Source organism: Paraburkholderia heleia NBRC 101817, from assembly GCF_000739775.1.
In the GTDB taxonomy this organism is placed as follows: domain Bacteria; phylum Pseudomonadota; class Gammaproteobacteria; order Burkholderiales; family Burkholderiaceae; genus Paraburkholderia; species Paraburkholderia heleia.
Window position 1 is genome coordinate 112,034 of record NZ_BBJH01000002.1, and the last position, 164,279, is coordinate 276,312.

Consider the following 164,279-nt stretch of genomic DNA (forward strand, 5'->3'; position numbering starts at 1 on the left):
TATTCGCGGCGCAGGCGTCCGGTTGAAGGGCGATGGGCTCGAGTCTGTGTGTGAGGCGCGCCATATCAGCTCCGGGCCGGGCTTCATCACGCCGCAGAATATTCAGCAGGTGTCTGCGCTCGCGGGGCAGTCAGGGAAAATCACCCGCGACGTACGCATTGCGCTCTTCATGCCCTCTGCTTTCTTTTATTCTTCGTCCGCGCTGTAGACGCTTAGGCCTTCTATCGGATCCATTGGCGCTTCCCACGGCCTCGCTTCGATTGCGCGCATGGCGGCCTCGTAGCCAGCCCGACGGCGCGCGGCAATGCCCGACGGCGTGAAGTCGATGTCCTTCAACTGGTCGTCGCCGTCGAGCCGCGGCGCCGCAAGCTTGATGAGCCGCATGGTCGTCTCGCAGCCCCAGGATGCCAGCTCCCGCACATCGAGTGTGTCGCGTTCGGCCTCGGGCACGCGCTTCGCCAGTTCGCGGATTACGTGGCGCAAGCGGTGGATCTGTTGCTGTCGCGCGATATGGCTTTCCGTGCGGCTCGCGTACTGAATGTCCTTTTGCCGTTCCGCGATCTGCCAGATGCTTTGCGGCTCCGGACCCGCTGGATTCCACACCTGCACCGAGAAGATCACCGAGCTGTGGCGCGGCTTGTCGTCCAGCACGACCTCGACCGGCGTGTTGGAATAGATGCCGCCGTCCCAGTACGGCTCGCCGTCGATGCGCACCGCCGGGAACGCGGGCGGCAGCGCGCCCGAGCTCATGATGTGTTCGACGTTCAGGCGCTGGTCGCGCGAATCGAAATAATGCATCGCGCCGGTGCGTGCGTTCACCGCGCCCACGGTGAGGCGCGGGCGTCCGGCGTTCAGCAATTCGAAGTCGACCAGTGAAACGAGCGTGTCGCGCAACGGGGCGATCCGGTAGTAAGACGCACGATCCACGCCAAGGTGCGCGAGTGGGCCGAACCACGATGCCGGGTTGGGCTGAAAGAACCCGGCAATGCCGCCGCCGATGATCATCAGTTTTGCAAACGTCTTGTCCCAGCCGGGCGCGAAGCCGGGCCACACGGCTGGCACGTCGAGGCGGGTTCGGTCGGTGACGCGGCGCCAGAATTCGTCCAGACGCTCGACGCGGTGCTCAGGTGCGTTTCCAGCGATCAACGCAGCGTTGATGGCGCCAATGGAGGTGCCGATCACCCAGTCCACCTGGATGCCGGCTTCGTGCATCGCCTCATAAACGCCCAGTTGATAGGCGCCCAACGCGCCGCCACCCTGCAACACGAGTACGACTTGCCCTGGCAATGCCAGGCTTGCCGGCTGCTTCGCTGTCATCGATCGCCTCGCTGTTTTGCCCGGCCGGCGCGCGCTTTCGTGACCTGCATTCTTCATACGCGTCGCCGTTTTCTCCGCACCATTGTAGTGGCGTTCGGAAAAGACGGGCGTTGCGCGGCATCGGCCCGGCCAGCCGCTGTCCCTTAACCTGCGGAGGCGATTTGTCCTTCGAACGTCACGCGGTTGCGGCCGCTGCGTTTGGCGGCGTACAACGCGGAATCGGCGAGTCCGTACGCTGTGTCGAAATTGGTGCCCGCCGGATTGTCGCTCACGCCGAAACTGGCGGTAATGGGGCGGCACACCGGCGCCGGGAACGCGTGATTCGCAATGGCCGCGCGCATGCGCTCGGCGAGTTGCAAGGCATCGGCAATGTCGAAGCCCGGCAAGACGACCGTGAACTCTTCGCCGCCTACGCGTCCGATGACGCCCGTTTCGCCGAGAATGCGCCGCAGGCAGTTCACGATGCCCGAGATCACGCTGTCGCCGGCCGGGTGCCCGAAGTCGTCGTTGACCTTCTTGAAGTCGTCGATGTCGAGCAGGATCATCACCGCCCGATTCGCGCGAAGCGCCTTTACCGTGCGTTCGATCACGGCGCTGCGATTGAGCACGCCGGTCAGCGCGTCGTGCGTCGCACGATATTGCAGCTGTTGCGTGAGCGCCTGCATTTCGCGCTCGGCGCGATCGCTGCGCCCGATCAGACGGCGGGTTTCGCGCATCAGGCGCTCGTAATGCTGGATCAGCTCGAAGAGCGCCTCGCGATGGCTGTGCGCGTGCGACTCCGGAGCTTCGGCAATCGCCCGGGCCCGCTCCAGCGCCTCGCTTTCGCAGCGGAACAGGTCGAGGTAGTGATCCTTCAATGTGTCCCGCAAAGCAGTCGTTTCCACGCGCGTCGTCCTTTCTTCAGGTTGCAACCGGGCAATCGTTGAACCTGATTGCCGTGAAGTCGGATTGCAGTTCCTCGCCGAATTCGAGGATCGTTTCGTCTTCTTCGTCGCGATACCAGTTCACCTGCACCTCGTTGCCCGCTGCCGCGGCGCGGTCCAGGGCGTCGAACACGCTGAAGAGCATTTTCGTGCTCGAACTGTTGAAATAGGTGAGCGTGACCTCGACCGTGATCGCGGCATTTTCGCAATCCTTGAGCCAGAGATTGAGCCGCTCGATGACCGGCGCATAGAACGCGGCGGCATTCTCCGGATACGACTCGCCTCGCAGTGACAGCACGTTTTCGTCGAAGCGGAGGTCGATTTCCGGCGACGTTGCCGTGGCGGCGATAAAAAGGTTTTCCATTTTGTACGCGTGCCCTGGTCAGATGATGGTCTTGAGGCAAAACAGTGTGATGCCCGTATCGTCTTCGCGTGGATGAAATGCGAATTCGAGCGGCGCACTGGCGTCGCGCGCCATCGTCAGAAAACCCAGTCCCGCTCCTTTGCTGTCTGCAGGCGTGTCGGCGCGCAGCGACATCTTGTAGGCCTGCTTGACTTCTTCGATCGACATGTTGCGCAGCGGCTCAAGCTTCTCGCGCAAGTCGTTCACGCCAGCCGTGGCGATGGGATTCACGCATACCATGAGGTGGCGCTCGCCTTCGGCGGAAATGCACATCGCGCCTTCGCGTATGGCGCCGCCCTGGCCTTCATCTTCTGAGAGCGCGTCGCACGAGTAGTGCACGATATTCTGCGAAAGCTCGATGAACGAAGAGAAGATCTTTCTGCGCGTAGACATGCTCAGTCCCGCCACTTCCAGTTGCAGCTTCACGACCTCACTCATCGCCGCGACGATGCTGTGCGAGAAATAACCTTTGTGATAGAAGAGCAAATTGCGCTTCTGTGCGATTTCGAAGAAGCAGCAGTTTTGATCCAGAATTCCAGACATATTGGTGAACTACCTCAAACTCGTGCGAAGAAAAGCGTGACATCGTCACGGCGCGCCTGTGAGCCTTGCCATTCGGAGAAGGTTTCGAGCAGGCGCGCGCAGATGAAAGAAGAAGCGTTCCCGCGCTCGGCGAGAATCCGCTCGAGCGTCCGGCGTTTGCCGAAGGCGATCTTGCGAGGACCGCCGATCTGATCGGTCAGGCCGTCGGTGGAAATGAACAGCAGGCTGCCGTGCGGTACGGCGACGGCGTGCTGGGTCCACGTGTAATCGGCGAGGCTGTCGACATAGCCCACGCCCATGCGGTCGCCGGCAATGCTTTCGAACTGTTGCGCGTCCGCACGCAAGACATGCAGCGCGACCCGCGCACCGGCAAAGTGCAGCACCTGGCTCGCGGCGTCGAACCAGAAGAACGCCGCGTCCAGACCGTCGTTGGACTGCGGGGTGTCGCCGGTGCCGTTGATTTGCCCGAGCAGTCCCTTCACATTGCGATTGACGGCTGCGAGCAGCGCGCAAGGGTTGCGCGGGCCGATCTGTTCGAGCGCCTGCGAGAGCGACGCCGAGGCGAGCAAGGTCATGAACGCGCCGGGCACGCCGTGCCCTGTGCAATCGGCCACCGCGCCGAACCAGCCATCGGCGAATGCCGCGAAATGGTAGAAGTCGCCGCCCACCACGTCGCGCGGTTCCCAGACGAGCGCGGCATCGGGCAGCATGGTCGCGAGCGTTTCGCGCGACGCGCGCAGCATGGCTTGCTGGATCACGCTCGCATACTCGATGCTCTGCATGATCTGGCGATTCTTTTCCGCCTGCATTTCCGCCACGATGGAAAGCAGGCGCAAGCCGTTGCCCACGCCAGCGAAGCGGCCTTCGCGCGTCACGATGAACCCGTCGACGAGCGCCTTTTCGCCGACTTCAACGGTTTTGAACGTGAGCGCCTCGATGCTCATGGCCGCATCGACGATCAACGGCTCCTTGTCCATGAACGCGATGCAGCTCTTCTTGTCGTATAGCTCGCGATGAAACGGCTTGCTCATTTGCGACAGGAAGATATCGCGGTTGATGAGGCCAATGGGGCGATCGTTTTCGATCACCGCGAGACTGGCCATGTCGCGCCTCGAATAGAAGATCTCCATGACGAGCGCGTTCGAATCCGAAGCGTCGATGGCCGGCACTTCCAGAGCCAGTTCTCCGGCGCTGCGCGGGCCTGCGGGAAAACCCGGACGACGAAACTGCGCGAGCGCGGGGTGCATGACTATCCATTCCGATGAATATGGAGATTCAGCACGCTAATGGCTATTTATGTCATTTTCGTTACATGGTCGCGGGTAAGCGCTCAAGTTTGCTTGTTTAATACACCACAATGATCGACGAACGTCACGCTAACGTTTGCGCGTTTTTTTCGCTTCCCTTGCGCAGGGTTTCGGTGCATCACACTTCGATATAGATCCGTCCACCTTCGACCCTGGCGGGATACGTTGCGAGCTTCTCACGCACTGGCGCACAAAGCGGCTTGCCGTCACGTATGTCGAAGCGGCCATTGTGCTTCGGACATTCGATCACATGGCCCATGACGAGTCCGTCGCTCAGGTGCACATGTTCGTGCGTGCAAAGCCCGTCGCTCGCGTAGACCTTGTCTTCCACGCGGTAGATCGCAAAGGTGCGTCCACCGTGGTCGAAGCGCATGACGTCTTCGTCTTCGATATCGTCGAGTGCGGCTGCGTCGATCCATTGGGCCATGGTGTGTCTCCAGACTGGTATTGAAGGTTGTGTGCGCGACGGGTCACGCTTCGGCGCGGCCGGGAACCGGACGCGCCACGTGATACGAGGGATCGCGTGTTTGCCGCACGAGCGCGGGAATGATTTCCGCATAGGCGGCAAGGCTGCTGCGATAGGGCGGCGGCATATCCATTTTCACGACTTCGTGCAGGCGCGGCAGCGCGTGAAAAGGAATCGTCGGAAACATGTGATGCTCGACGTGATAATTCATGTTCCAGTAGAGAAAACGGAACACGGGATTCATCATCACCGTGCGGCAATTGCGCCGGTGGTCGAGTACATTCTCGGGCATGCCCGCGTGCTGCGTGAGGCCGAAGTAGAGATAAAGCCACGCGCCGTAGAGGCTCGGCAGGCCGATATAGAGCAGCGGCAGGATGGTGCGAAAGCCGATGCACGCGCCAATCACGATTGCGTACGCGAGCAGGCTCAGGCGCGCTTCGCGAATGGCCCTGGGCCATTCGGAAGCGGGCACGAAGCTTTGTTCTTCCGCGCCCAGCCGCCCGCATGCCGCGCAAATCATGCGCGGCACCTCGCGAGACGCGTGCTTGAGCGCGAAGATGTTGAGGGCGAGCGAGAGCCAGTCGGTGGGCCGCGGCGCGGCGATCTCGGGATCGCGGCCCACGACCAGCGTGTCGGTGTGATGGCGCGCGTGGCTCCAGCGCCAGATCGTCGCGCAGCGCAACACCTGGAACGACGCGATCTGGTAGAGCACGTCGTTCATCCAGCGCGTCTTGAATGCCGTGCCGTGACCCGCCTCATGCCAGCGCGAATCGGCAGGGCTGCAATAGAGTGTGCCGTAGAGCAGGTACGCAGGCACCGCCCACCCCGAATGCGCGTGCCAGAGGAACCCGGCGAGCGCACCGCTCGCGACGATGGCTGCATACCAGATTGCGGTGTCGCGTATGGCGCGCGCGTCGCTGCGTTGCATCAACTGCTTCAGAACGGGGCGCGGCACGGCGCAACGATACCAGGGTGCGTTGACGAGGCCCGCTGCGCGCGCGCGTTCGCCTGCACCGCCGATGAGCCGGTAGTCCGCATGATGCGGCGCGTAAGCGCGAGTCTCCTGGTCGGCCACGAGTGTCTCCTTGACGTGTCGGCAGCGCGCGGCGTGCGATGCGCCGCGCGTATCAACACAAAAATAGGTGACGCGAGGCCGGGGCTCAACCGGAAGTTTGACGAAATTTCGTCAGCGAGCGTCCTGCGTGGTCAGGCTGCTACGCGCTCGCTGCGCGCTTGCGCGGCGCGGGTCGTATCCGCGCCGTCGGCGACGATCACCGGCACGCGCCGCGCGAGTGCGCACATCAGCTCGTAGCCGATGGTGCCCGACGCTTCGGCCACTTCGTCCACGCGCACCTGGTCGCCCCACAATTCGACCCCCGAACCGATGCCTGCCTGCGGGCACGGCGTGAGATCGACCGTCAGCATGTCCATCGAGACGCGGCCAACCACACGCGTGCGCACGCCATCCACGGCAATCGGCGTGCCGGTGGGCGCGTGGCGCGGATAGCCGTCCGCGTAGCCGCACGCCACCACGCCGATGCGCATGGGCCGCTCGACCTCGAAGGTGCGGCCATAGCCGATGGTTTCCTGCGGTGCGAGCGTCTGCACGCCGATGATGCGGCTCGTGAGCGTCATGGCAGAGCGCAGGCCGAAGCCTTCCACGTGCCGCGCCACGCCCGTGGGCGACGCGCCATAGAGGATCGTGCCGGGGCGCACCCAGTCGCGATGCGCACGCGGATGCCAGAGCACGCCCGCCGAGTTCGATACCGATTGCTCGCCGGGAATGTCCTGCACCGCCGCATCGAAGGTATCGAGCTGCCAGTCGACCTGGCCGTCGTCGGCGTTCGCGAAGTGCGTCATGAGTCCGATTGCGCCGATCGCCGGAATGCCGCGTGCGCGCTCCCACGCGGCGCGATACGCATGGGGACGGAAACCCAGGCGGTTCATGCCCGAGTTCATCTTCAGCTGGATATCGATGGGCTGCTGTGGCTTCGCAGCCGCGAGCAGATCGAGTTGCTCGTGGCAGTGCACGGCCACGGTGAGCCGGTGCGCCACGACCAGTTCGACGTCGGCGGGTTCGAACACGCCTTCGAGCAGCAGCAGCGGTTTGGCCCAGCCCAGTTCACGCACGCGCACGGCTTCATCGAGGTCGAGCAGGGCGATGCCGTCGGCGCCCGCGAGCGCGGGGTAGATGCGCTCGATGCCGTGACCGTACGCGTTGGCCTTGATCACGGCGAAGGCGCGCGAGCCGGCGGCGATCTGCTTCGCCAGCTGCAGGTTGTGACGGACGGCGTCGGGTCGAATGCGGGCGACGATGGGGCGCGGCATAGGCGTTCCTGTGGGTTGGATGGCGGAAATCTAGTGATTTATGCAATCGTATTGATTTTCGTCCAGTTATTTTTAATGTATTTATGAATGAATTTGGTCGAAACGACTGTCGCCAGCCCCGTGAGGCAACGGATCAGTCCGCCATCAGAGGAGCCGGGCGCCGCGGTGTCGATTCCCGCCCGAGGTGACCGAAAGCACGAGAGGCGTGACGAGCTGTAGCTTCTTGAGCGCCGCGCGCATGGCGATGACGCCGCCCATCGACTGGGCGATCAGCGCTGTCGGCTGCCATGCTCGATCGGCCGATGCTCACGTGCATGTCTCCAGTGTGCCTGCAGGCAATGACGGGTTCATTGTGCCTCGCCCGTCGGCTGCTGCTCACGGGCGCGCGATTCGAGCAGCTGGATCAACAGGCGCGCGGGGTCGCTCAGCGAGCCCGGGGCGCGATGCACAAGGCCGACGTCGCGGTGGAACGTGTGCTGCCCGAGATCGATTGCGCGCACTTTGGCGGGCCAGCGCCGCCACGCCGACGTTTGCGGCACCAGCGCGACGCCCACGCCGTTCGCAACGAGCCCGACGATAGCCTCCAGTTCGTCGAGTTCGCTCAGGTCTTGTACGGTGTAGTGCATGCGGCGCAGGAAGCGGTCTACCTGGCGGCCGCCGAACGATGCCCGATCGTAGCGGATGAAGGGTTGCGTCGCCAGCAGTTCGGCCCAGTCGTGGCCTTTCACATGGCGCGGCACGATGAGCCGGAACGGCTCGCGCGCGAGCGTGGTCCAGCGCAGATCGCTTTGCAGTGCGAAGGGTGGACGGATGATGGCCGCCATGTCGATTTCGCCCGCATCCACGAGATTGTGAAGGTCCATCGAAACGCCGGGGATCACACGCGTGCGGCAGCCGGCACAACGGCGGTGGAATTCGGCGAGCGCCTCGGGCACCAGCGCGCGCTGCACGGACGCGATCGCGCCGAGCGTGACGCGCCCGGTCGCCGCGGGGCCGGCCGCGTTCGAACTCAGGTTTTCATAGAGCCGGATGACTTCCTGTGCTTGCGCGAGGATCTGCTGGCCCATCGCGTTCAGGCGCGCGGCGCGCCCCTCGCGGTCGAACAGCGTGAAGCCCAGCTCCGCTTCGAGGCGCTGCATTTGCGCGCTGACAGCGGCCTGGGTCAGGCCGATCTTCTGTCCCGCCGCGGCGAACGTGCCTTCTCTCGCCACGGCAACGAGGGTTCTGAGCTCACGTATCATTCATCAGGAATATTTGTGTATCGGAAAATTATATATTGATTTTATTTTTGCTTCGGTCTCTCTACCATGGCGGGATCGCTTTCGAAGACAGTGGAGACACGCATGTCGCTTTCCCCCTTTCACCTCGCCATTCCCGTTTATGACCTCGCAGCCGCGCGCGACTTCTACGGCCGCGTCTTCGGCCTGGCGGAAGGGCGTTCCAGCGCACAGTGGGTCGACTTCGACTTCTTCGGTCATCAGCTCGTGATTCACGAGCACCCGAAAACGGCTTCGCAGGACCACGCGCACACCAACCCCGTGGACGGCCACGACGTGCCGGTGCCGCATTTCGGCGTCGTGCTGAGCTGGGGCGATTGGGAGACGCTGGCCGAGCGCCTCAAGACCTTCGGCGTGAAGTTCGTGATCGAACCGTACGTGCGCTTCAAGGGGCAGGTGGGCGAGCAAGCCACGATGTTCTTCCTCGATCCGTGCGGCAATGCGCTCGAATTCAAGGCGTTCAAGGACATCGGCCAGCTGTTCGCCAAATAAGTGCGATTGGCCGCGAGGCGGTCAATGCGCCGGCTCAGGCATGGACCCGACGGCGGCGTCGCCACGAAATTGCCGGACAGCGCAGGCGTGCCCTCGCGCGCGCTATGCGGCGCGGATATTCAGCTGCGGTTGCCGCCGGCGGGCGGGTATCGGCGCCTCAGTGGTGCAGATAAAGCACGGCGCGCGAATGCGAGTGCGCGCTCATGCCCGATTGCGACATGCCGCCCGGTACGCCGCCCACGCCCCACAGCGTGGCATCGTCGGCGCCACTGCGCGTCGCGACGCGTGCTTCGGCGGCGTGCACGTCGGCGGGAAGCTGCGCGTGTGCCGCAGGGCCGCTGATCAAATCGAGCCGGGCGTAGGCGTTGCCGGTTTGTGCGAACGCAGCGGCTGGCAAGACTAGCGCCGCAATGAGCGCGGTTGAATAGAATCCGGTTTTCATGATCCGAACCTCCATCGTGTTCGCCGCGATGCCGCCTGCGAGAGGCCCGGCGGCTCGCAAGACGAGCATAGGAGCAGATTCTTAACTGTGGATTAACGCAAATGCACAGGCGCGTTTTAAGCGATTTTTAAGTCTCGCTCGACATAGTAGAAAACGCCTCCGGGCGCAAACCGCGCGTGGAGACTCGAATAATGGAGGATGAGATGCGTTTTCGCACTGCTATGGCGGCGGCCGCACTGGTGTGCGCACCGGCCCTCGCACTGGCCGCCCAGCCGCTTTTCGTCAACGTCGACGGCCACCTCGTTCCGGCTCAGGGCGAGACCCATGTGGTCCAGACCTCGGCTGGCCCCGTCAAGATCAGCACGTGGAGCTGGCACAGCCCGAACGGCGCCAGCAGCATTCAGGTTCAGAGCAGCAGCGGCGGACCGCCGCCCGCGTGGGCACTGCAGCAGATGCGTGCAATGACCACGCAGATGTGGGTCATGCAGGCCCAGATGCAGCAGCTCCAGCAGGCGGCATTCAACGGTGCGTTCGCGATGCCAGCGCCGATGCCTGTACTGTTCGCGGTGCCCGCGTGGGCAATGCCAGAGCCTGTGATCGTGGTCTATCCGGGGCATGCGCCCGCGCCTGCATCGGGACAACCGCCAGCGGTCGTGCGGCCGCACACGCCAGCAGTGAAAGCGTAAGCGCGCAACCCTGCAAGGGCACGGCCGCCAGTTGACTCTGGCGGCCGGCACAAATGATCAGGAAAGCTGACTGCTGTAAGCGTCAGGTCGCGTAGCGTGTAAATACTAGGGCTGCTGCCAGTGGAAGCGATCTCCGCGCAGGGGCGCGCCGTTATCGTCAAGTCTCTGGTCGCCGCTTGGGAGCATATCGAAATACGACTTGTCGTCTTTCCGAGTCCCCGTATGCAACGCGGCGCGCGAAATGCCCGGCGGGATGGACGAGGGCGAGGCGGGAGGCCAATGCAGCGTGGCAGGCGCCGCGCTCTGGGGAGAGGGCAGATCCGTGTTTTCGTTCGCGGCGGCGAGGCCCACGGCCCATGCGGCCGGGACCGTAGCCAGAACGATCAGCACGGGGAACGTAGCGTGTCTCATACGCGGCCACCACGTGAATGCACTGACTGGGCCTGTATTTTATGTCACGACTTAGCGTATTTCCAGGCGCCGGCATTACGCCAGGCACAAGCCGGGCCCGCCGCCCGCGCCACGCTGTGCAGTTGTCCAATCCAGCCGATTTCCGCTGTTTCTTGTGCCGAATAGACGTTATCCGCCCGCCTGGGGGCCGTTTTGAGCAGTATTTCCAGGGAGTTCGACCCTTTCAATCCGTTTGAAAGGGCGCGCGGCGCGTATACCGGGTGGCCGGGATGTGCCCGTTTGCCTTTGAGCTTACGAAATCGGCTGGGAATCCGGCGTGGGGTTGCCGAGGTCGTCGGTGGGCACGTATTGCTGATCGAACGCCGCCACATACAAGGCCCATTCGGGGTCGCCCAGATCCACGAGCAGCGCGCCGTCCTGCCAGATGTCGTTGTGGTCGTTCGCGTCGTTGTCCGCCTTGTGGATGAACTCGCCCTTCGAGCCCTGGTTCATGTGGACGTCGTGTATGCCGTCGCCTTCGCTGTAGAAGCGGCCAAATACGTAGACGTCGAGCGACGATTGTTGCGCGCGCAACAGCAGTCGCTGCAGCGAGGCGACGGGCTCCACCTGGTCGGAGCCGTCCATCACGTCGCTGTTGCGCCACACGCCCGTATTGGCGAGGAAGTCGCTGCGCTGGAAGTCGATGGCCGGCAGCGCTTCGGTTCCCGTGAGATTGGTCGAGCCTTCGGCCGCGCCCTCGATCGTAGCGAGGACGTTGTGGTTGAAATCGAACACGAGCTTGTATTTGAGCAGGTCGTCCGCGTCCGTGGTGCCGACGTTCACGGCGATGTCCCAGCGCGCGCCGTTGACCGTTACACCGAAGTGCAGGTGGTACTGGACTTCGTGTGGCCGCCGCGTGGCTTTCAACTGCGGCGCGGAAACGATCTTCGCCTTGACGTAGCCGTAAGGAAGGGCCATCGCGCGCTCCTCCAGGTTCGGGTGGATTCGCCATTGTGCCGCGCGAACGTGAACTTGCGCTTACAGCGTGCGCGCGGCGCCGCGTCATCGCTTTACGGTTGCTCGACTGCGGCTGTCGGCGCGCTTTCACGGCGGCGCCGGCAACCTCATGCCACGCTTAGCCCAGCGCCACGACCGCGATTTCCACGAGCAGTTGCGGCGACGCCAGCTGCGCCTGCACCGTCGCACGCGTGGGTGCGCAGCCTTCGGGCACCCACGCGTCCCACACCTCGTTCATACCCGCGAAATCGCGCGCGATATTCGCGAGCCACACTTGCGCGGAAACGAGCCGCGTCTTGTCGATGCCGGCCTTGGCGAGAAAGCCGTCGATCTTCGCGAGCACGGCGGCGGTCTGGATCTTCACGTCGGGCGACGGATCGGCTGACGTTTGGCCGCCCACGAACACGAGTCCCGCGGCTTTCACGACGCGGCTCATGCGCTGATTGATTTCGATGCGAACGATATCGTTCATGTGTCTGCAAGCTCCTTCGCCGCAACGGCGATCTGAGGTGAGGAAATCGATGGCGTCAATGCGCGGTCACGCCGGCCAGCGGCGCCGGCACTGCGGCGCGCTCGAAGCGGTCGATCGCGAACGCATCGAGCGAAAGCGAAGGTGCGCCGTCGAGCACGAGTTCGGAAACGAGTTGCCCGCACGCAGGCCCGAGCTGAAAGCCGCTGCCGCAATAACCGAACGAGTAGTAGAGATTCGCGGCGCGCCGGCTTGCCGAGAGGATGGGCAGCGAGTCGGCCGTGAACGCTTCCACGCCGGCCCATGCGCGGTTCACGCCCAGATGGCGCAGATGCGGAAAGAGATCGACGACGGTCTGCGCACTTTTCACGAGCCGCATGAAATCGACTTCGCCGTGCCTCCCCGGCAGATCCGCGATGCCGATCAGCTTGCCGCCGATCACCACTGTGCCGTTGTCGAACTGCTTGAACGAAAGCGGTCGACCCGTAGCGCCGAGCGTCGCGCGGCAGAAGGGCGCCACGCGATGGGTGACCATCAGCATGAGGCCTTCGGGGTGCACGGGCACGGGCTCGCCGGCCTGGCGCGCCAGTTCGCCCGACCACGCGCCCGCCGCGACGAGCAGCTTGCACGCGGCAAAGGTGCCGCGCGGCGTTCGCGCGAGCCAGCGCTCGCCGCGCGGCTCAATGTGCGTGACCGCCGTGCCTTCGTAAAAGCGCGCGCCGTGCTTTTGCGCGGCGAGGCGAAACGCCGTGGTGGTGCGAAAGGGCAACGCATAGCCGTCGCGCTCGACCCAGATGCCGCCCGTCACGTGTTTCGCCAATGCCGGTTCGAGTTCGAGCACTGTCTCGCGGTCGATCAGCTTCTCGTGCGTGAAGCCGTGCGATTTGAGCAGCGCGACGCGCTCGCGGCATTCCGCCAGTTCGGCCTCGGTTTCGGCAATCTTCAGTTGTCCGGAGGGAACGAAGCCGCCGTCGTCGCCGATGGTGTCGGGCAGCGCGTGCCAGATTTCGCGCGACATGAGCGCAAGCGGAATCTCGGGGAGCGGTCGGCCGAGCGTGCGCACGCCGCCGGCGTTCACGCCCGACGAATGGCGGCCCACGTAGTCGGCTTCGAGCACGATCACGCTCGCGCCGCGCCGCGCCATGTGAAAGGCGCTGCTCGAACCGTGCAGGCCGCCGCCGATCACGAGGACATCCGCTTCCTGCACGACGCTCGCGGGGGAAGTTCGGGCGTCATTCACCGGCGAGTTCTCCGAGCGTGAGTGGCTTGATGGGCGGGCGGATACGGTAGTAGCCCACCTCGGCTGGCGGCACCTTGCGTGCCTCGGCGATCACTTCGGTCACGGTGAGGCCGCACAGGCGGCCCTGGCACGGCCCCATGCCGCAGCGGCCGAACGACTTCGCCTGGTTCGGGCCGAGGCAGCCGAGGCCCACGAAGCCGCGCAGCTCGCCCGCCGTCACTTCCTCGCAGCGGCAGACGATAGTGCTGTCGGCGGGGATGCGGTTCGCGTCGCGTGGGCGATAGAGGCTGTCGAGGAACGGGCGGATGCGCATCACACGTTCGAGTTCCGCGCGGTGGGGAGCGGCCTCGCGATCGCGCGTGGCTGCATCGATCGAGCCTAGCTGTGCGGCAGCCGCGAGCGCCGCGAGCACGCCCTGTTGCGCCGCGGCCTGGGCCCCGCCTATGCCTGCGCCGTCGCCGGCCACGAAAATGCCGGGCACGTCGAGCTCGCCCCACGCGTCCGTTTGCGGGGTGAAGCAAAGCTGCCCGTTGTCCCAGCGATGCGCGGCGCGCAGCGCCTGCGTGAACTGCGTGTTGGGCACCACGCCCTGGTGCAGCAGGATCACATCGGCCTCGATACGGTGCGCGCGCCCTTGCGACGTGAAGGTGAGCGCGGCTGCGCGCTGCACGCCGTCGCTGCCCTGGCGGCCTTCCACGGCGAGCTCGTCGGCGGCTTCGAAAATGGGTACCCCGGCCTCGCGCAGCGTGCGGATCAGATGCAGGCCTTTGCTCAGGAACGGCCACGAGCGCAGCGCGGCCAGCAGGTGGCGTTTCGCGCGCCAGCGGTCTTCGTGGCGCGTGGTGTCGACGAGCGCGCGAATCGGCACGCCTGCCCGTACGTATTGCCAGCCGAGCAGGTAAAGCAGCGGCCCGCAGCCCGCGAGCACGGGCGGCGAGGCGGGCACTTCGCCCGCGCTCTTGAGCAGAATCTGTGCGGCGCCCGCCGTGAGCACGCCGGGCAGGGTCCAGCCCGGAATGGGAAACGGCCGCTCCAGCGCGCCGCTCGCGAGTATCACGCGCTTCGCCTGGAAACTGCCTACCTTGCCGTCCTTGAGATAATGAACGGCATGTTCGCGCGTGACCTGCCAAACGCTGGCATGGGCGACATGGCGTGCGCCGGAACGCGCAAACGCCTGGGCGATGGCGTCGCCCGCCGTGTAGTCGGGGCCGAGTATTTCCTTGCGGCGCGCGTCGGCGCGGCCTATCGCGCGATAGATCTGGCCGCCCACGGCGTCCTGCTCATCGATCAGGATGACTGAGAGTCCGGCGCACGCCGAACGGGTGGCCGCGCTCATTCCGGCGGGACCCGCGCCGACCACGACGACATCGACGGTTTCTGCATGAAAATCGGCTTTGGTGTCGCCTTGGTAATCACCGGGCATGGGCGTTCTCCTCGAGCGTGTCGGCGTTCGTGCCGGGTTCGGGCGGCAGGTCGCGCGCACCCTCCTGGGAGCGGATGTGCATGCCCGCGCGCACGGGCACCATGCAGCTCTGGCGGCTCGGCACGCCGTCGATCTCAACAAGGCATTCGAAACACGCGCCCATCATGCAGAACGGCGCGCGCGGCGCGCCCGAAACGGGCGTCGCGCGAAAGCGCGATACACCCGCGGCGAGCAGCGCAGCGGCAACGGAGCGGTCGGCGGGCACGGACAACGAATGGCCGTTGAACCAGATATCGATGCGTGTTTCGCCGTCGGAGAGCGTCTTGAACAGCGGCGCGGGCGCCTGGGTAGATTGGGCTGTCATGGCGGGATTAGTGAGCGAGGATAGGTTCGGCGGCCGCGTCGGTCGCGAAGCGGCGCGCGGAGAACGTAGGCAGTTCGGCGGGCATCGGGCCGCCCGTGATCCACGGCGCGATACGCAGCGCGTGCGCCGCGGCGAGCGTCACGCCGCTATGGCAGGTGACGACGAAGGCACCCGGATGCGTTTCGGACTGGTCGTAGATCGGAAAGCCATCGGGGCTATACACACGCAGCGCGGCCCACATGCGCACGAGCCGCACGTGGGCGAGCATCGGAAACGCGCGCACGCCGCGCGCTGCGATCTGGCGCAGGATCGGCGTGGTGGTGAAGTCGTTGAAGCCGGCTTCCTCCATCGAATCGCCGAATTGCACCGTGCCTTCGTCGGTCTGCCGCACGTTGATGGTCGGATAGCGCAGAAACGGCTCGACGCGCTCGCTCACGAGCACCTGGCCGCGATTGGGCGCAACGGGGGCGTTCAGGCCCACGTGCGGCGCGAGCGCGCGATTTCCGAGGCCGGCCGCGAGCACGACGCGCGCACCGCGATACACGCCGCGCCGGCCTTGCACGCTGAACCCGCCCGCCCCGGCGTCGATACGCTCGGCGCGCTCGCCCGAGACGAGCCGCACGCCGCGCCGCTGCATCGCGACATGCAGCCCGCGCAGCAGCTTGAGCGGGTTGACGTGGCCATCCATCGGCGTATAGCTCGCGCCGGCCACCGCGGGTCCGATGCCGGGGAGCCGCTCGCGCAGCTCCGAATGATTTAGCAGTTCGAACGGATAATCGCCGATCTCGGCCTGCAAGGTGGAGAGCCGTTTATGGCGCTCGGCGAGTTCTTCGTCCGAGAAGCAGATATGAAAGCCGCCAGGCTGACGCAGCGCGACGTCCACGCGCGCATCGTCGGCGAGGCTTTGCGCGAGCAGCGGCCAGCGCTGCGCCGAGCTGCGCGACCAGCGTGCGTATGGCGAAAGGCCGTAGCCCTTGCCCTGAATCCAGACGAGGCCGAAGTTGCCGCGCGAGGCGCGAAAGCCGCCGTCGCCCTCGTCGAGCACGGTCACGCGCGCGCCTTCGCGGGCGAGCCCGTAGGCCACGGCGGAGCCGACGATACCGCCGCCGATCACGAGCACGTCGGGGCTCGCGGGGGTGTTCTGTGTCATCGGGCTTCTCCGATCAGGATGCGGTCCAGCCCGACCATGCGGTCGAGCAGCAGCATCAGCAGGATCGTGCCGACGATCAGCACCGCCGACACCGAGGTGACGAGCGGGTCGATCGTCTGCGCGATCTGGTTATACATGGCGACGGGCAGCGTGGTGGTGCCGGGGGTCGCGACGAAAATGGTCATGGTGAGCTCGTCGAAGCTCTGGATGAAAGAGAGCACCCAGCCGCCCGCCACGCCCGTGCGGATCATCGGCAGCACCACGCGGCGAAATGCGGTGAATCGGCTCGCACCGCACGAAAGCGCCGCGCGTTCGGCGTCGCGGTCGAGGCCGACCGCCGAAGCCAGCGCGAGACGCAGCGCATACGGCAGCACGATCACCACGTGCGCGGCGACGAGCGCCCAGAACGACCCGTTCAGGTTGAGCAGCGAGAGGAAGCGCAGGAACGCGATGCCGAGCACGACGGCGGGAATCATCATCGGCGAGAGGAAGAAGCTCACCAGCGCGCCGCGGCCAGCAAAGCGGTAGCGCGCGATGGCGAGTGCGGCGGGCACCGCGAGCGCCACGCCAATGGTGGCCGCGGCGAACGCGAGGCGCACGGAGAGCCAGAACGCCGAGACGATGTCGCCGTTCTGCAGGATCGCGCGAAACCAGCGCAGCGAGGCGCCGTCGAACGGCATCGAGATGTAGCCCTTGTCCGTGAAGGCCACGAGCAGCACCACGACGATGGGCGCGAGCATGAAGGCGAGAAAGAGCGCGTTGAACGCTAGCCCGAGGAATCCGTTGCGTTTCATGGCGGGGTCCCTTCAGTCGAAGATGTGCTTGAAACGGCGTTCGGCGAGACGGCTGCAGCCCATCACGATCGCCACATTGGCGATCAGCAGCAGCACGGCAATGCTCGCGCCCAGCGGCCAGTTCAAGGTGCCGAGGAACTCGTCGTAGGCGGCCGTGGCGACGACTTTCAGACGTCGTCCGCCGATCAGCGCGGGCGTGGCGAACGCGGAGGCCGAAAGCGCGAACACGATGATCGAGCCCGAGAGCACGCCCGGCATGATCTGCGGCAGGATCACCCGGCGGAACACGCGCAGCGGCGAGGCGCCGAGCGAGCGCCCCGCCCATTCCACCTGCGGATCGAGCTTTTGCAGCGTCGCCCAGACCGACATCACCATGAATGGCACGAGCACGTGCGTCAGGGCGATGATGGTGCCCGTCATGGTGAACACGAGGCGAATGGGCTCGTCGGTGATATGCAGTGCCTGGAGGGCGTGGTTGAGCACGCCGTTGTTGCCCAGCAGGATTTGCCAGCCGAGCGTGCGCACCACCACCGAGATCAGCAGCGGGCCGAGCACGATCAGCAGGCAAACGGATTGCCAGGGCCTGCGCATGCGGGCGAGCACCAGCGTTTCGGGCACGCCCAGCACGATGGAGAGCAGCGTGACGGCGAACGCGAGTCCCGCCGTGCGAAGGAAGATTTCGCCGTAGTAGGGATCGCTCAGAACTTCCAGGTAATGGGTGAGGGTCCAGCCGCGCTGCACGCCTGCAATGTCGCTGAACACATGAAACGACAGCACGAAGGTGAGAATGAGCGGCACCAGCAGCAGCGCGAGAAAGAGCAGCAGCGCGGGCGCGCAGAGCAGCCATGGCGCGGCGCCCGCGCGCGAGTCGTCAAGCGTTGCCATGGGAGCCCTCCCGCGTCAGCACACGCAGATCGTCGTCGGTCCATGCGAGTCCCACTACGTGGCCTTCCTCGGGCGGTGGCGCGCCGCGGTTGGGCTGCGCGACGTGCAGCTTGCCGAGCGAGGTTTCCACGGCGAGCAGCCATTGATTGCCCACGAACACGCGCGTCGTCACGCGCCCCGTGAGGCGCGCGTCGCCGTTGGCCAGATGCACTTTTTCAGGGCGGATGTACACGTTCACGGCGCCCGCCACCTCGCGTCCTTCATGCGGCACGTGCAGCGTCGTCCCGCCCACCTCGACCTCGGCGCAGCGCGGATTGCGGCGCAGCACTTCGCCCGCGAGCGTATTGGTGCGGCCAAGGAAGGTGGAAGCGAACGGTGTGGCCGGGCGCTCGTAAGCGTCGAACGGCGTGCTCAGCTGCGCGATGGTGCCGCGGTGCATGACGGCGATGCGGTCGCTCATCGTCATCGCTTCCACCTGGTCGTGCGTGACGAGCAGGGTCGTGATGCCGAGGCGCTTCTGGATGGCGCGCAGTTCGATATGCATCTCTTCGCGCAGCTTGGCGTCGAGGTTCGACATCGGCTCGTCGAGCAGCAGGAGTTCCGGCTGCATGGCCAGCGCGCGGGCGATCGCCACACGCTGGCGCTGGCCGCCCGAAAGCTCCTTCGGGTAACGCGCGTCGAGCCCGCGCAGCCGCACGAGTTCCAGCGCCTCGGCAACGCGCTCCGCGCGTTGCGTGCGCTTCATCTTCTGCATCTCCAGACCGAAGCCCACGTTGCCGGCCACGGTCATGTGCGGAAAGAGCGCATAGCTTTGAAACACCACGCCGATGCCGCGTTTCTCCGGCCGCTCGCGAGTGATGTCGCGGCCATCGAGCGTGATGCGGCCCGTGGTCGGCGTGACGAATCCCGCGATCATCTGCAGTGTGGTCGTCTTGCCGCAACCCGAGGGACCGAGCAGTGAAAGAAGTTCGCCGCGCGCAACCGTGAGGTCGAGCTGCTCGATCGCCGTGAAGTCGCCGTAGCGCTTCGAGATGCCTTGCAGGGTGAGGAAGCTCATGAGCGTCGGTCCTCGTTGTGCGTTGGGTGCGGGGCAGGGCGCGACACCATCAGCGTTCGACCGACCGGTTCCAGCGCTCGGTCCACTCGGTGCGATGCTCGTTGATGGTGCTCCAGTCCATCGCCGTGAGCTTCGCGATCTGGTCGGGACCGTAAGGCACGCGCGCGGCCACTTCCGGCGTGAGCTTGACGGTTTTGTTGACGGGGCCGAGGCCGATGTCCGCCGCCTGCTGCGCCTGCACTTCGGGGCTCAACAGGTACTGGATGAACTGCTGCGAAAGCTGCGGCTGCGCGTTCTGCGCAACGGAGCACGCCGCCACTTGCAGTGCCACACCGCCTTCCTTCGGGTAGATGAACTTGAGCGGGAAGCCGGTGTTTTGCAGCGCCACCGCGCGGCCGCTGCCGTAAGGCGCGATGATCACGTCGCCCGACTGCATGAGGCCGTCCATTTCGCCGGGCGTGGGCGCCCACGAAAGCACGTTGGGCGCGACCTGCTTCGTCATGGCCTCGAAGCCGGGGTCGATGTCCTTCTCGCCGCCGCCGTTCAGGCGCGCGAGCATCACGAGCGTATGCAGGCCGTAGGTGTTGGTGATGGGCGGCACGCCGAGCTTGCCCTTCACGCGCGCGTCTTCGAGCGACTTCCACGAATCGGGCGCGGGCAGGCCGAGCTTTTTGAACGCCTGTTCGTTATAGCCGATGCCGGTCGCGACCATGCCCACGCCCACGGCGGTCGGGCCGATGTGCGCGAGCGGATAGAGGTCCTTCATGACCGGGGCGTCGTCGAGCTTGCCGCACAGGCCGAGCTGCATCGCCTGATACATCGGGCCGTCGTCCATCACGGCGACGTTGATCTGCTCGTGGCCTTTTTGCGCCTGGAGCTTGGCGAGCGTGTCGCTCGAATTGCCCGCCACGTAGACGATCTTGACGTCATGCGCCTTTTCGAACGCCGGGATGATTTTCTGACGATAGAGCTGCTCGTTGGAGCCGCCGACATTGGCGACATACAGCGTGGTTTCGGCCTGGGCGAGCGAGGCTGCGGCGAGCGTGCCGGCGACGGCGAGTGCGACGAATGCGGCTTTGGGGGAGAAGGTTGAACGACGGCGCATCGCGGCTTTCATGACGACGATCTCCATTCGAATGTGGGGAGCGGCGAACCGGACAGTGCGCCGATGCATCGCAGTCTGTGCCGGGCTGGTCATATCGTCCAATACGAATAAAATGCCAACCTATACGGGGATGATATGGACCAGGGTTAGGCCCTGGCGCATGCATCAGGGTTAAGCCCAGGAGAGATCACCTTGAATCTGAAGCACGTCGAGGCGTTTCGCGCGGTGATGGTGTCGGGCTCGATGACAGCCGCGGCGAAGGCGCTCTACACCTCCCAGCCCAACGTGAGCCGCCTGATCGGACAACTGGAGCGCGAGACGGGGCTCACGCTGTTTCAGCGCGTGGGCATCCGCCTCATTCCCACGAGCGAGGGCAATGCGTTTTTTCGCGAGGTCGAGCGCGCGTACGTGGGTTTGCAAGGACTCAGCAACGCCGCCGCGCAAATCCGCAATCTCGGCAGCGGGCGTCTGCGCATTGCCGCCATGCCTTCCGCTGGGCTCACGCTCGTGCCGCACGCCATCGACAAGTTCCGCCGCCTCTTTCCGGGCGTGACGGTCTCGCTGCACGTGAATACGTCGGGCACGGTGAACCACTGGACCGGTTCGCAGTTCTGCGACCTGGGCGTGGCGGTGTACATCAGCGAAGCGTCGAGCTGTGAGGTCGAACTGCTCTCGAAGGTTGCGGCCGTCTGCGTGATGCCGGCCTCGCACCCGCTCGCGAAAAAGACCATGATCCGGCCTGCCGATCTGGAGGGGGAGTCGTTCATCTCGCTGTGCCACGGCGACGGCACGCGCACGCAAATGGACGAAGTGTTCCAGCGCGCGGGCGTGGAGCGCGTGCTCGCCATCGAGGCGCAGTACACGGCGATCTGCTGCGAGATGGTCCGCTGCGGCATGGGCGTGACGCTCGCGCATCCCATCGTTGCGCGTGATTTCGCGGGGCCGGACATTGCGATCCGGCCGTTCTCGCCGGCGGTAATGTTCCCCACGTACTTGCTGTTTCCGCCGAACCGGCCGCGCGAGCGTCTCGTGGCCGAATTCGTCGAGGTGCTGCGCGAGCATCACGACGGCTTGATTGCGCAGATGAAAGCGGCCGATCGCGAGCCCGCGCGCAAACGTGGGAAAAAAGCGGTGACTTGAGGCGCGCGCTCAAGTGCGGCTTGTCACACCGCGCTTCTTCTGCGCCGCGCGCTCCACGAGATGTTCGACCATGCGCCGCGCCGCGGGCTGCAGCGTGATCTTCACGCTGCGTACATGCTCGATCAGCGCCAGTCCCGCCGCAGTAGGCTGCACGCCGCGGCGCGAGCGCGTGAGCAGCGGCACGCCGAATTCGCTTTCGAGCTGGGCAATGCGCTTGCTGATGGCCGAAGGCTCGATGTGCTCCTCGCGCGCCGCGCGCCCCATGTTGCCGTGCTCGCACACGCTCACGAGCAGGCGCAGGGTCTTGAGGTCGAAGTCGTGCACGGTGTCTCCTTGCCGCGTTTTCTGGGTTTCCAGTCCGGAATCATGAGGCTTCCAAAATACCGCTTTATGTATTTTGTGGAATGCCTAAAGTTAGCACATCGCTGGAGACAAAAAATGGAGACACCTTCATGCCCCCACTACCGCAGCGCTGCGTCATACGCGAGGTTGGCTTGCGCGACGGCCTGCAGAGCATCCAGACGGTGCTCCCTACCGGGCACAAAATCGAATGGATCCGCGCCGCGCACGAGGCCGGCCAGCGCGAGATCGAGGTGGGCTCGTTCGTGCCCGCCCGCCGCCTGCCGCAACTCGCGGATACGGCGGAACTCGTCGCTTATGCAAAGACGCTGCCGGGTCTCTTCGTCTCGGTGCTCGCGCCGAACCTGAAGGGCGCCGAGCGCGCGCTGGCGGCGCAAGCGGACCCGATGCTCGTGCCCCTTTCCGCCAGTGAAGCGCATAGCCTCGCGAATCTGCGCAAGACGCCCGATGACGTGGTGGCCGAAGTGGCGCGCATACGCGGCCTCGCGCTCGCCAACGTCTATGCGGCGCTGGAGGCGGGTATCACGCGCTTTGACGCCACGCTCGGCGGCTTTGGCGGATGTCCGCACGCGCCGGGCGCGAGCGGCAATGCATCGAGCGAAGACCTCGCGTTCATGCTCGCCAGCATGGGCCTCGACACCGGCATCGACATCGAACGGCTGCTGGCGCTGCGCGCACGCGTGGCCCAGTGGCTGGAGGGCGAAACGCTGCACGGCACGCTCTGGCGCGCCAGTCTGCCGAAGACCTTTGGCGCAATCGCACACCGCGCCTGACTAGTTTGAGATCCTTATGAATACGCAGAACCGTTTGCCGCTAGAAGGCGTGCGCGTCGTCGAGTTCACGCACATGGTCATGGGCCCCACCTGCGGGATGATCCTCGCGGACCTGGGCGCCGAAGTCATCAAGATCGAACCGCCCGGCGGCGACAAGACGCGCAATTTGCCGGGCCTCGGCATCGGCTTTTTCCGCTCGTTCAACCGCAACAAGAAGAGCGTGGTGCTCGACATCAACACCGAGTCGGGCCGTGCGGCAGCCGTCGAGCTGATCGGCGAGTGCGACGTGATGCTGGAAAACTTCCGGCCCGGCCTCATGGAAAAGCTCGGCCTCGATTACGCCACGCTCTCGCAGCGCTACCCGCGCCTCATTTACGTCTCGCACAAGGGATTTTTGCCGGGTCCCTATGAAAAGCGCCTCGCGCTCGACGAAGTCGTGCAGATGATGGGCGGCCTCTCGTACATGACCGGGCCCGCGGGGCGGCCGCTGCGCGCGGGGACGTCGGTGAACGACATCATGGGCGGCATGTTCGGCGCGATCGGCGTGCTGGCCGCGCTGCGCGAGCGCGACGCGACCGGGTGCGGTCAGGAGGTGCAGAGCGCGTTGTTCGAGAACTGCGTGTTCCTCAGCGCGCAGCACATGCAGCAATACGCCATGACGCACGAAGCGCCGCCGCCGATGCCTTCGCGCGTGTCGGCCTGGAGCGTGTACGACGTGTTCACGCTTGCCGAAGGCGAACAGCTTTTCATCGGTGCGGTGAGCGACAAGCAGTTCGTGACGCTGTGCGACGTGATCGGCTACCCGCAGCTCGCCGCCGAGCCGCAGTTTGCGAACAACGCGCTGCGCGTGGCGGCGCGGCCCGAGCTGCTCGAGCGCCTCGGCGCCGCGCTCGCCGCCCAGCAGGCGGCCGAACTCATGCCGCGTCTCGAAGCGGCCGGCATTCCGTACGCGCCGATCGTGCGCCCCGACCAGCTGCTCGACGACCCGCACCTCAAGGCGAGCGGCGGACTCGTGCCGATGCAGACCGACGACGGCGGCATGACCGAAGTCGTGCTGCTGCCGCTCATGATGGGCGGCCGCCGTCCTGGGGTGCGTCAGCCGCTCGCGCGGGTGGGCGAGCATACCGAAGAGGTGCTGGCGGGCCTGAAGTTACACGCAGCACCTTGAGCCGGCGGCAGACGAAGGAAAAGCAGCAGGTTCGCAGTTTCGCGCGGGTCTGCCATATGGTTGCACGTGCAACGCTCAGGCTGCGGCGATCACATCGATGCGCAGCGTCGGGCCGCCTGCCGCGATTTCGAGCAGACGATCGACGTTCGGGTGCGCGCCCGGACGGTTGCGCGCATCGGCGGTGTGCTCGGCGAACACGGCAAGGCCATGCTCGGCCGCGTTGGCGTCGAGCGTGCCGAAGGCTTCGCGCAGATAGTGGTAGACCGCGAGCGAGCCCTGCTTGCCGGGCTTGTTTTCGATGCTCGCGCTCACGCTGCCCTGAGCGTCCACGAGATCGATGCGCTCGATGCAGTCGATGCCCGGCAGCAGTGCGAGATTGTCCTTGAAGACGGCGCCCGGTTGAATTGCCTGAATCACTGAAAACACTCCGTTGGTTCGATAAATGGCTTTTGCGGAGCCGTATCTTAGCCGATCGGGCTTGGGCTGGCGCCAATCGCAATCGAAGAAGCGCATGTCCAGCGAAGTGACGGGACAGGCTCGATGGGGCGATTCGATGTGCAGAACGCGCGCTGCCACGTGCCGAAGAGGAATACGTCGGTGCGTTTCGAGCGGCCACGCCCAACTCAGCAGGATGCCTTTGCCGGGTTGTCTAATCCGTTTCTACCACTGCCCTGAAACTCGAACCTTGTTCTTCATCTCGACGTTTTGTTTTGTCCGCGTGTGACCCACTGTCGAACAGTGGCCTGCTGATCGATGGAAGCCAGGTCAGCATGGCTTCCGGCATCAACCAGGGTTCGCGCTGGGCTTGCCCGGTAAGGAAGACTGGACGACGGCCTGGCCACATCAGTTCAGCATTGCGTTGGCATTCGCGCTCAAGCCGCCGCCTGGAATGTATGCAGTTCAGATACCTTTGGATATAGCTCTTGAGCATCGCGCATGGGTGGCAGGACGTGCCGCCCGTGAGCGGCGGCGTTCCCGCCGCCGCTTGCGCTCAGGGCAAAATGATCTTGCGTGTGAATTCGGCTGTTACGTTGGGATTCGTCGTGGCTATACCGAATACGGGAAATACAGTTGTCGAACCGCTGGCAGCCAGGCCCATGTAATCGCCGAGGAAATGACCGCCCGCAACGGGAGCATTCAGGATGTTGAACGAGGCGTCGGTGAGCTTGCGCTCATTACCCCAATTGGCAGGGTTCGTGCAGGCAGTGGCGGTCGAACAGAACACCGCGAAATAATCTGTGCCCTCGAAGCCGGCAGGCGTGTTCGTGTCGTTACGAAAATCGTAGTAGGTCACCACGATCGTATCGCCGTTGCCCGACGCCACGACCGCTGGAATGAAAGCCTGCTGACGGCAGGGGTTCGTTCCGTTTGGCGGCGTCTTGTTGATCATCACCGGTGTTGACCAGGTCGCTCCGCCGTCAACCGATTCGCTAAAGGCGATCCCGTCGACCGGGATCGATACGGTGGGCGTGGTGCAGGTCGCGGTCGAAAAACGTTCGTCCTGCCAGGTGAGATAGATTGCCCCCGTGACCGGGTTCACAGCAACGCTATAGAGTATGGACGCATCGCGTACTGACTGGCCGCTGTCGGTGTCACAGCCTGCGTGAACGTCCAGCTCTGCACATACCAAAACACACTAGTTCACGCCAGCCGCATTGGTGTGAAATATTCATTTCGGATGCCGATTTATGACGTGATGCCCGCGGTCCAGTTGGCGTGGCATGAGGTTTGCAGAACGACAGACAGAGCATGTATGCACATGCAGAAGGATGGTGACTGAGATTCACCGGATGCCTCAAAGACAAAGTCCGGCTCCGTCCCAGTGCTTTTTAGGCGTCGGTATTCTCTTCGGAATGCGAATTTAAACTATGTCGTGAAAATCATGCATTATGCAGCGCGCCGACGTCCGGTTGCCCATTTAAAGCGGAAGTTCCAGCAGGAGAATGCTCTCACGGATCAGGACTGGGAGAAAACGATAGGCGTGCCAGTCCCCAAACTTTGTAGAAAATTTCGGTGCCGCCCGTGGACTTGAAGTAGCGCGGATCAGGGCTCGAAATCATCGGCATCTGAAAGACAAAGGCTTCTTCTGCTTGCGGCGTAAGCGAGCGCCCCGGTTGAGGCCGGGTGTTTGCTAGCGTTGGTGGCAGCAACGTGCGCAGCGATAATGCGGTCATGGTGCAATTCGCGGCTGCGCGATCGCGGAATGTGCGCAGATTTTGCTGCGTGCTCCAGCACCGGGCGGCGTTCGTCAGCGCGAAGAAAGCGACGGCTGCGTCTCGAGCGAAGCGGGGTCCCAGCCACCGCCGAGCGCCTTGAACGTCGAGATCGCTGCACGCGCGGATTCCGTTTGCGCTTGCGCGCGCGCGTCGGCGGCCTGGAGCAGGGTTTCGTTGGCATGCAATACGTCGATAAAGCTTGCCGCGCCACTCCGGTATGCGGTCATCGACGAATCCCTGGCTTTCGATAACGACGATTCCGCGTGCGCGAGCGTGGCCGCTTGTGACTCGCGATTCACCAATGACGAGAGCGAGTTTTCCACGTCTTCGGCGGCACGCAGGACGGACTGGCGATAAGCCGCGAGCGCCTGAGCGTCGGCGCCTTTCGCCGCGTTGACATCGGCGTTGATGCGCGCGAAGTCGAACAGGCGCCAGCGCAGCCCGACGAGCCCAGCCGCCTGGCTGGCTCCGCCCGAGAACAAGGTGCCGGCCGCCGCCGAGGTCGCGCTGCCGAGGAAGGCGTTCAGCGAGACCGTGGGGTAGTACTCGCTGATCGCCGCGCCAATGCGCGCGTTGGCGGCGGCGAGGTGGCGTTCGGCGGCGATTAGATCGGGACGCCTTTGCAGCAGATCGGCCGGCGTGCCCATATCGGCGAGCGACGGCGCAACGGGGATCAAGGACGGCGGCCTCAGCTCGGCCCGATGTGTGCCCGGCGGCGTACCCAGCATCACGTCGAGGGCATTCGACGCCGCATCCAGCGCCGCGTCGAGGACGGGCACGCTGGCCTGAACCTGGTCGAGCGCGCCTTGTGCCTGCTGAACCTGATAGTCGGCGGCCGCGCCTTTCGAATACAGGAGCGTCACGTCCGCAAGCAGCGCCTGCTGCGTCTGCACCTGCCGGTTAGCGATATCGAGGCGCGCCTGGAGGCCGCGTATCGTGACGTAGATATCGGCAGTCTGGGCCGCGACGGCGAGCCGGGTGGCGACCGCCGCCGCCTGCGTCGCGGAGTAATCGGCGAGCGCGGCTTCACGTTGACGCCGCAGGCCGCCAAAAATGTCGATCTCCCAACCGGCCTCCAGATTGGTTTCGTACTCGGTGCCCCAGCGTTCGTAACCCGGCGTGGCGTTGAGCAACTGACCGAACGGCGTGTCGATCGACTGATAGGCCCGCGCTGCCGAGGCGGAAACCGAGGCCGAGGGAAGCAGCGCCGCGTTGGCCGTGCCGAGGCGCGCGCGTGCCTGATCGATTTGCGCCACGGCCTGAGCGAGGTCCAGATTCTGGGCCAGCGCCTGCGAAACGTAGTGCGTGAGCAGCGGGTCGTTGAAGCCTTCCCACCAGGCAGAGAGATCGGCCGCCGGCGTCTTTGCCGCGCTGGCGGGTGGCGGCGGGGTCACGTAGTGCTGCGCCAGCGGCGCATCCGGGCGGTGGTAGTCGGGGCCCACGGCACAGGCTGAAAGGGCTGCGACGCTGGTCAGGAGAGCGAGTGGAACAAGCGGACGACGCAAAGACATGATCATCTCGGGAGCGGCAACGGGTGAGGTAACGGGTGTGACTGGGTTGTGACCAATATACAATATGGTCACAAGTTGTCAACTACCGGGCGAGAGACTAAGCTTGGGACATGAACAAGCCCATGCCCTCCGCCTCCCCGTCCCGTGGCCCCTCGGACCACGAAGTGCGCATCCAGATCGTCGAAGCCGCAACGGAATACTTCAGTCGCTACGGCTATGAAAAGACCACGGTTTCCGATCTCGCGAAGGAAATCGGGTTTTCAAAAGCCTATATCTACAAATTTTTCGACTCGAAACAGGCGATCGGCGAAGTCATCTGTGCCAATCGCCTCGCCGCCATGATTGCGGCCGTCAGCGAAAACGTCGGCGACGCGCACAGCGCGACGGAGAAATTTCGCCGTATGTTCAAGACCTTACTGGCGGCGGGTAGCCAACTTTTCTTCCAGGACCGCAAGCTCTACGATATCGCCGCCGTCGCGGCCGCCTCGCCCTGGCCTTCCGTCAAGGGCTATGAAGAAAAGATCCGCCAACTCATCGCCGACATTCTGCGGCTCGGACGTGAAACCGGCGAATTCGAACGCAAAACGCCAATGGATGAGGCGGTGAATGCGATCTTTCTGGTGATGAAGCCGTACTTCAATCCCTTGCTGCTCCAGTACAACCTCGACGCTGCCGACGAAGCAACGGTCCAGCTCGCGAGCCTGGTACTCAGAAGTCTTGCTCCATGAACCCGATCGTGACTGTTGACTGATTTGGTCACTGGAATCAGAATGAGGCCTCCTGTTCTTTGCGAGGGGCGACCTCATGTTCCGGCACCATCATTTTGTCTACACACTGAGCCTGGCTTCGCTCGCCCTCGCGGCGTGCGGCGAGCGGCCTGCCGCTGATCCGCGTACCGAGGCGCCGCTCGTGCGAACGAGCGTCGTTCACAGCGCGGCGGGCGCGAGCCGGTCGTTTTCGGGTGTCGTCGGCGCCCGCGTTCAGAGCGATCTCGGTTTCCGGGTTCAGGGCAAGGTCATCGAGCGTCTGGTCGATGCCGGCCAGACGGTCAAGCGCGGCCAGCCGCTGATGCGCATCGATCCGATCGATCTGGGATTGCAGGCTCGCTCGCAACAGGAACTCGTGGACGCCGCCCAGGCGCGCGCCACGCAGACGGCCGCCGACGAGGCGCGCTATCGGGACCTCGTTGCGGCAGGCGCAGTGTCGGCGTCGACCTACGAGCAGCTCAAGGCGGCCGCCGATGCCGCCCAGGCGCAACTCGTCGCGGCGAAGGCGCAGGCGGTGCTCGCCAGCAACGCGTCCGGATACGCGGTCCTCATGGCGGACGCCGACGGCGTGGTGGTCGAGACGCTGGCCGAGCCGGGCCAGGTGGTCGCAGCGGGGCAGATCGTCGTGCGGCTCGCGCATGCCGGACCCCGCGAGGCCGTCGTCCAGCTTCCCGAGACGCTGCGTCCCGCGCCGGGCTCGATCGCCGAGGCGACGCTGTATGGCGCGGTCACGAAGCCGGTGCCTGCCGCCTTGCGTCAGCTCTCCGATTCCGCCGACCGGCTGACGCGAACCTACGAGGCCCGGTACGTGCTCGAGGGCGCGCTGTCGAATGCGCCGCTCGGCGCAACCGTGACACTCAATCTCGCCGGCATCGCCTGCGAGGCGCAGGCCGCGATGGAGGTGCCGGCCGGCGCCTTGTTCGATCCGGGCACGGGCACCGGCGTCTGGACCGTCGACCGGGCGCAGTCGCGGGCGAGCTGGCACTCGGTCCGCGTCACGGCTTTGAGCGACGACACTGCGACGGTGACCGGCGATCTTCACGAAGGCGACCAGGTCGTAGCGCTCGGCGCCCAATTGATTCACGACGGAGAACGCGTGCGCGTCGCCCAGGACGCGGTGGCGACAGGGTCGGTCTCGCGGGAAGGAGCAGCGCAATGAGCGGCTTCAATTTATCGGCGCTCGCGGTGCGGGAGCGCTCGGTCACTCTGTTTCTGATCATCCTGATCTCCATCGCGGGCATCGTGGCCTTTTTCAAACTGGGGCGGGCCGAAGACCCGCCGTTCACCGTCAAGTCGATGACGGTCATCACGGCCTGGCCGGGCGCCACCGCGCAGGAAATGCAGGATCAGGTGGCTGAGCCGCTCGAGAAGCGTATGCAGGAATTGCGCTGGTACGACCGCACAGAGACCTACACGCGTCCGGGGCTGGCCTTCACCACTGTGACCCTGCTCGACAGCACGCCGCCCGCGGACGTGCCCGAGGAGTTCTACCAGGCGCGCAAAAAACTCTCGGACGAAGCAAGCAGCCTCCCGCCTGGCGTCATCGGTCCGCTCGTGAATGATGAGTACTCCGATGTCACGTTCGCGCTGTTCGCGCTCAAGGCGAAAGGCGAGCCGCAGCGACTGCTGGTGCGCGACGCGGAGGAACTGCGCCAGCGGCTCCTTCACGTGCCAGGCGTCAAGAAGGTGAATATCATCGGCGAGCAGGCCGAACGGATCTATGTGTCGTTCTCGCACGACCGCCTCGCGACGCTCGGCGTGACACCGCAGGATATCTTCGCCGCCCTGAATAACCAGAACGTGCTGACGCCTGCCGGCTCGATCGATACACAAGGCGCGCAGGTTTTCATTCGTGTCGAAGGCGCGTTCGACAAACTGCAGACCATTCGTGACACACCGATCGTCGTTCAGGGTCGCACGCTGAAACTCTCGGACGTTGCGACCGTCGAGCGCGGTTACGAAGACCCGGCCACGTTCCAGATTCGCAATAACGGCGAACCGGCGCTGCTGCTCGGCGTCGTGATGCGGGACGGCTGGAACGGGCTCAGCCTTGGGCGGGCGCTCGACAAGGAAGTCGCGTCGGTCAACGCCGGACTGCCGCTGGGCATGAGTCTCACGAAGGTGACCGACCAGGCCGTCAATATCCATTCGGCGATCGACGAGTTCATGGTCAAGTTCTTCGTTGCGCTGCTCGTGGTGATGGTCGTGAGCTTCGCGAGCATGGGCTGGCGCGTCGGCATCGTGGTGTCGGCTGCGGTGCCGCTGACGCTCGCGGGGGTGTTCGTCGTCATGGCCGCAACGGGCAAGAGCTTTGACCGCATCACACTGGGTTCGCTGATTCTCGCGCTGGGGCTGCTCGTCGACGACGCGATCATCGCCATCGAGATGATGGTCGTGAAAATGGAGGAAGGCTATAGCCGCGTTCAGGCGTCGGCATATGCGTGGAGCCACACGGCGGCGCCGATGCTGTCCGGCACGCTAGTCACGGCCATCGGCTTCATGCCGAATGGCTTCGCGCGCTCGACGGCGGGCGAATACACGAGCAACATGTTCTGGATCGTCGGCATTGCGCTGATGACTTCATGGATCGTGGCCGTCGTGTTCACGCCGTATCTCGGCGTCAAGCTGTTGCCCGATATTCCCGTGATCGAAGGCGGTCACGGCGCGATCTACAACACGCCGAACTACCAGCGTTTTCGCGCGTTCCTGGGGCGTGCGATCCGACGAAAGTGGCTGGTCGCTGGCATTGTGGTGGGCGCGTTCGCGATCGCCGTGATGGGCATGGGGCTGGTGAAAAAGCAGTTCTTCCCGACCTCCGATCGCCCTGAAGTGCTCGTGGAAGTGCAGATGCCGTATGGCACGTCGATCGAACAGACCTCCGCTGCGACGGAAAAAGTCGAGGCGTGGCTCGCGAAGCAGCCGGAAGCGAAGATCGTGACGTCGTACATTGGACAGGGCGCGCCGCGCTTCTATCTGGCGATGTCGCCGGAATTGCCCGATTCGTCTTTCGCGAAGATGGTGATCCGCACGAACGACGAGAAGCAGCGTGAGGCGCTCAAATTCCGTCTGCGCAAAGTCATCGCCGAAGGGCTGGTGCCCGGAGCGCAGGTTCGCGTCACCCAACTGGTGTTCGGCCCTTACTCGCCTTACCCCGTTGCGTTCCGGGTCATGGGCCCGGACGCCGGAACCTTGCGCACCATCGCCGCGCAGGTCGAACGGACCATGAATGCCAGCCCGATGATGCGAACGGTGAACGCCGACTGGGGCCCGCGCGTGCCCACGGTGCATTTCACGCTCGATCAAAATCGGCTCGGTGCATTTGGCTTGACGTCGAGTTCCGTCGCGCAGCAACTGCAATTCCTGCTGACCGGCATTCCGGTCACGCACGTGCGTGAGGACATTCGGTCGGTGGAACTCGTCGCGAGGTCGGCAGGCGAGATCCGGCTCGATCCGCAGCGTATCGACGGATTTACGTTGATCGGCTCGGCGGGGCAGCGCGTGCCGCTCTCGCAGGTCGGCAAGGTCGGCATCCGCATGGAAGATCCGGTTCTTCGCCGCCGCGATCGCACGCCGACGATCACCGTGCGCGGCGATACCGCGGAAGGACTACAGCCTCCCGATGTGTCGACGGCGATGCTCGCGCAACTTCAGCCGATTATTGCAAAGTTGCCGGACGGTTATCGGATCGAGGAAGCCGGCTCCATCGAGGAGGCCAACAAGGCGACGAAGGCGCTCGCGCCGCTGTTTCCGATCATGATCGCGCTGACGCTGCTCATCATCATTTTTCAGACGCGCTCGATTGCCGCGACCCTGATGGTGTTTGCGACCAGTCCGCTGGGTCTGATTGGCGTCGTGCCGACGTTGCTTCTGTTCAATCAGCCATTCGGGATCAATGCGCTGGTGGGACTCATCGCGCTCTCCGGCATCCTGATGCGCAATACGCTCATTCTGATCGGCCAGATCGAACAGAACGCGCGCGAAGGCATGACGCCGTTCGACGCGGTGGTGGAGGCCACGATCCAGCGCTCGAGGCCGGTGATTCTGACCGCGCTCGCCGCGATGCTCGCCTTCATTCCGTTGACGCACTCTGTGTTCTGGGGCACGTTGGCCTATACGCTGATTGGCGGGACTTTTGCTGGAACGATTCTGACGCTGGTGTTTCTGCCTGCGATGTATTCGATCTGGTTCAAGATCCGGCCCGAAGCGGGGGAAAGCCACTCCTCGCTCGAACCGAGCGCCAGTGCGATTACGTAGAGCTGGCCACTCTTCGATACCACGGATACTGTCGGAGACCGGCGCCGCGCGACCTTGGCGACGTAGCCATCCGGCCGCGGCTGAGTTCACCAGTCGTCCAGCTCACGCGAACCGGTCGCCCCAGTTTTGCAACCAAAGATCGTTCGCTCGTCAATGAAGGCCGGCAACGGCTGCGATTTCAGGCGAATGCCGGCTGGCTCTTGACGCTCGGGCGTTCGCGCATTCTCGCGTACCAGGCGAGAAGGGCTTCGCACTCTGCGGGTACCGGCAGCTTCACGATCGACGCAAAGACCAGGCCGCCAATGACGGTGATGTCGGCCATCGAGAACGCATCCCCGGCGACAAACGGCTGCTTTTTCAGGACGTCATTGAAGTAGTGCATGCCCCTGAGGGCTTTGTCGCGCTGACGAAACCCCCATTCGGCGTTTTGATAGCGCTCGACTTCAGGTCCTAGTCCAGGCGTGGCGTGGTGGAAATAGACACTGATGGCGTCGAGTAACTCCAGTTCGGCGCGCTTGCTCATCATGTGGATCACGCCCTTGTCGAGCGGTGTTTTACCGGTCAGCGTGGGTGCACCATCGAGCGTATCGAGGTATTCGGTAATCGCGGTGCATTCGGCGATGCAGGTTCCGTCATTGAGCTCGAGGACCGGCAGCGTACCCGAGTAGTTTTTTCCTGAGATGAAATCGGGCCTTTTGTGTTCCCCTCTGTAGAGATCCACCGTGACAAACTCGACACGCGATTGCAGATTCTTTTCGGCCAAAGCGATGCGCACGCGTGTTGGATAGGGTCCCGTGGGGAAATCGTAAATCGTCATGATCGGGAGCTGGGTTGAATCGGAATTGACGATGCCTGATGTCATGCTTACCTCTACGGGTGGCGGGTACTCGGGATCGGAGGAAACGGGGATTATCCCCGGCTATCTACCTAACGTTCGTTAGGTTTACCATAAAAGGTATAATTCGCTGTGTCAACAGTCATTCCAGTTTGCGGAGGCGGCCGTAGTGAAGAACGATTCAGGTTTGAGCTCGAGGGAACGAATCCTGGTGGCCGCCACAAAGATTGCGCAAGCGCACGGCTATAGCGGCCTGAATTTTCGTGATCTTGCTGAAGCTGTCGGCATCAAGGCTGCGAGCATCTATCATCACTTCGCAAGCAAGTCCGATCTCGGAGCAGCGGTGGCGAGGCGTTATTGGGAGGATTCGGAAGCCACTCTGAATGCACTTTTGGCCGAATCCGCAGATCCGGTCGACTGTCTGCGCCGCTACCCAGAAACGTTTCGCAGGGCGCTGAAGAGCGGTAATCGCATCTGTCTCTGCAGTTTCATGGCTGCGGAATCTGATGACTTGCCGGAAGCGGTGACGAAAGAGGTCCGAGCTTTTGCAGATGTGAATGTTGCGTGGTTGAGCAAGGTGTTATCCGCCACGGCCATTGCCAGCGCCGAGGAGCGCGAGGGACGTGCCCGAGCAATCTTCGCAGCCGTCGCCGGCGCTCAACTCATCGCCAGAAGCCGCGCGGATATCGCCGTCTACGATGGGTTAATTGAAAGCTACCGTATTGCGGGTCTTTTGCCGGTATAGCAGTCGAAAAAAGTCGGTACGGCGCCTGGTGGCCTCCAAGGCGCAGGGGCCGGATGGGCGAAGCGAGCGATATCGTCGCAGCGGTGCGATTTCCGCCGACTGACGCGATTCGCGGTATATGTTGGGCGCGGAGCAGGTGGTCGACGGCAGCGTTACGCTGCTCTAATGTCCCGGTCCACGAGCTCCTCCTATTGGTGATCGCACATGTATAGCTATCCGAAAATCGAACAGTCTGATTTGCCGCCGGCCTCGCAGCTGAGTTCGTCGTACGGCCGGGCCGATTTCGCGGACGCGTTCTCCGTGGATCTGCCGGAAAGAACAGGCTACGACGTAGAGGCGCTGGCACGACACGTCTTTGCCAACCAGCCCGCATGGATTGCGATGCTGCTGGGAATCCGGGACACGCTCGTGCGGCCGCTCGGCTTGAAGACAACGGTTGACTTCAAGGAGAAAGGAGGAGAGAGGGTCAGCCTGTTTCATGTATTCGAACGATCGGATGACGAGATCGTTCTCGGCGAGGATGACACGCATCTGGATTTCCGCGTGTCGGTCCTCGTGCAGCCGTCATCCCACAGTCGGTCCCGCCTCACCGTGACGACGCTCGTTTTCTACAATCGTCCGCTGGGCCGAGCCTACATTACGCTCATCGCACCTTTTCATCGGGCTGTTGTCCGAGCCTCGCTCGATCGGGCGCAGCGGACAGGTTGGCCCGATGCATAATGGCCGTCCACTGAACTGTTTGAATTCCGAAGTATCGAAGAGCGCGTTACCGACCGTTACACACGAGCGCGGATGGTTTCAGTTGCCGGCAGGTCGAGCGACTATGCTTCAAATGGCCGTTTCACAGTCGGTGCGAACTGGCGAACCGACGGGGAGTTACACCATGAAGCACGCAATCCCGCTGGCGATCGCTGCGGCCGTCTACGCACCCGCGTCAGCTTTGGCTCAAGCTGGTATGGGTAGCTATTACACGCCGATTCCACCGCCACCGCCGCCGGTGGTCTACCAATCCCGCTTTGCTCCACCGGGTGCCTATGGGGCGCCGGGTACCTACGTCTATCAGACCAGTCCACCGCCGGTCGTGTATCGGGGGCCGCCGGGCGGCTACCGCTATGGCAATGGGCAGGGCGGTGGTTGGCATAGGGACTGGGAACACCATCACAGGTGATGAAGACAGGCGAGCGAGGCATTCCGGACGTGGATGGCGAGACTGCGTAACGAACAGTTTAGGGGCTCGTGGCCGCGAGGCATCTCATGATGATTGCAGTAATTTTCATGAAATTGCTGCAATCATGAGTTCGCGTTTGCAGTAGAATTCAAAAAAATACTGCAATTTTCTGGCATGCGCGGACTCCCTCTTTACCAGCGCCACGATCAGGCATTTTGCTCCCAGTATGCGAACGTCGCGCTCGCCAGCTAGCGCTGAACGGTGTGCCCTCGGGCGGCCTGCTCGAAATCCTGAAAGAGACGGGAATCGACTTCGTGCCGGTGCCGGGGTTCAACAGGGGCGATCCGCCAACGTCGTTCAAACAGGCGGGGCGGACGCGTTTTCACGTCGATCTGCTAGTGCCTTCGAAGGGCAACACGTTTCCGACCGTCGCCGTTCCAGAGCTTGGCGCGCATGCGAGCGGCATGCCTTATCTCGCCTATCTGCTCGGCGAGTCACACATGGGCACGCTGCTTTCAAGGCACGGCGCGGTGCCGGTTCGCGTGCCGGACCCCGCACGCTTCGCGATCCACAAGATCCTCGTTTCACGCTTGCGCACCAACATGCTGGTCAAGTCGCAGAAGGATATCCAGCAGGCGTGCGTGATGCTCGCGATGCTCGGCGAACACAGAAGCGGCGACATCGAACTCGCCTGCTCGAATCTCCCAAGGTCCGCGCGCCCGATGGTTCGCCGTGCGTTGCCCAAGGTACGCAGCACGCTCGAAGCACATGAGGGCGCACTATTCGAACTCGAGGAAGGCATCGGCGCCTGACACGCCTCGCCGCACCGAATTGTCCGCATCCGCCGTGCGAACCACACACCGCTCCGGCCTTTTACCACACCAGGTCAAAAAGCTGCGGCTCGAAGCCGTCCCGGTGAATCTATTTCCACGCATCGGTTCCCACCAAAATGATCGCCGCGCTGCGGGAAGTGGCGGGCGATGCCGTTGACTCACTCCTTCCCCACGGCCGAGAGCGGCGCGGCCACATGCTCCAACGATTTGCGCTCCGCATCGACCCCCCAGATCGCAGCCACGATCGCCGCACCGATCATGAGCGCCGATCCCACCACATACCCCGTAAACACCTCGCTGCGCTGATGTGTATCGATCAGTCGTCCAAAGAAAGCCGGACCGATAATCCCGCCCAACGCCGTGCCGAACGCATAGAACACGGCGATAGCCAGTGCCCGGATCTCCAGCGGAAACGATTCACTCACCGTCAAATACGCGGAACTCGCCGCAGCCGAGGCGAAAAAGAAAATCACCATCCACGCGCCGGTTTGCATCGTCGCCGTGAGCATGCCTTGCTCGAACAGCCAGCCGCTCGCCGTGAGCAGCACACCTGAGAGCGCATACGTCGCGGAAATCATCGTGCGCCGGCCGATCACATCGAACAACCGCCCCAGCAAGATCGGTCCGAGAAAATTGCCGAGCGCGAACGGCAGCAGATAGAGCCCAACGTCGCCACCCGGCACGTGATAGAACTCCGTGAGCACCAGCGCGTAGGTAAAGAAAATCGCGTTGTAGAAGAAAGCCTGCGCCGTCATGAGAGAAAGCCCCACCAGCGCGCGACGGCGGTGCCGCACGAATAGGGCATGAAACACCGCGCGCAGCGGGGTGTGGCTGCGCGCGTGCAGACGCAGCGGGTCGTCAGGTGGGTCTTCCAGCGTATGGCCCGCATTGCGAAAGCGCGTTTCGATGCCCTCCACGATGCGCTTCGCCTCGTGGTGCTCGCCGTGCGTGAGCAGCCACCGCGGGCTTTCGGGAATCCAGCGGCGCATGGGCAAGATGATGAGCGCGAGCACCGCGCCGATGAAGAAGCACACGCGCCAGCCCCAGTCCGCGGGCAGCAGGTGCGGGTCGAGCAGCACGACCGAGCCCGCCGCGCCCATGGCCGCGCCCACCCAGAACGTGCCGTTGATGCTGAGGTCGGTCCAGCCGCGCACGCGCGCGGGCGTGAATTCCTGGATCGTCGAATTGATGGCCGCGTACTCGCCGCCGATGCCCGCGCCCGTGATCGCGCGAAACGCCACGAAGCTCGCGAAGCTCCATGAGAACGCCGTCGCGGCGGTGGCCAGCAGATACACGGCGAGCGTGATGAAGAAGAGCTTGCGCCGGCCCAGCCGGTCCGTGAGCCAGCCGAAGCCGAGCGCGCCGCACACCGCGCCCGCGATATACGCACTGCCGGCCAGCCCCACCTGCGCGTTGTCCAGATGCAGCACCGGGCTCGTTTTTAGCGCACTTGCTACCGCGCCGGCCAGCGTGACTTCCAGACCGTCGAGCAGCCACGTGACGCCCAGCGCCACGACGATGAGCACATGAAAGCGGCCCCACGGCAGGCGATCGAGGCGCGCGGGCAGCGTGGTTTCGACGACGGGAGGCTTGTCAGTCGTTTCGGTCGTGTCTGGAGGATTCATCGGGCAAGGCGTGGTTCAGCACGCGATGCCTTGTAGCATGCGCTGTTCCTGAAATGCCGGCCTGCGTGAAAACAGAAAAATCACCATGTGAGGAAACGGTTGGCGTAACGTATCATCTCTTCATACAAAAGCGGGTGACGTGCAGGGAGTCTATGTCCGGATCATGTCAGGAACGGGGCGCGCCATCCATGCGCAAGTGTGCCTATGACAAAACCAGTTCCGTGGTCTCCGGTTCGCAAATCCCGTTTATCGGGTCTCACGCCCACGCTCACCGCCATTGTCACGCTCGTGTGCGCCGCAAGTTTGCTGCTGCTCGCGGTGGCCGCCGGCGTGAGGGAAGGCGATAAGTCGATTCGCAAGCGCGAGGGGCTGATCGCGCAGGACATGGTGTCTGCTATCGAGCACATTCTCGATAGCGTGCTCACCGTGCAGGGCGCCGCGTTCGCCGCGCTCCCGGGCCAACCCTGCGAGCGCGTCGCGCGGCAGCTCGCCGAATTGAGAACGCATGTCCGCTACGTGCGCGGCATCAATCTCGTGGCGAACGGGCGGCTCTACTGTTCATCCGCGCTCGGCCCTTATGACCTGGCGCTCGCGCCGTTCTTCGCGCAGGTGCCCGCAAGCACCGCGATTACGCTGATCGGCGGCACGCCCTGGCAGGCGGGCGTGCCGGTCATGCCGCTTTATGTTCCCACTGGCGAGCATGTCGGTCTGCTTTACGTGATCGAGTCGGCCTATCTGACCGATGCGCTTGCGCACGGCATACGCTACGGCGCGGGCCGCGTCACGCTTTCCGTGCCGGGCGCGGCGGCCATAGACGACCGCGGCGCGCTGCTCGCCGCCGGTGACCCCGCTCGCCATGCGGGCGCGCGCGCCATGTCTGCGCGCTGGGGCTTCGCCGTTTACGTGGCGTTTGCAGACGGCGCGTATCACGACGCTCGCTGGAAATACGGCTTGCGCTTTGGCGCCGCGGCGCTGCTCGTCGACCTGCTGATCGGCGCGGCGTGGCTCATCGCGTTCGCGCCGCGCCGGCTGCTGCTCTCGGCGGTGCGCCGCGGCCTGCGGCACGGACAGTTTCATGTGGTGTACCAGCCAGTGGTCGAGCTGGCGACGGGCCGCGTGGGCGGCGCGGAAGCGCTCATTCGCTGGACCCATCCGAAATTCGGCGCGGTGAGTCCTGCCGTGTTCATGGGCGATGTGGAGGGCAGCCGCCTGCTCGGGCCGGTCACGCGTTTCGTGCTCGAACGCGCAACCACGGAAATGGTGAGCGCGACGAGCGTGCGTCCGTTTCATCTCGCCGTCAACGTGGCGCCGCTGGACTTCGAGCGCAAGGACTTCGTGGCGGACGTGCTCGGCGTAGTCGACAGCCTGCCGCCGAACGTGATTCTCATTCTCGAAGTAACCGAGCGCTTCCTGCTCGAACAGATCGCCCGCACCGAGGCCGTGTTCGAGACACTGAAGGCGCGCGGCGTGAAATTCGCCATCGACGACTTCGGCACGCATCACAGCAACCTCGACACGCTCGGGCGTTTTCCGTTCGACTACGTGAAGATCGACGGGCAATTCGTGCGGCAGCTCGAGTGCCGCGGCGATCAGCTCGTCAAGGGAATCGTGGCGCTGGCGTGTCACTTCGGCATGGAGATCATCGCGGAAGGCGTCGAGACCGAAGCACAACACGAAATGTTGCAGCGCCTGGGCATACGCTATGCGCAAGGCTATTTTTACCGGCGACCGGGCTCGGCTGCGAGTATTGCCGAAATGCAATGCGATGCGAGCCTCGTGCGGTATGCGGTGTCGACGCCCGTGCGCTAATACGAATTAAACAGCACACGCATTCAGAAACCGCGCCGAACCGTAACTGTTGCGCCTGTGCTATGCGAATGAAGAATGGCGACGCGCGCGGTGGCTGAAAACACCCACTCGTCGACGGTCAGAGAGAGCCTGCGCTGAGGCTGCGCGCCGATGTTCAGCGTGCTGTCCGGCACAGTGAGAAGCGAAATTTGCGGCGCTGTGGAAGGGCCCATCTGCAGATAATCGGCAATGGGCTGTGCAGCCTGCTGCTGCGCGCCGTAACGGCTCCCGGGCACGGATTTCACGAAGTCGTAATGGTATTTGTCCTGTGCGACCGGCGCGCTATAAAAGTCCTCGACTTGCGCGTAAAACGGTTTTGGCTGATTCGCCTGATATTCCATTTCGTACCGGTGCAGGTACGCCTGGGGTTCGGGTGGCAGCGCTGGAACCACTTCCATCGGCATTGACGGGATATTGGCGACCGTCATGGTTTCGGGAATGTTCACACCGGTGCTCTGAGCGACTGCATAACCGCTCAGCATAAAAAAGGCTGCACCGACAATCTTTTCGTTCAGGCACGTCATGAGCATGCCTCCAATGACGAACTCGAAACATCGAACTGTCGAACGTTCCTGCCGAACAGACTGCCTTTGCATCACCCGCACTCATGCATTCTAGTACCTGATTTGCTTCCTGCTAGCCGAATGTGTGCATACGCCGTGCAGATGGATGCAAAGTCCACCAGCCGGCGGAAGGTGTGTCACGTCGTTGCCTAACATCGCGGATGTTATGACCGATTCGCCTGGGGGAGGCGCGCCTGCAGCGGAAGAAATTGCGGATGATCGCGCGGATCCTCGATGGGCGCGCGTCGGCGCAGAGCCCATCGATGCTAACCCCGACGCTAACCCCATCAGGGAAAATCCGCGCGGCCTAGATCGTGCCAAAGAGGGCGCGCGGCCGGTCTTGCAGCGTGCGCGCGAGGACCTTCAGCGCGCGCACCAGTTGGTCCCGCGAGGTTGCACACGCGAGGTTGATGCGCACGCCGTGCTCGAGTGTCGAGCGGTCCACCGCGAACGCCGAGGCGGGCATGGTGTTCACGCCGCGCGCGAGCGCGTTGGCGGCGAAGTCGTCGGAACGCCACGGCGCTGGCACGCGTAGCCAGACGAACATGCACGCGGGGTCGCTGTTGAGCAGTTCGCGCGGCAAGATCTCGAGCGCGAGTTCCTGCCGCGCCTGCAACTCCGCACGCTGTGCTTCGAGGATGAGGTGCGCGGTGCCGTCCTCGATCCAGCGCGTGGTGATGAGCGTGGTGAGCGGTGCCGGCATCCAGGCCGTCGTGCGCACGGCTTCGGCCGCGAGCGGCGCACCGTGCGGCGGCGTGAGCAGATAGCCGATGCGCAGCCCCGGCGCGAGCACCTTCGAGGTGGAGGCCACGTGGAAGGTCAGCTCGGGGCACAGGCTCGCGATGGTCGGCAGGCGCTTGCGCAGCAACGGCCCATACACGTCGTCCTCGATGATGGCGACGTGATGCCGCCGCGCGATCTCCACGAGAGCGAGGCGCCGCTCGAGGCTCATCGTGACCACGCTGGGGTTCTGCAGGTTCGGCACGGTGAAGATCGCCTTCACCGGCATGCGGCGGCACGCGTCTTCGAGCGGGTCGGGAAGCAGGCCTTCGGCGTCGCTCGGGATGCCGACCAGTTCGAACTGGAATACGGGCGCGAGCGCCTTGAGGCCGTAGTAGGTCAGCTTGTCGGACAGGATCACGCCTTCGTGGCCCATCAGGCTGCTCAGGACCGCATAGAGGCCATGCTGCGCACCGCTCGTCACGACCAGATTCTCGGGCGAGAGCGTGAAGCCTGGCGCGGCGATCCACTGCGCACCCGCCGCGCGCGCCCATTCGGCGCCCTGGGGCGGCTGGTATTCCTGGGTTTCCGCAAAACGCGGGTCGCGCGAGATCGACGCCATCGTGTGGGCGAACTGCGCGAGAAATTCGCCGGTCGCCGGCCGGTTGACGGTGAGGTCCACCACGCCGTTCGTATCTACGCCGCTCGCCGCGCCGCCGCGCTGTGCCGCGGCGCCGACGGCAGGCATGGCCCCGCCGGTGACGATCGAGCCGCGCCGCTTGCTCGCCACGATCAGACCGCGCGCCTGCAACTCCTTGTACGCGCGCGATACGGTGGAGACGTTGATGCCCAGTTCCACGGCCAGATCGCGCTGCGGCGGCAGGCGGCTGCCGGGCGGGTACTGACCGCTGCGCACCTGTTCCTCCAGATTGCGGGAGACCTCCAGGTACGTGGCTTGACGACCTTTTGTCTGGATCTCGTCATCCGATTTTGTCTGGTAATCGTGGGCTTTCATGCAAGTAATATCTCCATACAAAACTCGATCGTCTGCCACACTGCTTGCTACTGTGAGATGCGATGCCAGCGCCGCCATCGCGTCTGCTAGTCCAATAATACGATATCTGGCAAGAGCATACTTGCTTATACCGTGGGCCACCCGGTCATTCTCCAGGGGAAATCCTGGTCTCCATACAAAGATTTTTTAATTGCACACAAAAAATTATTGTGTGAGTATGAATCCGAGATTTTGTTCGGCCAGCAGTTCGGCGCAACACGCACTGTATTACAGGAGGACAGGCTCGTGGCAACCCGGCAAACCACCCGCTTCAGGTGCAACATCCGTCGATCGTGGTGGCGGCGATCGCCGGTGTGCTCTGCGCGATGGGCTTCGATCGCGCGCTTTCGGGCCAGCTCATGACAAGCCTCGCGAGCCTGGCGGTGGTATCGGCGGCTTAGCTGCTCACACGCAAGAGGTCTCACGTGCAGGATTTCCGTGAGCCAGCAACCAACTGGAAGAAGTCATGGCGCAAGTGGCTGTCATCGGCGCGGGTTTCGTGGGGTTGTCGTGCGCCTACTGGCTCATGCGCGACGGGCACAGCGTGACGCTGTACGACGCGCAGGGTCCGGGCGAGGGCGCTTCATACGGCAACGCGGGCACGTTCGCTAACTATGCGTGCATTCCCGTGAACAACCCGGACGTGTTCCGCAACATCCCGCGCTTTCTGTTCTCGTCGACGAGCCCGCTGCGCGTCCGTTGGGGCGACGTGCCGGGACTCGCGCCGTGGCTCGCGCGCTTCCTGCTGAGCGCCACGCCGCGCCGCTACGCGGGCAGCGTGAACGCACTCGCGCAACTGCTCTCGCGCGCGTTCGAAGGCTACCGCGACATGCTCGACGTCGACACGCTCGCGGCTTTCGTGCGCGAACGCGAATGTCTCTATCTGTATTCGAGCGCGGCGTCATTCAAGGCCGCGCAGCCGGCGCTCGAGCTGCGGCGCTCGCTCGGCGTAAGGTTCGACACGCTCGCGCGCAGCGAGATCGCACAACTGGAGCCCGGCCTCGCGCCGCTCTTCTCTCAAGGCACGCTCTTTAAGGGCAGCTGGTTTCTGAGCGATCCGCGCGGCTTTTTGCAGGCCTTGCATGCGATGTTGACGCAGCGCGGTCTCGTGCACAGGCGCGTGGCCGTCCAGACACTGGAGCCCGCACCGGGCGCGGTGAAGCTGATCGATTCGGCAGGCGAGGCGCACGACGCGGAACAGGCCATTGTGTGCGCGGGTGCGTTTTCGGGGCGTCTCGCACGCCAGTGCGGCGACGCGGTGCCGCTAGGCGTGGAGCGTGGCTATCACGTGCGCTTTCCTGGCACCGCTAACCGAATTTCGCGCCCGTGCGGTTGGGCCGAGCGCGGCTTCTACATGACGCCGATGGACGGCGGCATCCGCGCCGCGGGCACCGTCGAGCTGGCGGCCAACGGCGCGGGCAAGAACGCGGACCTGCTGCGCCTGTTGACGCGCTCCGCGCAGGAGGCGCTGCCCGGTCTGCCGGAGCCGGACAGCGACTGGCTCGGTTTCAGGCCGAGCCTGCCCGACGCGCTGCCCGTGGTGGGCGCGTCGAGCCGCTCGCCGCGCGTGATCTACGCGTTCGGGCACCAGCATCTGGGCGTGACGCTAGGAGGCGTGACGGGCAGCGTGGTCGCCGATCTCGTTGCAAGGCGCGCGCCTCCGATCGATCTCGCGCCATATAGTCCGCGCCGCTTTTAATCCCAGTTTCGAGCCGCTTTCCGGTCAGCAGCCACGTACCACTCACCGCAACAGTCTCCCAGCGAGGATGAGCATCATGAACCGCCGTACTCTCGTACTAACGATGGCCCTCGGGCTGATGGGCTTGCACGGCCCCGCGCAGGCGGCCGACCCCGAGGTTGTGAAGATCGGCTTCGCCGGTCCGCTCACCGGCCCGGTGGCGCGCGTAGGCAAGGACTTGCAGTACGGCGCGCAGCTCGCGATCGACGAGGAGAACGCCAAACACCCCGTCATCGCGGGCAAGCCGGTCAAGTACGTGCTCGACGTGCAGGACGATCAGGCCGATCCGCACGTGGCCGTTCAGGTGGCGCAAAAGCTCGTGGACGACGGCGTGGTCGGCGTGATCGGCCACTACAACTCGGGCTGCAGCATTCCCGCCTCGGCGGTTTATCACAACGCGAACGTCGCGATGATCACGCCCGGCTCCACCAACCCGGCGCTGACCCAGCAGGGCTACGCGAACGTGTTTCGCACCATGGGCAACGACGGCATAGGCGGCGTGATCGCCGGCAAGTTCGCGGTGGAGCAGTTGAAGGCGAAGCGCATCGGTATCATCGACGATCGCACCGCCTTCGGCCAGGGGCTTGCCGACGCGTTCGAGAAAGGCGCGAAGGAGGCCAACGGCAATATCGTCGACCGCGAGTTCACCAACGACAAGGCCGTGGATTTTCGCGCCATTCTCACCTCCCTCAAGCAAAAGAACGTCGACGTGATTTTCTTTGGCGGCCTCGACGAGCAGGGCGCGATGCTCGCCAAGCAGATGCGCACGCTCGGCATGCCGGCGCGCCTCTTCGGCGCGGGCGCATTGAAGAGCAACGCCTTTCTGCAGATCGCGGGCCCGGCGGGCGAGGGCACGCAGGACCTCGAACCGGGACCGGCGCTCGACAAGCTGCCTGCCGCGCAGGCGTTCGCGAAGCGCTACAAGGCGCGCTTCAATCAGGATGTCGAACTGTATGCGCCGTTCGCCTATGACGCCGCGCTCGCCATGATCAAGGCGATTCGCGACGCCGATTCGCTCGACCGCGCGAAGATCGTCGCGAGCTTCCCGAAGGTGACGGTGGTGGGCGTGACGGGCAATATCGCGTTCGATCCGCACGGCGATCTCATCAAGCCGCCTTATACGCTCTTCGAGGTGCAGCAGGGGCAGTGGAAGAGCCTCAAGACACTCGGGGGCAATGGCGTGTGAAGGGCGTGCGGGGCCTTTCAGCGCGCGACCAGCAGCTCGAACAGCGTGTGGAAGTCGACCGGCTTCGTGAGATGCGAGTCGATGCCGCTCATACGCGAGCGCAGCCGGTCGGCATGCTGGCCCCAACCCGTCAGCGCGATGATCTTCAGGCCGGCGTAGCGCGGGCTTTGACGAATCTGCCGCGCGATTTCGTAGCCGTCCATGCCGGGCATGCCGATGTCGAGCACGACCGCATGCGGCACCGACTGCGCCAGCGCGCCGAGCGCGGCGGCGCCGTCGTAGACCACGCGCACTTGTGCGCCTTCGCCCGAGAGCACCATGGCGAGTGAATCGGCGGCGTCGCGGTTGTCGTCGACCACGAGAATGCGCTTGCCCGCGAGCGGTTTCGCGGCGGCGCGCGCCACGCTCGCCGGGGTCTCGCGCGCTTCGGCGGGCGTCTGCTGCGAGAGCGGCAGGCGCACCGTGAAGGTGCTGCCTTTATCGGGCCCGTCGCTCGCCGCCTCGACCGTGCCGCCATGCATGTGCACGAGATGGCGCACCATGGTGAGGCCAATGCCAAGGCCGCCCTGGTTGCGCTCGGCGGGGCGGCTGACCTGGGTGAACATTTCGAATACCTGATCGATCTGCGCGGCCGACATGCCGACGCCCGTATCACTCAGCGCGACGACGACCCACTCGCCTTCGCGTGTAGCGTCGAGCCGGATCTGGCCGCCCGTGCCGGTGTAGCGCGCCGCGTTGTTGAGCATGTTCGCGAAGACCTGCGTGAGCCGCACGCGGTCGGCGTCGAGAACGAGCGGCGTATCGGGCAGCGTGATGCTCAGTTGATGATGCGCCTGATCGATCGCGGGACGGCTCGTTTCCACGGCATTCCCGATGATTTCCGCGAGCGCCACGGGCGCCTTCACGAGGCCGATCTTGCCGCGCGTGATGCGCGACACTTCCATCAGGTCGTCGATCAGCCGCACCATGTGGTGCACCTGGCGATCGAGCATGTCGAGTATCGGCGCGCAGTCCGCAGGAAACGCGCTATGCCGGATGAGGTGCAGCGCGTTGGCAATGGGTGCGAGCGGATTGCGCAGTTCGTGCGCGAGCGTGGCGAGGAATTCGTCCTTGCGCCGGTCGGCTTCCTTGAGCGCGTCTTCGGCGTTCACGGCTTCGGTCACGTCGATCGACACGCACACGTGACCACGAAACTCTCCGCCCGAGGAAAACCACGGCGCACAGCAGGTTTCGAACCAGTGCCAGCCAGCGTCCTTGACCTTTACGCGCAGCCGGCTCTGGAACGCGCAATGGTCGTGCTGCGCGGTCTGTACGCGCGAAAGAAAGCCGGGCAGATCGCGAGGATGCACAATGGTGTGCCACCCGGTTTCGAGCAGCTGCCCGGGCGTGAGACCGATCGCCGTGAGATAACGCTGGTTCAGATAGACCGTGTTGCCCTGCGTGTCGATTTGCCAGATCAGCGCGGGTGACGCTTCAGCTAGCGCGCGAAAGCGCGCCTCGCTCTCGCGCAGCGCTTCCTGGGCGCCGCGGCGGTCGTCCACGTCGATATTCATCCCCACCCACTTGCGCAGCGTGCCGTCCGCATTCCAGATCGGCGCGGCACGCACGTTGGTCCAGCGCCAGCCGCCCGTGGCGACGTGCAGGCGGAATTCCGCGTTCACCACACGCTGCGCCGCGATCGCGTCTTTCCATTGGCGCAGCGCGTAGGCGCGGTCGTCGGGATGAACCGCGTTTGCCCAGCCTTCGCCGAGCCATTCTTCGCCGGGCTGCCCGGTATGGTCCGACCAGCCCGGCGAGACCGACTCGGCCTGACCTTGGGCGTCGGCTTCCCAAACGGCCTGCGCAAAGCCTTCCACCAATGCGCGAAAGCGTTCCTCGCTTTCCACGCATTCGGTTTCCGCGCGCTTGCGTTCCGTGATGTCCAGCGCGAATTCGGCGCACTTCGAGGCCATGCCCGTGCCCGAGAGCCGCGTGGGCGCGAAAAGGCCCCACCAGCGCGTGCCGTCCTTGCGGATCAACTGCCGCTCGTAGGGCTGCGTGCGTCCGGTGGTGGCGAGGTCCGTGACCGCGCGCGTCGTGACGCCGAGAAATTCGAGCGGCACGAGCCGGTCCCAGTGCACCGCGGCGCGTAAATCTTCGCGGCTGTAGCCGCTCATCTGCTCGAATGCGCCGTTGGCGTCGGCCATGGTGCCGTCGAGGTCGAAGAACAGCACGCCCACGGTTTCGATGGAGATGGCGGCCTGCAGACGCGCCTCGCTCTCGCGCAGCGCGTCCTCGACCTGTTTGCGTTGCTGCGCTTCGTCGTGCAGCTTCGTGTTGACGTTCTGCAGCGTGCGCGTGCGTTCGACCACCTGCTGCGCGAGATTGTGGCCCGCGTCCTGGGCGTCGCTCAGCGCGCTCGTCAACTGGTGTGCGGCGCTCGCGCAGCAGGCGAGGCCTTGCAGCAGGCGCGCGTCCTCGGCGTCGAAATGTCCTTCCTCGCCGTGCGTCACGGCCCAGACCGTGCCGACCACCGTGCCGTTGACGCGCCAGGGCACGTGCAATGCTTCGCGGATCGGCGGATCGATCGCACGGTACGAAGCAAAGCAGCGTGCCGGGCGGTCGAACAGAAGCATGGTATTGCGCCCCTCGATCACGCCGCTGGGGCAGTCGTCGCCGGGAAGCGTGCGGTCCACGTCGCCGGCCAGTTCGCCGGCCACCGCGCCCCAGCGGAACCGGGCCGTGGCGCCGTCGCGCTCGGGCACGCTCACGCCGGCCGACCCGGCGCGGCAAAGCGCGAGGGCGAGCTGCGCGAGCATAGGCAGTACACCTGAGGGATGGCTCGCCATTTCCTGCGTGAGCGCAGCAAGCGCACGGCTCTCCCCCTGGTAATCGGGCAGTCGGTTCGGGCGGCTCACCAGAGCCTCGGTGATCAGCGTTTCCTCGACCGTGAGCGCAGGTGCGCCGTCGTCTTGCATGTCGCCTCCGCTTGAGCCGTCCGCCGCGCCTGCATTCGCATCCTGGGTGCGAGCTGCAAACGCCGGCGGCGCCCATTGTGTTCATGAGCCAGCATCGCGTATTCCCGTAGGGGAGCGCCGCGAGGTGGCGGTGCGTTCTGTTGCGTCCCTTTGAAGGCCGCGTACGTTTGAACGGCTGCGAAGCGCGGCGGGCACTGCGTTTGCTTGAATGCCTCACGATGGGCAAGGCGAGGAGGATGCGATCATGCCGCGCGCGATATGGAAAGGTGCCGTCACCTTCGGGCTCGTGTATGTGCCGGTCGAAGTGTTCCCGGCTACGCAGAGCGAGCGTACCGGCTTCAATCTGCTCGATCGGCGCACGCTGGACCCGGTCGGCTACCAGCAGATCAACAAGCGCACGGGCAAACCGATCCGGCATGCCGACATCGTGCGCGGCTACGAGTATGAAAAAGGCGCCTACGTGGTGATGTCCGACGAGGAGATCAAGGCCGCGAGTCCCGAATCGACGCAGACGGTCGACTTGCTCGCGTTCGTGGAGGCGCCGCAGGTTTCCTTTCTCTACCTCGACACGCCGTACTGGCTCGCCCCCGACAAACGGGCGGGCAAGGCCTATGCGCTGTTGCGCGATGCGCTCGCGGCGAGCGGCAAGATCGGCATTGCGAGCGTCGTGCTGCACAGCCGGCAGCATCTCGCCGCGCTCGTGGCGGCGGGCCCCGCGCTTGCGCTGCAAACGCTGCGGTGGGCCACCGAGGTGCGCGGGTTCGATGCGGTCAAGCGCCTGCCGAAGCGTGCAAAAGCTGCGGGCGTGAGCACGCATGAGTTGCAAATGGCGCGCAACCTCATCGACGACATGAGCACCGACTGGGACCCCGAGACTTACCACGACACCTACCGCGACGCGATTCTCGAACTGGCCGGGCGCAAGGTGCGCGAAGGCAAGGCGCACGAACTTACGCGCGTCGAGGCGCCCGCGCCCGAGCGGCGCGGCGCGGATATCGTCGACCTTTCGGAGCTGCTCAAACGCAGTCTTGGCAAGCGCGGCGCGAGTGCGCCGCCCGCGAAACCGGCGCCGAAGCGCGGACGGCGCGCGGCGTGATCAACGCAACCGCACGACGCAACCGAGGCTCAGAGAGCGTAACAAGGGGCGAACGATGAAGCACAAGCTCGAAACCTACGAACAGAAGCGCCGCTTCGATGAAACACCGGAGCCGCGCGGTCGTACGGCGCGACGCGGCACGAAACCACGGGATGGTGAAGGATCGTTCGTGATCCAGCGCCACGACGCTCGGCGGCTGCACTATGACTTTCGCCTCGAACTGGACGGCACGCTCAAGTCGTGGGCCATTCCCAAAGGCCCGAGCCTCGACCCGGCGGTGAAGCGGCTTGCCGTGCATGTGGAGGATCATCCGCTTGAATATGGCTCGTTCGAAGGGCGCATTCCCGAAGGCAGCTATGGCGCCGGCACGGTGGCGATCTGGGACCACGGCGTGTGGCGCCCGGAGGGCGGCTTGCGCGGCGCGCGCGAAGGCTATGCGCAAGGCAAGCTCAAATTCACGCTGGAGGGCGAGCGGCTGCACGGCGGCTGGGCGCTCGTGCGCAGCCCCATGCACGACGGCAAGCAGGAGCGCTGGCTGCTCATCAAGCAGCGCGACGACGAGGCCGTGCCCGAAGACGCATTTCACGTCGTCGAGGACGAACCTGCCGCGTCGAAAACGCCGGGAGTATCGAAAAAGCGCGCCCGGGCGGGCAACGGGGCAGCGAAGCAGGGGGCAGCGGCCGCCCTGGAGGGCGCGGTGCCCGCACCGCTACCGCAGACGCTTGCCCCTGAACTCGCGACACCCGCCGACGCCCCACCGGTCGGCGACACCTGGCTCTACGAATTGAAATTCGACGGCTATCGCGTGCTGGCGCGCATCGACCGGCACGCGCGCGGCAAGGGCGATGTGCGCATCATCACGCGCACCGGTCGCGACTGGACCGCGAAGTTCCCGCGCCAGGTGGAAGCGCTGCGCGCGCTGAAGGTCGAATCGGCCTGGCTGGACGGCGAGGCCGTGGTGCTCGACGCGGCGGGTGTGCCCAACTTTCAGGCGCTGCAGAACGCGTTCGATGCGGGACGCGCAGAGGACATCACGTTCTGGCTCTTCGATCTGCCCTGGCTCGACGGCGCGGACTTGCGCGGTGTGCCGCTCGAGGCGCGGCGCGACAAGCTCGCGGCGCTGCTCGCCCAGCAGCCTCACGACGCGCTGCGCTTTTCGGAGGCCTTCGAAGGCGAACCGCAGGCCATGCTCGAAGCCGCTTGCGAGGCGAATCTCGAAGGGCTCGTCGCCAAGCGGCGCGACAGCCCTTACACGTCCACGCGCAGCGCCGCGTGGCTCAAGCTGCGCTGCTCACAACGCCAGGAATTCGTAATCGGCGGCTATACGGAACCGCAGGGCCGCCGCGAGGGGTTTGGCGCGCTGCTGATCGGCGAGTATGGCGGCGATGGCGCGCTGCAATATGCCGGCAAGGTGGGAACGGGTTTCGACGCGGCGCGGCTCGAAGCGATGGCGGGCGAACTGCGTGCGCGCGAGCGCAAGACGTCGCCGTTCGCTGCGGTGCCGGCGGCCGAGCGTCGCGCGGGGGTGCACTGGGTGCGGCCCGAACTCGTGGCGGAGGTGCGCTTCAAGACATGGACGAGCGCGGGCGTGGTGCGCCAGGCCTCGTTCATCGGACTGCGCGCGGACAAGCCCGCGAAGGACATCGTGCGCGAAGCGCAAACGCCGCCCGTGCAGCCGGGTGCGAACCATCGTGAAAAGAGGCTCGCAAAGCAAGCCGCGACGAACACGCCGAAGACAGCGAGCCGCACGCGCCGCGCCGCGCACGACGAAGCCGAGGTTGCCGGCGTGCGCATCACGCATCCCGGGCGCGTGATCGACGCGCAAAGCGGACTGCGCAAGATCGATCTCGTTGAGTACTTCGAAGCGATGGCTGCATGGCTGCTGCCGCACGTGCAGGGGCGGCCCGTTGCGCTTGCGCGCGCGCCCAAGGGCGTGGGCGGCGAGCTTTTCTTCCAGAAACACGCCAACGCGCTGCAGATTCCCCATGTCACGCAGCACGCCGGCCTCGATCCGGGCCATGCGCCGCTGCTCACGCTCGATTCCACCGAGGCGCTGGTCGGCGCGGCGCAGATGGACACGATAGAACTGCACACCTGGAATGCGCTCGCGGCGAGCATCGAAAAGCCCGACCGCATCGTCTTCGACCTGGACCCCGATCCCTCGCTCGCATGGGAGCGCATGCTCGAAGCCGCGCAGCTCACGCGCGAACTGCTCGACGCGCTGGGCCTGCGCGCGTGGTGCAAGACGAGCGGCGGACGGGGCCTCCACCTTGTGGTGCCGCTCACACGCCATGCCGGCTGGGAGGAAGTGAAGGACTTCGCGCGCGCGGTGGCGAGCCATTTGGCGGCGACGCTGCCCGAGCGCTTCAGCGCGAAGATGGGGGCGCAAAACCGCAAGGGCCGCATTTTCGTCGACTATCTGCGCAACAACCGCGGCGCCAGCACTGCCGCGGCCTATGCGCCGCGGGCGCGGCCCGGTCTCGGCGTTTCGGTGCCCGTGGACTGGGACGAGCTGCCTGCGCTCACGAGCGGCGACGAGTGGAACGTCGCGAACGTGCGCGAGCGGCTCGAAGCGCGACGCGCCGACCCGTGGCGCGACTACGAAAAAGCGCGCCAGCGGATTACGGCTGCCATGCGCAAACAACTCGGCATGAAGTGAAAGCGTATCGTCAGATTGGTGAAATTCGTAAGGCAACCAGGCTTGACATCACGTCACACAGGACTTGCCTTTCCCCCACAAGACGGCGCGCAAGGCACCGTTAGCGGGCAGGCGTGCCGGCTTTCGCAGGCGGCGTCGAATTTCCGGACCCGATTGTCCTTTTTTCCCCGCAATTGTCCTGAGACAATAATTTTCCGCCCTGTTTCTGAGCGACCATGAACGCTTACCGAGGAGCGGATCGAGATGGCGTGGGCGACGATTTCAGGCGAGTGGCGTGACGCGGTCGGGGCCGCGCACGGCGCGGAGTCCAAATACAAACGGCTGGTCAAGGCGATTGCCCAGGATATCGAGCGCGGCGCACTCGTTTCCGGCGTGCGCCTCGCACCGCAGCGCGAGGTGGCCGCGGAGCTGGGCGTGAGCGTGCAGACGGTTACCAATGCCTACAAGGAACTCGAGAGGCAGGGCCTGATCCGTTGCGAGGTCGGGCGCGGCAGCTTTGTCGCCGCGCGCGTGACCGAGTCGATGTCGAACTACATTCTCGACACGGCCGAACGCGAGATCGTCGACTTTTCCATTGCGCGCATCGTCCACACGCCGCAGCACGACGCCGCGTGGCGCGACGTGTGCGCCACGCTCGCCACGCTGGACGATCAGCCGTGGATTCGTTCTTTTCGCCCCATCGCGGGCTTCGAGCATCATCGCCAGGCGGGCGCGGCGTGGCTCGCCTCGCTCAACATGCCGGTCAAACCCGAATCGCTCCTCATCACCAATGGCGCGGCGCACGGCATTTTCCTCGCGCTTGCCTCCACCGTCGGCCCCGGCGACACCGTGCTCTGCGAAAGCCTTACGGACCACGGCGTGATCGGCTCGGCAAGCGTGCTCGGCTTCACGCTCAAGGGGCTCGAAATCGACGAATACGGCATACGTCCCGAGCATTTCGAGGAGATGTGTGACAGCGAGCGCGTGAGCGCGCTCGTCTGCACGCCGACCTTCAACAATCCCACCATGTCCGTGCTGCCCGACTCGCGGCGCCGCGCGATTGCGCGCATTGCCGAGCGTTACGGCGTATACGTGATCGAGGACGATGTTTATGGCGCGCTGCCGGCGAAGGCCAACACGCCCATCGCGAGCCTGATCCCCGAGCTGGCGTTCTATTGCACGAGCATGACGAAATCCGTGCTCACGGGCCTGCGCACGGGCTATCTCGCCATGCCGCGCCGCCTTGCGCTGCGCGTGGAAAGCGTGCTGCGCGTGAGCAGCTGGATGGCGACTTCACCGATTGCGGAGATCGCCACGCGCTGGATCATGGATGGCACCGCGCGCCGCCTCGTGGAGCTGCAGCGCGAGCGGCTTGCGGCGCGCCAGGCGATGGTGCGCGCGGCCTTGGGCGGCTATGTGCTCGGCGCGCATCCCAACGCGCTTTCCGCCTGGCTGCGCGTGCCCGACTTCTGGCAGGCGGACCGCCTCGTGCGCGAATTGCGCAATCGCCAGATTGCCGTGACGTCGCCGGACCCATTTCTCGTGGGCGGCACCCAGCGTCCCAACGCGGTGCGCATCAGCCTTGGCGCGGAAGCGTCGGATGCTGCGTGCCGCCACGCGCTGCAGACCATGGCGGGCGTGTTCGAGCAGTATCCGCACGTGCACGATTTCAATTAGGCTTTTTTGCGCGCTCCCGCCTCAACGCGCGCGGATTGTACCAGGACATTAGAAAGACCGTTTTGGCTCATTAGACTGGATTGCACAGCTTCACTGGAAGGAACGTGCATTTCATGTCGTCGCCGCTTTCATCGCTTTCATCGCTTTCGTCCCTTGCGCTTGCTGATGTGTACCGCGCGCGCCAGCGCGTCGCGGGCCGCGCAGCGCTCACCCCGCTCGTGGCGTCTCCCACCTTGTCGGCGCGGGTGGGCGCGCCGGTCTACTTCAAGCTCGAAACCGTACAGCCCACCGGCAGCTTCAAGTTGCGCGGGGCGACCAACGCGGTGGCGCAACTTGCCGAGTCGGACGTGACGCGCGTCGTCACCGCATCGACCGGCAATCATGGCCGCGCGCTCGCGTATGCGGCCCATGCGCTCGGCATGGAGTCGGCCGTGTGCATGTCGTCGCTCGTGCCGCAAAACAAGGTTGATGCCGTGGCCGCGCTCGGTGCGCGCGTCGTGATTGCGGGCAAGAGCCAGGACGAGGCGCAGATCGAAGCGCAGCGTCTCATGCGCGAGGAAGGCTATGCGTTCGTGCCGCCTTTCGACGACCTGCGCGTGATCGCCGGACAGGCCACTATCGGTCTCGAAATTCTCGAAGCCTTGCCCGATACCGCAACGCTCGTGGTGCCGCTCTCCGGCGGCGGACTGTTCAGCGGCGTGGCATTCGCGGCGAAGCAGATACGGCCGGACGTGCGCGCCATCGGCGTATCGATGGCGCGCGGCGCGGCCATGCACGCGAGCCTCGCGGCGGGCCGTCCCGTCGACGTAGAGGAAAGCGAAACATTGGCCGATTCGCTGGGTGGCGGCATAGGCCTCGACAATCGCCATACCTTTGCGCTGACCCGGGCGCTTGCCGACGAAGTCATCTTGCTCGGCGAAACCTCGATCGCGCGCGGCGTGGTCCATGCGTATCGCGAAGAGCGTCTCGTGGTGGAAGGCGCGGGCGCGGTGGGCTTGGCGGCGCTGCTGGACGGGCACATCGAGCAAGGCAAAGGCCCGATCGTGATCGTCGTGAGCGGCGCGAACATCGACATGACGGTGCACCGCCGTCTCGTGACGGAGGTTTGAAATGCATGCCGAGTTCTCACCTGGGTTGCCACCTGAGTTGCCACCTGTCACGTTGCTGGGCGCAGACCAACTGCGCGAACTGGTCCCACTCGATCTTGCGGCCGTCGATCAGGTCGAATCCGTTTTCGTTGCGCTCGCAACCGAAGCCGTCGCCATGCCGCCCATTCTCAACCTCGCGCTGCCCGAGCGGCATGGCGAGGTCGATGTGAAGACGGCGTATTTGCCGCGCTTCGAGCAGTTCGCCATCAAGATCAGCCCCGGCTTTTTCGATAATCCCTCGCTCGGCCTGCCGAGCCTGAACGGACTGATGCTGGTGCTGTCTGCGCGCACAGGCCTTACCGAAGCCGTGTTGCTCGACAACGGCTATCTGACCGCCGTGCGCACCGCCGCGGCGGGCGCGGTGGCCGCTCGCTGGCTCGCGCGTCCTGACGCGCGCCATGCGGCGGTCATCGGCGCGGGCGAGCAGGCGCGCCTGCAGCTCGATGCACTGATGCTGGTGCGCAGGATCGGGAGCGTGAGCGTCTGGGCCCGCGACGCGGCGCGGGCTGCTGTGTTCGCCGCCGACGCCGAACGCCGCCACGGCGTGCATGCGCGCGTTGCCGCTTCGGTCCACGACGCGCTCGAGCATGCCGACGTGGCCGTGACGACCACGCCCAGCCGCACGCCGCTCGTTCACGCGGCAGACCTGCACGCCGGTTTGCACCTCACGGCCATGGGCTCCGATGCCGAGTACAAGAACGAACTCGCACCCTCGGTGTTCGAATCGGCGCGCTACGTCTGCGACCGCTTGCAGCAAACGCGCGTGCTCGGCGAACTCAGGCATGCGATTCAGGCGCACAAGGTCGCACCCGATCGCGGCTTCGCGGAGTTGGGCGAAGTGATCGTGGGCCGCCGCGAGGGCCGCATGCAAGCAAGCGACATCACGATCTGCGACCTCACCGGCACCGGGGCGCAGGACACCGCCATTGCCGTTCTCGCCTTGCAGCGCGCCCGCGCGGCCGGCGCGGGCGCGGTGTTTCACAACGCAGTCACGCCTTGAGAGGGAAAGATGTCCGCAGCAACCGAAAGGAGTGAGGTAGCGCCGCGCCTCGTTTTCGCACGCAGCGAGTACGACGCGCGCATTGCGAAGACGCGCCGCGCAATGCAGGACGAAGGCATTGATCTGCTGATCGTCACGGACCCGACCAACATGAACTGGCTGACGGGCTACGACGGCTGGTCGTTCTATGTCCACCAATGCGTGCTGCTGACCATGGACGGCGAACCCGTCTGGTTCGGTCGCGGCCAGGACGCGAACGGCGCAAAGCGCACGGCATTCATGTCCCACGGCAATATCATCGGCTATCCTGATCATTACGTTCAGTCGCCGGTGCGCCACCCCATGGACTATCTGGGCACGGAAGTCATCGCCGAGCGCGGCTGGGACACGCTGCGCATCGGCGTGGAGATGGACAACTACTACTTCAGTGCGGCGGCCTACGCGTCGCTTCAGCGCTATTTGCCCAGGGCGCGCTGGGTGGACGCCACCGCGCTCGTGAACTGGCAACGCGCGGTGAAGTCGCCGCGCGAGATCGAGTACATGCGCGTCGCGGCGCGCATCGTCGAGAAGATGCACGCGCGCATTCTCGACGTGGTCGAGCCGGGCATGAAGAAGTGCGACCTCGTTGCGCAGATCTATGCAGCGGGCATTACGGGCGTGGAAGGCCACGGCGGCGACTACCCCGCCATCGTGCCGCTGTTGCCCACCGGCGCCGACGCCGCAGCCCCGCACCTCACATGGGACGACTCGGCGTTCACCGCGAACGCGGGTACCTTCTTCGAGATCGCCGGCTGTTACCACCGCTATCACTGCCCGCAGTCGCGCACGGTCTATCTCGGCAAGCCGCCGAAGCACTTTCTCGACGCCGAGAAAGCCGTGGTGGAAGGCATCGAGGCGGGCCTTGCCGCCGCGAAGCCCGGCAACGTGTGCGAGGACATCGCCAATGCGTTCTTTGCGGTGCTGCGCAAATCGGGCATCGAGAAGAACAGCCGCTGCGGCTACCCCATCGGCGCGAGCTTTCCGCCCGACTGGGGCGAGCGCACCATGAGCCTGCGCCCCGGGGACCGCACCGTCCTCGAACCCGGCATGACGTTTCACTTCATGCCGGGCCTGTGGCTCGACGACTGGGGCCTCGAAATCACAGAGAGCATCCTGATTACCGAAACCGGCGTCGAAACGTTCTGCACCACGCCGCGCAAACTGTTCGTGAAGGAGTAGGACCGATGCGTGCGTCACCGATTACGCCGACTGTCGATTACGACGCCAATGGCGTGCAACACGGTTTCCTGAGGCTGCCTTATTCGCGCGACGACTCCGCATGGGGCGCGATCATGATTCCGCTTACCGTGGTCAAGCACGGCGAGGGGCCGACCGTGCTGCTCACGGGCGGCAATCACGGCGACGAATACGAAGGGCCGATCGCGCTCGCCAAACTGGCGGGGTCGCTGCAGGCCGCGGACGTGAACGGCCGCGTGATCATCGTGCCGTACATGAACTATCCGGCGTTTCGTGCAGGTACGCGCACCTCGCCGGTCGACGCGGGCAATCTGAACCGCAGCTTTCCGGGGCGTCCCGACGGCGGCGTGACCGAAAAGATCGCCGACTACTTTCAACGCGAGTTGCTGGCGCGCGCGGATTACGTGCTCGATATTCACGCAGGCGGGCGCACGCTCGACTTCGTGCCGTTCGCGGCGATTCATGTGCTGCCCGATGGCGATCAGCAGGCGCGTTGCGAGCGGGCGATGCGTGCGTTCGGCGCGCCGTACTCCATGCGCATGCTGGAACTCGATAGCGTGGGCCTGTTCGACAGCGCCGTGGAGGAAGCGGGCAAGGTGTTCGTTTCGACCGAACTGGGCGGCGGCGGCACGTCCACCGCGCGCAGCGTGGCGATTGCGGATCGCGGCGTGCGCGGTTTTCTTGCGCACGCTGGCGTTATCGAGCGCAAGGCTGGCGAGCGCGGCATCGGCCCGCGCACGACCACCTTGCTGGACATGCCCGACTGCACTTGCTACACCACGAGCGAGCATCGCGGCATGCTGGAAATGTGCCGCGATCTGGGCGACACCGTCGAGGCAGGCGAAGTGCTCGCGCGCGTGCACGACATCGACCGCACCGGCGCGCGCGCCGTGGAATATCGCGCGCAACGCGGGGGGCTGCTCGCGGCGCGCCATTTCCCGGGGCTCGTGCAGGCGGGCGATACCGTGGCCGTGGTTGCCGATGTCGTCGAACACAACCTGCCTGTGACGGCATGAGCGCGCCGTGATCAAGCTCGACCGTTACGATCTGGCCATTCTGCGCATCCTCGAGCGCGATGGCCGCATTACGAAATCGAAGCTCGCCGAAGCGGTCAATCTTTCCATTTCTCCGGCCTGGGAGCGCGTTCGCAAGCTCGAGGAAAGCGGCGTGATACGCGGCTATCACGCCGAGGTGGACTGGGTGGGCGCGATGCGTGTCAGCCGTATCGTCGTGGAGGTGACGCTGTCGCGCCATACGGCGCCCGACATGCGGCGCTTCGAAGAACGCGTGAGCGCGGCCGAGGAAGTCGTGCAGTGCTATGCCACGGGCGGCGGGGTGGACTACGTGCTGCACGTGACGGCGCGCGACATCGACCACTACCAGCGCTTTATCGACGCGCTGTTGATGGAGGATCTCGCCATCGAGCGCTACTTCACCTACATCGTGACGAAGGTGGTGAAGTGCGCGCCCAACCATGCGCCTGCGTGGGCACTGGAAAGCGCATGAATTTTTCGCGCTCGCGCGCAGCGGTTCCAAAAAAAACGCAAGTGTACGGCGCTGAAAACCAAAAAATTCGCGATGACTGCCGCCTCAGAATGGATGGCATATCGACAGATCTGACAAGGAGTAGACGAGATGCTGCCAGGACACCCCATTCTGTTCAAATCGCTGTGCTACGTGGACGGCCGCTGGGTGCACAGCGACAGCGCGGCGACCGTGGCCGTGCAGAACCCGGCGGACCAGTCGGTGATCGGCCACGTGCCCATGCTGGTGCGCGCACAGATCACCGGTGCAGTCGACGCCGCACAGCGCGCCTTCGAATCGTGGCGCTGGGTTTCGCAGGCAGAGCGCAGCGCGACGCTCATGCGCTGGCACGCGCGGATCGTGCGGAACCAGGAGGATCTGGCTGCGCTGCTCTCACTGGAGCAGGGCAAGCCGCTCGCCGAATCGCGCGGCGAAATCCGCTATGCGGCGAGCTTCATCGAATGGTATGCGCATGAGGCAAAACGCCTGGCAGGCCGTACGATTCCCACGCACATCGACGGTGCACATCTGGCCACGGTGATGGAACCGGTGGGCGTCGCGGCGCTCATCACGCCATGGAATTTTCCGGTGGCGATGATCACGCGCAAAGCCGCCGCTGCGCTCGCGGCCGGCTGTACCGTCGTCGTGAAGCCCGCTCACGAAACGCCGTATTCGGCGCTCGCCCTGGCGCAGCTCGCGGAGGAGGTGGGCTTTGCGGCGGGCGTCTACAACGTGGTGCTCGGCGAGCCGCACATGGCGATGGAGACGCTGGTGAGCGACACGCGTGTGCGTGCCGTGAGTTTCACGGGGTCGACGCGGGTGGGCTCGCTCGTCACGCAGGCGGCGGCGCGTGCGGGGATCAAGAAGGTCGCGCTGGAACTGGGCGGCAATGCGCCGTTCATCGTCACGGAAGACGCCGATCTCGACCAGTCCGTGAAGATTGCCGTGGGCGCGAAGTTCCAGACCTCGGGCCAGGACTGCTGCGCGGCGAACCGTATTTTCGTGGCGCGGCCGCTTTACGAAGCGTTCGTGGAGCGCTATGCGGCAGCGGTGCGCGCGCTCAAGACTGGACCGGCGTTCGAGAAAGACGTGGACGTGGGCCCGCTCATGCACCAGGCCGCGTTCGACATTACGGTCGCGCGCGTGGCCGATGCATGCGAAAAGGGCGCGCGCATCGTGGCGGGCGGCCAGCCGCATGCGCTGGGCGGCTGGTACTACGAGCCCACCGTGATCGCCGATGCCGCGCCCGGCATGCGCGTGTACGACGAGGAAAACTTCGCGCCCGTTTCGGCAGTCTGCGCGTTCGACACGCTCGACGAAGTGATCGCAAAGGCAAACGACACCGAATACGGGCTTGCGGCCTACGTCTGTGCCGCGCGCATGGACACGATCTTCCAGCTCGTGCGCAGGCTCGATTTCGCGATGATCTCGGTGAACGGCGTGAAGTTCACGGGCGCGCCCATTCCATTCGGCGGCATGAAGGCCTCGGGCCTCGGCCGCGAAGGCGGCGCGGAGGGCTTCGAGCCCTTCGTGGAAACCAAATATTTTTGTCTTGGCAATCTCGGCCTGCCGCTCGCGGGCATGGCCTGAACCGGAATCAGGAGGACAACATGACTCAACGCATCGACGCACTCTTCGAGCAGGACCGCGCGCACTTCATGCACCCGTCCACGCACGCCTACGACCACGAGAGCGGCGCGCTGCCGGGCAGGATCGTGCGCGGCGGCAAGGGCATCCGCATCGAGGACCATCAGGGCAAGCCGTATATCGACGCCTTCGCGGGCCTTTACTGCGTGAACATCGGCTACGGCCGCACCGAAGTCGCCGACGCCATGTACGAGCAGGCAAAGCAGCTCGCCTACTATCACACTTACGTCGGCCACTCGTCGGATGCGATCATCGAGCTGTCGTCGCGCATCATCGACTGGGCGCCGGCCGGCATGAAGAAGGTGTATTACGGCATGTCCGGTTCGGATGCGAACGAAACACAGGTCAAGATCGTCTGGTATTACAACAACGTGCTGGGCCGTCCGAACAAGAAGAAGATCATCTCGCGCGATCGCGGCTATCACGGCTCGGGCATCGTCACGGGCAGCCTCACCGGCCTGCCGAGCTTCCATCAGCATTTCGATCTGCCGATCGATCGCGTGAAGCATACGGTTTGCCCGCACTGGTATCGCAAGGCGCCCGCGGGCATGAACGAGGCACAGTTCGTCGCGTACTGCGTGGAAGCGCTCGAAAAGCTGATCGCGCGCGAAGGCGCGGACACGGTCGCCGCATTCATCGCCGAGCCGGTGATGGGCACCGGCGGCATCATCGAGCCGCCCAAAGGCTACTGGCCGGCCATCCAGGCGGTGCTGCGCAAGCACGACATCCTGCTGATCTCCGACGAGGTGGTGTGCGGCTTCGGGCGTCTGGGCTCGAAGATGGGCGCGCAGCACTTCGGCATCGAACCGGATCTGATCACGGTCGCGAAGGGCCTCACGAGCGCGTATGCACCGCTTTCCGGCGTGATCGTGGGCGAGAAGGTCTGGGACGTGATCGCGCGCGGCTCGCAGGAGCACGGGCCGATGGGGCACGGCTGGACCTATTCGGGGCACCCGGTGTGCGCCGCCGCGGCGCTCGCCAACTTGGCGATCCTCGAGCGCGAAAAGCTCGTGGAGAACGCCGCGCAGGTCGGCTCGTACTTCGGCGCGAAGCTGCGCGAGGCGTTCGGCGCGCATCCGCTCGTGGGCGAGGTGCGCAGCGTGGGCATGCTGGCGGCGCTGGAGTTCATGGCCGACAAGGAAGCGCGCAAGCCGTTCGACCCGGCGCTGAAGATCGGGCCGAAGGTTTCGGCGGCGGCGCTGCAGCGCGGTGTGATCGCTCGCGCCATGCCCCATGGCGACATCCTGGGCTTTGCCCCGCCGCTCGTCATGACGCGTGCGGAGGCCGACGAAATCGTCGGCATCGTCAAGCAGGCCGTGGACGAGGTGGCCGAGCGCAGTCTGGTGGCGGGGTGAGCCGTAAAGCGCGCCTCAACCATTGACGGTTCGACGTCACGAGCCGCCGTACGCGAGTACGGCGGTTTTTTTTGATCCCGCAGGGCTTGCCCAGGTGTTGCTTTTCGGTCGCTTGCGTTTGCGCAATAGGCCGTGAAACCGTTGCCTGACAAGACTCAAACGCGCGGGGTTCTGGTGCGCGGCATTTTGCCACCACATTGACGCACGCGCATGGTGTGACAATGCGTCGAAGTCTTAATAAATGTTAAAGAAGGAGTCGTTCGATGCTCTCACCCGTCGCAGGATCGGCTATCGTCGTGCGCCAAAGCAGCCGTGCTCCTCTCGCTGCAACACAGCCCAGCGCACGCTGCTCAGGGTGCGCCATGCGCCATCTTTGCATGCCGCAAGGGCTGCCGGCCGAAGAACTGCCGAAGCTCGAGGCGCTGATCTGCGGGGCCCGCAAGGTGCGCCGCGGCGAGGCGCTCTATCGCTCGGGCGACCGCTTCGACAGCCTGTACGCGGTGCGCTCGGGCTCGCTCAAGACGCTGATCGTCAACCGCGACGGTCGCGAGCAGATCACCGGGCTGCGTCTCGCGGGCGACGCGCTGGGGCTCGACGGCATCGCCACCGACGTGCACGCGTTCAGCGCCGTCGCGCTCGAAGACAGTTCGATTTGCACGCTTCCCTACGCCGCGCTCAAGACCCTGTGCCGCGAAAGCGGCACGATGCAGGATCGGCTGCACCGACTCATGGGCGACCAGTTCAACCAGGAAGCCTCGCAGATGATGGTGCTGGGTTCGCTCACCGCCGAGGAACGCGTGGCCGCGTTCCTGCTCGACGTGTCGTCGCGCAACTGGCAGCGCGGGTATTCGCAGGCGGAGTTCCGTCTGCGCATGTCGCGCGAGGACATGGGCAGCTACCTGGGCATCACGCTCGAAACGGTGAGCCGGATCCTGTCGCGCTTCCAGAAGCGCGGCCTGATCGACGCCCAAGGCAAGCTGATTCGCATCTGCGATATCGAGGGGCTGCAGACGGTTTGAGCGGGCCGCTGACGCGACAGCCGTCGAACCTCCGATGACTGCCGCAGCCAGCCGCTCCTTACTTCTCGTCGAGACCCAGCCCCGGCAGGCGGTGCGTGCCTTCGAGCTGGACTGCGTGCAGCAGATGCGGATCCACGTCGAGCGCGCTCAGGATCGTCGGTGCGACCTGGGTCGTGAAGACGTAGTGGTCGTCGTTGCGGCCGGCGTGGCGAATGCCGGGGAACGACACGACGAGACCCAGATGGCTGTCGTCGGGCGCGTTGCCGCCATGCTCTTCATCCTTGGCCGTGCTGGACGTATAGATCACGCCGGGGTTCGGCTGCACGATGATGTCCGGCGTGCGGCCGTTCGACGGATTGCCGAACCAGTCGGCAAGGCGGTCGCCGGTGAGGATGTACGCCTGCGGGCCGTCCGCGCAGATGCCCGGCGCGTTACAGCTCAGGTTCGCCTGCAGCGTCTTGACCACGGCGTCCTTCTGGCTCTGGTCGCGCAGCCAGATCAGGCCCACGTCGTCGGTTTGCACCATGCCCGTGCCCGAGAGGCCCGAACCGTCGTTCAGGTTGCCCGTCTTCGTGTTGTTCTGGCCGAAGTTGCCGTTCGGGTCCAGATAGTTGTTGGCCTCGAGCAGCTTCGTGAGCGTGTCGCCGTTCTTCACCAGCTTCGAGTGATCGGTCGGCGACTGGCCGTGCTTGGCCGTCACGATGATGAGCGTCGACGAGTAGAGGTTGCGCTGCTTCAGTTCCTGCACGACGCGGCCGAGCGAGTTGTCCAGGTACGTGATCGCGGCGGCGACCTGCGGGCCCGGCGTGAAGTCGGCGTCGAGATATCCGCCTTGTTTCGCCACCGGCGACTTCTGCGCGACGCTAAGCGTCTGGAAGTTCGTGCCGAACATCGTGGGCACCGGCGCGCTCGTCTTGCCCGTCGAATCGAGGCCATCGATTTCGTTGATCAGCGCCTGCACGTGGATGTTGTCGAAGACTTCGGTATGTGTGTAGGTATCCAGATAATTCGTGCCCGTCGTGGGGTCGATCGAATTGATCTCGGTGCGCGCCAGATCGTCCACGCCCTTGCCTGAAGGGCCGTTCACCCAGTCATAGCCCCACGCATGCTTGTCCGCCCACGCGGTGCGCGCGCCGTGGATGTTCTGCTTGATCACTTCGAAGACGGTGTTCGTCTTGATGTAATTGTGCGGATACACGGGCGTGCAAACGCCATTGACCTTTGCATAAGGAATGGCCTGCGGATTGAACGCGCCGCCGCCGTCGAGGTGGATCAGCGCGCCGCCGTTCTCCCCGTCGATGCCGGCCGTCTCGTCGAACACGACGTTCCAGCCTTGCGGGCCCTTGCAGTGAGCGTCGAGCGGTGCGTAGAGCGTACGGTCATATGACACGTCATAGAAAAGGCCCGCGCTCTTCGGCGAGCCGCCCGTCACCAGCGCCGTGAGGCCCGGGAACGAGTCGGACAGATGCGGCGTGTGGGCGTTCGTGTAGGTCACGCCGGACTTCGCGAGCAGCGCGAGATTGGGGCAGGCATTGCTGCCGATGCAGCGGGCCACGTCCTGTTCATGCAGACCGTCGAAGCTGATCAGCAAGACATGCTTCACATCCTTCATGTCGCCTGCATAAGCCGTCGAGTGCATACCCGCAAGTGCCACGGCACTTGCGCCAACGACTGCGCCTAAGCGCGACCACCGGGTCGTATTCTCCATCATCCACCTCGTTTTTTGTCTTGCATTTGGGGGAACTGCGAGGGACTTGCGCACAGCCCGAGCAATGTGGGGCTGGAAGGCGAATCTCTCGTGACGCCCTGCTTTCATCTCGCCGTCAGTTGTTATCAGTTGTTGCAGGACACGTTCGCTAGACGTGAGGTGAGGGTTTTCGCGGGTGTAAACTGCTGCATTCGAGTGTTTGCAGTCCGCTTTGCAGCGCTCGTTAATAGTGAGTTCCATTCAGACCATTCCGGGCAACACATAATCGAATCCAAAGGGAACGTCATGGCAAAGGATGAAATCGTCTGGGGTATCCTGGGTACGTCGAAGATCAACGACAAGGTCGTCGTGCCCATGCACCACGCACCGAAGTGCCGTGTAAAAGCGATTGCTTCGCGTTCAGCGGAGAAGGCCCAGGCTGCCGCGGCGAAATATGGTCTCGCACACGCGTACGACAGTTACGAGGCGCTGCTGGCAGACCCGGAAATCGATGCGGTCTATATTCCGTTACCCAATCACCTTCACGTGGAGTGGACGATCAAGGCCGTCGAGGCGGGCAAGCACGTGCTATGCGAAAAGCCGGTCGGGCTCGATGCGCAACAGGCGCAACGATTGATCGCGGCGCGCGACAGGAGCGGGCGGTATATCCAGGAAGCCTTCATGGTGCGCACGCATCCACAGTGGCTAAAGGCGCGGGCGTTGATCGACGAGGGCGCGATTGGCGAATTGCGGGCGGTGACCGGCGGCTTCACTTACTACAACACCAATGCGCAGGACATTCGCAACCACGGCGAAATGGGCGGAGGCGGTTTGCTGGACATCGGCTGTTATCCCATCACGACGTCGCGCCTCATTCTCGGGCGTGAGCCGAAGCGCGTGGTCGCGCTGCTGGAGCGCGATCCGTCGTTCGCAGTGGACCGTCTTGGCTCCGTGCTGATGGACTTCGAAGGCGTGCAAGCGAGCTTCTTTTACTCCACCCAGACCCATCCTTACCAGCGCATGCAGTTTCACGGCACGACCGGGCGAGTCGAGGTCGAGATTCCATTCAACGCGCCGAATGACCGGCCGACGCGGCTCTTGTTGAGCAAGCAGGGAGAAGCGGATCGCTGGCTGGAACTGCCGGTATGCGATCAATACGGCGTGGCAGCGGCGGTATTCGCCGAGGCGATTTTGAACGGCACGCCCCAGGCGATTGCGCTGGAAGACGCCTGCGCAAACATGCGCGTGATCGATGCCGTATTCCGTTCGGCCCGATCGGGCGCGTGGGAGAGCATCGCTTGACGTCGAAGCGCAGCGGGTGGGTTCAACGGCCCCTGGTTGGACCTGCGCCCGCCTTGCGGCTCTTCACATGGTCGATGAATGCGCGCAGCTTGGGCATGATCTGCCGGCGGCTCGGGTAACAGAGAAACACGCCCGGCAGCACCGGCGCGTAGGCGTCGAGCACGCGCACGAGTTTGCCCGCTTTCACCGCGTCGGAAACCATCGGCTCGGGTAGCTGTGCGAGGCCGATGCCTTCGAGCGCCGCGCCCATCATGGTCGGGAAGTCGCTGGCGATCAGCGGCCCGGACACGGCGATCTCCACGGCCTGCCCATGGTCGTCAAATGACCAGCTGGCCAGCGCGCCGCTGGAGCGCCGCCAGCGCAGGCATGCGTGCTGGCGCAGATCGTCGGTGTGGCGGGGCCGTTTGTTACCGGAAAAATAGGCAGGACTACCGACGACAACGAGGCGAAACGGCGGTGTCAGCGGTACCGCCACCATGTCGGCGGCGACGAGTTGACCCAGCCGGATGCCGGCATCGAAGCCTTCCGCCGCGAGATCGACCACTTCCTTGCTCACGGCGATTTCCACCTCCACTTCGGGATAAGCCTGGCAGAACGAAGCGAGCAGCGGCTCGAGCAGAAGCGGGACGACCGCACGCGGCACGGAGAGCCGCAACAGACCCGTAGGGCGCTGGCCGAGATCGCGCGCGACTTCGCTTGCGGCGACCAGTTCCTCGAAGGCGGGCCTGGCGCGCGAAAGAAACCGTTCGCCGGCTTCGGTCAGGCCGACGCTGCGCGTGGTGCGCACGAACAGCGCCGCGCCGATGCGCTCTTCGAGCACACGCACCGCCTGGCTGATCGCCGAAGGCGTCACCCCGAGGTCCGCTGCCGCCTTGCGAAAGCTGCGGTGTCTGGCAACGCACAGGAACGCCTCCACGCCATCGAGCGCACCTTGCCTGACTGTGAAGTTCTGCTTCATGACGCATCAACATTGTGATGAATAGTCGCTCGCGGGAATCGATGGTACACCTAACGTGCCAGCCGATGACGCGCGCAAACCGCGTCGCGCACAGGCAGGGTCCCCCGCGAAGTGCGGCATTCATCTGGAGAACCGTCGATGAGCACACCCGCCATTCCCCTTGGCACCGTCCCGCCGCGCCCGGCCTGGCGCAGCCTGCGCTGGATCGCGCCGCTCACGCTCCTGTGGATTGCCGTGATGTACTGGCTGCCCGCGATTCCTGGCAGCGGTTTTCAGACCACGGCGCACCAACTCGTGGCCCAGATGTTCATGGCGCTCGGTCTGTGGCTCGGCCTCGAACGCACCGGCCTGACGCTGAGCGAGCGCCGCACGACCTGGCTGGCGATTCTCATGGCGCATGCGCTTTGGTTTGCAGTCGTCTGGAGCGCGGCGATCCACGGCGTCTTTCGACTGAGCGCCGTGCCGCCGCCGTTGCCGTTGCTGCCGTTGGCGATATTCCTTCCGGTGATTGTCGGCGCGCCGCTATTGCTGCTGTCGAAGCGGGTGGGGCGAGTGCTCGACGCGATGCCGGCGGCCTGGCTCATCGCGCTGCAGTTTTACCGCGTGTTCGGCAGTTGGGCGATTGTCGCGTGGCTGCACGGCGCGATGGCCGGCGTGGACGCATTGCCGGCGGGCACCGGCGACCTGCTGACCGGCCTCTTCGCCGTGCCTGCGGCCATCGCGGTGGCGAGCGGGACCGCGCAGGGGCGCAAGGCGGCCATCGTCTGGAACATTTTCGGACTCGCCGATTTCGCCGTCGCCGTGACCTTGGGGATGGTCACGGCGCCCGGCCGATTCCAGCTGATCGCGCCGGATACGCCGAGCCTCAACGCGGGCACGTGGCCGTATGTGTTGACGCCCGCGTTCGTCGTGCCCAGCTCGGTCCTGCTGCATGCGCTTTCGCTGCGGCAACTGTTCCGGCGTCGCGCCGCATGAGTTCCCTTCATTTCATCCGCACATCGCAAAACACCTGGCAGGAGGCAACATGTCACCGGAATCGATCTTTCGCTTGCATCTCGCGCTCGGGTATGTCGCGTGGCTCCTTTGTTTTACCGTGTACATCTGGCCCCGGCTCAAGTCGATGGACTCATTCGACGCACAACGCGCGATCGCCACGCTGCACAGCTTCCGCTTCTTCGGGCTGGTCTTCATGCTGTCGGGCGTCGTGAGTCCAGACCTGCCCGCGAGTTTCGCCGTGCCCACGGCCTATGGGGACCTCGCAACGGGTGCGCTGGCCATGCTGGCGCTACTCGCGGCGAGAAAACGTCCAGTCTTCTGGTTTTTCGTCGTGGCGTTCAATCTCGTAGGCGCAGTGGATCTGGTTCTCGCCTACTACCACGCCATCCAGGCTGGCGTTCCTGTGCACGTGGGAGAATTGGGCGCAACGTACGTGATTCCCGTGATCGTCGTGCCGCTGCTGGCGATTACGCATGGCGCCGCCTTTTATTTGCTGCTGCGTCCGCAGAGCAAGGCTGCCGCACACAGGGAATCCGCCGCGCGCCACGATTCGTTGCGCGGGAGCGCCCGCTAACGCTTCGTGCACCTCACACGCAGGGCGGCAAATTCACTGGACAGAGGCCGAGCGGCGTTGCTTTAATAAGCAGCCGTTCCTTCGCCAATGCAACCCGGTTCAGGAGACAACCCAGTGGACAAAGCCGCCGATCCGATCCTGCAGGTGCTGCACCAATACCAAGCCGCGGTATGGGCCAAAGACGTCGATGCGTTCCTCGCGCTATACGATCCGGACATCGTGGCCTTCGACATGTGGGGCGCCTGGACGTACGAGGGGATCGCGTCATGGCGGAACATGGTGGAGGGCTGGTTCGGCTCGCTGGGCACCGAACGCGTGATCGTGGATTTCAGCGAGGCGCAGACCGCCGTCTCCGGGGACCTCGCCGTGGTCCATGCTTTCGTAACGTACAAAGCGGTGGCGGCGGATGGCGAGGCATTGCGCTCGATGGACAATCGCATGACCGCGACGCTCAGGCAAACGGGCGAGGGCTGGAAGATCGTCCACCAGCATTCGTCCTCGCCGATCGATCCCGCGACGACCAAGGTCATTTTCAAACGTTAGGGCCTGTTCACATTCATAACGGCCCCTAAATCGCTGCAAAGAAAAATGCCCGGCACACGGTCGGGCATTCCGGACGGAGCATGACGGGCGCACGCGGCCCGCCATGCCGTTACTGCTGCGCCTTGCCAGGCACCTGTTGCCCGCGCAACGAGCATCCCTTCGTCTCGATCACGAAGAAGAGGGCGACGGCGCCCACCGCGCACGCGGCCATCATGTAGTACGCCGGAACGAGCGGGCTGCCGGTCTTGTCCACGAGCCAGTCGCTCACGATCGGCGCGGTGCCGCCGAACAGCGAGGTCGAGACGTTGTAGGCAATTGCCATCCCCGCATAACGCACGTGCGTCGGGAACATGGCGGGGAACATCGCCGAGATGGTTGCGAGCTGCGGCGCATAGAGCAGCCCGAGCACCGCGAAGCCGATCAGCGCGCCGCCCACGCCGTGGCGCATCAGCAGGAACATCGGCACGGCGGCGACGAACAGCCCGACGAGCGAGAACCACCAGAGCGCCTTGCGGCCCACGTGATCCGAGAGCCGGCCCGCGAACGGCAGCAAGGCCATCATCGCGAGCATGCCGATGAGCGGAATGAGCAGCGACATGTTCTCGCTCACGCCCAGTTCCTTGTGCATGTACGTGGGCATGTACGCGAGCAGCACGTAGTTCACGACATTGAGCGCGACCACGAGCCCGCCCAGCAGCACGAGCGGCACGCGATGCTCGCGCAGCAGCGTGCGCAGGGAAATGGCCGGGCGCTCCCGCTCCTGTTGTTCGAACTTCTCTTCCATCTCGCGGAACACGGGCGTGTCTTCGATGCGCGAACGCAGATAGAAGCCGATCAAGCCCAGCGGCGCCGCGACGAGGAACGGCAGACGCCAGCCCCACGCATGCATCGCATCGTTGCCGAGCGCAAGCGACGCCGCGAGCATCAGCAATGCGCCCAGCGAAAAGCCGGCCAGCGTGGCGAACTCGAGGAAGCTCCCGCAAAAGCCGCGCCGCGCGTCGGGCGCGTATTCGGCCATGAAGGTGGCCGCGCCGCCATATTCACCGCCGGTGGAGAAGCCCTGGATCATGCGCAATACGATGAGCGCGGCGGGGGCGATCCAGCCTGCTTTCGCATAGGTGGGCAGAAGGCCCACGAGCAGCGTGCCGCCCGACATCAGCAGCACGGTCAGCGCGAGCACTTTCTTGCGCCCGAAGCGGTCGCCGAGCGGCCCCCAGAACAGGCCGCCGAGTGGGCGAATCAGAAATGAAATCGCAAAGGTGCCGAGGGCGAACAGCGTGGCGCTCGCCGTGCTGCCCGGAAACAGCGCCGCGGAGATATAGGCGAGTCCATAGGCGTAGATGCCATAGTCGAACCACTCGGTTGCATTGCCGAGCGCGGCGGCGGTAATGGCGCGGCGTGGCAGCGTGTGCGCGCTGCCGGCGGGGGCGGCGTGCTGGTCGTGGTCGGGAGTCGACGTGTCGTCCCATAGGGACCGGCCCGGCGTGGGGGAATGCCAAGTTTCGGCGAATCGCATAAGACGTCCTCTTGTCAGGAACCGCGGCCCGAATGGCGCGCTTGAGCGATCAAGTTAGTCCCGTCAATTTCCGTTTCCGATGTCATAGGACGATTTCGCATCGGGACTTTCCCTGCCTGCGCATCGCGAATACCCGTCGCGCCGGTGCAGTGGCGACTTTTGACCGCTCTCCCGGAGGTGCACGCAAGCGAATGGCAGCAACATTTGCCGCCTTTTGGGACGGTTGACCTGTTTCGGCGTTGCCAGCAGGGCTGTTGCTTTGCACAAAAGTTGACTTTTGTGACACTGGAATCGGCCCAGGACTAACCCGAATGCAAGAAAGTATCAGTCTGCGGTCTGATTTTCAGTGGTGGATGCGTGCCGCGGCGGGTAATTTTCAGTCATGGCGGCGCGCGGTTTGAGACCAGGTCCAGTGTATGCGCGAGCAGCCGTCGCAGAACAAGAAGAAACCCGTGCAGGAGGAGTCGAGATGCAAACCATTGGGGCCGCCGCGGCGCGCACGAGCGCGCCTTGCGCCACACATTCCCAACCCGACCTCGAACTGGTCGCCGTGCCGCGCGACGAGTCGTTCAAGGTCTGGTCGCACGGCTACCCCTATCGGACGGTGCGCTGGCACTTCCATCCCGAGTACGAGATCCACCTCATCACCGCGACCACGGGCAAGTATTTCGTGGGCGATTTCATCGGCAGCTTCGCGCCCGGCAATCTCGTGATGATCGGCCCGAACCTGCCGCACAACTGGGTGAGCAGCGTGCCGCACGACGAACCGGTGGACGAACGGTGTCTCGTCCTCCAGTTCGATGCGGATTTCATCGCCCGCGCGATCGATGCGTTTCCCGAATTCAGGCGCGTTCAGCCGCTGCTCGGCGCGTCGTGCTGGGGGCTCCTGTTCGCGCCGGAAACGGGCGCGGCCGCCGAGCCGATCCTGCGCGAGATGCTGGGCGCACAGGGCATGCGGCGTGTCACGCTCTTCATCGATTTGCTCGACCTGCTCGTGCAAAGCGGGGAGCCCGCGGCGCTCGCAAGCGAGGCGTACCGCGCCGACCCGGCCCGCTATGCCGGTACGCGCATCAACCACGTGCTCGCCTTCATCGGCAAGAATCTTTCGCAGGAGCTGCGCGAAACGGAGCTGGCGGAACTGGCCGGGCAGAGCGTCAGCGCATTCTCGCGCTATTTCCGCCGCCATACGGGCGTGTCGTTCGTGCGTTACGTGAACCAGTTGCGCATCAATCTGGCGTGCCAGCTGCTGATGTCGGGCGAACTGAACATCACGGACATCTGTTATCAGGTGGGCTTCAACAACCTCTCGAATTTCAACCGCCAGTTCCTGTTGATCAAGGAAATGTCGCCGTCGCGCTGGCGATCGTATCAGCGCCTGAATGCCGCGAGCGCGGCCAGCAAGAGCGAAGCCGTGTTCGGCGCGGCTGCGATCGGCTAGCGGATCGCCCAGCAAGAGGCATTCAAACGCAGTGCGCATTTCGGGTATTGCGCAGGACGAACTCACGCGTTCACCAGGCAGCACCGGCAACCCTACCAGGCATTCAACCAAAAAACGGAGACACCCAATGACCCGACTTCACACCCAACTGATCGGCGCCGCCGCACTCAGTCTCGCCCTCGCGGGCATCACGTCGGCTTACGCCGCGCCGAGCGGCACGGTCGCGTTCCTGATGCCCGACCAGGCCTCCACGCGCTACGAGCAGCACGACTTCCCCGGTTTCAAGGCCGAAATGGGCAAGCTCTGCCCCGATTGCAAGGTGCTTTACCAGAATGCGAATGCCGATGCCTCGCAGCAGCAGCAACAGTTCAATTCGGTGATCGCCCAGGGCGCGAAAGTGATCGTGCTCGACCCGGTGGACTCCACGGCCGCCGCTTCGCTCGTGCATATGGCGCAAAGCCAGGGGATCAAGGTCATCGCGTATGACCGGCCCGTGCCGTCGACGCCTGCCGATTACTACGTGTCGTTCGACAACGAGGAAATCGGCAAGTCCATTGCCCAGTCGCTCGTGCAGCACCTGAAGGAGTCGGGCGTTGCCGGGAGCAAGGGCGGCGTGCTCGAAGTGAACGGCTCGCCGACTGACGCCGCCGCGGGGCTCATCAAGAAGGGCATTCATGAAGGGCTGCAGGGCAGCGGCTACAAGACGCTCTCCGAGTACGACACGCCTGAGTGGGCGCCGCCCAAGGCGCAACAGTGGGTGAGCGGGCAGATCACCCGCTTCGGGCCGCAGATCGTGGGCGTGGTGGCCGCCAACGACGGCACGGCGGGCGGCACGATCGCGGCCTTCAAGGCGGCGGGCGTGAATCCGGTTCCGCCGGTCACGGGTAACGACGCGACCACCGCGGGCCTGCAACTGATCATCGCGGGCGACCAGTACAACACGATCCTCAAGCCCAGCGAGATCGTGGCGGGCGCGGCGGCGAAAGTGGCCGTGGGCTTTCTCGACGGCAAGCCCGTGAAGGGCGAGACGACGCTCTTCAAGACGCCCACGCAACTGTTCAAGCCGGCCGTCATCACGCAGAAGAACATCAAGGCCGAGGTGGTGGACAAGGGCTTCGCGAAAGCGACGGACCTGTGCACGGGCCGTTACGCCGAGGGCTGCAAGAAGCTCGGCATCGGCAGCTGATGCGCATGACTGGGCCCGGCGCGCGCGCCGGGCCTCGAGAGCAACGAAGAGGTACCCATTTCATGACTGACGACTCTACGAACCGCGCCACGACACGCGGCGCGAGCGGCGAGCTGGTGCTGAGCCTGCGCGGCATCTCGAAGCACTTCGGTGCGGTATCGGCCCTCACGGATATCGAGCTCGACGTGCATGCGGGCGAGGTGGTCGCCCTCGTCGGCGACAACGGCGCGGGCAAATCGACGCTCGTGAAGATTCTTGCCGGCGTGCACCAGCCGAGCGCCGGAACGATCACGTTTCGCGGTCAGCCCGTGAACCTGTCCGATCCGGGCACGGCGCTCGACCTGGGGATAGCGACGGTGTTCCAGGACCTCGCGCTGTGCGAGAACCTCGACGTCGTGGCGAACATCTTCCTCGGCCGCGAGTTGAGCCCGTACCGGCTCGACGAGGTCACGATGGAAGTGAAGGCCTGGACGCTCCTCAACGAGCTTTCGGCGCGTATTCCCAGCGTGCGCGACGTGGTCGCCTCGCTCTCGGGCGGCCAGCGCCAGACCGTGGCGATCGCGCGCTCGCTGCTGCTCGATCCGAAGCTCATCATGCTCGACGAACCGACCGCCGCGCTCGGCGTGGCCCAGACCGCCGAGGTGCTGAACCTGATCGAGCGCGTGCGCGACCGCGGGCACGCCGTCATCATGATCAGCCACAACATGGAAGACGTGCGCGCCGTAGCCGACCGCATCGTCGTGCTGCGCCTCGGCCGCAACAACGGAATTTTCTATCCCGATTCCTCCAACGCCGAGCTCGTGGCGGCGATCACCGGGGCGACGGAAAACGCGGTATCGCGCCGCGCGGGCCGCCGCCAGGCGCAACAGGACGTCCAATGAAAGGAACGATCATGAGCAAGACTATCCATGGCGCTCCCGAGCATGAAAACCCGGACGCTTCAAAGCCCGGTTCAAATCCCGATGCGAAGCCCGGTTCAAAGCCCGACGCGAAGCCTTCGACGCTGCTCGACCGCAGCGACGTGCGCGTGAAGCATGCGAGCGGAGTCGGCGAGAGCGTTTCGGCGTTCGTCGACCGCGTGCGCTCGGGCGACCTGGGTTCGCTCCCGGTCATCGCGGGGCTCGTGATCATCTGGACAGTGTTCACGAGCCTGAACCCCGTGTTTCTTTCCGCAGACAACCTCGTGAACATGCTGTTCGACTGCTCGACGGTCGGCGTCATTTCGCTCGGCATTGTCTGCGTGCTGCTGCTCGGGCAGATCGATCTCTCGGTGGGCTCGATGAGCGGCTTCGCTTCGGCGCTCGTCGGCACGTTATGGGTCAACGACGGCTGGCCCGTGCTGCTCGCCGTCGTCGCCGCCATTGCGGTGGGCGCGGTGATCGGCGCACTGTACGCGTTGCTGCTCAACTGGATAGGCATGCCAAGTTTCGTCTCGACGCTCGCGGGCCTGCTCGCCATCCTCGGCATGCAGCTCTACGTGCTCGGCTCGACGGGTTCGATCAATTTGCCCTACGGATCGGCGATGGTGAATTTCGGGCAACTGATGGTGATTCCGCCGGCCGTCTCGCACGTAATTGCACTGCTGCCCGGTATCGTGCTCCTGCTGCTCGGTATGCGCACGCGCGCGCGCCGCCATGCGGCCCGGCTTTCCGCGCCTTCGGTTGCAGGCCTGCTCGGGCGCGCGGCGGCGCTCACCGTGTTCCTCGAAATCGTCGTGGCCTATCTCAACCGCGGGCGCGGCGTGCCGCTGATGTTCGGCCTCTTTCTGGGGCTCGCGGTCGTCATGCAGTACGCGCTCACGCGCACGCGCTGGGGCCGTTCGATGCACGCCGTGGGCGGCAATCACGAAGCCGCACGGCGCGCGGGCATCAAGGTCGGGGCGATCTATACGAGCGCCTTTGTGCTGTGCGCGAGCCTGGCCGCGATCGGCGGCGTGCTGACCGCGGCGCGCCTCGCTTCGGCGAGCCAGCAGGCCGGCACCGGCGACGTCAACCTCAACGCCATCGCGGCAGCCGTGATCGGCGGCACGAGCCTGTTCGGCGGGCGCGGCAGCGCGTGGTCGGCGGTGCTCGGCATTATCGTGATCCAGTCGATTGCGAGCGGCCTCACGCTGCTGAACCTGTCGTCGTCGCTGCGCTTCATGATTACGGGCGCCGTGCTGGCCATTGCGGTGATCGTCGATTCGCTCGCCCGCCAGTCGCGCGTTTCGCATGGCCGCGCCTGAGGCGCTCGAACCCGATCCAAGGAGAAAGTCACTCATGTCTGAATCGATCAAGGGAAAGGTCGCCGCCATTACGGGCGCGGCGTCCGGCATCGGCTTCGCGTGCGCGCGCGCGTTCGTGGACGAAGGCGCGAAAGTCGTGCTGATCGACCGCGCCGAGGACCGGCTCGCGAAATGTTGCGCGGAACTGGGCCCTAATGCACTGCCGCTCGCCATGGACCTGCTCAATCCCGCGGACTATGCGGCCATGCTGCCCAGGATCCTCGATCTCGCTGGCGGGCTCGATATCTTCCACGCCAACGCGGGTGCGTATATCGGCGGCGAGGTGGCGAACGGCAATCCCGACGAGTGGGACCGCATGCTCAACCTGAACATCAACGCCGCGTTTCGCTCGGTGCACGCGGTGCTGCCGCACATGATCGCGCAGAAGGCGGGCGACATCGTTTTCACGAGTTCCGTGGCGGGCGTCGTGCCGGTGGTGTGGGAGCCCGTCTACACGGCCTCGAAGTTCGCGGTGCAGGCGTTTGCGCATACCGTGCGCCGCCAGGTCGCGAAGCACGGCGTGCGCGTGAGCGCGGTGCTTCCCGGCCCCGTGGTCACGGCCTTGCTCGACGACTGGCCCAAGGCGAAAATGGACGAGGCGCTGGCCCAGGGCAGTCTGATGCAGCCGAAGGAAGTGGCCGATTCCGTGGTATTCATGCTCACGCGGCCGCGCAATGTCACCATTCGCGACCTCGTGATCCTGCCTAACAGTGTCGATCTGTAACCTACTGTCAACGAGCCATGACCTCAAATGAGCAGGCCGGCGGCGCACGCCACACCGTCGGCGTCGACGTGGGCACGGGCAGCGCCCGCGCTGGCATTTTCGATTCAGCCGGGCGCATGGTGGCGTCGGCGAAACACGATATCACCGTGTTTCACGAGAGCGGCGCGATTGTCGAGCAATCGAGCACGCAGATATGGAACGCCGTGTGCCACGCCGTGAAGGAGGCGCTCGCGCAGGCTGCGATCTCGCCGGAGCGCATCGCCGGCATCGGCTTCGATGCCACCTGTTCGCTCGTCGTGCTGGGCGAGGGTGGCACGCCGCTGCCCGTTGGCCCGTCCGAAGTGGCCGAGCGTGACATCATCGTGTGGATGGATCATCGCGCCGTGGAGCAGGCCGGGCGCATCAATGCCACGGGCCACGACGTGCTGCGCTTCGTGGGCGGCAAGATTTCTCCCGAGATGGAAACGCCCAAGCTGCTGTGGCTGCTGGAAAACCGGCCCAAGGTGTTCGCCGCGGCCTGGCAGTTCTTCGACCTGACCGACTTCCTCACGTGGCGCGCCACCGGCGATCTTGCGCGTTCCACCTGCACGGTGACCTGTAAGTGGACCTATCTCGCGCACGAGCGGCGCTGGGACGAGAGCTACTTCCGCACCGTGGGTCTTGGCGTGCTGGCCGACGAAGGTTTCGCGCGCATCGGTCAGACGATCGTCGAGCCGGGCACGCCGCTCGGCAACGGGCTCACGCCGGAGGCCGCCGCGCAGCTCGGCCTGCGCGCGGGTACCGCCGTCGCGACGGGCGTGATCGACGCGCACGCGGGCGGCATCGGCACGGTCGGCGCGCAAGGGCAGCCCGAGGCGTGCCTCGCGTATGTGTTCGGCACCTCGTCATGCACGATGACGACCACGCGCGATCCCGTGTTCGTGCCCGGCGTGTGGGGGCCGTACTACGCGGCGATGGTGCCCGGGGCGTGGCTCAACGAAGGTGGGCAGTCGGTGGCGGGCGCGGCGATCGAGCGGCTGCTCACGATGCATCCGCTCGCAGCGCACGCCGCGAGCCGCGCGGCGAGCGAAGGCGAGTCGCTGCCGACGATGCTTGCCGGCCTGGCGGCTCAGGCTGCGCAGGGCGGGTCGGGCGCGGTGCGCCTCGCACACGATGCGGGCCTGCACGTCGTGCCGGAATTCCTCGGCAACCGCGCGCCGTTTGCCGATCCCCATGCGCGGGCCGTCATCGCGGGACTCGGCATGGAGTCGGACATGGCGAGCCTCGTCGCGCTCTATGTCGCGGGGGTCTGCAGCATCGGCTATGGACTGCGGCAGATCATCGAGGTGCAGGCCCAGGCGGGCGCGCCGATCGAGCAGGTCGTGATCAGCGGCGGGGCGGGCAGGCTCGACCTCGTGCGCCAGTTGCTTGCGGACGCAACGGGCAAGCCCGTGCTGGCCACTCACGCCGAGGAACCGGTGCTGCTGGGTGCGGCCATGCTGGGCGCCGTGGCTGGCGGGTCATACGACAACGTGCGCGAGGCGATGGCCGCGATGTCGCAGATCAGCAAGGTCTACGCACCGGCCACGGGTGAGATCGCCGCGCTGCACGACGCGCGGTACCGTGCCTTCACGCAGTTGCAGGACGTGGCGCGCGCGATCCGGTAATGGCCTGACCGGTCGCGGCTCAGGCCGCCTCGCCGCTGCGCTGCGCGAGCGCGGCGGCGGCAGCCTCGCTCTGCGCGAGGTAGCGCAGCAGCTTCGTCACCATCACGACGACGGTGAGCGCGAGCAGCACGAAGAACACCGCGAGCGGCGTGAGCACGTGCACGGAGACGAAACCGGCCAGCCCCATCATCGCCGCGGAAACGAGCAGCAGCGCGCAGCCCAGGATCGCGCTCGTCAAACCCGCAATGTGCGGGAACAGCGAATTGCCCTTGGCCATCAGCGTGGGATACATCGCCCCCGCGGAGAGACCCATCACGAGTACGGGAACGGCAAGCGTCCACACGCGCAGGCCCACTGTGAGCGCGAGCACGAGCATGGCGATTGCCGCGCCCGCCATCACGCGCGCGCCCACGCGCAGACGTTGCTCCGGAGTGGGCAGGCGCGGGCCGTGGAGCCGGTTCGAGAGGCCGCCCAGGAAATACATCAGGCCGATGCCGAGCGCGAGATAGCCGAAGAAGGTAGGCGGCCTGTGCAGCGTGTTCTGCACCATGAACGGCCCGACGACGTTGAAGACGAGCAGGATGCTGTAGCACAGGCCCTGGGCGAGAAAGCAGCTCTGGAACACCGGGCTCGCGAGCACCTTGCCCGCATTCGCGACGAGCGTGCGCGGTTCCAGATGCACCGGCTGCCGCAAGGTCTCGCGAAAGCGCCACAGCAGCGCCCACATCGCGAGCGAGTAGACGAGCAGGAACACGAGGCAGGCCTTCCAGCCGAACAGCTCCTGCAGATGCGCGCCGATCACCGGCGCGATGATCGGCGCGAGCCCCCATGTAATCGACATGTAGGTGAACGCGTGCATGAGCGCGGTGCCCACGAACGAGTCGGTGATGATGGCTTTTGCGAGCAGATTGGTCGCGGCGATGCCGAAGCCCTGCAGGCAGCGCGCCAGCACGAAGGTTTCCAGGTTCGGCGCGGCCAGCGAAAGCAGGCAGCCGATCGTGTACACCACGAGGCCGAAGGCCAGCACGCGCTTGCGCCCGAGGGCGTCGGAAATCGGCCCGAAGATGAGTTGGCCCAGCGCGTAGGCGGCCAGATAACCGGACACGCTCGACTGGATCGCCTGCGGCGAAGTCGCGAAGTAGCGCGCCATGGCCGGCAGCGCGGGCACGTAGATGTCGATGGCGAGCTGTCCGGCGGAGGCGAACAGGCAGATCAGGAACAGCAGGAAGCGCGGCGAGTTCGCCGGGCGCGCGGCGGTGGCTGGACGTTCGGGCAGAGCGTGGGTCATGACAGCGTGAACAGGGCGGATTCCGGTGCGGCGGCGCGGGGGGCGATCGGGCTGCCTCTTCGGCAGGCATGTTCGAATCACGAACACAGTGTCCGGCGCGACGCGTAGGCGCGTATTGTGCCCGTTATCGCCGGATTCCGTGCGACGCCCCTCTCAGGCGCGACGCTTGCTGGCCATCCGCATATCTCGCCCTGGATAGCCCCGGAGTGCCGACATGCCAGAGAAAAGGCCGAAAGAGGCCGTGCGCCGCCCGACCAGCGCACAAGACTACGACGTCTTCTGCGGCGAGCAGATCGACGGCGCGGGCCGCTACTATGGATTGCTGCGGATTCGCCGCAAGACCGATGGGCGGCTCATCTATCCGTTCGACGGCTGTCCGCGCCCGGGGCCGTGCGCAACGGGACCGCTCGCCAGGCAACAGGCACTCACGCTCGCGGACGAGCTGATTCGTGCGGACATTGCCATGCCCGAAGGGTGAGTCGGGACTGCGGGCCGAAGGCGCAGGGTATGCCGAGAATTTCATTTCGCGATAAGCCAGTCGAGGAGAAATGAATACTCCGACCTTTGGAGAATCCGCCTGTTTTTGGAACCATTTTTTAGCGCCCGACGCGTAGCATTTTCGCCATTCCGTTGTGCGAGAAACGAAGATGAGCGAGAAGGGCGATTTGCGTTACTTTGACTACGCCGCGACTACTCCTGCGGACCCGCGGGTGATCGAGGCGATGTTCGGCTGTCTGGGCATGGAAGGCGATTTCGGCAACCCCGCCTCCAGTTCGCATGGCGCGGGCCAGCGGGCGCGCCGGCTCGTCGAGCAGGCGCGCAAGGACGTGGCGGCGCTCATCGGCGCCGATGCCGAGGAGATCGTCTGGACTTCCGGCGCGACCGAGTCGAACAATCTTGCGCTCAAGGGCTACGCGGACCGCGCGACGCAAAAGCGCCATCTCATCACGAGCCAGCTCGAGCACAAGGCCATTCTCGACACGATGACGAGCCTCGAAGCGCGCGGCATGGCCGTCACGCGGCTCGCACCGGACGCGCACGGCGAAATCACGGCAGGGGCCGTGGCCGCCGCGCTCACGCCCGACACCGGTCTCGTCTCGCTCATGCTGGTCAACAACGAACTGGGCACGCTCACAGACATCGCGGCGATTGCGCGCGTGGTGCATGCCGCCGGCGCGCTGCTGCACGTCGATGCGGCGCAGGCGCTCGGCAAGACGCCCATCGACGTGAAGGCAATGGGCATCGACCTGCTCTCGATGTCGGCGCACAAGGTGTACGGGCCGAAGGGCATCGGCGCGATCTATGTGAGCCGCGAGGCGTTCGAGCGCATCGCGCCGCAAATGCACGGCGGCGGTCACGAGCGCGGTCTGCGCTCGGGCACGCTGGCCACGCATCAGATCGTCGGCATGGGTGTCGCGTGCGTGATTGCGCGCGAGGCGCTGCAAGCGGACAGCGAGCGCATCGCACGCCTCGCGGAGCGCCTGCTGGCCGAGGTGCTCGCGTTGCCGGGCGTCACGCTCAACGCCGCGCGCGCGAGGCGCATTCCCCATACGCTGAGCCTCACGATCGATCTGCCGGGCTTCTTCCCGTTCCTGCTGACCGGCGACCTCGCGATCTCGTCGACGTCGGCCTGCAACTCGGCGGCGGGCACGCCCTCGCACGTGCTCACGGCCATCGGGGTCGGCGAAGAAGCGGCAAACCGCACGGTGCGCCTGAGCCTCGGGCGCTTCACGAAGACAGAAGACGTCGATTTCGCGGTGGAGTGCATTCGTCGCGCCGTGGCGCCATGTCTGCCGGCTGCGGCAGCCGCTTGAACCTGATTCGCGCTTAACCGGACCCGGCGAGAAAGAGGCGGATTTCATCGCCGAGCCAGTCACGCACGGCGCGCACCTTGGGGTCGTCGCGGCTGCCGATGCGGTAGACGAGATCGTGGCCGCGCTCGGACTCGAGACGCAACTGCGGGAACGGCGCGACGAGCCGGCCGGCGGCGATGTCGTCCGCCACGATCACGCTGCGCCCCAGCGCGACGCCTTCGCCGCGGATCGCCGCCTCGATCGCGAGGCTCCCATGGCTGTAGGCCGTGCCGCGATCGCTGCGCACGCCGCTCAATCCCGCCAGCGCCAGCCATTGCTCCCAGTTCGCGAGCATGCCGCCCTCGTGCAGCAAGGTGCAGCGCGCGAGACTCTCGACCGATGCCATGCCGCCCATCTTCGCCCGATATTCAGCACTGCAGACTGGCGTCACGGTCTCGTCGAGAATGCGCTCGGCCAGCACGCGCGGATAGCGTCCGCTGCCGTAGCGAATCGCCACATCCACATCCGAGTCGTTGAGATCCACGTATTTGTCGGTCACGTCGAGGTGGACGTCGAGTTCCGGATGGCGCGCCTTGAGGCGATGCAGGCGCGGCGCGAGCCAGCGGTTCGCAAAGGACACGCTGGCGTTGATCTTCAGGCGCGAGACGCTGTCTCGCGTGCGCAGGCGCTCGGACTCCTTGGTCAGTTCAGCAAGCGCGCGGTTCACGGCCAGCAGGAATTCGGCGCCCGCCTCGGTCAGGACGATACGCCGCGTGAGGCGCTGGAACAGCGCCACGCCCAGATGGCTTTCGAGCGTCTTGATGTGCCGGCTCACGGCGCCGTGCGTGACGTGCAGTTCCTGTGCCGCCAGCGTCATGCTGAGAAGCCGCCCGGTGGCCTCGAAGGCGCGCAGGGTTTGCAGCGGGGGAAGGCGGTCGAACATGGAGCCGGGTGCGTGCATGACGTGTGAGTTTTGCTCACGCATTATATGACGACAAATGGTTTGTCAGCCGCGTTGACGGGCTTCAATATGAGCATCGAGCCGCAGGACGTAACCTGACCAGGACCACGCCCGCGGCGCATTCCTGAAGGTTGGCATTCTCCGCACCGCGTCGCTCATCATGGATCTTCTGCTTTTCAAGCTCGTCGTTACGCCGTTGTTGTTGATGGCCGCCAGTCTCGCCGCCCGCCGTTGGGGCGAAGCGGTCGGCGGGTTGCTGGTGGGGCTGCCGCTCACATCGGGGCCGGTCTCCGTTTTTCTCGCGCTGGAGCACGGACCGGCGTTCGCCGCGCGGGCTACCGCGGGATCGCTCGTCGCAACGGCTGCGCAGGCGGCGTTTTGCGTCGTTTATTGCAGGGCCGCGGCGCGCGGATGGAAGGTGGCGCTGGCGGCCGCAGGCGGGACGTTCGCCCTCGTGGCCCTCGTGCTGCAATGGAGCGCGCTGCCTGCCAACGGTCTTTATCTCTTCGCCATTCTGGCCATCGCCCTGGCGCTCAACCTGATTCCCAACAAGCCGGCAAGAACGGCGCGGCTCACGCCGCCGTGGTGGGATTTGCCGTCGCGCATGGCGCTCATTGCCGGCCTCGTCGTGAGCGTCACACTGATCGCGCCTTACGTCGGACCCGAGGCGAGCGGCGTGCTCGCGTCGTTCCCGTTCATGGCGATCATCCTCGCGGTGTTCGCGCACCGCCTGATCGGTCATGAAGCCGCGCAGCAACTGATGCGCGGCATGACCACAGGACTGCTGGGTTTCGCGTCGTTCTTCTTCGTGCTGAGCCTCACGCTCACGCGCTGGAACCTGCTGGCGGCCTACGGGACCGCGATTCTCTGCGTGCTCACGATCCAGGCGTTTTCCTTGTACCGCATGCGTCTGCCGACACCGTGCCTGCGCGGCAAGTCCAGGGCCGAAGGCAGCGCGCCGTAACGGCGGGCTTGGCTTGCGGCGGGTCGAGCCGTTCTCGCCGCGCTTGCTGCGCCGCATCGCAGGACAACCTGGCATCCGGGCTCCCGTATCGTCTCGAAGCCCCTTGCAAATGGCCTAAACTACAGAACCGGCGGACGCGGCCACTTCCGCGCCGCCGGACCGCCATGGCGCACCTCTTCTTTGCAGCTTCGATTCAGCGGCACGTCGCGACGCCCGAGCGCGAGATCGACGCGCGCACGCTTCGCGAGGCGTTCGATGCCGTGTTTGCCGAGCAGCCTCGTTTGCGCGGCTATATCCTCGACGATCAGGGCGCCTTGCGTAAACATCTGGCCGTGTTCGTGGACGGCATTCGTCTGCGCGACCGGGAGCATTTGAGCGACCCGCTCGGCGAGCAGAGCCGGGTGTACGTCGTGCAGGCGCTGTCCGGCGGATGAGCCGCCACTTTGCATGGGACCGGAGCGCTGACTCCGGGTCGACAGGAGGGCAAGCGAGATGAGCGATCGACTGCTGGTCGCAACCCGCAAGGGGCTGTTCGTTCTGCAAGGCGATGGAAAGGGCGGCTGGGCAATCGGCGAACCCGAATTCGTCGGCGAGCCGGTGAGCATGGTGATGCCCGACGCGCGCGACGGCTCGCTCTATGCCGCGCTCAACCTGGGCCACTTCGGCGTGAAGCTGCATCGCCGGCGTGCGGGCATGGCGGACTGGGAGGAATGCGCGATGCCCGTGTATCCGCCACAACCGGCCGAGGACATTCAGGCCGGCGAGCCGGACGCGTTGGGCCGCTTGCCCGCGCCATGGTCGCTCCAGCAGATCTGGTCGCTCGAACCGGGCGGCGCGGACGAGCCGGGCGTGCTGTGGGCCGGCACGATACCGGGCGGCCTGTTCCGCTCCGCCGACGGCGGCGACAGCTGGGAGCTCAACCGGGCGCTGTGGGACCGCCCGGAGCGGCGCGAATGGGCGGGCGGCGGCTACGACGCGCCGGGCATTCATTCGGTGATGGTCGATCCGCGCGACAGCCGGCACGTGACGGTGGGGGTGTCGTGCGGCGGCGTCTGGCAGACGGGCGATGGCGGCGCCAGCTGGCGCCTCACGGCCGAGGGCATGGAGGCCGACTACATGCCGCCCGAGCGGCGCGGCGAACCCAACGTGCAGGATCCGCACCGCGTGGTGCAATGCGCGGCGAATCCCGATGTGCTGTGGACCCAGCATCATTGCGCGATCTTCCGTTCGACCGATGGCGCGGCGCACTGGCGTCGCATCGAAGCGCAGCCGTCGAGCTTCGGTTTCGCGGTCGCGGTGCATCCGCGCGAGCCGGACACCGCGTGGTTCGTGCCGGCCCAAAAGGACCAGTACCGCGTTCCCGTGGATGGCCGGTTTGTCGTGACGCGTACGCGCGACGGCGGGCGCACGTTCGAGCGTTTTTCGAACGGCTTGCCGGCGGCGCCCGCGTACGACCTTGTGTATCGGCATGGCCTTGACGTCGACGACTCCGGTACGCGTCTAGCGATGGGGTCGACTACGGGAGCGCTCTGGACCTCGGACGACGGCGGCGAGAACTGGCGGCTCGTTTCGGCGCACTTGCCGCCGGTGTATTGCGTGCGGTTTGGGTGACGGAAGTCTTGCGCCCGCGCCCGAAAGAGGTGTCGTTGAGCGAAATGCAGGAGCAGCGAGGGTTTTTGTATCCTTGTGTATCCACCGTGGCTACGGACAAGGAGGCTTGCAAAAGCAGGGGGGCGCGGAAACAAGCCGGATACGTGCGGGCGGTCAAATACACCCATGCCAGTCAGCGACGTCGCACAAGAGACATCGAAAAGACTGGACGCACGAGCCACGCAATCGTGGTCCGAACCAACTCATTGCTTACAGGTGGATACCATGAAACTCATCAAGTCGCTGATCGTTGCCGCTGTTGTCGCTGTTCCCGTCGTCTCCTTCGCGCAGTCGGCCGAGCCGCTCACGCGTGCCCAGGTCCGCGCCGAACTGGTGCAGCTCGAAAAGGCCGGCTACAACCCGGCGGCCGACTACAACGACTATCCGCAGCACATCGAGGCCGCCGAAGCGAAGGTGAGTGCGCTGAACGGCGCGGCGGCGTCGGCGTTCGGCGGCGTGGCGAATGGTTCATCGGCAGCGGGCGCGGCTACGGCTTCGGCTCCGCACGACATTCCCGGCTTCGACCCGATCTACGCGCATCCGTGACCGGCGCGTGAAGGCATGCATGCAAGGGCGGCCCGCTTCGAGCGGGCCGATGCCCATGGCGCGACTTGCCTCATGCTTCGTCCCGGCCTAACCTGTCCCGGATACGGCGACACCGAGCCCAGCATGCAAATCCATCCCGTACGGCTGTCTCCCGGCGACGATCTGCGCATCGCCGTCGAAAGCCTGCTCGGCCAGCAAGCCTCGCATGCGGCGTTCGTCATTCAGGGCATCGGCAGCCTGAGCGTCGCGCAGTTGCGATTCGCCGGCGCCGAGACGCCGACCGAATTGCGCGGCGACCTCGAAATCCTCACGCTCGCGGGCTCGGTGTCGCCCGATGGCGCCCACCTGCACATGTCTGTGTCCGACGCGCAGGGCCGCGTGCTGGGCGGACACGTCGCGCGCGGCTGCACAGTGCGCACCACGGCGGAACTGCTGCTGGTCCTGCTGCCCGGCCATCGTTTCTCGCGGGAGTTCGATTCCTCGACCGGCTACGCGGAACTGCAGATCCGCAACGCGCCGGGTTGATCCGCCTGCGCCGCCATTCGAGCGGCACCACGCATCGTCACAAAATTTAAAAGCGGCATCGCTATGCTTCGGCGTTGCCTCGCTGCCGTCTGCGCAGTTGCACGTGTTGCGCGCGAGATCCCGCTCGGGCCGCTCCTCGAGCCGTTGTTGTGCCTCTATCTGGACGGAGACTTCGATGACGGTCGAATCCGCGCCGGCGCGCCTGCTTTTGGCAGGCGGGTCGCGCAGACGTTTGAGCCGGCCCGCTGCATTCACGACGATGCGTGCGCCTGCCATGCTGCTTGCATGCGCCGCGCTTTATACGCTTGGCGCTTGCAGTGCTCGCGACGGCGATACGCGCGCCGCGCTCACCACGAGCGCCGCACGCGAACTTGCGCAAGCACAGCCAGGCGGCGATCCGCAGCACCCGCCGCTTGCCAACGCATTCACGCTGGCGCCGGATGCGGGCGCATCGAATCTCCCAGATAGTGCGAACAGTACGGCAAACGCCGGCGTAGCCTTGCCTGCGAACGCCGTACGGTCGCCGGCGAAGGCGCCCGCCAGCGGGAGCGCGCGAGACACACAAGCCGCGCAAATCGAACCGCTTGTCACACCCGTTATCCACACCGCCGATTGACGTACCCGGCCGCGCGGCCTTGCCGCCTGCCGCCCGTCGAGGCGGCATGCCGTGCGTGCCTTTCTCAACCTGAAGATGGAAACCACAAGATGACATCGAGAAGCCGCCGTGACTTTCTCCGCACCGCCGCGATGAGCGCCGGTTCGGCCACCGCCCTGACGATGCTGCCGCAGGGCATCCGCAATGCGCTCGCGATTCCGGCAAACAATCGCACGGGGAGCATCCGCGATGTCGAGCACATCGTGATCCTCATGCAGGAGAACCGCTCCTTCGACCACTACTTTGGCACGCTGCGCGGCGTGCGCGGCTTTGGCGACACGCGCGCGATCACGCTGCCCACCGGCAAGCCTGTATGGAACCAGCCGCTCGCGGCCGGCGGTGTGGGCGAGGTGCTGCCGTTCCATCCCACCGCGTCCAACCTGGGCCTGCAGTTCATCCAGGATCTGCCGCACGACTGGACCACGACGCACGCGGCCTGGAACAGCGGCCGCTACGACCAGTGGGTGCCCGCCAAGGGCACGACCACGATGGCCTATCTCACGCGCGACGACATTCCGTTTCACTACCAGCTCGCCGACGCCTTCACGATTTGCGACGCGTACCACTGCTCGACGATGACCGCGACCGACCCGAACCGCTACTATATGTGGACCGGCTGGGTGGGCAACGACGGCAGCGGCGGCGGCCAGGTGATCGACAACGCGGAAGCGGGCTATGGCTGGTCCACGTATCCCGAAGTCCTGCAGGGCGCGGGCATCACGTGGAAGATCTATCAGGACGTGGGCGAAGGCCTCGACGCCAGGGGCTCATGGGGCTGGACGGGCGACAACCCGTACATCGGCAACTACGGCGACAACTCGCTGCTGTATTTCCATCAATACCAGAACGCGCAGCCCGGCAATCCGCTGTATGACCGCGCACGCACGGGCACGAACGTGCTGGCGGGCGGCGGCTATTTCGATGTGCTCAAGCAGGACGTGGCGAACAATGCGCTGCCGCAGGTCTCGTGGATCGTTGCGCCCGAGGCGTACTCGGAGCATCCGAACTGGCCCGCGAACTATGGCGCGTGGTACGTCGACCAGGTGCTGCAGATCCTCACGTCGAACCCGGACCTCTGGAGCAAGACCGTCCTGCTCGTGAACTACGACGAGAACGACGGTTTCTTCGATCACCTGGCGCCCCCGTTCCCGCCGGCTTCGAGCGCGAACGGCCTGTCGACCGTCGACACGACGAACGAAATCTTCCCGGGCAGCAGCAAGTACGCGGCGGGCCCGTACGGCCTCGGACCGCGTGTGCCGATGCTCGTGGTCTCGCCGTGGTCGCGCGGCGGCTGGGTGTGCTCGGAAACGTTCGACCATACTTCCGTGATCCGCTTCATCGAGAAGCGCTTCGGTCTGCATCACGACCTGCGCGAGCCGAACATCACGCCGTGGCGGCGCGCCGTGTGTGGCGACCTCACGTCGGCGTTCAACTTCGCCACGCCCAACGCGGCGGTCCCCGCGCTGCCTTCCACGACAGGCTATGCGCCGCCCGACAAGCTGCGTCACCCCGACTACGTGCCGGTGCCGCCGGTCGTGGGCAGCGTGCCGAAGCAGGAAGCGGGCGTGCGCAACGCGCGCGCGCTGCCGTACGAGCTGTTCGTGCGCTTCGATGCCAATGCCGGCGCGGGCGATGTCACCGCGCGCTTCGTCAATTCGGGCCGCGCCGGTGCCGTGTTCCTCGTCTACACGGCAGGCAGCACCGATGCGCCGCGCACCTATACGGTCGAAGCCGGCAAGCATCTGCAGGACAAGCTCGCGATTGGCGCCAGCGGCGCGTACGACTTCAGCGTGCATGGGCCGAACGGTTTTCTGCGCCGTTTCGCGGGCACGCAGGTCAAGTCGGGCGGGTTGGGCTGGCTGGGCGGCAATGAAACGGCGCGCCCCGAAGTGGCCGAGGGCTACGACGTGGCGAACGGCAACCTGCAACTGCGCCTCGAGAATCGGGGCGGCGCGCGTTGCCGGTTCACGATCGTCAACGCGTATGATCCGGGCGCGAAGATCCAGCGCACCGTGCCCGGCGGCGACACCGCGCAGCTTTATCTCGACCTGCGCAACGCGTTCGGCTGGTACGACCTGACGATCACCGTCGATAGCGATGCGACGTTCGTGCGCCGCATTGCAGGGCACGTCGAGACGGGCCGCCCGAGCTATAGCGATCCCGCACTCGGCGCCTGATACCGCTGAGGACTGAGGTGAGCCACGGCTTTCGCGAGCCGTGGCTTTTTGTTTGCCGTGTAATCGAGCAAGGGGCGCGCTAGCGCGCGCGTGCCGGCGGCGGCGCGTAGAACGCCCCCGGAATACCAATGCCCACTCCGACATTGACGTACGCGCGCGCCTGTGCAGGCTGCATCGCGCAGCGTCGTCGCGATACAAAGGAATGCAAACTTCAACACATGGAGCTTCATCGCCGATCCTCCGTCGCGAGCGCGCCTTGCCATGCTGCGGCTGGATCAGATCATCCACGGGTTTGGCGTTATTGCGCATACCGTCGGCCACTTTCGCCCACTGATCCTCTTCGGCGGGAGTAATCTTCAGTTCGGCATGCGAAGTCCGAACGAACCATTTTGATCATGGCAGCGGCGGCAACCCGTTTCGGCATCCTACATGTAACAGCGAATAACAAGGAATAGGGCACGATTCCCGAATGCACCACGCTTCACTCGTAGAACAGCATCGGCTGAATTCGCCGCGCGGCGAATCATTCTGGCGATACAAGGAGGCAACGTGGCGAGTCGAATGGCATCTTGCAGGATTTCCGCTTCCCGTTCCGAGCAGAGCGCCGGGCTGCCATGGGCAAGGCTGGCGTGCCTGACGCTGGCCGTGGCCACGCTCGCCGGTTATATGCCGGCGAGTCGCGCGGCCGTGTCGATCATGCGGCCGCCGCGCGAAGCCAGGTCCGACGAGCCGCTCGTGGTGACCATCGTCTACACGGGCGACGCACCCTCCGGCACCTCGGTCGACGTGCCGCGCACCTTGAGCATTGCGCTCACCAACGGCGAGCAGTTGCCGAGGACTGTGCTGCTCACGCGCGACCCCGGCGCGCCCGAGCACGTGCGGCTCGCGGCCGGGGAAATGAAGGCGGTGAGTTATCGCGCGCCCTGGCCCGAGTGGGCGCGCGGTGCCGTGAGAGTGGACGTGCCCGGCGTCGACGTTTCGCCTTCCGTGGTCCTGCTCACGCGCAAGCCTCGCGAGGCCACGGCGAATGCGCCCGCGCCAGCCTCTGCAACCGCAGCGGCCGTTGGGTCCGCATCCACTCCACTGGCCCTTGGCTCCGCCGAGGGGCCGATGGCGGGAAACGAGTCGCTCGCTTCACAAATGCCGCCTTCGACTGTGAAGCCTTCGAATTCGCTCGTGCCGGATTTGACCACGATTATCGCGGGCCGCTTTTCGTTTTACCAACCGAATTATTTCGCGGACGGCTTTGCCTCGAACGACTCGGATCTCGCGAAATTCCAGGTCAGCTTCAAATTCCGCTTTGTGTTGCCGGACGATCCGCGCTCCAGAGGTTTCGTCGACAACCTCTATTTCGCATATACGCAAACCTCGTTGTGGGACATCAATGAGTATTCCGCGCCGTTCCGCGATACGAGCTATATGCCCGCACTGTTCTATTACCTCGAGGATACCGGGTGGAGATCGAAATGGTTCACGCGCATGGGTATCGAAGCGGGCTACGAGCACGACTCGAACGGGGAAGACGGACCGGAATCGCGCGGCCTGGACTACTTCTACGTGAAGCCGATCTGGGACTTCGGCGATCTCAACGCGAACCACTTGACCATCGCACCGAAGATCTATGGCTACACGCACATTGCCGGGGAGAACTCGAATATTGCCGACTATCGCGGGTATGTCGATCTGCTGGTCAAATACGGCAGCCCGGATGGCTGGCAACTCGCGACCACGCTGAGAAAGGGCACGAAATCGTGGTACGGCAGCGTCGATGCGCAATTCACATACCCACTTGCCAAGCTGTTCGGCAACGCCTGGGGCGGCTACTTGTGGATCGGCTATTTCAACGGCTATGGCGAGGATCTTCTCGACTACAACCAGCACCGCTGGGCGGCGCGCATCGGCTTCAGTCTGTCGCGGTGATTGCGGGTGCGGATGTCGCCGTGATCTCCTGTCGCCGCCGGTGGCAACGCATCGGGCACCGTGTTTGCGCGCTGCACCGGCAGTGCGCCATCCGCAGCCGAGGCCGGGCGGTTGCTGCGCTCCTCACGCGCGCACATCGGAGGAACGATCATGAATGAGCAACGGGAAGAGCGCGTCCGGCGACGCGCTTATCAACTCTGGGAAGACGACGGCGCGCCGGAAGGTCGGGCGGACGAATACTGGAGCCGCGCCGAAAAACAGATTGCCGCCGAATACGACGCAGAAGGAGACACGTCGAGTATCGCGAGCGATCAGGCCGGCAAGCGCCGCCTTGCCGGCGAACCCCTGCAGGAAAGCGCCGCCATACCGCCGAACGAACTGGCGCGCGACAAGCGGCGCGGCGGCGGGTGAAATCACCCTGTGCCGCGCGTTAGGCCATTGCCATGCCAGCCGGCGCGGCCTGCTCGCCCATCAATGATGCGCGAACAGGCTGTTGCGGCCCTCGTGTGACATGAGGGCATCGTGGCGCGATGTTTGCGCAACCGAAGCATTCGAGGTGCCCGAGCTTTCCATGCCATAGCCGGAGTCGTCGGCGCGTTGAGTACCGGCGGGCTGCGAGCTTGCCGGTTGCGGCATCTGCGTGGCTTGTGCCGGGGATGCGGCGTTCTGTGCGAAGGCGGCGGGCGACAACGCGACGCCGAGCGAGACAACAGCAGTAGCTAGTAGAAGTTTCATGATACCGACTCCATGTAACAGACGTTACTTCGGATTACTGAAAAGAGTGCGCAGATCGCGAACCCGTTTTGCGACCGCTCAATCAACATCGCGACGTCCGATCACCACGACGTATATCCACAGGTTACGCAGTCAACCTTAGTGTTTGCTTATGCGCGGGCAACGATGCGCGTTTAGCGCAGATTCGGCCGTTGTTAAGGCTCAGTTAAGCAACCGCAGCATATAGTCCCAAGCTGTTTCGTTCCGCCCCTCACGCGGCGCAAGGAGTGTTCATGTCCACCACCACACGAAGTCTTGTCGAAGATACGCTCAGCAAGGTCCCCGCCGTGACGTTCGGCTTCTGGATCATCAAGGTTGCCTGCACGACGCTCGGCGAAACCGGCGGCGACTGGGTGACCATGTCACTGAATCTGGGCTATCTCGTTGGCTCGCTCATTTTCCTCGCGTGCTTCGTCGTGCTGGTGGCGGCACAGATCCGCGCCCGGCGCTTCTACCCGTGGCTCTATTGGGCGACGATCGTTGCCACGACTACGCTCGGCACGACGCTCGCGGACTTTTTCGACCGCTCGCTCGGCGTAGGCTATCCTGGCGGCGTATCGATCATTCTTCTGTTGCTCGTGGCCAGTCTCGCGATCTGGTACCGGGTAGAGGGCACGGTTTCGATCGAGAGTGTCGCGACGCCGCGCGTCGAGTGGTTTTACTGGATTACGATCCTGTTTTCGCAAACGCTCGGCACCGCGCTGGGCGACTGGGTGGCGGGCGAAGACCGTGGCGGCCTCGGCGTGGGCTACGAATACGGCGCAGCGATCTTCGGCGCAGGCCTCGTTGTCGTGGCGCTGCTGTGGCTGTGGCCGCGCGTATCGCGCACCGCACTTTTCTGGTTCGCGTTCGTGCTCACGCGCCCGCTCGGCGCGACGCTGGGCGATCTGCTCGACAAGCCTGTCGCCGATGGCGGCCTGCACTTCAGCCGTTTTTACGCATCCGCGCTGCTGGTGATCTTTATCGTCGGCTGCATCGTGCTGCTGCCTCAGCGTGCCGCTCGCCGGGCGCGCAACGCGTAGCGCGCATAGGTCATTGCGGCATCACGCACGTGAAACTGGTCGCGCGATTCAGATTGCCCTTGCCCAGATAGCGCGCAAACGCCGGATAGCGGCACAGCGGCCGCGTGCGGCCGTTCGTGGCCTGGGCAAGATCGGTCACGAACAGCGTTTCCGGCGCGCTGCCGTGCGTGACCCAGTCGTCGAGCGCGCCGAGCAGGTCGACGGACGGGATGAACACGCCGTTGCCGTGCTGGTAACCCGGCACCATGTAAAGCCGCATGAAGCTGTCCACGCGCGCTTCGCCGTAGCGCCCCACCAGCCCCTGGTAATACGCGATGGTCTGGTTCGGGCTGATGACCTCGTCGGCGAGCCCCTGCAAGGTAATGAGCTTGCCGCCTCGCGCGAGGTAGCGCGAGACGTCGGGGTTCATCGCGCCAACCGTCGTCGACAGCGTAAAGAGCCGCTCGCGGTAACGGCCGGGATGCATCACGTCGAAGTTCGTCGAATCGAAAGTCGGGTCGTGCGTGATGAAGTATTTGAGGTAGGCATCGCCCTGGGCGTACAGATAGCCATTGGTGACGAACCCCGGTTGAGTCAGCCGCTCGGGCGAATGCGCGAGGCCCAGCATGCTCGTGAAGCGCGTGCCCTGGAAGACGTTGTAGCCGCGATAGGTGTCCGCATTCCACGCCAGCGCGTAGGGCAGGCGCAGGCCGTCGCGCAGGCTCTCGAGCGTCGCGATCTGCGGCGGCGTGAGGCAGTCGTCGGCGGCATGCCGGCGATCCGTCTGGTCCTGCTCATCCTGTGCGGAGCAACGCAGCGAGTCGACGATCTCAGGTTCTTTCGCGCGGCAGGATTCGACGTCGCTGATGAGGCCGTCCGCCGCGCCGTCGAGCGCATCGCACAGCTGCAACACGCGCTCGTAAACATGCTCCAGCAGTTGCGGCGGCAGATAGCCGCCCGGCGTGCGGTATTCGTGCTGACCCGCCACAACGCCAATCAGGCGCACGCCCGAGAAGTTCAGCGCGGGCGAGTTCGCGATCACGCCGTCGTAGTCGTCGGGATAGCGCTGGATCACGGTGTAGCCTTCGCGGCCGCCCGTCGAGCCGCCCGCGAAATACATGTGCTCCGGCGGCCGCCCATAGCCGAGCGTGATCAGTGTTAGCGCAACGTCATGCGCTTTTTTCAGATGCGCGTAGCCGAAGTTGGTTACGGCTTCTTCAAGCAGTCCGAAATTGGCCTCCGACGACGTGCCGTTGTGGCCGGAGTCGTCGCCGAAGGTCGCATAGCCGCGCGCGAGCGGCGCGCGGTCGGGCGAGAAGGGCATCGGGCCGGTTCCCGTCACCACGACGCCGCTGTAGCCGCCGCCGCCGAATTGCAGCGCGCGGCCGTTCCAGCGGCTCGGCAGGTTCACTTCAAAGCGGATATCCGGCGTCCCGGCGCTGCGGGCGCGGATCACGCCGGTCAAGCGGCAGAAGTCGCCGTTGAGATTGCCTGTGGCGGTCGCGGGGATCATCGTAGCGCTCAGCACGAGCGCGCCGTTGGTCGGCAGGCCGATGCTCGCGGGCGGCAGCAGCGTGCCCGCAAGGTCGACGCAATGCAGCGGCAGCGAAGGCGTGTGCTGGGCGAAAGCGGGGCCGCCAGCGATGAGCGTGGCGATCGCGATCGCCTTGCGGGAGTCGTGTGCGCGCTTGCCCCGTCGTATCATCCGCAGCCGGCTCCGTTTGCGTTCACTCGGGCCTTTTCCTTCTGGCGCCCGAGCGTTCCGCGCCAGGCCCGGGCGAGCATGAGCGTCGCGCCGATCGCGACGATGTCGCCGGCCAGCGCTGCCGCGAATGCCGCCGCACCGTGCAGCGCGTGTGGCGTGGCCGTGTCGACGATCACCGAGATCAGCGTGCCGCCGACGAAGCACACGAGCCCCGTGCGACCCACGGTCACTACGGCGGGCAGGCGCGCGGCGACCCGTGCGATCGTTCCGCGATGGACGAAGTACGCCGCCACCATGGCAATGCCGATGAAGTTGACGACGCGCGCGAAGGCCAGATGCTGTTTCATTGTCCCAGGCATGGGTTGAGTCAGGACGAACCATTTAAGCGCAGCGAACAGCGCCACCGCGGCGAACGCGAATCGTACCAGCCAGCGCGCGGTTTCCGAGGCCTTGAAGCCGGGCGGAACCGGATACAGCCGGCAGAGCATGCCGAATACGAACATCAACTGCCACGCGAATGGGTCGAACGGCCAGTTCGCGAACGTGCTCGAGCCGATGAGTACAGCCAGCAGCGGCGCAAAGGCCCAGAGCAGCAGGCTGCACGTCAGCGTGGCGAGCGGCGCGCGGCGGGCGAAGGGCACCGCCGCAGGCACGCACAACGCAAATATGACATACATCGGCAGCACGCTCGACAGATACGGCTGGCGCGCGAGCAATACGACGTGGAAGGTTTCGCGCACCGGATGCGTGGCAAACGACGCCCAGCCGCTCAGATCGGCGGCGGCCGGGTTCAGGTGCAAGAGCGCGAGTATCGCGCCCGAGAGCAAGGTGAGCAGGGCGGTCAGCAGATAGGCGCGGTAGATTTCCCAGCTGCGGCGCAGGAAGCGCCCTTGCGCGGCGCTCACGCCGCGGTGCGCGCGCACGGCCATAAAGGCCGCGGCCGACGCGTAGCCGCCGAGAAACACGAACACTTCGGCGGAGTCGCACAGCGCGTAAGCGTGCAACGTCACCTGCGACAAGGCGCTGCCTGGAATGTGATCGAGCACGATCACGATCAGCACGACGCCGCGGAAAAAGTCGACTTCGATCGAACGCCCCTGGCGAGACTCCATGGTGCCCTCGCAAGCATCGCGGCGGCGCCGCTCTATCCGGCGTCGACCGCTCGATGAATGGCAGGGCGGCGGCTCACGTATCGTGGCGCCGCCCTTGTGCGTACGAGAGCCTTTCGCAGGTATCGTTCCCTGCTCGCGACGTGGTTAGCGCTTTATGCGCCCGATATGACGCGCACGCCATGTTGGCGTCATCTGCATGCCAGCTATTGGGCGACCGCGCGGCGACTGCGGTGTCCGGCCGCGTGCCGCTTACTTTGCGGCAGCGGCGCGTTCGATCGCGGCGATGTCGATCTTGCGCATCTGCATCATCGCTTCCATCGCGCGCCTGCCGGCTTCGCGATCGGCGCCGAAGACGCATTCGAGCAGGCGCTTTGGCGTGATCTGCCACGAAAACCCCCAGCGATCCTTGCACCAGCCGCAGTCCGACTCCTCGCCGCCGTTGCCGACAATGGCGTTCCAGTAGCGGTCGGTCTCTTCCTGGCTATGGGTCTCGACCATGAAGCTCACGGCCTGGTTCGCCTGGAAGTCGGGTCCGCCGTTCAGGCCCACGAAGCGCCGGCCGAGCACCGTGAATTCGACCACCAGTTCCGCCCCGGCGCCGATGCCCGGTATCGGGGAAACATGGCCAGCCCCGACATGGCTGTCCGGAAACGTCGCGGCATAGAACTCCGCCGCTTCGCGTGCGCTACCTTCATCGAACCACAGGCAAGTCACAAGCTCGGCCATCACGATCTCCTTTGACAAGGCGCCTCATTGCCGGCGCGTACCTCACATTGTGACAAAGCCTCGGCGATGTGTGGGATTTTCGCTGGTGGAGCGTGACGACTATTCGATGCAGCGATCGATCGCGAGAGACTGTGCTGACTGTGCTGACTGTGCTGACCGGGCGCTGGGAGAAGCTGTCTTGCCGGGATGCGGATGTGATTCGGATTACGATGCAATACACAGTGCGAGCGTCACAAAAGCGATGGCTGAAACGGCGCGCGTTCGCGGGACCCCACTCTGCCGCAATCTGCGCGAGCGGCAGGCCGGTCGTGCGCAACAGCAAACGCGCCCGCTCCAGATCCCGTTGAATTCCGGATCCCTTCATTTTTATTACAAAAGAGGCGGCCTTCATAAACTCATTGCTTGCGCTAAAGATTCGTCTGGCGGTTGCCGATACCCTCGGATGAGCAGATAAACATGAATGCAAACACGCGGCGTGCCGGCCGCTTCGGGGTTACCGCGTACGCGCGCGCCTTTCACCTTCCTGGCGAGCACGGTCCTCGCACCGCTGTTCAGGTGTTCGCCGCTGCAATCAAGCCCGATGGCACGGCCACGACTCCGGCGAGCGGATAAGAATGGCATTGCAGACAATGCGAAATCCGTCCCGCTCGTCGCATGATCTGCACCGGGGACACGGACAAGACAAAGACGGGAGAGGCCAGTAATGAAGGTTCACGCTAGCGCGCTCACGCTGCTGCACTGGCTGGCGCAACGCGAAAGTGCGTCGGTTAGCGAAATGACTGCGTCGGGATTGATGAGTTCACGTGAAGCATCGGACGTCGTTCGCTACGCCATGCGCAACGGCGCCGCCGAACGCCTCAACAAGGGCGCGAGCGCACGGGGCCCCGCTCGCTACCGCTCGACCGGTGTGCCTCTGCCGCAGCCACGGACGGCGCCGGCCGGTGTGTCGTTTGAAGGCTTGCTGAGCGCATGGGGAATCGCGCAGGAACCGCCCGAGCTTCCCGCCGTGCGCACGCGCGTGTACCAGATCGAAGACACGGGCCAGGATAGCCGAGGCGATGCTCGCCTCGGCAAACAAAAGCGCAATGATTGAAATGAACGGAGGTCGACTGAGAAGAACAACGGTCTGCCAATACGAGGCCGTATCCACTTCCTGTGCCGGTGGCCTCAATTAGAACGAGAGTAAAGACGAGAAAAGCATGAGAGTACGTCCTGATCAATTCCGGGGAAAACGCGCCTTGCTGATTGCTGCGCTGGCAGGCGTCGCTTCATTTGCAATTTGCGAGTCTTCTGCACAGGCCGCCTTGGGCGGGAAGCTCGACTCACTCCAGATCGAAGCGTCCGCGCTCAGAGGTCGGTTGTCCTCCACAGCATCGACTTCGGCCTACACCACCCAGGTCATCGCGCTGCCCACGGGCACGACAGTGCGCGAATACGCGAATGCAGCCGGGCAGGTTTTCGCCGTGTCCTGGAGCGGGCCGCGTCCGCCGGACTTTTCGCAATTGTTCGGTAGTTACTTTTCCGAATACAAGGCCGCGCTGCAGACGCCGGCCCACGCTGACCTGCATCGACATGTAGCTGTCGAGTCGGCGCAGATGCGATATGTGGGAGGCGGCCGGATGAACAATATGCGAGGCACGGCCTGGTTGCCGGCTGCGGTTCCTGCGGGTGTTACGCCGGAGGACCTGCAATGAGCTCGATTCGCAACGCATTTTGGGCAATGGGGTTCTGTCTCGTGCTTGCCGCTTGCGGCGGTGGCGGCAGCAGCGGTAACGGCGGCCAGGCCGCGCAATCGAGCACGCCGGGTCCGGGCACGGGCGGCGGTGGGAACCCGGGCGGCCCCTCGCTGGGCACCGGTAACGTTTTGCCGATTCGAGTGGATACCTCATTGGCGCCTTCCGGTAGCGGCTATGCGCCCAATCTCCCGGTGGCTACGGTGACGGTGTGCCTCCACGGCACCACGCAATGTGCGATCGTGAGCGACGTTCTCGTGGACACCGGCTCGGTCGGGCTGCGTCTCACGTCCTCGGCGCTCGGCGCCCTGGCAAGTGCGCTTCCTGAGCAAAAGGACAGCGGCGGCAACGTGCTTGGCGAGTGCTATCCGTTCGCGGACGGCCGGTATTTCTGGGGGCCCGTGGCGAGCGCCGATATCAAGCTGGCTGGCGAAGTTGCCAGCAATGTGCCGATGATGATTGACGGCACGCCGGGCGGATTTCCTGCTGCACCCAGCGCCTGTGGCATCACCCTTGCAGACGCTCCGTCGGTCATTGGCGCCAACGGAATCCTGGGCGTAGCGAATCTCGTGGAGGATTGCCCGGCCTGCACGAGCAACGCGTCGAAGGACATTTACTATTTCTGTAACACGACGACCGGAACCTGCACGTCAACGGCAGTGACCGCCTCAGCCCAGGTTCAGAACCCGGTGGCACTCCTGCCGCAGGACAACAATGGCGTCATCGTCGAGTTGCCGGGCATTTCGGCCGCGGGACAGGCGTCCGTCGATGGTTCGCTCGTCTTCGGGATAGGAACACAATCGAACAACACGTTCAGTGCGACGTCGGTGCTGGGCTATGACGCGAGCCTGTTCATCTCGACCAGCTATAACGGGCAGGTCCTCGCCGAGTCATACGTCGACAGCGGATCCAACGGCCTGTTTTTCGCCGACAGTTCGATTACCCAGTGTGCTGGCGGCACCAAGTGGTATTGCCCGACGGCCACCCTTGCGTTGACGGCGACAGCCTTTGGCAACGCGGGAGCCACGACGCCGGTGAACATGTCTTTCATGGTCGCCAACGAAAATGCGCTTGCGAGTACCCGCGCCTCGGCTTTCAACAATCTCGCGGCAACGGGAAGCGGCGCCACGTTCGACTGGGGATTGCCGTTCTTCTTCGGGCGCAACGTGTACTTCGCAATTGCGGGCAGGACGGCGCCAGGCGGCACCGCGCCTTATGTTGCGTTTTAACGGCTGATTGACCGCATGCAGTCTCGTCGCGGCGAAGGGGCGATCACACTGGTACTGCCCTCCGCCATCACTCGGTCTTGCGCGGCGGCGGGTTATGCCGCGCGAGAAATCGATCGAACTGACCGGCAAACGCCTTGCTGTCACGCGCGCTGAACGGCGCCGGACCGCCCGTTTCGATGCCTGCATTGCGCAGTTGATCCATCACGTCGCGCATCGTCAGCCGTTCCTGAATATTTTCGCGCGTGAACCAGTTGCCGCGCGGATCGAGCGCCTGCGCGTTCTTTTCGAGCACCGCGGCGGCGAGCGGTATGTCGGCGGTAATCACGAGGTCGCCCGCCTCGGCCAGTTCGACAATGCGGGCATCGGCCGCGTCGAATCCTGTCGGCACCTGAATCGACTTGATGAAGGGCGACGGCGGTGTGCGCAGATATTGGTTTGCCACCAGCGTCACCAGGACTTCGGCGCGTCGCGCCGCCCGAAACAGCATGTCCTTGATGACGGCGGGGCAGGCGTCAGCGTCGACCAGCACTTGCATGTGGGGATTTCCGGCACAGAAAATCGCGATCATATCGCAATGCGTGCGATGCGCGGCGCATTGCCCGATGTTTCCTGTTGTTTCCGGTTGCGCAGCGTTTTCCTTGCATTTACCCGCATACCTGCCAACATTGATTTCGCAATGGAGCCGGATGCCCCCGACCAGACACTGCGAAGACGGAGCGCATATGAGCGACGCTACCCACGGGTTCGATGCCGCCGGGGAACGCAGGCACACAAACGGGCTTCGGATGGGCGCACTCGTTGCCCTCGTCGTGGGCTCGATGATCGGCGGCGGCATTTTTTCGTTGCCGCAGAATATGGCCGCTTCCGCAGGTGTTGGCGCCGTACTGATTGGCTGGGTCATTACGGCGTTCGGCATGCTCGCGCTCGCACTCGTATTTCAGACACTCGCGAACCGCAAGCCGAATCTCGATGGCGGCGTCTACGCCTACGCCAAGGCCGGATTCGGCAACTACATGGGCTTCGCCGCGGCCTGGGGCTACTGGATCTGCGCGTGGCTTGGCAACGTCGGATACTACGTGCTGCTTTTCAGTACGCTCGGATATTTTTTCCCCGTATTCGGCGAAGGCAATACGTTACCCGCCATCGCCTGCTCCTCGGCACTGCTATGGAGCGTGCACTTTCTGGTGCTGCGCGGCATAAGAGAGGCGAGTTTCATCAATCAGATCACGACGATCGGGAAGATCGTTCCGCTCGTCTTGTTCATTCTTATCTGCCTCTTCGCGTTTCGGCCAGACGTCTTCTCGGCCGATATCTGGGCGCGTTCGAGTCCTGCGCTGGGCGGCGTGCTCGATCAGGTCCGGAACATGATGCTGGTCACGGTCTGGGTGTTCGTCGGTATAGAGGGGGCGACCGTATTTTCGGCTCGCGCCGCGGACCGCAAGAGCGTCGGCAAGGCCACGGTGATCGGATTTTTCGTCGTGCTTCTCGTTCTGGTTCTCGTCAACGTGCTCGCGCTCGGCATCATGACGCAGCGTCAACTCGCCGGGCTGAAGAATCCCTCGATGGCCGGCGTGCTCGAACACGTTATCGGACATTGGGGCGTGGTGCTGGTGAGCGTGGGGCTCGCCATTTCGCTGGCCGGCGCGCTGCTTTCGTGGGTCATGTTATGTGCGGAGATTCTGTTCTCGGCCGCGCGCGACCGCACGATGCCCGCGTTCCTGCGCAGGGAAAACGCGCGACAGGTGCCGGCTAACGCGTTATGGCTGACCAACGGCATGGTGCAGATCTTTCTGCTCATTACGCTGGTGTCGAAAGGCACATACCTTTCGCTCATCTATCTCGCCACCTCGATGATTCTCGTGCCTTACTTCTGGTCGGCAACCTACGCGCTATTGCTCGCCATTCGCGGTGAGACTTACGAGCTGTCGCAAAAGGAGCGCCGCAGGGATTTGATGATCGCTGCGGTGTCCGTGCTCTACGCTGTCTGGCTGCTTTATGCGGGCGGCGTGAAATACCTTCTGCTTTCGTCGCTGCTTTATGCGCCGAGTGTGGTCTTGTTCGCCAAGGCGAGGCGCGAGGCTGGGCAGCGCGTGTTTTCTCATCCTGAGAAAGTCGTATTCGCGGCCGTGCTCGTTGCCGCGGTCGTGGCGGGCTACAGTTTGTATCGCGGGCTGCTGAGCCTTTGATTGGGCGGATGCCAGCCGATAACGTTGATAGTGCGTGCCCCGTCGCCGGGACTGGTTGGGTCGTCAAGCTGGAAAAACGGCCCGGCCGCCGAAACAGGCGGACGGGCGGCAGGTGCGCTTCAAGCCAGTGCTTTGGCGTGAAAAGCCATATGCTCGCCGATAAAGCTCGCGATGAAGTAATAGCTGTGGTCGTAGCCTTCGCGAACGTTGAGCGTCAGCGGTTGCCCTGCCTTTTCGCAGGCTGCCTGCAGCAGTTCCGGCCGTAGCTGCGTATGCAGGAACTCGTCGCCGCCGCCTTGTTCGACGAGTAGCGGCAAGCGTTCGCCCGCGTTGCCGACGAGCGCCACGGCGTCATACTGCTTCCACGCTTCGCGGTCGTCGCCGAGGTAGGCGGTGAGCGCTTTCTCGCCCCATGGCACCTGGCTCGGCGCGACGATCGGCGAGAACGCGGATACACTGCGATACCGGCCCGGATTGCGCAGCGCAACGACCAGTGCGCCGTGCCCGCCCATCGAATGCCCGCTGATCGAGCGCGCCTCGTTCGCTGCAAACCCGGCCTCGACGACGGCGGGCAATTCGGAGACCACGTAGTCGTACATGCGGAAATGCTTCGCCCACGGGGCCCGCGTGGCGTTCACGTAGAAGCCCGCGCCCTGGCCGAGATCGTAGTCGGGCGAATCGGGCACATCGCTGCCACGCGGACTGGTGTCCGGCGCGACGACGATGATACCGTGCTGCGCCGCGTAGCGTTGCACGCCCGCCTTGGTGATGAAATTCTGCTCGGTGCAGGTCAGGCCCGAAAGCCAGTACAGCACGGGGCATTTCTGCCCGCGCAACGCGGCCTCGGGCAGATAGATGGCAAACTTCATGTCGCCGCCCACGGTGGAAGAGGCATGTTTCCAGACCTCCTGGCTGCCGCCGTGGCTGGCGTGTCGTTCGATGCGCTCCATGAGTGTTTCAGGCCTCCCGGTAAGTGCCTTTGGCCTTGGCAGCCTGGGTGGAGAGAATGTCCATGAGCGCTGGGCTCAGGCAGTCGTACGGCTCGAGGCCCTTGTCGCGCAGCGTCTGACGCACGTCGGCCATGGCCGAAGGCGGCGTGCCGCTCTCGATGATCGACGAGACGAACGCCGCGAAGCCGGGGCCGTCCCAGCCCGCGTCTTTCGACAACTCGGTGTGGATGAAGTCGAGGCCGTAGAACGCGTGATCCTTCTTCTCGATGCGGCCGTACAGGTGCGTGCCGCAGGCCGTGCAGGCGTGACGCAGGATCGTGGCTTTGTCGTCCACGACCTTCAGCTTTTCACCGTGCGCCGTGACCGTCAGCTTGTCGCGCGGGACGACGCCCACGACGGAAAAGAGCGCGCCGGCGGGCTTCCAGCACTGGGTGCATCCACAGGCGTGGTTGAACAGGACCTGCGAGTCGATGCGGACTTCGACCGGATCTTGCGCGCATTGGCAGCGCAGCGTGCCGCCCGCGAAGTTTTCGGCGCCTTTCTGGATGCCGCGGTCAACCGTGGGGTGAATGGCTGAGGCCATGGTCTCTCTCCTTCCTTTGCGTGTCAGTAGTGAACGACGGTGCGGATCGATTTACCCTCGTGCATCAAGTCAAACGCTTCGTTGATACCCGAGAGCGGCTTCGTGTGGGTGACGAACGGCGCGAGCTGGATCTTGCCCGCCATCGCGTCTTCGACCATGCCCGGCAATTGCGAGCGGCCCTTCACGCCGCCGAACGCCGTGCCCAGCCAGCGGCGGCCAGTCACGAGCTGGAACGGGCGCGTGGAGATTTCCTGTCCCGCGCCGGCCACGCCGATGATGACCGATTGACCCCAGCCGCGGTGCGCGCATTCGAGCGCCGCGCGCATCACGTTGACGTTGCCGATACATTCGAAACTGTGATCCACGCCCCAGCCCGTCATGTCGACGATCACCTGCTGGATGGGCTTTTCGTGATCCTTGGGGTTCACGCAGTCGGTGGCGCCGAAGGCGCGCGCCAGATCGAACTTGCCCGGATTGGTGTCGATGGCGATGATGCGGCCGGCCCTGGCGAGCTTCGCGCCCTGGATCACAGCAAGGCCGATGCCGCCCAGGCCGAACACGGCGACGGTATCGCCTTCCTGTACCTTGGCGGTGTTCTTCACCGCGCCCAGACCCGTGGTTACGCCGCAGCCCAGCAGGCACACCTGCTCGGGATTGGCTTGCGGGTTGATTTTGGCGAGCGAGACTTCGGCCACCACCGTGTACTCGCTGAACGTGGAGCAGCCCATGTAGTGATAGAGGGGCTGGCCGTTGTAGCTGAAGCGGCTGGTGCCATCGGGCATCACGCCCTTGCCCTGGGTCGCGCGCACGGACACGCACAGATTGGTCTTGCCGCTCTTGCAGAACAGGCACTCGCCGCATTCGGCGGTGTAGAGCGGGATCACGTGATCGCCGGGCTTCACGCTGGTCACGCCTTCACCCACTTCCACGACGATCCCGGCGCCCTCGTGGCCGAGCACGACGGGGAAGAGGCCTTCCGGGTCGTCGCCGGAGAGCGTGAAGGCATCGGTATGACAAACGCCGGTATGCGTGATCTTGACCAGGACTTCGCCCTTGCGGGGCGGTTCGACGTCGATCTCGACGATCTCGAGGGGTTTGCCCGGCGCAAACGCAACTGCAGCACGCGATTTCATAGTAGTCCTTTAAAAAAAGAGGGTCGGCCAATCGCCGCGGGACATCCCGCGGTGAGCTAGCGTAAGTAGGTTCGAACGAGGGTCACGACATCGTCGATCGATCCCGGGGACTCCGCTGATCCTGCAAGGTGTGTGAATTCTTCGCGCAGGTGGCTTTCGAGCACACCTGCCATCACGCCGTTGATCGCGCCGCGAATCGCCGCCAGTTGCTGGAGCACCGGCGCGCAGTCCGCGCCTTCCTCCAGCGCGCGCTCGAGCGCGTCCAGCTGGCCGCGAACCTTGCGTACGCGTGTCAGAACGCGCTTCTTTTCTTCGGGGGAATGAGGCATGACGGCATCGATTGAGGATACTGTGGGGCAGTATAGGCGAATACTGGCAGGGAGTATACGTTTGCAGTGATGTTGCCAGCATGATGCGGGGTGAATATCGGGGCTGTTTCCTCAGGCGGCGCCTATGGGGCCCATGCGTCCGGACCTCGACGACCACGCCGCTACCTGACCGATTGCTTTCATTCGCATTGCGAGGCGGCGGCACGCGCCAATCCCGCGTGGCGGCTGGCGCAGCCGATGCCGCGCGCCACTACCGGAGTTCGTTGTCGGCCGGCAGGAGACGATTGACGTTTTCCGTCGTCTCGTTGAACACGATGCGCACCGTCGATCCCGGCCCGTCCCGGCTTTCGATATGAAACTGCGCGCCGATCATCCGTGTGAAGTCCTGAACCAGCCATTCGAGCGCCGAAAGGAGGCCGAAATTGAGCGCAGCCGGCTGTGGTGGAGCCGGAACGGCGGCCGCGTCGTCGTCTCGCGCCGTCATCATGCCCTGAACGTCGCGATAAGCATCCACAACCAAGCCGAGGTGGCGTCGCGAGCGTACGGGCCGGCGCGGGTGAGCAATGAACGCTTCAGGGCGGCGCATGATTGTCCCGGAGACTGCGATCGGAGGCCGCGCATCGATCCTGCCCAGCGCCTTTCGGTTCGAGGGCGGACAGGGCAGGCGCAGTCTGCCCAAAAAGCTCACTGGAACCTGCAGTTTTCGAACTTGTAGCGGGAAGGGGACTCGCCGCTGTTCTCGAGAAAGAAGCGCGAGAACGCGGAGGGAGAAGAAAAGCCGAGAAGATCGCTCACCGCGGCAACGGAATAATCGGCCAGCGGCAGCAGCCGCCTGGCCTCCTCGAGCCGCGCATGGACCAGGATCGCCTGGAAGTTCGTCCCTTCGCCTTGCAGGCGCCGGTGCAGGGTTGAGCGTGAAATGCCAAGACGGCCGCACACTTGCTCCATGGGGTTCGAAAATGGCAGGCCGGCATGCGCCTCACGAATCATCTTCGTCACGAAATCTTCGATTCTCGAAGAAAACGAATGGCCGAGAACGAAGCGTCTGATATCGGCATCGGCTTGCCCGCAGAGAATGTTTTCGGTGATCTCGTTGTACTTGCGATACGGCAGGTCCGCCGCCCCGGTTTTCATCAGCATGCGGTTGCGGTTTTGCCTGAATTTCACCGTTGCGCCACACAGGTGCGAGAGCTGGGAGACGGGCGCAAACGCCTCTCCGGTCAGCTCGACCTGGGTGGGATAGTGTTCATTGTCGTTATATTGTTCGGCGAGGCGAATGAGCAGCAGAAAATTATAGAAGGCGCTCGATGAACTTCTGCGCGCGCCGTCCAGAACGTATTCGAATTCGAACGTCTGGCCTGCGCGCTTGATCTTCACGGTATCGACATTCCCGATCAACACCCGGTAGCGCAGAAATTGGTCGAAGGCCCGCGTCAACGTCGGGCTATTCGTGACGATGGCCAATAACGTGCTGATGGGGGCGCGAAACGAATAACTGGAAAAGATTTCGAGCCGCTCCGAAGCCTGGTAGCCAGGCTCCAGCAGATTGAGCATCGCAATGTGCTTGTAAGCGGGGATGCGCCCGTGCGGATGGGAGAGTTCGGCCTCGGTTATGCCAGTGAGGCGCGTAAAGTCGTGCGGCGACATGCCGTGTTCAATTGCGGACTGGAGCGAAAGCTGGGCAAGGACGTTTGAAACGGTCTTTTGATCGGTCGTCATGGGAGACACCATGGAACGGAGAAACGTCGCCTCGGCTAACCGCTGGTAGCTGGAAACTTTAGCATCCTTGTTCCAATCCTCAAACGGCCCGATGGGGTCGAATATCGAATCCGCGAGAATCGCCGCCCGGGCGCTCCGGGTCGTGCGGCGACTCCGTAAACTGCCTGCAAGGTAACGACGAAATGGCACTCGGCGCGGGGCTAAGACAAACCCTGATGCCGCGACGCACGGTTAAGTTCTGCGACGGGACGATAAGCGCAAACGTTTCCTCGGGTGATATCGTCATCTCGCTACGTAGGGTAATTCAACATAAAAACAGAAGAAAAATGTAGTCCGATTACCGTCCCGCAATCCTGCGGGTCATCGCTCATGCAATCGGCAAAACAGGAGAGACACCGTGAGGAATGCGAAGCAAATAGCGATTGCGGTAGCCGGCGCATTGTGTGCCGGCTCCGTGGCGTACGCGGATCAAGCCGCCACCAGCAATACATGGGGCACCAGCCTATTTTCGATGGGGGCGCAATTTTTTTCCCATGATTCGCTGGCGTCACAGCCGAACTTTGACTGGAAAGCGAAGGGCGACCAGGCCGACAGACGCGCGGCAGTGCTGGTATCGCAACTGACGCTCGACGAAAAGATCCAGCTGGTACACGGAACGGGCATTCCCACCGCCGGGTTGGGTGGTCCGTTTCCTTCGTGGGTGCAGGGTGCCGGTTACATTCCCGGCATGAGTCGTCTGGGCATTCCGCCTTTGGCCACCGCGGATTCGGCTGGCGGCGTGAATGTGCAGAACGCGCATGCCACGGCCTTTCCCGCACCGATCGGGCTCGCTTCGAGCTGGGACGTGGCACTGGCGGGAGCGTACGGAGCGCGTATTGCCCGTGAGCTGCGCGTGCTCGGTTACGCGGAAGGACTGGGTGGCGGCCTCAATCTTGCTCGTGAACCGCGCGACGGCCGCACGTTCGAGTATATGGGCGAAGACCCCGTCCTGACCGGCACGATGAGCGCGGCGCGTACCATGGGAACGCAGTCGCAGAATGTGATTGCAACGGTGAAGCACTACGCGATGAACGACCAGGAAACGAACCGGATGACGAGCAATTCGGTGGTTGACGAACGGACGATGCGGGAAACGGAACTGCTTGCATTCGAGATTGCCGTGCGCGAGGGGCATCCTGGCAACGTGATGTGCTCGTACAACCTGGTCAATGGCGTCTATGCCTGCCAGAACCCGGAACTCCTCACGACCATCCTGAAGCAGGAGTGGGGATTCAAGGGCAAGGTCCAGTCGGACTGGACGGCCAACCATAGTACCGTCGCATCCGCGATGGCCGGTCTCGACGAGGAGCAGCCGGGTGACCTCGGAACGGCTGGGGCGGGATTCGGCATTCAGTCTTATTTCAGCAGCGCGCTCAAGGCGGCAGTCGAGGCAGGTACCGTTCCGGTCGCGCGTCTGAATGACATGGTCTTTCGCAAGCTGCGCACCATGATCGCCGTTGGCGTCATGGACCACCCGCCAACGCCAGGCGGCTCGGTCGACCAGGCGGCGGGCAACCGTGAGGCCCTGGCCGTGGCACACGAGTCGATCGTTTTACTGAAGAATGGCTCGGCATCCGGCAGCAACCAGCCGGTCCTTCCGCTCGCCGCCGGCGGGCTGCACTCGATCGTCGTGATCGGAGGCCATGCCGATGTCGGCGTGATGTCCGGAGGGGGATCGGGAGGCGTGCCCGCGGCAGACGGCAATGCAGTGCCGGGATGCCAGTCCGGTAACCCGCTGCTTTCGAGTTGCGCGACCTGGTACAAGTCCTCGCCGTACATCGCGATCAAGGCGAAGGCGCCTCAAGCTGCGGTAACGTACTTCGACGGCACGAACGCCTCCGCCGCGGCTAGCGCGGCCGCTGGTGCCGATGTCGCGATCGTCTTCGCCACGCAATGGGAAAGCGAGGGCACGGATCTGGCGACCTTGTCCTTGCCTGACAACAAGGCCGACCCGGGCAATCAGCTTTACGACCAGAACGCGCTGATCAACGCGGTGGCTGCGAAGGCCAAACGGATAATCGTCGTGCTCGAGAACGGCAGTCCCGTCACGATGCCGTGGCTCGGCAGCGTCAACGGCGTCGTGGAAGCGTGGTATCCGGGCGTGCAAGGCGGCCAGGCCATCGCCGACATACTGTTCGGCGACGTGAATCCGTCCGCCAAACTGCCGATCACGTTCCCTCGCCAGGAAGCCGATCTGCCGCAGCCGACCATCGACCCAAACAACCTGAATGTCGTCTATAGCGAAGGACTCCTGATGGGATACCGCTGGTACGATGCTAAAAACATCGATCCGCTGTTCCCGTTTGGCTTTGGTCTTTCCTACACGACTTTTTCGTACTCAGGGCTCAGGACGCGCACCGATCAGGGCGGCAACGTGATCGCGACCTTCACCGTCGCCAACACGGGCTCGCGTGCCGGTGCCGAAGTCGCCCAGGTGTACGCCACGCTGCCGCCGGGTCTGGGCGAGCCGCCGCAGCGCCTGGTGGGATGGACAAAGGTCGCTTTGCGGCCTGCGCAGTCGCAGCAGGTGAACATCGTCATCCCGGCGCGGCGCCTCGCGATCTGGAACGTGACGACACACTCGTGGCAGGTACATGGCGGAAGCTACGAGATTCGCGCCGCGTCGTCGTCGCGTGATACGAATGCGTTGTCTGCACGCGTAGTCGTCGGCGACATGCACTGAGGTGGGGGCCGCCTGGGCGCGCTGGGCGCCCAGGCCTTGTTGCCGCGCCAGGACGCCCGGCATCCGGGCAGCTCATTGTCGACCAAAACGCCGTATTGGAACGGTGCTCCTGAGCCTTCTTCACGAGCGGCCGTGTCAGAGGACACGCGCGAAGTTTGCTATCAATCGTAGGCGCGCCGGTCCCTTGCATCCCCTCATTCGGATACCCAGAACTAGTGGTTTCCCGAAGAAATAAGGGGTCTCGTCAGGCGATTCTTGAACTAGACTGTAAATCTTGCTGAATTCCAGAGACATTTCCAATGTAAGTTGATGCGGCGATCGATAAGCAAAGGGGAATGGTTTATGGCTATCGTCGTACACAACGTCCCTGTGGGTCATTCGCGCTGGAGCGTAGCGTGACGCAGAGCGATGCCGCGCCCGCTGCGAGCGACTGGCGGCATATCGTGCGCGCGCAGGGCATCAGCCTGTCCTACGGCAAGATACGCGCGCTTTCCGGCATCGACCTCGCCATTGGGCGCAACGAGATCGTCGGCCTGATCGGCGATAACGGCGCGGGTAAATCGACACTCATCAAGGTGCTGACCGGTGTCGTGCGGCCGAGTACGGGCAAGCTGTTCATCCGCGACGAGGAGGTCGACTGGAGCCGTTTTTCCGTGCGCGAGGCGCACCGGTTGCGCTTCGAGACGGTCTATCAGGAGAAGTCGCTCGGCGAGAAGCAGCCGCTGTGGCGTAATTTTTTTGTCGGCCGCCAGATCGTCAACCGATTCGGGTTTATCAATGTCGCCGAAGAGCGGCGCATAGCCAACGATATTCTCAAGCAGCAACTCGGTTTTCGCGGGGTAGGAATCGATGCGGATTCGTTGATTGCGAAACTTTCCGGCGGCGAGCGCCAAGGCATCGCGATCGGACGGGCGATGCATTTCGACAGCGATCTGATCATTCTCGATGAACCCACGGTGGCGCTCGCCATCAGCGAGGTGCGCAAGGTTCTCGACTTCGTGCGCTCCATCAAGGAGTCCGGCCGCGCCTGCATCTACATCGAACACAACCTCGCTCATGTGCACGAACTCGCCGATCGGCTGGTCGTGCTCGATCGCGGCCGCATCGTCGCGGATATCAAGTCAGGCGAGATGAGCCTCGAGGACCTCACGCGGTTCCTGATTTCGCTACAGCAAAGCGGGCACGGGCCGGCGCCGGTTGCGGGGACAAGGACGTGAGCGATCCGATAAAAGAAAAACGGCCGGTGCGCCTGGTGGGTTTGCGCCTGCCGGGTTTTGCCCGCATGGAGGGATTGCCGAGCTTTGTCGTGTTCGCGCTGGTGGTCGGCCTGTTCATGGCAACCGCACCGCGTGTCTTTTTGGGCTGGCCAATCTACTTCTCCTTCCTGACCACCGTGCCGCCACTGGTTGTGCTGGCGATCGGGCTGACTCTCGTGATTGCGGCGGGGGAGATCGACCTGTCTTTCCCCTCGGTGATGGCGTTCTCGGGCTTTCTGTTCGCCTGGTGCGTGAATACCACCGGATCCGCCTGGCTAGCCATTCTTGCCGCGTTGGCTGGCGGCGCGCTCGTCGGCGTGGTGAACGGGGTGCTGGTCGCGGTGGTCGGCATGCCGTCCATCATCGTGACGATCGGTACGCAGTTCCTTTGGGCCGGTGTGGCCTCGATCCTTTCCGGCGGGCTCTCCTATGCGCTGCAGCAACTCGCCAGCGGTTCGGCCTATGCGGTATTCGCGGGCACGCTGTTCGGTCTGATCCCGATGCAGGCAATCTGGGCACTCGGGCTCGCCGTCTTCATGTGGTTCATCCTCAATCGCCACCGTTTTGGCGAGCACGTGCTGTTCATCGGAGACAACCGCAGCGTGGCGAAGGTCGTGGGCGTCAACGTGCTGCGTGAGACAGTAAAACTGTTCACGCTAATGGGTGTGCTGGCCGGTTTCGCCACGGTCCTGCTCACGCTCGAGAATCTGAACTACTTCTCGACCCAGGGACAAGGCTACCTGCTGCCGGCGCTGGCCGGCGTGTTCATCGGCGGAACCTCGGTCTTCGGCGGCACGGCAACGATCGTGGGAACTTTCTTCGGGACTTTCGTGATTGGGATGCTGGAGGCAGGAATCGTGGCGACAGGTATCGCCGGCTTCTGGGTCCAGGCGATCGAAGGGGTGGTGTTCATCGTCGCCGTGATCCTGCATCTGTTGGTCGAGAATCCCGCCAGGCTGCGCGCGCTGCGCGAAAGACTCAGGCTTGGGCGGGGATAAAGCCGTTAAATCAGGAGATAGGAGCGAAGATGAACAAGATCATGACTGGGTTCCTCCTGGGGGCGAGCGTGCTGGCGTTCGGCCTCGCGCCGACCGCCGGCGCCACTGAGCCGACCACGACGGGCCAGCTCGGCGCGGGCATGACGATGTATATGCAGATGGGCGGCAACCCCGGCGACGGCGCGACGCTGCCACGCCAGACCGGGGCTGCGGATGCCGGGCATGCCTTCGGCATCAAGGTGATCGAGCAGTTCTCGGCCTGGAGCCCGGAGACGATGCTTGCGCAGTTTCGCCAGGCGATGGCGGCAAAGCCGACGTGTATTGGCATCATGGGCCATCCGGGCGATCCGGCCTTCGCCCCGCTGATCAAGCAGGCGGTAGATCAGGGCATCATCGTGACCGTCGGCAATACGCCGCTACCCGACAACCAGAAGCTCTACGACGCGAAGGGCTTCGGCTACGCCGGCGTCGAACTCTACGTGGGCGGGCAGATCACCGCTCAGGCCATGCTCAACGCCGGGCTCAAGAAGGGCGACGAGGCACTCGAATACGGTGTCTTCAACGAGAGTGTGCGCAGCCAGTCCGACCGCGGCCTTGCCGAGACGCTGGAAAAGGCCGGCGTGAAGGTGACGCGGCTCAATATCTCGCCCCAGGTGGATGCCGATTCGTCGCTCGCCGTGCCGATCCTGGTCGCCTTTATTCAGGCGCACCCTGGTCTGAAGGCGATTGGCACCCAGCACGGCGGCGTGACCGGGTTCATTCCGCAGGCGCTCCAGCAGGCTGGCAAGAAGCCGGGGCAAATCATCGTGGGCGGCATCGATCTCGCGCCCGCCACGATTTCCGGGCTGCAAAGCAAATTCATCACCGCGACGCTCGACCAGCAGCTTTATCTGCAGGGCTTTCTGCCCGTCACGCAGTGCGTGCTCTCGGCGGCCTATCACTTCGCGGGACTGACCATCAACACCGGCGCAGGGGTACAGACACCTGCGACGATCGACTCGCTCATTCCGCTCATCAAGCGCGGGATCCGCTAGGGACGAGTGATGCGAGATGCAATGGCCTGGGTGCCGATCGCACCCTTGGCGCGAGGCTTGCGTGCCTCATCATCCGGCTCGGGCACGCGTTGGTTCGACGGAAGCAAACCCATGACCACCACTGTCAAGCCCGTTGTCATCACTTCCTGAATGAACCTGCCAGCCACCGCTTCGATCTTCGCTCTCCGTTCCTCATTCATCACACGACTCCCGGCTTTGCACGTTATCGCTCGTGTACGAAACGTTGCAAATTTCGGACCCGGCGCACCGTTGAGCTTGCCGGGGGCAGCCCCGCGCGCTGCCACGCGAGTGTCCCCTTCGAACACCTCCACGGGCTTGCCCGCCAGCGCGCCGATCCCGGATGCGGCGAACGGGGCGAGCGCATTGCTCATGCACACGGTTCGAGCCGTCGTTCCATGCGGACAGTGTGTACCACGAGGCCCGCGTGGAGCCAGTGGACTCATGTCAGGGGCCGCGCAGGCTTTATGCGTTTTTGCGGGTTCGATAGCAGGAGATATTGGATTGATCGCGGCGCGCGCGGCGTTAGCATGGGCGTCCCGTCTTTTACCTTATCACCCAATGTCCCGTTCTTTTCCACGCTTTGGCATCTGGGCGCTCGTGCACGGAAGCCGCGCGGCGCTGCAGGACCCCGCCGAACCCTACGACGCATCGTGGGCCCGCAACAAGGCGCTCGTGCTCGAAGCCGAGCGCCTCGGCTTCGACTCGGTGCTCGTCGCGCAGCATACGGTCAATCCGCACGATCCTGCGCTCGACCAGCTGGAGGCGTGGACGGCCTCGGCAGCGTTGGCTGCGCTTACGTCGCGCATCGAGATCATCGCCGCGATCAAGCCGTTTCTCTACCACCCGGTCGTGCTCGCGAAGATGGCGCAGCAGATCGAGCACATCAGCGGCGGGCGCTTCGCGATCAACCTCGTGAATGCGTGGAACCGGCCGGAACTGGAGCGCGCCGGCATTGCATTCCCGGAGCACGACGATCGCTATGCCTACGGCCGCGAGTGGATCACGGTTGTCGACGCGCTGTTGCGCGGCCAGAGCGTGAATCACCACGGCGAGCACTTCCATATCGACGATTACCGGCTGCTTCCCGCCGATCCGTTTCGCGCTCGCCCGCGCATTTACGTGGGCGGCGAGTCGGAGCCGGCGCGCGAACTGGTGGCTGCGCACGGCGACGTCTGGTTCATCAACGGCCAGCCGCTCGACGACGTATCGGGCCTGATCGCCGACGTGTCGGCACGCGCGCGGCCCGACGGGCACGATGCCTTGCGCTTCGGTCTGTCCGCTTTCGTGATCGCGCGCGAGACCCAGGCGCAGGCCGAGGCGCACCTCGATCATCTGTTCGCGCTGGCCGAGCGCGACAAGCCGCTGCGCGAGCGCCAGAAGGCCAACATCGATCCGAACGTCGAGATGTTCAAGACCTTTGCACGCTCGGTGCGCGTCGGCTCCAATGGGGGTACGGCAGCGGGACTCGTGGGCGACTACGACACGGTTGCGCGGCGCATTGCCGAATTTCACCGCGCGGGAGTTGAACTCTTCATGCTGCAGTTTCAGCCCTTCGAGCACGACATGCGCCGTTTTGCACAAGAGATCGTGCCGCGCGTGCGCCGCGAACTGGCAGCATGAAGCAAGGCTCGCGCGGCCCGGATCAGAAGAACGCACCCGTTGGCGGGAGCTGTCCGGTCAGCAGGTTCTGACCGAGCAGGCGCTCCTTGTAGAGCCGCGGATTGTGCGAGGCAATCACCTTGATATTGCGCCAGTGCCGGTCCAGCGCGGCCGCGTTCGACACGACCGAGCCCGAGCCCAGGTCGATCAGCCAGCTCGCGACTTGCGGCGCGAGATCGTCGATCACGACCTTGGCTTCCGAGGCGGCGAGCGTCGCGGCGAGGGCGCTCGCGTAGTCGTCGCGCGTGCCTCGGCTTTCCGCGGCACGTTGCAGCGCCTCTACGGCGCGCACGGCGCTCGCCTCGATGCTCGCGGCGTAGGCGCGAATGCGGCCCAGCAACGCCTGCAGCGCCGGTTCGTCAGCGGGCTGCGCGGCTTCGCCATGGTAGAAGTTGCGCCGCCGCGCGCGCAACGCCTCCACCGCATCCAGAACCACTCGCCGCACGATGCCGGCAATGCAGTTGGTGAGGTAGACCTGGTGGAAGGTGAAGCCCCACGGCGCGGCTTCGGGCGCTTTCGGCGGATCGGGCGCATAGACGTGCGCGGGCTTCACCACGACGTTTCGGAACCGCGCGGTGCCCGAGCCGGTCAGTCGCTGGCCGAAACCCTGCCAGTCGTCCTCGGTGCCGACGCCTTCGCCTCGTTCGAGCACATATTGCACGGTACCGTTCGCCCGGCTTTCGACGGCGAGCCCGACGAATGCGTCGTTGTAGAGGTTGCCGGTCGCGTACACCTTGTCGCCCGTCCCGACATAGACCTGCCTGCGCTCGTCCCATTCCAGCCGGCTCAGTACGGCGCTCGGCCGCGCGCCTGCCGCCGTCGCATCGCTTGCGGCGAAGCTCAGGCCGATCGTCTTGCGCTGGCGCGCAAGGTCGAGCACATGCGCATGGAACGGATGCTCGCGCCGTTCGAGCGCTGCTTCTATTTGCCAGAAATGATTGCGAAAGGCGTGAGCGATGTTCGAATCGGCCGCGGCGAGGTCGCGCGCCACGGCGAAAAGTTCGCTTAACGACACGCCTTGGCCGCCGTCACCAGCAGGCAGGCGCAACGCGCCGAAGCCGAGCGCCTTGAGCGCCGCGATCTCTTCGTGCGGCAGGCGCTGCTCGCGCTCGCGCTGCGCCGCCGTCGCGGCGATCCCGCCAATGGCGTGAGCGAATCCGAGCGACGCCGACAATGGCGAGACGAGCGCGATTGCGCCAGGCGACGAGCTGTGAGTTTCAGACATACGCTTTCCGGTTCATGCCGCCTTCGCGTGCGTGGCGTCCAATTGGGTGGCGCGTCATACCTTGACGCTGTAGTCGGCGACCTTGATGGGTGCGCCGATGATCTTGCGTTGCGCGAGCCAGTCCGCCGCGCGTTGCAACTGCGCCATGAAAGCCGCATCGTCCGGCTCGTGGAACTGGTTCACGCGCTTCAGGCTCGCCAGATAGTCGCGCACCTGATCCGGATATTTCGCCTCCTTTTGCACGAGCCCCTCCGACTCGGCCGGATGTTGCGATTGCCAGGCGCCTTCCACGTAGTACGCGTCGAGCACGGCGCGCACCAGTTCGGAGTTTTCTTCGGTGAACCTTCGGCGCGTGACGAGCGAGCTGTAATCGATGAGAAAGTCGAGATCGCGTCCTTCGTTGAAAATGTCCGTGGCATCGTTCGAATAGCGCGAAATATCGACGGCGGGCGACCACATCGACCACGCGTCGACCTTGCCTTGCGCAAACGCGGGCGCCGCATCGGGCGGATTCAGATAGACGAACTCGACCTTGCTGCGGTCGACGCGGTGTTTTTCCAGCGCCGCGATGAGCAGGAACTCGCCGAGCCCCGAGCGGTTCACCGCGACCTTGCGGCCGGCGAGGTCGGCCACGGATCGAATGCCACTCGTCTTCTTCACAATGATGGCGGTCGAGCGCGGCGAATACACGTCGAAGCCCGTGAAGACGATGGGGGCGCCGGCCAGCATGGCGGCGAGCGCGGGTGTCGTCGATCCCCAGAAGCCGAAATCCGCGCTGCCGCCAACCACGGCCTGGATCGACGGCGCGTGGTTCGGGAATGGCCCGACCCATTCGACCTTGATACGCTTCGCCGCCAGCGATTGCTCGAACACGCCGCGTTGTTTCGCGATGTCGGGCAGGGCGCCGTAGCCCCAGCCAATGCGGACCGTGTCGGTGTTGCGCGTGAGTTTCGCCGGCTGCGCGGCGCGCGCGGGAAGCAGATGCGCGGCGGCGGCGCCGGCCAGCAGGCCGCCCGCCGCGCGCAGGAGCTGGCGGCGAGTGAGTGAAGCATCGTTCATTCGTGGTCCTTTCTTTTGTATGGTGGAGGAGGCGGTTCAGTGGGACTGAACGCCGAGTTCCTCGAGCAGCGTGAACCGCAACGTCTGCGGCGTGTGGTCTTTGGGATGAAACGAAGCGGCGATGCGCCCTGCGCGCATGACGAGAATGCGGTCGGCGAGCGAGAGCGCCTCGTCGACATCGTGCGTCACGATGAGCACGCCCGGCGCGTGACGCGCGACCAGCTCCTTGACGAGCCCGTGCATCTTGATGCGCGTAAGCGCATCGAGCGCGGCGAACGGCTCGTCGAGCAACAGCAGCGCGGGTTCGCGCACGAGCGCGCGCGCCAGCGCGACACGTTGTGCCTGACCGCCTGAAAGATTGCGCGGCCAGTCGTGCTCGCGCCCCGCCAGGCCGACTTCGGCCAGCGCGCGCGACGCACCGGCGCGACCGACGCTCGACTCATGACCGAGTGCGACGTTCTCCCACAAGTTGGCCCAGGGCAGCAGGCGATGCTCCTGAAACACCACGGACGGCCGCTCGGGCGCGCGAATCTGCCCGGCATCCGGCGTATCGAGACCCGCGAGCGCGCGCAGCAGCGTGGTCTTGCCGCAGCCGCTTTCGCCGAGCAGTGCGACGAATTCGCCTTTGCGGATCTCGAGGTCGAGCGCGTCGATCACGACACGCGTGCCATAGCGGCGCTGGAGTCCGCGCACCGAGACGGCCAGCGGCGAGGCGGCAGTTTCGGTTTCGTGGCGGGGAATGCCTTCAATGGCGTCGATGGCATTCGCGTGACCGGATAACGTGGCAGTGACGCTCATGACTTCTCTGCCTTCGTGTAGTTCGCATGCCACGACAGGAAGCGTGCTTCGAGCGAGCGGACGAGGGCGTCGGCGGCGACGCCGATGATCGCGTAAATAATCATGGTCAGCAAGATGACATTGGTCTGCAGGAACTCGCGAGCGTCCATGGCGAGAAAGCCGATGCCTTGGGTCGTCGCGAGGGTTTCGGCGATGACGAGCGCGAGCCACGCGTGCGCGAGCGCATAACGCACGCCCGTGAGGATCGCGGGCATCGCGCCGGGCAGAATGATCCGGCGCACGACAGCGGGCCATTTCATCCCGATCACCCTGGCGAGTTCCATCAGTTTCGAATCGATCTGGCGAATGCCGAGCATCGTGTTGATGTAGATGGGAAAGAGGACTGCTAACGCGACGAGAAAAATCTTCGCGACTTCGCCTACGCCAAACCACACGATCACGAGCGGCAGCATCGCGAGAAACGGTATCGCGCGCACCATCTGGATTGGCCGGTCGATGAGCGCCTGGGCGAGGCGGGAAAAGCCGGCCAGCACGCCCAGAACGAGCCCGATTGCACTGCCGATCAGAAAGCCGGTCATCGCGCGCAGCAGCGAGACGCCAAGGTGAACGAACAGGTCGCCGTTGCGGGCGAGATTCCACGCCGTCGCCGCGACGCTGCTCGGCGCCGGCAGCACTTGTGGCGTGAGCCATCCCAAGCGCGCCGCGATTTCCCAAAGCACAAAAATCAGCGCGGGGATAGCCCACGAGAGCCAGTAGTGAAAGCGGTCCGCCGAACGCCGCGAGCCCGCCCGCGACGACGGGACATAGCTGTTTGAAGAAGTGGTCAAGTCAGCCATGTCGGTTCCGTCATTGCCTTGAAGAGATACAACGGGTGGTAAAAGCCTTCCGTGGGGGGCGCCATGGGTCATGCCGCGGCGGCGCGCTGCACACCGTCTTCCTTCGCGACGGCCGCGCGCACGAGCGGCAGCAGATCGCGGCCGTAAGCGAGGGCGTCTTCGAGCGGATCGAAGCCGCGAATCAGGAATGTCGAAACGCCGAGCTTGCGGTATTCGAGCAGCGCGTCGGCGACCTGTTGGGGCGTACCGACGAGCGCAGTCGAATTGCCGGCCGCGCGCGTGAGCGCGGCGATCCCCGTCCACAGCCGCGTATCCACGACATTGCCCTTTGCCGCTTCGGCGAGCAGTCGCTTTGCGCCCTCGTTCTGGGGATTCTTTGGGCGGCGTGTGAAATTGGGCGAGCGCGCGACGACATCCTTCGCGCGCGCGAGAATCGATTCGGCGCGCGCCCAGGCGGCACTTTCGGTCGCCGCCAGAATCGGACGCAGCGAGAGGCTGAAGCGGATGTGGCGTTCCCGGCCATGCACGGCCGCGGCTGCGCGGACACGCGCGATCGTTTCTCGCACCGCGTCGAGCGATTCGCCCCACAGCGCGAACACGTTTGCGTGTTTGCCCGCGACGGCGATCGCTGCATCGGACGATCCGCCGAAGTACACGGGCAGATGCGGCCGTTGCAACGGGCGCACCTGCGAGCGGTGTCCTGCGACGCGGTAGTACGTTCCTGCGTGGTCGAATGGCGCATCGCTCGTCCACGACCGCTTGACGACGTCGAGATATTCGTCGGTACGCCGATAGCGTTCATCGTGCGTGAGCCAGTCGCCGTCGCGCTGCTGCTCGGTGTCGTCGCCGCCGGAGATGATGTGCACGGCGGCGCGGCCTGCGCTGAAATGATCGAGCGTGGCGAGCTGGCGTGCGGCGAGCGTCGGCGCTACGAAGCCGGGGCGGTGTGCAAGCAGGATGCCGAGCCGTTGCGTCTGCTGGGCGACGAACGAGGCAATCTGGAAGCCGTCGGGCGAGGCGCTCGAGTGGGCGATCAGCACGCGGTCGAAACCGCCGTACTCGTGCGCCTGGGCGACGGTCGCGATCCACGGCGGATTGACGGCCGGACCTTGCGGCAAATGGATTTCACTGGACTCCTGATGACTGACATAGCCGATGAATTCGACGCTCATGACGGGATTCCTTGAAGATCGCTCGGTGAAGCGGCGCAAGTGCTTGCGTGAACGGAGAGGGCGATCGCGAGATCGACAGGCGTCGAACGGGTGGCCGAAACCGCGCGGATCTTCGCGCCTATGGAGTAGGCGAAGATGAGCGGCGCGTCCCCAAGGCCGCCCACGTCGGTCGCGCCGGCGTTGAGCGCCTCGCCAAGCGGCTGCGCAGCGGGGCAATTGAACCATTCGATCGGGCAGGGTACGTCCTTCAACTGGCCCGACGCTTCGAGAATGCCGCGCATCTGCAGTTGCTGGTCGCCGACCTTGAGTGTGGCGGCAAAGACCGCAACCGGCAGCATTGCGGCTATTGCGACGAGATAGCGGACATAAGCGCGGCGCATGAAATATTCCCCAGATAATGCGTATGACGAGCAGACACGATACGGAGCGCATCCCTATAAGGCAAACGCATTGTTCTTCTATGGAAATATGCAGTTGGCAAATACGAAGCGGTTTGAACGGATCGCTGCGAAGACAATTGGATGACGCATTTTGAGGGTTATACGACCTTTGAGTCATTCAATGCCGGTTCCATAATTTGCGCAGGAATCAAGTCGGAACACGAGCACAGACGCGATTGCGCCTTGTGCTTCCGGTTCGATCAATTTCGAGCAAAGAAAAGGAACAGAAGATGAGGCTTAAGAACAAGTCAGCTTTGATTACGGGAGGGACTAGCGGCATTGGTCTCGCGACCGCCAGGCTTTTCGTTGCAGAAGGCGCCCGAGTTGCGCTTACCGGTCGCGATGATGCAGTGTTCGAGCGCGTGAAGGCCGAGCTTGGCGAGAATGCGTTAGTTCTCAAGGGCGATGTCCGTTCGATCGGGGACATGCGGGCGATTGCCGCTGAGATAAAGGAGAAGTTCGGCGGCCTGGATGTCGTGTTTGCCAACGCTGGCTGGGCTTTCCCGTCTGCACTCAACGACATAGACGACGAACTCTATAGCGAGATCATGGACATCAACGTCAAGGGCGTGGTGCTCACGCTTCAAGCGGTGCTGCCGGACCTGCGAGAGGGCTCTTCAGTCATTCTCAACACATCGTTCGTCGCCCAGACCGGCAAACACGGCATCTCGTTGACTGCGGCGGCGAAGGCTGCCGTGCGATCACTTGCCCGTAGTTGGTCCTACGAGTTTCTCGATCGCAAGATCCGGTTCAACGCGATCGCGCCCGGCGGCACGGACACGCCTCTGCTCGGCAAGTGGGGTATGTCGGACGAGGACGTCCGCAACTTCAAAAGCGAGTTCGCGAAGACCATCCCGGTCGGCCACATGGGCAAGGCAGAGGACATTGCCTACGCTGCGCTCTATCTCGCCAGCGACGAATCTTCCTACGTTGTCGGCAGCGAACTCATTGTCGATGGCGGCGCCTCGCAGCTTTAAGCCGTGCGCTTTCCCATTCAGGAGCCCTGCACGTCCTCCCGGTTCATCCACACCTTGATCACACGTCCACCACGCTTTCGTGGTGGTTTTCAATCCGGCCAACCTGGTTGCGCACCCGGAGGGGCCGAAGCGCAAGGAGAAATAATCTTGACCGACAATAGCGAAAACAACGCCTCCGGAAAGCCACTCACCGGAGCAGGTCGTTCGCGCCGCGATATTCTCAAGTTCGGAAGCATCGCCACGCTGGGCGCCGTGCTGGGTGGCGGGGCCCTGCCTGGCCACACCACGCCTGCACTTGCGCAGGCACCCAGCAAGGCAGAACTTGCTCCGGATGACCTGCTCAACATCCTGATTGTCAATTACGATGGCGGGACGCTCCTCGACTTCGCAGGCCCCAGCGAAATTTTCCACCGGTTACCGAATACGAACGTTCGCTATGCGAGCCTCAATGGGGGCAACGTGACGCTCGAATTCGGGGTCGTGTATGGCAAGACTGAACGACTGGCCGATATCGATAATACCGATCTGATTCTGGTGCCCGGCGGGTCCGATTTGACGGCGCCGATGCGGCCCGAGTATCAAGCGCAGATCCGGCGTCTGGCGGAGAGCGCCAAACATGTGACGTCGGTTTGCAACGGATCGCTGGTGCTCGCTGCGACGGGCATTCTCAAGGGGAAGCGAAGCGCCTGCCATTGGGCCTTCGTCAACAAGCTGTCCGAATATGGCGCGATTCCCGTGCCGGATCGATTCGTGGAAGACGACAACGGCCGCTTCATGAGCGGCGGCGGCGTGACGGCGGGCATCGATTTCGCACTTCGCGTCGCCGCGAAGCTGCGCGGCCAACAGGCCGCCGAATTCACGCAACTCGTGATCGAATACGATCCCGCTCCGCCGTTCCATTCCGGTCATCCCAGAGACGCACGGCCAGAAGTCATCGCGATGGTCGACAAGGAACTGCCTGGTGCATCCAGGGGGCTCGCACGAATCCCAGGCGTTCGCTGAGATGCCCGCGGGCAATGTCTGTGAGCACTTTCACGGGTTTCGATGAAGCCGCCGCCGACATTGCTTGCCTCGCCTGCCCAATCTGGCACAGTTCCTTCAACTTAAACTGTTCGGAAATCCTTTAATGCAACAGATTCGTCGTTCTGCTGGAGCCCTTGCAGCCTGCTTTTCCTTTTTCGCGTTTGCGGTGCCTGCAATGGCTGGCGGCCCGCGGCCTCAAACCGAAGCGGCCATCAAAGCCGAGAATGTGCGATGGGCGGATGCCTTTGCGCGAGGGGACTATGAGGCGATAGGCCGTCTGTATACCCACGACGGCGCACTCCTGCCGCCCGGCGGCGACCGGGTGACGGGTGGCAGCGCGATTGCCGCGTACTTCACCAAGGGGTATGCCGGGGCAAAGCCCGACACCGTATCGTTCAGCAATTACGAGTTCTACGGTAACGATCGCATCGTGACGGAGGTCTCGGACGCGGATATCCGAGACCATGCTGGAAACTTCAAATACCGCGGCAAGCAGATCCTCCTCTTTATAAAGGAGGGCGGCGCGTGGAAATTACATCGCGACATCTGGAATGATTACGCTGCCCAGAAATCCGTTGCCCGTTGAGCGCCTGGTGATATAGGTAGTCACGTACCGCGAGCGCCAATACGCCGGCGCTCGATCAGCGCACACTGTTCAATCGGCTTTCGCGCCGGATTGCCTGCGGAGGGTGGCCATGCAGTTTAATGAAGGCCCTCCGCATCCGTTCCGGATCAGTGAATCCCACGGCCAGAGCAATTTGTTCGATCGGCTCGCTACCGTCCTGCAGGCGCAGCCTCGCCGCTTCGACGCGCAAACGTTCGACCGCCTTGGCCGGTGTTTCGCCGGTTTCCCGGCGAAATGCGCGTCCGAACTGCCGCGGACTTAATCTTGCGGCATCGGCGAGTCGTTCCACAGGTAGTGCTTCAGCCAGATGTTCTCTCGCGAAGTTCAAGGCGATGCGGATACGATCCGATTCCGGCTCCATTTGCGACATGGCGGAGAATTGGGACTGCCCGCCCGGCCGGCGATACGGAACAACCAGAAGCCGGGAAACAGCGCGCGCGACTTCCGCACCCATATCTCTTTCGATCAAGCCGAGCGCCAGGTCGATTCCGGAGGCGATGCCCGCCGACGTCCAGATGTGGCCGTCCACGATATAGATGCTATCGCCCTCGACGCGGGTGCGAGGGAAACGCGATTGCAACAGCGCGGCGTATCGCCAGTGCGTTGTTGCTTTCACGCCGTCCAGCAAGCCGGTTTCCGCAAGCAGAAACGCTCCTGTACACACGCTCGCCACCCGCGACGCGCGCTCGCCCAATTTCCTGGCGGCGGCGATGTTCTCCGGTGTCTGCATCGGGCCGATATCACCGCCCACGAAAACGACGGTGTCAAACATGCGCCTTCCGACCGGCGTGGTCTCGATCGCAAGGCCCGTATTGCCACGAACCGGGCCTCCGGACTGCGAGATGACATGAAGATCGTAGGGAGTATGGCCAGCGGCTGTGGCCACCTGATTAAAAGCCGAGAGTGGCCCACCAAGATCGAGAGCGTCGTGGCCACTGCAAACAAAGAACCCAATTCGATGCATGACGGAGTCGTTAGCCGAATTCCCCAGAGAAGGCGTATTTTACGGAAATCCCTCGAATTGTGCCATTCCGGAAATAGCAGCAAATCGTCATTTGCCCCTTGTCCATCAGCTGGACAGCCGACGGTAGCAACGGCACAGAGAGATCATCGGCATCGAAGAGAGGGAATCGCGGACGGTACACAGACGCTCTCCTGACATGTCAGTTCTCCTCGAGCCCATTGAAACCACGGGCTCGAGCGTCGAAGCCTTTCGTCATATGCCTTCGACAAGGACGGCGCGATAACGCGCGCCCTTGAACCGGTGCTGGGCGACCTCCTGGTACGCCGGGCTGTCGTACCACGCGCGCGCCGCCGCAGTCGACGGGAATTCCACGATCACGACGCCCTCTGGTGGTTCGCCCTCAAGAACCTGTTGGGGGCCGTACGCAGCGAGGATCTTGACGGGATGGTCTTTGAAGGTCTGACCCACCTTGCTTTGGTAGATATCTAGCTCGCCCTGATCCTGCGTGCTTTCCTTGGTGAAGACGATGTAAGTCGCCATGGAGTAGGCTCCTGCTGTGGTGTGACGGTAAAACGATGATGCCATGAAACTGCACCGGGCCTCGATTCGCAGCACCGGTGCAGATGTCGACCAGTCGCCTCGGCGAGAGAACAACGCGATCCGGGCAAACAGATGTTTGCGAGGCGGCTGGATCGCAGATCCCTGGCCGATCCCCGTCCTCGCGTTGCCGGGCGCACCTCGACCCTCTCCGGATCTTCCACCCGGCGTCGCCTCTGCGGCTCCTTTGAGGTGTTGAACGGTCGTCCACACATCCGGATCGACCAACAAATCGTTGCCCGTAATCCTGGAAGCTCGACGTCCCTGACCTGTTGGACCAAGGTCTCATTGACCGGCCTGAAGTTCAGGCGTCTGATCGTGTAGGGAAGTTCACTGTCCGAAGCCTGATCTGCGCCAGCGAGAACTTCCCATATCTGGAGGAAGCGACTGTGGCGCACGGCGCGCCCAGGCGCGGATCCGGTCGGGAAGCTTCCTTTCACGCCACCCGACAAACCGCCAATACCTTGGTCTCCACTGCAATATGAATCGTAGGGAGATGGCAGACATGGACTGGAACCGCTGGTACAGCTTAAAGAGCTACCTAAGGTCTTCGCTTTGGACTGTGCCGCTCATCGCAGTCGCGCTCTATGCCGTGGTGAAGCCCGTGGCGGAAGTGGTCGGCAGGTGGATGATCACGCAGGGGACCCTTGATCCAAAAAACGGCTTGCTTGGGCTGTCCATGACCGGGGCGCGATCGTTGGTCGGTGACATCGTTTCCGCAGACATGGCGTTTCTGGTATTTACGTTCGGTTCGCTGCTCGTCGCAATCCAGGTGGCCGGCGGGCAGTACACTCCGCGGATCATCGCAACGACATCGTTGCGCGATAACATCATCCGTAGCATCTCGGGACTGTTCGTTTTCACGCTGTGGCGCGTGACGCCAACTTGCTTCAGCTCGCTATCGATCGTGCTACGCAGGCGATTGCCAATCTCCATGGCGAAGGCCCGGTGACCGGCAAGATCAAGGCGCATGTGATCGTGGCGTCAAGATAGTGGGGGCTCGGCGCAGGCCTGTTGCAAGCCCCGATCGCCTCGCGCGACCCCAAACGCCTGGCTTGCGGTTGTTTCTCGCCTTTCTGGTTCCGCACCTTAAAGTAAGGAGCATTGGTGGTGCCACCATGACAGCAGCAACGATCACTTCAAAGGGCCAGGTCGCGATCCCCGTGGACGTGGGCAATGCGAGTACACGGCGACTTTCGACGTGACGGCTTCGAAGGTTGCCGGGATGCAGTTGATCAACTAATGACGGCGCGAGCCGATAACAGGAAAGCCGACAGCGGTTTATTCGTGTGCTCTCGCCACAGGAAGCAACGCGGCGCGAACAGGGATCAGGTGAGGTTCAAACGGCATCTTCGAAGTTTTATATGTAAATAGAAACGTTGTGATAAGAATACTTATCGTAATGCGATCATGGTCGCATTAACCATCGTTGCAGGAAGGAGACGGTTCAACAGGACTCAGGCCCGGTCCAGGGTTTTAATCGCCAGCGCGGCGGCGGCGGCGCGCGTTTCGACGTGCAGCTTGCGGAACAGATGTTCGAGGTGCTTGTTAACCGTGCGTGGCGCCATACCCAGAATGTCGCCGATGTCGCGGTTCGTTTTCCCGCGCGAAACCCAGAGCAGCACTTCGGCCTCGCGCGCCGTCAGGCCGAGGCGCGCACCGAGCGCATTTCGATGGACTGTATCGTCGATTTCCTTGAGGATAACGATCCATTCACCCGGCTCAGGCGCGGGCGTCGCACTCGCCGAGCGACGAACCTGTCCCGCCGCGAACTCGTGGACGTCGTCGGGTGGGCATCCGCGCGCGAGCCACTCCTCGAACCAGGCGTGCAGCACCGGCGGCAAGGTGAGGCGCGCGCTGGTTTGCTTCGCCGGACTCGCGTGATCGGCATCGACCCTGGAGTAGGCCGCGATCTGGCGCGCGGCCTGCGGACTTTGCCAGCGGATCGCGCCATCGGCACCCACGATCAAAGCCGCGCGTGTATCGAGCGACAGCGCGGCGTGCGCATAGAGTTGCGCGCGCGAGCGCCGCACATGCGCATCAATACGCGCGCTCACTTCCTCTGGCCGTACGGGTTTCGTCACATAGTCGATGCCGCCCACGCGAAAGCCGCGCACCACGTGCTCGCTTTCCGTCAACGCGGTCATGAAGATCACGGGAAGATGCTCGTGGCGCACGTCCTGTTTCATGCGGCTACAGGTTTCAAAACCGTCCATGCCCGGCATCATCGCGTCGAGCAGCACGACGTCGGGTGTCACGCGCGCGAGGCACTTGAGCGCGTCCTCGCCGGAGAGCGCGACCAGCACGGCGTAACCGTGCGCCTGGAGCGTGTCGGAGAGAAATGCGAGGTTGTCCGGTGTATCGTCGACTATCAATACGACAGGCCGCTCGTCAAGCCAGCCGGGCGTCGCGTTGGCGTCGCCCATGGCCTGTGCGTCACGTACCGGCGGAGCGTGGCAGTCGGTCGAGTTCATGCTCGAGTTCCCTTAGCTGAAAGCGTTCCGCCAATGCGCGCAGCACCTCGATGTGCTCCCGTAGCGCGGGCCATGTTGCGCGGGCCGTATCGAGCTGCTCGATGACGCCTTGCACGTAGCCGACTTCGAGGTGCGCCCGCAGGCGCTCGAGCACCGCGGGCGGCCATACGGCGTCCGGCGGGGCCGCGCCGGCTTCCGCGCGCGCGGGCAATGACGTACCTGATGCAATCCAGTCGAACGCGAGCAGTTGCGCGAGTTTGTCGAGCAGCACGTTCACCTGGAGCGGTTTCACGAGATAACCGGCGCAACCGGTCGCGCTCGCGCGTTCGCGGTCGTCGGCGAACGCGTTGGCCGAAAGCAGCACGACGGGCGCGTTCGACAACTGGTTTTCGCGGATCAGGCGGCTGGTTTCGTAGCCGTCCATGAGCGGCATGGAAATGTCCATGATGATCGCGTCGGCGCCGTGCGTGGCGAGCCAGCGCAGCGCCTCGGGGCCGCTCGCCGCCTCGGCGACGTCAAAGCCGAGCGGCGTCAGCAATTGCACGACGATGCCGCGCTGATCCGCGAGATCGTCGACAACGAGAATCGCGCGACGCTGGCCGGTATAGCCGCGTATGGCCGCGAGTTCTGTGCGCGCGTCGGCGGCGCTGTCGACGGCGGGCGCAAAGAGCCGCACCACGAAGCGCGTGCCGCGGCCCACCTCGCTTTCGACTTCGAGACTGCCGCCGAGCGCCTGCGTAAGCAGCCGGCAGATCGTCAGGCCAAGACCCGCGCCGTGATCATGCGCGTGCGCGGCGTCGCCCCGCTCGAACGGCAGGAACAGGCGTTCCATCTCGGGCGCGGGAATGCCGGGGCCGGTGTCGATCACTTCGAACTTGAGCGTGTCGAGCGCGTGACTCACGCGCAGCGTCACGGTGCCGGCGGAGGTGAAGCGGATGGCGTTGCCAATCAGGTTAGTGAGAATCTGGCCCATGCACTTTTGATCGGAGCGCACCGTAGCGGGCAGGCGGCCGACGGTTTGCACGTCGAAGGCCAGCGCCTTTTCGAGTGCCTGAGGGCGCAGCATCGACGTCACGTGCGCGACGAAATCGGCGAGCGGCACACGCGCGATGTTCAGTTGCAGCTTGCCCGCTTCGATACGCGCGACGTCGAGCAGCCCGTCGACAAGCGCGAGCAGATGCTCGCCGCTGCGGTGGATCGTGCGCACTGCGTTGTAGCGTGTCGCCGAAAGCTCGTCTTTTGCCTGCAGCAACAATTGCGCGTAGCCGAGAATGCTGTTGAGCGGCGTGCGCAATTCGTGGCTCAAGCCGGAAACGTACCGGCTCTTCGCTTGATTCGCCGATTCGGCGGCGGCCGTCGCGCGTTTGAGCGCGGCGTCGGTTTTCTGGTGCGCGTCGATTTCGAGCATCAGCAGCTCGTTTTGCCGCTGCGATTCTTCCTGGGTGACACGCCGGCTTTCGCGCTCTAGCACGAACCACCAGGCCGCGATGCAGCCCACCAGGGAGAGCGAGAAGAATATCTTGAGAAAGCTGCCCGCAATGGCGCCGTCGAACGATGCGCCGTCTGCGGCGATTGACGTCACGCTCTGCGACCAGATCAGGTACAGCACGCTCGCGAGCACTGCCAGCATCGCGACGACGAGGCTCGCGTAATGCGTGAGACGCAGCGCGGCCGGGCCGAGCCGGAGGCCCGGAAACACGCGGTGCAGTGCCCGGTCGGCTTGCGAGGCGAAGCGCGCATGCGGCTTGCAGCGGTCGTGGCAGCGCGAGTCGAGCGAGCAGCACAGCGAGCAGATGGTGCCCCCGTAAGCGGGGCAGTACGCGGTGTCGTCGGGTTCGAAGGCATTCTCGCAGATCGCGCAGCGCAGCGAAACGGCGTCGCCCGTGGGCTGCGCGTCCCGCGCGATGTAGTAGCGCCCGCGCGTGGCGATCGCAATCACCGGCGCACAGACGAACGCCACGCCGAACGCGATGAACGACGACATCGCCTGCGCGAGCACGCCGAGCATGCCGCTCTGCGCGAGCATTGCGACCGCCGCCGCAATCAGCATTGCGCCCACGCCCACAGGGTTCACGTCGTACAGATGCGCGCGCTTGAACTCGATATAGCGCGGGCTGTAGCCGAGCGGCTTGTTGATGACGAGATCGGCGAACAGTGCGCCCACCCACGCGATCGCAATGTTCGCGTAGAGCGACAGCACCTTGGCGATCGCATCGAATACACCCATTTCAACGAGCAGCAAGGCAATCATCACGTTGAACACGAGCCAGACCACGCGGCCCGGATGACTGTGCGTGAGCCGTGCAAAGAAGTTCGACCACGCGAGCGAGCCCGCATAGGCGTTCGTCACGTTGATCTTCAACTGCGAGACGATCACGAAGAGCGTCATCACGGGCAGCGCCCAGCTCGCAAGTCCGAGCGGATCGAGCAGCAGATGATAGGCGACGAGATACATCTGCGTGGGCTGCGCAGCATGAGAGGCATCGACCTCGTGCTGGATCGCGACGAAGGCGAGAAACGCGCCGCCGAGCATCTTGAGTGCGCCGGGCACGATCCAGCCAGGTCCCGCCGAAAGCAGCGCGAGCCACCAGCGCGTGCGGTTGCGCGCCGTGAGCGGCGGCAAGAAGCGCAAGTAGTCCACCTGTTCGCCGACCTGCACGATCAGCGCGAACACGACGGTCGAGGCCTGCCCGAACGCGATCACGCTGAAAGCGCGCCCTTGCGGCGCGAAGCCCGCGAACGTCGTCCATTCGCGGACGAGGCCCGGATGACGCCACAGCACCGCCGCGTAGGGCAGCGCGAACAGCACGAGCCAGAGCGGCTGCGTCCAGCTTTGCAGGCGGTTGATCAGCGTAATGCCGAACATCACGACAGGAATCACGACGAGCGAACTCAGCACATACGCGATACCGAGCGAGATGTGGAAATAGAGTTGCAGCGCGAGCGACATGATGGCCGCTTCGAGCGCGAAAAAAATAAACGTGAAGACGGCGTAGAGCAGCGAGGTGAGTGTCGAGCCGATATAGCCGAAGCCCGCACCGCGCGTGAGCAGGTCCATATCGACACCATAGCGCGCCGCGTAATAGCTGATCGGCAGGCTCGTGAGCCAGATGAGTACCGAAACGGCGGCGATCGCCCAGATCGCGTTCGTAAAGCCGTAGTTAATGACGAGGCTGCCTCCTATCGCTTCGAGCACGAGAAACGATACGGCGCCTATCGCCGTATTGGCCACGCGCAGCTCCGACCAGCGGCGAAACGAGCGCGGCGTGAAGCGCAGCGCGTAGTCCTCGAGGGTCTCGTCGCCGACCCAGGCGTTGTAGTCGCGGCGCACCTTGACGATGCGTTGCGTGCTCGGCGCGCCCACGGAAGGGTGACTCTGGGACATGAAGATGATCCGGATTGGTGCGAAAGCGGCGCGAACGGTGCAAACGGCAGGGCGGCGCGGGATCGAAGTCCAATGCAAGTTACATTCCAGTGCGAATGCGGGGAATACGTCAATCGACGTATTCCGGTTGCCAATTTGGCTTTCTACATTGCGTCCAACCTCGACCCAGCCCTGGCACGAAGCGCAGGGCGCCCGATAAGGAGAACGTGATGTCCGCAGACGATCGAATCGATGACGATGCCCGCATGCCGTCGCCGTTGCGCCGCAAACTGATCGGCGGCCTCGCCGCCGCGCCGCTGATGGCGCTCGGCATGCCGCGCACCTCGTTTGCGCAAACGCCGCCCACCGCGAAGGTCAACACCACGGGCCTCGCCGTCACCGACACGACGGTAACGGTGGGTCAGCTGCATTCGGCTACGGGCACGATGGCGATCTCCGAAACCGGCTCGATACAGGCCGAACGCCTCGCGATCGAGCAGATCAACGCAATGGGCGGCGTGCTCGGCCGCAAGATCCAGATCATTCAGGAAGACGGCGCTTCCGACTGGCCGACCTTCGCCGAGAAGTCGAAGAAGCTGCTCGAAAACGACCACGTCGCCGCGGTGTTCGGCTGCTGGACCTCGGCCTCGCGCAAGGCGGTGCTGCCGGTGTTCGAGAAGGACAACGGCCTGCTTTACTACCCGACCTTCTACGAAGGCCTCGAGCAGTCGAAGAACGTGTTCTACACGGGCCAGGAAGCTACGCAACAGATTCTCTGGGCGCTCGACTGGGCGTCGAATACGAAGAAAGCCAAGACGTTCTTCCTGATCGGCTCGGACTATATCTGGCCGCGCACCTCGAACAAGATCGCGCGCCGGCATATCGAACAGCATCTGCACGCGAAGGTCGTCGGCGAAGAGTATTACCCGCTCGGCACGACCGAATTCAATTCGCTGATGAACAAGATCAAGCTCGCGCGCCCCGACTGCATTTTCGCGACCGTGGTGGGCGGCTCGAATGTGGCGTTCTACAAGCAGCTGAAGGCGGCCGGCATTACGCCGCAGAAGCAGTTCCTGCTGACGCTTTCGGTGACCGAAGACGAAGTGCTCGGCATTGGCGGCGACAATTTCGCGGGCTTCTATTCGTCGATGAAGTACTTCCAGTCGCTCGATAACGACAACAACAAGAAGTTCGTCGCGGCATTCAAGGCGCGCTACGGGCAGAAGGCCGTGATCGGCGACGTCACCCAGGCCGCGTATCTCGGCCCGTGGATCTGGAAGGCCGCGTGCGAGCGCGCGGGCAGCTTCGACGTGGACAAGGTCGTGGCGTCGTCGGCGGGCATCGAGGTCGGCAACGCGCCGCAGGGCTACGCCAAGGTCGATGCGAACCATCACCTGTGGAGCCGCTCGCTGATCGGCGAGGGCCAGGCGGACGGCCAGTTCAAGGTCGTCGCCCAGTCGGCGCAACCGATCCAGCCGAATCCGTTCCCGAAGGGCTACATGTAATCCGTCAACCGAAGCTGCGCGGCGATGCCATGCACCGCCGCGCGAGGAGCGTTCGATGTCCGCTACCGACATTTTCAACATCACGCTGATGCAGGGCTTCGCCGGCTTGAGCCTGTTCAGCGTCCTGCTCCTGATGGGGCTCGGGCTGGCTGTGATCTTCGGCCAGATGGGCGTGATCAACATGGCACATGGCGAATTCATGACGATCGGCGCCTACACCGTCTACATGTTTTCGTGGCTCGCGCAGAACGTCTGGCACGCGTTCACGCCGGTCTACTTCTTCTTCGCGATCTTCGCGGCGTTCGGGCTGGCGTTTGCGGCGGGCTGGCTTGCCGAGTGGGCACTCATCCGGCATCTATACCGGCGCCCGCTCGATACGCTGCTCGCCACCTGGGGCTTGAGCCTCGGCATGCAGCAGGTGTTTCGCTCGACCTTCGGGCCGAAGGAAGTGAGCCCCGCGCTGCCCGACTGGCTGATGGGTTCGTGGGAGCCGGCGCAAGGGCTCGACATTCCCGTAAGCGGCATGTTCGTGATGGCACTCGCGCTGCTCATGACGGGCGGCTTGCTGCTCGCGCTCTATCGCTCGCGCTGGGGGCTGCGTGTGCGCGCCACGGTCGCCAACCGGCCGATGGCGAACGCGGCGGGTATCAACACGCGCCGTACCGACCGCATGACTTTCGCCATCGGCTGCGGTATCGCAGGCGTGGCCGGTGCGGCGTTCACGGCGATCGGCTCGACCGGGCCGACAAGCGGCTCGCTCTACATCGTCGATTCGTTTCTCGTCGTCACGTTCGGCGGCGCGGCGAGCCTGCTCGGCACCGTGGCCTCGGCGTTCGGCATCGCGCAGATGCAGTCGATCAGCGAATTCTTCCTCTCGGGCTCGATCGCGCGCGTCCTCACGCTGCTGACCGTTGTCGTGATCCTGATGCTGCGTCCGCAGGGCTTGTTCGCCTCGAAGGTGCGGCGCGTGTAAGGGCGTTGCCGGGCGCGCGGTCATCCGCGCGGCTCATTCACTGTTTCACTTGTACGGAGAGGTGGACATGGAACCCATCCAACCCGCTGCGGGCGGCGTTTCCCCGCGATCTGGCCACGGCGTGGCGCCGGGCGGCTGGCGCGCGGTCGCGGCGCGGCTCGACGCGTCGGGCTATGCAGGCATCGCGATACTCGCGGTGCTGATCGTGATCGTGTTTCCGCTCGCGCTCGATACGTTTCGGCTGAACCTGATGGGCAAGTACCTGACCTATGCGTTCGTGGCGATGGGCCTCGTGATCGCGTGGGGCTACGGCGGCGTGCTGAGCCTCGGCCAGGGCGTGTTCTTCGGCCTCGGCGGCTATGCGATGGCAATGTTCCTCAAGCTCGAAGCGTCCGATCCGGCCGCGACGCGCACGCAGACCACGCCCGGCATTCCCGACTTCATGGACTGGAACCAGCTCACGGCGCTGCCCACGTGGTGGAAACCGTTTCACTCGCTGCCGTTCTCGATTCTCGCGGTGCTCGTCGTGCCGACGGCGCTCGCGTTCGTGATCGGCTACGCGATGTTCAAGCGGCGCGTGGGCGGCGTGTACTTCGCAATCATCACCCAGGCCGTCGCGCTGATTCTCTCGGTGCTGATCATCGGCCAGCAGGGCTACACGGGCGGTGTGAACGGCATCACCGACCTGCGCACGCTGCTCGGCTGGGACATTCGCACCGATCACGCGAAGCTCGTTCTCTATTTCGTCAACGCAGTGCTGCTGATCGGCGCGTTGCTCGCTTGCCGCTGGGTCCAGCGCAGCAAGGCAGGCACGCTGCTGCTCGCGATGCGCGACAAGGAAGACCGCGTGCGCTTTTCCGGCTACGACGTCGCCATGTTCAAGGTGTTTGCGTTCTGCCTCGCGGCGCTGCTCGCGGCCATCGGCGGCGCGATGTTCACGTTGCAGGTGGGCTTCATGTCGCCTTCGTTCGTCGGCATCGTGCCGTCGATCGAGATGGTGATCTATGCGGCGATCGGCGGACGTATGTCGCTCGTGGGCGCAGTGTACGGCGCGATTCTCGTCAATCTCGGCAAGAGCTGGTTCTCGGAGAGCTTTCCGAATCTCTGGCTCTACCTGATGGCGGCGATGTTCATCGGCGTGGTGATGGCGTTTCCGAATGGGCTCGCGGGCCTCTACGAAGAGCATGTGCGGCCGCGCGTGCGGCGCTGGCTCGGCGCAGCGAACAAGGAGGCATGAAGCATGAGCAACACCGACTTTCTGCTGGCGATCGAAGACCTGACCGTGTCGTTCGACGGCTTCAAGGCAATCGATTCGCTGAATCTCTATCTCGAGCGCGGCGAGCTGCGCGTCGTCATCGGACCGAACGGCGCGGGCAAGACGACGCTGCTCGACCTGATTTGCGGCAAGACGAAGGAAACGGCGGGCAGCATCAAGTTCCGCAACGAGGAAATCACGAAGCTCGCGGAATTCCGGCGCGTGCGCAAGGGCATCGGCCGCAAGTTCCAGACACCGTCGATCTACGAAAACCTGAGTGTCGCGCAGAACCTCGAAGTGTCGTTTCCGCGCGGTCGCAGCGTGTTCGGCGCGCTCGCGTATCGCGAGGACGACGAAGTGGCCGACCGCGTGCGCGCCGTCGCCGACGAAATCGGCCTTGCCGCATCGCTCGATCTGGAAGCCGGGTTGCTTTCGCACGGCCAGAAGCAATGGCTCGAAATCGGCATGCTGCTCATGCAGGATCCAGAGCTATTGATGCTCGACGAACCGATCGCGGGAATGAGCGTGCGCGAGCGCGAACTGACCGCCGAGCTGCTCGACCGCATCTGCCTCAATCGCTCGATGATCGTGATCGAGCACGACATGGCGTTCGTCGAGCGCATCGCCCACAAGGTCACGGTGATGCATCAAGGCAAGATTCTCGCGGAAGGCCCGATGGCGCAGGTGCAAGCCGACCCGCGCGTGATCGATGTTTATCTTGGCCACTGAGTCGGCCACTGAACGACAGAACGACTAAACGGAGGACACATCATGCTGGAAGTCGACGATCTCGTCGTGAGCTATGGCCAGAGCGAAGTGCTGCACGGCATTGGCTTTGCGGTGGCCAACGGCGAAAGCGTGGCGGTGATGGGCCGCAACGGCATGGGCAAGACCACGCTGTTCAAGGCGCTCATCGGCATGCTGCCTGCCAGTCGCGGCACGGTGCGCGTGGGCGGCGCCGACGTTTCGAAGGACGAGAGTTACCGGCGCGTCGCGAAGGGCATCGGCTATGTGCCGCAAGGGCGGCAGATTTTCGCTTCGTTGAGCGTCGAGGAAAACATTCAGACGGGACTCGAAAACGCGCAGAGCCAGCGCATACCCGACGACATCTACGCGCTGTTTCCCGTGCTGTTCGACATGCGGCGTCGCAAGGGCGGCAATCTGTCGGGCGGTCAGCAGCAGCAACTCGCCATCGCGCGCGCGCTCGCGACCGACCCGAAAGTGCTGTTGCTCGACGAACCGACCGAGGGTATCCAGCCGTCCGTCATCAAGGACATCGCGAAGGCGCTCAACCAGATTCGCCAGACACGCAACATCGCCATCGTCGTGTCGGAGCAGGTGCTGAGCTTCGCGCTCGATGTCGCGGACCGGCTCTTCGTGATCGAGGGCGGGCGCTTCGTGCATCAAAGCACGCGCGACGCCGGCGACACCGACCGCATTCGCGAATACCTCTCCGTGTGAACGCCGAGCTTCACTACCTGACAACCTTCGAACCAAGGAGCGAATGCAATGCCCGAAACTCTCATCAAGGTCGACCTGAACCAGTCCGCCTACGAAAACGAACAGGTCCACAACCGCTGGCATCCGGACATTCCCATGGCCTGCTGGGTCGATCCCGGCGACGACTTCGTGCTCGAAACCTACGACTGGACCGGCGGCTTCATCAAGAACGACGACAGCGCCGACGACGTGCGCGACATCGACCTCTCGATCGTGCATTTTCTCTCGGGCCCCGTAGGCGTGCGCGGCGCGGAGCCGGGCGACCTGCTCGTGGTCGATCTGCTCGATATCGGCGCGAAGCCGGACAGCCAGTGGGGCTTCAACGGCTTCTTCGCGAAGTCGAACGGGGGCGGGTTTCTCACCGATCATTTTCCCGACGCGCAAAAGTCGATCTGGGATTTCCATGGCGTGTATACGAGTTCGCGCCACATTCCGGGCGTGAATTTCGCGGGGCTGATTCATCCGGGCCTGATCGGCTGCCTGCCTGATCCGAAGCTGCTCGAAACGTGGAACGCGCGCGAGACCGGCTTGATCGCGACCGCGCCCGAGCGTGTGCCGCCGCTGGCGAATCCGCCCTTCGCGGCCACGGCACACATGGGCAAGCTCGAAGGCGATGCACGCGACAAGGCTGCCGCCGAGGGCGCGCGCACCGTGCCGCCGCGTGAGCATGGCGGCAATTGCGACATCAAGGACCTGTCGCGCGGCTCGAAGGTGTTTTTCCCCGTCTACGTGGATGGCGCGGGCCTCTCCGTAGGCGACCTGCACTTCAGCCAGGGCGACGGCGAAATCACGTTCTGCGGCGCCATCGAAATGGCCGGCTGGGTGCATATGCGCGTGAATCTCATCAAGGGCGGCATGGCGAAATACGGCATTCGCAATCCCGTGTTCCAGCCGAGCCCGATTACGCCGACGTACAACGATTATCTGATCTTCGAAGGCATTTCCGTCGACGAGCAGGGTAGCCAGCATTATCTCGACGTGACCGTCGCATACCGGCAGGCGTGCCTGAACGCCATCGAGTATTTGAAGAAGTTCGGTTATTCGGGTGCGCAGGCGTATTCGCTGCTCGGTTGCGCGCCGGTGCAGGGCCATATCAGCGGTGTCGTCGATATTCCGAACGCATGCGCGACGTTGTGGCTGCCCACGCAGATCTTCGACTTCGACATTCGACCGAATGCCGATGGCCCGATCCGGCACATCAAGGGCGGCGTCGATCTGCCGTGCTCGCCCGATCTCGCAAAAGCGTAATCGATCGTCACATCGTCACACGAGGAACCCGTCATGCCGATCTACGACTTCGAATGTGCGAACTGTGGACCGTTCGCCGTCATGCGCCGCATTGCCGACCGCGAAAAGCCGTGCCGCTGTCCCGATTGCGGTGGCGAGGGATCGCGCGTGATCAGCGCGCCTTCGCTCGCGTTGATGGCAGGCACGCGCCGCAACGCGCACGCGACGAACGAACGCGCTGCGCATGCGCCGCGTCAGTCCGGCGACGGGCCGCAGCTGCGCCATCGCCCCGGTTGCAGTTGCTGTTCGGGCGGCGCCGCGAAGCTCGCGGGCGTGCCGTCCGGCGGCCTCAAGCGCCCGGCGGGGCGGCCGTGGATGATCAGCCATTGATCTGACTTATCAGGAGAACACACTATGCGACATGGTGATATTTCGAGCAGCCGCGACTGCGTGGGCGTCGCGGTCGTCAACTACAAGATGCCGCGTCTGCACACGAAGGCCGAGGTGCTCGCAAACGCGCAGAAAATTGCCGGGATGGTGATCGGCATGAAGCAGGGATTGCCGGGCATGGACCTCGTGGTCTTCCCCGAGTATTCGACGCACGGGATCATGTACGACCGGCAGGAAATGTTCGATACGGCGTCGACTGTGCCCGGCGAGGAAACAGATATCTTTGCCGCAGCGTGCCGCAAGGCCAACGTGTGGGGCGTGTTTTCGCTGACCGGCGAGCGCCACGAGGCGCATCCGCACAAGGTGCCGTACAACACGCTCGTGCTGATCGACAATCGTGGCGAGATCGTGCAGAAGTATCGCAAGATCATGCCGTGGACGCCGATCGAAGGCTGGTATCCCGGCGATCGCACCTATGTGACGGAAGGGCCGAAGGGCCTGAAGATCAGTCTCATTATCTGCGACGACGGCAACTATCCGGAGATCTGGCGCGACTGCGCCATGGGTGGCGCGGAACTGATCGTGCGCTGCCAGGGCTACATGTACCCGGCAAAGGAGCAGCAGGTGATGGTCGCGAAAGCCATGGCGTGGATGAACAACACGTATGTGGCCGTGGCGAACGCCACGGGCTGGGACGGCGTGTATTCGTACTTCGGCCATTCGGCGATCGTCGGCTTCGATGGGCGTACGCTCGGCGAATGCGGCGAGGAAGAGATGGGCGTGCAGTACGCCGAACTTTCCTTGAGCATGATTCGCGATGCCCGACGCAACATGCAGTCGCAGAATCATCTGTACAAGCTCCTGCATCGCGGCTACACGGGTACGATCCATTCCGGCGACGGCGCCAACGGGGTTGCTGCATGCCCGTTCGGGTTCTACCGAAACTGGGTAACGGATCCCGAAGGCACGCGGCAAGCGGTGGAAGCGCTTACGCGGACGACGCCGGGCACTGCCGAGTGTCCGATAGAAGGGATCCCCAACGGCGAGCACGACGAACGACGTCACTGAATGAAGCGTCGCAGCTCCACCGTCGACGGACTGCCGAAAATTTCCTCGGGCGGTCCGCTTTCCCATACGCGGCCTTCGTGCATGAACACCACGGTGTCGCTGACGGCGCGCGCGAAGCGCATTTCGTGAGTGACCATGATGAGCGTCATATCCTCGCGCGCGAGGCTTTCCACCACACCCAACACCTCGCCGACCAGTTCGGGATCGAGTGCCGACGTGATTTCGTCGCAGAGCAGCACGCTCGGCTTCATCGCGAGCGCCCGAGCGATGGCGACGCGCTGCTGCTGTCCGCCCGAGAGTTGATCGGGATACGCGTCGAATTTCCCGCCCAGGCCAACGCGCTCGAGCATCTGCTGCGCGATGGCGCGGGCCTCCCTGCGTGGCGTCTTCTTGACGACCGTTTGCGCAAGCATCACGTTTTCGCTGGCGGTGAGATGCGGAAACAGGTTGTATTGCTGAAACACCATCCCGACCTTCAGCCGCAGCGCGCGCAGGTCCGCGTGCCGCGCATCGACGTGTGCGCCGTCGATTTCGATCGACCCTGCGTCGATGCTTTCGAGCCCGTTCAGCGCCCGCAGCAACGTGCTCTTGCCGGACCCGCTGCGCCCGATGATGCTAACGACCTGACCGCGTTCGACGGTGAGGTCGATTCCCTTCAGTACATGGTGGGCGCCGAACTGCTTTTCGACGCCTTCGGTCTTAACGAGCGGCATGCCATTTCCTTTGCAGCGCCCGCGCATACCGCGTAAGCGGATAGCACAGGGTGAAATAGATTAGCGCGACGAGTCCGTAGACGAGAAACGGGCGGAACGTCGCGTTCGAGATTTGTGTGCCGGCCTTTGTGAGTTCGGCAAAGCCGATGATCGACACGAGCGCCGTGTCCTTGATGGCCTGTACGCCGAAGCCCACAGTCGGACCGATGGCGATGCGCGCGGCTTGCGGCAGGATCACGTGGCGCAACTGCTCGAAATAGTTCATGGCGAGACTGGCCGACGCCTCCCACTGGCCCTTCGGCACCGCCTCCACACAACCGCGCCAGATCTCGACGAGATAGGCGCTGGTGAAGAACGTGAGGCCGAGCGTGGCCGCCATCCACGCCGAGACGTCGATGCCGAGCAGCGGCAAGCCGAAGTACACGATGAAGAGTTGCAGCAGCAGCGGTGTGCCCTGAAACACCTCGATGTAAATACGCACGAGCGCGCGCAGCACGCGCGACTTCGATACGCGCGCCACGAGCAGCAGCAAACCCACCACTGCGCCGGTAATGAACGAAACCAGTGAGAGCAGCACGGTCCAGCGCGCGGCCAGGAGCAAACCCTCGATGATCTGCGCGAATGTGAATTCGATCATCGCGCGCCTCGCAGGTTGCGCGTGAAGAGTCGCCGGCCGGCTGCGGTGAGGGCGGCGCGCAGGATGAGCGCCATCGCGAGATAGATCCCGGCGATGAGGAAATACGTTTCGAAAGCGCGGAAGTTGCGCGACTGCACATAGCTTGCGGCATACGTGAGATCGGCAACGGAGATCTGCGAGACGACGGCCGAGCCAAGCATCGTGATGACGATCTGGCTCGCCAGCGCGGGAAACACCTTCGCGAACGCTTGCGGAAGCAGCACGTGCACGAAGGTTTCGCGGCGCGACATCGCGAGTGCTGCAGCGGCCTCGTGATGTCCGCGCGGTACCGCTTCAATGCCCGCGCGCAGGATCTCAACGGAATACGCGCCGAGGTTCAGCGTCATGGCGAGCACGGCCGCCGTATATTCCCCGATGTGCACGCCAAGTGCGGGCAGCCCGAAGAACACGAAGAAAAGCTGCACGAGAAACGGCGTGTTGCGAATCGCCTCCACATAGGCGTGCACGGCTGTGCGCAGCGCCGCGCGGCGGCTCTGGTGCGCGGCGGCGCCCGCGACGCCGAGGCTGATGCCGAGCAGCGTCGAGGCCGCCGTGAGCGCGAGCGTGACGGACGCGCCGCTTGCGAACATGCCGGCATAGGCGGCGAGGTCGCCGAACTGAAGCTGATAGCTCATGAAGGAATGAGGGGTGTGCAGAGGTGAGTGCGCCAGCCGCGCATGGCGGCGGCGGGTGTGTCAAAGATTGGCGGGTAACGGCTGACCAAACCACTTCTTCGACATTGCCTGGAGCGAGCCGTCCTTCTTCGCCTGTTCGATGGCCGTGTTGACCTTCGCGAGCAGTTGCGGCTCGTTCTTGTTGAGGCCCACGAAGCACGGCGAGTCCTTGATGACGAACTTCATCTGCGGTTCGCGCGGCGGATGCTTCGCGAGGATGGCCGCGGCGACGATGTTGCCCGCCGCAATCAACTGCACCTGGCCGGAGAGAAAGGCCTGGATCGTGGCGTTGTTGTCGTCGAAGCGGCGGATGGTGGCGTTGGGCGCCATGCTGGTGAGGGCCACTTCTTCGAGCGCGCCGCGCGTGGCGCCGACGGTCTTGCCGGTGAGGTCCGCCGGTCCGCCGACCTTGATATCGGCCGGCCCGAAAACGCCCTGGAAGTAAGGGGCATAGGCCTGCGAAAAGTCGATGACCTTCTCGCGGTCCGGCGTTTTGCCGAGCGAGGAGATCACGAGATCGACCTTGTCGGTCTGCAGGTAGGGAATGCGGTTCCCACTATTGACCGGCACGAGCTGCAGCTTGACCTTCATCGATTTCGCGAGCAGTGCCGCCATGTCGATGTCGTAGCCTTGCGGCTGCATATCGGGGCCGACGGCGCCAAACGGCGGATAGTCCTCGGGCACGGCCACGCGCAGCGTGCCGCGCTTGGTGATGGCGTCGAGTGCATCGGCGTTGGCGGCCTGTGCAGTGAAGAAGGTCAGTGCGGGCACGGCCAGCAGCGCGGCGAGCCAGCGGCGCCGTTGAAGTGAATTGGTCTTGTGTTCCATGCTGGGATTTCCGAAGAGATGTGCCGCCCGCAATGGATATCGCGCGGGCGTGCGGTGGTCAAAGCAAGGATCGCGCCAGTGCCGGTGCGCCAAGCCTGTGAGCCCTTAGCCCATGAGATCACTGAGCCAGCGCTCGCCTGATGCCGGATGGATTTCACCAGAACGGTGCGTGCGTATCGCAAGCTCATCCTGGCGGGGTGCCGCCGAGATCGAGCGTATTGACAAAGTCTTCGGTCACACGAGGCAGTGTCCGACCGCGTTTCTTGACGAGCGCAATCGGGCGCACGAACGCCGGATCATCGATCGGCCGTGTGATGAGCCCACGCTCCGCATGCACTTCGCGCGCGGATTCCGGAAGAACGGAGATCCCGAGGCCGCCGCGCACCATCGCAACGGCGGTCATCATGTACATCGGTTCGCACGCGATATCGGGCGTGCAGCGCGCGTTCGACAGCGCGGCGTCTACCACCGCGCGCACACTGGTTCCCGGCGCGGTCAGCACGAGCGGCATCGACGCGAAGTCGTCGACCGTCACCGTGCGCTTGCGGGCAAGCGGGTGGGACTTCGGACACACGATCACGAGCCGGTCCTCGCCCGTCTGCAGGACCTCCAGCGTCGCATCGACGCTGTGGCCGCCCGTCAGGCCGATATCCACCTCTTCATTGCGCACGAGTGCGTTGACGGCGCTCGCCACGACATCGCGAACCTGAAACCGCGCCTGCGGCACGCGCCGGCGAAACGCCTGGATCAGTTCGGGCAGCGCGCTGGCGGCGAAGGTCGGCAGACACGCAAGCCGCACCGTGCCGCTCGAACCGTCGCCGAGCGCGCGCGCATCTCGGAGGGCCTGCTCCATATCGCTTAGCGATCGCGTCAGGATAGGCAGCAATTCGCGGCCCGTTTGGGTCAGCGCAACGCTGCGGCTGTTGCGATCGAATAAACGCGCGCCCACGGTTTCCTCGAGGCGCCGAATCTGCACGGTTAGCGCGGGCTGCGATAAATGCAGCCGGGCCGCCGCGCGCGTGAAGTTGCCCGCGTGCGCCACGGTCACGAAAGCACGAATGTCGCGGAGATTGAGATCCATAAAGAACTGTGATAGCTGTGATCAAATCATTTCAATTGCGTTATTACAGCGCCGAACTTACGCTGCGCCATACCAAAAGACAAGACTGGAGACACAACATGCTGCCTTTGCTGGGGCTCGTGACGATCGTGGTGTTGCTGGCCGCGATTCTTTCAAAACGCATGTCGCCGCTCGTCGCGCTCATCATCGTGCCGATCGGCGCGTCGCTGATCGGCGGATTCGGCTTGCAGACGAGCCAGTTTGTCATCGGCGGATTGAAGAGCCTCGCGCCCGTCGTCGGCATGTTCGTGTTCGCGATTCTCTATTTCGGCACGATCACGGACGCGGGCACGCTCGATCCGATCATCGACCGCATCCTGCGCACGGTCGGCACCAAGCCGACGCGCATCGTGATGGGCACGACGCTGCTCGCGCTGCTCATTCACCTCGACGGCTCGGGCGCCGTGTGCTTTCTCGTCACCATCCCCGCCATGCTGCCGCTGTACGAGCGCCTGAACATGGACAAGCGCGTGCTCGCGGCAGCCGTTTCGATGGCGGCCGGCATCAACTTCCTGCCGTGGACGGGGCCGATGATCCGCGCATCGGCGTCGCTGCATCTGCCGGTTTCGGCACTTTTCAATCCGCTGATTCCGATCCAGGCGATCGGTCTCGTGTTCGTGTTCAGCATGGCGTGGTGGCTCGGCTGGCGCGAGGAAAAGCGCCTCGGCTATGCTTCCACCAGCGGATCGGTTCCCCTGCCCAAACGCGAACTTACGCCTGAGGAACAGGCGCTGCGCCGTCCGCAAAACTTCTGGTTCAACATCGTGCTGACGGTCGCCGTGCTCGGCACGATGGTCGTGATGGGCGAGAAGATTCCGCCCGCGATCATGTTCATGGTGGGCTTGTGCATCGCGCTGATGGTGAACTACCCCAACGTCGATATGCAGCGCAAGCGCATCGACGCCCACGCGCGCGCCGCGCTGATGATGGCGGGCATTCTGCTCGCAGCGGGCGTGTTCACCGGCATCATGCAGGGCAGCGGCATGCTCAAGGCGATGGCGCAGGCGGCGGTCGGCTTCGTGCCGCCTGCGTTTGCAGGGCAGATTCCGGTCGCACTCGGCGTACTGTCGATGCCGCTCTCGATGCTCTTCGACCCCGATTCGTTTTATTTCGGTGTCCTGCCGGTGATCGCCGAAGTGGCATCGCAGCTCGGCGTGCCGGCGGTGCACATCGGACAGGCCGCGCTGCTCGGCCAGATGACCACCGGTTTTCCCGTGAGTCCGCTCACGCCCGCGACATTTCTCGTCGTCGGCCTGTGTGGAATCGATCTCGCGGATCATCAGAAGTTCACGTTTCCGCTGTTGTTCGGCGCGTCGATCGTCATGACGATCGCGTGCGTCGTGCTGGGCGTGTTTGCGCTGTAATCAGGAGTTGTCGACGTCATGAACCGGACCGAATCATCAAAACGCGTGCGTATAGGCGCGGGCGCAGGCTACTCGGGCGACCGCATCGAGCCCGCTGTCGAACTCGCGGCATACGGCGCGCTGGACTACCTCGTATTCGAATGCCTCGCGGAACGCACGGTCGCGATCGCCCAGCAGGCACGCCGTCACGATCCCGAACTCGGCTACGATCCACTGCTCGAAGCACGCATGCGTGCCGTGTTGCCCGTCGCCGTCAGGAACCGCGTGCGGATCATTTCGAACATGGGCGCAGCCAATCCACGCGCAGCGGCGGTCAAGACGGCGCACATCGCACGGGAGCTTGGACTCAGCGGACTGAAGATCGCCGCAGTCACCGGCGACGATGTGCTCGATGTCGTTCTGGGTTCCCAACTGCGTTTCGAAGAGTCCGGCGACGATGTCGGCGACTATACGGACCGCATCGTTTCGGCGAATGCGTACCTTGGCGCGATGCCGATTGTCGAGGCCCTTGCCGCGGGCGCGGATATCGTGCTGACGGGGCGCGTCGCGGACCCGTCCTTGTTCACGGCGCCGCTCATTCACGCGTTCGGCTGGCGCATGGACGACTGGAACACACTCGGGCAGGCGACAGTCGTCGGGCATTTGCTCGAATGTGCGGGCCAGGTGACCGGCGGCTACTTCGCCGACCCCGGCATCAAGGACGTACCGGATCTCGCGCGGCTGGGTTTTCCGATTGGCGAAGTGAGTGCCGATGGCAGCGTCGTCGTGACGAAGGTGCCGCAGGCGGGCGGGCGAGTCACCGAAGCGACGTGCAAGGAGCAATTGCTCTACGAGATTCACGATCCGCACCGCTACTTTCAACCCGATGTCGTCGCGGACTTTTCCGAGGTCCGTGTCGTAGAGGAGGCGTCAGACCGCGTGCGCGTAACCGGCGGACGCGGTGTTGCTCGCACCGGCACGCTGAAGGTGTCGGTCGCCTATGTCGACGGCTACATCGGAGAGGGGCAGATTTCCTATGGCGGGCCTGGCGCGGTCGAGCGTGCTCGTCTTGCACTCGACATCGTGCGCGAGCGCCTCGCCATCACGGGCGTCGACACGAGCGAGCTGCGCTTCGACCTGATCGGCGTGAATTCCCTCTATGGCGACGCGCTTGCGGCGCATCACGGCGAGCCGTACGAAGTGCGCGTTCGGGTGGCCGGGCGCGCGGAGAACGCAAGCGAGGCGGCACGCATCGGCAACGAGGTCGAAACGCTCTACACCAACGGACCTGCGGGCGGCGGGGGCGTCACGAAAACAACTCGCGAGGTGCTTGCCGTGCAGTCAGTGTTACTGCCACGCGAACAGGTGAATCCGGTTTTTCAATTTGTCGAGGCAAGCGATGAAACTGCGTGAACTGGCCCATGGCCGCACTGGCGACAAAGGCAATACGCTGAATATTTCGGTGATCTGCTTTGATGCGAAGCACTACGCCCCTCTGCGCAACGTCCTGACGTCGGAGCGTGTCAAGGCTCATCTCGCCGACGTGGTTAAAGGCGAGGTCGTGCGCTACGAACTGCCGCTGCTGGGTGCGTTCAATTTCGTGCTCGGCAACGCGCTCGGCGGGGGCGTCACGCGTTCACTGGCGCTGGACGCGCACGGCAAGTCAATGAGCATGGCGCTTCTCGATCTCGAAGTGGACGACCTTGCCGAATGACCGCAGTGCGGCGCTCTTTCCGGAAGGCGTGAGGCTGCGCCGCGTGAAACACGCTTGAGCTTTAAGGGTTCTCCCTAATGCAGATCCATGTCCTGAAATTTGTATGATGACCGCATAACATGGCAAATCTGCTGATATGTTCGAGAAAATTCCCAACCGGGCGTTGAGCGACACCGTCGCGCAGCAACTGCTCGCGCAGATCGACAAGGGTACGTTCGCACGCGGCGGCAAGCTCCCGACCGAAGCCGTACTGGCTCAGGAGTTCGGCGTCAGCCGCACGGTGATCCGCGAGGCCATTTCGCGATTGAAGAACGAAGGCGTGGTCGAGCCGCGCCAGGGCAGCGGCGTGTACGTCAGCGCGCACGGCGCGATCCGGCCGCTGCGCATCGACTACGCGGAAGCGATGGAAGGCGGCTCGGTGCTGCAGATTCTCGCGGTGCGCCGCGCGATCGAAGCCGAAGTCGCGGCAGAAGCCGCGATGCGCCGCACCGACGCCGACATGATGGCCATCGACGCCGCGCTCAGAAAGATCGACGAAGCCGTCGCCGAAGGCCGCGACGGCGTAGCCGAAGACGTCGCGTTTCACCGCGCGATCGCCACCGTGACCGGCAATCCGTACTTTCTGAAGACGCTGACGTTTCTCAATCAATACCTGGAAGCAGGCACCGTCGTCACGCGCCGCAACGAGGCGCTGCGCGAGGACTTCTCGCGCCAGGTGCGCGACGAACACGCTGCAATCGCCGCGGCGATCCGCGCAGGCGACCCGTTGGCCGCACGCAACGCCGCGCAAACCCACATGTACAACGCGGCGCGCCGTTTGGCCGAAGCCGGTATCCGCTGAGTTTGCAGACGCATTCGCTCGCGTCGTGCACGGCGCTGTCTGAAGCACTGTTCGTAGAGGAAAGGGTATGTCGCGAAACGTCGGAGTGATCGGTTTGGGCGCGATGGGCATGGGTGTCGCGCGTTCGCTGCTGCGCGGCGGTTTCAACGTCCATGCGTGCGACGTGCGCCGCGAAGTGCTCGACGCATTCGTCGCCGTCGGCGGCACGGCCTGCGCGAATCCCGCCCAGCTTGGCGCGCAGTGCGATGTGATCGTCACGCTCGTCGTCAATGCAGCGCAAACGGAAACGGTGCTGTTCGGCGAGCAGGGCGCGCTCAGGTCGATGAAGCCGGGCGGCGTGGTGATTGCGTGCGCAACGGTTGCGCCCGACTTTGCGATCGACCTCGGGCGTCGCGTCGAAGCGTCCGGACTGCACATGCTCGATGCGCCCGTGTCGGGCGGCGCGGCGCGCGCCGCATCGGGAGAGATGACCATGATGACGTCCGGGCCCGCCGCCGCGTATGCCGCATGTGAAGACGTGCTCGCCGCGATGGCGGGCAAGGTGTACCGGCTGGGCGAGCAGCATGGCGCGGGCTCGAAGGTAAAGATCATCAACCAGTTGCTCGCGGGCGTGCACATCGCCGCCGCCGCCGAGGCGATGGCGCTGGGTCTTCGCGAAGGCGTCGATCCCGATGCCCTCTACGACGTGATCACGCACAGCGCCGGGAACTCATGGATGTTCGAGAACCGCGTGCCGCATATTCTCAACGGCGACTACACGCCGCTGTCGGCCGTCGACATCTTCGTCAAGGACCTCGGCCTCGTGCTCGATACCGCGCGACGCTCGAAGTTTCCGTTGCCGCTGTCGGCGGCAGCGCATCAGATGTTCATGATGGCCTCGACGGCTGGCCATGGCGGCGAGGACGACTCGGCAGTCGTCAAGATCTTCCCGGGCATCGATGTGCCCGTGAAGCGCTAAGCGGGAAGGGCGCAACGACATGACGAACACCAACGCCGCTGTCGGCAAGCCGCTGCTCGGCTGCATCGCCGACGATTTCACGGGCGCGACCGATCTCGCGAACATGCTGGTGCGCGGCGGCATGCGCACCGTTCAGACGATCGGCGTGCCGGACGCCGGTGCTCGAATCGAAGCCGACGCGCTCGTGGTTGCGCTGAAATCGCGCACGATCGATGCCGCCGACGCCGTGGCGCAGTCGCTGGCCGCGCTCGAATGGCTGCGCGCGCAAGGCTGCCGCCAGTTCTTCTTCAAATACTGCTCGACTTTCGATTCGACCGATCAAGGCAACATCGGGCCCGTTGCCGACGCGCTGCTGGACGCGCTATCGCCCACCGAAGGCGGTGCGCCGTTCACGCTCGCATGTCCTGCGTTTCCGGAGAACGGCCGCACGATTTATCGCGGGCATCTGTTCGTCGGCGACGTGTTGCTGAACGAGTCGGGCATGGAGCATCATCCGCTTACGCCGATGACGGACGCGAACCTCGTGCGCGTGCTGCAACGGCAGACGCGCTCGAAAGTCGGCCTCGTACGCTACGACGCGGTGGCGCAAGGCGTGCAAGCCGTGCGTGCATCGATCGATGCGCTGCGTGCCGACGGCGTGCGCATGGCGATTGCCGATGCCGTCTCGGATGCCGATCTCTACACGCTTGGGCAAGCGTGCGCGGACCTGCCGCTGATCACGGGCGGCTCGGGCGTCGCGCTCGGTCTGCCCGCGAATTTCAGCCGCGCCGGTTGGCTTGCCGATGCCGCCGCCGATGCAGGCGCGTTGCCGCGTGTCGACGGTGCGTCGGCGGTGCTGGCGGGCAGTGCGTCGAAGGCGACGAATGCGCAGGTTGCAGCATGGCGCGAAACGCGTCCGGCGTACCGCATCGATCCGCTCGCGGCGGCGCGCGGCGAGCCGGTCGTCGAACAAGCGCTGAACTTCGCGCGCGAGCATATGCAGGCAGCGCAACCGCAGCCCGTGCTGATCTACGCAACGGCCTCGCCCGACGAGGTGAAGGCGACTCAGCTCGAACTCGGCGTGGCACAAGCCGGCGAAATGGTCGAACGCACGCTCGCGTCGATCGCACGCGGTCTGCGCGATCTCGGCGTGCGCAAGTTCGTCGTCGCCGGCGGCGAGACCTCGGGTGCCGTGGTGCAGGCGCTTGGCGTCGACATGCTGCGCATCGGCAAGCAGATCGATCCGGGCGTGCCCGCAACCGCCACGCTCGGTGCCGAGCCGCTTGCGCTCGCGCTCAAGTCCGGCAACTTCGGCGCGGCCGACTTCTTTGCGAAGGCGCTGCGTATGCTCGACGGAGACGCAAAATGACGGCGGCCATTCACACCGGCGGCGAAACGAAAATCCGCGAAGAGATCTGCATGACGGGCGCGAGCCTCTACGCGCGCGGTTACACGGTCGGCAGCGCGGGAAACATCAGCGCGCGGCTCGACGACGGCTGGCTCATCACGCCGACGGATGCCTGCCTCGGCCGCCTCGATCCCGCGGAGATCGCGAAGGTCGACCTCGACGGCAACGCGGTTTCGGGCGGCAAGCCGTCGAAAACGCTGGCGCTGCATCGCGGGGTGTACGAGCGCAACGGCGCAGCGCGCGGCATCGTGCATACGCATTCGACCCACCTCGTCGCGCTGACGCTCGCAGGCGTCTGGAGCGAAGCCGACGTGCTGCCGCCCATTACGCCGTACTACGTGATGAAGGTCGGGCACATTCCGCTGATCCGCTACCGGCGTCCCGGCGATCCGCAAGTCGCGCAGCAGATCGCCGCGCTCGCCGACCGCGTGCGCGGTGTGCTGCTGGAGCGCCTCGGGCCGGTCGTGTGGGAGCATTCCGTTTCGCAGGCTGCGTATGTGATCGAAGAACTGGAAGAGACGGCGCGCTTGTGGTTGATGGCGAATCCTCGTCCCGCGCCGCTCGACGACACCGCACTCGAGGAACTGCGCAAGGTGTTCGGCGCACGCTGGTAGCCCATTCGAGCCCATCGGGTTTTCCGCGCACCCGCGCGGCCCCTGGCGTATCACCCACCTCAGGCAAAAAAGCCGGAGGGCCGTCCGGCACGAAGCGGGCGGCCTGCAACCGGCGCCACACCAAAGGAGACAACGCATGACAAGCTATCAGGCTGCATCCGTTCGCCCTGTATCCACCGCCGGCGCTGCCGGGCAACCCGGCATCGCCGAGATCGAACGCACCTACGGCAAGGTGTTCTGGCGCATCGTGCCGTTTCTGATGCTGTGTTATGTGGTCGCGTATCTGGACCGCGTCAATGTGGGCTTTGCGAAGCTGCAAATGTCGCAAGACCTCGCGTTCAGCGAAACCGTGTTCGGTCTCGGTGCGGGCGTGTTTTTCGTCGGTTATTTTCTCTTCGAACTGCCCAGCAACATCCTGATGCACCGGCTCGGCGCGCGCATCTGGATTGCGCGCATCATGATTACGTGGGGGCTGCTTTCCGCCGTGTTCGTGTTCGTTCGGACTCCCCTGCAGTTCTATGCGCTGCGCTTCCTGCTCGGTCTCGCCGAAGCAGGGTTCTATCCGGGCGTCATCCTGTATCTCACGTACTGGTTCCCATCGCATCGCCGCGCGAAGATCATTGCAGTGTTCATGTCGGCAATTCCGGTTTCCGGCATTTTCGGCAATCCGCTGTCGGGCTGGATCATGCAGACGTTCGATTCCCGTCACGGCTTCGCAGGCTGGCAATGGATGTTCGTGATCGAAGCGGTGCCTGCCATCGCCATCGGCATCGCGACGATCCTGTACCTCGACAACGGCATCGCCGGCGCGAAATGGCTGACGCCGCGCGAAAAGAAACTGCTCGCCGACGAGATCGCGGCGCAGCCGCAAGAAGCCGCGAAGTCGCATTCGCTGGGCGCCGTGTTCCGCGATCCGCGCACGTGGTGGATGTCGCTGATCTATTTCGCGTTCGTCACCGGCCAGTACGGACTCACGTTCTGGATGCCGACGCTCGTGAAATCGACCGGCGTGGCGGGTGCGTTCGAAATCGGCATTCTGAGCGCGATTCCGTTTCTCGTCGCCATCGTCGTGATGAACGTGATGGGCCACAGCGCGGACAAGCGCCGCGAGCGCCGCTGGCATCTGATCGGGCCGGCGCTGGCGGGCGCGGTCGGCTTCACGGTCGCGGCGTCGTTCGCGAACAACACGGCGGTATCGATTGCGTTCCTGTCGATCGCCGCTGCGGGCGTGCTGACCTGCGCGCCGCTTTTCTGGTCGCTGCCCACGGCGTTCATGTCCGGCGCGACGGCGGCAGCGGGCATCGCGATCATCAATTCGATCGGCAATCTGGCGGGCTTCGCCAGCCCTTACATGATCGGCTATCTTAAGGATCTCACGCACAGCACGCAGTCCGGCATGTACGTGCTTGCCGCGATGCTCGTGATTGGCGCGCTCGCCGTCTGGCTGACGCCCGCGCGGCTCGTGAACCGCTAACCGTATTCAAGGAGTCGCTTCGATGCCACGTTTCGCCGCCAATCTTTCGATGATGTACAACGAACACGCATTTCTCGACCGTTTCGCCGCCGCCGCTCGCGACGGCTTCGAGGCCGTGGAGTTTCTGTTCCCCTATCAATTTTCGGCCGCCGACATCAAGCGGCGTCTCGACGATAACGGGCTCACTCAGGCGCTGTTCAATGCACCGCCTGGCGACTGGGCGGCGGGCGAACGCGGCATCGCATCGTTGCCGGGCCGCGAGGGCGAGTTTCGGCGCAGTATCGAGACAGCACTTGATTACGCGCGGGTACTCGGCAACGACAAACTGCACGTGATGGCCGGATTGATCGAGCCGGAACAACCGCGCGCCGCGCATCGCGAGGTGTATCTGAAGAATCTCGCCTATGCGGCGCAGGCAGCCCAGGCTCATGGCATCACCGTCGTCATCGAGCCGATCAATACGCGCGATATTCCCGGTTTCTTTCTGAACCGGCAAGACGATGCGCAGGCCATCTGCGCGGAAGTCGGCGCGCCGAACCTGAAAGTGCAGTTCGATCTGTACCACTGCCAGATCGTCGAAGGCGATCTCGCCGTCAAGCTCAAGCGCGACATGCAGGGCATCGGGCATATCCAGATTGCCGGCGTGCCCGAGCGGCACGAGCCGGATATCGGTGAAGTGAACTACCCGTATCTGTTCTCGCTGATCGACGCGCTCGGCTACGACGGCTGGATCGGTTGCGAATACCGGCCGCGCGCAGGCACTTCCGATGGGCTTGGATGGATCAGGCCGTACGTTAAGGCGCGTAGCTGAGCGCAACAGGGCCTGTTCACATTCCACATTCATAACGGGCTTGAGAACGGGCCCTGGCACACACTGAGGAACAACAGCGACATGAAAGTATTGATCACGGGCGGCGCGGGATTTCTCGGCCAGCGTCTCGCGCGCGAACTGCTCGCACGCGGCGCACTGTTGGGCGCGCACGGACGGCGCGAGCCGATCACCGAACTGGTGTTGCTCGACGTCGTAGCGGCGCCGGGACCGGCTGACGATCGCGTGCGTGTCGAAGTCGGTGACATTGCCGAACGCGGCGTGCTCGAACGTCTGATCGACGACAGGACGTCGGCGATTTTCCATCTCGCGGCGATTGTCAGCGGCCAGGCGGAAGCGGACTTCGATCTCGGCATGCGCATCAATCTCGACGCGTCGCGGCTGCTGCTCGACGTGTGCCGTGAGCGCGGGCATCGGCCGCGAGTCGTGTTCACGAGTTCGGTCGCAGTCTACGGCGGCGATCTGCCCGATGTTGTCCGCGATGAGACCGCGTTGAATCCGCAGTCCTCGTATGGTGCGCAAAAGGCCGTAGCCGAATTGCTGCTCAACGACTTCTCGCGACGCGGCTTCGTCGATGGGCGCGTCCTGCGTCTGCCGACCATCAGCGTGCGGCCGGGCAAGCCGAATGCGGCGGCATCCTCGTTTGCCAGTGGCATCATTCGCGAGCCGCTGAACGGTGAACCGGCCGTGTGCCCGGTGAGCGGTTCGACGCGGCTGTGGCTGCTGTCGCCGCGCAAGGCGATCGCATGTCTCGTTGCCGGATGCGAGATCGATGGCGCGGCCCTCGGCAACCGGCGTACGGTGAATCTGCCGGGCGTGTCGGTGACGGTCGACGAAATGATTGCCGCGCTGCGCGAAGTGGCGGGCGATGCCGTTGCGGCACGGATCGCATGGAAGGCGGATGAGCGTGTGGAGAAGATCGTCGGCAGCTGGCCTGCGCAGTGGGACACGGCGCGCGCGGTCCAGCTTGGCCTGCAGGGCGACGCGTCGTTCAAGGATATCGTGCGTGCATTCGTCGACGATGAACTCGGCGGGAAGATTCCGCAGCATTGATTGCCTGCACTCTAACGGGGCTGCCCATGTCGGCTGATTGCGCAAGAAACAACGGGGAGAACAGGCTGCGCCTCGTCATCTTTCTGTAATGATTGGGTGAGATCGGCTCGGCGTTCATGGAAGGCGAGCCGATCTCAACAGGGTCACTCAACACACTGCACCGGCGATTCAGCTACCAAAATACGTCGTGCAAAAGCTGGCCGGGCCAACACAGACGGGCGGTGCGGGCGTGTGCGTACGCGAACCCGCGGCCGAGGTGCCCGCCATGGATACGCCACCCACGTCGCGTTGCGCCGAATCTTGCGCGTATTGTGCCGCTGCGACTTTCGCTTCCGCAGCCTGAATGTCAGCGGGATAGTCGATGTCGTCGCCACGGCCCGGGCTGTATCCGGCCTGCTCGACACGCACGAGATCCGCACGCACTTCGGCGCGGGTCACGGGTTGATTGGACTGCGCGAAGCTATATGCCGGGACGGCAACCGCAGAAGCCGCGACGAGAATGCTGAGAAGAAGCCTGGACATGATCGATACTCCTATATATCAGTAAAGCGGATGAGTCGGGAAGGAAAGTCGCAGCATCGACTGTGCATGGACCCGAACACAGGTTCAGGAACGGGCGACCTGGAACATGGCCAGGCGAGGCAAGGCGTTACTGCGTGGTTGCAGTGTAGGTAGGCACTCCGGTCGCCAAGATTACCCAGTCATTACAAGAAAATAACGAATCTTCCGTCCCTTTGATTTGATGTCCCGGCGCGGGTACGTCATTTGTTCGTAATGACTGGGTAACCCTCTCGGTCGAGGCAGCTTTTTAGACTGGCCGTGTTGTCCGGTCTACGACATCCTCACGAAGGACCGCTACACCGTCACGCTCGTGCAAGAGCCGCTGACATCATTCACGGAAGACGTGACAGCTACGAAGCGCGTCATCGATAGCCTGGATGGTCCATGCGTGCTCGTCGGCCATAGCCACGGCGGCGCGATCATCACGGAGGCGGGCAACGACGAACACGTGAAGTCGCTCGTCTACATTGCTGCTCATGCGCTCGATGCCGGCGAAACCGAAGTCTCGAATGGCAAGCGTTATCCGGACACGACGCCCCATGGGGACATCGTGAAGACAGCCGACGACTATCTGTATCTGAATCCCGCCGACTATGCGCGCGATTTTGCCGCCGACCTTCCGGTTGCGCAGGCCGAATTCGAGGCCCATGAACAAATGCCGACCGCGGCAAGTGTATTCGCGTCGGAGATTCCGGATCCGGCATGGAAAATCAAGCCCACGTTTTATCTGGTCGCGAAGGCGGACAAGATCATCAACCCGGACCTCGAACGCATGTATGCGAAGCGGGCTCACGCCAAGACGGTGGAAATCGATGGCGCCAGCCATTCGGCTTACGAATCGCATCCGAAGGACGTGGCCGCGCTGATCGAGCAGGCGGCTCAGCAACAGGGGCGGTGATTCGGCTCCTGCGCGGCGGCCGGAAACCGGACATTTCAAAGCCAGATGCCGTCCTGGCTTCCAACGAACGTGGCGGCTGTTGCACTCGCGGCGAACGCGCGGCCTTGGGCGGTCGCCTCTCGGACGTTACGACCCTATGGGAGGAGAGCCATGGTCGCAGTCAGTCACGCCGATTTTTATTTGGCTTTCGACTTCGTCAGCCATGCGGCGCCGACAGAGCGATCTGCTGGAGCGGGAAGGCGTGCGGCTTCCCATCGTCAGGAGCGATCGCGCACGAGGTCTGGTGCCGCGTGAACAGGACCTTTATTCCTCACGGTAGAGCAACAGGCCGTGACCCGCACGCAGCACGTCCGCGGTATCTCCGGATTGCGCGATGAACGCCTGCGAATCTTCAGTGTTCGGCGCTAGATTCTGCCGAAAAAGGCAGCAAAGGGACCGGTGATATCTCTTATTACGCCGGGCGGGATAACAAAGAAGCAAGCCATGCCGTAGAACACCCGTCATCTCCGCGGGGAGGTACGGAATTTCCTCTCCGACGGGCAGATTAACCATGAACCTCGGGCAGTCAATTGCATAAAACTGCATGAAGTTTTCCAGTATCGTCGCGCCACTCGCGCGCCGTTGTACGCATCTTCAAGGATGGTCTCGGCTTCACGGGCCCGGCATCAACTCGTATGCCGCGGGCAACATCCGAAGTGGCGCCAGATCGATACCGGAATAGACTATGCCTTCTCGATGCGGACCGATGTGCATATGTCGCTAATCTACCAATGCGCGGCCCGGCAATTCGACCACCACGCCCATCCCGGTGTTCGGACTTGGCAGTGCAGAGCAGGCAACGAACTGGCGTGGGTCGTGAGTTTGCGTCAACGGTACTGGTGGGCGCGGCGGTCGAAGCGGACACTGCGAAGTGCTGCACCGGTAGCGTCCGCAAATTGTCGTTGCGGACGCTACCTCGCGACGCGTCGTATCAGAACCGGTGACGTAGCCCCGCCAAGATTGCGATCTGGTTTTTCTGGTTCGTACCAGCCGGACCGAAGAAGTTGATCGCGGTTGCATCCGAGTCGCCAGCCTGGCGCTGGAAAACGATGGACGCGTGGAGATCGGTGCGCTTGGACAGAAGATACGAGGCGCCAGCATCGATCTGATGCCAGCGCGGATGGCTGCCGCGCGCGTACGACGTAGCCCCCGCGCCGGTATAGCCCGAGGCATCGGTGAAGATGTAGCCAATACCTGCCGAAATCGCCGGCGTGAACATGTACCGCGTATTGACTTCGTAATTGTCCACGCGCATGGAATGATCACCCCTGTAGTTCAGACGTGTATCGGTAACGACAGCGTTAACCGACAACTGGCCGAAGTCATAGCCGGCGCCGAGAGCCGCAACACGTTGACGCTCCACAAAACCCGCGTTGTAGAAGATCGCCGTCGAGAAAGTGTATTCGCCGCCGTTCGCGCCGTTCGGGTTGCTGCCGCCAGGTTGGCCCGCCGAAGGCTGATCCATTTGCAGGAAAGTCGCTGCCGCGTGCAAGCCGCCGCGCTTGTACATGGCGCCAAAGCCGAACGCGCGGTTGTTGGCGAAGCCTTGACCGTCAGTGCCACCCGCCTGATTACTGAAAGCGTAGATCGCGCCGAGCCTCAAGCCTTGAAGCGGACTGACTTCATACTTGACGGTGTTGTTCAGACGCACCGTCTGGAACGTGTCATCCACGTCGCCGACGTGTGCGCCGTAGATACTGCCGAACTGAAGCCACGAGAGCATCGGGGCGATGTAGTCAAAGGTGAAGTCGTACTGGCGACCCATCGTGAAGCGGCCATACGCGCTTGAATCCACGCCGACGAACGCCTGACGACCGAATAGACGGCCACCTTGCGACGAAGTGCCGTTCAGTGCGCTGAAGCCCATCTCCAGCGTGAAAATTGCGGCGAGGCCACCGCCGAGGTCTTCACGACCCGTGAAGCCGACACGGTCACCGCTACCCCAGCCGGTTTGCATCGACCAGCGCGATGCGCCTTTCGTGCTGATCGAAGAGGCGACTGAGTTCGTATACGCAATACCGTTGTCGATGATGCCGTACAGCGTCACCGAGCTTTGCGCTTGAGCCACCATCGGCGACGCACAGGCGGCCAGAACGGCGGCAGTACAGATTGCAATCTTCATTGTCTCGCTTCCAGATAGAATAATTTTTATTTAAATAGATTTTAATTATTTATATTAAAACAACGATAATCAAAAATCGCTAATGAGCGGCTTCCGCTACGACTTCTTCGGAAGTGTCATCTGAGCCACGGTACGCGCGTCCGAGAATAAAAATCAGCACGGTCACCGCCATAACCGGGATCGCCGCGAACTGAAACAATTGCGCAACGGGAACATGACCGGCGAGCAGCGCGCCGCCAATCATCGGGCCGGAAATCGAACCGATTTTTGCGACACCAATTGCAGTACCCGTGCCCTTCGCGCGAAAGCTGGTGGGGTAGACCATCGAGCTCACGGCATTCAAGCCCGATTGCGTGCCGGACACACAGAAACCCACACCGAATACAATTGCGGTCAGCACGCCTGCACTGAAGCCCATGCCGAGCGCCGCAACGAGCGGGAAACCGATAAGCGGAAGGATCGTAACGAGCTTGACACCGTGCTTGTCGATGAAGCGCATCAAAATCAGGCTACCCACCGTACCGCCGATAGAAAACAGCGTGGAAATCAGCGCCGCATGGTGCGCATCGATACCGGTTGCTTCGATCAGGACGGGGAGCCAGTTCTGCAAGAAAAACAGCGCCATCGAATTAGCAATGTAGGCAAGCCACAGCGTCGTGGTGATGTAACGCAGGTTGCCCATGAACAGCATGCTTACTTTGAACCGGGTAACGTTGCGTTCATCGCTAACGATGAATTTGGCATCGGCGGGAATTGGCAAGGTAGGCGCGAGGCGCTTGAGCGTTTTTGTAATCCCTGCTTGCGGCCAGTTGTTAAGCACCTGGTAGCGCAGCGATTCGTGCATGACGAAGGACAGAACGCAGGCCGCGATGATCGGCGCGAGACCGCCAACCACAAATACGGCGGACCAACCAAACCTGGGAACGAGCCCAACAGCAACACCGCCACCGAAACCCGCACCCAGCGTATAGCCGGTGAACATCGTCGTCACCCAGGTGGCGCGCAGTCGTTTCGGGGCGAATTCCGACACGAGCACGAACGCATTAGGCACAGCGCCGCCGATGCCGATGCCTGCGGTGAATCGCAGCCACAGAAGATGATCAACGGTGGTGGCCCATGCGGTTGAAAGCGTCACTAGACCGTAAAACACGGCACCGAACAGAATGGCACGTTTACGGCCGATCTTGTCGCCGATCCAGCCGAACAGGATCGAGCCCACCATGATGCCGAAGATGTTCGCGCCGAATACCGGACCCAGTGCGCTACGTTGAATGCTCCACGACTTGATGAGCGAAGGTGCAGCGTAGGCGAGTGCGCCGAGTTCGTAACCGTCAGTGAGCATGATGAGCCACGCGCTGAAGATCACGACAACTGCGAACCAACCGACCTTTTGCTCCTCGATGAGACGCGACACGTCAATCGTGCGCCCAGCATTTAATGCTTGAGTCATTGTCTCCTCCTTTTGAACGCTGCGTCAGGTACCAGCCATCGCCAGTACGCTGCGCAGTGTTTCTTCATGCCGGCGACCCGGAGTCATCGGCTCTTTGCTGCACTAGTCCGTTGAACCGGATGAATTGCACCGGATTCGCCACGATGGATCGAAGTACTTCAATTTCATTGGAAGCGCCTGTTTGTTGTATTGACGTATATAGCGCATGAGCTTTTGTCGAGATCCTTGGTGCAGGTAAATACACCACGTGCAATGACGTCGCGCTGGATGCGGAAAAAACCAGTTCTCGATCTGATTTAGCCATGGCGAATACGTAGGGGTGTAATGTGTCGAGACCTTCGGATGGTCAGCCAGTAATATTTGAACGGCGTCGGTTTTGCGGCTGCTCACGTTGTTGCAGATCAGGTGAATCTCTTTCCGCGCGGCTGGGCGTGTAGTCGCACACTCTGGCTTTAAGGCCCGCCAGGTCAGGTCGTGGCGCCCGGACTGGATGTCTACCGTACAAGTCCGCCAAACGCTCACTGGTGAAGCGCATTTGCCACGAAGCGCGCATCGCAACGAAATTCCGCCCATGATCGCCGCACGCGAAGCCCTCTCGTCGAGCAGGAAGATAAACTGCGCGCGCCTCACCTGGCTAACGACCATCGTGCGGCCGCGCTGCATCGACATCAATTCTTCGCCATCGGTTTCACGCAGATTCAGTTTTCCCACGCACTGAAAATCAGTGTAATTTCATTGGTTCAATGGACTAGTCCTTCAGGTGCGGAGGATCAATGCGATCCACGTTGTCGAACAGGCGTTCGCGCAAAGCCTTGCGATCCACCGTCGAGATGGCATTGCCGTCGGCGAGATCGAATGCGTGCGCAACCGCTGCACCCATCGCGATACACGGACCCATCACCCGAACGCTCGACAATGCCGTTGCATCCGCGTCGATACAGCGACCCGCGGCGAGCAGGTTTTCTGCGCCCTTGACCACCAGGCTGCCGAACGGGACCGTGTGCAGGTGATCATCACCGAACGGCTCCCACACGTAACCATCCGCGCGGTCGTGCAGTTCGATAGGCCAGGAGGTACGCGTCACGGCATCGTCGAATTTGACGGCCCGGATGACGTCATCGGAAGTCAGTTGTTGCTCGCCGACGATCCAGCGTGTTTGACGGACGCCCGGCAGAGCGTACGCGCGGATACGGGAATTCTTGTAGATCTCCGGGTATTCGCCCTTCAGGAATTCATATGCAACATCCGCTTGATCGCGGCCCGAAAGGGCAATACGTGAGGCTTCAATCGGGTCAAGCGGCGTTTCGATGTGCGTCATGTTCGCCATCGCGACGCCGGTGCCGCGCAGGTAGAACATCAGACCGTCTTTGCGTTTGAGGCCATAGACGTGGGCACGCGCTTCGACACGTTCGCGGAATTCCGGATAGGTTGGAAGGTTCGTTTCGTCCAGTCCTTCGACCACGAACATCTGCGTACCCTGGACGTGCGTGACCGGCTCCTGGCAATCGAAACCCGCGAGATAGGTGAGAGCGGCGTCGCCGCTGGCGTCAACGAAGCCATTCGCCGCAACGCGAACGTCACCATAGCGCGTTGCGGCTTCGAGTTCCTGCACGCGCGAACCTTCGCGTTTCACCTCGCGCAGCACTGCGCCGAGCACGAGCGTTACGCCTGACGTGAGAATTTGTTTGTCGATCCAGCGGGCGAGTGCGACTTCGTCATACAGAACGACGGTCGTGAGCGGGCCTTCCTTGTAGTTCAGCGCGCCTTGCGCGCCGAGGTCCTTCAGGATGCCATCCGCAATACCGTGCGTTACCTGGAAGCGCTTCGGGCCATTGGAAAAAAGACCGCAGAACGTACCGATAACCGAATTGACAGCCTGACCGCCGAGCGCCGGAAGGCTATCGACGAGTACGACTTTGCGGCCGAGTCTGGCTGCTTCGAGCGCAGCGGAAATGCCGGAAATTCCCGCGCCTACGATACAAAGGTCCGCTTGCAGTTTCCAGCTCTTCGACTTTTCGTTACTTTGGACAATTTTGGTTTCTCGTGCCACCGTACTTCTCCATAAAATCTGGCGTGCGCGGGAGAAGCCCCGCCGCATTCATTTCCGCTTTAAGTCTCGCTGCTAATCTCGCCTGCGCCGGGTCACTTCTACAATGCCCCGATTGGCATCCACCTTTACCCAATCGCCCGTTTCAATCACGTCGAGTGGATCGATGTCGAAATCGGTAACAGACGGGGCATGCGTCACCACAGCACCTAATGCAATCTTGGTGGTCATCTGGTTGAACAACATCGCAGCCGGGGCAGTCCCCATGAGGCGCGCGATGTGGAATTGGCTCGACCAGCCCGACGATCCTTTCGCACCCGGACACACGAGCACCTTGCCCGCGAAGCTTTGGCCGCGAAGCTCGTGACGTGTTTCGATGACGCTGCCGGTACGCGGATCGATACCACCCCAACCCGAAATCTGTTCACGCGTCACGAGGGCTTCACCTTCAACCACGCCGCCCACCACTTTGCGGCCGTGCAGAACGATCTTGACTTCGTCTGCCGCTTCAACTGTTCGTTTGCTCATGTCGTGAGCCATCCTTGCCATTTCCTGGTGACTGCGGCGTCCACACATTCGGCCGTCGTGCCGAACCATGCTTCGACGCCCATGATTGCAGGCAGGTAGTGCGCCTGCTTGGCGGAATCCAGCGCAACGACACGCGTGCCCTTGGGCATGACTCGACCGATTGCCGAGCAGGTGTCCGTCATCAGCACGGCACCCGCGTTTTTCAGGCGTTCCGTGTAGCCAGCCTGGTCAGCGAGTTGACGCGTTGCACGCGCCGTGAAGATCCACAGCGAGCTATTTGCGTTCACCTTGCGGCCTTCGAGCAATTCACAGACTTCCCAAATCTGTTCGATCGAGTAGTGCGGGCAACCTAGCATCACGAAATCGACCTTCAATTCACGTGCAGTCGTGTTTACGCGCTCGTACGCAAGACGACGTTCGGCTACACCGTAACGAATGACTTCGACCGGCTTACGGCCCCGAAGCGCTTCTTCGCGCGTGCGGGCTTCAGGCGTCTGGCCCACGATGTGATACATCTCGACGCCGCCAGAGGACGCGGCAGCGGCACCGAAATGCTTCAGTTTGGCGAGATTCGCACCGCCTCTCAGGCCATCGATGACAGGAATCTGGTCCTGCACGGCTTCACCGATGTAGTAGCCGAGCAGCCCCCAGTCCTGCACCGTCTTGATCTCGATATCGAGTTCGATCAGGTGCGTGCCGGCGCGGTTTTCTTCGAGGTGCAGACCCCAGTAAGGAATCTTGCCCGTGAGCATCGCAGCGCCTGTGCTTTCACGTCCTTCAGCATTCGTGCGCGCGCCGAGCACTGCATTGATATAAATAACGGCCGACGATTCCATCCAGGCACAGTGTTCGCCACGCACCGGCACGTTGCCGGTGAGGTAGGGCGCACACGTATTCATGGGCTGAATGCCAAGTTTGGCCTTGTACTCCTCCCCCATCTTGTAGACCTTGACGACTTGCTCATCAATGCCTTGAAGATGGGCGTTTTCAGGATCCAGGCCCTGTTGCAGGTGCGTGCTGAATACCTTGACCTTCGGAATATCGATCTTGCCTGGGGTATCGAGGCTGAATTCCGAAAACACGGAATCCATACCGCTTTCCTTTAATGCGTAGTCGCGCAGGAACGGCATCGTCGCGCCGACCGTTCCAGAGACGTTATTCGTGTCGACGAGACGTTCAGCGCCGAGCGCTTCACCGTAGCGCACCAGCAGATCCATTGCTGCGTGAACGGCCTCACCATCGCGGCCGTCGAGCATGGCGCGTTCATCATCATTCAAGCGCATTTAATTCGCTCCGTGCTCGGCCGTGGCTGGCGTTCGGTCAATATCCTGGGTTGTTGCGCGGCGCAGTTCGCGGCGCTCCGACAAATCGTAGTGACGGCCACGATGCAGCGTGCAGCGGTTATCCCAGATCACGAGGTCACCGGCTTGCCACGAATGCTTGTAGACGAACTGGCACTGCGTGGCATGCTCCAGCAGGTCAAGCAGCATCATGCGTCCCTCGGCAACGGTGAGACCCGGCACCTGCGTTGCGTGTGCACCAATGTACAGATGCTTGCGATGCGAACCCGCGTGCTCGCGAACGATAGGCCATTGCACCGGCGGAAGTGCGGCGCGCTGGGCTTCGTCGTATTCCGTGTCGCCGAGGAAGAAACGCGAGTGCAGGGCATAGTGCTCGACTTCCAGACCGTCGAGTTTGGCTTTTTGGTCGTCTTCGAGTGCGTCATACGCCGCGCGCATATCGGCGAATTCCGTTTCACCACCCTTCGCGGCGGGGACGACACAGTACAGCATCGAGTAACGCGCGGACGGCTTCTGAAACGAGCTATCGCTGTGCCAGAGCTGGTTCGCGAGATTGCCCACGATACGGCGGTGATTGCGGGTTGCAATTTCGCCTTCTTCGTTCAGGTTCGAAATATCCGCGAGTTCCTGATATTTCAATCGCGCATGGGGCGAAGCCACGCGCTTGAAGCCGACATCGAGCGGACCGAGGCCGCGCGCAAAGTCAAGCTGTTGATCTTGCGTCAGCGGTTGACCGCGGAACACCAACACGCCGTATTGATTCATCGCATCGTCGATCTGGGATGCGAGCGCTTCGTTCACAGGCGCGGTCAGGTCAATGCCGGTTGCGAGGCCAGCAAAATCAGGGCGCGCTGAGTCGATGGGGGTCACTTTAAACGGCATGGTTCATTCCTTTCTCGGAGATTGCATCAGGCGCGGTGGTTTCACGGCTGCGCTGCAGCAGACCCAAAATAAATGCGAGGACAGCGACGATTGCAACCGGCACTGCAACCCAATAGAAAACCTGTGCGATGGGAACATGCTCGGAAATCAGCATGCCGCCAATGAGCGGCCCCGCGATTGCACCGACCTTCTGAATGCTGACTGCCGTCCCCGTTCCTCTTGCACGAAGTGCAGTTGGGTAAATCAGCGATGCAACCGCATTCAAACCCGATTGCGTGCCGACCACGGTGAAACCAGAAAGGAATGCGAAGCACCACAGCAGCGGTACCGGTAAGCCCGTGCCGATCAACGCGACAACTGGAATGCCAACGATCGGCAACACGGTAATGACGATCGCGCCGCGAGTGTCAACGAAACGCATCAGCGCGAGACCGCCGACCGTGCCGCCAATCTGGAACATCGTGGTAACGAGGGCCGCGTCGTGCGGGGAAAGGCCAACACGTTCGATCAGCACCGGCAACCAGCTGCTCATGAAGAACAGCGCGAACGAATTGGCGATATACACGAGCCACAGAACCGGGGTAATCGCGCGCAGCGAACCCGCAAACAATTCAGAAAACGCCCCTGATTCAACTGGTTCTTCTGCGATCACGAATTTCATGTCAGGCGTGAGCGAAACGCCCGGCGCGCTACGCGCAATGATTTTCGCAACGTCTGCGTGGCGAGCCTTGACGGTAAGAAACCGGATTGACTCGGGGACGACGAACGCCATCATGATCGAAGCGAGAATCGGTGCAATTCCGCCGATCATGAACACGACTTGCCAGCCATGCGTCGGAATGAATTGCGCTGCGATGATGCCGCCCAGGCTGCTACCGATCATATAACCGCAGTACATCAGCGTGACCCACGTTGCGCGTTGACGCTTCGGTGCAAAATCGGTCATATAGGCGATCGCGTTCGGCACCACACCACCAATACCGATGCCCCCAAGGAATCGCAGCCACAACAGCTGGGTCAGATCCGTTGCTTGCGATGCCGCTAGCGTGAACACCGCGAGCACGAGGCTACCGAGGATGATCACGCGTTTGCGACCGAGCACGTCACCGAGATAACCGAGCGCAAATGCGCCGATCATCGTACCGAACACAAACGCGCTGAACACAGGTCCGAGTACCCCGTGATCGAGATGCCAGGCGCGACCGAGTGCAGGGGCTGCGAAAGCCATTGCGGCGAGGTCATAGCCTTCGGTCATCATTACCACAGCGATCGCGATGATGAGCAGAACGCCGAAACTGCGCGTCTGCTCCCGCTCAATCACCGTACCAATATCGACTACGGATGAGCAGTTCATGTCAGCGACCCTCTTGCACGCGCGATGCGTTGAGAACGGCGCCTTGCGGAGTTTCGCTGACCGTCGCGCGGTAAATCTTCAGCCAACCCGCGTCGTTGACCAGCGCGGGTTTTTTCCAAACGGCTCGGCGCTGTTCAAGCACTGCCTCGTCAACGAGCAGGTCGCACACGCGGAGATCGAGGTCGATGTCGATCAAGTCGCCATCTTCCACGAGTGCCAGCGGTCCGCCTCTTGCGGCTTCCGGTGAGACTTCCGCGACCACGAGACCCTTGCACACGAGGCCCGAGAGGTGACCGTCCGTGAGCATGGCGACTTCTTCGCCGAGGCCCGCACCGTCGATGGCGAACACGACACGCGACGCGCCGCCGCCCATTGCCGGACCGCCACAAGCACCCGCGCCCCGCATGACGACCACCTTGCCGGGCCTCACGCGACCGTCCTTGATTGCCGCGATCGCTTCATCGGAAGTCCAGAAGCAGATCGCTTCGCCCTTGAATACGCGAGCCTTGGTCGGTGAAATACCGAACTTGACGATACCGGTTTGCGGCGCCAGGTTGCCTCGCACCAGGATAATCGCCGCGCTATTGGCGAACGAGTTATCGACGGGACGGATAACGTCGCCGTCAGCGATTGTCACGCCAGCGAGATTTTCAGCGACGGTTTTGCCCGTCACCGTCATTGCGCTCGTGTCCAGCAACGATTCGAGACGCTTCATCACTCCACGCGCGCCGCCTGCTGCTTCCAGTTGCTCGATAGTGTGCGAGCCGACCGGACGAACGCCCGTGAGTACCGGCGTTTGATCGGCGCAATCTTCGAACAGCTTGTAAATATCGACGTCTATCTGGCCCTCCGTTGCAACGGCTTGCAGATGCTTGACGGAGTTGATCGAGCCGCCGACTGCGAGAACCACCTTCACGGCGTTGGCGAATGCCCCCGGCGTGAGAATGTCGCGCGGACGCTGGTCATCGAGGACCAGCTGAACGATGCGCGCGCCGGCTTCACGCACATGGTTGAACATTTTTTCGCTGTTGGCTGCGACCGGCGTGCTACCGGGCAGGGCCATGCCCAGCGCTTCGCAGACGATATGCATCGAATTGGCCGTGCCGAGACCCGAGCAAACACCAGGGCCGCGAATGGCGTTCTGGCTCATGCCGATCAGGTCTTCTACGGGCAGCTTGCCGGTGAGCGTATGCATCGCGCCGACAAACACGTCTTCGATGTCGACGTGCTCTCCTTTGTATTCGCCGCTCGGCTGGTAGCCGCAGGCCACCACAATGGTCGGCACGTTCAGGCGCGCTGCGGCCATCAACTGACCAGGGATCGTCTTGTCGCACGATACGAGGCACACCATGCCGTCAAGCTGCGCGCCTTCAACGGCAACTTCGATGTCGTTCGTAATGAGATCGCGCGCCGCCAGCATGTACGCGCCGCGCGCGCCTGCGCCGGTGATGAAATCGCTTGGCGCCGCGGTTCGGATTTCGAACGGCAGCGCGCCCGCTGCGCGGATCGCGTCCTTCAGTTGAGCGGCGATGCCGTCGAGGTGGCTGAAGCAGGTTGCGAGTTCTGATGACGAATTGACGATCGCAATCTTCGGTTTGGTCAGGTCCTCTTCGCTGATGCCGAGATTGCGCCACTGGGCGGCACGCACTGCGCCGAGGTAGGACCCGCGCGGGAAATTGCTGCGCAACGGGCGTTGCGGCTTTTGTCCTTCAGACATGGCGTCTCACTCCTTTGGTATGGAAACGATGTTAGGAATCGGGATAAAATCCGTCAATTATGTGACGTCGATAGGGATCATCCAAATTATGGATATTCGTCAAGTCGATCTGAACCTGTTAAAGGTTTTCGACGCGCTGCTGAAGAAGCGGCACGTGACCCAGGCGGGCGCGAGTATCGGGCTGAGCCAGCCGGCGATGAGCTATGCACTGTCGAAGTTGCGTGAGTTGTTCGGGGATCCGCTTTTTGTGCGCACCGGGCGCGGGATGGAACCGACGCCACGCGCTCAGGCGCTCGGCGATCCGGTCGCGCGGCTGCTCGATCTCGTGCAGGTCGAGATCCTGCCGGCTCCCGAGTTCCGACCAGCGGAGTCGTCGCGTAGTTTTGTCCTGTGCATGTCGGATATCGGTGAGATGGTGTTTCTGCCGCGCCTGCAGAGTTTTCTGGCGAAAACAGCGCCGCACGTAAGCATCAAGACAGTAGCGCTCAGCATGCCTGATCTGGAAGAGGGGCTTGCGAGCGGCGATGTCGATCTCGCGATCGGCTACTTTCCGGGGCTGAACAGCGAATCGCTCAAGCGCAAGGCGTTGTACCGGCACGAGTACGTGTGCATCGCGCGCGACGACCATCCGCAGATCGGCGACACGTTATCTCTCGACCAGTATAAGGAGGCCACGCACGTGGTGGTCCACCCGGATGGCCGCGAGCAGGATGTGCTCGAACGCGCGCACGAACGGCTCAGGATCCGTATCAACGTGCGTTTCAGCGTGCCGCGTTTTATTGGGGTGCCATTCATCGTCGCCGGATCGGACATGATCGCGGCGGTCCCTCAGGCGGTCGGGCGGCGCTTCGCGGAATTCGTGACTGTGAAGCTGCTGCCGTTGCCGTTTCCCGCTCCGATGTATGACTTCTACCTGCACTGGCATCCGCGTTTTCATCACGAGCCGGCCAACTGCTGGATCCGCGACGCGATGAGCGACCTCATTAAGCGGCCGATGCAGCATGAGCCGCTGGCGAACACGAAGCGCATGCGTATGAACACGGCGTCGTAGCGGAACGTAATGTTCGCGAGCGGTAGCAAATGCAATGTCATGGCCAGACGTCTGTCTCGGGCTGACGACATGAACCGGCCCAGGAATTCCGCCGCACCCCCGAACCCGACATTTCTTATATGGTCGCCTCCCATTTGCAGGGTGTTTATGTGTGGCGAGGAGGGTGGTTGCGGACTGATATCCGGACTCGATCGCGGGCATGCCCGCCGGCCCCGATGGATTTCGCCGCAAAGGTCCTAATCTAAAAGGCGGACTCGAGGTCCGAGAAGTGTCTCAGGCTAGCTTTTGCGCGGTCCAACCTGTCCTTGCCATCGTTCAATACACCTGTGCAACCGTGGATGGGTTAAAGGCCTTCACGCGCGATCACTGCGACGGTGCCACCTGATACGTACGGCCATACGCCAGCAGCGCCCAGATTGTTCGCGCCATCTTGTTGGCGAGCACAACAGCAACGACGTTCGTTGGACGCCTGGACAGCATCTGGCGCAAGCGCTCCGGCAAATGCCTTGCGCTCGCGATGACCGATCGTGCGCCGTGAATCAGCAGCGTTCGCAAATACACGTCACCGCGCT

General features: G+C 63.9%; 150 protein-coding genes and 7 pseudogenes. 81 read left to right on the forward strand and 76 right to left on the reverse strand.

All coding sequences use genetic code 11. From position 1 onward, the window contains the following. Window positions 1-186: 186 nt before the first annotated feature. From BHE01S_RS01195 to BHE01S_RS01235, 10 genes and pseudogenes are all read right to left on the reverse strand, one after another. Window positions 187-1,317, reverse strand: coding sequence for a patatin-like phospholipase family protein (locus BHE01S_RS01195; RefSeq protein WP_042259632.1), 1,131 nt, complete (start codon window positions 1,315-1,317; stop codon window positions 187-189). A 143-nt stretch (window positions 1,318-1,460) separates the two neighbouring features. Then, complete coding sequence (locus tag BHE01S_RS01200) at window positions 1,461-2,201, reverse strand: GGDEF domain-containing protein (RefSeq protein WP_042259634.1); 741 nt, start codon at window positions 2,199-2,201, stop codon at window positions 1,461-1,463. 16 nt (window positions 2,202-2,217) lie between these two features. Then, the gene (locus tag BHE01S_RS01205) at window positions 2,218-2,604 is read right to left on the reverse strand and encodes a DUF1987 domain-containing protein (RefSeq protein WP_042259636.1); all 387 of its coding nucleotides are present in this window, start codon (window positions 2,602-2,604) and stop codon (window positions 2,218-2,220) included. A gap of 18 nt (window positions 2,605-2,622) precedes the next feature. Continuing rightward, complete coding sequence (locus BHE01S_RS01210; protein WP_042259638.1) at window positions 2,623-3,186, reverse strand: SiaB family protein kinase; 564 nt, start codon at window positions 3,184-3,186, stop codon at window positions 2,623-2,625. 14 nt (window positions 3,187-3,200) lie between these two features. Further along, window positions 3,201-4,433, reverse strand: a complete 1,233-nt coding sequence (locus BHE01S_RS01215) for a SpoIIE family protein phosphatase (RefSeq protein WP_174479482.1) — start codon at window positions 4,431-4,433, stop codon at window positions 3,201-3,203. Between the two features lie 178 nt (window positions 4,434-4,611). Next, on the reverse strand, window positions 4,612-4,920 hold the full coding sequence (locus BHE01S_RS01220) for a non-heme iron oxygenase ferredoxin subunit (protein WP_042259641.1): 309 nt from the start codon (window positions 4,918-4,920) through the stop codon (window positions 4,612-4,614). 43 nt (window positions 4,921-4,963) lie between these two features. Further along, on the reverse strand, window positions 4,964-6,034 hold the full coding sequence (locus tag BHE01S_RS01225) for a fatty acid desaturase family protein (RefSeq protein ID WP_042259642.1): 1,071 nt from the start codon (window positions 6,032-6,034) through the stop codon (window positions 4,964-4,966). 131 nt (window positions 6,035-6,165) lie between these two features. Further along, on the reverse strand, window positions 6,166-7,287 hold the full coding sequence (gene alr / locus BHE01S_RS01230) for an alanine racemase (RefSeq protein WP_042259644.1): 1,122 nt from the start codon (window positions 7,285-7,287) through the stop codon (window positions 6,166-6,168). 174 nt (window positions 7,288-7,461) lie between these two features. Beyond that, window positions 7,462-7,572, reverse strand: a pseudogene (locus tag BHE01S_RS38870) (alpha/beta fold hydrolase); the annotation flags it as partial. 62 nt (window positions 7,573-7,634) lie between these two features. Beyond that, entirely contained in the window at window positions 7,635-8,528 is an 894-nt protein-coding gene (locus tag BHE01S_RS01235; protein ID WP_042259647.1) for a LysR family transcriptional regulator, read from the reverse strand. Window positions 8,529-8,630: 102 nt separating this feature from the next. Here BHE01S_RS01235 and BHE01S_RS01240 point away from each other — a divergent pair, with 102 nt between their 5' ends. Further along, window positions 8,631-9,056 carry a VOC family protein gene (locus tag BHE01S_RS01240; RefSeq protein WP_042259649.1) on the forward strand — a complete coding sequence of 142 codons (426 nt, stop codon included), beginning with the start codon at window positions 8,631-8,633 and terminating at the stop codon, window positions 9,054-9,056. A 157-nt stretch (window positions 9,057-9,213) separates the two neighbouring features. Here the strand turns inward: BHE01S_RS01240 and BHE01S_RS01245 are convergent, their stop codons facing one another. Beyond that, window positions 9,214-9,498 carry a hypothetical protein gene (locus BHE01S_RS01245; protein ID WP_042259944.1) on the reverse strand — a complete coding sequence of 95 codons (285 nt, stop codon included), beginning with the start codon at window positions 9,496-9,498 and terminating at the stop codon, window positions 9,214-9,216. 203 nt (window positions 9,499-9,701) lie between these two features. Between BHE01S_RS01245 and BHE01S_RS01250 the strand changes: the two genes are divergently transcribed. After that, window positions 9,702-10,184, forward strand: coding sequence for a hypothetical protein (locus BHE01S_RS01250; RefSeq protein WP_042259946.1), 483 nt, complete (start codon window positions 9,702-9,704; stop codon window positions 10,182-10,184). A 702-nt stretch (window positions 10,185-10,886) separates the two neighbouring features. On the opposite strand, the gene BHE01S_RS01260 is transcribed toward BHE01S_RS01250, so the two are convergent. From BHE01S_RS01260 to BHE01S_RS01305, 10 genes are all read right to left on the reverse strand, one after another. Continuing rightward, a complete protein-coding gene (locus BHE01S_RS01260; RefSeq protein WP_042259652.1) occupies window positions 10,887-11,552 on the reverse strand; it encodes a DUF2278 family protein in 666 nt (221 codons plus the stop codon). Window positions 11,553-11,709: 157 nt separating this feature from the next. Then, complete coding sequence (locus BHE01S_RS01265; protein WP_042259655.1) at window positions 11,710-12,063, reverse strand: RidA family protein; 354 nt, start codon at window positions 12,061-12,063, stop codon at window positions 11,710-11,712. 55 nt (window positions 12,064-12,118) lie between these two features. Continuing rightward, the gene (locus BHE01S_RS01270; protein WP_042259659.1) at window positions 12,119-13,300 is read right to left on the reverse strand and encodes an NAD(P)/FAD-dependent oxidoreductase; all 1,182 of its coding nucleotides are present in this window, start codon (window positions 13,298-13,300) and stop codon (window positions 12,119-12,121) included. Then, complete coding sequence (locus BHE01S_RS01275; protein WP_042259660.1) at window positions 13,293-14,723, reverse strand: FAD/NAD(P)-dependent oxidoreductase; 1,431 nt, start codon at window positions 14,721-14,723, stop codon at window positions 13,293-13,295. The genes BHE01S_RS01270 and BHE01S_RS01275 overlap by 8 nt, the downstream gene beginning before the upstream one ends. Then, on the reverse strand, window positions 14,713-15,087 hold the full coding sequence (locus BHE01S_RS01280; RefSeq protein WP_042259662.1) for a (2Fe-2S)-binding protein: 375 nt from the start codon (window positions 15,085-15,087) through the stop codon (window positions 14,713-14,715). Before BHE01S_RS01280 ends, BHE01S_RS01275 begins: the two co-directional genes overlap by 11 nt. A 7-nt stretch (window positions 15,088-15,094) precedes the next feature. Continuing rightward, on the reverse strand, window positions 15,095-16,237 hold the full coding sequence (locus BHE01S_RS01285; protein WP_042259664.1) for an NAD(P)/FAD-dependent oxidoreductase: 1,143 nt from the start codon (window positions 16,235-16,237) through the stop codon (window positions 15,095-15,097). Beyond that, entirely contained in the window at window positions 16,234-17,031 is a 798-nt protein-coding gene (locus tag BHE01S_RS01290) for an ABC transporter permease (RefSeq protein ID WP_042259666.1), read from the reverse strand. The genes BHE01S_RS01285 and BHE01S_RS01290 overlap by 4 nt, the downstream gene beginning before the upstream one ends. Before the next feature lie 12 nt (window positions 17,032-17,043). Then, window positions 17,044-17,916, reverse strand: coding sequence for an ABC transporter permease (locus tag BHE01S_RS01295; RefSeq protein WP_042259668.1), 873 nt, complete (start codon window positions 17,914-17,916; stop codon window positions 17,044-17,046). Then, window positions 17,903-18,973 carry an ABC transporter ATP-binding protein gene (locus BHE01S_RS01300; protein WP_042259670.1) on the reverse strand — a complete coding sequence of 357 codons (1,071 nt, stop codon included), beginning with the start codon at window positions 18,971-18,973 and terminating at the stop codon, window positions 17,903-17,905. Before BHE01S_RS01300 ends, BHE01S_RS01295 begins: the two co-directional genes overlap by 14 nt. A gap of 49 nt (window positions 18,974-19,022) precedes the next feature. After that, complete coding sequence (locus tag BHE01S_RS01305) at window positions 19,023-20,090, reverse strand: ABC transporter substrate-binding protein (protein ID WP_042259949.1); 1,068 nt, start codon at window positions 20,088-20,090, stop codon at window positions 19,023-19,025. Window positions 20,091-20,270: 180 nt separating this feature from the next. On the opposite strand from BHE01S_RS01305, the gene BHE01S_RS01310 reads away from it, so the two are divergent. Continuing rightward, the gene (locus tag BHE01S_RS01310; RefSeq protein ID WP_042259672.1) at window positions 20,271-21,218 is read left to right on the forward strand and encodes a LysR substrate-binding domain-containing protein; all 948 of its coding nucleotides are present in this window, start codon (window positions 20,271-20,273) and stop codon (window positions 21,216-21,218) included. A 78-nt stretch (window positions 21,219-21,296) separates the two neighbouring features. Here BHE01S_RS01310 and BHE01S_RS01315 read toward each other — a convergent pair. Then, window positions 21,297-21,542, reverse strand: a pseudogene (locus tag BHE01S_RS01315) (LysR family transcriptional regulator); the annotation flags it as partial. 128 nt (window positions 21,543-21,670) lie between these two features. Here BHE01S_RS01315 and BHE01S_RS01320 point away from each other — a divergent pair. After that, entirely contained in the window at window positions 21,671-22,351 is a 681-nt protein-coding gene (locus tag BHE01S_RS01320; protein WP_042259678.1) for a beta/alpha barrel domain-containing protein, read from the forward strand. A 16-nt stretch (window positions 22,352-22,367) separates the two neighbouring features. Beyond that, window positions 22,368-23,519 carry a CaiB/BaiF CoA transferase family protein gene (locus BHE01S_RS01325; RefSeq protein WP_042259680.1) on the forward strand — a complete coding sequence of 384 codons (1,152 nt, stop codon included), beginning with the start codon at window positions 22,368-22,370 and terminating at the stop codon, window positions 23,517-23,519. 75 nt (window positions 23,520-23,594) lie between these two features. On the opposite strand, the gene BHE01S_RS01330 is transcribed toward BHE01S_RS01325, so the two are convergent. The 5 genes and pseudogenes from BHE01S_RS01330 to BHE01S_RS01340 form a co-directional block, all read right to left on the reverse strand. Next, window positions 23,595-23,933 (reverse strand): DUF2322 family protein, encoded by a 339-nt coding sequence (locus BHE01S_RS01330; RefSeq protein WP_245639615.1) that lies wholly within the window; start codon window positions 23,931-23,933, stop codon window positions 23,595-23,597. Between the two features lie 424 nt (window positions 23,934-24,357). Next, window positions 24,358-24,492, reverse strand: a pseudogene (locus tag BHE01S_RS39965) (transposase); the annotation flags it as partial. Window positions 24,493-24,510: 18 nt separating this feature from the next. Beyond that, window positions 24,511-25,059: a sialidase family protein gene (locus tag BHE01S_RS01335; protein ID WP_245639603.1), complete on the reverse strand. Its 549-nt coding sequence runs from the start codon at window positions 25,057-25,059 to the stop codon at window positions 24,511-24,513. A 409-nt stretch (window positions 25,060-25,468) separates the two neighbouring features. Further along, window positions 25,469-25,693, reverse strand: a complete 225-nt coding sequence (locus BHE01S_RS37570) for a hypothetical protein (protein WP_157025066.1) — start codon at window positions 25,691-25,693, stop codon at window positions 25,469-25,471. A 74-nt stretch (window positions 25,694-25,767) separates the two neighbouring features. Further along, on the reverse strand, window positions 25,768-27,246 hold the full coding sequence (locus tag BHE01S_RS01340) for an efflux transporter outer membrane subunit (RefSeq protein WP_042259956.1): 1,479 nt from the start codon (window positions 27,244-27,246) through the stop codon (window positions 25,768-25,770). Window positions 27,247-27,356: 110 nt separating this feature from the next. Here BHE01S_RS01340 and BHE01S_RS01345 point away from each other — a divergent pair, with 110 nt between their 5' ends. The 3 genes from BHE01S_RS01345 to BHE01S_RS01355 all read left to right on the forward strand — a co-directional run bounded on the left by BHE01S_RS01345 (window position 27,357) and on the right by BHE01S_RS01355 (window position 32,267). Further along, complete coding sequence (locus tag BHE01S_RS01345) at window positions 27,357-27,974, forward strand: TetR/AcrR family transcriptional regulator (protein WP_042259681.1); 618 nt, start codon at window positions 27,357-27,359, stop codon at window positions 27,972-27,974. A gap of 76 nt (window positions 27,975-28,050) precedes the next feature. Continuing rightward, window positions 28,051-29,172 (forward strand): efflux RND transporter periplasmic adaptor subunit, encoded by a 1,122-nt coding sequence (locus BHE01S_RS01350; protein WP_042259684.1) that lies wholly within the window; start codon window positions 28,051-28,053, stop codon window positions 29,170-29,172. Beyond that, the gene (locus BHE01S_RS01355; RefSeq protein ID WP_042259686.1) at window positions 29,169-32,267 is read left to right on the forward strand and encodes an efflux RND transporter permease subunit; all 3,099 of its coding nucleotides are present in this window, start codon (window positions 29,169-29,171) and stop codon (window positions 32,265-32,267) included. Before BHE01S_RS01350 ends, BHE01S_RS01355 begins: the two co-directional genes overlap by 4 nt. A 178-nt stretch (window positions 32,268-32,445) precedes the next feature. On the opposite strand, the gene BHE01S_RS01360 is transcribed toward BHE01S_RS01355, so the two are convergent. Then, entirely contained in the window at window positions 32,446-33,129 is a 684-nt protein-coding gene (locus BHE01S_RS01360; RefSeq protein WP_042259688.1) for a glutathione S-transferase, read from the reverse strand. Between the two features lie 142 nt (window positions 33,130-33,271). On the opposite strand from BHE01S_RS01360, the gene BHE01S_RS01365 reads away from it, so the two are divergent. From BHE01S_RS01365 to BHE01S_RS01375, 3 genes are all read left to right on the forward strand, one after another. Then, window positions 33,272-33,847 carry a TetR/AcrR family transcriptional regulator gene (locus BHE01S_RS01365; protein ID WP_042259691.1) on the forward strand — a complete coding sequence of 192 codons (576 nt, stop codon included), beginning with the start codon at window positions 33,272-33,274 and terminating at the stop codon, window positions 33,845-33,847. A 204-nt stretch (window positions 33,848-34,051) separates the two neighbouring features. Continuing rightward, the gene (locus tag BHE01S_RS01370; RefSeq protein WP_042259693.1) at window positions 34,052-34,567 is read left to right on the forward strand and encodes a DUF2867 domain-containing protein; all 516 of its coding nucleotides are present in this window, start codon (window positions 34,052-34,054) and stop codon (window positions 34,565-34,567) included. Window positions 34,568-35,230: 663 nt separating this feature from the next. Next, the gene (locus BHE01S_RS01375) at window positions 35,231-35,827 is read left to right on the forward strand and encodes a GSU2403 family nucleotidyltransferase fold protein (RefSeq protein ID WP_245639604.1); all 597 of its coding nucleotides are present in this window, start codon (window positions 35,231-35,233) and stop codon (window positions 35,825-35,827) included. Between the two features lie 179 nt (window positions 35,828-36,006). Here the strand turns inward: BHE01S_RS01375 and BHE01S_RS01380 are convergent, their stop codons facing one another. Further along, window positions 36,007-37,473 carry an MFS transporter gene (locus BHE01S_RS01380; protein ID WP_042259696.1) on the reverse strand — a complete coding sequence of 489 codons (1,467 nt, stop codon included), beginning with the start codon at window positions 37,471-37,473 and terminating at the stop codon, window positions 36,007-36,009. Window positions 37,474-37,677: 204 nt separating this feature from the next. On the opposite strand from BHE01S_RS01380, the gene BHE01S_RS01385 reads away from it, so the two are divergent. Further along, window positions 37,678-39,282, forward strand: coding sequence for an EAL domain-containing protein (locus BHE01S_RS01385; RefSeq protein WP_052405634.1), 1,605 nt, complete (start codon window positions 37,678-37,680; stop codon window positions 39,280-39,282). Between the two features lie 23 nt (window positions 39,283-39,305). Here BHE01S_RS01385 and BHE01S_RS01390 read toward each other — a convergent pair whose 3' ends face one another. Both BHE01S_RS01390 and BHE01S_RS01395 read right to left on the reverse strand, forming a co-directional pair. Next, window positions 39,306-39,845: a hypothetical protein gene (locus BHE01S_RS01390; protein WP_042259961.1), complete on the reverse strand. Its 540-nt coding sequence runs from the start codon at window positions 39,843-39,845 to the stop codon at window positions 39,306-39,308. Between the two features lie 346 nt (window positions 39,846-40,191). After that, a complete protein-coding gene (locus BHE01S_RS01395; protein ID WP_042259700.1) occupies window positions 40,192-41,619 on the reverse strand; it encodes an aminotransferase-like domain-containing protein in 1,428 nt (475 codons plus the stop codon). Between the two features lie 314 nt (window positions 41,620-41,933). Between BHE01S_RS01395 and BHE01S_RS39475 the strand changes: the two genes are divergently transcribed. From BHE01S_RS39475 to BHE01S_RS01405, 3 genes are all read left to right on the forward strand, one after another. After that, a complete protein-coding gene (locus BHE01S_RS39475; protein ID WP_281177732.1) occupies window positions 41,934-42,059 on the forward strand; it encodes a hypothetical protein in 126 nt (41 codons plus the stop codon). A gap of 65 nt (window positions 42,060-42,124) precedes the next feature. Next, the gene (locus BHE01S_RS01400; RefSeq protein WP_042259702.1) at window positions 42,125-43,357 is read left to right on the forward strand and encodes an NAD(P)/FAD-dependent oxidoreductase; all 1,233 of its coding nucleotides are present in this window, start codon (window positions 42,125-42,127) and stop codon (window positions 43,355-43,357) included. A gap of 76 nt (window positions 43,358-43,433) precedes the next feature. After that, the gene (locus tag BHE01S_RS01405) at window positions 43,434-44,582 is read left to right on the forward strand and encodes a branched-chain amino acid ABC transporter substrate-binding protein (RefSeq protein ID WP_042259963.1); all 1,149 of its coding nucleotides are present in this window, start codon (window positions 43,434-43,436) and stop codon (window positions 44,580-44,582) included. Between the two features lie 17 nt (window positions 44,583-44,599). Here the strand turns inward: BHE01S_RS01405 and BHE01S_RS35915 are convergent, their stop codons facing one another. Beyond that, the gene (locus BHE01S_RS35915) at window positions 44,600-47,539 is read right to left on the reverse strand and encodes a PAS domain S-box protein (protein WP_052405636.1); all 2,940 of its coding nucleotides are present in this window, start codon (window positions 47,537-47,539) and stop codon (window positions 44,600-44,602) included. Window positions 47,540-47,783: 244 nt separating this feature from the next. Between BHE01S_RS35915 and ku the strand changes: the two genes are divergently transcribed. The 11 genes from ku (at window position 47,784) to BHE01S_RS01465 (ending at window position 61,879) form a co-directional block, all read left to right on the forward strand. Continuing rightward, entirely contained in the window at window positions 47,784-48,635 is an 852-nt protein-coding gene (gene ku / locus BHE01S_RS01415; RefSeq protein ID WP_084068476.1) for a non-homologous end joining protein Ku, read from the forward strand. Window positions 48,636-48,690: 55 nt separating this feature from the next. Then, window positions 48,691-51,294 (forward strand): DNA ligase D, encoded by a 2,604-nt coding sequence (gene ligD / locus BHE01S_RS01420; RefSeq protein ID WP_042259704.1) that lies wholly within the window; start codon window positions 48,691-48,693, stop codon window positions 51,292-51,294. A gap of 243 nt (window positions 51,295-51,537) precedes the next feature. Continuing rightward, window positions 51,538-52,950, forward strand: coding sequence for a MocR-like ectoine utilization transcription factor EhuR (gene ehuR, locus BHE01S_RS01425; protein ID WP_042259706.1), 1,413 nt, complete (start codon window positions 51,538-51,540; stop codon window positions 52,948-52,950). Window positions 52,951-53,063: 113 nt separating this feature from the next. Beyond that, window positions 53,064-54,059 carry a hydroxyectoine utilization dehydratase EutB gene (eutB, locus tag BHE01S_RS01430; RefSeq protein WP_042259708.1) on the forward strand — a complete coding sequence of 332 codons (996 nt, stop codon included), beginning with the start codon at window positions 53,064-53,066 and terminating at the stop codon, window positions 54,057-54,059. 1 nt (window position 54,060) lies between these two features. Continuing rightward, entirely contained in the window at window positions 54,061-55,098 is a 1,038-nt protein-coding gene (locus BHE01S_RS01435) for a cyclodeaminase (protein ID WP_042259710.1), read from the forward strand. A gap of 9 nt (window positions 55,099-55,107) precedes the next feature. Further along, entirely contained in the window at window positions 55,108-56,316 is a 1,209-nt protein-coding gene (gene doeA, locus BHE01S_RS01440; protein ID WP_042259712.1) for an ectoine hydrolase DoeA, read from the forward strand. A 5-nt stretch (window positions 56,317-56,321) separates the two neighbouring features. Next, window positions 56,322-57,350 carry a N(2)-acetyl-L-2,4-diaminobutanoate deacetylase DoeB gene (doeB, locus tag BHE01S_RS01445; protein WP_042259714.1) on the forward strand — a complete coding sequence of 343 codons (1,029 nt, stop codon included), beginning with the start codon at window positions 56,322-56,324 and terminating at the stop codon, window positions 57,348-57,350. A 7-nt stretch (window positions 57,351-57,357) separates the two neighbouring features. Continuing rightward, window positions 57,358-57,840: an Lrp/AsnC family transcriptional regulator gene (locus BHE01S_RS01450; RefSeq protein WP_042259716.1), complete on the forward strand. Its 483-nt coding sequence runs from the start codon at window positions 57,358-57,360 to the stop codon at window positions 57,838-57,840. Window positions 57,841-57,969: 129 nt separating this feature from the next. After that, on the forward strand, window positions 57,970-59,448 hold the full coding sequence (locus BHE01S_RS01455; protein WP_042259718.1) for an NAD-dependent succinate-semialdehyde dehydrogenase: 1,479 nt from the start codon (window positions 57,970-57,972) through the stop codon (window positions 59,446-59,448). Window positions 59,449-59,468: 20 nt separating this feature from the next. Further along, window positions 59,469-60,860 carry an aspartate aminotransferase family protein gene (locus tag BHE01S_RS01460; protein ID WP_042259720.1) on the forward strand — a complete coding sequence of 464 codons (1,392 nt, stop codon included), beginning with the start codon at window positions 59,469-59,471 and terminating at the stop codon, window positions 60,858-60,860. Window positions 60,861-61,123: 263 nt separating this feature from the next. Continuing rightward, window positions 61,124-61,879, forward strand: a complete 756-nt coding sequence (locus tag BHE01S_RS01465) for a helix-turn-helix domain-containing protein (RefSeq protein WP_084068458.1) — start codon at window positions 61,124-61,126, stop codon at window positions 61,877-61,879. 58 nt (window positions 61,880-61,937) lie between these two features. Here BHE01S_RS01465 and BHE01S_RS01470 read toward each other — a convergent pair whose 3' ends face one another. After that, window positions 61,938-63,587: an alkaline phosphatase family protein gene (locus BHE01S_RS01470; RefSeq protein ID WP_042259970.1), complete on the reverse strand. Its 1,650-nt coding sequence runs from the start codon at window positions 63,585-63,587 to the stop codon at window positions 61,938-61,940. A 285-nt stretch (window positions 63,588-63,872) separates the two neighbouring features. Here BHE01S_RS01470 and BHE01S_RS01475 point away from each other — a divergent pair, with 285 nt between their 5' ends. Then, window positions 63,873-64,868, forward strand: a complete 996-nt coding sequence (locus BHE01S_RS01475; protein ID WP_042259724.1) for a Gfo/Idh/MocA family protein — start codon at window positions 63,873-63,875, stop codon at window positions 64,866-64,868. Between the two features lie 22 nt (window positions 64,869-64,890). On the opposite strand, the gene BHE01S_RS01480 is transcribed toward BHE01S_RS01475, so the two are convergent. Further along, window positions 64,891-65,826 (reverse strand): LysR family transcriptional regulator, encoded by a 936-nt coding sequence (locus BHE01S_RS01480; protein WP_042259725.1) that lies wholly within the window; start codon window positions 65,824-65,826, stop codon window positions 64,891-64,893. 138 nt (window positions 65,827-65,964) lie between these two features. On the opposite strand from BHE01S_RS01480, the gene BHE01S_RS01485 reads away from it, so the two are divergent. From BHE01S_RS01485 to BHE01S_RS01495, 3 genes are all read left to right on the forward strand, one after another. Then, window positions 65,965-66,801, forward strand: coding sequence for a hypothetical protein (locus BHE01S_RS01485; protein ID WP_042259726.1), 837 nt, complete (start codon window positions 65,965-65,967; stop codon window positions 66,799-66,801). 49 nt (window positions 66,802-66,850) lie between these two features. After that, window positions 66,851-67,396, forward strand: a complete 546-nt coding sequence (locus BHE01S_RS01490) for a hypothetical protein (protein ID WP_042259728.1) — start codon at window positions 66,851-66,853, stop codon at window positions 67,394-67,396. 114 nt (window positions 67,397-67,510) lie between these two features. Then, on the forward strand, window positions 67,511-67,939 hold the full coding sequence (locus BHE01S_RS01495) for a YybH family protein (protein WP_042259729.1): 429 nt from the start codon (window positions 67,511-67,513) through the stop codon (window positions 67,937-67,939). 109 nt (window positions 67,940-68,048) lie between these two features. On the opposite strand, the gene BHE01S_RS01500 is transcribed toward BHE01S_RS01495, so the two are convergent. Beyond that, window positions 68,049-69,455 (reverse strand): MFS transporter, encoded by a 1,407-nt coding sequence (locus BHE01S_RS01500; protein ID WP_042259730.1) that lies wholly within the window; start codon window positions 69,453-69,455, stop codon window positions 68,049-68,051. A 469-nt stretch (window positions 69,456-69,924) separates the two neighbouring features. On the opposite strand from BHE01S_RS01500, the gene BHE01S_RS01505 reads away from it, so the two are divergent. The 6 genes from BHE01S_RS01505 (at window position 69,925) to BHE01S_RS01530 (ending at window position 76,712) form a co-directional block, all read left to right on the forward strand. After that, on the forward strand, window positions 69,925-70,893 hold the full coding sequence (locus BHE01S_RS01505) for an AraC family transcriptional regulator (protein ID WP_042259731.1): 969 nt from the start codon (window positions 69,925-69,927) through the stop codon (window positions 70,891-70,893). Window positions 70,894-71,020: 127 nt separating this feature from the next. Next, window positions 71,021-72,079, forward strand: coding sequence for an ABC transporter substrate-binding protein (locus BHE01S_RS01510; protein WP_042259733.1), 1,059 nt, complete (start codon window positions 71,021-71,023; stop codon window positions 72,077-72,079). Between the two features lie 62 nt (window positions 72,080-72,141). After that, a complete protein-coding gene (locus tag BHE01S_RS01515; protein ID WP_042259734.1) occupies window positions 72,142-72,960 on the forward strand; it encodes an ATP-binding cassette domain-containing protein in 819 nt (272 codons plus the stop codon). Window positions 72,961-72,971: 11 nt separating this feature from the next. Then, a complete protein-coding gene (locus BHE01S_RS01520) occupies window positions 72,972-74,303 on the forward strand; it encodes a sugar ABC transporter permease (protein WP_084068478.1) in 1,332 nt (443 codons plus the stop codon). Window positions 74,304-74,337: 34 nt separating this feature from the next. Then, on the forward strand, window positions 74,338-75,066 hold the full coding sequence (locus tag BHE01S_RS01525) for an SDR family oxidoreductase (RefSeq protein ID WP_042259975.1): 729 nt from the start codon (window positions 74,338-74,340) through the stop codon (window positions 75,064-75,066). Between the two features lie 17 nt (window positions 75,067-75,083). Then, window positions 75,084-76,712, forward strand: coding sequence for an FGGY-family carbohydrate kinase (locus BHE01S_RS01530; protein ID WP_042259735.1), 1,629 nt, complete (start codon window positions 75,084-75,086; stop codon window positions 76,710-76,712). A 19-nt stretch (window positions 76,713-76,731) separates the two neighbouring features. Here the strand turns inward: BHE01S_RS01530 and BHE01S_RS01535 are convergent, their stop codons facing one another. Beyond that, entirely contained in the window at window positions 76,732-78,000 is a 1,269-nt protein-coding gene (locus BHE01S_RS01535) for a multidrug effflux MFS transporter (protein ID WP_042259736.1), read from the reverse strand. A gap of 214 nt (window positions 78,001-78,214) precedes the next feature. On the opposite strand from BHE01S_RS01535, the gene BHE01S_RS01540 reads away from it, so the two are divergent. Both BHE01S_RS01540 and BHE01S_RS01545 read left to right on the forward strand, forming a co-directional pair. Then, window positions 78,215-78,478 carry a DUF6723 family protein gene (locus BHE01S_RS01540; protein WP_042259738.1) on the forward strand — a complete coding sequence of 88 codons (264 nt, stop codon included), beginning with the start codon at window positions 78,215-78,217 and terminating at the stop codon, window positions 78,476-78,478. Between the two features lie 169 nt (window positions 78,479-78,647). Then, window positions 78,648-79,805: pseudogene (locus BHE01S_RS01545) on the forward strand (cysteine desulfurase family protein); the annotation flags it as partial. A 22-nt stretch (window positions 79,806-79,827) separates the two neighbouring features. On the opposite strand, the gene gcvA reads toward BHE01S_RS01545, so the two are convergent. Continuing rightward, window positions 79,828-80,736, reverse strand: coding sequence for a transcriptional regulator GcvA (gcvA, locus tag BHE01S_RS01550; RefSeq protein WP_042259980.1), 909 nt, complete (start codon window positions 80,734-80,736; stop codon window positions 79,828-79,830). Between the two features lie 178 nt (window positions 80,737-80,914). On the opposite strand from gcvA, the gene BHE01S_RS01555 reads away from it, so the two are divergent. From BHE01S_RS01555 to BHE01S_RS01595, 9 genes are all read left to right on the forward strand, one after another. Further along, window positions 80,915-81,718: a membrane protein gene (locus tag BHE01S_RS01555; RefSeq protein WP_042259742.1), complete on the forward strand. Its 804-nt coding sequence runs from the start codon at window positions 80,915-80,917 to the stop codon at window positions 81,716-81,718. A 164-nt stretch (window positions 81,719-81,882) separates the two neighbouring features. Next, window positions 81,883-82,152: a MoaD/ThiS family protein gene (locus tag BHE01S_RS01560; RefSeq protein ID WP_042259745.1), complete on the forward strand. Its 270-nt coding sequence runs from the start codon at window positions 81,883-81,885 to the stop codon at window positions 82,150-82,152. 58 nt (window positions 82,153-82,210) lie between these two features. Beyond that, complete coding sequence (locus BHE01S_RS01565) at window positions 82,211-83,329, forward strand: WD40/YVTN/BNR-like repeat-containing protein (protein ID WP_042259747.1); 1,119 nt, start codon at window positions 82,211-82,213, stop codon at window positions 83,327-83,329. Between the two features lie 264 nt (window positions 83,330-83,593). After that, window positions 83,594-83,914: a DUF4148 domain-containing protein gene (locus BHE01S_RS01570; protein WP_042259982.1), complete on the forward strand. Its 321-nt coding sequence runs from the start codon at window positions 83,594-83,596 to the stop codon at window positions 83,912-83,914. 123 nt (window positions 83,915-84,037) lie between these two features. Further along, window positions 84,038-84,439 (forward strand): PPC domain-containing DNA-binding protein, encoded by a 402-nt coding sequence (locus tag BHE01S_RS01575; protein ID WP_042259984.1) that lies wholly within the window; start codon window positions 84,038-84,040, stop codon window positions 84,437-84,439. Window positions 84,440-84,614: 175 nt separating this feature from the next. Further along, window positions 84,615-85,055: a hypothetical protein gene (locus BHE01S_RS01580; RefSeq protein ID WP_042259749.1), complete on the forward strand. Its 441-nt coding sequence runs from the start codon at window positions 84,615-84,617 to the stop codon at window positions 85,053-85,055. Window positions 85,056-85,144: 89 nt separating this feature from the next. Further along, complete coding sequence (locus BHE01S_RS01585; RefSeq protein ID WP_042259753.1) at window positions 85,145-87,271, forward strand: phosphocholine-specific phospholipase C; 2,127 nt, start codon at window positions 85,145-85,147, stop codon at window positions 87,269-87,271. A gap of 549 nt (window positions 87,272-87,820) precedes the next feature. Next, window positions 87,821-89,191 (forward strand): phospholipase A, encoded by a 1,371-nt coding sequence (locus tag BHE01S_RS01590; protein WP_245639605.1) that lies wholly within the window; start codon window positions 87,821-87,823, stop codon window positions 89,189-89,191. 111 nt (window positions 89,192-89,302) lie between these two features. Then, entirely contained in the window at window positions 89,303-89,602 is a 300-nt protein-coding gene (locus BHE01S_RS01595; RefSeq protein WP_322787264.1) for a DUF2934 domain-containing protein, read from the forward strand. 60 nt (window positions 89,603-89,662) lie between these two features. Here the strand turns inward: BHE01S_RS01595 and BHE01S_RS01600 are convergent, their stop codons facing one another. Then, window positions 89,663-89,926 (reverse strand): hypothetical protein, encoded by a 264-nt coding sequence (locus tag BHE01S_RS01600; RefSeq protein WP_157025068.1) that lies wholly within the window; start codon window positions 89,924-89,926, stop codon window positions 89,663-89,665. A gap of 272 nt (window positions 89,927-90,198) precedes the next feature. Here BHE01S_RS01600 and BHE01S_RS01605 point away from each other — a divergent pair, with 272 nt between their 5' ends. Then, a complete protein-coding gene (locus tag BHE01S_RS01605; protein ID WP_042259759.1) occupies window positions 90,199-90,987 on the forward strand; it encodes a COG4705 family protein in 789 nt (262 codons plus the stop codon). A 10-nt stretch (window positions 90,988-90,997) separates the two neighbouring features. Here the strand turns inward: BHE01S_RS01605 and BHE01S_RS01610 are convergent, their stop codons facing one another. The 4 genes and pseudogenes from BHE01S_RS01610 to BHE01S_RS38880 all read right to left on the reverse strand — a co-directional run. Beyond that, complete coding sequence (locus BHE01S_RS01610) at window positions 90,998-92,671, reverse strand: tannase/feruloyl esterase family alpha/beta hydrolase (protein ID WP_042259761.1); 1,674 nt, start codon at window positions 92,669-92,671, stop codon at window positions 90,998-91,000. After that, entirely contained in the window at window positions 92,668-93,783 is a 1,116-nt protein-coding gene (locus tag BHE01S_RS01615; protein WP_042259763.1) for an OpgC domain-containing protein, read from the reverse strand. Before BHE01S_RS01615 ends, BHE01S_RS01610 begins: the two co-directional genes overlap by 4 nt. Before the next feature lie 249 nt (window positions 93,784-94,032). Then, window positions 94,033-94,509 carry a VOC family protein gene (locus BHE01S_RS01620; RefSeq protein WP_042259764.1) on the reverse strand — a complete coding sequence of 159 codons (477 nt, stop codon included), beginning with the start codon at window positions 94,507-94,509 and terminating at the stop codon, window positions 94,033-94,035. 226 nt (window positions 94,510-94,735) lie between these two features. Continuing rightward, window positions 94,736-94,855 (reverse strand): annotated as a pseudogene (locus tag BHE01S_RS38880) (AraC family transcriptional regulator); the annotation flags it as partial. A 357-nt stretch (window positions 94,856-95,212) separates the two neighbouring features. Here BHE01S_RS38880 and BHE01S_RS01625 point away from each other — a divergent pair. The 3 genes from BHE01S_RS01625 to BHE01S_RS01635 all read left to right on the forward strand — a co-directional run bounded on the left by BHE01S_RS01625 (window position 95,213) and on the right by BHE01S_RS01635 (window position 97,471). Continuing rightward, window positions 95,213-95,602 carry a hypothetical protein gene (locus BHE01S_RS01625; RefSeq protein WP_157025070.1) on the forward strand — a complete coding sequence of 130 codons (390 nt, stop codon included), beginning with the start codon at window positions 95,213-95,215 and terminating at the stop codon, window positions 95,600-95,602. Between the two features lie 106 nt (window positions 95,603-95,708). Then, window positions 95,709-96,203: a DUF2844 domain-containing protein gene (locus BHE01S_RS01630; RefSeq protein ID WP_084068465.1), complete on the forward strand. Its 495-nt coding sequence runs from the start codon at window positions 95,709-95,711 to the stop codon at window positions 96,201-96,203. 26 nt (window positions 96,204-96,229) lie between these two features. Then, complete coding sequence (locus BHE01S_RS01635) at window positions 96,230-97,471, forward strand: DUF3443 family protein (RefSeq protein ID WP_052405642.1); 1,242 nt, start codon at window positions 96,230-96,232, stop codon at window positions 97,469-97,471. Window positions 97,472-97,538: 67 nt separating this feature from the next. Here the strand turns inward: BHE01S_RS01635 and BHE01S_RS01640 are convergent, their stop codons facing one another. Continuing rightward, complete coding sequence (locus tag BHE01S_RS01640; protein ID WP_042259992.1) at window positions 97,539-98,006, reverse strand: YaiI/YqxD family protein; 468 nt, start codon at window positions 98,004-98,006, stop codon at window positions 97,539-97,541. A 187-nt stretch (window positions 98,007-98,193) separates the two neighbouring features. On the opposite strand from BHE01S_RS01640, the gene arcD reads away from it, so the two are divergent. Beyond that, window positions 98,194-99,657: an arginine-ornithine antiporter gene (arcD, locus tag BHE01S_RS01645; RefSeq protein WP_042259773.1), complete on the forward strand. Its 1,464-nt coding sequence runs from the start codon at window positions 98,194-98,196 to the stop codon at window positions 99,655-99,657. A 119-nt stretch (window positions 99,658-99,776) separates the two neighbouring features. On the opposite strand, the gene fghA is transcribed toward arcD, so the two are convergent. The 6 genes from fghA to BHE01S_RS01675 all read right to left on the reverse strand — a co-directional run bounded on the left by fghA (window position 99,777) and on the right by BHE01S_RS01675 (window position 104,560). Continuing rightward, entirely contained in the window at window positions 99,777-100,607 is an 831-nt protein-coding gene (gene fghA, locus BHE01S_RS01650; protein ID WP_042259775.1) for an S-formylglutathione hydrolase, read from the reverse strand. Window positions 100,608-100,614: 7 nt separating this feature from the next. Continuing rightward, window positions 100,615-101,190: an S-(hydroxymethyl)glutathione synthase gene (gfa, locus tag BHE01S_RS01655; RefSeq protein ID WP_042259777.1), complete on the reverse strand. Its 576-nt coding sequence runs from the start codon at window positions 101,188-101,190 to the stop codon at window positions 100,615-100,617. Window positions 101,191-101,213: 23 nt separating this feature from the next. Then, window positions 101,214-102,323 carry an S-(hydroxymethyl)glutathione dehydrogenase/class III alcohol dehydrogenase gene (locus tag BHE01S_RS01660; RefSeq protein WP_042259778.1) on the reverse strand — a complete coding sequence of 370 codons (1,110 nt, stop codon included), beginning with the start codon at window positions 102,321-102,323 and terminating at the stop codon, window positions 101,214-101,216. A gap of 56 nt (window positions 102,324-102,379) precedes the next feature. Next, the gene (frmR, locus tag BHE01S_RS01665; protein ID WP_028203886.1) at window positions 102,380-102,652 is read right to left on the reverse strand and encodes a formaldehyde-responsive transcriptional repressor FrmR; all 273 of its coding nucleotides are present in this window, start codon (window positions 102,650-102,652) and stop codon (window positions 102,380-102,382) included. Window positions 102,653-102,902: 250 nt separating this feature from the next. After that, window positions 102,903-103,238: a hypothetical protein gene (locus tag BHE01S_RS01670; RefSeq protein WP_157025072.1), complete on the reverse strand. Its 336-nt coding sequence runs from the start codon at window positions 103,236-103,238 to the stop codon at window positions 102,903-102,905. Between the two features lie 98 nt (window positions 103,239-103,336). Then, window positions 103,337-104,560, reverse strand: a complete 1,224-nt coding sequence (locus BHE01S_RS01675) for an AraC family transcriptional regulator (RefSeq protein WP_157025074.1) — start codon at window positions 104,558-104,560, stop codon at window positions 103,337-103,339. Between the two features lie 208 nt (window positions 104,561-104,768). Here BHE01S_RS01675 and BHE01S_RS01680 point away from each other — a divergent pair, with 208 nt between their 5' ends. The 4 genes from BHE01S_RS01680 (at window position 104,769) to BHE01S_RS01695 (ending at window position 110,381) form a co-directional block, all read left to right on the forward strand. Next, the gene (locus BHE01S_RS01680; protein ID WP_407669448.1) at window positions 104,769-107,093 is read left to right on the forward strand and encodes a beta-glucosidase family protein; all 2,325 of its coding nucleotides are present in this window, start codon (window positions 104,769-104,771) and stop codon (window positions 107,091-107,093) included. A 443-nt stretch (window positions 107,094-107,536) separates the two neighbouring features. Beyond that, on the forward strand, window positions 107,537-108,310 hold the full coding sequence (locus BHE01S_RS01685; RefSeq protein ID WP_245639606.1) for an ATP-binding cassette domain-containing protein: 774 nt from the start codon (window positions 107,537-107,539) through the stop codon (window positions 108,308-108,310). After that, window positions 108,307-109,347, forward strand: a complete 1,041-nt coding sequence (locus BHE01S_RS01690) for an ABC transporter permease (RefSeq protein WP_245639607.1) — start codon at window positions 108,307-108,309, stop codon at window positions 109,345-109,347. Before BHE01S_RS01685 ends, BHE01S_RS01690 begins: the two co-directional genes overlap by 4 nt. A gap of 29 nt (window positions 109,348-109,376) precedes the next feature. Continuing rightward, window positions 109,377-110,381, forward strand: a complete 1,005-nt coding sequence (locus BHE01S_RS01695; RefSeq protein ID WP_042259793.1) for a substrate-binding domain-containing protein — start codon at window positions 109,377-109,379, stop codon at window positions 110,379-110,381. Here the strand turns inward: BHE01S_RS01695 and BHE01S_RS01700 are convergent. Beyond that, window positions 110,378-110,773 carry a hypothetical protein gene (locus tag BHE01S_RS01700; RefSeq protein ID WP_042259796.1) on the reverse strand — a complete coding sequence of 132 codons (396 nt, stop codon included), beginning with the start codon at window positions 110,771-110,773 and terminating at the stop codon, window positions 110,378-110,380. The two genes, BHE01S_RS01695 and BHE01S_RS01700, sit on opposite strands and share 4 nt — an antisense overlap. Before the next feature lie 187 nt (window positions 110,774-110,960). Between BHE01S_RS01700 and BHE01S_RS01705 the strand changes: the two genes are divergently transcribed. Then, a complete protein-coding gene (locus BHE01S_RS01705) occupies window positions 110,961-112,022 on the forward strand; it encodes an LLM class flavin-dependent oxidoreductase (RefSeq protein WP_042259798.1) in 1,062 nt (353 codons plus the stop codon). A gap of 22 nt (window positions 112,023-112,044) precedes the next feature. Here the strand turns inward: BHE01S_RS01705 and BHE01S_RS01710 are convergent, their stop codons facing one another. The 6 genes and pseudogenes from BHE01S_RS01710 to BHE01S_RS01735 form a co-directional block, all read right to left on the reverse strand. After that, a complete protein-coding gene (locus BHE01S_RS01710) occupies window positions 112,045-113,286 on the reverse strand; it encodes an acyl-CoA dehydrogenase family protein (RefSeq protein WP_042259801.1) in 1,242 nt (413 codons plus the stop codon). Between the two features lie 54 nt (window positions 113,287-113,340). Next, window positions 113,341-114,345 (reverse strand): NrtA/SsuA/CpmA family ABC transporter substrate-binding protein, encoded by a 1,005-nt coding sequence (locus BHE01S_RS01715; RefSeq protein WP_042259803.1) that lies wholly within the window; start codon window positions 114,343-114,345, stop codon window positions 113,341-113,343. Between the two features lie 36 nt (window positions 114,346-114,381). Further along, window positions 114,382-115,143, reverse strand: coding sequence for an ABC transporter ATP-binding protein (locus BHE01S_RS01720; RefSeq protein WP_084068468.1), 762 nt, complete (start codon window positions 115,141-115,143; stop codon window positions 114,382-114,384). Continuing rightward, window positions 115,140-115,979: an ABC transporter permease subunit gene (locus BHE01S_RS01725; RefSeq protein WP_042259805.1), complete on the reverse strand. Its 840-nt coding sequence runs from the start codon at window positions 115,977-115,979 to the stop codon at window positions 115,140-115,142. The genes BHE01S_RS01720 and BHE01S_RS01725 overlap by 4 nt, the downstream gene beginning before the upstream one ends. A gap of 68 nt (window positions 115,980-116,047) precedes the next feature. Beyond that, complete coding sequence (locus tag BHE01S_RS01730; protein ID WP_042259808.1) at window positions 116,048-117,151, reverse strand: LLM class flavin-dependent oxidoreductase; 1,104 nt, start codon at window positions 117,149-117,151, stop codon at window positions 116,048-116,050. A gap of 44 nt (window positions 117,152-117,195) precedes the next feature. Then, window positions 117,196-117,531 (reverse strand): annotated as a pseudogene (locus BHE01S_RS01735) (aliphatic sulfonates ABC transporter substrate-binding protein); the annotation flags it as partial. Between the two features lie 290 nt (window positions 117,532-117,821). On the opposite strand from BHE01S_RS01735, the gene BHE01S_RS01740 reads away from it, so the two are divergent. The 3 genes from BHE01S_RS01740 to BHE01S_RS01750 all read left to right on the forward strand — a co-directional run bounded on the left by BHE01S_RS01740 (window position 117,822) and on the right by BHE01S_RS01750 (window position 120,177). Then, window positions 117,822-118,568: an SDR family oxidoreductase gene (locus BHE01S_RS01740; protein ID WP_042259810.1), complete on the forward strand. Its 747-nt coding sequence runs from the start codon at window positions 117,822-117,824 to the stop codon at window positions 118,566-118,568. Between the two features lie 147 nt (window positions 118,569-118,715). Beyond that, the gene (locus BHE01S_RS01745) at window positions 118,716-119,570 is read left to right on the forward strand and encodes a DJ-1/PfpI family protein (RefSeq protein ID WP_042259813.1); all 855 of its coding nucleotides are present in this window, start codon (window positions 118,716-118,718) and stop codon (window positions 119,568-119,570) included. Between the two features lie 124 nt (window positions 119,571-119,694). Next, the gene (locus tag BHE01S_RS01750) at window positions 119,695-120,177 is read left to right on the forward strand and encodes a YybH family protein (protein ID WP_042259815.1); all 483 of its coding nucleotides are present in this window, start codon (window positions 119,695-119,697) and stop codon (window positions 120,175-120,177) included. Between the two features lie 55 nt (window positions 120,178-120,232). On the opposite strand, the gene BHE01S_RS01755 is transcribed toward BHE01S_RS01750, so the two are convergent. Next, window positions 120,233-121,180: a GlxA family transcriptional regulator gene (locus BHE01S_RS01755; protein ID WP_042259817.1), complete on the reverse strand. Its 948-nt coding sequence runs from the start codon at window positions 121,178-121,180 to the stop codon at window positions 120,233-120,235. A gap of 252 nt (window positions 121,181-121,432) precedes the next feature. Then, complete coding sequence (locus BHE01S_RS01760) at window positions 121,433-121,720, reverse strand: DUF1330 domain-containing protein (RefSeq protein WP_042259819.1); 288 nt, start codon at window positions 121,718-121,720, stop codon at window positions 121,433-121,435. A 562-nt stretch (window positions 121,721-122,282) separates the two neighbouring features. On the opposite strand from BHE01S_RS01760, the gene BHE01S_RS01765 reads away from it, so the two are divergent. Then, window positions 122,283-122,729, forward strand: a complete 447-nt coding sequence (locus BHE01S_RS01765) for a DUF2254 family protein (RefSeq protein ID WP_245639608.1) — start codon at window positions 122,283-122,285, stop codon at window positions 122,727-122,729. Window positions 122,730-123,234: 505 nt separating this feature from the next. On the opposite strand, the gene BHE01S_RS01770 is transcribed toward BHE01S_RS01765, so the two are convergent. Then, window positions 123,235-124,203 (reverse strand): response regulator, encoded by a 969-nt coding sequence (locus BHE01S_RS01770; RefSeq protein ID WP_042260000.1) that lies wholly within the window; start codon window positions 124,201-124,203, stop codon window positions 123,235-123,237. 10 nt (window positions 124,204-124,213) lie between these two features. Then, on the reverse strand, window positions 124,214-127,636 hold the full coding sequence (locus tag BHE01S_RS01775; protein ID WP_042259823.1) for a hybrid sensor histidine kinase/response regulator: 3,423 nt from the start codon (window positions 127,634-127,636) through the stop codon (window positions 124,214-124,216). Window positions 127,637-127,845: 209 nt separating this feature from the next. Between BHE01S_RS01775 and urtA the strand changes: the two genes are divergently transcribed. The 8 genes from urtA to BHE01S_RS01815 all read left to right on the forward strand — a co-directional run bounded on the left by urtA (window position 127,846) and on the right by BHE01S_RS01815 (window position 135,533). Next, window positions 127,846-129,120 carry an urea ABC transporter substrate-binding protein gene (urtA, locus tag BHE01S_RS01780; RefSeq protein WP_042259827.1) on the forward strand — a complete coding sequence of 425 codons (1,275 nt, stop codon included), beginning with the start codon at window positions 127,846-127,848 and terminating at the stop codon, window positions 129,118-129,120. Window positions 129,121-129,175: 55 nt separating this feature from the next. Beyond that, a complete protein-coding gene (gene urtB / locus BHE01S_RS01785; RefSeq protein WP_042259830.1) occupies window positions 129,176-130,093 on the forward strand; it encodes an urea ABC transporter permease subunit UrtB in 918 nt (305 codons plus the stop codon). 67 nt (window positions 130,094-130,160) lie between these two features. Next, window positions 130,161-131,330, forward strand: coding sequence for an urea ABC transporter permease subunit UrtC (gene urtC, locus BHE01S_RS01790; protein WP_042259832.1), 1,170 nt, complete (start codon window positions 130,161-130,163; stop codon window positions 131,328-131,330). A 3-nt stretch (window positions 131,331-131,333) separates the two neighbouring features. After that, the gene (urtD, locus tag BHE01S_RS01795) at window positions 131,334-132,077 is read left to right on the forward strand and encodes an urea ABC transporter ATP-binding protein UrtD (protein WP_042259835.1); all 744 of its coding nucleotides are present in this window, start codon (window positions 131,334-131,336) and stop codon (window positions 132,075-132,077) included. A 42-nt stretch (window positions 132,078-132,119) separates the two neighbouring features. Further along, window positions 132,120-132,809: an urea ABC transporter ATP-binding subunit UrtE gene (urtE, locus tag BHE01S_RS01800; RefSeq protein ID WP_042259838.1), complete on the forward strand. Its 690-nt coding sequence runs from the start codon at window positions 132,120-132,122 to the stop codon at window positions 132,807-132,809. A 48-nt stretch (window positions 132,810-132,857) separates the two neighbouring features. Next, window positions 132,858-134,096, forward strand: coding sequence for a formamidase (gene fmdA / locus BHE01S_RS01805; protein ID WP_042259841.1), 1,239 nt, complete (start codon window positions 132,858-132,860; stop codon window positions 134,094-134,096). 33 nt (window positions 134,097-134,129) lie between these two features. Further along, the gene (locus tag BHE01S_RS01810) at window positions 134,130-134,465 is read left to right on the forward strand and encodes an FmdB family zinc ribbon protein (RefSeq protein ID WP_042259844.1); all 336 of its coding nucleotides are present in this window, start codon (window positions 134,130-134,132) and stop codon (window positions 134,463-134,465) included. Window positions 134,466-134,489: 24 nt separating this feature from the next. Beyond that, a complete protein-coding gene (locus tag BHE01S_RS01815; protein ID WP_042259845.1) occupies window positions 134,490-135,533 on the forward strand; it encodes an aliphatic amidase in 1,044 nt (347 codons plus the stop codon). Here BHE01S_RS01815 and BHE01S_RS01820 read toward each other — a convergent pair. From BHE01S_RS01820 to BHE01S_RS01840, 5 genes are all read right to left on the reverse strand, one after another. After that, complete coding sequence (locus tag BHE01S_RS01820) at window positions 135,527-136,246, reverse strand: amino acid ABC transporter ATP-binding protein (RefSeq protein ID WP_042259848.1); 720 nt, start codon at window positions 136,244-136,246, stop codon at window positions 135,527-135,529. The genes BHE01S_RS01815 and BHE01S_RS01820 overlap by 7 nt on opposite strands. After that, window positions 136,233-136,883, reverse strand: a complete 651-nt coding sequence (locus BHE01S_RS01825) for an amino acid ABC transporter permease (protein ID WP_042259849.1) — start codon at window positions 136,881-136,883, stop codon at window positions 136,233-136,235. The genes BHE01S_RS01820 and BHE01S_RS01825 overlap by 14 nt, the downstream gene beginning before the upstream one ends. Beyond that, the gene (locus BHE01S_RS01830; RefSeq protein WP_042259852.1) at window positions 136,880-137,557 is read right to left on the reverse strand and encodes an amino acid ABC transporter permease; all 678 of its coding nucleotides are present in this window, start codon (window positions 137,555-137,557) and stop codon (window positions 136,880-136,882) included. Before BHE01S_RS01830 ends, BHE01S_RS01825 begins: the two co-directional genes overlap by 4 nt. Before the next feature lie 60 nt (window positions 137,558-137,617). Continuing rightward, the gene (locus tag BHE01S_RS01835; protein ID WP_042259855.1) at window positions 137,618-138,424 is read right to left on the reverse strand and encodes a transporter substrate-binding domain-containing protein; all 807 of its coding nucleotides are present in this window, start codon (window positions 138,422-138,424) and stop codon (window positions 137,618-137,620) included. 184 nt (window positions 138,425-138,608) lie between these two features. Further along, complete coding sequence (locus BHE01S_RS01840) at window positions 138,609-139,505, reverse strand: LysR family transcriptional regulator (RefSeq protein ID WP_042259857.1); 897 nt, start codon at window positions 139,503-139,505, stop codon at window positions 138,609-138,611. Window positions 139,506-139,603: 98 nt separating this feature from the next. On the opposite strand from BHE01S_RS01840, the gene BHE01S_RS01845 reads away from it, so the two are divergent. The 10 genes from BHE01S_RS01845 (at window position 139,604) to denD (ending at window position 149,757) form a co-directional block, all read left to right on the forward strand. Continuing rightward, entirely contained in the window at window positions 139,604-140,908 is a 1,305-nt protein-coding gene (locus BHE01S_RS01845) for a CitMHS family transporter (RefSeq protein WP_042260002.1), read from the forward strand. Window positions 140,909-140,926: 18 nt separating this feature from the next. Further along, complete coding sequence (locus BHE01S_RS01850) at window positions 140,927-142,300, forward strand: acyclic terpene utilization AtuA family protein (RefSeq protein ID WP_042259860.1); 1,374 nt, start codon at window positions 140,927-140,929, stop codon at window positions 142,298-142,300. Beyond that, window positions 142,287-142,601, forward strand: coding sequence for an AtuA-related protein (locus BHE01S_RS01855; RefSeq protein WP_042259862.1), 315 nt, complete (start codon window positions 142,287-142,289; stop codon window positions 142,599-142,601). The genes BHE01S_RS01850 and BHE01S_RS01855 overlap by 14 nt, the downstream gene beginning before the upstream one ends. Before the next feature lie 136 nt (window positions 142,602-142,737). Then, window positions 142,738-143,442, forward strand: a complete 705-nt coding sequence (locus BHE01S_RS01860; protein ID WP_042259865.1) for a FadR/GntR family transcriptional regulator — start codon at window positions 142,738-142,740, stop codon at window positions 143,440-143,442. Window positions 143,443-143,509: 67 nt separating this feature from the next. Further along, complete coding sequence (ltnD, locus tag BHE01S_RS01865) at window positions 143,510-144,400, forward strand: L-threonate dehydrogenase (RefSeq protein WP_042259867.1); 891 nt, start codon at window positions 143,510-143,512, stop codon at window positions 144,398-144,400. Between the two features lie 19 nt (window positions 144,401-144,419). Continuing rightward, the gene (gene otnK, locus BHE01S_RS01870; protein ID WP_042259869.1) at window positions 144,420-145,748 is read left to right on the forward strand and encodes a 3-oxo-tetronate kinase; all 1,329 of its coding nucleotides are present in this window, start codon (window positions 144,420-144,422) and stop codon (window positions 145,746-145,748) included. Then, on the forward strand, window positions 145,745-146,401 hold the full coding sequence (otnC, locus tag BHE01S_RS01875; RefSeq protein WP_042259872.1) for a 3-oxo-tetronate 4-phosphate decarboxylase: 657 nt from the start codon (window positions 145,745-145,747) through the stop codon (window positions 146,399-146,401). Before otnK ends, otnC begins: the two co-directional genes overlap by 4 nt. Window positions 146,402-146,537: 136 nt before the next feature. Then, window positions 146,538-147,875, forward strand: coding sequence for an MFS transporter (locus BHE01S_RS01880; protein WP_042259874.1), 1,338 nt, complete (start codon window positions 146,538-146,540; stop codon window positions 147,873-147,875). A gap of 22 nt (window positions 147,876-147,897) precedes the next feature. Continuing rightward, on the forward strand, window positions 147,898-148,686 hold the full coding sequence (otnI, locus tag BHE01S_RS01885) for a 2-oxo-tetronate isomerase (protein ID WP_042259876.1): 789 nt from the start codon (window positions 147,898-147,900) through the stop codon (window positions 148,684-148,686). 81 nt (window positions 148,687-148,767) lie between these two features. Further along, window positions 148,768-149,757, forward strand: a complete 990-nt coding sequence (denD, locus tag BHE01S_RS01890; protein WP_042259877.1) for a D-erythronate dehydrogenase — start codon at window positions 148,768-148,770, stop codon at window positions 149,755-149,757. Between the two features lie 168 nt (window positions 149,758-149,925). Here denD and BHE01S_RS01895 read toward each other — a convergent pair whose 3' ends face one another. Further along, entirely contained in the window at window positions 149,926-150,279 is a 354-nt protein-coding gene (locus tag BHE01S_RS01895) for a DUF4148 domain-containing protein (protein WP_042259879.1), read from the reverse strand. Window positions 150,280-150,628: 349 nt separating this feature from the next. Between BHE01S_RS01895 and BHE01S_RS01900 the strand changes: the two genes are divergently transcribed. Then, complete coding sequence (locus BHE01S_RS01900) at window positions 150,629-151,216, forward strand: alpha/beta hydrolase (protein WP_281177733.1); 588 nt, start codon at window positions 150,629-150,631, stop codon at window positions 151,214-151,216. A 970-nt stretch (window positions 151,217-152,186) separates the two neighbouring features. Here BHE01S_RS01900 and BHE01S_RS01905 read toward each other — a convergent pair. From BHE01S_RS01905 to ilvD, 9 genes are all read right to left on the reverse strand, one after another. Further along, complete coding sequence (locus tag BHE01S_RS01905; RefSeq protein ID WP_042259881.1) at window positions 152,187-153,377, reverse strand: porin; 1,191 nt, start codon at window positions 153,375-153,377, stop codon at window positions 152,187-152,189. A 79-nt stretch (window positions 153,378-153,456) separates the two neighbouring features. Further along, window positions 153,457-154,827, reverse strand: a complete 1,371-nt coding sequence (locus tag BHE01S_RS01910; protein WP_042259883.1) for an MFS transporter — start codon at window positions 154,825-154,827, stop codon at window positions 153,457-153,459. A 102-nt stretch (window positions 154,828-154,929) separates the two neighbouring features. Further along, window positions 154,930-155,538 (reverse strand): transposase, encoded by a 609-nt coding sequence (locus BHE01S_RS36385; protein WP_245639610.1) that lies wholly within the window; start codon window positions 155,536-155,538, stop codon window positions 154,930-154,932. A gap of 37 nt (window positions 155,539-155,575) precedes the next feature. Further along, window positions 155,576-156,925 carry an FAD-dependent oxidoreductase gene (locus BHE01S_RS01915; RefSeq protein WP_042259886.1) on the reverse strand — a complete coding sequence of 450 codons (1,350 nt, stop codon included), beginning with the start codon at window positions 156,923-156,925 and terminating at the stop codon, window positions 155,576-155,578. Window positions 156,926-156,949: 24 nt separating this feature from the next. Then, window positions 156,950-157,402: an aconitase X swivel domain-containing protein gene (locus BHE01S_RS01920; RefSeq protein ID WP_042260005.1), complete on the reverse strand. Its 453-nt coding sequence runs from the start codon at window positions 157,400-157,402 to the stop codon at window positions 156,950-156,952. After that, window positions 157,399-158,685, reverse strand: a complete 1,287-nt coding sequence (locus tag BHE01S_RS01925) for an aconitase X (protein WP_042259887.1) — start codon at window positions 158,683-158,685, stop codon at window positions 157,399-157,401. The genes BHE01S_RS01920 and BHE01S_RS01925 overlap by 4 nt, the downstream gene beginning before the upstream one ends. Beyond that, window positions 158,686-159,585, reverse strand: a complete 900-nt coding sequence (locus BHE01S_RS01930; RefSeq protein ID WP_042259889.1) for a TauD/TfdA dioxygenase family protein — start codon at window positions 159,583-159,585, stop codon at window positions 158,686-158,688. It abuts the gene before it with no gap. Next, window positions 159,575-160,939 (reverse strand): MFS transporter, encoded by a 1,365-nt coding sequence (locus BHE01S_RS01935; RefSeq protein WP_042259891.1) that lies wholly within the window; start codon window positions 160,937-160,939, stop codon window positions 159,575-159,577. Before BHE01S_RS01935 ends, BHE01S_RS01930 begins: the two co-directional genes overlap by 11 nt. A 1-nt stretch (window position 160,940) precedes the next feature. Continuing rightward, entirely contained in the window at window positions 160,941-162,656 is a 1,716-nt protein-coding gene (ilvD, locus tag BHE01S_RS01940; protein WP_042259893.1) for a dihydroxy-acid dehydratase, read from the reverse strand. 28 nt (window positions 162,657-162,684) lie between these two features. Between ilvD and BHE01S_RS01945 the strand changes: the two genes are divergently transcribed. Then, entirely contained in the window at window positions 162,685-163,707 is a 1,023-nt protein-coding gene (locus BHE01S_RS01945; RefSeq protein ID WP_245639611.1) for a LysR family transcriptional regulator, read from the forward strand. Window positions 163,708-164,070: 363 nt separating this feature from the next. Here the strand turns inward: BHE01S_RS01945 and BHE01S_RS38740 are convergent. After that, window positions 164,071-164,279, reverse strand: a pseudogene (locus tag BHE01S_RS38740) (IS110 family transposase); the annotation flags it as partial.

What these genes read in the sequence shown, in the direction of transcription:
- BHE01S_RS01195 (WP_042259632.1), bottom strand. Translation starts at nt 1,317, where the DNA reads ATGACAGCGAAGCAGCCGGCAAGCCTGGCATTGCCAGGGCAAGTCGTA.
- BHE01S_RS01205 (WP_042259636.1), bottom strand. Translation starts at nt 2,604, where the DNA reads ATGGAAAACCTTTTTATCGCCGCCACGGCAACGTCGCCGGAAATCGAC.
- BHE01S_RS01210 (WP_042259638.1), bottom strand. Translation starts at nt 3,186, where the DNA reads ATGTCTGGAATTCTGGATCAAAACTGCTGCTTCTTCGAAATCGCACAG.
- BHE01S_RS01215 (WP_174479482.1), bottom strand. Translation starts at nt 4,433, where the DNA reads ATGCACCCCGCGCTCGCGCAGTTTCGTCGTCCGGGTTTTCCCGCAGGC.
- BHE01S_RS01220 (WP_042259641.1), bottom strand. Translation starts at nt 4,920, where the DNA reads ATGGCCCAATGGATCGACGCAGCCGCACTCGACGATATCGAAGACGAA.
- alr (WP_042259644.1), bottom strand. Translation starts at nt 7,287, where the DNA reads ATGCCGCGCCCCATCGTCGCCCGCATTCGACCCGACGCCGTCCGTCAC.
- BHE01S_RS01235 (WP_042259647.1), bottom strand. Translation starts at nt 8,528, where the DNA reads ATGATACGTGAGCTCAGAACCCTCGTTGCCGTGGCGAGAGAAGGCACG.
- BHE01S_RS01240 (WP_042259649.1), top strand. Translation starts at nt 8,631, where the DNA reads ATGTCGCTTTCCCCCTTTCACCTCGCCATTCCCGTTTATGACCTCGCA.
- BHE01S_RS01245 (WP_042259944.1), bottom strand. Translation starts at nt 9,498, where the DNA reads ATGAAAACCGGATTCTATTCAACCGCGCTCATTGCGGCGCTAGTCTTG.
- BHE01S_RS01250 (WP_042259946.1), top strand. Translation starts at nt 9,702, where the DNA reads ATGCGTTTTCGCACTGCTATGGCGGCGGCCGCACTGGTGTGCGCACCG.
- BHE01S_RS01260 (WP_042259652.1), bottom strand. Translation starts at nt 11,552, where the DNA reads ATGGCCCTTCCTTACGGCTACGTCAAGGCGAAGATCGTTTCCGCGCCG.
- BHE01S_RS01265 (WP_042259655.1), bottom strand. Translation starts at nt 12,063, where the DNA reads ATGAACGATATCGTTCGCATCGAAATCAATCAGCGCATGAGCCGCGTC.
- BHE01S_RS01275 (WP_042259660.1), bottom strand. Translation starts at nt 14,723, where the DNA reads ATGCCCGGTGATTACCAAGGCGACACCAAAGCCGATTTTCATGCAGAA.
- BHE01S_RS01280 (WP_042259662.1), bottom strand. Translation starts at nt 15,087, where the DNA reads ATGACAGCCCAATCTACCCAGGCGCCCGCGCCGCTGTTCAAGACGCTC.
- BHE01S_RS01285 (WP_042259664.1), bottom strand. Translation starts at nt 16,237, where the DNA reads ATGACACAGAACACCCCCGCGAGCCCCGACGTGCTCGTGATCGGCGGC.
- BHE01S_RS01290 (WP_042259666.1), bottom strand. Translation starts at nt 17,031, where the DNA reads ATGAAACGCAACGGATTCCTCGGGCTAGCGTTCAACGCGCTCTTTCTC.
- BHE01S_RS01295 (WP_042259668.1), bottom strand. Translation starts at nt 17,916, where the DNA reads ATGGCAACGCTTGACGACTCGCGCGCGGGCGCCGCGCCATGGCTGCTC.
- BHE01S_RS01300 (WP_042259670.1), bottom strand. Translation starts at nt 18,973, where the DNA reads ATGAGCTTCCTCACCCTGCAAGGCATCTCGAAGCGCTACGGCGACTTC.
- BHE01S_RS01305 (WP_042259949.1), bottom strand. Translation starts at nt 20,090, where the DNA reads ATGAAAGCCGCGATGCGCCGTCGTTCAACCTTCTCCCCCAAAGCCGCA.
- BHE01S_RS01320 (WP_042259678.1), top strand. Translation starts at nt 21,671, where the DNA reads ATGCCCCCACTACCGCAGCGCTGCGTCATACGCGAGGTTGGCTTGCGC.
- BHE01S_RS01325 (WP_042259680.1), top strand. Translation starts at nt 22,368, where the DNA reads ATGAATACGCAGAACCGTTTGCCGCTAGAAGGCGTGCGCGTCGTCGAG.
- BHE01S_RS37570 (WP_157025066.1), bottom strand. Translation starts at nt 25,693, where the DNA reads ATGACCGCATTATCGCTGCGCACGTTGCTGCCACCAACGCTAGCAAAC.
- BHE01S_RS01340 (WP_042259956.1), bottom strand. Translation starts at nt 27,246, where the DNA reads ATGTCTTTGCGTCGTCCGCTTGTTCCACTCGCTCTCCTGACCAGCGTC.
- BHE01S_RS01345 (WP_042259681.1), top strand. Translation starts at nt 27,357, where the DNA reads ATGAACAAGCCCATGCCCTCCGCCTCCCCGTCCCGTGGCCCCTCGGAC.
- BHE01S_RS01350 (WP_042259684.1), top strand. Translation starts at nt 28,051, where the DNA reads ATGTTCCGGCACCATCATTTTGTCTACACACTGAGCCTGGCTTCGCTC.
- BHE01S_RS01355 (WP_042259686.1), top strand. Translation starts at nt 29,169, where the DNA reads ATGAGCGGCTTCAATTTATCGGCGCTCGCGGTGCGGGAGCGCTCGGTC.
- BHE01S_RS01360 (WP_042259688.1), bottom strand. Translation starts at nt 33,129, where the DNA reads ATGACATCAGGCATCGTCAATTCCGATTCAACCCAGCTCCCGATCATG.
- BHE01S_RS01370 (WP_042259693.1), top strand. Translation starts at nt 34,052, where the DNA reads ATGTATAGCTATCCGAAAATCGAACAGTCTGATTTGCCGCCGGCCTCG.
- BHE01S_RS01380 (WP_042259696.1), bottom strand. Translation starts at nt 37,473, where the DNA reads ATGAATCCTCCAGACACGACCGAAACGACTGACAAGCCTCCCGTCGTC.
- BHE01S_RS01385 (WP_052405634.1), top strand. Translation starts at nt 37,678, where the DNA reads ATGACAAAACCAGTTCCGTGGTCTCCGGTTCGCAAATCCCGTTTATCG.
- BHE01S_RS01390 (WP_042259961.1), bottom strand. Translation starts at nt 39,845, where the DNA reads ATGACGTGCCTGAACGAAAAGATTGTCGGTGCAGCCTTTTTTATGCTG.
- BHE01S_RS01395 (WP_042259700.1), bottom strand. Translation starts at nt 41,619, where the DNA reads ATGAAAGCCCACGATTACCAGACAAAATCGGATGACGAGATCCAGACA.
- BHE01S_RS01400 (WP_042259702.1), top strand. Translation starts at nt 42,125, where the DNA reads ATGGCGCAAGTGGCTGTCATCGGCGCGGGTTTCGTGGGGTTGTCGTGC.
- BHE01S_RS01405 (WP_042259963.1), top strand. Translation starts at nt 43,434, where the DNA reads ATGAACCGCCGTACTCTCGTACTAACGATGGCCCTCGGGCTGATGGGC.
- BHE01S_RS35915 (WP_052405636.1), bottom strand. Translation starts at nt 47,539, where the DNA reads ATGCAAGACGACGGCGCACCTGCGCTCACGGTCGAGGAAACGCTGATC.
- ku (WP_084068476.1), top strand. Translation starts at nt 47,784, where the DNA reads ATGCCGCGCGCGATATGGAAAGGTGCCGTCACCTTCGGGCTCGTGTAT.
- ligD (WP_042259704.1), top strand. Translation starts at nt 48,691, where the DNA reads ATGAAGCACAAGCTCGAAACCTACGAACAGAAGCGCCGCTTCGATGAA.
- ehuR (WP_042259706.1), top strand. Translation starts at nt 51,538, where the DNA reads ATGGCGTGGGCGACGATTTCAGGCGAGTGGCGTGACGCGGTCGGGGCC.
- eutB (WP_042259708.1), top strand. Translation starts at nt 53,064, where the DNA reads ATGTCGTCGCCGCTTTCATCGCTTTCATCGCTTTCGTCCCTTGCGCTT.
- BHE01S_RS01435 (WP_042259710.1), top strand. Translation starts at nt 54,061, where the DNA reads ATGCATGCCGAGTTCTCACCTGGGTTGCCACCTGAGTTGCCACCTGTC.
- doeA (WP_042259712.1), top strand. Translation starts at nt 55,108, where the DNA reads ATGTCCGCAGCAACCGAAAGGAGTGAGGTAGCGCCGCGCCTCGTTTTC.
- doeB (WP_042259714.1), top strand. Translation starts at nt 56,322, where the DNA reads ATGCGTGCGTCACCGATTACGCCGACTGTCGATTACGACGCCAATGGC.
- BHE01S_RS01455 (WP_042259718.1), top strand. Translation starts at nt 57,970, where the DNA reads ATGCTGCCAGGACACCCCATTCTGTTCAAATCGCTGTGCTACGTGGAC.
- BHE01S_RS01460 (WP_042259720.1), top strand. Translation starts at nt 59,469, where the DNA reads ATGACTCAACGCATCGACGCACTCTTCGAGCAGGACCGCGCGCACTTC.
- BHE01S_RS01465 (WP_084068458.1), top strand. Translation starts at nt 61,124, where the DNA reads ATGCTCTCACCCGTCGCAGGATCGGCTATCGTCGTGCGCCAAAGCAGC.
- BHE01S_RS01470 (WP_042259970.1), bottom strand. Translation starts at nt 63,587, where the DNA reads ATGGAGAATACGACCCGGTGGTCGCGCTTAGGCGCAGTCGTTGGCGCA.
- BHE01S_RS01475 (WP_042259724.1), top strand. Translation starts at nt 63,873, where the DNA reads ATGGCAAAGGATGAAATCGTCTGGGGTATCCTGGGTACGTCGAAGATC.
- BHE01S_RS01480 (WP_042259725.1), bottom strand. Translation starts at nt 65,826, where the DNA reads ATGAAGCAGAACTTCACAGTCAGGCAAGGTGCGCTCGATGGCGTGGAG.
- BHE01S_RS01485 (WP_042259726.1), top strand. Translation starts at nt 65,965, where the DNA reads ATGAGCACACCCGCCATTCCCCTTGGCACCGTCCCGCCGCGCCCGGCC.
- BHE01S_RS01490 (WP_042259728.1), top strand. Translation starts at nt 66,851, where the DNA reads ATGTCACCGGAATCGATCTTTCGCTTGCATCTCGCGCTCGGGTATGTC.
- BHE01S_RS01500 (WP_042259730.1), bottom strand. Translation starts at nt 69,455, where the DNA reads ATGCGATTCGCCGAAACTTGGCATTCCCCCACGCCGGGCCGGTCCCTA.
- BHE01S_RS01505 (WP_042259731.1), top strand. Translation starts at nt 69,925, where the DNA reads ATGCAAACCATTGGGGCCGCCGCGGCGCGCACGAGCGCGCCTTGCGCC.
- BHE01S_RS01510 (WP_042259733.1), top strand. Translation starts at nt 71,021, where the DNA reads ATGACCCGACTTCACACCCAACTGATCGGCGCCGCCGCACTCAGTCTC.
- BHE01S_RS01515 (WP_042259734.1), top strand. Translation starts at nt 72,142, where the DNA reads ATGACTGACGACTCTACGAACCGCGCCACGACACGCGGCGCGAGCGGC.
- BHE01S_RS01520 (WP_084068478.1), top strand. Translation starts at nt 72,972, where the DNA reads ATGAGCAAGACTATCCATGGCGCTCCCGAGCATGAAAACCCGGACGCT.
- BHE01S_RS01525 (WP_042259975.1), top strand. Translation starts at nt 74,338, where the DNA reads ATGTCTGAATCGATCAAGGGAAAGGTCGCCGCCATTACGGGCGCGGCG.
- BHE01S_RS01530 (WP_042259735.1), top strand. Translation starts at nt 75,084, where the DNA reads ATGACCTCAAATGAGCAGGCCGGCGGCGCACGCCACACCGTCGGCGTC.
- BHE01S_RS01535 (WP_042259736.1), bottom strand. Translation starts at nt 78,000, where the DNA reads ATGACCCACGCTCTGCCCGAACGTCCAGCCACCGCCGCGCGCCCGGCG.
- BHE01S_RS01540 (WP_042259738.1), top strand. Translation starts at nt 78,215, where the DNA reads ATGCCAGAGAAAAGGCCGAAAGAGGCCGTGCGCCGCCCGACCAGCGCA.
- gcvA (WP_042259980.1), bottom strand. Translation starts at nt 80,736, where the DNA reads ATGTTCGACCGCCTTCCCCCGCTGCAAACCCTGCGCGCCTTCGAGGCC.
- BHE01S_RS01555 (WP_042259742.1), top strand. Translation starts at nt 80,915, where the DNA reads ATGGATCTTCTGCTTTTCAAGCTCGTCGTTACGCCGTTGTTGTTGATG.
- BHE01S_RS01560 (WP_042259745.1), top strand. Translation starts at nt 81,883, where the DNA reads ATGGCGCACCTCTTCTTTGCAGCTTCGATTCAGCGGCACGTCGCGACG.
- BHE01S_RS01565 (WP_042259747.1), top strand. Translation starts at nt 82,211, where the DNA reads ATGAGCGATCGACTGCTGGTCGCAACCCGCAAGGGGCTGTTCGTTCTG.
- BHE01S_RS01570 (WP_042259982.1), top strand. Translation starts at nt 83,594, where the DNA reads ATGAAACTCATCAAGTCGCTGATCGTTGCCGCTGTTGTCGCTGTTCCC.
- BHE01S_RS01575 (WP_042259984.1), top strand. Translation starts at nt 84,038, where the DNA reads ATGCAAATCCATCCCGTACGGCTGTCTCCCGGCGACGATCTGCGCATC.
- BHE01S_RS01580 (WP_042259749.1), top strand. Translation starts at nt 84,615, where the DNA reads ATGACGGTCGAATCCGCGCCGGCGCGCCTGCTTTTGGCAGGCGGGTCG.
- BHE01S_RS01585 (WP_042259753.1), top strand. Translation starts at nt 85,145, where the DNA reads ATGACATCGAGAAGCCGCCGTGACTTTCTCCGCACCGCCGCGATGAGC.
- BHE01S_RS01600 (WP_157025068.1), bottom strand. Translation starts at nt 89,926, where the DNA reads ATGAAACTTCTACTAGCTACTGCTGTTGTCTCGCTCGGCGTCGCGTTG.
- BHE01S_RS01605 (WP_042259759.1), top strand. Translation starts at nt 90,199, where the DNA reads ATGTCCACCACCACACGAAGTCTTGTCGAAGATACGCTCAGCAAGGTC.
- BHE01S_RS01610 (WP_042259761.1), bottom strand. Translation starts at nt 92,671, where the DNA reads ATGATACGACGGGGCAAGCGCGCACACGACTCCCGCAAGGCGATCGCG.
- BHE01S_RS01615 (WP_042259763.1), bottom strand. Translation starts at nt 93,783, where the DNA reads ATGGAGTCTCGCCAGGGGCGTTCGATCGAAGTCGACTTTTTCCGCGGC.
- BHE01S_RS01620 (WP_042259764.1), bottom strand. Translation starts at nt 94,509, where the DNA reads ATGGCCGAGCTTGTGACTTGCCTGTGGTTCGATGAAGGTAGCGCACGC.
- BHE01S_RS01625 (WP_157025070.1), top strand. Translation starts at nt 95,213, where the DNA reads ATGAAGGTTCACGCTAGCGCGCTCACGCTGCTGCACTGGCTGGCGCAA.
- BHE01S_RS01630 (WP_084068465.1), top strand. Translation starts at nt 95,709, where the DNA reads ATGAGAGTACGTCCTGATCAATTCCGGGGAAAACGCGCCTTGCTGATT.
- BHE01S_RS01635 (WP_052405642.1), top strand. Translation starts at nt 96,230, where the DNA reads ATGGGGTTCTGTCTCGTGCTTGCCGCTTGCGGCGGTGGCGGCAGCAGC.
- BHE01S_RS01640 (WP_042259992.1), bottom strand. Translation starts at nt 98,006, where the DNA reads ATGCAAGTGCTGGTCGACGCTGACGCCTGCCCCGCCGTCATCAAGGAC.
- arcD (WP_042259773.1), top strand. Translation starts at nt 98,194, where the DNA reads ATGAGCGACGCTACCCACGGGTTCGATGCCGCCGGGGAACGCAGGCAC.
- fghA (WP_042259775.1), bottom strand. Translation starts at nt 100,607, where the DNA reads ATGGAGCGCATCGAACGACACGCCAGCCACGGCGGCAGCCAGGAGGTC.
- gfa (WP_042259777.1), bottom strand. Translation starts at nt 101,190, where the DNA reads ATGGCCTCAGCCATTCACCCCACGGTTGACCGCGGCATCCAGAAAGGC.
- BHE01S_RS01660 (WP_042259778.1), bottom strand. Translation starts at nt 102,323, where the DNA reads ATGAAATCGCGTGCTGCAGTTGCGTTTGCGCCGGGCAAACCCCTCGAG.
- frmR (WP_028203886.1), bottom strand. Translation starts at nt 102,652, where the DNA reads ATGCCTCATTCCCCCGAAGAAAAGAAGCGCGTTCTGACACGCGTACGC.
- BHE01S_RS01670 (WP_157025072.1), bottom strand. Translation starts at nt 103,238, where the DNA reads ATGCGCCGCCCTGAAGCGTTCATTGCTCACCCGCGCCGGCCCGTACGC.
- BHE01S_RS01695 (WP_042259793.1), top strand. Translation starts at nt 109,377, where the DNA reads ATGAACAAGATCATGACTGGGTTCCTCCTGGGGGCGAGCGTGCTGGCG.
- BHE01S_RS01700 (WP_042259796.1), bottom strand. Translation starts at nt 110,773, where the DNA reads ATGAGCAATGCGCTCGCCCCGTTCGCCGCATCCGGGATCGGCGCGCTG.
- BHE01S_RS01705 (WP_042259798.1), top strand. Translation starts at nt 110,961, where the DNA reads ATGTCCCGTTCTTTTCCACGCTTTGGCATCTGGGCGCTCGTGCACGGA.
- BHE01S_RS01710 (WP_042259801.1), bottom strand. Translation starts at nt 113,286, where the DNA reads ATGTCTGAAACTCACAGCTCGTCGCCTGGCGCAATCGCGCTCGTCTCG.
- BHE01S_RS01715 (WP_042259803.1), bottom strand. Translation starts at nt 114,345, where the DNA reads ATGAACGATGCTTCACTCACTCGCCGCCAGCTCCTGCGCGCGGCGGGC.
- BHE01S_RS01720 (WP_084068468.1), bottom strand. Translation starts at nt 115,143, where the DNA reads ATGAGCGTCACTGCCACGTTATCCGGTCACGCGAATGCCATCGACGCC.
- BHE01S_RS01725 (WP_042259805.1), bottom strand. Translation starts at nt 115,979, where the DNA reads ATGGCTGACTTGACCACTTCTTCAAACAGCTATGTCCCGTCGTCGCGG.
- BHE01S_RS01730 (WP_042259808.1), bottom strand. Translation starts at nt 117,151, where the DNA reads ATGAGCGTCGAATTCATCGGCTATGTCAGTCATCAGGAGTCCAGTGAA.
- BHE01S_RS01740 (WP_042259810.1), top strand. Translation starts at nt 117,822, where the DNA reads ATGAGGCTTAAGAACAAGTCAGCTTTGATTACGGGAGGGACTAGCGGC.
- BHE01S_RS01750 (WP_042259815.1), top strand. Translation starts at nt 119,695, where the DNA reads ATGCAACAGATTCGTCGTTCTGCTGGAGCCCTTGCAGCCTGCTTTTCC.
- BHE01S_RS01755 (WP_042259817.1), bottom strand. Translation starts at nt 121,180, where the DNA reads ATGCATCGAATTGGGTTCTTTGTTTGCAGTGGCCACGACGCTCTCGAT.
- BHE01S_RS01760 (WP_042259819.1), bottom strand. Translation starts at nt 121,720, where the DNA reads ATGGCGACTTACATCGTCTTCACCAAGGAAAGCACGCAGGATCAGGGC.
- BHE01S_RS01765 (WP_245639608.1), top strand. Translation starts at nt 122,283, where the DNA reads ATGGACTGGAACCGCTGGTACAGCTTAAAGAGCTACCTAAGGTCTTCG.
- BHE01S_RS01770 (WP_042260000.1), bottom strand. Translation starts at nt 124,203, where the DNA reads ATGGGCGACGCCAACGCGACGCCCGGCTGGCTTGACGAGCGGCCTGTC.
- BHE01S_RS01775 (WP_042259823.1), bottom strand. Translation starts at nt 127,636, where the DNA reads ATGTCCCAGAGTCACCCTTCCGTGGGCGCGCCGAGCACGCAACGCATC.
- urtA (WP_042259827.1), top strand. Translation starts at nt 127,846, where the DNA reads ATGTCCGCAGACGATCGAATCGATGACGATGCCCGCATGCCGTCGCCG.
- urtB (WP_042259830.1), top strand. Translation starts at nt 129,176, where the DNA reads ATGTCCGCTACCGACATTTTCAACATCACGCTGATGCAGGGCTTCGCC.
- urtC (WP_042259832.1), top strand. Translation starts at nt 130,161, where the DNA reads ATGGAACCCATCCAACCCGCTGCGGGCGGCGTTTCCCCGCGATCTGGC.
- urtD (WP_042259835.1), top strand. Translation starts at nt 131,334, where the DNA reads ATGAGCAACACCGACTTTCTGCTGGCGATCGAAGACCTGACCGTGTCG.
- urtE (WP_042259838.1), top strand. Translation starts at nt 132,120, where the DNA reads ATGCTGGAAGTCGACGATCTCGTCGTGAGCTATGGCCAGAGCGAAGTG.
- fmdA (WP_042259841.1), top strand. Translation starts at nt 132,858, where the DNA reads ATGCCCGAAACTCTCATCAAGGTCGACCTGAACCAGTCCGCCTACGAA.
- BHE01S_RS01810 (WP_042259844.1), top strand. Translation starts at nt 134,130, where the DNA reads ATGCCGATCTACGACTTCGAATGTGCGAACTGTGGACCGTTCGCCGTC.
- BHE01S_RS01815 (WP_042259845.1), top strand. Translation starts at nt 134,490, where the DNA reads ATGCGACATGGTGATATTTCGAGCAGCCGCGACTGCGTGGGCGTCGCG.
- BHE01S_RS01820 (WP_042259848.1), bottom strand. Translation starts at nt 136,246, where the DNA reads ATGCCGCTCGTTAAGACCGAAGGCGTCGAAAAGCAGTTCGGCGCCCAC.
- BHE01S_RS01825 (WP_042259849.1), bottom strand. Translation starts at nt 136,883, where the DNA reads ATGATCGAATTCACATTCGCGCAGATCATCGAGGGTTTGCTCCTGGCC.
- BHE01S_RS01830 (WP_042259852.1), bottom strand. Translation starts at nt 137,557, where the DNA reads ATGAGCTATCAGCTTCAGTTCGGCGACCTCGCCGCCTATGCCGGCATG.
- BHE01S_RS01835 (WP_042259855.1), bottom strand. Translation starts at nt 138,424, where the DNA reads ATGGAACACAAGACCAATTCACTTCAACGGCGCCGCTGGCTCGCCGCG.
- BHE01S_RS01840 (WP_042259857.1), bottom strand. Translation starts at nt 139,505, where the DNA reads ATGGATCTCAATCTCCGCGACATTCGTGCTTTCGTGACCGTGGCGCAC.
- BHE01S_RS01845 (WP_042260002.1), top strand. Translation starts at nt 139,604, where the DNA reads ATGCTGCCTTTGCTGGGGCTCGTGACGATCGTGGTGTTGCTGGCCGCG.
- BHE01S_RS01850 (WP_042259860.1), top strand. Translation starts at nt 140,927, where the DNA reads ATGAACCGGACCGAATCATCAAAACGCGTGCGTATAGGCGCGGGCGCA.
- BHE01S_RS01855 (WP_042259862.1), top strand. Translation starts at nt 142,287, where the DNA reads ATGAAACTGCGTGAACTGGCCCATGGCCGCACTGGCGACAAAGGCAAT.
- BHE01S_RS01860 (WP_042259865.1), top strand. Translation starts at nt 142,738, where the DNA reads ATGTTCGAGAAAATTCCCAACCGGGCGTTGAGCGACACCGTCGCGCAG.
- ltnD (WP_042259867.1), top strand. Translation starts at nt 143,510, where the DNA reads ATGTCGCGAAACGTCGGAGTGATCGGTTTGGGCGCGATGGGCATGGGT.
- otnK (WP_042259869.1), top strand. Translation starts at nt 144,420, where the DNA reads ATGACGAACACCAACGCCGCTGTCGGCAAGCCGCTGCTCGGCTGCATC.
- otnC (WP_042259872.1), top strand. Translation starts at nt 145,745, where the DNA reads ATGACGGCGGCCATTCACACCGGCGGCGAAACGAAAATCCGCGAAGAG.
- BHE01S_RS01880 (WP_042259874.1), top strand. Translation starts at nt 146,538, where the DNA reads ATGACAAGCTATCAGGCTGCATCCGTTCGCCCTGTATCCACCGCCGGC.
- otnI (WP_042259876.1), top strand. Translation starts at nt 147,898, where the DNA reads ATGCCACGTTTCGCCGCCAATCTTTCGATGATGTACAACGAACACGCA.
- denD (WP_042259877.1), top strand. Translation starts at nt 148,768, where the DNA reads ATGAAAGTATTGATCACGGGCGGCGCGGGATTTCTCGGCCAGCGTCTC.
- BHE01S_RS01895 (WP_042259879.1), bottom strand. Translation starts at nt 150,279, where the DNA reads ATGTCCAGGCTTCTTCTCAGCATTCTCGTCGCGGCTTCTGCGGTTGCC.
- BHE01S_RS01905 (WP_042259881.1), bottom strand. Translation starts at nt 153,377, where the DNA reads ATGAAGATTGCAATCTGTACTGCCGCCGTTCTGGCCGCCTGTGCGTCG.
- BHE01S_RS01910 (WP_042259883.1), bottom strand. Translation starts at nt 154,827, where the DNA reads ATGACTCAAGCATTAAATGCTGGGCGCACGATTGACGTGTCGCGTCTC.
- BHE01S_RS01915 (WP_042259886.1), bottom strand. Translation starts at nt 156,925, where the DNA reads ATGCGGCGGGGCTTCTCCCGCGCACGCCAGATTTTATGGAGAAGTACG.
- BHE01S_RS01920 (WP_042260005.1), bottom strand. Translation starts at nt 157,402, where the DNA reads ATGAGCAAACGAACAGTTGAAGCGGCAGACGAAGTCAAGATCGTTCTG.
- BHE01S_RS01925 (WP_042259887.1), bottom strand. Translation starts at nt 158,685, where the DNA reads ATGCGCTTGAATGATGATGAACGCGCCATGCTCGACGGCCGCGATGGT.
- BHE01S_RS01930 (WP_042259889.1), bottom strand. Translation starts at nt 159,585, where the DNA reads ATGCCGTTTAAAGTGACCCCCATCGACTCAGCGCGCCCTGATTTTGCT.
- BHE01S_RS01935 (WP_042259891.1), bottom strand. Translation starts at nt 160,939, where the DNA reads ATGAACTGCTCATCCGTAGTCGATATTGGTACGGTGATTGAGCGGGAG.
- ilvD (WP_042259893.1), bottom strand. Translation starts at nt 162,656, where the DNA reads ATGTCTGAAGGACAAAAGCCGCAACGCCCGTTGCGCAGCAATTTCCCG.
- BHE01S_RS01945 (WP_245639611.1), top strand. Translation starts at nt 162,685, where the DNA reads ATGTTAGGAATCGGGATAAAATCCGTCAATTATGTGACGTCGATAGGG.